At 47.3% G+C, this 165,511-nt stretch carries 153 protein-coding genes, 6 tRNA genes and 2 other annotated features; of the genes, 143 read left to right on the forward strand and 16 right to left on the reverse strand.

Annotated features, from left to right (window positions below):
• Window positions 1-48 precede the first annotated feature (48 nt).
• The 12 genes from AOA56_RS05045 to AOA56_RS05100 all read left to right on the forward strand — a co-directional run bounded on the left by AOA56_RS05045 (window position 49) and on the right by AOA56_RS05100 (window position 13,806).
• Complete coding sequence (locus AOA56_RS05045; protein ID WP_024732163.1) at window positions 49-717, forward strand: response regulator transcription factor; 669 nt, start codon at window positions 49-51, stop codon at window positions 715-717.
• Window positions 714-1,727 (forward strand): sensor histidine kinase, encoded by a 1,014-nt coding sequence (locus tag AOA56_RS05050; RefSeq protein WP_024732164.1) that lies wholly within the window; start codon window positions 714-716, stop codon window positions 1,725-1,727. Before AOA56_RS05045 ends, AOA56_RS05050 begins: the two co-directional genes overlap by 4 nt.
• Before the next feature lie 103 nt (window positions 1,728-1,830).
• The gene (locus AOA56_RS05055; protein WP_024732165.1) at window positions 1,831-2,595 is read left to right on the forward strand and encodes an ABC transporter ATP-binding protein; all 765 of its coding nucleotides are present in this window, start codon (window positions 1,831-1,833) and stop codon (window positions 2,593-2,595) included.
• The gene (locus tag AOA56_RS05060; RefSeq protein WP_053769104.1) at window positions 2,585-4,717 is read left to right on the forward strand and encodes an ABC transporter permease; all 2,133 of its coding nucleotides are present in this window, start codon (window positions 2,585-2,587) and stop codon (window positions 4,715-4,717) included. The genes AOA56_RS05055 and AOA56_RS05060 overlap by 11 nt, the downstream gene beginning before the upstream one ends.
• A 119-nt stretch (window positions 4,718-4,836) precedes the next feature.
• Window positions 4,837-6,024 (forward strand): radical SAM family heme chaperone HemW, encoded by a 1,188-nt coding sequence (hemW, locus tag AOA56_RS05065; protein WP_053769105.1) that lies wholly within the window; start codon window positions 4,837-4,839, stop codon window positions 6,022-6,024.
• Window positions 6,021-6,863, forward strand: coding sequence for an EamA family transporter (locus tag AOA56_RS05070; RefSeq protein WP_024732167.1), 843 nt, complete (start codon window positions 6,021-6,023; stop codon window positions 6,861-6,863). Before hemW ends, AOA56_RS05070 begins: the two co-directional genes overlap by 4 nt.
• Before the next feature lie 151 nt (window positions 6,864-7,014).
• The gene (gene hrcA / locus AOA56_RS05075) at window positions 7,015-8,055 is read left to right on the forward strand and encodes a heat-inducible transcriptional repressor HrcA (RefSeq protein WP_024732168.1); all 1,041 of its coding nucleotides are present in this window, start codon (window positions 7,015-7,017) and stop codon (window positions 8,053-8,055) included.
• A 53-nt stretch (window positions 8,056-8,108) separates the two neighbouring features.
• On the forward strand, window positions 8,109-8,726 hold the full coding sequence (gene grpE, locus AOA56_RS05080) for a nucleotide exchange factor GrpE (protein WP_048622231.1): 618 nt from the start codon (window positions 8,109-8,111) through the stop codon (window positions 8,724-8,726).
• A 35-nt stretch (window positions 8,727-8,761) separates the two neighbouring features.
• Entirely contained in the window at window positions 8,762-10,633 is a 1,872-nt protein-coding gene (dnaK, locus tag AOA56_RS05085) for a molecular chaperone DnaK (protein ID WP_053769106.1), read from the forward strand.
• A gap of 144 nt (window positions 10,634-10,777) precedes the next feature.
• The gene (dnaJ, locus tag AOA56_RS05090; protein ID WP_024732171.1) at window positions 10,778-11,968 is read left to right on the forward strand and encodes a molecular chaperone DnaJ; all 1,191 of its coding nucleotides are present in this window, start codon (window positions 10,778-10,780) and stop codon (window positions 11,966-11,968) included.
• Between the two features lie 156 nt (window positions 11,969-12,124).
• Window positions 12,125-12,862 (forward strand): ABC transporter ATP-binding protein, encoded by a 738-nt coding sequence (locus AOA56_RS05095; protein ID WP_024732172.1) that lies wholly within the window; start codon window positions 12,125-12,127, stop codon window positions 12,860-12,862.
• A 20-nt stretch (window positions 12,863-12,882) separates the two neighbouring features.
• A complete protein-coding gene (locus tag AOA56_RS05100; protein WP_024732173.1) occupies window positions 12,883-13,806 on the forward strand; it encodes a SufB/SufD family protein in 924 nt (307 codons plus the stop codon).
• Between the two features lie 121 nt (window positions 13,807-13,927).
• Here the strand turns inward: AOA56_RS05100 and AOA56_RS05105 are convergent, their stop codons facing one another.
• On the reverse strand, window positions 13,928-14,326 hold the full coding sequence (locus AOA56_RS05105; RefSeq protein WP_048621534.1) for a metal-dependent transcriptional regulator: 399 nt from the start codon (window positions 14,324-14,326) through the stop codon (window positions 13,928-13,930).
• 151 nt (window positions 14,327-14,477) lie between these two features.
• Between AOA56_RS05105 and AOA56_RS05110 the strand changes: the two genes are divergently transcribed.
• The 8 genes from AOA56_RS05110 (at window position 14,478) to AOA56_RS05145 (ending at window position 22,643) form a co-directional block, all read left to right on the forward strand.
• The gene (locus tag AOA56_RS05110; RefSeq protein ID WP_053769107.1) at window positions 14,478-15,656 is read left to right on the forward strand and encodes an iron-containing alcohol dehydrogenase; all 1,179 of its coding nucleotides are present in this window, start codon (window positions 14,478-14,480) and stop codon (window positions 15,654-15,656) included.
• A gap of 84 nt (window positions 15,657-15,740) precedes the next feature.
• A complete protein-coding gene (locus AOA56_RS05115; protein ID WP_053769108.1) occupies window positions 15,741-16,118 on the forward strand; it encodes a RidA family protein in 378 nt (125 codons plus the stop codon).
• A gap of 11 nt (window positions 16,119-16,129) precedes the next feature.
• On the forward strand, window positions 16,130-16,972 hold the full coding sequence (locus AOA56_RS05120) for an Mrp/NBP35 family ATP-binding protein (protein WP_048621535.1): 843 nt from the start codon (window positions 16,130-16,132) through the stop codon (window positions 16,970-16,972).
• Entirely contained in the window at window positions 16,969-17,424 is a 456-nt protein-coding gene (locus AOA56_RS05125; protein ID WP_024732177.1) for a GAF domain-containing protein, read from the forward strand. The genes AOA56_RS05120 and AOA56_RS05125 overlap by 4 nt, the downstream gene beginning before the upstream one ends.
• Before the next feature lie 116 nt (window positions 17,425-17,540).
• Window positions 17,541-18,860 carry a putative DNA modification/repair radical SAM protein gene (locus AOA56_RS05130; RefSeq protein WP_048621536.1) on the forward strand — a complete coding sequence of 440 codons (1,320 nt, stop codon included), beginning with the start codon at window positions 17,541-17,543 and terminating at the stop codon, window positions 18,858-18,860.
• Window positions 18,857-19,621, forward strand: a complete 765-nt coding sequence (locus tag AOA56_RS05135; RefSeq protein WP_024732179.1) for a TIGR03915 family putative DNA repair protein — start codon at window positions 18,857-18,859, stop codon at window positions 19,619-19,621. Before AOA56_RS05130 ends, AOA56_RS05135 begins: the two co-directional genes overlap by 4 nt.
• A 158-nt stretch (window positions 19,622-19,779) precedes the next feature.
• Window positions 19,780-20,007, forward strand: a complete 228-nt coding sequence (locus AOA56_RS05140) for an HPr family phosphocarrier protein (protein ID WP_024732180.1) — start codon at window positions 19,780-19,782, stop codon at window positions 20,005-20,007.
• A 230-nt stretch (window positions 20,008-20,237) separates the two neighbouring features.
• The gene (locus AOA56_RS05145; RefSeq protein WP_053769109.1) at window positions 20,238-22,643 is read left to right on the forward strand and encodes an ATP-dependent DNA helicase; all 2,406 of its coding nucleotides are present in this window, start codon (window positions 20,238-20,240) and stop codon (window positions 22,641-22,643) included.
• A 44-nt stretch (window positions 22,644-22,687) separates the two neighbouring features.
• Here the strand turns inward: AOA56_RS05145 and AOA56_RS05150 are convergent, their stop codons facing one another.
• Window positions 22,688-23,560 (reverse strand): LysR family transcriptional regulator, encoded by an 873-nt coding sequence (locus tag AOA56_RS05150; RefSeq protein ID WP_024732182.1) that lies wholly within the window; start codon window positions 23,558-23,560, stop codon window positions 22,688-22,690.
• A gap of 59 nt (window positions 23,561-23,619) precedes the next feature.
• On the opposite strand from AOA56_RS05150, the gene AOA56_RS05155 reads away from it, so the two are divergent.
• On the forward strand, window positions 23,620-24,417 hold the full coding sequence (locus AOA56_RS05155; RefSeq protein WP_242843436.1) for a TIGR01906 family membrane protein: 798 nt from the start codon (window positions 23,620-23,622) through the stop codon (window positions 24,415-24,417).
• A gap of 93 nt (window positions 24,418-24,510) precedes the next feature.
• Window positions 24,511-28,308 carry a phosphoribosylformylglycinamidine synthase gene (locus AOA56_RS05160; RefSeq protein ID WP_053769110.1) on the forward strand — a complete coding sequence of 1,266 codons (3,798 nt, stop codon included), beginning with the start codon at window positions 24,511-24,513 and terminating at the stop codon, window positions 28,306-28,308.
• 85 nt (window positions 28,309-28,393) lie between these two features.
• On the opposite strand, the gene AOA56_RS05165 is transcribed toward AOA56_RS05160, so the two are convergent.
• A complete protein-coding gene (locus tag AOA56_RS05165; RefSeq protein WP_053769111.1) occupies window positions 28,394-28,834 on the reverse strand; it encodes a MerR family transcriptional regulator in 441 nt (146 codons plus the stop codon).
• A 103-nt stretch (window positions 28,835-28,937) separates the two neighbouring features.
• On the opposite strand from AOA56_RS05165, the gene AOA56_RS05170 reads away from it, so the two are divergent.
• The 23 genes from AOA56_RS05170 to AOA56_RS05280 all read left to right on the forward strand — a co-directional run bounded on the left by AOA56_RS05170 (window position 28,938) and on the right by AOA56_RS05280 (window position 46,236).
• Window positions 28,938-30,107, forward strand: a complete 1,170-nt coding sequence (locus AOA56_RS05170; protein ID WP_053769112.1) for an iron-containing alcohol dehydrogenase — start codon at window positions 28,938-28,940, stop codon at window positions 30,105-30,107.
• 311 nt (window positions 30,108-30,418) lie between these two features.
• Window positions 30,419-30,649, forward strand: a complete 231-nt coding sequence (locus tag AOA56_RS05175) for a helix-turn-helix transcriptional regulator (protein ID WP_024732187.1) — start codon at window positions 30,419-30,421, stop codon at window positions 30,647-30,649.
• A complete protein-coding gene (locus AOA56_RS05180) occupies window positions 30,636-31,055 on the forward strand; it encodes a hypothetical protein (RefSeq protein ID WP_024732188.1) in 420 nt (139 codons plus the stop codon). The genes AOA56_RS05175 and AOA56_RS05180 overlap by 14 nt, the downstream gene beginning before the upstream one ends.
• A 103-nt stretch (window positions 31,056-31,158) precedes the next feature.
• Entirely contained in the window at window positions 31,159-31,623 is a 465-nt protein-coding gene (locus tag AOA56_RS05185; protein ID WP_024732189.1) for a MarR family winged helix-turn-helix transcriptional regulator, read from the forward strand.
• A gap of 101 nt (window positions 31,624-31,724) precedes the next feature.
• The gene (gdhA, locus tag AOA56_RS05190; RefSeq protein WP_024732190.1) at window positions 31,725-33,059 is read left to right on the forward strand and encodes an NADP-specific glutamate dehydrogenase; all 1,335 of its coding nucleotides are present in this window, start codon (window positions 31,725-31,727) and stop codon (window positions 33,057-33,059) included.
• A gap of 146 nt (window positions 33,060-33,205) precedes the next feature.
• Window positions 33,206-33,278: transfer RNA gene (locus tag AOA56_RS05195), tRNA-Val, on the forward strand.
• A gap of 25 nt (window positions 33,279-33,303) precedes the next feature.
• A tRNA-Met gene (locus AOA56_RS05200) sits at window positions 33,304-33,377 on the forward strand.
• A 7-nt stretch (window positions 33,378-33,384) separates the two neighbouring features.
• Window positions 33,385-33,457 (forward strand) — tRNA-Val (locus AOA56_RS05205).
• A 23-nt stretch (window positions 33,458-33,480) separates the two neighbouring features.
• Window positions 33,481-33,554, forward strand: a tRNA-Met gene (locus AOA56_RS05210).
• Between the two features lie 134 nt (window positions 33,555-33,688).
• Window positions 33,689-34,399 carry an ABC transporter ATP-binding protein gene (locus tag AOA56_RS05215; protein WP_024732191.1) on the forward strand — a complete coding sequence of 237 codons (711 nt, stop codon included), beginning with the start codon at window positions 33,689-33,691 and terminating at the stop codon, window positions 34,397-34,399.
• Window positions 34,392-36,002 (forward strand): hypothetical protein, encoded by a 1,611-nt coding sequence (locus AOA56_RS05220; RefSeq protein ID WP_053769113.1) that lies wholly within the window; start codon window positions 34,392-34,394, stop codon window positions 36,000-36,002. The genes AOA56_RS05215 and AOA56_RS05220 overlap by 8 nt, the downstream gene beginning before the upstream one ends.
• Before the next feature lie 60 nt (window positions 36,003-36,062).
• Window positions 36,063-36,320 (forward strand): hypothetical protein, encoded by a 258-nt coding sequence (locus AOA56_RS05225; protein ID WP_024732193.1) that lies wholly within the window; start codon window positions 36,063-36,065, stop codon window positions 36,318-36,320.
• Window positions 36,311-36,868: a 2-C-methyl-D-erythritol 2,4-cyclodiphosphate synthase gene (ispF, locus tag AOA56_RS05230; RefSeq protein ID WP_024732194.1), complete on the forward strand. Its 558-nt coding sequence runs from the start codon at window positions 36,311-36,313 to the stop codon at window positions 36,866-36,868. Before AOA56_RS05225 ends, ispF begins: the two co-directional genes overlap by 10 nt.
• On the forward strand, window positions 36,820-38,055 hold the full coding sequence (locus tag AOA56_RS05235; protein WP_082349871.1) for a GNAT family N-acetyltransferase: 1,236 nt from the start codon (window positions 36,820-36,822) through the stop codon (window positions 38,053-38,055). Before ispF ends, AOA56_RS05235 begins: the two co-directional genes overlap by 49 nt.
• Window positions 38,056-38,177: 122 nt before the next feature.
• Window positions 38,178-38,401, forward strand: a binding site (T-box leader).
• 79 nt (window positions 38,402-38,480) lie between these two features.
• Window positions 38,481-39,887 carry a cysteine--tRNA ligase gene (gene cysS / locus AOA56_RS05240; RefSeq protein WP_053769115.1) on the forward strand — a complete coding sequence of 469 codons (1,407 nt, stop codon included), beginning with the start codon at window positions 38,481-38,483 and terminating at the stop codon, window positions 39,885-39,887.
• Window positions 39,872-40,330, forward strand: a complete 459-nt coding sequence (locus tag AOA56_RS05245) for a Mini-ribonuclease 3 (protein WP_024732197.1) — start codon at window positions 39,872-39,874, stop codon at window positions 40,328-40,330. The genes cysS and AOA56_RS05245 overlap by 16 nt, the downstream gene beginning before the upstream one ends.
• Complete coding sequence (gene rlmB / locus AOA56_RS05250; RefSeq protein ID WP_024732198.1) at window positions 40,314-41,066, forward strand: 23S rRNA (guanosine(2251)-2'-O)-methyltransferase RlmB; 753 nt, start codon at window positions 40,314-40,316, stop codon at window positions 41,064-41,066. Before AOA56_RS05245 ends, rlmB begins: the two co-directional genes overlap by 17 nt.
• Before the next feature lie 15 nt (window positions 41,067-41,081).
• Window positions 41,082-41,696 carry a sigma-70 family RNA polymerase sigma factor gene (locus tag AOA56_RS05255; protein WP_053769116.1) on the forward strand — a complete coding sequence of 205 codons (615 nt, stop codon included), beginning with the start codon at window positions 41,082-41,084 and terminating at the stop codon, window positions 41,694-41,696.
• A 153-nt stretch (window positions 41,697-41,849) separates the two neighbouring features.
• Entirely contained in the window at window positions 41,850-42,314 is a 465-nt protein-coding gene (locus tag AOA56_RS05260; RefSeq protein WP_024732200.1) for a MarR family winged helix-turn-helix transcriptional regulator, read from the forward strand.
• 19 nt (window positions 42,315-42,333) lie between these two features.
• A complete protein-coding gene (locus AOA56_RS05265) occupies window positions 42,334-44,067 on the forward strand; it encodes an ABC transporter ATP-binding protein (protein WP_024732201.1) in 1,734 nt (577 codons plus the stop codon).
• The gene (locus tag AOA56_RS05270) at window positions 44,060-45,952 is read left to right on the forward strand and encodes an ABC transporter ATP-binding protein (RefSeq protein ID WP_048621546.1); all 1,893 of its coding nucleotides are present in this window, start codon (window positions 44,060-44,062) and stop codon (window positions 45,950-45,952) included. The genes AOA56_RS05265 and AOA56_RS05270 overlap by 8 nt, the downstream gene beginning before the upstream one ends.
• A gap of 25 nt (window positions 45,953-45,977) precedes the next feature.
• Window positions 45,978-46,157, forward strand: coding sequence for a hypothetical protein (locus AOA56_RS05275; protein WP_053769117.1), 180 nt, complete (start codon window positions 45,978-45,980; stop codon window positions 46,155-46,157).
• 6 nt (window positions 46,158-46,163) lie between these two features.
• Window positions 46,164-46,236, forward strand: a tRNA-Thr gene (locus tag AOA56_RS05280).
• Between the two features lie 290 nt (window positions 46,237-46,526).
• On the opposite strand, the gene AOA56_RS05285 is transcribed toward AOA56_RS05280, so the two are convergent.
• Together AOA56_RS05285 and AOA56_RS05290 are read right to left on the reverse strand one after the other, a co-directional pair.
• Entirely contained in the window at window positions 46,527-47,795 is a 1,269-nt protein-coding gene (locus AOA56_RS05285; RefSeq protein WP_053769118.1) for an MFS transporter, read from the reverse strand.
• Window positions 47,796-47,849: 54 nt separating this feature from the next.
• Window positions 47,850-49,031 (reverse strand): M20 metallopeptidase family protein, encoded by a 1,182-nt coding sequence (locus AOA56_RS05290; protein ID WP_024732205.1) that lies wholly within the window; start codon window positions 49,029-49,031, stop codon window positions 47,850-47,852.
• 106 nt (window positions 49,032-49,137) lie between these two features.
• On the opposite strand from AOA56_RS05290, the gene AOA56_RS05295 reads away from it, so the two are divergent.
• From AOA56_RS05295 to pdxR, 4 genes are all read left to right on the forward strand, one after another.
• Complete coding sequence (locus AOA56_RS05295; protein ID WP_024732206.1) at window positions 49,138-49,332, forward strand: hypothetical protein; 195 nt, start codon at window positions 49,138-49,140, stop codon at window positions 49,330-49,332.
• Window positions 49,289-50,641 (forward strand): helix-turn-helix domain-containing protein, encoded by a 1,353-nt coding sequence (locus AOA56_RS05300; RefSeq protein WP_147323260.1) that lies wholly within the window; start codon window positions 49,289-49,291, stop codon window positions 50,639-50,641. Before AOA56_RS05295 ends, AOA56_RS05300 begins: the two co-directional genes overlap by 44 nt.
• A gap of 85 nt (window positions 50,642-50,726) precedes the next feature.
• Window positions 50,727-52,397, forward strand: a complete 1,671-nt coding sequence (locus AOA56_RS05305; protein ID WP_024732208.1) for a glutamine--tRNA ligase/YqeY domain fusion protein — start codon at window positions 50,727-50,729, stop codon at window positions 52,395-52,397.
• Window positions 52,398-52,405: 8 nt separating this feature from the next.
• Window positions 52,406-53,800, forward strand: a complete 1,395-nt coding sequence (gene pdxR / locus AOA56_RS05310) for a MocR-like pyridoxine biosynthesis transcription factor PdxR (RefSeq protein WP_024732209.1) — start codon at window positions 52,406-52,408, stop codon at window positions 53,798-53,800.
• Between the two features lie 207 nt (window positions 53,801-54,007).
• Here the strand turns inward: pdxR and AOA56_RS05315 are convergent, their stop codons facing one another.
• Window positions 54,008-54,850 carry a YitT family protein gene (locus AOA56_RS05315; protein ID WP_024732210.1) on the reverse strand — a complete coding sequence of 281 codons (843 nt, stop codon included), beginning with the start codon at window positions 54,848-54,850 and terminating at the stop codon, window positions 54,008-54,010.
• Between the two features lie 129 nt (window positions 54,851-54,979).
• Here AOA56_RS05315 and AOA56_RS05320 point away from each other — a divergent pair, with 129 nt between their 5' ends.
• Together AOA56_RS05320 and AOA56_RS05325 are read left to right on the forward strand one after the other, a co-directional pair.
• Window positions 54,980-55,897, forward strand: a complete 918-nt coding sequence (locus AOA56_RS05320; RefSeq protein WP_053769119.1) for an NAD-dependent epimerase/dehydratase family protein — start codon at window positions 54,980-54,982, stop codon at window positions 55,895-55,897.
• A 274-nt stretch (window positions 55,898-56,171) separates the two neighbouring features.
• Complete coding sequence (locus AOA56_RS05325) at window positions 56,172-56,804, forward strand: helix-turn-helix domain-containing protein (protein ID WP_053769120.1); 633 nt, start codon at window positions 56,172-56,174, stop codon at window positions 56,802-56,804.
• 127 nt (window positions 56,805-56,931) lie between these two features.
• Here the strand turns inward: AOA56_RS05325 and AOA56_RS05330 are convergent.
• Window positions 56,932-57,018 (reverse strand) — tRNA-Ser (locus AOA56_RS05330).
• A 241-nt stretch (window positions 57,019-57,259) separates the two neighbouring features.
• Here AOA56_RS05330 and tdh point away from each other — a divergent pair.
• The 4 genes from tdh (at window position 57,260) to AOA56_RS05350 (ending at window position 62,562) form a co-directional block, all read left to right on the forward strand.
• Entirely contained in the window at window positions 57,260-58,312 is a 1,053-nt protein-coding gene (gene tdh / locus AOA56_RS05335; RefSeq protein ID WP_024732214.1) for an L-threonine 3-dehydrogenase, read from the forward strand.
• 21 nt (window positions 58,313-58,333) lie between these two features.
• Window positions 58,334-59,536 carry a glycine C-acetyltransferase gene (locus AOA56_RS05340; protein WP_024732215.1) on the forward strand — a complete coding sequence of 401 codons (1,203 nt, stop codon included), beginning with the start codon at window positions 58,334-58,336 and terminating at the stop codon, window positions 59,534-59,536.
• 193 nt (window positions 59,537-59,729) lie between these two features.
• Complete coding sequence (trkA, locus tag AOA56_RS05345; protein ID WP_048621549.1) at window positions 59,730-61,094, forward strand: Trk system potassium transporter TrkA; 1,365 nt, start codon at window positions 59,730-59,732, stop codon at window positions 61,092-61,094.
• 28 nt (window positions 61,095-61,122) lie between these two features.
• Window positions 61,123-62,562, forward strand: coding sequence for a TrkH family potassium uptake protein (locus AOA56_RS05350; protein WP_053769121.1), 1,440 nt, complete (start codon window positions 61,123-61,125; stop codon window positions 62,560-62,562).
• Window positions 62,563-62,656: 94 nt separating this feature from the next.
• On the opposite strand, the gene AOA56_RS05355 is transcribed toward AOA56_RS05350, so the two are convergent.
• From AOA56_RS05355 to AOA56_RS05365, 3 genes are read right to left on the reverse strand one after another with little or no spacing between them, the layout of a single operon-like run.
• Window positions 62,657-63,520 (reverse strand): radical SAM protein, encoded by an 864-nt coding sequence (locus AOA56_RS05355; protein WP_053769122.1) that lies wholly within the window; start codon window positions 63,518-63,520, stop codon window positions 62,657-62,659.
• Window positions 63,521-63,563: 43 nt separating this feature from the next.
• Window positions 63,564-64,865: a 3-phosphoshikimate 1-carboxyvinyltransferase gene (gene aroA, locus AOA56_RS05360; protein ID WP_053769123.1), complete on the reverse strand. Its 1,302-nt coding sequence runs from the start codon at window positions 64,863-64,865 to the stop codon at window positions 63,564-63,566.
• Between the two features lie 36 nt (window positions 64,866-64,901).
• Window positions 64,902-65,993 carry a prephenate dehydrogenase gene (locus AOA56_RS05365; protein WP_053769124.1) on the reverse strand — a complete coding sequence of 364 codons (1,092 nt, stop codon included), beginning with the start codon at window positions 65,991-65,993 and terminating at the stop codon, window positions 64,902-64,904.
• A gap of 323 nt (window positions 65,994-66,316) precedes the next feature.
• Between AOA56_RS05365 and AOA56_RS05370 the strand changes: the two genes are divergently transcribed.
• Together AOA56_RS05370 and AOA56_RS05375 are read left to right on the forward strand one after the other, a co-directional pair.
• Window positions 66,317-68,392: an elongation factor G gene (locus AOA56_RS05370; protein ID WP_024732220.1), complete on the forward strand. Its 2,076-nt coding sequence runs from the start codon at window positions 66,317-66,319 to the stop codon at window positions 68,390-68,392.
• Window positions 68,393-68,574: 182 nt separating this feature from the next.
• A complete protein-coding gene (locus AOA56_RS05375; RefSeq protein WP_048621555.1) occupies window positions 68,575-70,260 on the forward strand; it encodes a hypothetical protein in 1,686 nt (561 codons plus the stop codon).
• Between the two features lie 128 nt (window positions 70,261-70,388).
• Here the strand turns inward: AOA56_RS05375 and AOA56_RS05380 are convergent, their stop codons facing one another.
• The gene (locus AOA56_RS05380; protein WP_024732221.1) at window positions 70,389-70,811 is read right to left on the reverse strand and encodes a P-loop NTPase family protein; all 423 of its coding nucleotides are present in this window, start codon (window positions 70,809-70,811) and stop codon (window positions 70,389-70,391) included.
• 182 nt (window positions 70,812-70,993) lie between these two features.
• Window positions 70,994-71,213: a binding site (T-box leader), on the forward strand.
• A 103-nt stretch (window positions 71,214-71,316) separates the two neighbouring features.
• Between AOA56_RS05380 and leuS the strand changes: the two genes are divergently transcribed.
• From leuS to ilvC, 10 genes are all read left to right on the forward strand, one after another.
• Window positions 71,317-73,740, forward strand: a complete 2,424-nt coding sequence (gene leuS / locus AOA56_RS05385; protein WP_048621556.1) for a leucine--tRNA ligase — start codon at window positions 71,317-71,319, stop codon at window positions 73,738-73,740.
• A 188-nt stretch (window positions 73,741-73,928) separates the two neighbouring features.
• Entirely contained in the window at window positions 73,929-74,183 is a 255-nt protein-coding gene (locus tag AOA56_RS05390) for a hypothetical protein (protein ID WP_238117754.1), read from the forward strand.
• A gap of 466 nt (window positions 74,184-74,649) precedes the next feature.
• Entirely contained in the window at window positions 74,650-75,078 is a 429-nt protein-coding gene (locus AOA56_RS05395) for an RNHCP domain-containing protein (protein ID WP_024732223.1), read from the forward strand.
• A 146-nt stretch (window positions 75,079-75,224) separates the two neighbouring features.
• The gene (locus AOA56_RS15820; RefSeq protein ID WP_155200432.1) at window positions 75,225-75,401 is read left to right on the forward strand and encodes a hypothetical protein; all 177 of its coding nucleotides are present in this window, start codon (window positions 75,225-75,227) and stop codon (window positions 75,399-75,401) included.
• Window positions 75,402-75,611: 210 nt separating this feature from the next.
• Window positions 75,612-75,836 carry a hypothetical protein gene (locus tag AOA56_RS05400; RefSeq protein WP_024732224.1) on the forward strand — a complete coding sequence of 75 codons (225 nt, stop codon included), beginning with the start codon at window positions 75,612-75,614 and terminating at the stop codon, window positions 75,834-75,836.
• A gap of 124 nt (window positions 75,837-75,960) precedes the next feature.
• Entirely contained in the window at window positions 75,961-76,176 is a 216-nt protein-coding gene (locus AOA56_RS05405; RefSeq protein ID WP_024732225.1) for a FeoA family protein, read from the forward strand.
• A gap of 186 nt (window positions 76,177-76,362) precedes the next feature.
• Complete coding sequence (locus AOA56_RS05410) at window positions 76,363-77,097, forward strand: Sir2 family NAD-dependent protein deacetylase (RefSeq protein WP_048621559.1); 735 nt, start codon at window positions 76,363-76,365, stop codon at window positions 77,095-77,097.
• Between the two features lie 128 nt (window positions 77,098-77,225).
• Complete coding sequence (locus AOA56_RS05415; RefSeq protein WP_053769125.1) at window positions 77,226-79,013, forward strand: ABC-F family ATP-binding cassette domain-containing protein; 1,788 nt, start codon at window positions 77,226-77,228, stop codon at window positions 79,011-79,013.
• A 219-nt stretch (window positions 79,014-79,232) separates the two neighbouring features.
• Window positions 79,233-79,778, forward strand: coding sequence for an acetolactate synthase small subunit (gene ilvN, locus AOA56_RS05420; RefSeq protein ID WP_024732228.1), 546 nt, complete (start codon window positions 79,233-79,235; stop codon window positions 79,776-79,778).
• Between the two features lie 58 nt (window positions 79,779-79,836).
• Window positions 79,837-80,853: a ketol-acid reductoisomerase gene (ilvC, locus tag AOA56_RS05425; protein ID WP_048621561.1), complete on the forward strand. Its 1,017-nt coding sequence runs from the start codon at window positions 79,837-79,839 to the stop codon at window positions 80,851-80,853.
• Window positions 80,854-80,925: 72 nt separating this feature from the next.
• On the opposite strand, the gene AOA56_RS05430 is transcribed toward ilvC, so the two are convergent.
• Together AOA56_RS05430 and rpsT are read right to left on the reverse strand one after the other, a co-directional pair.
• On the reverse strand, window positions 80,926-81,267 hold the full coding sequence (locus tag AOA56_RS05430) for a DUF3784 domain-containing protein (RefSeq protein ID WP_155200433.1): 342 nt from the start codon (window positions 81,265-81,267) through the stop codon (window positions 80,926-80,928).
• Window positions 81,268-81,347: 80 nt separating this feature from the next.
• Window positions 81,348-81,611 (reverse strand): 30S ribosomal protein S20, encoded by a 264-nt coding sequence (rpsT, locus tag AOA56_RS05435; RefSeq protein ID WP_024732231.1) that lies wholly within the window; start codon window positions 81,609-81,611, stop codon window positions 81,348-81,350.
• A gap of 175 nt (window positions 81,612-81,786) precedes the next feature.
• Here rpsT and gpr point away from each other — a divergent pair, with 175 nt between their 5' ends.
• The 21 genes from gpr (at window position 81,787) to AOA56_RS05540 (ending at window position 106,644) form a co-directional block, all read left to right on the forward strand.
• On the forward strand, window positions 81,787-82,881 hold the full coding sequence (gene gpr, locus AOA56_RS05440) for a GPR endopeptidase (protein WP_024732232.1): 1,095 nt from the start codon (window positions 81,787-81,789) through the stop codon (window positions 82,879-82,881).
• 52 nt (window positions 82,882-82,933) lie between these two features.
• Complete coding sequence (gene spoIIP, locus AOA56_RS05445) at window positions 82,934-84,118, forward strand: stage II sporulation protein P (protein WP_024732233.1); 1,185 nt, start codon at window positions 82,934-82,936, stop codon at window positions 84,116-84,118.
• Between the two features lie 100 nt (window positions 84,119-84,218).
• Window positions 84,219-86,141: a DNA gyrase/topoisomerase IV subunit B gene (locus AOA56_RS05450; RefSeq protein ID WP_024732234.1), complete on the forward strand. Its 1,923-nt coding sequence runs from the start codon at window positions 84,219-84,221 to the stop codon at window positions 86,139-86,141.
• Window positions 86,142-86,173: 32 nt separating this feature from the next.
• Window positions 86,174-88,423: a DNA gyrase/topoisomerase IV subunit A gene (locus AOA56_RS05455; RefSeq protein ID WP_024732235.1), complete on the forward strand. Its 2,250-nt coding sequence runs from the start codon at window positions 86,174-86,176 to the stop codon at window positions 88,421-88,423.
• A gap of 165 nt (window positions 88,424-88,588) precedes the next feature.
• On the forward strand, window positions 88,589-89,206 hold the full coding sequence (locus tag AOA56_RS05460) for a DUF6198 family protein (RefSeq protein WP_117493563.1): 618 nt from the start codon (window positions 88,589-88,591) through the stop codon (window positions 89,204-89,206).
• A 190-nt stretch (window positions 89,207-89,396) separates the two neighbouring features.
• Window positions 89,397-90,167 (forward strand): ABC transporter ATP-binding protein, encoded by a 771-nt coding sequence (locus AOA56_RS05465; RefSeq protein WP_024732236.1) that lies wholly within the window; start codon window positions 89,397-89,399, stop codon window positions 90,165-90,167.
• A 2-nt stretch (window positions 90,168-90,169) separates the two neighbouring features.
• Window positions 90,170-92,833, forward strand: a complete 2,664-nt coding sequence (locus tag AOA56_RS05470; RefSeq protein WP_053769126.1) for an extracellular solute-binding protein — start codon at window positions 90,170-90,172, stop codon at window positions 92,831-92,833.
• A gap of 110 nt (window positions 92,834-92,943) precedes the next feature.
• A complete protein-coding gene (locus AOA56_RS05475) occupies window positions 92,944-94,038 on the forward strand; it encodes a 2-aminoethylphosphonate--pyruvate transaminase (RefSeq protein WP_053769127.1) in 1,095 nt (364 codons plus the stop codon).
• A gap of 1 nt (window position 94,039) precedes the next feature.
• On the forward strand, window positions 94,040-94,807 hold the full coding sequence (gene phnX / locus AOA56_RS05480; RefSeq protein WP_024732238.1) for a phosphonoacetaldehyde hydrolase: 768 nt from the start codon (window positions 94,040-94,042) through the stop codon (window positions 94,805-94,807).
• A 210-nt stretch (window positions 94,808-95,017) separates the two neighbouring features.
• Entirely contained in the window at window positions 95,018-95,485 is a 468-nt protein-coding gene (gene rimP / locus AOA56_RS05485; RefSeq protein WP_053769149.1) for a ribosome maturation factor RimP, read from the forward strand.
• A gap of 24 nt (window positions 95,486-95,509) precedes the next feature.
• Window positions 95,510-96,694, forward strand: coding sequence for a transcription termination factor NusA (nusA, locus tag AOA56_RS05490; protein ID WP_024732240.1), 1,185 nt, complete (start codon window positions 95,510-95,512; stop codon window positions 96,692-96,694).
• Window positions 96,687-96,959, forward strand: coding sequence for an RNase P modulator RnpM (gene rnpM / locus AOA56_RS05495; protein WP_024732241.1), 273 nt, complete (start codon window positions 96,687-96,689; stop codon window positions 96,957-96,959). The genes nusA and rnpM overlap by 8 nt, the downstream gene beginning before the upstream one ends.
• The gene (locus tag AOA56_RS05500) at window positions 96,946-97,272 is read left to right on the forward strand and encodes a L7Ae/L30e/S12e/Gadd45 family ribosomal protein (protein ID WP_024732242.1); all 327 of its coding nucleotides are present in this window, start codon (window positions 96,946-96,948) and stop codon (window positions 97,270-97,272) included. Before rnpM ends, AOA56_RS05500 begins: the two co-directional genes overlap by 14 nt.
• Before the next feature lie 11 nt (window positions 97,273-97,283).
• Window positions 97,284-99,935 carry a translation initiation factor IF-2 gene (gene infB / locus AOA56_RS05505; protein ID WP_082349873.1) on the forward strand — a complete coding sequence of 884 codons (2,652 nt, stop codon included), beginning with the start codon at window positions 97,284-97,286 and terminating at the stop codon, window positions 99,933-99,935.
• A gap of 9 nt (window positions 99,936-99,944) precedes the next feature.
• Window positions 99,945-100,316, forward strand: a complete 372-nt coding sequence (gene rbfA / locus AOA56_RS05510; RefSeq protein ID WP_024732244.1) for a 30S ribosome-binding factor RbfA — start codon at window positions 99,945-99,947, stop codon at window positions 100,314-100,316.
• Between the two features lies 1 nt (window position 100,317).
• Window positions 100,318-101,277, forward strand: a complete 960-nt coding sequence (locus AOA56_RS05515) for a DHH family phosphoesterase (protein ID WP_024732245.1) — start codon at window positions 100,318-100,320, stop codon at window positions 101,275-101,277.
• Window positions 101,274-102,188 (forward strand): tRNA pseudouridine(55) synthase TruB, encoded by a 915-nt coding sequence (truB, locus tag AOA56_RS05520; protein ID WP_053769128.1) that lies wholly within the window; start codon window positions 101,274-101,276, stop codon window positions 102,186-102,188. Before AOA56_RS05515 ends, truB begins: the two co-directional genes overlap by 4 nt.
• A gap of 35 nt (window positions 102,189-102,223) precedes the next feature.
• Window positions 102,224-103,207, forward strand: a complete 984-nt coding sequence (ribF, locus tag AOA56_RS05525) for a riboflavin biosynthesis protein RibF (RefSeq protein WP_053769129.1) — start codon at window positions 102,224-102,226, stop codon at window positions 103,205-103,207.
• A 116-nt stretch (window positions 103,208-103,323) separates the two neighbouring features.
• Window positions 103,324-103,590: a 30S ribosomal protein S15 gene (gene rpsO, locus AOA56_RS05530; protein WP_024732247.1), complete on the forward strand. Its 267-nt coding sequence runs from the start codon at window positions 103,324-103,326 to the stop codon at window positions 103,588-103,590.
• A 214-nt stretch (window positions 103,591-103,804) separates the two neighbouring features.
• Window positions 103,805-105,901: a polyribonucleotide nucleotidyltransferase gene (locus AOA56_RS05535; protein ID WP_048621570.1), complete on the forward strand. Its 2,097-nt coding sequence runs from the start codon at window positions 103,805-103,807 to the stop codon at window positions 105,899-105,901.
• 113 nt (window positions 105,902-106,014) lie between these two features.
• Window positions 106,015-106,644 (forward strand): DUF1847 domain-containing protein, encoded by a 630-nt coding sequence (locus AOA56_RS05540; protein WP_053769130.1) that lies wholly within the window; start codon window positions 106,015-106,017, stop codon window positions 106,642-106,644.
• A 124-nt stretch (window positions 106,645-106,768) separates the two neighbouring features.
• On the opposite strand, the gene AOA56_RS05545 is transcribed toward AOA56_RS05540, so the two are convergent.
• On the reverse strand, window positions 106,769-107,260 hold the full coding sequence (locus tag AOA56_RS05545; protein ID WP_053769131.1) for a GNAT family N-acetyltransferase: 492 nt from the start codon (window positions 107,258-107,260) through the stop codon (window positions 106,769-106,771).
• 249 nt (window positions 107,261-107,509) lie between these two features.
• Here AOA56_RS05545 and spoIIIAA point away from each other — a divergent pair, with 249 nt between their 5' ends.
• The 39 genes from spoIIIAA (at window position 107,510) to AOA56_RS05740 (ending at window position 145,199) form a co-directional block, all read left to right on the forward strand.
• Window positions 107,510-108,433: a stage III sporulation protein AA gene (spoIIIAA, locus tag AOA56_RS05550; RefSeq protein ID WP_024732250.1), complete on the forward strand. Its 924-nt coding sequence runs from the start codon at window positions 107,510-107,512 to the stop codon at window positions 108,431-108,433.
• On the forward strand, window positions 108,424-108,957 hold the full coding sequence (locus AOA56_RS05555; RefSeq protein WP_024732251.1) for a stage III sporulation protein AB: 534 nt from the start codon (window positions 108,424-108,426) through the stop codon (window positions 108,955-108,957). Before spoIIIAA ends, AOA56_RS05555 begins: the two co-directional genes overlap by 10 nt.
• A gap of 25 nt (window positions 108,958-108,982) precedes the next feature.
• Window positions 108,983-109,177 (forward strand): stage III sporulation protein AC, encoded by a 195-nt coding sequence (gene spoIIIAC, locus AOA56_RS05560; RefSeq protein WP_024732252.1) that lies wholly within the window; start codon window positions 108,983-108,985, stop codon window positions 109,175-109,177.
• 47 nt (window positions 109,178-109,224) lie between these two features.
• Entirely contained in the window at window positions 109,225-109,611 is a 387-nt protein-coding gene (locus AOA56_RS05565) for a SpoIIIAC/SpoIIIAD family protein (protein WP_024732253.1), read from the forward strand.
• Window positions 109,608-110,768 (forward strand): stage III sporulation protein AE, encoded by a 1,161-nt coding sequence (locus tag AOA56_RS05570; RefSeq protein WP_053769132.1) that lies wholly within the window; start codon window positions 109,608-109,610, stop codon window positions 110,766-110,768. Before AOA56_RS05565 ends, AOA56_RS05570 begins: the two co-directional genes overlap by 4 nt.
• An 8-nt stretch (window positions 110,769-110,776) precedes the next feature.
• Window positions 110,777-111,115: a stage III sporulation protein AF gene (locus AOA56_RS05575; RefSeq protein WP_024732255.1), complete on the forward strand. Its 339-nt coding sequence runs from the start codon at window positions 110,777-110,779 to the stop codon at window positions 111,113-111,115.
• Window positions 111,051-111,596: a stage III sporulation protein AG gene (locus AOA56_RS05580; protein WP_242843437.1), complete on the forward strand. Its 546-nt coding sequence runs from the start codon at window positions 111,051-111,053 to the stop codon at window positions 111,594-111,596. Before AOA56_RS05575 ends, AOA56_RS05580 begins: the two co-directional genes overlap by 65 nt.
• A gap of 20 nt (window positions 111,597-111,616) precedes the next feature.
• Entirely contained in the window at window positions 111,617-112,336 is a 720-nt protein-coding gene (locus AOA56_RS05585; protein WP_024732257.1) for a SpoIIIAH-like family protein, read from the forward strand.
• A gap of 125 nt (window positions 112,337-112,461) precedes the next feature.
• On the forward strand, window positions 112,462-114,054 hold the full coding sequence (locus AOA56_RS05590; protein WP_024732258.1) for a peptide chain release factor 3: 1,593 nt from the start codon (window positions 112,462-112,464) through the stop codon (window positions 114,052-114,054).
• A 153-nt stretch (window positions 114,055-114,207) separates the two neighbouring features.
• Window positions 114,208-114,588, forward strand: a complete 381-nt coding sequence (locus AOA56_RS05595; RefSeq protein ID WP_024732259.1) for an Asp23/Gls24 family envelope stress response protein — start codon at window positions 114,208-114,210, stop codon at window positions 114,586-114,588.
• 168 nt (window positions 114,589-114,756) lie between these two features.
• Entirely contained in the window at window positions 114,757-115,164 is a 408-nt protein-coding gene (gene nusB / locus AOA56_RS05600; protein WP_053769134.1) for a transcription antitermination factor NusB, read from the forward strand.
• A gap of 6 nt (window positions 115,165-115,170) precedes the next feature.
• Window positions 115,171-116,382, forward strand: a complete 1,212-nt coding sequence (gene xseA, locus AOA56_RS05605) for an exodeoxyribonuclease VII large subunit (protein ID WP_053769135.1) — start codon at window positions 115,171-115,173, stop codon at window positions 116,380-116,382.
• Complete coding sequence (gene xseB, locus AOA56_RS05610; RefSeq protein WP_238117756.1) at window positions 116,372-116,569, forward strand: exodeoxyribonuclease VII small subunit; 198 nt, start codon at window positions 116,372-116,374, stop codon at window positions 116,567-116,569. The genes xseA and xseB overlap by 11 nt, the downstream gene beginning before the upstream one ends.
• On the forward strand, window positions 116,556-117,455 hold the full coding sequence (locus tag AOA56_RS05615) for a polyprenyl synthetase family protein (RefSeq protein WP_053769136.1): 900 nt from the start codon (window positions 116,556-116,558) through the stop codon (window positions 117,453-117,455). The genes xseB and AOA56_RS05615 overlap by 14 nt, the downstream gene beginning before the upstream one ends.
• A gap of 12 nt (window positions 117,456-117,467) precedes the next feature.
• Entirely contained in the window at window positions 117,468-119,369 is a 1,902-nt protein-coding gene (gene dxs / locus AOA56_RS05620; RefSeq protein ID WP_053769137.1) for a 1-deoxy-D-xylulose-5-phosphate synthase, read from the forward strand.
• Window positions 119,370-119,372: 3 nt separating this feature from the next.
• Window positions 119,373-120,182 (forward strand): TlyA family RNA methyltransferase, encoded by an 810-nt coding sequence (locus AOA56_RS05625; RefSeq protein ID WP_024732265.1) that lies wholly within the window; start codon window positions 119,373-119,375, stop codon window positions 120,180-120,182.
• Between the two features lie 4 nt (window positions 120,183-120,186).
• Entirely contained in the window at window positions 120,187-120,996 is an 810-nt protein-coding gene (locus tag AOA56_RS05630) for an NAD(+)/NADH kinase (protein ID WP_024732266.1), read from the forward strand.
• A gap of 4 nt (window positions 120,997-121,000) precedes the next feature.
• Window positions 121,001-121,450 carry an arginine repressor gene (argR, locus tag AOA56_RS05635; RefSeq protein WP_024732267.1) on the forward strand — a complete coding sequence of 150 codons (450 nt, stop codon included), beginning with the start codon at window positions 121,001-121,003 and terminating at the stop codon, window positions 121,448-121,450.
• 43 nt (window positions 121,451-121,493) lie between these two features.
• On the forward strand, window positions 121,494-123,188 hold the full coding sequence (gene recN, locus AOA56_RS05640; RefSeq protein WP_053769138.1) for a DNA repair protein RecN: 1,695 nt from the start codon (window positions 121,494-121,496) through the stop codon (window positions 123,186-123,188).
• Between the two features lie 99 nt (window positions 123,189-123,287).
• Window positions 123,288-124,349 (forward strand): SpoIVB peptidase, encoded by a 1,062-nt coding sequence (gene spoIVB, locus AOA56_RS05645; protein ID WP_024732269.1) that lies wholly within the window; start codon window positions 123,288-123,290, stop codon window positions 124,347-124,349.
• 130 nt (window positions 124,350-124,479) lie between these two features.
• Window positions 124,480-125,268, forward strand: coding sequence for a sporulation transcription factor Spo0A (gene spo0A / locus AOA56_RS05650; protein WP_024732270.1), 789 nt, complete (start codon window positions 124,480-124,482; stop codon window positions 125,266-125,268).
• A 70-nt stretch (window positions 125,269-125,338) separates the two neighbouring features.
• Window positions 125,339-126,775 (forward strand): glycogen synthase GlgA, encoded by a 1,437-nt coding sequence (gene glgA / locus AOA56_RS05655; protein ID WP_048621583.1) that lies wholly within the window; start codon window positions 125,339-125,341, stop codon window positions 126,773-126,775.
• Between the two features lie 35 nt (window positions 126,776-126,810).
• Window positions 126,811-127,680 carry a methylenetetrahydrofolate reductase [NAD(P)H] gene (gene metF, locus AOA56_RS05660; RefSeq protein ID WP_024732272.1) on the forward strand — a complete coding sequence of 290 codons (870 nt, stop codon included), beginning with the start codon at window positions 126,811-126,813 and terminating at the stop codon, window positions 127,678-127,680.
• Window positions 127,673-128,314: a vitamin B12 dependent-methionine synthase activation domain-containing protein gene (locus AOA56_RS05665; RefSeq protein ID WP_024732273.1), complete on the forward strand. Its 642-nt coding sequence runs from the start codon at window positions 127,673-127,675 to the stop codon at window positions 128,312-128,314. Before metF ends, AOA56_RS05665 begins: the two co-directional genes overlap by 8 nt.
• Window positions 128,315-128,342: 28 nt before the next feature.
• Window positions 128,343-130,778 (forward strand): homocysteine S-methyltransferase family protein, encoded by a 2,436-nt coding sequence (locus tag AOA56_RS05670; protein WP_053769151.1) that lies wholly within the window; start codon window positions 128,343-128,345, stop codon window positions 130,776-130,778.
• Window positions 130,779-130,829: 51 nt separating this feature from the next.
• Complete coding sequence (gene alaS / locus AOA56_RS05675) at window positions 130,830-133,475, forward strand: alanine--tRNA ligase (RefSeq protein WP_053769139.1); 2,646 nt, start codon at window positions 130,830-130,832, stop codon at window positions 133,473-133,475.
• A 147-nt stretch (window positions 133,476-133,622) separates the two neighbouring features.
• On the forward strand, window positions 133,623-133,799 hold the full coding sequence (gene rpsU, locus AOA56_RS05680; protein ID WP_005603101.1) for a 30S ribosomal protein S21: 177 nt from the start codon (window positions 133,623-133,625) through the stop codon (window positions 133,797-133,799).
• A 107-nt stretch (window positions 133,800-133,906) separates the two neighbouring features.
• Complete coding sequence (locus tag AOA56_RS05685) at window positions 133,907-134,584, forward strand: response regulator transcription factor (RefSeq protein WP_053769140.1); 678 nt, start codon at window positions 133,907-133,909, stop codon at window positions 134,582-134,584.
• A 96-nt stretch (window positions 134,585-134,680) separates the two neighbouring features.
• Window positions 134,681-135,598: an ATP-binding cassette domain-containing protein gene (locus AOA56_RS05690; RefSeq protein ID WP_034594437.1), complete on the forward strand. Its 918-nt coding sequence runs from the start codon at window positions 134,681-134,683 to the stop codon at window positions 135,596-135,598.
• Window positions 135,582-136,430: an ABC transporter permease gene (locus AOA56_RS05695; RefSeq protein ID WP_053769141.1), complete on the forward strand. Its 849-nt coding sequence runs from the start codon at window positions 135,582-135,584 to the stop codon at window positions 136,428-136,430. The genes AOA56_RS05690 and AOA56_RS05695 overlap by 17 nt, the downstream gene beginning before the upstream one ends.
• Window positions 136,431-137,330: a sensor histidine kinase gene (locus AOA56_RS05700; protein ID WP_053769142.1), complete on the forward strand. Its 900-nt coding sequence runs from the start codon at window positions 136,431-136,433 to the stop codon at window positions 137,328-137,330.
• A 67-nt stretch (window positions 137,331-137,397) separates the two neighbouring features.
• On the forward strand, window positions 137,398-138,582 hold the full coding sequence (locus tag AOA56_RS05705) for a D-alanyl-D-alanine carboxypeptidase family protein (RefSeq protein ID WP_048621587.1): 1,185 nt from the start codon (window positions 137,398-137,400) through the stop codon (window positions 138,580-138,582).
• A 46-nt stretch (window positions 138,583-138,628) separates the two neighbouring features.
• Window positions 138,629-139,441, forward strand: a complete 813-nt coding sequence (locus tag AOA56_RS05710) for an HAD-IIA family hydrolase (RefSeq protein ID WP_053769143.1) — start codon at window positions 138,629-138,631, stop codon at window positions 139,439-139,441.
• Window positions 139,438-140,334 carry a metallophosphoesterase gene (locus AOA56_RS05715; protein WP_024732281.1) on the forward strand — a complete coding sequence of 299 codons (897 nt, stop codon included), beginning with the start codon at window positions 139,438-139,440 and terminating at the stop codon, window positions 140,332-140,334. Before AOA56_RS05710 ends, AOA56_RS05715 begins: the two co-directional genes overlap by 4 nt.
• Window positions 140,335-140,397: 63 nt before the next feature.
• Window positions 140,398-141,186, forward strand: coding sequence for a segregation and condensation protein A (locus AOA56_RS05720; RefSeq protein WP_024732282.1), 789 nt, complete (start codon window positions 140,398-140,400; stop codon window positions 141,184-141,186).
• Entirely contained in the window at window positions 141,155-141,724 is a 570-nt protein-coding gene (gene scpB, locus AOA56_RS05725; protein WP_024732283.1) for an SMC-Scp complex subunit ScpB, read from the forward strand. Before AOA56_RS05720 ends, scpB begins: the two co-directional genes overlap by 32 nt.
• Before the next feature lie 51 nt (window positions 141,725-141,775).
• A complete protein-coding gene (locus AOA56_RS05730; protein ID WP_278277136.1) occupies window positions 141,776-142,810 on the forward strand; it encodes a 3-deoxy-7-phosphoheptulonate synthase in 1,035 nt (344 codons plus the stop codon).
• 61 nt (window positions 142,811-142,871) lie between these two features.
• On the forward strand, window positions 142,872-143,792 hold the full coding sequence (locus AOA56_RS05735) for a CPBP family intramembrane glutamic endopeptidase (protein ID WP_053769145.1): 921 nt from the start codon (window positions 142,872-142,874) through the stop codon (window positions 143,790-143,792).
• A 138-nt stretch (window positions 143,793-143,930) separates the two neighbouring features.
• Window positions 143,931-145,199 (forward strand): D-alanyl-D-alanine carboxypeptidase family protein, encoded by a 1,269-nt coding sequence (locus AOA56_RS05740; RefSeq protein ID WP_024732286.1) that lies wholly within the window; start codon window positions 143,931-143,933, stop codon window positions 145,197-145,199.
• A 66-nt stretch (window positions 145,200-145,265) separates the two neighbouring features.
• Here the strand turns inward: AOA56_RS05740 and AOA56_RS05745 are convergent, their stop codons facing one another.
• Window positions 145,266-147,056: an aminopeptidase P family N-terminal domain-containing protein gene (locus AOA56_RS05745; RefSeq protein ID WP_024732287.1), complete on the reverse strand. Its 1,791-nt coding sequence runs from the start codon at window positions 147,054-147,056 to the stop codon at window positions 145,266-145,268.
• Window positions 147,057-147,212: 156 nt separating this feature from the next.
• Window positions 147,213-148,589: a peptide MFS transporter gene (locus tag AOA56_RS05750; RefSeq protein WP_024732288.1), complete on the reverse strand. Its 1,377-nt coding sequence runs from the start codon at window positions 148,587-148,589 to the stop codon at window positions 147,213-147,215.
• 460 nt (window positions 148,590-149,049) lie between these two features.
• Between AOA56_RS05750 and AOA56_RS05755 the strand changes: the two genes are divergently transcribed.
• From AOA56_RS05755 to loaP, 16 genes are all read left to right on the forward strand, one after another.
• A complete protein-coding gene (locus AOA56_RS05755) occupies window positions 149,050-149,346 on the forward strand; it encodes a hypothetical protein (protein WP_147323261.1) in 297 nt (98 codons plus the stop codon).
• 299 nt (window positions 149,347-149,645) lie between these two features.
• Window positions 149,646-151,082 carry an acyl-CoA carboxylase subunit beta gene (locus tag AOA56_RS05760; protein ID WP_053769147.1) on the forward strand — a complete coding sequence of 479 codons (1,437 nt, stop codon included), beginning with the start codon at window positions 149,646-149,648 and terminating at the stop codon, window positions 151,080-151,082.
• A gap of 14 nt (window positions 151,083-151,096) precedes the next feature.
• A complete protein-coding gene (locus AOA56_RS05765; RefSeq protein WP_024732291.1) occupies window positions 151,097-151,870 on the forward strand; it encodes an OadG family transporter subunit in 774 nt (257 codons plus the stop codon).
• 12 nt (window positions 151,871-151,882) lie between these two features.
• The gene (locus AOA56_RS05770; protein WP_024732292.1) at window positions 151,883-152,248 is read left to right on the forward strand and encodes a biotin/lipoyl-containing protein; all 366 of its coding nucleotides are present in this window, start codon (window positions 151,883-151,885) and stop codon (window positions 152,246-152,248) included.
• A 26-nt stretch (window positions 152,249-152,274) separates the two neighbouring features.
• Window positions 152,275-153,426 carry a sodium ion-translocating decarboxylase subunit beta gene (locus tag AOA56_RS05775; protein ID WP_024732293.1) on the forward strand — a complete coding sequence of 384 codons (1,152 nt, stop codon included), beginning with the start codon at window positions 152,275-152,277 and terminating at the stop codon, window positions 153,424-153,426.
• A gap of 19 nt (window positions 153,427-153,445) precedes the next feature.
• A complete protein-coding gene (locus tag AOA56_RS05780) occupies window positions 153,446-154,858 on the forward strand; it encodes an oxaloacetate decarboxylase subunit alpha (protein ID WP_024732294.1) in 1,413 nt (470 codons plus the stop codon).
• Between the two features lie 243 nt (window positions 154,859-155,101).
• Window positions 155,102-156,016 carry a MurR/RpiR family transcriptional regulator gene (locus AOA56_RS05785; RefSeq protein WP_024732295.1) on the forward strand — a complete coding sequence of 305 codons (915 nt, stop codon included), beginning with the start codon at window positions 155,102-155,104 and terminating at the stop codon, window positions 156,014-156,016.
• 10 nt (window positions 156,017-156,026) lie between these two features.
• On the forward strand, window positions 156,027-157,262 hold the full coding sequence (locus AOA56_RS05790; RefSeq protein ID WP_024732296.1) for a BaiN/RdsA family NAD(P)/FAD-dependent oxidoreductase: 1,236 nt from the start codon (window positions 156,027-156,029) through the stop codon (window positions 157,260-157,262).
• 47 nt (window positions 157,263-157,309) lie between these two features.
• The gene (cmk, locus tag AOA56_RS05795; protein ID WP_024732297.1) at window positions 157,310-157,975 is read left to right on the forward strand and encodes a (d)CMP kinase; all 666 of its coding nucleotides are present in this window, start codon (window positions 157,310-157,312) and stop codon (window positions 157,973-157,975) included.
• A gap of 159 nt (window positions 157,976-158,134) precedes the next feature.
• A complete protein-coding gene (locus tag AOA56_RS05800) occupies window positions 158,135-158,869 on the forward strand; it encodes a CpsB/CapC family capsule biosynthesis tyrosine phosphatase (RefSeq protein WP_024732298.1) in 735 nt (244 codons plus the stop codon).
• Window positions 158,870-158,900: 31 nt separating this feature from the next.
• Window positions 158,901-159,677, forward strand: coding sequence for a YveK family protein (locus AOA56_RS05805; protein WP_024732299.1), 777 nt, complete (start codon window positions 158,901-158,903; stop codon window positions 159,675-159,677).
• An 18-nt stretch (window positions 159,678-159,695) separates the two neighbouring features.
• On the forward strand, window positions 159,696-160,388 hold the full coding sequence (locus tag AOA56_RS05810; protein WP_024732300.1) for a polysaccharide biosynthesis tyrosine autokinase: 693 nt from the start codon (window positions 159,696-159,698) through the stop codon (window positions 160,386-160,388).
• A 20-nt stretch (window positions 160,389-160,408) separates the two neighbouring features.
• Window positions 160,409-161,203, forward strand: a complete 795-nt coding sequence (locus tag AOA56_RS05815; protein WP_024732301.1) for an immunoglobulin-like domain-containing protein — start codon at window positions 160,409-160,411, stop codon at window positions 161,201-161,203.
• 20 nt (window positions 161,204-161,223) lie between these two features.
• Window positions 161,224-162,711: an LCP family protein gene (locus AOA56_RS05820; protein WP_082349876.1), complete on the forward strand. Its 1,488-nt coding sequence runs from the start codon at window positions 161,224-161,226 to the stop codon at window positions 162,709-162,711.
• A 32-nt stretch (window positions 162,712-162,743) separates the two neighbouring features.
• The gene (locus AOA56_RS05825; protein ID WP_117493576.1) at window positions 162,744-164,630 is read left to right on the forward strand and encodes a polysaccharide biosynthesis protein; all 1,887 of its coding nucleotides are present in this window, start codon (window positions 162,744-162,746) and stop codon (window positions 164,628-164,630) included.
• A 270-nt stretch (window positions 164,631-164,900) separates the two neighbouring features.
• A complete protein-coding gene (gene loaP, locus AOA56_RS05830) occupies window positions 164,901-165,407 on the forward strand; it encodes an antiterminator LoaP (RefSeq protein ID WP_024732304.1) in 507 nt (168 codons plus the stop codon).
• Window positions 165,408-165,511 lie beyond the last annotated feature (104 nt).

The following is a 165,511-nucleotide window of genomic DNA, read 5'->3' on the forward strand; positions in this document are numbered from 1 at the left end:
CGATGCATCGGAACACGTCCCCAATTCATCATATCAGGAGGGAAGCAAATGGAGTCAATATTGGTTGTGGAAGATGACGCATTGCTAAGAGAGGAACTCTGTGTGCTGCTTAGGCAGAATGGATTTGAGGCGTCAGCACCGGATGATTTTTCGGAAATCCCAAGGATTGTAGAGGAAAAGAGTCCGGATCTGGTGCTTCTGGATGTACAGCTTGGGTCGGTCAATGGGATTACGTTGTGCGCCAGGATCCGGGAAACGTCGGAAGTACCGGTGATTTTTCTGACGGGACGTTCTTCTGCGATGGATGAGCTGGAGTGCCTGACCCGGGGTGGAGATGACTTTATCGCGAAGCCATACCAGGCTCCGGTTCTTCTTGCCCATATCCGGGCAGTATTAAGAAGATCAAAGCCGAAGAAACAGGAAAAGGAGCAGCTTTGCTGCCAGGGAGTACGGCTTTTTGTGCCGGAGGCCTGCCTGGAATACAGGGGGCAAAGGGTGGATCTGACCAGGAATGAGTTGAAGATTTTGTACTATTTGTTCCGGCATCCGGGGGAGATTGTTTCCCGTGGGGATCTGACAGAGTATCTTTGGGATCAGGACGTCTTTATCGACGATAATGCTCTGAGCGTTCATATGACACGGATCCGGAATAAGCTATCAGCCCTCGGTGTGGACCATATGATTAAAACAAAGAGAGGAATGGGGTATCAGGTTTGAATCTCGCAAACTATATCAGAGACCGGCTGCCTGGAATTCTGGGACAGATGACAGGCATCGTATTGTTGTTTTTTTATCTTCTTATCATTGGCGTGGGGAAAGACGACGCGTCGCTTATTCTGATCGTCTGGCTGTCTGGTGTGTTCATCTTTTATGGGGCTGATTTCTGGAAAAGAAAACGATATTTCGATGAGCTGGAGGAGACGTTTGGGGCTCTTGACGAAAAGTATCTGATCGCGGAGGTTGCACAGCCAGAGTATCACTTGGAAGATCAGATCTATTTTGATATGCTCCGCCGTTCCAATAAATCTGTGATAGAGAAGATTCGGGATCTGGAGAGTCAGAAGCAGGAGTACAAAGAGTATATTGAGACATGGATCCATGAGGTAAAAACGCCGCTTTCCGTGTTGGAGCTGATGTGTGCGAATCAAAAAGAGCTGGATTCCAGAAAGGTGCGGCTCTTGGCGGAACGGCTTGACCGGGATGTGGAGATGGCTCTTTACTATGCGAGGGCGGATCAGGTCAGCAAGGATTACCGGATCCGGGAGATTTCGCTTGAACATACGGTAAGAGAAGCGGTAAAGCGACAAAAACAGCTTCTGATTTCCAATGGGATGTCGGTAGACATAGACTGTGGGGATGCGACAGCATTTTGTGATGAGAAATGGATTGAATTCATACTGGGACAGATGTTTGCCAATGCGGTGAAATACAAAAAGGGAGCGTGCGGACATATCCAGGTCAGCGCAAGAAAGAAACAGGAGGCGGTTCTTCTTATAGTGGAAGACGACGGAATCGGGATCCGGCAGGAGGAGATACGGAGGATCTTTGAAAAGGGATTTACCGGGACGAACGGGAGGACGCATGAGCACGCCACCGGGATCGGACTGTATCTTTCCCGGAAACTCTGCGATAAGCTTGGAATTGCCATAAAGGCGGAATCGGAGGAAGGGAAATTTACCAGATTCCTTCTGACATTTCCCAAAGGGACGTTTCTTTCGAAACTGTAAGATTGGAGAAAGGAAAACCGATACCGAAAGGAGAAGATATTCTGTAAACTGGATCTATCAAAAAGACGGGGCATAAGCTTCGTAAGATAAAGGAGGATACAGGATGGATACGATCATCAAAGTATGTGATGTGGAAAAGTTTTACGGCAATAAAGATACGATCACAAAAGCAGTCAACCGGATCAGTTTTGAAGTGGAAAAGGGAGAGTTCACCGCTATTATGGGAGCCAGCGGAAGCGGAAAGACCACTCTTTTGAATCTTCTTGCTACGGTGGATCAGGTGACGTCCGGTCATATTTTTTATGACAATATGGATATCACAACACTGAAAGAGGAAGAGGTGGCAAAGTTCCGTAAGGAGAATCTGGGCTTTGTATTTCAGGATTTTAACCTTCTGGATACGCTGACCTTAGAAGAAAATGTGATTCTTGCCATGACACTTCACAAAAAGAAAAAACAGGAGATCCAGCAGACAGTAGCGTCGGTGATGAGAGCTTTAGGGATCTGGGAGTACAGAAAGAAATTTCCCTATCAGGTTTCCGGCGGGCAAAAGCAACGCTGTGCCTGTGCCAGAGCACTTGTCAATCATCCGAAGCTGATTCTTGCGGATGAGCCAACCGGGGCGCTGGATTCCAGGTCGGCCCGGATGCTTCTGGAAACTTTCCGAATGATGAATGTACAGTTTGGAGCAACCATTCTGATGGTAACACACGATGCCTTTTCTGCCAGTTATTGTAAGAGAATTCTCTTTTTGAAGGATGGTGCGATTTTCCACGAGCTCAACCGTGGGAAGCAGGACAGACGTACGTTTTTGAATCAGATTCTGGATGTGCTCTCGCTGACGGGAGGTGATCTGGATGTTGAGTAAGCTGGCGTTTCGTAATGTCAGAAAGACGGTTCGTGACTATGGGGTGTATCTAATCACCATGATTCTTGTCACGGCACTGATGTTTGCCTTTCATTCTATGATGTTTTCGCCTCAGATCAAAAAACTGGCTACGGTGGCGGGAGTTATGGAGGCGATGATCGGGATTGCAGCAGGATTTATCGTCCTCATTGTCTCCTGGCTTGTACGCTATATTGTGGCGTTTATGATGGAAAAACGGAGCCGGGAGTTTGGAATTTATCTCCTCATCGGGATGAACAAAAAACAGATCCGTAAAATCTTTATGAAGGAAAATACGATTTTTGGTCTGCTTGCCTTTGTAATCGGAATGGTTCCGGGGATCTTTCTGGAACAGGTTCTGACCTCTGTTTTTTATCATATTTTCGGGGAGGAATACACGATCCATTTTCATATGGAACTTTCCACGTTTCTTCTGACAAGCGGGCTTTATGCCGGTACATATCTGCTGGCACTGTGGCGGGTGAAACGGCGGATGAAAAAGATGAATATCCGAAAATTTATGGATCTGGAGAAGAAGAACGAGGGGGATCAGGCGCCAGTCCGGAAATGGAGACGGATCTTTCTTCCGCTGTCGATTTGTTATGTAATCGGGTATGGCGTGATCCTTTATACGCATCGGATGCATATGGTAAACGGGATGATTCTTTCGGCAGTACTGGTTTTTATGATTTATCTGTTCTTTGAGGGGCTGGCCGCCTGGTTGTTCTGGTATATTGAGCGGGGAGGAAAAGGCGTCTATAAAAAGGACAGATTGTTTTTACTGCGACAGTTGGCGTCCAAAATCCATTCTATGAAGTTTACGATGGGAACAGTGACGATTCTGTTTGCCTGTGCGGTTCTTGGAACGAGCTGTGCTATGATGCTCTACGATTATCAGAATAAAATGATGACCTATCAGATGCCGTTTGACGTGCTGGTTTTTGCACAGGATCCTCAGGAGACCATGAAAGAAGACAGGGACGTCATCGAGGAGAAAGCAGAGGTGAAAGACCTGTTTACTTATCATATTTATCAAAATGGGAAGGATACAGTAAACAGGTATCTTATGGATCATTTGGAATATATGAAGTGGGAGTTTGACTCTGTAAGGCGTGAGAACAAGCGGGATGTGAAGATGAATGTGCAGGATGGGATCGTGGAGGCCATGGCATCAGAAGCCTATTTTCAGATGGATACCTATATGAAAGAGAGTGATTATAATCGCCTGCGGAGCATGTTGGGTTATGAGCCGGTAGCCCTTTCTGACGGAGAGTACTGTATTCAGACGAAGCCGAGAATGAAAAGATATCTGAAACAGTTTTCCAGAGAAAATCAGGTGGAGGCCGCAGGCAGAACTTATTCGTGTCAGGGGATTTACACGGAGGCGTTCGGACAGAACGGACATAATGGGGCGGATTATGTGATCGTCTTGCCGGATGAAGCAGCCGCTTCCATGGAGCCATACTATACACTTCTGGCGGCAGATCTGAAGGGGGAGGCTCCTAAGGGGCTTTTGGAAGAACTGGAAAGACTGGAAAGCCGGCGGGAACAAACGATTATAGAGGAAAAGATTAAAACATATGGGGGAAAGAAACAGGCGGAGGAAGCAGAAAAATTTATCTGGGGCAGTGGGACGGACGAAGTGATCTCCATGACGACTCCGGTGCTTGTACAGACAGATCTGGAAGAAGAGCTGAATTATTTGCTGACTGCTATCGCCTATCCGTTGATCTATGTGGCGGCTGTCTTTGTCTGTACTGCTCTGACGGTGCTTGCGGTTCAGCAGTTAAGTGACGCGTCTCGCCACCGTTACCGGTATGATGTGCTTTCCAAGCTGGGGGTGAAAAGGGGAGAGATCAACCGGATCATCCAGAAGCAGCTTTTGTGGTATTATGGAATACCGATTTTGTTTGCACTGGCTCTTGGAGCTATGATCGTTTTGTTTATGGGAGAACGGTTCGTCTTATATACAGGGATTGCTTCCCAGATCTGGGCTTATTTCGCGGGATCAACCGCCGTTCTGATGGTGGTTGTCCTGTTATATCTGGCGGTGACTTATACAGGGTTTAAACGAAATGTCAATTTAAAAGGGTACCGGCTGTAAGCCGGAAAGGAGACCGGGAGGCTGTCTGGAACGATTCCCGGTCTCATTCCTTGCATTTCCTTTTTGTTTCCTGTAAAGTAGAAGAAGAGTATGTAAGACAGAAATGAGGATAAACAATCATGAAAGAACTTGAACTTTATATCCATATTCCATTTTGTGTCAGGAAATGCGCTTACTGCGATTTCCTGTCCGGCCCTGCCGGGGGGCCAGAGAGGGAAGAATATCTGGAGGCATTAGTAAAGGAGATCCGAAGCGTCGGCGATATGGGAAGAGGGTGTCAGGTATCAAGTGTTTTTCTTGGCGGAGGGACGCCGTCCATCCTTACGCCGGAGCAGATCGGCGGGATTCTTTATGCGGTGAGGGAGACTTTCACTCTCGCGAAAGATGCGGAGATTACAATGGAGTATAATCCAGGTACAGGGGAGAGCGAACGTATGGCGGACTACTTAAAGACCGGAGTCAACCGTCTGAGTATCGGCTTACAGTCTGCCGATGACGGGGAACTTCGAATCCTGGGAAGAATCCACACCTGGAAAGAGTTTCTCAAGACCTATGAGGAAGCCAGAAAAGCCGGGTGTGACAATATCAATATCGATTTGATGTCTGCTATTCCGGGGCAGACTCTTAATAGTTACGAAAGGACGCTTGAGAAGATATGCCGTCTTTTGCCGGATCACGTTTCAGCCTACAGCCTGATTTTGGAGGAGGGGACGCCGTTTGGAAACTGGTATGAAAAGTCTCCTCATCCGGCGGGGCACCCCCCGCTGCCGGATGAGGAGACGGAGCGTCAGATGTACGAGCGGACGAAAGAGATCCTGCACGGATATGGCTATGAACGATATGAAATTTCCAACTATGCAAAAGAAGGGAAAATGTGCCGCCATAATATCGGCTACTGGAAGCGGGTTCCGTATTTGGGATTTGGTGTGGGAGCGGCTTCACTCTGGAAGGAAAAGCGATGGAGCAACATTCGAGACCGGAGGCAGTATGTGGCGCTTTGGAAAGAACATAAGCCGCGGGAAGCGTCCCGGATGATCAGGGAGAACATGCAGATGATCTCAGTTCGGGAAGCGCAGGAAGAGACATTCTTCCTGGGACTTCGGATGATGGAAGGAGTTTCGGAATCTCGGTTTGAGGATACTTTTGGCTGCGCCATAGAGGATGTTTACGGAAAAGAGCTGAAAAAGTTAGAAGCGGACGGTTTCGTTCAAAGAGAAGGAGGAAGGATTTTTCTCACGGATCGGGGGATCGATATCAGTAATACGGTGATGACATGGTTTTTACAGGATGAGGAGGAAGAGGAATGATCTATTTGATTTTGGCGATTCTTTGTAGTGCAGGAGTCTCCATCTTTATGCGTGCGAGCGAGAAATATTGTCAGGGGCATTATGGTATCTTGCTGATGAATTATGTTGTGTGTGTGCTGGCAGGACTTATCCTCACCGGGCGGGGGCTGACGCAGACAGACGGAAAAGGGATGCCGGTGACGATCGTGTTTGGTGTGGTAACAGGGCTTCTATACTGTGGCTCCTTTATTCTGCTTCAGTGGAATGTACGGAAAAACGGGGTCATTCTTTCATCTACTTTTATGAAACTTGGCGTCATCGTTCCGGCTGTTTTGGCGGTCGTCTGGTTTGGAGAACGCCCGGGGTGGAACCAGGGACTTGGTTTTATCCTTGCGATTACAGCGATTTTGATGATCCATCTTGAGAAGGGAAAGATCAGGACTGAAAAAGCATATACGATAGGACTTCTCCTTCTGCTGCTTGGAGGAGGGCTTGGAGACTCCATGGCGAAGTTTTATGATGTGTATGGGAATCCGGGGCTTGGGAGCTTCTTTTTAATGCTGTCATTCCTCGTGTCCGGAATCATCAGTGGGATTCTGGTCTTTCGTGGCGGAGAGAAAATCACAAAGTACGAAGTGCTTTTTGGCGTTCTGATCGGAATTCCGAACTACTTTTCCGCCCGGTTTCTTTTGTGGGCGCTGGCAGACATCCCGGCAGTTATCACATATCCGACGTACAGTATCGCTGCCATGGCTTTGATCGGCGCGGCGGGCGTCCTGATGTTCCGGGAGAAGCTGACAAAGAGACAGTGGGGGGCGTATCTCCTTGTGATTCTTGCTGTCGGGTTGTTAAATATGTAGAGAATAGAAAATGCAGGACTGAATCGTTACGATGTTGCAAAAAAAGATGAAGAATCAGTGTTGACAAATGTGCGGGAGAGTGCTAAATTAGTAAACGTAGATATTAGCACTCGGAATAATCGAGTGCTAATAAGACGGAAGGAGGCACCACATGGAATTCATCCGGGAACTGAATGAAAGAAAACTAAAGATTTTAAAAGCAGTCATTCAGAACTACCTGGAGACAGGAGAGCCTGTTGGTTCCAGGACGATTTCCAAGTATACGGATCTGAATTTGAGTTCCGCTACTATACGGAATGAGATGGCAGATCTGGAAGAGCTTGGGTATATTGTACAGCCTCACACATCCGCGGGACGGATTCCGTCGGACAAAGGATATCGGCTTTATGTCGATATGCTGATGCAGGATAAGGAGCAGGAAGTAACGGAGATCAAAGAGCAGATGCTTGAGAAAGCTGATAAGATGGATCAGCTTTTAAAGCAGGCGGCGAGAGTGCTGGCAAACAGTACGAATTATGCTACCATGGTTTCAGCCCCGGTCAGCGCGAAGAACCGGCTGAAGTTCATTCAGCTCTCTCAGGTAGACGAAGAGCAGTTGATTGCGGTGATTGTTCTGGAAGGCAATATTGTGAAGAACCAGATCTTAAAGGTGGACGAGGAGCTTGACAGCGAGACACTTCTGAAGTTGAATATGCTTCTGAATACGACGCTCAATGGAATGGCGATCGATCAGATCACCCTGGGGCTCATCGCAAAGCTCAAAGAGCAGGCCGGTATTCACAGTGGAGTCATCAGCGATGTGCTGGACGCGGTGGCCAATGTGATTCAGCTTGAGCAGGATATGGAGATCTACACAAGCGGAGCGACCAATATTTTCCGTTATCCGGAATTATCCGATAAGCAAAGCGCACAGGAAATCATCAGTGCCTTTGAGGAAAAGCAGCAGCTTTCAGAGCTTGTAACCCAGACGTTGTCAAGCGACAGCAAGGGCATACAGGTGTATATCGGAAATGAAACACCGGTACAGAATATGAAAGATTGTAGTGTTGTGACGGCTACCTACGAATTAGGCGAAGGAATGCAGGGAACGATAGGAATTATCGGACCGAAACGTATGGACTACGAGCGCGTCATGGATACATTGAAAACATTACAGACCGAGCTGGATACGATATTTCACAAAAAAGAATAGAGCAAAAGCAGAAAGGTGGTATCCTGGTGGGAGACAGTAAGAATCAGGAAGAAATGGTAAAAGAAGCCGTAGAGGAAGCAAAAAAACAGGCTTCGGAAAGCGGAGAGGTTCCGGCAGAGGAAGAGGCAAAGAGTTCTGAGTCCGAAGAGCAGGAAGCCTCAGATGGCCAGGAGCAGGAAGCTTCAAACGACGGCAAGGAAAAGAAAGGATTCTTCAAGAAAAAGAATAAAAAGGATCCGAAAGATGAAAAAATCGAAGATCTGACCGATAAGCTGACGCGCCAGATGGCGGAGTTCGACAATTATAGAAAGCGTACAGAAAAAGAAAAATCGGCCATGTATGAGATTGGGGCAAAGGACATCATTGAGAAGATCCTCCCTGTGATCGATAATTTCGAGAGAGGGTTCCAAAGTGTCGAGGACGGGAAAAAAGATGATCCGTTCGTAGACGGCATGGATAAAGTATATAAACAGCTAATGAAGACGCTGGAAGACGCCGGTGTCAAGCAGATCGAGGCCCTGGGCGAGGAGTTTAATCCGGAGTTCCACAATGCGGTGATGCATGTGGAAGACGATGAAGCAGGTGAAAATATCATCGTGGAGGAGTTCCAGAAAGGGTATCTGTACCGTGACAGTGTTGTGAGACACAGTATGGTAAAAGTAGCAAACTAACAAATTTTATGAAATAAATCAGGAGGAAATTCATTATGGGCAAAATCATTGGTATTGACTTAGGTACAACAAACAGTTGTGTTGCCGTGATGGAAGGTGGACAGCCGACCGTCATCGCAAATACAGAAGGCGCAAGAACAACGCCGTCTGTTGTGGCATTTACAAAGACAGGAGAGCGTCTCGTAGGTGAGCCTGCAAAGCGTCAGGCTGTTACAAACGCAGACAAGACGATCTCTTCCATCAAGAGAAAAATGGGTACAAATGAGAAAGTAAATATTGACGGAAAGATGTACTCCCCACAGGAGATTTCCGCGATGATCCTTCAGAAATTAAAAGCAGACGCAGAAGGATACCTGGGTGAAAAAGTGACAGAAGCAGTCATCACGGTTCCTGCTTACTTCAACGACGCACAGCGTCAGGCAACAAAGGATGCCGGCAAGATCGCGGGTCTGGATGTAAAGCGTATTATCAATGAGCCTACGGCAGCGGCGCTTGCCTATGGACTTGACAATGAAAAAGAGCAGAAGATCATGGTATACGATTTAGGAGGCGGTACTTTCGACGTTTCCATCATCGATATCGGGGACGGTGTCATCGAAGTACTTTCCACAGCCGGAAACAACCAGCTCGGTGGTGACGACTTCGACCAGAAGATCACAGACTATATGCTGGCTGACTTCAAGGCAAAAGAAGGCGTAGATCTTTCTAATGACAAGATGGCGTTACAGAGATTAAAAGAAGCGGCAGAAAAAGCAAAGAAGGAGCTTTCTTCCGCAACAACAACAAACATCAACCTTCCGTTCATCACTGCGACAGCAGAAGGACCGAAGCACTTTGATATGGATCTGACAAGAGCCAAATTCGATGAGCTTACAAGCGACCTCGTAGAAAAGACAGCAGAGCCGGTACAAAGAGCACTTTCCGACGCAGGACTTCGTCCGTCTGATCTTGGCCAGGTACTTCTGGTAGGTGGATCTACCCGTATCCCGGCAGTTCAGGACAAGGTAAGACAGCTTACAGGAAAAGAGCCTAGCAAATCCTTAAACCCGGATGAATGTGTAGCGCTTGGTGCTTCTATTCAGGGCGGTAAGCTTTCCGGAGAAGCAGGCGCAGGCGATATCCTTCTTCTGGATGTTACACCACTTTCTCTTTCTATTGAGACGATGGGCGGCGTAGCTACAAGACTGATCGAGAGAAATACAACGATTCCGACGAAGAAGAGCCAGATCTTCTCCACAGCAGCAGACAATCAGACAGCCGTAGATATCAATGTCGTGCAGGGTGAGAGACAGTTCGCAAGAGATAATAAGTCTCTCGGACAGTTCCGGCTGGATGGAATTCCGCCGGCACCACGTGGAATCCCGCAGATCGAGGTTACGTTCGATATCGACGCCAACGGTATTGTAAATGTTTCCGCAAAAGATCTTGGAACAGGCAAAGAGCAGCATATTACGATCACAGCAGGTTCCAATATGTCTGACGACGATATCGACAGAGCAGTGAAAGAAGCGGCAGAGTTTGAAGCAGCAGATAAGAAGAGAAAAGAAGCAGTTGATACAAAGAACGAAGCAGATGCGATCGTTTTCCAGACAGAAAAGGCATTAAAGGATGTTGGGGATAAGATCGACGCAGCCGGAAAATCCTCGGTAGAAGCTGATATTCAGGCACTCAAAGACATCCTTGCAAAATATCCGAACGCGGAAGAGATGACAGACGCTCAGATCGCTGAGATCAAGGCGGCAAGAGAGAAATTGATGACAAGTTCTCAGCAGCTCTTCACGAAGATGTATGAGCAGGCCAATCCACAGGGTGGCCCACAGGGAGCAGGTCCGCAGGACAGTGCTCAGTCCGGACCGGCGCCGGAAGGATATGACGACGTCGTAGATGGAGACTACAAAGAAGTATAATCCGGTACGGTAAAATAAGAAAAGCAGAGATTGCGCGCGGCGCAATCTCTGTGCGTGTGTAGATTCCCGGTTGGATATTGAATCTGACACCGGCAGACAGAACACGCGGCAGCGTCTACTGTATAGAAAGGGAAGGTAACGATTATGGCAGAGGCAAAGAGAGACTACTATGAAGTCCTGGGAGTATCCAGAGATGCCGATGACGCAACACTGAAAAAAGCATACCGTCAGCTTGCGAAAAAATATCATCCGGATATGAATCCAGGAGATGCGGAAGCAGAGAGAAAATTCAAGGAGGCTTCTGAGGCGTATGCTGTATTAAGTGATCCGGATAAACGTCGCCAGTATGACCAGTTTGGACATGCGGCATTTGAAGGCGGCGGAGCAGGCGGTGCAGGCGGATTTGGCGGCTTTGATTTCAGCGGAGCAGATTTCAGCGATATCTTTGGCGATATTTTCGGCGACTTTTTCGGTGGAGGAAGAAGAGGAGGCAGAACGAATAATGGCCCTATGAAAGGTATGAATATCCGGAAAGGAATCCGGATCACCTTTGAGGAGGCGGTATTCGGCTGTGAGAAAGAGATTGATATTATCTTAAAAGATCCATGTGAAAAGTGTCATGGAACAGGGGCAAAACCGGGAACCAGCCCGGAGACCTGTCCGAGATGCGGAGGTAAGGGACAGGTGGTTTACACATCCCAGTCCTTCTTTGGAACGGTACAAAACGTACAGACCTGTCCGGACTGCCATGGCTCCGGAACGATCATCAAAGACAAATGTCCGGACTGTGCAGGAACCGGATATGTTTCCAATAAGAAGACAATTCAGGTATCCATTCCGGCCGGAATTGACAATGGCCAGAGCGTGAGAATACGGGATAAAGGAGAGCCGGGAACGAATGGCGGCCCAAGGGGCGACCTCCTCGTGGAAGTAACCGTGTCCAGACATCCGATTTTCCAGAGACAGGATATGAATATTTTCTCCACAGCGCCGATTTCTTTTGCGCAGGCAGCCCTTGGTGGTGATGTCCGTATCAAGACGGTGGATGGGGAAGTCGTCTATACGGTAAAACCGGGCACAAAGACTGACACGAAAGTAAGACTCCGTGGTAAAGGCGTACCGTCTGTTCGGAATCCGAAAGTACGTGGGGATCAGTACGTCACGCTCGTTATCCAGACACCGGAGAAATTAAGCCAGGAGGCGAAAGAAGCACTCAAACGTTTCGACGCACTCGCTGGAAATTCCCTGAATCAGCCGGAACCGGAGAAGGAAAAGCCGAAGAAAAAAGGCTTTATGGACAAATTAAAAGAGACCTTTGAAGAAAGGGACGAATAAAGAAGCAAAAGGGGAACAGATTCGATCACAAAGGAGATGTTCCTCTTTTTTATTTTGCCCTGTTGACAGGGGCAGGAAATACAGGTATAGTAAAAACAGATATATGAATGGTTGTTCATATGTTCTGGAGAGCAGTCAAAAAGGAGATGGGGCAATATGCTGAAAGTAGAACACCTTTCTTATGAAATAGAAGAAGATGGGAAGAAACAGGAAATATTAAAAGACGTCAGCTTTGAAGTGGCGGATGGGGAGATGCTTGTCGTGACCGGACCAAACGGAGGAGGCAAATCTACCATTGCCAAGCTGATGATGGGACTTTATCACGCAACAGAAGGGAAGATTTTCCTGGACGGGGAGGATATCACCAAGTGTACCATTTATGATCGGGCAAAGGCAGGAATCGGCTTTGCTTTTCAGCAGCCGCCGCGGTTTAAAGGGATGACAATACGAAGGCTTCTGTCCCTGGCGGCAGGAACCGAGCTTCCGAAGCACATCTGCTGCGGACTTTTGAGCCGGGTAGGACTCTGTGCAGAGGAATATTTGGATCGGGAAGTAGACGCTACCCTTTCCGGAGGGGAGATGAAAAGGATTGAGATTGCCACGGTGCTTGTGAAGAAACATAAGCTTTGCATCTTTGACGAACCGGAGGCAGGAATCGATCTCTGGAGTTTTGCTATGTTAGTGGAGGAGTTCAAAAAGCTTCACACGGAGAAAAAGGAAGGCCTGCTTTTGATTTCTCATCAGGAGCGTATTATCCGTATGGCGGATCGTGTCATGATTATCGAAGGCGGGCAGGTGACAAAATGCGGACCGACAGAGGAGATTCTGCCATATCTGACCGGAGAGGCAATCAGCTATCCACAGTGTCTGAGTCATCGGGACGCTGCGTTATAAGAAGGAAGAAGGTGCGAGAAATGATACTGGATAAAATTACAGAAAAAGTACTTCATATGATCGACGGAGAAGGATTTAAACAGGAGGGAGCTTTCAATCTCCGGGAAAACGGAATCGCCGTCTGCCACGGGGACAGTGAGCATGTCAAGATCCGTAAAAAAGAAGACAAGCAGGGAATTGACATTTATATTGACAAGAATACAAATGGGGAGACGGTACACATTCCGGTGGTTGTCTCCGCCTCCGGAATGACCGACGTTGTCTACAATGATTTTTATATTGAAGATGGGGCGAATGTGAATATCATTGCCGGATGCGGTATCCATAATTCGGGATGCAACGATGCAAGGCACGACGGGATTCACACATTTCATATTGGCAAGGATGCCATTGTCCATTATGAGGAGAAACATTACGGGGAAGGAGAAGGTACGGGAGCCAGGATTCTGAATCCGGTAACAGATATTTATGTAGGGGAGAATTCGGTGTTTACTATGGATACGGTGCAGATCGAAGGTGTAGATTCCACGAAGCGTGAGACCGACATTACCATGGAGGCAGGAAGCCGTCTCACAGTGACAGAAAAGCTGATGACCCATGACCGCCAGGAGGCAGTTTCCAATATGAAAGTGATCATGGACGGCGATGGAAGCTCGGCGCAGATCATTTCCCGGTCTGTGGCAAAGGGCGAGTCTATCCAGACTTTCCACCCACGGGCGATCGGAAAGACAGCCTGCCATGCGCACATCCAGTGTGATTCTATCATTATGAATGATGCACAGGTGCGTTCCATTCCTGAGATTGACGCCAGAAATGTGGACGCTCAGATCATTCACGAGGCGGCCATTGGAAGGATCAACAGTGAACAGCTTTTGAAACTTGAAACCTTCGGGCTGAATGAGGAAGAGGCGGAGGGAGTCATCATTGAAAACTTCCTGAATTAAAATAGAAGCAGGATTCTCAGGTAACTGGAACATTTCATAAAGTTTGGGGGATGTCTCATCCCCCAAAGAGGAAAAGAAATCCCCCATTTCAAAAACTGCATAGTTTCATTTGATCTGAAGATCAGATTTTGACGTCCTTGATATCCATAATCTCCTTATGACTGTATACATGCTGCTTTAATGCTTCGAAGCTTTCCGGGCTGATGACATGCTCGATCCGGCAGGCATCCTGAGTGGCAGTCTCCTTAGAAACGCCAAGATACATAAGAAAGCTGGAAAGCAAAGTGTGACGCTCGTAAATCGTCTCGGCGATCTCATGTCCCTTTTCCGTCAGTGCGATAAAGCCATCTTTATCCATCAAAATATATCCGTTCTCTCGAAGATTCTTCATGGCGACGCTGACGCTTGGCTTGGAAAAAGAAAGTGCGGTTGCAATGTCGATAGAGCGGACATTTCCCTTTGCTTTTCCGAGCATCAGGATGGTTTCCAGATAGTTTTCAGCGGATTCCTGTATTTTCATCAGAATGTCTCCTTCCATATATAGTGTCCTTAAAGACAAGGATAACATATTTGTAGTGATAGTTCAAACACTTCTGGAGAACGAGGAGGAGAAAAGGCAGAGGAAATATGATACAATAGTGGGAAAAGAGACAATAAAGGAGGACATATTCATGCAGAAATTTACCTATTGTGTGCCGACAGAGATTATTTTTGGAAAAGATACCGAGAGGGAATGTGGGAAAATGGTGAAACGGCATGGGGGAAAGAAGGTGCTGATTGTCTATGGAGGAGGCAGCGTCAGGCATTCCGGGCTTCTGGAGCGGGTGGAACACTCCCTTGAGGAGGAGGGGATTTCCTATGTAGAGTGTGGAGGCGTGACACCCAATCCGAGACTTTCTTTTGCTGAGATGGGAGTAAAGAAAGGGATCGAAGAGGGTGTAGATTTTATTCTGGCCGTGGGCGGCGGAAGCACTATCGATGCGGCGAAAGCCATCGCTCACGGGACTGCGAATCCGGGTGTTTCGCTTTGGGATATCTGGACGAAGAAAGAATCTCTTACCAAAACATTAAAGGTTGGCGCCGTATTGACCATCTCGGCAGCAGGAAGCGAGACGAGCGACTCTGCCGTTTTGACCAATGAGGCAATAGGAAAGAAGCTTGGTCTGGGGACAGAGCTGAACCGACCTGTTTTTGCAATCATGAATCCGGAGCTTACCTATACGCTCCCGAAATACCAGATTGGATGTGGGATAGCGGACATTATGATGCACACTCTGGAGCGGTATTTCATTCCGGATCAGAAAAACAGAATGACAGACGAAATTGCGGAAGGACTGCTTCGGACGGTTATTGACAGCGGAAGGATGGCAATGAAGCGCTCGGATGATTACGATGCCATGAGTGAATTGATGTGGTGCGGAAGCCTTTCCCATAATAATCTGACTGGATTGGGTCGGGAGAAGGATTTCTCTGTTCACAAGCTGGGACATGCCCTGAGCGCCCGGTTTGATTGCGCCCATGGCGCTACCCTTGCATCTGTCTGGGGAGCCTGGGCATGGTATGTCTGGGAACGGGACATTGCCCGTTTCGCGCATTACGCAAAACAGGTATGGGGCATCGAAAGAGATGAGATATCAGCGGCAAAAGAAGGGATCGAGCGTACGATCGCTTACTTTGAGGAGATTGGAATGCCGACTTCCATTTCCGGGCTTGGTATCGGTGTTTTGGAGGATGAGACACTGAAAGAACTGGCTCTTGACGCTACCATGAATGATACCGTCCGTCTTTCGCTCATCCGCCCACTCTCTGCGGAAGACGTGCTGGAAATTTTCCGCAAAGCAAATTACTAGGAATTGCCAAACCGGGCGCAAAGGTGGTATACTAAAACAAGATGCAGTCAATAACTGTAAATATCGATAAGAGGAGTGACAAACATGAAAGTAGTAGCAACAGAAAAGGCACCAAAAGCATTAGGACCATATTCTCAGGGATATGTTTCCGGAGGCGTATTTTACTCTGCGGGACAGATTCCGGTAAATCCGGCAACGGATACGGTAGAGGCTGATACCATCGAGGGTCAGGCAGAACAGGCATGTAAGAATGTCGGGGAAGTATTAAAGGCAGCAGGGACAGATTTTGACCATGTAGTAAAGACGACCTGCTTCTTAAGTGATATGGGAGATTTTGCCGCGTTTAACGAAGTGTACGCAAAATACTTCACATCTAAACCGGCGAGAAGCTGCGTGGCAGTGAAGGCGCTTCCAAAGAACGTACTCTGCGAGATCGAAGTGATTGCGGCAGTAGAGGAATAGGAGCAACAAAAATGGCAGAAGAAAAGAAACAGGAAGGATGTCCTTCCGAGGGCTGTGCCGGATGCTCCCATGCATCCACATGTACCAGCCAGATGAAGGATTTCAGAAAGCCGGCGAATCCGTATTCGGCGGTCAGAAAAGTCATTGGAGTGATCAGTGGCAAAGGCGGCGTAGGCAAATCCATGGTGACGGCTTCTCTTGCAAGAATGATGATTGAGAAAGGATATACAGCAGGAATCCTGGATGCGGATATTACAGGACCGTCCATTCCGAAAATGTACGGCATCCACGAGCAGGCCCTTGGTAATGAAGAGGGGATGCTCCCATGTGTCGCAAAAGACGGTACGAAGATTATGTCCGTGAATCTGCTCCTGGAAAAGGAGGATACTCCGGTCATATGGCGCGGGCCGATTATTGCCGGTGTAGTGACACAGTTTTGGACCGACGTTATGTGGGGCGATGTAGATTATCTTTTTGTGGACATGCCTCCTGGGACAGGAGATGTTCCGCTTACGGTATTTCAGTCTCTTCCGGTGGACGGTGTTGTGATCGTGACGTCCCCGCAGGATCTTGTCAGCATGATTGTAAAGAAAGCCTACCATATGGCGAAAGATATGGATATCCCGGTGCTTGGTATCGTGGAGAATTTCAGTTACCTTAAGTGTCCGGACTGTGGCAGAAAGATCGAAGTCTTTGGAAAGAGTCGCATCGGGGAGATCGCAAAGGAGCTGGATATTCCGGTGCTTGGGCGGATCCCGATCGACCCGAAGCTGACTGAAGCGGTAGACGGCGAGGCGTTTGACCAGGTGAAGAATGTATACCTGGACGATGCGGCAAAGGTATTGGAAGTATGATGGATTATTCACTTTTGAAAGAACAGATGGATGCGCTGACCGGGACGCAGAGCCGCCCGATTCCAAATCTGGCGAATGCATCCGCTCTGATCTGGCAGATGCTTGGTGATATTAACTGGGCCGGATTTTATCTGATGGAAAGAGATACCCTCTATCTTGGCCCGTTCCAGGGAAAACCGGCCTGTATCCGGATCCCTTTGGGTCAGGGGGTGTGCGGAAACGCAGCGCAGAAAGATCAGATACTCAGAGTATATGACGTACACGAATTTGAAGGGCACATCGCATGTGACAGTGCCTCCAGGTCAGAAATTGTGCTTCCGGTTCACAGCGATGGAAGTGTCATTGCTGTTTTGGATATCGACAGTCCTCTGACGGGAAGGTTTTCTCAGGAGGATGAGGATGGATTACGCGAAATTGTCAAAGTGCTGGAGAGAAACTGTATATGGAAATAATATAACTCTGTGTGGAGGGAAAGATCCTCTGCACAGAGTTTTTTACTTGCACAAATCGAACATGTGTGCTATGATAAGAAAAAGAACATATGTTCTGAAAGAAAAGAGGAGAAGAGATGGAGACCTTTCGGATTCAGAAAGAAAAGACATTATATGAGAAGCTGAGTATTCTTTCCGACGCGGCCAAGTATGATGTAGCCTGTACGTCCAGCGGCATAAAGCGAAGCGGAGACGGGACAGGGATCGGCAACTGCGAGCAGGCCGGGATCTGCCACAGTTTCACTCCTGACGGCAGGTGCGTTTCCTTGTTGAAGATTCTCTTTACCAATGAGTGTATTTTTGACTGCAAGTACTGTATCAACCGTGCGTCCAATGATGTGGAGAGGACGTCCTTTACTCCGGATGAGATCTGCCGTCTGGTGATCGAGTTCTACCGGAGGAATTATATCGAGGGGCTGTTCTTAAGTTCCGGTGTCTGGAAGAGCCCGGATTACACGATGCGCCTGATCTATGAGACGCTGCTGCGGCTTCGGAGGGAATATCGGTTTCAGGGATATATTCATGTGAAGGCGATTCCCGGAGCCTCCCAGGATCTGATCCGAATGACTGGATTTCTGGCAGACAGGATGAGTGTCAATGTGGAACTTCCTACAGCAGAGAGTCTTCATCGGCTGGCACCGCACAAGAGCCGAAAGAATATTCTGGCTCCCATGCGTTATGTCCAGAAGAAGAGAGAAGAGAACAGCCAGGAGCTCGCGCTCTATCGCCATGCTCCAAGATTTGTCCCGGCGGGGCAGAGCACCCAGATGATTATTGGGGCGACGCCGGAAAGTGATTATCAGATCATGCGGGTGGCGGAGTCGCTGTATCAGAAGTTTGAGTTGAAGAGGGTCTTCTACTCGGCATTCGTCCATGTCAATGAGGACTCCGCCCTCCCATCCAGGACAGATGCAGGACCTCCGCTTCTGAGGGAGCATAGACTGTACCAGGCGGACTGGCTTTTGCGTTATTATCACTTCTCGGCTTCTGAGCTTTTGTCGGAAAAGCGGCCGAATTTCAATCTTGTTTTGGATCCGAAGTGCGATTGGGCGCTGGGGCATCTGGAGTATTTTCCGGTGGAAGTAAACCGGGCAGACTACCGGACACTGCTCAGGGTGCCTGGGATCGGATATACTTCGGCCAGACGCATTGTACGGGCGAGAAAGATGGGATCTCTGGATTTCCCGGATCTGAAAAAGATGGGAGTCGTATTAAAGCGTGCTCTTTACTTTGTGACATGCAAGGGGAAGATGATGTATCCGACGCGCATGGAGGAGGATTATATCCTGAGAAATCTGCTGGACCCCAGAGAGAACCTGCCAAGGGGGATGAAGGAGATCAGTTACAGGCAGATGTCTTTTTTCGACGATGGGAAGGAGGAATGGATGATCCGATGAAGCGTAGATATATTTGTACCGATACGACGACAGGGATTCTTTCCGCCATTTATGATGCCTGGAAATATGACAGAAGCGATCAGGAGGCAGGGATCGTATTTTGGGGGAACATGCAGCAGGAGATGTTCTGCGAGTACTGCGAGGTGAAAGAGAGTGAAGAGAAGGCAAGAGCTGTCAGAAAGCTGATCCGGGGACATCTGGGTGAGGAGGCGTATCTGGACATCGGATACGCCCTCCTCTCTGGAGATCCGGGGAAAGGGACTGCTATTCTTGGCATGATGATGGAGGCACGGTCGCTTCCTGATGGATACAGGATCATGGGACATCTCTCCCATCCGGCAGTGCGGACAGTGTTTGAGCTTAGCAGGGCGGTGGGCCGGGAAATCCATGCATGGAAAGAGTTCCTGCGTTTCCGGGAGCTGGAGGGTGGAATTCTCTATGCCCGCATTACCCCGAAGAACTTTGTACTGCCCGGAATTGCAGGCCATTTTGCGGATCGGTTTCCGTTGGAGGATTACGTTGTTTACGATGAGCCCCATTCCTCGGTTCTCATTCATCCGAGACAGAAGCAGTGGCTGATTGTCAAGGACGAGGAAAGAAAGTGGGAAATACCAAAGGCGTATTCCGGTGAAGAGGAAGAATGGCAGAGACTATGGAAGAGATTTAAAAAGCGCGTGACGATCGAGGAGCGGAAGAATCTCAAGCTCCAGCAGACACATCTGCCGTTGCGTTACCGGGGAGATATGCCGGAGTTTCATTAAGAAGAAAAGAGCCATAGGAGCAATGAAAAAGAGGAGAGAATCTTGAGCGTTTTCGACAAAGAAAGTGGAAAATGAAGGAAAATATCGGTATTTTTACAGATTGATTTTCAAAAAGGATGATGGCATAATACTTGAGAACACAGAAGGGAGTGAAATCAATGGAGCATAAGCGTAAAATCAGATTAACCCCTGCCGATGTCCACGAGTTTGTTACATCCGCAGAGAAATGCGATTTTGATATCGATGTGTTTTACAATCGATTCACCGTGGACGCCAAATCGATTTTAGGAGTATTCAGTCTTGATCTGAACAGAACTCTGACTGTGCAGTATGCAGGAATCGACCCGCATTTTGAAGCAACATTGAATAAATTCTGCGTCGCTTAAGCGATCGGGCAGTAGGGTATACGAAAAGAGAGGCTCTTTCTCTTCGCTGGACGGAGAGAAGGGGCTTCTTTTTTTCTGAAAGATGGTATAATAACGAGGAAAGTGCGGGTTGTGCTTGCACAAAACCGCAATTGACGAGTAACTCCATCGAACCGCAGTTGAGATGGTATAATGAGAGTTGACGAGCCATGATAAAATAGAAAAAGATAAGAAAAAAGGCGGAGCCGGTAATGGAAGAAAAAAAAGAAGTACAAGAAATACAGGAAGAAGTTGTCCGGATTTCGGTCCGAAACCTTGTAGAATTTATATTAAGAGAGGGGGATCTGGACAACCGACAGGGTGGAACCGCGGATCGGGAGGCTATGCTGCTTGGCGGGCGGATTCACCGAAAGATTCAAAGGCAGATGGGAAGCGGATATCATGCGGAAGTGCCTTTGCAGATGATGGTGCCCTGTGAGAAATTGAAGATTGTCGTGGAGGGGCGGGCTGACGGGATTATCGAGGAGAAAGACAGGATTGCGATCGATGAGATCAAGGGCGTCCTGATGGATCTGGAAATGGTCAAAGAACCTAAGATGGTACATTTGGCTCAGGCCAAGTGTTATGCATGTATTTATGCAAAGAAAAGGAATCTTGATGAGATCGGGGTACAGATGACTTACTGTCAGATGGAGACAGAGGAAGTGAAGCGGTTTTACCAGACGTATGGCTGTACAGAGCTGGAGAAATGGTTCTTGAACCTTGTTCATCAGTATGAGAAGTGGGCGCTGTTCCAGATCGAATGGAGGAAGAAGCGCAACGCCTCCATTCGCCGGGTGGAGTTTCCATTTCCTTATCGGGAAGGGCAGAAAGATCTGGTGGTGTCAGTTTACCGTTCCATTTTGAGAAAGAAAAAGCTCTTTATCCAGGCGCCGACAGGAGTAGGGAAGACCATTGCTTCTGTGTTTCCCGCGGTGAAAGCTGTCGGGGAGGGACTTGCCAATCAGATCTTCTACCTGACTGCAAAGACAATTACAAGGACAGTGGCGGAGAAGGCTTTTCTTACCTTGAAAGAGCAAGGGCTCTCCTACAAGGTCATTACTCTGACAGCGAAGGAAAAGATCTGTTTCTGTGAGAAGACCGAGTGTAATCCGGATGCCTGCATCTACGCCAAGGGGCATTTTGACCGGGTCAACGATGCGGTCTTTGACATGCTCACCCATGTTGATGATATGAGCCGGGATCAGATCGAGGCATATGCCAGAAAGCATACGGTCTGTCCTTTTGAGATGGCGCTGGATCTCTCGGTTTGGATGGATGCGGTGATCTGCGATTATAACTACGTCTTCGATCCTAACGCCCATCTGAAGCGGTTTTTCGGGGAGGGGGCGAAGAAGGAATATCTGTTTCTGATTGATGAAGCCCACAATCTTGTGGAGAGAGGACGTTCCATGTACAGTGCGTCTCTTTGTAAGGAGCATATCCTGGAAGTCCGCAAGATTGTCAAAACAGAGGATGCGAAACTGACAAAAGCATTATCGGGTTGTAATGAGCAGCTTTTGATACTGAAGCGGGAGTGTCCGGGGCATGCGCTCTATTCGAGCGTTTCCCATCTGGTGATCCGGCTAATGAATGTGATGAGTGAGGTGGAGCGGTTTTTGGAGGAGTGCCGGAAGGAAGAAATCAGGGAGCAGGTGCTGGATTTGTATTTTGAGATCCGGGATTTTCTATCCATCCATGAAAAGCTGGATGAGAATTATATGATCTACACGGAGCTTACAGAGGATGGGGGGTTTTATGTCCGGCTGTTCTGTGTCAATCCGGCGGTCAATCTCAGCGAATATCTGAATTATGGGGTATGCACTGTCTTTTTTTCGGCGACACTCCTGCCCATACAGTATTATAAGAAGCTTCTGAGCACTCAGACGGATGATTATGCTGTCTACGCCCACACACCATTTCCAGAGGAAAATCGGCGGGTAATGATTGGGACGGACGTGACGACCCGTTATACGAGGCGGAGTGATGAGATGTACCGGAAATACGCCGGGTATTTGCTGGAGACGGTACGGGAAAAGCCGGGGAATTATCTGGCGTTTTTTCCATCCTATCGTTTCTTAAACGACGTCTACGATGCATTTCAGGAAATGAGAAAGCCGGAAGAGGATCTCTTCTGTCTCGTCCAGGATCCGGGGATGACAGAAGAAGAGCGGGAAGAGTTTCTCAACTATTTCGAGGAAGAGCGGGAGGGGACCCTGCTCGGATTTTGTGTGATGGGAGGGATTTTCTCGGAAGGGATTGATTTGACTGACGAAAAACTGATCGGTGCATGGGTTATAGGAACGGGACTTCCACAGGTTTGTCTGGAACGGGAGCTGTTAAAGCAGTATTTCGATGAAAAGGGAATGAGCGGGTTCGATTATGCCTATCTGTATCCGGGGATGAATAAGGTGCTCCAGGCAGCCGGCCGGGTGATCAGGACCGATACGGATCAGGGGATGATCTTTTTGCTGGACGACCGTTTTCAGATGAGCCAGTACCGGGCAGTGTTCCCAAGGGAGTGGAGCCAGGTGAGGAGGATTCGGCTTTCTCAGACAGCGAAAGAAGTGGCTGCATTCTGGGAGGGAACCAGAACGCAGCCACCCGTATCAGACTAATATCCAGGTGTGTTTTCATCAGTGAGAATGGCATCCGGAGAGGATCAAAAGTAGTCCAGAAATGCCTGAACGGAACGGGACATGGGGATCCGGTCATTATAGGCGATCAGGAGCTGTCGCTTTGGCAGCTCTTCTTTTGTCTCCACAATGAAAAGGCCTTCGGAATCTCTGCTTAGGCAGTAATCCGGGATGAACGCGATGCCAAGGCCGATTTTTGCCAGGTCAATCAGAAGGTCATTGCTGCTCAGCTCAATTTCCGGCACCAGATCGAGTTGGTGCTGCTGAAAGAGAGTATGGAGGAATTCACTCGTTGTGCTTTTACGGTCCAGCATAAGAATCGGTTGTTTCAAAAGCTCTTGGTAAGAGAGCTTTTGTCCTTTCAGATGAGAGAAAGAATCGTTGGCCACAAAGACATCCTGGAACGTCTTGATCTTCTTCACAGTAGAAAGCTGGTTGATGTAGTTGTTTGGATAATTGATGAAGATCAAATCCACCTGACCGTTTTCCAGGAGATCCACGCACTTGATGGATGTCTGGTTCGTGACCTTAATGTGAGAGGCCGGAAAACTCCTGTGAAAGCGTTCCAGATAAGGCACAAGGAAGTAACGGCAGATGGTATCACTGGCTCCGATCCGTATTTGACCGCCGATGGAGTTGGACTCTAAGAGCTGATTCTCCCCACGTTTAATCAGATTCATGGCAGGTTCCACATGGCGCAGTAAAATCTCGCCCTCAGGAGTGAGTTGGACTTTCTTCGTGCTGCGGATAAAAAGAACCTGATCCAGTTTTTTCTCCAGTGCCTTGATGGACTGGCTGACGGCAGACTGGGAAATATAAAGCTGTTTGGAGGCCTCGGAGAAACTTAAGCTCGAAGCCACATAGTAAAAGACTTTATATAATTCATAGTTAATATCCATCATAAGTCCTCCTTATAAATTCTATCTTTATTATAAGGAAAGAAAGAGAAAAAAACAAGGTGAAAAAGTTTTACTGGAACGAGGAGCCAGGAGAACGTATAATAGAAAAGGAAGACAGACGGAAAGGACAGGCGGTAATGATGAAAAAAACGAGAATATTCCACGGTTTCCTGGCAGCGGCAGCAGCAGTGTCATTGATCTTGATTCTGCTTTTGAGTGCATTTGAGATGGCAGCATATGGGGACTTTGGCTTTTATGAGAAAGAGTATGAAAAGTATGAGATTCAGAATACTCTTCCCATGGAGATGGATGATATTATGGATGTCACAAAGAAGATGATGGCGTACTTAAAGGGAGACCGGGAGGAGCTTTCTGTGATGACCATCATTGGTGGAGAGCGTCAGGACTTCTTTAATGAACAGGACCGCTTTCATATGGGAGAGGTTCGGGATCTGTTCCTGGCAGGATTTGCCCTTAGGAAAATTGCCGTTGTTGTTCTGGTCATATCGGTGGCGATTTTATTTTTTTTGAAAGCGGATTGGAAGCGGATTCTGCCGAAAGCGTATGAGATTACAGTCTGCGTTTTTCTCGGGCTGGTGGCGGTGCTTGGGATTGCCATTGCGGTGAATTTTGACAGGTGTTTCGTGATCTTTCACGAGCTCTTTTTTGACAATGATTTATGGATGTTTGACCCTGCTTCAGACTATATGATCCGAATGTTGACAGAAGGATTTTTTTTCGACATCACACTGCGGATCGGAGGATTCTTCGTGGCGTTTCTTCTTTTCTTCGAGATCCTTTGTCTGGGAATAAGGATTTGGAGAAAAAGAAAGGGAATTAGAACAGCTTATAAATAAATTTAACTATATTAATTATACTTATCAAGAAAAGTATGGTACACTAGATACAGAATCGAATAATCTTTTTTGAAAGAAGAATGGAGGAACTACATGAGTGGTGTAAAACGTGTATACGCGGAAAAAAAACAGGCGTTTGCCGTACAGGCAAAAGCATTACAGCACGAGATCAAGAGCTACCTGGGAATTCGCGGGGTAACGAATGTCCGTGTGCTGATCCGCTATGATATTGAAAATCTGTCAGACGAGACGTTTGAACGGGCGTGTAATGGTGTGTTTGCGGAGCCTCCGGTAGACACCTTATATAAAGAGATGTTTCCGATGAAGGAGAATGAGCGGGCGTTTTCGATAGAGTATTTGCCAGGGCAGTTCGACCAGAGAGCAGACTCCGCTGTACAGTGTGTGCAGTTCATCCGGGAGGACGAAGAGCCGGTTATTCGGACAGCAACCACATATGTGATTGAGGGAGAGATGACCGATGAGGAATTTGAGGCGGTGAAAGCCCACTGTATCAATCCGGTAGATTCAAGAGAAACAGGCATGGACAAGCCGGAGACACTGGTGACACAGTTTGATGAGCCAAAGGACGTTCGGATTTTTGACGGTTTCCAGTATATGGAAGAGGGACGCTTAAAAGAGCTCTACAATTCGCTGGGACTTGCCATGACATTCAAGGATTTCCTTCATATTCAGAAGTACTTTCAAGGGGAGGAGAAACGGGATCCGTCTATGACAGAGATCCGAGTGCTGGATACTTACTGGTCTGACCACTGCCGTCATACGACATTCTCCACCGAGCTTACGAAGATTACGTTTGGCGAGGGTATGTACAGAGAACCTATCGAAAAGACGTACCGGGAATATTTACAGACACACAGCGAGATTTTCAAAGGGCGTGAGGATAAGTTTGTCTGCCTGATGGATCTGGCGCTGATGGCGATGCGGAAACTGAAAAAGGAAGGAAAGCTTGCGGATCAGGAAGAGTCTGACGAGATCAACGCATGTAGTATCGTTGTTCCGATCGAGGTAGACGGAAAAGAAGAGGAGTGGCTTGTAAACTTTAAGAATGAGACACACAACCATCCGACGGAAATAGAGCCGTTCGGTGGTGCGGCAACCTGCCTTGGCGGGGCCATCCGCGATCCACTCTCAGGACGTACTTATGTATACCAGGCGATGCGTGTGACAGGTGCCGCGGATCCGACCGTGTCCGTGAAAGATACACTGAAAGGAAAGCTTCCTCAGAAGAAGCTTGTTAGAGAGGCCGCACACGGATACAGTTCCTATGGCAACCAGATCGGACTTGCTACGGGAATGGTAAAGGAAATCTATCATCCCGACTATGTGGCAAAGCGTATGGAGATCGGGGCTGTCTTAGGCGCCGCTCCGAGACGTGCAGTCATCCGTGAGACGTCCGATCCGGGTGATATCATTATCTTGCTTGGCGGACGGACCGGAAGGGACGGATGCGGCGGAGCGACCGGTTCCTCTAAGGTACACACCGAAGAGTCCATCGAGACGTGCGGCGCAGAGGTGCAGAAAGGAAATGCTCCGACTGAGCGTAAGATCCAGAGAATGTTCCGCAGAGAAGAAGTCAGCCGGCTCATTAAGAAATGTAATGACTTCGGAGCGGGCGGTGTTTCCGTAGCGATCGGAGAGCTTGCGGATGGTCTGAGAGTGGATCTTGACAAAGTACCGAAGAAATATGCCGGACTTGACGGAACAGAGATCGCTATCTCCGAGTCTCAGGAGCGTATGGCAGTTGTCGTAGATCCGAAGGACGTAAAACAGTTTTTGGATTATGCAAAAGAGGAAAACCTGGAGGCAGTAGAAGTAGCTGTTGTAACCGAGGAGCCGCGTCTGGTGCTTTCCTGGAGAGGAAAAGAGATTGTCAATATTTCCCGTGCGTTCCTGGACACGAATGGAGCCCATCAGGAAACAGAAGTTTTCGTAGAGATTCCGTCTGAAGAGGGCAATATCCTCACAGAGAGAAAGGATGTGCCGGACGTCAGGGCGGCATGGCTTTCAACTTTAAAAGATCTGAATGTATGTTCCCAGAAAGGTCTGGTGGAAATGTTCGACGGCTCTATTGGAGCGGGATCTGTATTTATGCCGCATGGTGGAAAATATCAGCTTACCGAGACGCAGGCCATGGTGGCGAAACTTCCGGTACTGACAGGCAAATGCGATACGGTTTCCATGATGAGCTTTGGGTTTGATCCTTATCTTTCCAGTTGGAGTCCGTACCACGGGGCAATCTATGCTGTGACAGAGTCCATCGCAAAGATCGTGGCGGCCGGCGGAGACTATCAGAAGATTCGCTTCACATTCCAGGAATACTTCCGCAGAATGACGGAAGATCCGAAGAGATGGAGTCAGCCGTTTGCGGCTCTGCTTGGCGCTTACAGCGCACAGATCGGATATGGCTTACCATCTATCGGAGGAAAGGACAGTATGTCCGGTACGTTCCAGGATATCGATGTACCGCCGACCCTTGTTTCTTTTGCAGTTGATATTGCGAAAACCGGGGATATGATTACACCGGAACTGAAAACAGCGGGTAATAAGCTTGTATGGCTTCGGATTGAGAAGGACTCCTACAGTCTGCCGGTATATGCTCAGGTGATGGATCAGTATGGAAAGTTCCACGAGGACATTCAGAATGGCAATATTGTTTCCGCCTACGCTTTGGATCGCCATGGAATGGCGGCGGCAGTCAGCAAGATGGCTTTTGGGAATGGCATGGGTGTGAAGATCGAGCACAATCTCGATCCAAGAGAGTTTTTTGCGCCTGGATTCGGAGATCTGATTGCGGAAGTACCGGCGGACAAAGTAGGAAAACTTGCCGTTACGTATACCGTGATTGGCGAAGTAACAGACGATGGTATCTTCTCTTATGGAAATACAAAGGTGACACTCAAAGAAGCCGAGTCAGTATGGAAAGCGCCGCTGGAAAATGTATTTGCGACCATATCAGGTGAGGAGACGGCTCCGGTTCTTACCGGAATTGCACCGGAAGATGAAGATGCGGTCATTACAGAAGACGGATGCTATAACACGAAGAATGTGTATATCTGCGGGCACAAGATTGCCCAGCCGACTGTATTCATTCCGGTATTTCCGGGTACGAACTGTGAGTACGACAGCGCCAGAGCATTTGAGCGTGCGGGGGCAAAGGTAATCACAAAAGTATTTCGTAATCTGGATGCAGCGGATATTCGCGACTCGGTTGCAGAGTTTGAAAAGGCCATCGGGCAGTCGCAGATTATTATGTTCCCGGGCGGATTTTCCGCAGGGGATGAGCCGGACGGCTCCGCGAAATTCTTTGCGACAGCGTTCCAGAATGAAAAGATGAAAGAGGCGGTAGAAAAGCTTCTGGAAGAGAGGGACGGACTGGCGCTCGGTATCTGTAACGGATTCCAGACACTGATTAAGCTTGGATTGGTTCCGCACGGAAATATCGTGGGACAGACAAAGGATGCCCCGACATTGACGTATAATACGATCGGACGTCATATTTCCAAGATGGTCTACACAAAAGTAGTGTCGAACAAGTCCCCATGGCTTCAACTGGCAGAGCTTGGCGGTGTTTACACGAACCCGGCTTCTCACGGAGAAGGACGCTTTGTGGCAAATGAAGAGTGGCTTACAAAACTTTTCGCAAACGGACAGGTGGCGACACAGTACTGTGACCTGGACGGCAACGTGACAATGGAAGAAGAGTGGAACGTCAACGGCTCCTACTGCGCAATCGAGGGTATCACAAGCCCGGACGGGCGAGTACTCGGAAAGATGGCGCACTCCGAGCGTAGAAGCGACGGCGTAGCGATCAATATTTACGGAGAACAGGATCTGAAAATTTTTGAATCCGGCGTTGCTTACTTCGAATAAATAAGTGATTGAATAAAAAGGAGACAGATTCCAAAAACAGGATCTGTCTCCTTTATTTAGAGAAGAGAGCGTATCATCGGTTCTTTCATTTGCTTTTTCCTAAACAGGAATGATCGAGATTCGGCTGGGCTTTGGATTGGTGGATTTTTTCTGTTCCGGCGGCGATTGCCGTTTCGTAATACCAGCATTTATAGTTGACAGTATCTAAAATTTTCTGTAATTCTGCCATCTGTTGTTTTACAACTCGTCTGCGTTCCAAAAACATGTCATATCTCTGCTGTAAGGAGGAGTCTCCTTGTTCCAGCCAACTGCTGAACTGACGTATCTCTTTGATAGACATACCGGTTTTTTTCAGACAATCTATGATACGAAGCGTAGCAATATCTTTTTCGGTAAAAATCCGATATCCTGATGCCAGTCGTTCTACAAATGGCAGTAAACCCTCTTTGTCGTAATAGCGGATAGTACTTGTCGGGACGCCCATGATCCGGGCTGCGTCCTTTATGGTGTATTTGTTTTTTCCCATATGATCTTGCTCCTTAAATTTTGAAAAATTTCTCAAAAAACATTGACTATAAACTCAAGTTTAATGTTATGCTGAAATCAATCAAAAGTCAAGGAGGATATTTATGTTAGGAAATTTTTCGTACTGTAACCCTACAAAACTATATTTTGGCGAGGACGCTCTTGAGAATTTAATTGTTGAACTGGCCAAATACGGAAATAATGTCGCTCTTGTTTACGGAAGCGGCTCAATTAAAAAAAACGGAATTTATGATGAAATCATGGATATTCTAAAATCCGCGGGTAAAACGGTGTCAGAGATAGCAGGTGTTATGCCGAATCCAACTGTTCACAAGCTTTATGAAGGAGTTGAAATTGCAAGAACACATAAGGTCGACTTTATCCTTGCTGTGGGTGGGGGCTCCGTAGTGGACTATGCAAAAGCCCTGTCTGTCTCCATTCACTGTGAAGAAGATCCGTGGGAGAAATATTATGCCCGATTTGAAGAGCCGGTCTGTGAAATAGTTCCTGTGGGCGTTGTGCTTACTATGGTTGGCACGGGATCGGAAATGAATACAGGCGCAGTGATCACATATCCCGAAAAGAAACTGAAAATCGGTCATGTGTTTACGGATGAAAGGATTATGCCGAAATTTTCCATTTTAAATCCCAGATACACTATGAGTCTTCCGAAAAATCAGATGATTGCAGGCATTTATGATATATTTAATCATATTTGCGAGCAGTATTTTTCCGGTGAGGACGACAATACGAGCGATTATATCAGTGAAGGCTTAATGAAAAGCGTGATTCATTCCAGCCGTATTGCAATCAAAGACAAGAATGATTATGAAGCGAGAAGTAATCTTATGTGGTCGGCTACCTGGGCGTTGAACACGTTGGTGTCAAGAGGGAAAAGCACCGATTGGATGGTGCATATGATTGGACAGTCGGTGGGGGCGTGCAGTAACGCTACACACGGTATGACATTATCAGCGGTTTCTTTGCCATATTATAAAATGATTATGCCATACGGCATACGGAAATTTGCCCGTTTTGCCGTGAATGTCTGGGATATTTCTCCTGACGGGAAAAATGAGGAAGAGCTTGCCAAGGAAGGTTTGTCTGCTATGGAAGCGTGGATGGAAGAGCTTGGTCTTGCTATGAAACTTTCTGAAATAGGAGTGACAATGGAAATGATCGATGATATTGTCAATGGTACACTGATTATGGAGGGCGGCTATAAAGTACTTTCCAAAGAGGATGTCAGGAAAGTGCTGATGCAGTCTATGTAAGGGAGGAGATGCGGACATTGCAATTTCATATTCACAGTTTAAACGGTTGGTCTTCAGAGACGAACCGTTTTTCTTATTTCATAGGAGACTGCGTTCCTATGAAATAAGAAATGCTCCGCGTGGATCGCACTGCGGTGGAGTGGGAGCTGCCGCTGAAGCGGCCGCCGCAGGCGTAGAATCCTGTCAAACAGGATTCTTTTTTATGTGAGAAGTCTTAATATTTGGAAGGGCACTTGACATTCTGCTGTTTATCATATAACATGAAATAAACTTCATGTGAAGTTTGCTTCATGCAAGAAGGGATGTGGGATATGAAAACACGGATAAGAGAATTACGAAATGCAATGGGAATTACGCAACAGCAGTTAGCGGATTTCGTTCATGTTTCAAGCCGGACAATTATATCAATCGAAAAAGGACAGTACAGCCCATCGCTAATGCTTGCTTACCGTATGGCACAGGTATTTCATACAACTGTTGAAGATTTATGCTGCTTAAAAGAAAATAAGGAGATAGAGGATAAGAATTATGAGAATCTATAATAAAAGGAAATTTTTTATTGGAATTGGAGAATTCATATTATCTATTGTTGCATTTGTAACCATGTTTATAACCCGAACAATAGATATAAAATTTATTGTAGTCAATGTGATCGTTTTTACTCTTGGTATTGTGAATATTTCGAGAAGTCTTTCAAAATCAGATACGGCAGAAGATATTATAGAAGAAAATGACGAGAGAAATAGACTTATCAGCCTGCGCATTAACAATATGCGTTATAAAATATTGATTGTGGTAATCTACATATCTGTTGTCGCAGGTATGCTGGCGTATGGAGTAACAAGAAATATAAACATAGTTATCGCGTTACTGCCATTGCTTCTTCTATTGTGTATCTGGTTTCTTTCTTCTTTTATCTTAGCTTTTTATTACGAGAAGAAGTGTTAAAGCAAGAAGCCCATTCTGTGGGGCACCGATTTGACAGGAGTTAAGGCGGTGAGTATAATAAAAACGTAAATTTGCCTGTTGATGCAATGAAGGGGGAAGCAATATGCCGTCCAGCAGAATCGGAAAATATATTTCAATTTTAAACCGCCAGTCTCAGAAGTATCTTCATCATCTAGTGGAGCAGTACGGAATCGGATATTCCAGTTACTATTTTGTGATGTACATTGGGTCCAATCCGAAATGCAGCCAAAGAGAGATGTGCGATTCTATGGCGATGGATCAGGCCATGGCCACAAGGGAGATGAGAAGGCTGGAGCAGTGCGGATATATTATCCGGGAAAAGCGTCCGGGCAATGCGAAGACCTATGAGATTTCTCTTTCTGATAGCGGGCAGAGGCTGTACCGGGAGTTAAAGAATAAGCTGATGGAGTGGTGGGGAGAGCTGCTTGAGGAGTGTGCAATCGATCCGGAGCCATTTTCAGAACAGCTTCGGATCATGGCAAAGGCCGCCTATCAAAAAGCCGGAGGAACGGAAAGCGAGGGAAAACGCACCGAAAAGATGCGATAAAAAATTCTTGACAATACGAAAAAAATGCTTTAAAGTGTTAAAGAAGAAAAGCGGAGCACGAAAATGCAGGCTTTTTTAGGAGAGAATAGGAGGACGATATTATGTCATATGTAGATGAAGTGATTGACCTTGTAGTGAAGAAGAATCCGCATGAGCCTGAGTTTCACCAGGCTGTAAAAGAAGTTCTGGAATCACTTAGGGTTGTGATTGAGGCAAACGAAGAAAAATACAGAAAAGAAGCATTGCTTGAAAGACTGACGGAGCCGGAACGACAGATTCTCTTCCGTGTACCGTGGGTGGACGATAATGGGCAGGTACACGTCAACAAGGCATACCGCGTACAGTTCAACAGTGCGATTGGACCATACAAGGGAGGTCTCAGACTTCATCCATCCGTCAACTTGAGTATTATTAAGTTCCTCGGATTTGAGCAGATTTTCAAAAACTCCCTGACCGGACTTCCGATCGGAGGCGGCAAAGGCGGATCTGACTTTGACCCGAAAGGAAAATCCGACAGAGAGATCATGGCATTCTGCCAGAGCTTTATGACAGAACTTTGTAAATATATCGGAGCGGACACAGACGTGCCGGCGGGAGATATCGGAACAGGAGCAAGAGAGATCGGTTACATGTTCGGACAGTACAAGAGAATCCGCGGCGTGTTTGAAGGCGTTCTCACGGGAAAGGGACTGACTTTCGGAGGATCCCTCGTCCGGACAGAAGCGACCGGATACGGGTTATTATATTTCACAGAAGAGATGTTGAAACTTGCCGGCAAGGATATGAAGGGTAAGGTGGTCGCTATCTCGGGAGCGGGAAATGTTGCTATCTACGCTGCAGAAAAGGCAATGCAGATGGGAGCAAAGGTTGTGACAATGAGTGATTCTACCGGGTGGATCTATGATCCGGAAGGCATTGATCTGGACGCTGTCAAAGAGATCAAAGAGGTCAAACGTGCAAGACTTACCGAGTACAAGGAATACCGTCCGAACTCCGAGTACCACGACGGCGTCGGCGTTTGGTCTGTCAAATGTGACGTGGCGCTTCCTTGTGCAACTCAGAACGAGCTTCATCTTGAGGACGCGAAGCAGCTTGTGGCAAACGGATGTATCGCGGTAGCTGAGGGAGCCAATATGCCGACAACGATGGAGGCGACAGAATATTTACAGGCAAACGACGTTCTCTTCGCTCCTGGAAAAGCATCCAACGCTGGCGGTGTTGCGACATCTGCTTTGGAGATGTCACAGAACAGCGAGCGTCTGAGCTGGTCCTTTGAAGAAGTAGATGAGAAGCTGAAGACGATCATGGTAAACATCTGCCACAATGCGGCGGATGCGGCAAAAAGATATGGATGTGAGGGAAACTACGTAGCCGGAGCAAACATCGCAGGCTTTGAAAAAGTAGCGACGGCTATGGAAGCACAGGGAATCGTCTAAGATAGTAACTATGCAGCCATACCGCTCAGATTCGCCAGTTGCGCTGCTTTTTCGCAAGATAGAAAAAAGATAAAAAAAGTGTTGACATTTCCTGGATGATAATAGTATAATAATCAAGCGGGTTGCGAAAGCGACCCGCAGGATATGGGATCTTAGCTCAGCTGGGAGAGCATCTGCCTTACAAGCAGAGGGTCATAGGTTCGAGCCCTATAGGTCCCATTTCGTAAGAAATTACGAAACATACGGCGGGATAGCTCAGTTGGCTAGAGCATACGGTTCATACCCGTAGTGTCGCTGGTTCGAATCCAGTTCCCGCTATTCATATGGGATCTTAGCTCAGCTGGGAGAGCATCTGCCTTACAAGCAGAGGGTCATAGGTTCGAGCCCTATAGGTCCCATTTCTTATGAAAACAAAACATATGGCGGGATAGCTCAGTTGGCTAGAGCATACGGTTCATACCCGTAGTGTCGCTGGTTCGAATCCAGTTCCCGCTACTATACCATGGGAAGAGATAGAGGCGTCGCAAATGTGCGACGTCTCTTTTTGGTATGAGCGGTTTCCAAAAACGATTGTAATTACCGGAGCTTTCAGATATAATATTGGAAAATCGTAAGAAAAGGGGAAAGATATGGAATTACGACTGAATCATGTGAAAAAATCGTTTGGGGATAAAACGGTTTTAGATGACTGCTCATTTGTGTTTCAGCAGGGGAAAATCTACGGGCTTCTTGGGCGGAACGGCGCGGGAAAGACGACGTTATTTAATTGTCTGAGTGATGAGATCCAGCCAGACATGGGAAATGCTCTGATCTGTGATGATGAGGGGGAGCATGTGCTGCTGCCGGATGAGATCGGATATGTGTTTTCGGTTCCGGTACTTCCGGATTTTCTGACCGGAGAAGAGTTCGTCCGGTTTTTCATGGATATTAACCGGGATCGGATCGAGACGGGAGCGAGTGCGGAGACATATTTCGACCTCGTACAGATTGACCCGGAGGACCGGAGAAAGTTGATCAAGGGGTATTCTCATGGAATGAAAAATAAGTTACAGATGATCTGTTTTATGATCTCGCGGCCTCCGGTCATTTTGCTGGATGAGCCGCTGACTTCGCTCGATGTGGTTGTGGCGCTGGAGATGAAGCAGCTTCTCCGCAGGATGCAGAAGAATCATGTGATTATTTTCTCCACCCACATTTTACAGCTTGCGACAGATCTGTGTGACGAGATTGTCGTATTAAGTGAGGGCAGGCTTCGCCAGATCGACCATGAGATGTTAAAGAGCAAGGATTTTGAGGAACAGATCATTGAATTGTTGAAAGATGAGGAGAAGCATGAGTAGAGCGTTACGTCAGATTGTTATGATGCGGGCCACCATTATGACAAATACCTTTTTGTATTATCTGAAAAGACTGTGGCTCATTGGAAAGCTGGTTCCTGACCGTGTGTACGGTAATCCGGATTTCAAGATTGTGCTTGCGGTGCTGTTTACCATTGTAGGACAGGTAGTCAGTCTGACCTGCAAAGTGCTTTATGTACTGGTTATGGTGGTACTGCCGACGTGGATGATGAAAAGAGTACATGTGGACGCGTTTGACTATATGGTTCAGATTTTATTTTTCCTGTCGTGTTTGATGGGACCGCTCCAGGACAGTGTCGTGTTCCAGGTGACAAAAGAGAAGTTTACTTGTATCCGCTACATGAAGATGGACGCTCAGAAAGCAGTCAAAGCGGTTTTATGTTACCGGTACATACCGTTTGCGTTTTATTTTCTCATTGCGGTAGTGGGAGGCGCCTGGTTCCTGGGCGGGAGTGTGTGGAACGGCATTTGTCTGTGGCTTGTGATTGTGATGTTCCGGGCAGCGGGCGAGGCGTTCCAGGTATGGTATTTTGACAGAACGGGTATTATATTTTCCAGAAGATATGGATGGGTCTGGATCGTCATCGGTCTTTCCCTTGTGTGTGCCTATAGTTGCTGGGCAGTAGATCCGTTTGTGAGGGCAGCATGGCTGTTTCATCCGATTTGTCTGGTTCTGATATGTGGTATGGGGATTGTTTCCATCTGGTACTTGATGGCAGGGTATCAGGGATACCGGCAGAAGCTTCACCGGACTATGGAAGAGAAATGGATGCTGTCTTCGATTATGAAGCAGTCCGGGCAGGAATCAATAGAAAAAGAAGTCGGGGTGCGGGAGCGGGATCTTAAGGTGAATACCTCCCGGATGGCCGGGATTAAGAAACTTCATGGATATGCCTATTTTAACGCCTTATTTTTCCTGAGACATGAGCGGCAGATCAAGAGACCAATGTATTACCGGCTGGCAGTGGTGGGGATCTGCTTTTTGGGCGGTGTGACGCTTCGGATCTTTTCACCGGAGGCGGCGTACCTCGCGGGTATCAATCTTCCGGAATTTTTGCCGCTTCTTGTGTTTATCATGTACATGATGACCGTTGCGGACAAGGCGTGTAAAGTCATGTTTTATAACTGTGATAAGAGTATGCTGAGGTTTGGATTCTACCGCAATCCCAAGACGCTGCTATCCATGTTTCGGATCCGGCTGATCCAGGTGGCAAAGTACAATATGATGATCGGCGCGGCCATCTGTGCGGCAGTCGTCGTATTCCGGATGGTGTGCGGTATCTGGGAATTTGATGGAAACATGGCGTTATTCTGTTTAGCAGTTTTGGTGCTTTCCGTATTTTTCACTGTTCACCATCTCTTTTTGTATTATGTCTTCCAGCCATACTCGGAGGAAATGAATGTGAAGAATCCGTTTTTCTGGGCATTTAACATGGTAATTTATGCTGTCTGCTTTTTTTGCTATGAGATCCAGACAGGAGGTGTCTTCTTTACGATGGGTGTGCTGGCTGTGACGACTGCTTATATTATCGTTGCGCTGATGCTGGTATATCGGTTTGCTCCGAAAATGTTTCGTGTAAAATAACTGCCCTTTTGCGGGAAATGTGATAAAATAGGGTCAGCAGAGACAAGGAGGAGGAAAAGGATGAAGAACAACCGTATAAGGCGGATTTTGATGGTGGCCGCCGGTATTTACCTGGCTTACACAGGCTTTGATCTTACGAGAGCGGTCATCGGAAGTTCCGAAAAGAATAAATGGGTCTTTCTGGCGTTTGCCGTGCTCTTTCTTGTGTTTGGAGCGACGGTTATTGTTATGAATGTCAGAGGCATGATACAGGATTACAAAGATGGCAGGAGAGAGAAAAAATCAGAAGACAGAGAGGAGGATTCTTATTGCGAATAGGGATGGGATATGATGTCCATAAACTGACAGAAGGAAGAGAGTTGATTTTGGGAGGGGTAAAGATTCCTTATGAGAAAGGATTGCTTGGTCATTCGGATGCGGATGTGCTGCTCCATGCGGTGATGGACGCCCTGCTTGGTGCTGCGTCCCTCGGTGATATCGGGCTGCACTTTCCGGATACCGATGAAGCCTACCGGGGAGTTTCCAGCTTAAAGCTTCTTAAGCGGGTTGGGGAGCTTTTGGACGAGCATCTTTATGTGATTGAAAATATTGACGCCACGATCATTGCAGAGCGGCCGAAGATGCGTCCGTATATTGATGAGATGAGGGAAAATATTGCCAGAGCACTGACGCTCGATGTGGATCAGGTGAATATCAAGGCGACGACGGAAGAAGGGCTTGGATTTACCGGTAAAGGGGAAGGCGTTTCCTCCCAGGCAATTTGCTGTATTGAGAAAATGACGAATTTCAGCTATGATGTGACGGAGCAGGGTACAGGATGCCGGAACTGCCAGGGATGCGGCATATCCAAAGGACAGGTGATATGATGCGGATCCGAAAGCTTACGAAGGCGGAACATGGAGTCACCCGTATTCTCTGGGAGGAAGTCTTTACCGAAGATGAAGATGCGTTTTTAGACTACTATTATGAAGTGAAAGCAACTGAGAATACGATCTACGTCATCGAGGACGATGCGGGCGATCCGCTCTCCATGCTACAGCTCAATCCGTATTCAGTCCGTTTCGGAAAGAAAGACCGGACGCTGCATTATATCGTTGCGGTAGCTACAAGAGAGAAGTACCGGGGGCGGGGATATATGAGAGAGCTTCTGGAAACATCGGCCAGCGAAATGTACCGTGACGGGGAGCCGTTTACTTTTCTTATGCCGGCGGCGGAGGCGATTTACTATCCGCATGGATTCCGTTTCGTTTATCGTCAACGACAGATAGATGGCAAGGTGAAAGATGGTCTGGTTGGAGAAGGAACGGTGCGTCCGGCCACCTTGTCAGACTGCCATGCCCTTGCCCGGTTTGCGGAGGAGGTCTTAAGTGAGACAGAATGGGTCCGGGCGGTCCGAACGGAGGAGTATTACCGGACGCTTGTAAAAGAGCAGCAAAGTGAAGGGGGCAGGATTCTTGTCACTGAGTGTAAAGGACAGATCCGGGGATTTGTCCTTTATGGATACTGGGAAGGAAAAGCAGAGCTTCGGGAGCCGTTCGTTTATCAGGAGAAGGACTGGCAAAGTCTGGCTGCCTTTCTGGAAAAGGAGCCGGTGGACAGGCTCCATATCACAGGTATTCTCCCACGGCTGGAGCCGTGGATCGAAAGGAGTCTCGCCGAACCGGTCAAAAAAGATGTGCCGATGATTATGGCGCGGATTGTGCATTTGGGACAGTTTCTCGAAAGTTTTCGGGCGAAGGCGGATTTTACTGTCAAAATTCAGGTGGAGGATGAACGGATCCCGGAAAATACAGGGTGCTGGGAGGTTTACGGAGAAAACGGAGCGTTTCTGAGAGCCGAAAAGCAGGAAGAGACTACTTCCGGTGATACAGACGAAAAAGTCACCCCGGGAGACCTTGTGACCGCGCTGTTTGGATATGACGACAAGAAGGGCAGGAATAAGAACGAGGAGAAGGACACTGAAAAGGACGGAAGGAGTGTAGGGACGAATCTTCGGATCCTGGCAGATGGTGTAGTTGCAGCTCCACCAGTCTTCCTGAACGAGATAGTCTGATGGAAGTTCAAGCTGCGGATCCAAACCGCATGACGGAATCGTTGTCATGTTTGACAGAAATGTGTGGAATAGGAGTTGACAAAGAGGCTGTTATCCCATACACTATAAAAACAGAAGGATAGGAAAAGGTGAAGAACGGGAAGAGTAGCATATGCATGCTTTACAGAGAAGGAAGGTCATCGGCTGAGAGCCCTCCGAAAGAACGGATATGTGAAGTGCGCCCGGGAGCCGGATCTGTGAAAAGAGAGTAGCAGACCACGTAAGCAGTCGTTACCTGCATACATGAGTGAAAAGGGCGGACGCCCTTTTTAATAGAGTGGAACCGCGGATCAACTTCGTCTCTAAGCCAGGGACGAAGTTTTTTATATCATTGGAAAGTCCTTCGGACTGACGGATCTATCAATAAAAAAAGGAGGAGAAAGAAAATGAAACTGTACAACACAATGACACGAAAAAAAGAAGAGTTCGTGCCTCTGGAAGAGGGAAAGGTAAAGATGTATGTGTGTGGTCCGACCGTTTACAATTTCATTCACATCGGAAACGCAAGACCGATGATTGTTTTCGATACGGTACGCCGCTATTTTGAATACAAAGGATATGAGGTGAAATTTGTCTCTAACTTTACAGACGTGGACGATAAGATCATCAAGAAAGCACTGGAAGAAGGTGTGACGGCAGATGAGATTGCGGGACGCTATATTGAGGAGTGCAAAAAGGATATGGAATCCCTTAATGTAAAACCGGCGACTGCCAATCCGATGGCGACGCAGGAGATAGGCGGCATGATCCAGATGATTGGGGAGCTGATCGAAAAGGGTCATGCGTATGAGAAAAACGGAACCGTGTATTTCCGAACAAGGAGTTTTAAGGACTATGGAAAGCTCTCCCACAAAAATCTGGACGACCTGAAGTCCGGTGGAAGGGAGCTTCTCGTATCAGGCCAGGATGAAAAGGAAGATCCGCTGGATTTCGTACTCTGGAAACCGAAAAAGGACGGAGAGCCGTACTGGGACGCACCATGGAGCAAGGGCCGCCCGGGCTGGCACATTGAGTGTTCTGAGATGTCCAGAAAATATCTGGGCGAGCAGATCGATATCCATGCCGGCGGGGAAGATCTGATTTTCCCGCATCACGAAAATGAGATTGCTCAGTCTGAAGCATGCAATGGTAAAGAATTTGCACATTACTGGATGCACAATGGATTTTTAAATATTGACAATAAGAAGATGTCCAAATCCCTTGGTAATTTCCGTACTGTCCGGGAAATCGGTGAACAGTATGATCTGCAGGTATTCCGCTTTTTCATGTTGAGCGCCCATTACAGAAGCCCGCTGAATTTCAGCGCCGAGCTGATGGAGGCGGCAAAGAACAGCTTCGGGCGGATCACCAATGCGGTAGACCATCTGAAACATTTGATAGACACAACAAAGACAGAAACAATGACGGAAGCGGAAATAGAGCAGGAAAAGAAAAGCGAAGAGTTTGTGGCGGATTTTGAAAAAGCCATGGAGGATGATTTTAACACGGCGGACGCCATCACAGCCATCTTTGAGCTTGTGAAATTTGCCAATACAACGGCCGATGGAGAGAGCTCCAAAGTATACACAAAGGCACTTCTTGACCGGATTGTGAGTCTGTGCGATATTCTGGGACTGATCGTAGAAAAAAAGGAAGAGATGCTGGATGCGGATATCGAAGCGCTCATTGAGGAACGGACCCAGGCAAGAAAGGAAAAGAACTTCAAGCGTGCTGATGAGATCCGGGATGAGCTTCTGGAAAAGGGAATTGTCTTAAAGGACACAAGAGAAGGAGTACAATGGAAACGAGTATAACGATGGAACTGGACGCCTATTTGTGTGAAGTATTTCAAAGTGAAGACCATGACATCAGAAGTTATTCGTCGCTGTCTCTGGCGTTTATCGGAGACTGTGTGTATGATCTGATGATCAAGTCACTGATTATCCGGAAGGGGAACCGTCCGGTCAACGCCATGCAAAAAGAGACGAGCCGACTTGTGCAGGCGTCCGCCCAGTCTTCTATGATGCGTGTTATGCAAGAGCATCTCACGGAGGAGGAACACGCTGTCTACCGAAGAGGCCGTAATACAAAGTCCGTCTCCCCGGCAAAAAACCAGTCCATCACGGATTACCGCAGGGCAACAGGATTTGAGGCGCTGATCGGGTATCTCTATCTGCAAAAGGAATATAGACGGATTGTAGATCTGATAAAAATCGGCCTGAAGGGCCTGGAGGAAAACGATGAAAGAGCAGAATAATAGGAACGAATCGATGATTGAAGGGAGAAACGCTGTATTGGAAGCGTTCCGCTCCGGAAAGACGGTAGATAAACTTTACATTCTGGACGGATGTCAGGACGGGCCTGTGCGTACGATCGTCCGGGAGGCAAAAAAGCGTGATACCATTTTGAACTTTGTGACGAAAGAGCGCCTGGATCAGCTTTCCGAGACAAAAAAACACCAGGGCGTCATTGCAATGACGGCGGCTTACGAATATTCGGATATTGAGGAAATGTTTGCTCTGGCCGAGAAGAAAGGGGAAGATCCGTTTTTGATCCTCCTGGATAATATTGAGGACCCGCACAATTTAGGCGCCATTATCAGAACAGCAAATCTGGCAGGAGCCCACGGAGTTATCATTCCAAAGCGCCGCGCGGCGGGATTGACAGCGACGGTTTCCAAGACGTCCGCCGGAGCTCTTAATTATACACCGGTAGCTAAGGTCACCAATCTGGCAAAGACGATGGAAGAGCTGAAAGGGAGAGGACTCTGGTTTGTCTGTGCCGATATGGACGGTGATGCCATGTACGATGTGAACCTAAAAGGGCCGATCGGGCTTGTGATCGGAAACGAGGGAGAAGGTGTTTCCAGACTGGTCAGGGAGACTTGTGATTTTACCGCTTCAATCCCGATGAGAGGGGAGATCGATTCTCTCAACGCATCGGTGGCAGCGGGTGTGCTGGCATACGAGATTGTCCGTCAGAGGACCAGATAAAGGAGATTTAAGGTGATGACGGATTATGAGAAAAAAACAGATGAAGAACTTATCATGGACTTTCGAGGCGGGGATACGGCGATCATGGATTATCTTCTGGAGAAATATAAGCCTATGGTAAAGAAAAAGGCAAAAGCCATGTATTTGCTCGGAGGAGACAGCGATGATCTGATCCAGGAAGGGATGATCGGTTTGTTTAAAGCGGTGCGGGATTATGATTCGGCCCAGGAGGCTTCTTTTGGTACGTTCGCCCAGATCTGCGTGACGAGGCAGCTCTATTCGGCTATCCGGGCTTCCAGGAGAAAAAAACACCTTCCTTTGAATTCTTACATTTCCCTCTATGATAATGAGGAGATTTCCGAGGAGAAAGAGTCTGAGCTGATTCAGATACAGAATATAGCCTCCACCAATAATCCGGAGGATCTGGTGATTCACAAGGAGTCCGAAGACTCTTTTATGAATGAGCTGGAAGGGAATTTAAGTGAACTGGAGCGAAAGGTTTTGTATCTTCACCTTCTTGGAACGGATTACCGGACGATCGCAAAACTTTTAGGAAAGAGCCCGAAGGCTGTGGACAATGCGCTGCAACGGATCAAAACAAAAGCGGAAGAGCTGCTGACTTCTATTTAAAAATAGTACAAACTGCCAAAAACCATTCTGTCAGTAAGAACAGGTTTTTGGCAGTTTTTTTGTAAATATCAGTGAAAAAAACATTGACAGCTCAAGAAAAAACGCTTATAATCCTACTGTTAGGAAACGAACAAAATAACAGGGGTGGAAATCATGGACAAAGAATTCAAAGAGGAGCGTGAGAACCATGTCGGCCGGATGATCCATATGCTGTCTCACCAGCTCAAGAGGCGAGGGGCGGTGCCGGAGATGGAGACCGGGCTGACGCCGATGCAGAAGCACATCCTGACTTTTATTCTGTTTGAGACGATGGAACGCGATCTTTATCAGCGGGATATCGAGGAGGAGTTCCGGATCCGCAGATCCACCGCAAGCGGGATCCTGAAGCTGATGGAGAAGAATGGTTTCATCTACCGCAAAAGCGTTGCAAGAGACGCCAGACTCAAACAGATTGTCCCGACTGAGAAGGCCGAGAAGTTCCGGATGGATATTCTGATGAATATCAAAGAGACGGAACGGAGACTGACGGAGGGGATTCCGAAGCCGGATCTGGAAGTGTGTCTCAAGGTTCTTCGTCACATGCTCCTTAATCTGTCAGGAGAAGGACAGATCAAATGAAAAATTATGGGAGGTAGAGATGAACAGAAAACTTTTTAAATCAATCCGGGAATACAAAAAAGAATCCGTTCTTGCACCATTATTTGTCATTCTGGAAGTCTTCATGGAAGTGCTGATTCCGCTTCAGATGGCAAAGATTATCGATATTGGGATCCAGGACGGGAATCTTCCTTACATTATCAAGATGGGGGTCATTCTGGTCATCATGGCAATGCTGGCGCTCTGGTTCGGCGTAAAAGCCGGAACCTATGCGGCCAGAGCTGGCGCAGGATACGCAAAGAACCTGCGGCATGACATATTTTACAAGGTTCAGGAGTTTTCCTTTAAAAACATCGACCATTTTTCCACATCCAGCCTTGTAACCCGTATGACGACAGATGTGACCAACGTACAGATGGCATACATGATGAGTATCCGTCTCCTTGCGAGAGCGCCGATTATGATTGTGCTCTCCTGGATTATGACTTTGACGATCAATGTCAAGATCGCTTTATTGTTCCTCGTTGTCATTCCGCTTCTCGGCGGCACGCTGATCTTTATCGCAAAGAAAGCGCACCCGCATTTTATCGCTGTGTTTGATGAGTACGACGTTCTGAACAATGTCGTGCAGGAAAATGTCAATGCGGCGCGTGTCGTAAAAGCATACGTAAGAGAAGACTATGAGATCAAAAAATTCCATAAGATTTCCAAAAAGGTATTTGATCTCTTTACAACAGCGGAGAAGATCGTTGCGTGGAACTCCCCTACGATGCAGTTCTTTGTATACACCGTCGTACTTTGCATGGTACTGATCGGTGGACGGGATATCGTATTCCAAACGATGGAGACCGGAGAGCTGACCAGCGTGATCGTGTATGCGCTTCAGATTCTGTCTTCATTGATGATGGTATCCTTTGTCTTCGTTATGATTATGATTGCCGAGGCGTCCAGCGACCGTATTGCGGAAGTATTGGATGAAGTGCCGGAGATGAGCGACAAGCCGGACGCGGTGAAGGTCGTGCCAAACGGAGCTATTGATTTTGAAGGTGTGGACTTCAGCTATGCAGGAGAAGGTGGTAATCTTTCCCTGAAAAATGTCAATATTCATATTAAATCCGGTCAGACCATCGGTATTATCGGTGGAACCGGAAGTTCCAAGTCTACATTTGTGCAGTTGATTCCGAGACTTTACGACGTGACGAAAGGATCTGTCAAAGTCGGCGGTATCGATGTGCGTGACTACAATCTGGAAGCACTCAGAGATCAGGTATCTATGGTGCTCCAGAAAAATGTCCTCTTTACTGGAACGATCTATGACAACATCCGGTGGGGAGATGAAAATGCGTCCGACGAGGAAGTGCAGAGAGTATGTAAGCTCGCCCAGGCGGATGGCTTCGTACAGGAATTCCCGGCGGGCTATAATACGATGATTGTTCAGGGAGGAAACAATGTTTCCGGTGGACAGAAGCAGAGGCTTTGTATTGCCAGAGCACTTTTGAAGAAGCCGAAGATCCTGATCCTTGACGACTCTACCAGTGCGGTTGACACGAAGACGGACGCCATGATCAGGAAAGCATTCCGGGAGGAGATTCCGGATACCACCAAGATCATCATTGCCCAGAGAGTTTCTTCCGTGGAAGATGCGGATTTGATTATTGTCATGGATGATGGAAAGATTAATGGAATCGGTACATCAGAAGAGCTTTTAAGGACCAACGCAATTTACAGAGAAGTATATGAGTCACAGGTCAAGGGAGGTGAGGAGGATGAATAAAAACGATGAAAAGGTACGTGTATCCAAAGGCACGTTAAAGACAGCAAAGCGATTACTCCGTTATGTGACCAGCCGTTATAAAGTCCAGTTTTTTGCCGTATTTATCTGTATCATTATCAGTTCCGTGGCTTCGATCTCTGTATCTTTGTCTCTGAAATTTTTACTGGATGATTTTATTATCCCGCTGATCGGACAGAAATCTCCGAATTTTACAGAGCTTTATCAGGCACTTGGAGTATTGGGGTGTATTTTTCTCTCCGGTGTGATTTCATCCTTCATCTATACAAGACTGATGGTAACGATCGGTCAGGGTGTCTTAAAACAGGTTCGGGATGATATGTTTGAGCATATGCAAAAACTCCCGATCCGCTATTTTGACCAGAATACAAACGGCTCTATTATGAGTCTTTACACGAATGATACGGATACCCTTCGCCAGATGATTAACCAGTCTATCCCGCAGGTACTGATGTCCTCGATTACCATTGTGGTAACCTTTATCTCAATGCTTGCGCTTAGTCCGCTGCTTACGATTCTGGCTGTGGTGATGATTGTTGTTCTCATCACAGTGGCAAAGAAGATTGGAGGTAACAGCGGAAAATACTTCCTCAAACAGCAGATAGCCATTGCGAATATCACGGGATTTGTGGAGGAGCGGATGAACGGTCAGCGTGTTATCAAGATTTTCAATCACGAGCGTGTGTCTGAAGAAGAGTTCGATGAACTCAACGAAAAACTGTACGACAGTGCGGCAAACGCCAATACGTTTGCCAATATGATGGGGCCGATTATCGGTAACATCGGAAACCTGCAATTTGTACTGACTGCGGTTCTGGGCGGATTTTTATCCGTCATCGGAGTAGGCGGTATCACCCTTGGCGTTATGGCTTCTTACTTACAGTTTACGAAGAGCTTCACCCAGCCGTTCATGCAGGTAGCGCAGCAGTTTAACTCTATCGTCATGGCGCTTGCAGGTGCGGAGAGAATCTTTGCCATGATGGATGAAGAGCCGGAAGTAGATGAGGGATATGTTACCCTTGTCAACGTCCGTAAAGATCAGAATGGCAATTTTATTGAGTGCAAGGAAAGAACCGGTATGTGGGCATGGAAACATCCGCACCAGGCGGACGGTACTGTAACCTATACGGAGTTAAAAGGAGATGTGCGCTTCTTTGACATGACTTTTGGTTATACAGATGAAAAAATGGTACTTCACGATCTCACACTTTACGCAAAGCCGGGTCAGAAGATTGCCTTCGTAGGCTCTACCGGAGCCGGAAAGACGACGATCACCAACCTGATCAATCGTTTCTACGATGTACAGGATGGAAAGATCCGTTACGATGGAATCAACATCAACAAGATTAAAAAGTATGATCTGAGACGGTCCCTTGGAATTGTGCTTCAAGATACACATTTGTTTACCGGAACGATTATGGAGAATATCCGTTACGGAAGACTGGATGCAACCGATGAAGATGTCTATGAGGCAGCAAAGCTTGCCCATGCGGATCAGTTCATCAATATGCTTCCAAATGGCTACCAGACGATGTTAAGCGGAGACGGAGAGGAGCTTTCCCAGGGACAGAGACAGCTTCTTGCCATTGCAAGAGCCGCTGTGTCCAATCCGCCGGTACTGATTCTGGATGAGGCGACGTCCAGTATTGATACTCGTACAGAAAGTATCGTGCAGAAAGGTATGGATAACCTGATGAAAGGACGTACCGTTTTTGTCATCGCCCACCGTCTGTCTACAATACGTAACAGTGACGCGATCATGGTTCTGGAGCACGGACGCATCATCGAGCGTGGAGATCACGAAGACCTGATCAAGCAGAAAGGCACCTACTATCAGCTCTATACAGGGAAGTTGGAGCTCTCCTAAAATAAGAACAGGGGAAAACGGCTGCTTGGAAGAAAAGAATGTAAGACCGCCTCCCTGGCTGGACAATGTATCTGGTCCTGGAGGCGGAATTGCAGTCAGGGAAGAGAAGGGTGAAGACGAGGGAAGGCTCATGTTGCAATCCACAGAAATTTTTGATTTTCACTTGACAATTCTGAATATTTACGATATAGTAAATAGGCGTTAAAGATGTGCTGCCTTGGCTCAGTCGGTAGAGCGTCGCCTTGGTAAGGCGGAGGTCGGCGGTTCAAGTCCGCTAGGCAGCTTGGAAAACTCCTGAGAAATCAGGAGTTTTTTGTATGCAGTTTTCATGTTTTGTACGGTTCAAAGGAAAAAAGTATTCTTTTAACCGTAATCCCCTAATTTATGCTTCGTTTGTGTTATATAGGGAATGAGCAAAGCACCTCAATAAGAAATGATGATAATAAGATTTGAGAATTTGATTATTGGAAAATGAAAACGGGAACTGTTCGCCATGTGACGACCGATTCCCGTGTTCATATATAGGATGAAAAATTTATGGAGGTTTGAAATCTTTGTTCAAACAGACTTTCTTCTAGTTCTGAGCCGCCGCCAGTTTCTTCTTTGACATGCTCATGCATAAGAGCAGCAGGAAGAAAGTCAGTGCCATACAGATCAAACAGGCCGGCCAGATGATGGAGTAGTCCCCAGTCAGGTCAAAGAGGAAGGAAACCAGAAGGGTTCCGATTCCGCCGCCGAACCGGTTGACGGATACGACCATACCGTAGATCGGACCATAATCCTTGTTGCCGAAGATCGTACTTGTCAGCAGAGTCGGCATCACGCTTGTGATACCGGATACCAGACCGTAAAGGACGATCATAGCTGCCATCATCGCCGGATTTTTCGCAAAGATGAAGAAGAGGAACGCCAGGACGCCTGCAGAGCAGATGTAGATGGTTGCGTTCTTCACACCTTTCTTATCAGAAAACCATCCAAGGAACAGTCTTCCCAAAATACCAATCGCACTGTATGCGGATACTGCTTTGGCAGCGACAGCAGGAGAGTAACCAATGTCCTGTAAGTAGGTTGGTATTTGCAGAGCTGCTCCAGTTGCCAGTGTCAGACTGAAAATAGCAAGGAGGAAGAAGTAAAGGATCGGAGAGCGTCTCGCTTCCCGGGCTGTCATTCCGACTGCCTCCGCAGCCTGTTTTGCTTTCTCCTTGACAATACCTGCGGCCTGGGATGTCTCTGCGCCATAAGCCTGAAGTCCGATATCCTTCGGGCGGCTGCGGACAACAAGGAACAGACAAGGCACTACGATGATAAACATGGCGATGCCGACGATCCGGTCAGAGTTTCTCCAGCCGAAATCAGAAATCAGATAGCTGACTACTGGGCTTAACACCACACCGCCTGCGCTTGTACCGATGGAAGCAAAACTGATTGCGAATCCTCTTCTCTCCTTAAACCACATTGTAAGGAGGATGGAGATCGGAAGCAGCGTACTTCCGGTGAAAAACACACCTTTGATAAAAGCAAGCGGAAGAATGAACCAGATGCTTGGACAGAACGATCTTGCTATCGTACAGAGTGCAACAACAGAGACTGCCATCGGAAGTAGCTTTCTGGCGTCTTTTGTCTTATAGAGCTTACCCCAGTATGGAGCTGTTACGACAGCACCTACGGTGATGCAGATACTTTGTAGGGAAAGCAGAGTCCTCGGCACCTGGAGGTCGTTGTACATCGGTACGATGTAGAGGTTGCTGAGCTGCATGACGATGGACTGCACAATAAAATTGATTAAAAAACAGCAGGCCAGAATGTACCACGCATAATGAATTTTCTTTGTTTGTTTTTCCATTCTTTTGTTCTCCCTTCCTAATGAAGTGTTAAAAATGATATTCCTATCAATAGCTTATTGATGATGTTTTAGCCATTCCATGGCGATCTGTGCATGAGCGGCGGCACCGATTGGCAGACAGTCCTCATGGAAGACAACTTTCGGGTGATGCTGACCGTATGGGGTGCCCGGAACGACATTGGCGCCAAGTACAATAAAGACAGACGGCACCTTTTCTGAGATAAAAGCAAAATCTTCGGAGCCAGGGAAGGATTTTCTTATGTCCTTGATCTGATCCTGCGGGAACAAATCGGCAAGATACGATCTTGCGTCAGCGGCGACCTGAGCGTCGGAGACGAGCGGAATTGCGTAGTTTGGATCGAAAATGACCTCTGCTTCCGCCCGGAACGCCATGGCAGTGGCATCGCAGATTTCTTTCATTCGCCGGATCAACAATTCCTGTACTTCCGAAGAATAGGTGCGGATCGTTCCTTTCATTACCGCCTCGCTCGGAATGACATTGAACGTATCGCCGCCCTGGATAGAACCGATGGTCAGCACCCCGGTCTCCCCGGCTTTCAACTCCCTGGCCTGCAATTCCTGGAGGGAAATCAGGATGTGGGCAGCCACATTCAGAGGGTCTATGGTCTTGTTCGGTGTGGAACCATGTCCGCCGCGTCCTTTGATCTTAATCGTAAACAGATCGGAGGATGCACAAGCCGGACCAGTGAAAACAAGAAGTTTTCCTGTCGGCACGACAGAATTCACATGGATCGCCATGGCAGCGTCCACATGTGGACTTTCCAGAATACCCTGTCTGATCATTGCCTTAGCGCCTTTCATATTTTCTTCTCCCGGTTGGAAGAGAAGCTTGACGGTTCCAGTTAATTCACTTTCTCTTTCTTTCAGAAGCTTTGCCGCGCCAAGAAGCATGGCCGTGTGAAGATCGTGTCCACAGCAGTGGGCTTTTCCATCGGTGGAAGACGCAAATGGAAGTCCGCTTTCTTCCTGGATCGGGAGAGCGTCCATATCAGCACGAAGCAGAAATGTCTTGCCGGTGGAAGGCCCCAGTGTGACGAGAACTCCGTTTGGACTCACAGGTACCGGATTGCAGCCCATTTCCCGAAGTTTCTCTGTTACAAAAGCAGTGGTTTCCTTTGTTTCCAGATCCAGCTCCGGATGCTGATGAAGCCATCTGCGGTTGGCTGTCAACTCTTCTTTTAACTCCATAGCCCGTTCTAAAAATGTGTTTGTCATAGCTCTGACCTCTCTTTCTTTGTATACTATTTATTAAATAATTAATATACTATTTAATAAATAAGATAAATAAATCCATAAGATTTGTCAATAGGAAAAAGAAAAAATGTATGAAATGGTGAAAAAAACACTGACAAAAATATGCAAAATGAACAAAGGAATGACTATGAAAAAACAAGAGACAGATTTACAAAATGAGAAAAATACATTATACTGGTTAACAGTAGAAAGAAGATTTTATGAAATGGGAGAAGTGCATGAAACCAAAAATAGCTATAATATCTTCAGCTCATTTTTGTGATTACATTAAATGGATGATCACATATTATCATTTGAATTTAGAGGAGCACTGTACTCTTCATTATTATGAGTATGACCAGATCAGCGGGCTTCCGGATGTATATGAGCAGATTTTTGACGAGTACGACGGATTCTGTGTGACTGGAAACACAAGTAGGCTTGTGATTCAGATGCAGTGTCCGGACAAGAAAAAGCCGATCCGCAGTATTTCCGCAAAGTCGGCGGAGTATTATAAGGAATTTTTCTTCCTCATCAACGAGCACCGAGATCTAAGTCTCGAACGAGTCGCGTTGGATTCCTATTACTGGATGAAAGAAAGGGGTCCGTCCAATATTCCAGAATTTATAGACGAGGACAGGCGTCTTGCGGATATCCAAAAAGATGTTGTGGAGAATATTCCACTGGAACGGATTCAGCAGGCGGAACGAGCCATCGTGACGGGAGCAAAGAAAGCGTGGGAAGAGGGCAGTATCGATCTGGTGGTCTGCCGCTTTTCCTCGGCATTTCCAGCATTACAGAGGGAGGGGATTCCAGCGGCATTTGTCTATCCGACCAGCGATACCGTAGTTGGCGCTCTGGATGCCTTGTTCCGTGATATTGAGGAAAAACGGCGCAAAGAAGAATACCCGGCCGTTTTGTTTCTGGCCTCGGAGCAGAATGAGGATGGGGTCGAGTCTGGAATCAGCATGGATAACCTGATCCTCCAGAAATGCCTCCTGGAATTTGACCGGGAGCAAATGGCTGGTTTTGTTGTTAATCAGGCACGGTCGGGATACGAGATCTATACGGCAGGCAAGGTAGTCAGAAAGATTACGGACGAATACGAAAAGGATGGTCTTGGAGAATACATTTTCCAGAAATCCGGCATTCAGGCGTGGATCGGTTACGGCATCGGAAAGACTCTTGTGATGGCCCGCCAACATGCGGCAGAGGCCTTTGAGGCAGCGCAGAAGGAAAAGAAAAGTTTCCTGATGAAAGAGGACGAAGTGCTGACAGGTCCTCTTGGTAGCGGCAAGAAGATGAGATTTGCGGTAGAGGCTCCTGCTTTAGTACAGGAGGCGGCTGTGCGGACCGGGCTTTCTGTCAGCACCATTCAGAGGATCTGTGCGGTGGCAGGATGGCTGGAAAAAGACGAGATGACAGCACAGGATCTGGCATCTGGTTTACAGGTTACAGTTGCCAATGCCAACCGCTTTTTAAACGCACTTCTGATAGGGGGCTATGCAACGATTACCCAGAAGAAAAAAAGCGGTCAGAGAGGGAGACCAAGCAGAATTTACAAGATTCTGTTGGATAAGATCGGTGCGTAGACAATGGAGAGCGCTTTTTGCTTGTGGTTACGGTGGTTTTATGATAACATAAAAATTATGAATGAAATCCTATGAGGAGGGTGCTATGGAGACAATATCAACGGAATCCAAGAATTTTATTGAACAGGAAATAGAAAAAGACTTAAGAGAGGGAGTGTATGATCATGTGTGTACCCGGTTCCCGCCAGAGCCGAACGGTTATCTGCACATCGGTCATGCTAAATCCATTCTTCTGAATTACGGTCTGGCAAAGGAGTATAACGGAGAGTTCCACATGCGTTTTGACGACACAAACCCGACCAAGGAGCGGATGGAGTTCGTGGATTCCATCAAAGAGGACATTAAGTGGTTGGGAGCGGACTGGGAGGATCATCTGTATTTTGCGTCAGATTATTTTGATGTGATGTACGAGTGCGCGCTGAAGCTGATCCGCAAGGGTAAAGCCTATGTCTGTGATCTGACGCCGGACGAGATCCGTGAGTATCGTGGGACGCTGACAGAGCCTGGAAAGGAGAGCCCGTACCGGAACCGCTCTGTGGAGGAGAACTTGGAGCTTTTTGAGAATATGAAGAACGGCGTTTATAAGGACGGGGAGAAAGTGCTTCGTGCTAAGATTGACATGGCGTCCCCGAATATCAATATGAGAGATCCGATTCTCTACCGTGTAGCGCATATGACCCATCACAATACCGGGGACAAGTGGTGCATTTATCCGATGTACGATTTTGCACACCCGATCGAGGATGCGGTGGAGAAAATCACCCACTCCATCTGCACGCTGGAGTTTGAGGATCACCGTCCGCTCTATGACTGGGTAGTCAGGGAGTGCGAGTTCGTTCATGGACCACGTCAGATCGAATTTGCGAAGCTGTACCTTACTAACGTGGTGACCGGAAAGCGCTATATTAAAAAGCTGGTGGAAGATAAGATTGTGGACGGATGGGACGATCCGCGCCTTGTCTCCATCGCGGCACTTAGAAGAAGAGGATTTACACCAGAGTCCATCAAAATGTTTGTTGATCTCTGCGGGGTATCAAAGGCACAGAGCTCTGTAGACTACGCGATGCTGGAGTACTGTATCCGTGAGGATCTCAAGCTGAAACGTCCGAGAATGATGGCGGTGCTGGATCCGATCAAGCTGGTAATTGACAATTATCCGGAAGGAGAGGTTGAATACCTTGAGGCGGACAACAACCTGGAAAATGAGGCACTCGGAAAACGGACCGTGCCGTTTAGCCGGGAGCTTTATATTGAGAGGGAGGACTTCATGGAGGAGCCCCCGAAGAAGTATTTCCGCCTCTTTCCAGGCAACGAAGTGCGCCTGATGAATGCCTACTTTGTAAAGTGCACCGGATTTGAGAAAGACGAGGACGGCAATGTGACCGTTGTACACTGTACCTATGATCCGGAGACAAAGTGCGGAAGCGGATTTACCGGACGAAAAGTAAAAGGAACCATTCACTGGGTTGCGGCTCCGTATGCGGTAAAAGCAACGGTGCGTCTCTATGAGAATCTGATCGACGAGGAAAAAGGCGTTTACAATAAGGAGGATGGTTCTCTGAATCTGAATCCGAACTCTCTGGAAGTCCGGGAGTGCTATGTGGAGCCGAATTTCCAGAATGTCAAAGCGTATGACAGTTTCCAGTTTGTGCGCCAGGGATATTTCTGTGTGGATGCGAAGGATTCCACGCCGGACGCTCTCGTATTTAACCGGATTGTTTCCTTAAAGAGCTCTTTCAGGCTTCCAAAGAAATAGGAATCAAGATGAACGAATTGACGATGAATTTGGAACCGCACAGTGCGGTTCCGTTGTATGAACAGATTTACCGATATATCAAAAGTGACATTCAAAAAGGGAGGATTTCCGCAGGGGAAAAACTCCCTTCAACCCGTTCTTTGGCTAAATATCTGGAGGTCAGCCGCAGTACGGTGGAGTTAGCTTACGAACAACTGGAGTCGGAGGGCTACATCGAGTCTCTCCCATATAAGGGGACCTTCGCATTGGACGTCCAGGAGCTGTATCGGTTAAAGCCGCGCAAAATTGCCTCACAGACAAAGCCCGCAAAGAAACAGGAGATTCTCTACGATTTTTCCCCCCATGGAGTTGATCTGAAACGTTTTCCCTACCAGGTGTGGAGAAAGCTTTCCAAGGATGTGCTCAGTGAGGATAAGTCGGAGCTGTTCCGGATGGGAGATCCCCAGGGCGAATGGGGGCTTCGCAGGGCAGTAGTTTCCTATCTGTACCATGCACGAGGGGTAAACTGTACACCGGACCAAATCGTGATCGGTGCCGGGAATGACTATATGCTCTTTCTGCTCCATGTGATTTTGGGGCAGCAGCACAAAATCGCCTTTGAAAACCCAACCTACCGGCAGGCGTACCGCCTTTTTGAGAGACTGGGATATCCAGTGTGCACGGTAGACATGGATCAATATGGGATGGAGGCGAGGATTCTACGGGAAACGGATGCGGACATCGCTTACGTGATGCCGTCCCATCAGTATCCGCTCGGTATTGTCATGCCAATCAGGCGGAGAATGGAGCTTCTCTCATGGGCGGATGAAGCAGAGGGGCGCTATCTGATTGAGGACGACTACGACAGTGAATTCCGGTATAAAGGGAAACCCATCCCGGCACTGAAAGGATATGATGCCTCGGAGAAAGTGATCTATCTCGGTACTTTTTCCAAGTCCATTGCACCTGCCATCCGAATGAGCTACATGGTACTGCCGGAGCGTCTGCTTCGTGTGTACCAGGAGAACTGCCGCTTCATCAACCCGACCGTTTCAAGGGTAGATCAGATGATCCTTCAGAAATTTATTGAGGAAGGCTATTACGAACGCCATTTGAACCGGATGCGGGCGCTCTACAAAGGGAGGCACGATACGTTCCTGAACTGTCTGAAACCGTTTGCCAAGAAGTGCAGGATTTCCGGAGAACATGCCGGGGTACATCTGCTTTTGACGTTCACGGATGGACGGACGGCAGAAGAGTTGATCCGCCTTGCGAGAGAACAGAAAGTGGCAGTGTACGCCTTGTCCTCCTACGACACCCAGGGCAGCCACAGGCATGAGGCGTCCGTTCTGCTCGGCTATGCCAATATGGAGGAGGATCAGATCAAAGAGGCGGTGGAGATTCTGAAACAGGCATGGCTGTAAAATAGAAAAACCGGAAACAGATACCGGTGGCGGTCTGTTTCCAGCTTTTTGAGGGTTGGAAGGTTTATGTTTGGATTCATAGTTAATGTCCTTAACTATTACAATACTAACTATACTGGAAAAATATGAAAGGATTGTGTACGCCGAATAAAAGGATTCTAAAAATACAAAAGAAACTCTTAAAAAATTCTTTATCCATTGAAAACTTTATCGGGAGATCGTAAATCCGCGTCCGCCTACATAGTTGACATTGTCGATCACGGTAAAAGCGGTCGGATCGATGGTATAAATCATCTTTTTTACATCATTGATCTTGTGATACGGTAAAATGGTGAGGATTACCTTAGCCGGATCCAGGTGATATCCACCCTCTGCATGGAGGAACGTAAGCCCAAGATCAAAGGTATCAAGAAGCTCCTGCCGGATCTTTTCGTGCTCTGAGGAAAAGATCAGAAGCTGAACTTCCGAACGTCCGTAGGTGATGACCTTGTTCACCATAATACTGGTGCAGAGAATGACGATGATTCCATAGACCGTCTGTAAAAGCGGTTTGGACACTGCCTGTAAGAGGATGACGGTACAGTCGCATACATACATGACAACAGAAACCGGGATCTTACATTTCTTATTGAGTACGACTCCCAGAATATCAAACCCGCCGCTGGAACCGTTCGCCCGTAAAATGATACCGCTTCCGATTCCGAGAAGGCATCCGGAGAGAAGACTGCTTAGAAACGGGTCTTTAGCAAGCGGTAAGAATAAGTCAATTTGGGAAAACACGTCCAGAAGCACTGGGAAAAGGAAGGTCATAATCAAAGTTTTCAAGATAAATTCTTTTCCGGCAAAAATCCAGCCAATGACAAACAGCAGGATATTGATTCCAAACACAATCCAGGAAAGCGGCAAGGGAATTCCATGCTGGAGAATGACGGAAAGACCTGTCACACCACCGGCCACAAAGTTCTGAGGGAGGATGAAGAGACCGAAAGCGGCGGCTGTCATCGTGCCTCCCAGGACAATCAGAATGTAAGATAAAATATGTTTCTTCATATCAAAACCTCCGAAAAATAGAATGTTTGCAACTGTAATCTATGTTACAATTTCCGCCGGAAACCGTCAAGCAAAAAAGACGGAGAATTCGAGAGATGAAATTTGACGGACAGAGAAAGGAGAACAACGATGAAAAACATACTTGTGACGGGCGGAACGGTGTTCGTCAGCAAATATATTGCTAAATATTATACTTCCTTAGGTGATAAGGTCCATGTTTTAAACCGGAATCACCATCCACAGCCGGAGGGAACATATCTGATCGAGGCGGATCGGCATCATCTGGGGGAGGTACTCAAGAATTATTTTTTTGATGTGGTTCTGGACATCAACGGATATGACAGGCAGGATGTCTCTGATTTGCTTGATGGTCTGGGAGAGTTTGGAGATTATATTTTCATCAGCTCCAGCGCAGTGTATCCGGAGCATCTGCCGCAGCCCTTTGAGGAAACGATGCAGGTAGGACCGAATCGGTACTGGGGAACCTATGGAACTGACAAGATCGAGGCAGAGCAGGAACTTCTCAAACGGGTTCCGGGAGCCTATATTCTGAGGCCGCCGTATCTGTACGGTCCGATGAATAATGTATACCGGGAGGCTTTTGTTTTTGACTGTGCCATGCAGGACAGGATCTTTTATCTTCCTCAGGATGGCAGTATGAAACTTCAGTTTTTCCATATTCATGATCTGTGTAAATGCATCGACAGCATTGTAAGGCTGCACCCGGAGGATCATGTATTTAATGTAGGAGACGATCAGATTGTTTCCATTCGCGAGTGGGTGGATGCATGTTACCGTGTGGCAGGAAAAGAAGCACACTATGTTTCCGTTCCAGAGTCAGTGAATCCAAGAGAGTATTTTAGCTTTTACAATTATCAATATATACTGGATGTAAGGAGGCAGAAAGAACTGCTGGATGCGCCGATTCCATTGACAGAAGGACTAAAGAGTTCCTATGAGTGGTACAGAAAGCATCCGCAGGACGTCAAAAAGATGGAATATCTGAAATATATCGATGAACATCTGGCAGAAAAAGTAGAAGAGTAATCCAAAATTTCCAGGAAGGGACAAGTTGGCTGTACAGGAATGGCAGGGAGAAGGACGGGCGTTGACCTGCTCGGTAAAATTGGAATGTCGAAAGCCGGACGAAATACCATTTTATAATATGTTATCATTATATTTTCAAGGCCGTATTGAACGGCCTTTTCTAATGTCATCCAGAGGCAGTCCTGGAGTTGTATTAAGGACAACGAATACGCCATTGAACAAGAGTATTGGCGTGATATAATTTGGATAGAAAATAAATCATTAGGAGGGTAATATGTTATACTTACCAAAAAATCTAAAAAAGTATCGATTATTGAAGAATTTAACACAAGAAGATATTGCTCAATATTTAGGAATTACAGCACAAAGTGTTTCAAAATGGGAGAGAGGAGAATCCTATCCGGATATTACTTTTTTGCCGGCATTAGCCAATGTATTTGAAACGAGCATCGATTTGCTTCTTGGCATGGATACAATTCGAGCTGAAGAAACGCGTTTGAGTATTCATAAAAAAGCTGTTGCCTATCAGCGAGATGGAGATTATGATTCAGCCGAGAAAATATACAGAGATGCTTTGCTGATATATCCGAATAAACCTGGTATGATTCTTGGATTAGCAGGTACATTGGCGTTAAAAGGAAATACTGATGAAGCCATTGAACTAATGGAAAGAGGATTGCCTCTATCAATCAATGAAAAACAGAAAGCAACTATGCGCGCAACATTATGTTTTTTATATCTGAAAAGTGGAAGAGAAGATAAAGCAAATAAACTTGCATCAGAACTTCCGCACACAAGGGAAAGTAGAGAAGTGATTCAACCACTTATTCAGCAAAAATTAAGTGATTTTGAAATTAATGAAAATATAAAAGTGATTCTTCTTGGAGATGGAAAGGGGTTATGGTGATAGTATGAAAATGGATTTAGCTTCGCTTTACAAATTGAAAGGATTGTAAATACAAATAGGTAATAAATTTGCCGCAAAAAAACTGAAAGCCCAAATAAAACAAGGCTTCCAGCTCAGTAATGACTAGCGGAGATGGTGGGAGTCGAACCCACGCGCCCTTGCGGACCTATCGCATTTCGAGTGCGACCTCTTACGACCACTTGAGTACATCTCCTTACTTGCTGACAAACTCAGCTTATACATTATAACAAAAAAACAGAGAAAAGAAAAGGGAAAAAACAGAAAAACTTGAAGTTGACTTTTACACAAAGACAACTGTCTTTGTGTGTGAGAAAAAGACATGGACGCACAAAATGTTTGCCAGAGACGGAAAAAGTACTTGAATTTTTACAAAGGAGGGAGTATTATATAAATAGAAATTATGCAGTTTGTAAAAAGAACGGAGGAATTCAAAAATGAGCGATAACATGATGTGGGCATTGGTAAAGGAGAAACCGGAAGCCGGATTATGGATGAAGAGAGTACCGATTCCGGAAGTAGGACCAAACGATGTAAAGATCAAAATCCACAAAACAGCTATCTGCGGTACAGACGTACATATTTATCAGTGGAATGAATGGGCACAGCATACGATCCCGGTAGGACTGACCGCCGGACATGAGTATGTTGGTGAAGTTGTCGAGGTAGGTCCTGGCGTACAGGGATTTAAGATCGGAGATCTGGTATCCGGCGAGGGACACATCACATGCGGCAAATGTCGGAACTGTCTGGAAGGCCACAAAGAAAACTGCAAGGACGCAAAGGGCGTCGGTGTCAACAGAAATGGTGCATTTGCAGAGTACCTTGTGATTCCGTCTTCGAACGTATGGCCATGCAACCCGAATATTCCGGAAGAGATGTATGCGATTTTTGATCCGTTCGGAAACGCTACACATACAGCGCTTTCCTATGATATGCTTGGAGAGGACGTGCTGATCACAGGTGCGGGCCCGATCGGTATCATGGCAGCGGCAATCGCGAAGTTTTCAGGCGCAAGACATGTTGTTGTGACAGATCTCAACCAGTATCGTCTGGATCTTGCGACAAAGCTCGGTGCGACAAGAACAGTGAACTTAAAAGAAGAGAAACTGACCGATGTGATGAAAGAGATCGGAATGACAGAAGGATTTGATGTAGGTCTTGAAATGTCCGGAAGTCCGGCTGGTCTGTCTGACATGATCCATAATATGAAGCACGGTGGAAAGATCGCTCTTCTCGGACTTCAGGGAACAGAGACGAAAGTGGATCTGGAGACAGTGATCTTCAATGGTCTGAATATCCGCGGTATTTACGGAAGAAAAGTATGGGATACATGGTACAAGATGTCTACGATGCTTCAGGCAGGACTTGACATTTCCCCGATTATCACACATCGTTTCGATATCAAAGATTATGAAAAGGGATTCGAGGCAATGATCTCTGGAAATTCAGGAAAAGTCGTACTTGACTGGTCTCATATCAACGATTAGTAGAAAGGAAGAGAAGCAAAAATGGCACGTAAAAATGATCTGTTAAGCATTTATACAAAAACTGTAGATGAAATTAAAGAAGCAGGCCTTTTCAAGGGAGAGGCTCCGATCTGCTCTCCTCAGGGAGCAAAAGTGACACTGGAGGACGGGAAAGAGTACCTCAACATGTGTGCAAACAACTATCTGGGACTTGGAAATAATCAGAGACTGATCGACGCTGCAAAGCGTACATACGATGAGAGAGGGTTTGGTGTTGCATCCGTTCGTTTTATTTGCGGAACACAGGATATCCACAAACAGCTTGAGAAAAAGATCTCTGATTTTCTTGGAACAGACGATACGATTCTTTATTCTTCCTGCTTTGACGCAAACGGTGGGCTTTTCGAGACTATCTTAAAAGCAGAAGATGCTGTCATCAGTGACGAATTAAACCACGCTTCTATTATCGACGGCGTGCGTCTTTGCAAAGCAAAGAGATACCGCTACAAAAACAACAGCATGGAAGATCTGGAAGCAAAATTAAAAGAGGCCGATGAAGCCGGAGCAAGAATTAAGCTGATTGCGACAGACGGTGTATTCTCCATGGATGGTATCATTGCCAACTTAAAAGGTATTTGTGATCTGGCTGACAAGTACAATGCACTTGTTATGGTAGACGACAGTCATGCGGTTGGATTCGTTGGCAAAAAGGGCCGCGGTACCGCAGAATACTGTGGAGTAGAAGGCCGTGTAGATATCATTACAGGAACACTTGGAAAAGCACTCGGCGGAGCATCCGGCGGATATACATCTGGCCGGAAAGAAATTATCGACCTGCTTCGTCAGCAGAGCCGTCCGTATCTGTTCTCCAACTCTCTTGCACCGGCAATCGTAGGCGCGAGCATGGAGCTGTTTGATATGTTAAGTGAGAGTACGGAGCTTCGTGACCATTTGGAAGAAGTGACATCTTACTATCGTCAGAAACTGGATGAGAACGGATTTGACGTAATTCCTGGAACACATCCATGTGTGCCGGTTATGATTTACGACGAGAAGACAGCGGCTGAGTTTGCAAAGAGAATGATGGAAAAAGGCGTTTATGTTGTAGCATTTTCTTATCCGGTTGTACCGAAGGGAAAAGCAAGAATCCGTACTCAAGTATGTGCAAGTCATACAAAAGAAGATATTGATTTTATCGTAAAATGCTTTATCGAAGTACGTGAGGAAATGGGACTGAACAAATAACTTTATATTGTGTAGCCATGATAGCAGAAAGGCGCCCTGAGGGGCGTCTTTTTGCATGAGAAAAGGTACAGAATTTCATACACAAACACGATAGACTTTATCCGGAAAATCACTTGCTTTTTTATATATAAGGAGTATAATGATAAAGATTTCATAAAGATTACATTAATTTTTCGTTTACGCAGGAGGAAACATGAATATCATCATTGTAGGAGCCGGAAAAGTTGGAATCACGATTGGAGAACAGTTAAGCTCTGAAAATCATAATATTACAATTATTGACCTGAATCAGAAGAAAGTAGAAGAGGCGGAGGAGAAGTTTGACGTCATGGGTGTTGTGGGAAACGGCGCCAGTTACCAAGTTCAGATGGAGGCAGGCGTTATGGACGCGGAGCTTTTGATTGCGGTGACAGGTGCGGACGAACTGAATCTGCTTTGCTGTCTGATTGCGAAAAAGGCCGGAAAGTGTCAGACCATAGCCAGAGTCAGAAACCCGATTTACAGTAAGGAAGTCAATTTTATCAAACGGCAGATGGGATTGTCCGTGGTAATCAATCCGGAGCTGGCAGCAGCACAGGAGATTTCAAAGCTTCTTAGGCTGCCATATGCTAAAAAAGTTGATACCTTTGCCAGAGGCCGTGTGGAGATGGTGAAATTCCGGATGCATCCGGAATTACATATGGACGGACTGAAAGTGGCCGACATTCTTTCCAAGATGAAGTGTGACGTTATGATCTGTGGCGTGGAGAGACTGAAAGAGAGAAAGGTTGTGATCCCGAACGGAGATTTCATCCTTCGGGATGGTGATCTGGTTTCTATGATGGCGGTTCCGAGAGAGACGGCGAAGTTTTTCAAGAAAATGGGAATCCCGACGCATCAGGTGAAGAGTACACTGATCGTAGGCGGCGGAATGATCGCTTTTTATCTCGCCAAGCAGCTTCTGGAAATGCGGGTGGATGTACGGATCATCGAGCAGAATAAAGAGCGCTGCGAGATGTTGAGTGAGGAGCTCCCGGACGCGACGATCCTTCAGGGGGACGGAACGGATAAAGAGTTTCTGCTGGAGGAAGGGCTGGCACATACGGAGTCTCTTGTCGCCCTGACCAATATGGATGAGGAGAATTTGATGCTGGCCCTGCTGGCAAGAAAATATTCTGAGGCCAAGCTGGTAGCAAAGGTCAACCGCATCCATTTTGAGGAGGTGATCGACGACCTGGATATCGATAGTATTATTTATCCGAAAAACCTGGCGGCAGAGCACATTGTGCGTTATACGAGAGCAATGCAGAACTCTCTTGGAAGTAATGTGGAGACTCTTTATAAAGTCATGGACGGAGCGGCTGAAGCGCTGGAGTTCGTTATCCGGGAGGAATCTCATGTCACGAACCGCACGCTGAGGGAGCTGTCGCTCAAGGATAATCTGCTTGTATGTTATATCAGCCGATTTGGAAAATTGAAAATGGCCCGTGGGCAGGATATGCTGAAAGTAGGCGATTCGGTTATTGTTGTCACGACCCATAAAGGGCTGAATGATATTACGGATATTCTGAAATATTGAATGCCGGAGGGGGAAAAGGAGTAAGACTATGAATTATTCTATGGTATTGTATGTCGTAGGGTGGATTCTCAATTTTGAGGCCGCTTTTATGCTTCCTTCCTGTCTGGTAGCCTGCATCTATCAGGAAAAAAGCGGTCTGGCCTTTGTAGCTGCCATGGTGGTTGCGCTTGTGGTCGGGATTCCACTGACGATCCGGAAGCCGAAGAGCAGAGAGTTTTATACTAGGGAGGGCTTTACAAGTGTAGCCCTTGGTTGGATTGTACTGAGTATTGTCGGAGCAATTCCGTTTGTACTAAGCGGATCTATTCCGAATATGGTGAAGGCACTGTTTGAATCTGTATCCGGGTTTACGACGACCGGTTCCAGTATCCTGACAGATGTGGAGGTGGTGCCCCGCTGCGTACTGTTTTGGAGAAGCTTTACGCACTGGATCGGAGGAATGGGAGTCCTTGTCTTTATCATGGCGGTCATGCCCTTGATCGGAGGTAAAAATATTAATCTGATGCGTGCAGAGAGTCCGGGACCGTCTGTCACAAAGATGACGTCCCGCATCAAGAATACGGCGAAGATTCTTTATCAGATTTATCTTGTAATGACCGTGATAGAGATTCTTCTTCTTCTGATAGGGAAGATGCCGCTTTTTGATGCACTTACGATTTCCTTTGGCACGGCGGGCACCGGAGGATTCGGAATCAAAAATGACAGTATAGCAAGTTATTCTCCATACTTACAGTATGTGGTTACAATTTTTATGATTTTATTTGGGATTAACTTTAACTTTTATTTTCTGCTGCTTTTGAAAAAGCCCATCGAAGCCTTAAAAAGCGAGGAGGTTCGGTGGTATTTTGGCATTATTGCTGCATCGATTCTGGTGATCTTTGTTTATGTCCGGTCCATCTATCCAACTGCGGAGGAGGCGTTCCGTCATTCTGCGTTTCAGGTGGGATCGATTATCACCACCACGGGATTTGCCACGACAGACTTTAATCTATGGGCACAGGTACCGAGGACGATCCTTGTCATGCTGATGTTCATCGGTGCCTGTGCAGGAAGTACCGGAGGCGGTATCAAGGTATCCAGAATCCTGATCCTTGGAAAGACAATCAAAAAGGAGCTTAATCAGCTCGTACATCCGACTGGTATTAAGAAACTTCAGATGAACGGGCGTCTGATTTCCCACGAGGTGCTCAGGTCGGCTAATGTCTATATGATGGTCTATCTTTTGATTTTTGCATGTTCGGTTCTTATTGTGGCGATGGATAATTTTGACCTGGTGACAAATTTTACCGCAGTGGCGGCAACATTAAACAATGTTGGTCCAGGTCTGGAATTGGCCGGCCCGACAGGCAATTTCAGCCAATTCAGCAACCGCTCGCTTCTGGTGATGATTTTTGATATGCTCGCCGGAAGACTGGAGCTTTTCCCGCTTCTGCTGTTATTCCATCCGATAGCATGGAGAAAGTTTTAGCGTGTAAATCAGGATTCATCGAGAGAGTGGGAGGGACAGCATTTTTAGCCGCTGTCCCTTCTCTTTGTAAGATGTACAGAGGAAAGTGTCATTCCTATCCGCAGGATGACAGTAGCATATCGATGGCGTCCAGAAGCAATGCTTTTTCCTCCGGAAGATGACCTTGGATCGTGTAAGTATTGAGGACGGTGGTGTCGTGGAACATACAGTCTGTCACAGCCAGATTTTCAAGGAGAATTCGCTCTTCCCACAGCATTTCCGCATCGTTCATCATATCAAAATGTCCCTTTTTTACATCTTTATAAAGGGGAGTATCTTCCCAGAGCTTAAGTTTCAGGCACCAAATATCCGCAGGATGAAGCTGGTTTAACAGTCTTGCGGTGGACAAGGCGTGATGGACGGAAAAGTGCCGTCCCCCGAGTCCTAGAATGATGGTGACATAGTATTCAATTCCTACGTCTTCCAGTCTGCGAAGCTGGGTCAGCATATCCATAGAGGTGACGCCTTTTTTTTGTTCCAGGAGGATAGAGTCACTGCCGCTTTCCAGTCCGATATGGAGTGTTGTAAGTCCCATCTGGTGAAGAAATCGAAGCTCCTCGTCAGTTTTCCGCGCAATATCGTCTATCCGGGAATACATGGCAAATTCGTGGATATTTGGCATGTACTGGTCTGTCATGTCAAAAATCACGCTCAGCTTTTCATAGTCCAGAACAAACGCATTTTCCCCGAGTAGGAAGAGCCGGTAGGCATCAGGCCGGAACTGTCCCAGGATCTGCATGTTACGGCGGATTCTTTCCAGGGAATGGATATGGAACGGATCTTTAGCAAAGTCGCAGAAGCGGCATTTGGCGTGGCTGCACCCAAGAGCCACCTCCAGAGCGGCGCTTTTCTGTTCGCTTGGCGGCAGATAGATTGTGTCATGGGTATAGATAGAAGCAAATAATTCTTCTTCTGTCATTATAGGACCCCCTTTCTTTGAAAAGATACTACAGGAAGATAAATCAGCGGGTCAGACCGCTAAGCATCTCAAAAAATCCCGGGTAGGAGACATCCACACACTGCTCTTCCTGGATGTGGGTTTCTCCCTGGGCAGCAAGGCCTGCTACGGCAAAGGCCATTGCAATGCGGTGATCCATATGAGGATGGATCGTAGCGCCTGCTAATGGTTTCCCACCGTGTATGATCATGCCATCATCGGTCGGTGTAATGTCAGCGCCCATAGCCCGTAAGTTTTCAGTTACAGTTTGTATCCGGTCAGTCTCCTTGACTTTCAGCTCAGCGGCATCCCGGATGATAGTGGTGCCGTCAGCAAAGGCAGCCAGAACAGCGATCATTGGAATCTCATCGATGAGCGTTGGGATGATGGAGCCTTCAATACAGGTACCGGTAAGGCTGGAATGACGCACCAGAAGGTCTGCGGTCGGTTCGCCGGCGCCATCTTTTTGATTCATGTAAGTGATATCAGCGCCCATGGACTTGCAGACTTTGAGGATGCCGGCGCGGGTGTCGTTGATTCCTACATTCTGGATGAGTACCTCCGATCCTGGGACCAGAAGTGCCGCCCCGATAAAATAGGCAGCAGAAGAAATATCTCCCGGCACGAAAATATCCTGGGCGTATAGCTCGTCACATGGTGAGATGGTGCTTTCGGCTTTGCCGCTTTCCAGAAGCGTTGTGTGAAGAACAGCGCCAAACTGAGAGAGCATCAGCTCGGTATGGTTTCTGGAAAGAGAAGGTTCCAGGATGGTGGTCGAACTGTCGGCATAAAGCCCTGCCAGCAAAATGGCGGATTTTACCTGAGCCGACGCCACCGGGGATTCATAGCGGATGCCGTGAAGACATGGTTGTCCCTGAATCATCAGAGGGGCACAGTCATTGCCGGACAGACTTTCGATACGGGCTCCCATCATGGAAAGGGGGCGGATGATCCGTCCCATCGGGCGGGAGTTGAGTGAGTCATCACCGGAAAGGAATGAGGTGAAGGACTGTGCGCTTAAAATCCCGGAGATAAGCCGGGTTGTTGTACCGCTGTTTCCCACATTAAGAGTGCCAGACGGGGCAGTAAGGCCGTGAATCCCTTTCCCTTGGACGAGAATCCTTCCGTCGGTTTCTTGCTGAATATCTATTCCCATCTGCCGGAAACAACCGATGGTAGAGAGGCAGTCTGCACCGTTCAGGAAGTGGCGGACGGAAGTGGTACCCTTCGCCAGGGCACCAAACATAATGCTTCGGTGAGAAATAGATTTATCTCCCGGTATCGTAATCTCCCCATGGAGCGGGGAGGAAGTTTTGATCTGTTTCATAAGTAGTCTCCCTTATCATATTTTTCCTTATTCTAATCAGGATCGTTCATAGACAGTGTAGCGATGCCGCCTTAATACCTGTGCTGCCTGTTCCTGTGCCGATGCCTCGTAGAATTCGATACGCAGAACGCCCTCTTCAAATTCGCGGTTGTGGACGATCCCGATATTTTTGATGCTGATCAGATTGGAGGCCAGGATCGTGGCAATTGTCGCGATTCCGCCTGTCTCGTCGATGATATCACAGTAGATGGCAAAGAGCTTCTTGATCGGTCCGGCGGAGATATCCGGCACGGAATTTCGATAGCTTCTGGAGGAATCAAAGAAGCTGTAAATCCCCTGGGAATCACCCTGATCGATCATGGCTTTTGCCATGTTCAACGACTCGATGTAGTTTCCGAGAATCTGGGAGATATATTCCCTGTTTGCCGTCAGGATATGCTCCCACATGGTTGGGGAGGAGGAGGCGATCCTCGTGATATCCTTAAACCCGCCGGCAGCCAGAAGCTTCATCAGTTCGTCCTTCGTGTCGTGGTCCCGGACGAAATTGACGAGGCTGGATGCAATCACATGGGGGAGATGACTGATGGTGCCCGTCACATAGTCGTGGGTCTTACAGTCCAGTGCAACCGGAATGGCCCGGAGCGATTGGATAAAGTCAGAAAACGCCTGCACCTTTTCTTTTTGCTCCGGTTCGGACGGCGTGAGAATATAGTAGGAATTCTCAATCAGTACCGACTTAGAATTGGCGTAGCCCGATTTTTCTGATCCAGCCATCGGGTGACCGCCGATAAAGAAATCAGAAAGCCCAATTTTTTCTACTTCCTCATGGATTGGTGTTTTGACGCTTCCTACATCGGTCAGGATCGTCTGCTTTGACAGAAATGGCTTTACCTGGCTTAAATAGGCAGAATTATATATGACTGGCGCGCACAGAAAAAGATAGTCGCATCCTTTGAAATTTTCGTCAATGACAGTGACCGCCGTGTTGATGACGGATTCTGCGGTGGCAAGTGCCAGCGTTTCCCGGTTTTTATCAAATGCGATAATTTCGCTGTCCGGATAATACTGGCGGATGGCTTTTGCGATTGATCCGCCGATCAGTCCAAGCCCGATGAATCCTGTTTTCATAGTTGAGTTCTCACCTTTCCTGATCTGGTTATTTCCTTATATTTTAAGAGATTTTTGTGTCTTTGTCAAAATACATCTCAAATTGCTGTACAAAATGATTAGAAAAGGAAGGACAGAACGCCAATTCAGGAATGGGGTAGCCTGATCCTGATACAAGTATCAATCAATTCCGTCCATCCATGATAGTTGAACTGTTACAAAAACATTGTGAATATTCAATAAAAGAGTTGTAAAATAACTAAAAATTTAGTACAATATACACATGGTTACTGTAAAAACAAACGCAGTAAAATCGAGCTAGACAATGAAGGAGGCAGCACTATATGAAAGTTTACAGGACGGATGAAATCAGAAATGTTGTTTTGTTAGGTCATGGCGGAAGCGGAAAGACGAGTCTTGCAGAAGCAATGGCCTATGTATCAGGCGCAGTAAACAGGATGGGAAAAGTAGGCGACGGAAATACCATCAGCGATTTTGATAAAGAAGAACAGAAACGTGGATTTTCTATCGGAACAAGCCTGATACCGATCGAGTGGGAGAAGGCAAAGATTAATGTGCTGGATACACCGGGTTACTTCGACTTTGTAGGAGAAGTAGAAGAGGCGGTCAGCGTTGCGGACGCGGCAGTGATCGTTGTTTCCGGAAAGGCAGGCGTGGAAGTCGGCACTGAAAAGGCATGGGATCTCTGTGATAAGTACAATCTTCCTCGTATGATCTATGTGACCGAGATGGATTTAGACGATGCAAGTTTCCGTCAGGTAGTGGAAACGCTCCGTGAGAAATACGGTAAGGTGATTGCGCCGCACTTCATGCCGATCCGTGAAAATGAGAAGCTTGTGGGCTATGTCAACATTATCAAAAACGCAGGACGGCGTTACACCGATATCGGTAAGAGAGAAGAATGTGAGATCCCGGATTACTGTATGGACTACTTGCAGCAGTACAGAGAGGCGCTCATGGAGTCTGTAGCGGAGACAAGCGAGGAGTTTCTGGACCGTTATCTCTCCGGAGAGGAGTTCTCTGTGGAGGAGATCCGTTCTGCTATGCGTACAGAAGTCATGGATGGTGACATCGTTCCGGTGGCAATGGGATCTAATATCCAGGCTCAAGGCGTTGCGAATCTGCTTTCTGACATTGTACGTTTTTTCCCTAGTCCGGCAAACCGTGAGTGTGTCGGCATGAACCGTAAGACAAACGCGATCTATGAAGCGAACTATGACTTTGCTAAAGCAAAAAGTGCGTACGTATATAAGACGATGGTAGATCCGTTTATTGGAAAATATTCCTTTATCAAGGTATGTTCCGGCGTGATCAAGGGCGATGATGTGCTGTATAATGCAGATACAGACGCAGAGGCAAAACCAGGCAAGATCTATACGATGCTAGGCAATAAGCCGGTAGAAGTCTCAGAGCTGTTTGCGGGAGATATCGGAGCCATCGCGAAGTTGACAACAACAAAGACCGGAGACACCCTCTCCACAAAGAATACTCAGATCACATTCGCAAAGACGGAATACTCTCAGCCGTATACTTATATGAAATATACGACAAACTCTAAGGGAGATGAAGATAAGGTATCCCAGGCACTCTCCAGAATGATGGCAGAGGACGTGACGATGAAGGTTGTCAATGATACAGAAAATAGACAGATCCTTCTCTACGGTATGGGCGATCAGCATCTTGAAATTATCGCTAGTAAGCTTGCCTCCAGATATAAAGTTGCGATTACCCTAGAGAAACCAAAGGTAGCATTCCGTGAGACGATCCGGAAGAAATCCGATATCGACTCCAAGTATAAGAAGCAGTCCGGCGGACACGGACAGTACGGACATGTCAAGATGACATTCGAGCCGTCCGGTAACCTGGAAGAGGCATTTACATTTGAAGAGAAAGTCGTAGGAGGAGCGGTTCCGAAGAATTACTTCCCGGCAGTAGAAAAGGGGCTTCAGGAAGCAGTATTGAAAGGACCTCTTGCTGGATATCCGGTTGTGGGCATTAAGGCGACATTATACGATGGATCCTACCATCCGGTAGACTCTTCAGAAATGGCGTTTAAGACTGCTACCATCCAGGCATTTAAGAAAGGTATTATGGAGGCGTCCCCGGTACTGCTTGAGCCGATCGTATCTTTGAAAGTGACAGTGCCGGATGAATATACCGGAGACGTTATGGGAGATTTGAATAAACGTCGTGGACGGGTACTTGGTATGACTCCGGTCAATGGAGGAAAACAGGTGATCGAAGCCGATGTTCCGATGATGGAGCTTTATGGCTATTGCACGACTTTGCGTTCCATGACAGGAGGACGCGGCATCTATGAATACCAGTTTGCAAGATATGAGCAGGCTCCGAACGACGTTCAGGAAAAAGAGATTGCAAACAGAGCGGCAGAGGAATAAAAGCCTGCTGAAGAGTGCAGACGAGACGAAAAGTAATAAAAAGAGACTTTGAGATCAGGTACATAAGAAAGGGTCCGGTACTACGAAAAGGAACGTAGTGCGGGACCCTTGTTTTCCCCGAAAAAGAGTGCTATAATTGCTATTCATAACCAGATATTTTAACAACAAGAAGAGGAGACATTATGAAAAAGACAAAAACGAAAATTTTGACAGTTCTTGTTCTGATTTTACTGGCGGGAATCTATTATTATGTCAAGCTTCCGGCGATTAATATCCATGCGGATGGCTTCTGGATGTTCCTTCTGGTGGTGATAGCGGCGGTGGCTGTCTTTTATATCGGACGGCGGAGACTATTCCGCAAAGAGGATATCAAGGCTTCTGGGATCGCAAAAGGGCTGATTGGGCTATTTCTTCTGGTAGTAGCGGTATATCTGGCAGGGACGTTGTTGTCCTCCCCGATTATCAATGCCAAGAAGTACCAGAAGCTTCTTAATGTAGAGAATGGCGATTTTCAGACGGACATCAAGGAGCTTTCTTTTGATCAGATCCCGCTTCTCGACCGGGATTCTGCGACCCTGCTTGGAAACAGGAAGATGGGAAGCATGGTGGATATGGTATCCCAGTTTGAGGTGGATGAGCTCTACAGTCAGATCAATTACCAGGATAAGCCGGTGCGGGTATCCCCGCTTCGCTATGCCAATGTGATTAAATGGTTTACGAATCAGTCCGAAGGTATTCCGGCATATATCCGGATCGATATGACGACTCAGTCTACAGAGCTTGTCATGCTGGACGAAGGAATGAAATACTCCACAAGCGAATATTTCAACCGGAACATTCACCGGCATTTGCGGTTCCGGTATCCGACCTACATCTTTGGAGAGCTGAGTTTTGAGATTGACGACAACGGAGTTCCGTACTGGGTAGCTCCGGTGAAGAAGTTTAATATCGGACTCTTTGGAGGAGAGACGGTCGGACGTGTTGTTCTTTGCAACGCCATCACCGGGGAGACAGAAGATTATGCGATCGATGAAGTGCCGGAGTGGATTGATCATGCATACGATGCGGATCTGCTCGTACAGCTTTACGATTATTACGGTACACTGAAACACGGATTTTTCAACAGTATTCTGAGCCAGAAAGACTGTCTCAAGACAACAGATGGTTACAACTATCTGGCTATTGATGATGACGTCTGGGTTTATACCGGAGTTACGTCGGTGAACGAAGATCAGTCCAACGTCGGTTTCGTTCTGATGAATCAGAGGACGATGGAGACGAAGTTTTACGAGGTAGAGGGAGCGACAGAGAATTCTGCCATGTCCTCAGCAGAGGGCCAGGTGCAGAACCTGCATTATAAAGCGACATTCCCTTTGCTTCTGAATATTTCCGGTGAACCGACATACTTTATCGCACTCAAGGATGACGCGGGACTGGTGAAGAAGTACGCCATGGTCAATGTACAGAAATACCAGGTAGTTGCCATCGGTGATACGGTCAGCAAATGTGAAGAGAGCTACACAGAGCTCATGCAGGAAAATGGAATTGAGACGGACGACAGTAGCGCCGCAAAGGAGACGAAAACGATTACCGGGGCGATTACCAAGGTCGCGCAGGGTGTCGTGGATGGGGATTCCCATTTTTACGTGATGGTGGAAGGCTCCGATGAGATTTTCGACGTATCAGTAGTGAATTTCATAGATATCATCAAATACGACGTCGGCCAGCAGGTGACGATGGAGTATCAGGAAGGAGAAAAGACGAACGTGGTACTTTCCCTCAATGGAGAGGAGAAAAATCCGATTAAAGAAGAGGAAGACGAGGAGACCGACAGCAACGACGAGGCAGCAGTCCCGGAAGAAAAATAAAAGGATTCTCAAGAATGTAAAAAAGAAAGAGACGGAAAATCATTCCGTCTCTTTCTTTTGTAAACGGGACAACGCCGGATCAGGTAAGGTAAGGACTCTTTCGGCAGAAGTCCCGCCAGCCGGTGTGATTAATTCAGATAAGCGCATCCCTCAGCGTCAACGAGCCTCAGTTCTTCTTTTCCCGCACTGATGCTCACATAGAAATCCAGATCACATTCTTTTGAAATTTTTTTCAGCTTTTCCAGAAATTCCGGGATGTCGTCAAGAGAGATATGTGCATGTTTCAAAATGGCGTCGATGAAGATCGCCTTAATATCGTGATCTGCACTTGTCATACCATAAATAAACCCAAGATATGCATCGATGTTATCGATTGCTTCATAGTCGTCCATGCAGATTGCACGAATGTCGAAAGATAAGCTGTATGTATCGCGGTGGCTCTTCTTGATAAAGATTACGTGTCCATCGGACTCCTTTGCCGCTTTGTTGGCAAGTTCAATCATCTGTTGTGTCTTTCCGCTGCCTTTCGGGCCTGTCAATAAATTAACCATATGCATTATCTCCTTTAGCTATATATTTTTCTTACTGAAATGACTTGTGATTATTATACACCCAAGAGGGATTTTAAACAATCCTTTTTTGTCAAATTCCACAAAACAAGCTCGAAAAGAATGAGGGAATCTTGACAAAAAGAACGGATGTGGGTACAATGAACTGGTATTTAAAGAAGTAGAGAAAAACGATCGATGAGGAATAGTAAGGGCTGATGTTTTTTCAGAGAGTCGCCGGGGGGTGTGAGGCGGCAGGACAGACGCTCCCAACTCGCCTCGGAGTTCTTCCGGTGAAGAAAGTAGCCGGGAGCGGTTAGTCCCGTTACAGACGAGAGGGCGTCGGTTCTTATGGAAGCGGCGAAGAAGAGTGGTACCGCGTGAGCTTTTGCTTTCGTCTCTTGCAGATGTCAGAGACGAAGGCTTTTTTATTGTGTTCATGTAGAAGCGAGCGAAGGCAAAGATTTGAAAATTCAAAGTATTCTAATTTATAAGGAGGAAAGAGAAGATGCCGACACCATATAATCACAAGGCAATCGAGAAAAAGTGGCGTACACGCTGGAAAGAGCATCCGGTGAATGTTCAGGAAGACGAGAGAGGAAAGCATGAGAAGTATTACTGCCTCGACATGTTCCCATATCCGTCTGGAAACGGTCTGCACGTAGGACACTGGAGAGGATATGTAATTTCCGATGTATGGAGCCGTTATAAACTGCTCCAAGGTTACTATATCATTCATCCTATGGGGTGGGATGCGTTCGGCCTTCCGGCAGAGAATTACGCCATCAAGATGGGAGTGCATCCGGCGAAATCAACAGCAGAAAATGTAAAAAATATTAAGAGACAGATTAATGAGATTGCGGCTCTTTATGACTGGGACAGAGAGGTCAACACAACGGATCCGAATTTTTACAAATGGACCCAGTGGATCTTTGTAAAGATGTTTAAGGCAGGACTCGCTTACGAAAAGGAGTTCCCGATCAACTGGTGCCCGTCCTGTAAAACCGGGCTGGCGAACGAAGAGGTTGTCAATGGAAAATGTGAGCGCTGCGGTACGGAAGTGACGAAGAAGAACCTCCGTCAGTGGATGCTCAAGATCACCCAATACGCAGAGCGTCTTCTGAATGATCTGGATAAGCTTGACTGGCCGGAGAAAGTAAAGAAAATGCAGACAGACTGGATCGGAAAATCATACGGTGCGGAAGTTGATTTTCCGGTTGATGGAAGAAAAGAAAAGATCACTGTTTATACGACAAGACCGGATACCCTTTATGGGGCGACTTTCATGGTACTTGCCCCGGAACATGCTCTGGCAAAAGAGCTTGCAACCGATGAGACAAGAGAAGCAGTAGAGAAATATATCTACGATGCGTCCATGAAATCAAATGTAGACCGTCTTCAGGATAAGGAGAAGACCGGAGTCTTTACAGGAAGCTATGCCATCAATCCGATGAACGGTGCGAAAGTGCCGATCTGGCTGTCCGACTATGTACTGGCTGATTATGGTACCGGAGCGATCATGTGTGTACCGGCCCACGATGACCGTGACTTTGCATTTGCAACGAAGTTCCATATTCCAATCATCCAGGTGATCGCCAAAGATGGAAAAGAAATTGAAAATATGACGGAAGCATATACAGAGGCTTCCGGAACCATGATCAATTCTGGAGAATGGAATGGGATGGAGTCTGCTGTCCTGAAAAAAGAAGCCCCGATAATGATCGAAGAGAAAGGCATTGGAAGAAAGACAGTCAACTACAAGCTTCGTGACTGGGTATTCTCCCGTCAGAGATACTGGGGAGAGCCGATCCCGATTGTTCATTGTCCGGACTGTGGAGCCGTACCGGTTCCGGAGGATCAGCTTCCGCTGACCTTGCCGGATGTGGATTCCTATGAGCCGACGGGAACCGGGGAGTCCCCTCTTGCGGCGATCGACTCCTGGGTGAATACGATCTGCCCGGTATGTGGAAAGCCGGCGAAAAGAGAGACCAACACCATGCCGCAGTGGGCGGGTTCTTCCTGGTATTTCCTTCGTTATGTAGATCCGCACAATAACGAGGAACTTGTTTCCAGAGAAAAAGCAGACGCCATGCTTCCGGTCGATATGTATATCGGTGGTGTAGAACATGCGGTACTGCATCTTCTGTATTCCCGTTTCTACACGAAATTTTTGAGCGACATCGGCGTAATCGATTTTGATGAGCCGTTTATTAAGCTCTTTAACCAGGGGATGATCACCGGAAAGAATGGAATCAAAATGAGTAAGTCGAAAGGAAATGTCGTATCCCCGGATGATCTTGTGAGAGACTACGGATGCGATTCTTTGAGAATGTATGAACTCTTTGTAGGACCGCCGGAACTGGATGCAGAGTGGGATGATAGAGGAATTGACGGTGTATACCGTTTCCTGAATAAGCTGTGGAATCTTGTGATGGACAACAAAGAGAAAGACATCAAAGCGTCCAAAGAGATGCTTAAGCTTCGCAATAAGATGGTGTACGACATCACAACCCGTTTGGAAAGTTTCAGTCTAAATACGGTGATCTCCGGATTTATGGAGTACAACAATAAGTTCATCGATCTTGCAAAGAAAGAAGGAGGTATCGATAAAGAGACTCTTTCCACGATCGCAGTCCTCCTGGCTCCATTTGCGCCGCATATGGGCGAAGAACTCTGGGAAGAACTCGGACACGAGGGAAGTGTATTCCATGCAGGATGGCCGACCTATGATGAAGAGGCGATGAAAGACGATGAGATCGAAGTGGCTGTACAGATCAATGGTAAGACAAGAGCGGTTGTGACGATCTTTGCAGAAGCCGGAAAAGAGGAAGCCATCGCAGCCGGAAAAGAGGCGATCAAAGATAAACTGACCGGAAACATCGTAAAAGAGATTTATGTGCCGGGAAGAATTATTAATATTGTTATGAAATAATGGAGAAGAAACTCTCATATTTTTAAAATGGAGTAAATTGGGAGTAAAAGTTGAAAGAAAATGGAGTAAATGGCGTGGATAATGAAACATTATCTGCGTCATTTTTCTATAAAATGATGTAAAGAAATGCAGAATATGATAAACTAAATGAAACAAATAGATTCGAACTTTATGAGGTGGTGGGACTCATGTTGAAAATAAGTTTTAAAGCACAGCTTATGATTGCTGCTATTATAGTCATTGGAGGCTTTGTATTTTCCCTATATTTCGAGAATGATATATTTTATAATTTTACATGGGCGTTTGTAGGTGTTCTTTTCTTTATTAACCCTGTTTATCCTGAAAGTAAGGTACATTTGGAAGAAGTAAAAGCCCAAAAAGCAATGCGAATTGCGGCAGTTGTTGTTTTTTTTGCCGGAATAACGAACGGATTTGGTGTATAACTTCCGGTTGCAAAATTGATTATATTACAAGAAAGGGAAGAGTAAGATTATGAATTCGACAAAATGAAAAGCAATGGGGGATTGGGAGTAAGGTGAAGATGCTGTAAGGAAGCAGTTTTGCATATTCTTTATTTTTCATATTTACATCTCGAGCTGATTGTGCTATTTTTAATAAAGAAGTTATTTAGGGAGGTGGCTTGATGACGGCTGTGCGTAAATAATAGGGCAATAAATTTTGATATTCATGTAAATGGATTGTTTTTTTGTCGTGTTCATTTGCGTATGGTGATGGCAGCTACCTCTTTACGAGATGGTTTATTTTTCGTATATAAAATCGTATGATGGTGAAAGTACCGGGGGTACTTTTGACTGCAATGACACTGACAGGATAGCTCTCCATGAACGAGTTATCTTTTTTTATTGTCCTGATAAAGTGGGAACAACAGCAGAAAAGAGGAAAGGAAATATGAATCGGGAAAATAAAAAAAGAAAATATGAAAAAGGTTACTATAAAAATCATCCATGCACAGAAAGTTTTATTTGTAAAAACTGTGGCCGCCTCGTTGTTTCAGCGGGGGCAGGAAGCAATCACCGAAATCACTGCCCGAATTGCCTGTGCAGTATGCATGTAGATCATGAACCGGGAGACCGGGAATCAGATTGCGGAAGTATTATGGATCCGGTAGCGGTATGGGTGAGAAAAAATGGAGAATGGGCGATCATCCACCGTTGCAGGAGGTGTGGAGCGTTGAGTTCCAATCGGGTGGCGGCAGACGATAATCCGATGAAACTTATGTCCATTGCCATGAAGCCACTATGTTCCCCGCCGTTCCCACTGGAGCGGATAGAAGAAATGACAGCACTTATGGGAGGAGATGGAAAGTTACACGGATAGACAAGTAAGAAGAGAATCTGCACCCGAAGCTATTTTATAGTTTTCGGGTGCTTTTTCAACTTTTACTTGATGTAAGTTTGTGCTACAATAAAACGTAGATGGAACAAGTAACATGCAGATTCTGGAAAAAGAAAGGAAGAGATTGTGTGAAACCACTGTATCGGACTATATTATTTACAATTATATTTGTTCTTTCGTACTGCATCGTTTTCTTTTTGATGAGACACGAGATAGATCTGGTAGTGCTTGCGGTTCTGACCGTCGTGCAATTCATTCTGAATTTTGTGATTTATACGGTGCTGGAGAAGGTGGATAAGTCCTGAAAAGGGAAGAAGATACATCCGGTTCATCAATATAAAGAGACTGCGGCTGTAGTCTTTCAAAAACCGCCAGTTTGGGAAGATTATTGAAATTGATGGAAGTGTATTTTGGCGGAACAGAAATTTTTGTAAAAAAAGACTTTCAAAATCCACAGGAAACGAGTATAATAAAAAACTGTCTGAAAAATATGCACATAAGACAGGAGAAGAACGATGAGAGAGGTATATGTGAATATTGGTTCTGTGGAAAAGGCCAAAGGACTCAACGGAGTTTTGAGAAAACTGGAGGGAGATTTCGATCTGGTGCAGGGCAGAGCTACCATTGATGCGAAATCTTTTCTGGGAATCCTTAGTATGGATTTGTCCCAGACTGTGAAACTGATCATCCATGACAGTGACTCGATCGACATGGCGCTTCTGAAAGAATATATGGCATAAAATGGGGCCGGGAGACCGGCCTTTCATTTACCATTGACTAACCGGCTTTCTTTTTTATATGATGAGTAAAAGATCACCGGACGGCAGATACTAAGTCTGTCAGGCGGAAAAAGGAGGGATCGGTATGCTTGCTTTGACAGACGTAAAGCCAGGATGTGAGTGTATGGTTAAGTGGTTCTTTGCAGATAGAGATATCGAAGAGAATATGAGGTGTCTTGGGATCGGGCAGGGAAGCCGCCTTCAGGTGGTGAGCAGGTCGAAAGGACATTTGATTATTGCTCCGGAGAATGGGAGACGGATTGCATTGTCTGAGGACATTGCAAAGCGAATTAAAGTATAGAGAGAAAAGAGCGGAGAGAGACTGATTGAGTCAGTCCTCTCTGTCTTTTTATATTCGCGCCGGATTTTGCAGATGTAGCAGCTCACATTTCATAGATGGTTCTTGTACATGGAATAGCCGTATAGTATAATAAATAAAAAGGGCTTTGGCCCTCAGAAAGCCGCAGCCCGAAGGGAGAAGATTGTCATGCAGGAGTTAAATAAGCTGGAGACATTGCGGGATATTATCGACAAAGGAGAATACATTGTCGCTCTTTGCGGATCAGGCATGATGGAAGAGTGTGGAATCCATCCGCTGAAAGACCAGGACCGGGCCTACCGGATCGAGGAGAGGTATGGACGCTCCCCGGAGTACCTCTACACGGATGCCTTTTTTAATACACGTACCGAAACCTTTTATGACTTTTATAGGAATGAATTATTGGTAGATCTGGAGCCTACGGCTTCGACCTATACCTTGGCGGCCATGGAGCGGGCGGGGAAGCTCAAGTGCATTATCTCAAGTAATATTTACGAGCTTAGTGAGCGGAGCGGCTGCCACAATGTCATCAATCTTCACGGAAGTATTTATCAGAACCATTGCCAGAAATGCGGCAAAAAGTATTCCGTTGACTACATCAGACAGGCGAGGAAGGTTCCATACTGTGAGGCGTGCGGCGGAGTGATCCGGCCGGATGTATCTTTCTTCGGAGAGATGCTGGACAGTGAGAAGCTTTCCAGGACGTTGGAAGAGATTGAAAAGAGTGACGTACTTTTGCTGCTTGGAACATCACTGAGTTCCGATGTGTTCCGCAATTACATCAAATGTTTTGAGGGAAGTAAGATTGTACTGATCCATAATAAGGAGAAACTGATGGATGAGAAGGCGGATCTTCTGATCTACGACGAACCGAAGAACGTACTTCCCAAACTTGGTTTTTAAAGACGGGTAGAAAAGGCTGCTGTCAGGTCACAGCAGTCTTTTTCTTGCATTGACGCAAAGAGCAAAATCCCTTATCATAATCTGGTAAGACTTGAGATACAAGGAAAGAAAAGACAGGAGCGATAGACATGAATATTATCAATATTGAGCATATCAGTAAGCGGTTTGGAGATAAATTTCTGTTTGAGGACGCCTCTTTCGGGGTGCAGGAGGGGGATAAGATCGGGATTGTCGGAATCAATGGAACCGGAAAGTCGACGCTTCTTCAGATGATTGCAGGGGAGGATGAGCCGGATGAGGGTCAGCTTGTCCGCCAGAATGGCAAAAAGACGGCATACTTGCTTCAGAGTCCCTGTTTTGAGGGCTGTACTACCATTTCAGATTACGCATTTGCTGGGGATACGGACGGAGGATGGAAGGTGCAGAGTAATCTGACGAAGCTTGGGATTTTTGACTATATGGCAGAGCTTAACACTTTGTCCGGCGGCCAGAAGAGAAAGGTAGCACTTGCCAAGGTGTTGGCAGAGGATGCGGACATCCTTCTCCTGGATGAGCCGACGAACCACCTGGATGAAGAGATGATTCTCTGGCTGGAGGACTATCTGAGAGCTTACCGGGGCGTTGTGTTGATTGTGACCCACGACCGGTACTTTTTGGATCAGGTTACGAACCGGATTCTGGAGGTAGACGACGGAAAGTTCTACGGGTATGAGGCTGGATACTCCGGTTTCCTGGAGCTGAAAGCCAAGAGAGAAGAAATGGAGTTGGCTTCAGAACGGAAGAGGAAGAGTGTTCTCCGTATGGAGCTGGAGTGGGCGAAACGGGGCTGTCGGGCGAGAAGCACGAAACAGCGGGCGAGACTGGAACGGCTGGAAACGTTGAAAAACGGGAAAGCGCCGGAGGCGGCAAAGACTGTGGAGACTGCCAGAATCAGCACCAGGATGGGAAGGAAGACCATAGAACTGCATCATATTTTCAAAGGATTCGGTGAACGGACTCTCATCCGGGATCTGGATTATATTATACTACGGAATGAGAGACTGGGGATCATAGGTCCGAATGGCTGTGGGAAGTCGACCTTGTTAAAGATGATTGCGAGGCAGATTACTCCAGACGCCGGGGAGATTGAGATCGGGGAGACGATCCGGATCGGCTATTTTGCCCAGGAGGTACCAGATATGGATACGGATGCCAAGGTCATCGATTACATCCGGGATTTTGGGGAGTATGTGCAGACGGAAGAGGGGAAGCTTAGTGCCTCTGCGATGTTGGAGCGTTTCCTCTTTCCACCGGAGATGCAGTATGCTCCGGTGTCCAAGCTCTCCGGCGGTGAGAAGCGTAGGCTCTATCTATTGAGTGTGCTGATGCAGGGGGGCAACGTCCTCCTTCTCGATGAGCCGTCCAATGATCTGGATATCGCAACCGTGACGATTCTGGAGGACTATCTGAATTCCTTTGATGGAATTGTGGTTGTCGTATCCCATGACCGGTATTTCCTTGACAATGTAGCGGACCGGATTTTCGAGATGGACGGTCAGGGTGAGATTCGTCAATACGAGGGAGGATACACGGACTATTTGAATGTCAGACGCTCAAAAGAAAAGGCGCTGACAAAGGGCGTACAAAATTTGCGTAAAAATGAGGACAGCAGTTCGAAAAAACCGCGGCATACGAAGCTGAGATTCTCCTACAAAGAGCAGAAAGAGTATGAGGAGATCGACGGAGTGATTGCCGATTTGGAAGAAAAGCTGGAAATGTTGGATCAGGAGATGGTGAAGTTTGCCACTAATTCCATAAAGCTCACCGAACTGACGAAAGTGAAAGAGGAGACCGAGCAAGCGCTGGAAGAAAAGATGGAGCGCTGGGTCTATCTCAACGACCTGGCTGAGCGGATTGAGGCGCAAAACGCAAGGTAAGGAAATCCGTGCTTACAGCAGATCGCCATATATAAAGCGCACAAAAATCTTCGTTTTGAAACAGGTTTGGACCCGGATTTTTGTGATTTTGTGCAAAGCTGAATTGTTACATAATAACGAAAAAGATTTAGTACTTTACTTGACAAAAGAAGGATTCATTGTTACAATAAAAAAACAGAACGCACTCTGTTTTTAGAAAAGAAAGTAGAGGTAGGGTTTATGAGGAAACAGGTTTATTCTTTATTGGTAGATAACACACCGGGCGTACTGAGCCGGATTGCGGGACTGTTTAGCCGGAGAGGATTCAGTATCGACAGTATTACTGCCGGGGTGACTGCGGACAGCAGATTTACCAGGATCACGGTTGTGGCAAGCGGCGACGAAAGGATTCTTTCCCAGATTGAAAAGCAGGTACGCAAGTTGGAAGATGTTCTGGAGATCAAGCTTCTCAATGATGAGGAGGCGGTTTACCGGGAGCTGATTCTGATCAAGATCAGAGCGGACGCGGCACTCCGTCCAGGGATTATCGCGATTGCGGACGTTTTCCGGGCCAAGATTATCGATGTGGAAAAGGAATCGCTGATCGTAGAGCTTACCGGCGCACAGTCAAAACTGGAGGCGTTTTTAAATCTGCTGGACGGATATGAGATTCTGGAGCTTGCAAGAACCGGAATCACGGGCCTTTCCAGAGGCAGTCAGGATATCGCTGATGCGGAGGAAATCCTGAGGAAGAGAGCCGAGCAGGATGGGTTCGACAGAGAATGAAGCTGAAGGGGCAGTTCCCCTTTGACGAGCTATAGTAAAAAACAGGAGGTAAAGTACAATGAACAAACCAAAAATTTATTATCAGGAAGACTGTAATTTAGCATTACTGGAGGGCAAGAAGATTGCGATCATCGGCTATGGAAGCCAGGGACACGCACATGCCCTTAATTTAAAAGAATCCGGATGTAATGTAGTAGTCGGACTTTACGAAGGCAGCAAATCCAGAGCAAAAGCAGAGGCTCAGGGATTACAGGTTATGACAAACCAGGAAGCAACCAGATGGGCTGACATCATCATGATTCTGATCAACGATGAATTACAGGCTGATATGTACAAGAAAGACATCGAGCCGAACTTAAGCGAAGGCAAGATGCTGATGTTCGCACATGGTTTTGCAATCCATTTCGGACAGATCAAAGCACCGGCAGGTGTAGATGTAGCGATGATTGCTCCGAAGGCCCCGGGACACACTGTAAGAAGTACATATGTGGACGGACAGGGTGTACCGGCGCTCGTTTGTGTAGAGCAGGATGCATCTGGAAGAGCACTGGATCTGGCTCTGGCATACGGCGCTGCAATCGGCTGTGCGAGAGCAGGTCTTCTGACAAGTACATTCCAGATCGAGACAGAGACAGATCTTTTTGGCGAGCAGGCAGTTCTCTGCGGAGGTGTATCCGCACTCATGCAGGCTGGATTTGAGACTCTTGTTGAGGCTGGATATCCGGCAGAAAATGCATACTTTGAATGTATCCATGAGATGAAGCTGATCGTTGATCTGATTTATCAGAGCGGTTTTGCGGGAATGAGATATTCTATCTCCAACACGGCAGAATATGGCGATTATATCACAGGACCAAAGATCGTCACAGAAGATACAAAGAAAGCAATGAAGAAGATTCTTTCCGACATCCAGGATGGTACTTTCGCAAAAGACTGGCTGTTAGAGAACAAGATCGGAGCACCTCACTTCCACGCAATGAGAGCAAAAGGTGCACAGCATGAATCCGAAGTAGTCGGAGCAGAGTTGAGAAAACTCTATAGCTGGGCAGAGGATGATAAGTTGATCAATAACTAGTTCCTGTATGGTCTGACAGGGGCATACTCCCCCCTGTCAGATTTTTATTGTCATTTCCATACAGATAGAATTCTATTTTAACAGATATTTTTCAAATGCTTTATGAGGGTCAAGACGCACTTCTTTAAAAAAGAGAATGATCCAGATAAGAAATGCAGGAATTGCCATATATGGCGTAAAAAAATAAGATAATACTGCCCCGCCTAACATAATGGCGGACCAGACAAAACATTGGTTTCTCATGTCACGGGCAAGTCGGGGTTTGTCATATAATGCCTGTTCCTGTTTTGGTAAAGTGTTAAACCCGGAGACAAATTTAACAGCCTTTTCTTTCAATATCGCAAAGAATACTCCTACAATAAAAAAAGGGATTACGAGAACTCCGCATGTCCAGAAACCGATATTGATATTCATCACAAAACCTCCTTTGCGTTCATCAATGACAAAAAAGACACCCTCTGACGGTGAGGATGTCTTTTTTCTTTTTCTATAAATTAAGCGATAGAATTTACAGCTTTTGCAAGGCGGGATACTTTTCTGGCGCAAGTGTTTTTGTGGTAAACACCTTTGCTTCCAGCCTTGTTGATCTCAGCGATTGCTATACTCAGCGCTTCTTTAGCAGCAGCAGCGTCTTTGTTTGCAACGGCTGTCTCAACTTTCTTCACGCAAGTTTTCACTTTAGATTTGATCGCTTTATTTCTCGCAGTCTTTGTTTCAGCAACTAAAATTCTTTTCTTTGCGGATTTAATATTAGCCATGACCTACACCTCCAACTTTGGTAATTTCGTTTCTTGCCCTTCGTCAGAGCCGGACACGGAACGATCTGACGAAGCATACTCACTTATTTTATGTCAATAAATAATTTATGTCAATACATATTTCGGCTTTTTTTTGAGAAACTATGGAATAAATGAAAAAAAGCGAGGTTTTATCATGGTTGAGAAGTATAGTATCCGGACCGATCTGGCTTTGGAGGAGAAAGAGCGATTTGAAGAAGAGAACGTAGAGGTCCAGGGCGTTGTCCTGGAGGAGGAGTACGACGAAGAGTGGGAAGTTCGGACGACAACGGTCATTATTAAGACAGAAAATGGAGCAAAGACGATGGGAAAGCCTGTGGGAACATATATTACAATGGAAGCGCCAAATCTTGCCGTTCCGGATGAGGCTTACCACCGGGAAATCTCTGTAAAGATTGCCGAATGTGTGGAAAGACTTCTGCGCCATAAATGGAAACGGCAGGAAAAGCGGGATACAGGGGAGGACGTATCGGTGCTGATGGTGGGGCTTGGAAACCGGGCAGTGACGCCGGACGCTTTGGGGCCAAGAGTGGCGGACAATCTGAATATCACAAGGCACATCGTCCGGGAATACGGAAAGTATGCTATGGGCGAGGATGAAGTGACTTTGGTGAGCGCCCTTGTTCCCGGTGTGATGGCTCAGACCGGAATGGAGACAGCGGAGATCGTAAGGGGCGTCGTGGAGGAGACAAAACCGGAGGTGATTCTCGTGGTAGATGCCCTGGCAGCGAGGAATTCCAAGCGTCTGAACCGGACGATCCAGATTACAGACACAGGGATCAATCCAGGATCCGGCGTGGGGAACCACCGCAATGCCATCACAGAGGAAAGCGTCGGGGTTCCGGTGATTGCCATCGGAGTGCCGACTGTCGTGGACGCTGCCACTATTGTCAACGACGCCATGGAGAATTTGATGAAAGAGATGGAACACTCAGAGACCCTTAAAGGGGTTGGGGTTGTACTGCAAGGTTACCATGCGGCAGAAAAATATGAGCTTGTACGGCAGTTGATTTCGCCTCATCTCAACGGGATGTTTGTGACTCCAAAGGATGTGGACGAGACAGTGAAGCGGATCAGCTTTACCATTTCTGAAGGGCTGAACCTGCTTTTTTCAGCAAAAGAGTCGAATGGAGACAGTTTGGCAAAACAGGGAGAGGAACAAGATTCAGTAAAAGCGAAGGGAAAGGAAACAAAAGGACAGGCACATAATCCGAAGAAAGCAGGCATATAGTATTAAGACACGAAAATTTGGATCATGGTTTTAAGAAAGTAGAGTGAGGTATTTGAGTGGAAAGATACGTCTCCATCATCTTCTGATCGGAGGAGTGGTGGGTGTGCTTGGCGGATATATTATTCTGGGAGGCTATGAAAGTTCAGCAGAGTTTCTACGGGCAGAAATCGGACAGACGATCCAGAAAGGGGCGGAAGCAATGTACTTTCCGACCCTTATCCGGTTCGGGGAAGAGCCGGAGGGAACAGTGGGCGAGTGGGTGGCAAAGCAGGCGATGAAGATGACACCCCTTGGAAACTACGTAAAGGCGAACGAGGTCAGCGAGACTCAGATCGAGGACACGGAGACTTACGAAATGCTTCTGAAAAAGGAAGCGGAGGATGAGAACGAAGTAGATGAGAACGGGAAACTCATTAAGAAGAATCAGGAAAGTACCACGGAAGTGCCCCACGAATCTCAGGTCAAAGGAACTGTAGACAGGGAGAAACTCAAAGACTACGAGTATCTGACGAGTCACTTCTATACGATTGACAGTACGACGATGACGAGCCCGGAAGAACTGAACGCGGAGACACTGCTTGCCAAAAATATGAAGTTTACAAAAAAGGACAACGGGCCGAAGATTCTTATTTACCACACCCATTCTCAGGAGACATTTGTGGACTCGGTGCCGGGAGATGATAAAACTTCTATTGTGGGGATCGGAGACTATCTGACGGATCTTCTAAACAATACCTATCATATCAAGACGATCCATGACCGTGGCGTCTACGATATTATCAACGGAAAACTCGATCGGAGTGAGGCATACGAACTTTCGGGGGCAGCGGCGGAAAAGATCCTGGCGGAAAATCCTTCGATTGAGGTGGTGATCGATTTACATAGAGATGGTGTGAACGAAAATACCCACCTGGTGACAGATGTCAATGGAAAGCAGACGGCAAAAATCATGTATTTTAACGGGCTGTGCCGGACGAGGGCGAACGGGGATATTCAGTATTTTAACAATCCGTACATCCAGGATAATCTGGCGTTCTCCCTGCAGATGAAACTGGATGCGGAGGAGCATTATCCGGGATTTACGAGAAATATTTATCTGAAAGGCTACCGCTACAATATGCAGCTTGTACCGAAGATGCTTCTGATAGAGGCCGGAGCTCAGACGAATACGGTTCAGGAGATGAAAAATGCCATGGAGCCGCTGGCAGAATCATTGAACCGGGTTCTGAACGGGTAAAAATATAATTTCTTGAATCGTATGTTCGATTGTGGTACACTGTTGAAAGTAATGAACTGGCAGGAACACCAGAAGAGCATAAGGAGAAAGGAAGAATACGATGGCGAAACATACGACATACGATGCGGACAGTATTGCGGTACTGGAAGGTCTGGAGGCGGTCCGGAAGCGTCCGGGTATGTATATCGGAAGTGTGAGTACGAAAGGACTGAATCATCTCGTATACGAAATCGTGGATAATTCGGTGGATGAACATTTGGCCGGATTTTGTAAAAATATTGAAGTGACACTGGAAAAGGACGGCTCCGCGACCGTTGCGGACGACGGGCGCGGCGTGCCGGTAGGACTGCACCAGAAGGGCGTGTCAGCGGCGCGGATCGTCTACACGACGCTTCATGCGGGCGGGAAGTTTGACGACTCCGTTTACAAGACAAGCGGCGGGCTTCATGGGGTGGGCTCCTCCGTTGTCAATGCCCTTTCCGAGTATATGGATGTGCAGATCAGCCGGGACGGAGCGATCCACCACGACCGCTATGAGCGGGGCGTACCGGTGGTGAAACTGGACAAGGGGCTTCTTCCGGTCATTGGAAAGACGAAAAAAACGGGAACGAAGATCAATTTCCTTCCGGATGGCGAGATTTTTGAGAAGACGAGATTCCGGGAGGAGGAAATCAAGAGCCGCCTTCACGAGACGGCCTATCTGAATCCGGAGCTGACGATTTATTTTACGGACAAGCGGAAAGATCCACAGGAGGAGATCACATACCACGAGCCGGACGGACTGATTGGATTCATTAAGGACTTAAATTCCAAAAGTGAGCCCATTCATGACCCGGTGTATTTTAAGGGCGAGGCCGAGGGAATCGAAGTAGAAGCAGTTTTCCAGTACGTCAACGAATTCCATGAGAATATCCTTGGCTTCTGTAACAATATATACAATGCGGAGGGCGGCACACATTTGACCGGGTTTAAGACGACGTTTACTACGGTGATGAACCAGTACGCAAGGGAAATCGGCGTGCTGAAGGAAAAAGACGCCAATTTCACCGGAGCCGACATCCGTAATGGTATGACCGCCATTATTTCTGTCAAGCACCCGGATCCAAGATTTGAGGGGCAGACGAAGACAAAGCTTGACAATCAGGATGCGGCCAAAGCAGCCAGCAAGGTGACAAACGACGAGATTGTACGCTATTTTGACCGGAATCTGGACGTTTTGAAAAAAGTGCTTTCCTGTGCGGAGAAGGCGGCGAAGATCCGAAAGACCGAAGAAAAAGCAAAGACCAATCTTCTTACCAAGCAGAAGTATTCCTTTGACAGCAATGGGAAGCTTGCCAACTGTGAGAGCCGGGATCCGAAGAAATGTGAGATCTTCATTGTTGAGGGAGATTCTGCGGGCGGCTCTGCCAAGACGGCAAGAGAACGGATGTACCAGGCTATTCTGCCGATCCGGGGAAAGATTCTCAATGTGGAGAAGGCAAGTATCGACAAGGTTTTGGCGAACGCGGAGATTAAGACGATGATTAATGCGTTTGGATGCGGCTTCTCCGAAGGATATGGAAATGACTTTGATATTACGAAGCTTAGGTATGACAAGATTATTATCATGGCGGATGCGGATGTGGACGGCGCCCATATCTCGACGTTGCTTTTGACCTTATTTTACCGTTTCATGCCGGAGCTGATTTTTGAAGGACATGTCTATATTGCCATGCCTCCTCTTTATAAGGCAATGCCCAAAAACGGCAAGGAGGAATATCTCTACGATGACCGGGCTCTGGATGAGTACCGCAAGACACAGAAAGGCCCATTTACCCTCCAGAGATACAAAGGTCTCGGTGAGATGGACGCAAATCAGCTCTGGGAGACGACCTTAAATCCGAAGACCCGGATCTTAAAGCAAGTAGAGATCGAGGATGCCAGAATGGCATCCAGCGTTACCGAGATGCTGATGGGAACCGAAGTGCCCCCAAGACGGATGTTTATCTATGAGAACGCCAGAGAGGCGGAGCTTGATATTTAGCAGATGATGATCATACGAAATGAGGAAGAGACATGAGTCAGAAGGAAAAGGAACAGATCATTCGCACCGAGTATTCGGATGTGATGAAAAAATCATATATTGATTATGCCATGAGCGTCATTATTTCCAGAGCGCTGCCGGATGTACGGGACGGACTAAAGCCGGTGCAGAGAAGGACCCTCTATGATATGTATGAACTGGGGATCCGTTACGACAGACCGTACCGGAAATGCGCCCGTATTGTCGGAGATACGATGGGTAAATATCATCCGCACGGCGACAGCTCTATCTATGAGGCGCTTGTAGTCATGGCCCAGGACTTCAAGAAAGGCATGGTGATGGTGGACGGCCACGGCAATTTCGGTTCCATCGAAGGGGATGGAGCGGCGGCAATGCGTTATACCGAGGCACGGCTTGCGAAAGTGACACAGGAGGCATTCCTGGCAGACCTTGATAAAGATATCGTCAACTTTGTACCGAACTTTGACGAGACGGAAAAGGAGCCAGAAGTACTGCCGGTGCGTTTCCCGAATTTACTTGTCAATGGGGCCGAGGGGATTGCGGTTGGTATGGCGACAAGTATCCCGACCCACAATTTAGGCGAGGTCATCGACGGGGTGAAAGCCTATATGAAGAATAATGCCATCACTACAAAGCAACTGATGAAGTATGTCAAAGGGCCGGATTTTCCGACGGGAGGCATCGTTGTCAACCAGGACGACCTGGCGGAGATCTACGAGACCGGAAACGGTAAGATTAAGATACGGGGAAAAGTAAAGGTGGAAGATCAAAAAGGCGGACGCAAGCGCCTTGTGATTACCGAGATTCCTTATACGATGATCGGAGCCGGAATCGGAAAGTTTTTAAATGACGTCTGCTCCCTTGTAGAGACAAAGAAGACGTCGGATATTGTGGATATCTCAAATCAGTCTTCCAAGGAGGGCATCCGCATTGTCATCGACCTGAAAAAAGATGCTGACGTGGACAAGCTCATCAACATGCTTTACAAGAAAACGAAGCTTGAAGATACTTTTGGAGTGAATATGCTGGCGGTGGCGGACGGGAAACCAGAGACTATGGGACTTAGGAAGATCATCGAATACCATGTGGATTTCCAGTTTGAAATTACCACCAGAAAGTACAGAACGCTTCTTTCCAAGGAACAGGAGAAGCGGGAAGTACAGGAGGGGCTTATCAAAGCCTGCGACGTGATCGATCTGATTATCGAGATTCTTCGGGGGAGCCGTTCGGTCAAAGACGCCAAAGCCTGTTTGATGTATGGTATTACCGATGAGATCCGGTTCAGGAGTAAAACTTCGGAGAAGATGGCGAAGCTTCTCTCTTTTACGGAGCGGCAGGCGACCGCCATTTTGGAGATGCGTCTCTACCGGCTGATCGGGCTTGAGATCGAAGCTCTGCAAAAGGAACACAAAGAGACCGTCCGTAAGATCGAGCGATACGAGAAGATATTGAACGATTATGATGAAATGTCTGCTGTTATCATCGAAGATCTGAACCGTCTGAAAAAGGAATACGGTGTAAAGCGCCGGACTCTGCTTGAAAATGCCGAAGAAGCAGTATACGAGGAGAAGAAGATTGAGGAGCAGGAAGTGGTTTGCCTGATCGACCGCTTCGGCTATGCAAGGACGGTAGACCCGTCTGTGTACGAGAGAAACCAGGAGGCGGCGGATTTAGAAAGCCGTTATATCATCACCTGTATGAATACCGGAAAGCTCTGCCTTTTTACGGCGGAAGGGCGTATGCACCAGATTAAGGTACTGGAGCTGCCTCACGGAAACTTCCGGAGCAAAGGGCTTCCGGTGGACAACATCAGCAATTATGACAGCACCGCAGAGCATATCGTCACAGTGATAAGCGAAACGGATCTGGAAGGTGAGATGTTGATTTTTGTGACAAAGGACGGACTGATCAAACGGGTGGATGGATCGGAATTTCTCGTCTCCAAGCGGACCACTGCAGCTACCAAGCTTCAGGAGGGGGATGAAGTGCGTCAGATACTTCGTATGAACGGACAGGATTTTATCGTACTTCAGACAAAGAGCGGATACTTCCTGAAATTTATGGTGGGTGACGTCTCTGAGAAGAAAAAAGGGGCACTCGGAATCAGGGGAATCCGGCTGCAAAAGCAGGACTGCGTGGAAAATGCCTATGTCTTTGCGGAGGGAAACGAGACGAAAGTATCCTATAAAGAGAAAGAGATCTCTCTGAATCGTCTAAAGACCGGAAAACGGGATACCCAGGGAATTAAACAGCGAGGATAAAGTTTCTGAAAAGATTTTATTAAGAAAAGACACCTTCTTTATTAAAAAAGTTCTTGACTCTGGTATAATACCAGAGTTTAAGATAGAAATAGAGGAGGTGTTCTTATGTTAAAGAACAAAATGAAATGAACAGTTCAGAAACTGACAGAAGGAATCACGCTCCAGATGCTTTTCTGGATTGCTATTGGGGCGGGGATCGCTACTTTCGGAATCCACAATATTCACGAGCGGACTGGAATCACGGAGGGTGGAGTGATCGGGATGATGTTGTTCATCCATCACTGGTCTGGTTTGCCGGCTGGTTGGATTACACCGGTGCTGGATGTATCATGTTACCTTCTGGCATTACGGTTTTTGGGAACCCGTTTTATCAAGGTGTCCATCTTGTCCACGTTCTGCGTCTCCACCTTTTATAATCTCTGGGAGCTTTTCCCGTATCTTCTGCCGGATCTGTCGGATTATCCGCTGGCGGCGGCAGTCTTTGGCGGTATATTCGTAGGAATCGGTGTAGGACTCATTGTCCGGCAAGGCGGTTCCAGCGGCGGAGATGACGCATTGGCGCTCTCTATTTCCAAGGTGACGCATTGGCGGCTCTCCCGTTGCTATCTGTTCACCGATTTAGTAGTATTGGGGCTTTCGATTTCCTACATTCCGATTATTCACATCGTCTTTTCCGTGGTGACTGTAACCTTGTCATCGTTTCTTATTGATCTGGTAATGATGTACGGCAGAGACTCGCAGAAAAAAATAATCAACACATCTCGTTCCGAACAGGAATGTTAAAAAGAGGGGTTCCCCCTCTTTTTTTGCGTTTGTTAATTTCTTTTAACATTTCCCCATAAACAATAACAAGAGTTTTACATAAGCTTTACGAGACCTGGATAGAATGAAAAAGCGGAGCAGGGTATAGTATGAAAGGATGATACATGAATAGAAAATCGGAAAGAGAGAAACAAAGAAAGGGGCATTTTTTATGCTGGAGTTAAAGCATATTAAGAAATCATTCGACGGAGTTCCGGTATTAAAGAACATCAATCTTGAGATCGAAGACGGAGAGATCGTTTCCATCCTCGGTCCATCAGGATGTGGAAAAACAACACTGTTAAATATCATTCTCGGTCTGACAGAGGCGGATGCGGGGGAACTGATCTTTCAGGAGAAAGATATCCTGCACGTACCGATGGAAGAGAGAGGTTTCAATATCGTATTTCAGGATTACGCACTGTTTCCGAACTTGAATGTGAAGCAGAATATTACATACGGACTGCGTAACAATAAAAATCTCGCCACAGTGGAAGAGGTAAACGGACTGATAAATCTTCTCGGATTAAAGGAGCATCTGGACAAGAAGATCGAGCAGCTTTCCGGCGGGCAAAAGCAGAGAGTAGCGTTGGCAAGAACCATGGTGATGAAGCCCAAGATCCTTCTGCTTGACGAACCGTTGAGCGCTCTGGACGGTGTTATCAAGGAATCTATTAAGGATAAGATCAAAGAGATCGCAAGAGAGTATCATTTGACAACGATCATCGTTACCCACGACCCAGAAGAGGCGCTTACCCTCTCCGACAAGGTGCTCATTATGAACCAGGGGAATATTGCTCAGTTTGGAAGACCAGAGGACATCATCAACGCGCCTGAAGAAGATTTTGTAAAGAAATTTATCTTAAGGCAGCTCGAAATCAAGAGAAACAACATTATGATGCTTTTCAGCGAATCCGAGGCAAAAAGGTTTCAGGTGGTGTAACAATGAGAAAGAAGATCAAAGAAAAAGAAATCAAAGGGATCTATGGTATCGCGATCCTGCTCTTCCTGGCATTTTTGTTTGTACCGGTAGTTGTACTCTTCCAGCAGTCTTTGGAAGGGGAGACAGGATTTTCCCTGGCTCATTACGGAGCGATGCTTACCCAGAAAGGCTTCGGGCTTGCGGTAAGACACAGCCTGGAAGTTTCCATTGTCAGTGCTATCGTGGCAACATTGCTTGCGTTTTTGCTTGCCTATACCGTCCACTACACAAACGCGCCGGGAGGTTATAAGAAATTTATCCGGCTGGCAGCACAGCTTCCGATGCTTCTGCCGACCATCACATATGGATTTGCTATTATTTACTCCTTTGGAAAACAGGGACTTTTGACGAGACTGTTCGGCAGACAGCTTTTTGATATCTACGGATTTAAAGGGCTGGTGATTGGATATGTGATTTACACCCTGCCGGTATCCTTTATGCTTCTGTCTAATACGATGGGCTATATTGATAAGAAATTCATGGTTGTTTCCCGAATCATGGGGGATACCCCGCTAAAATCCTTTTTGCAGACAATTATCCGGCCGCTGCTCGGCACTTTCGCCACCTCGTTTGTACAGTGCTTTTTTCTCTGCTTTACGGATTACGGAATTCCGGAGTCGGTAGGAGGGAAGTACGAGGTTGTTGCCACGGTTCTTTACAATGAGATGCTTGGGAGTATCCCAAACTTCAATAATGGAGCGGTTGTGGCAGTGATTATGCTCGTTCCGTCGATTGTCAGCATCCTGCTGTTGAAATTTCTGGAACGGTACAATATCCGTTACAACAAGATTTCCACCATCGAACTTGCAAAAAATAAGATGCGGGACGTATTGTGCGTCATTGGTTCTGCTGTAGTTTTGCTCTGTGTATTCGCCATCTTTGCGGTAATTTTTATTATGCCGTTTATTCAGGAATGGCCGTACCGGGCTGTCTTTACTCTGGGGCATTTTCAGGATGTGCTTCGGGATAATACACTGACAGCAGTATATAAAAACTCCCTGTTTGTAGCGTTTCTGACCGCAATTTTCGGAACAATTCTGGCTTACGGATGTGCCCTGGTTTCTGCACGCAGCAGCCTGCGGGGTTCTGTAAAGCAGGTGATAGAGAGTACGGCACTCATTACCAACACCATTCCGGGAATGGTGATCGGTATTGCTTATATGCTCGTGTTCTCTGGAACAACGTTGCAGAATACATTTTTCCTGATCATCATCTGTAACATGATCCACTATTTTTCGACGCCGTACCTGATGATCAAAAACGCGCTGCTGAAGTTAAATACTTCCTGGGAAGCGACAGCGAAGCTTTTAGGAGATTCCTGGGGCAAGACATTACTTCGGATCATTACACCGAATATGTCCTCCACCCTGATGGAAGTCTTCGGATACTATTTTGTAAACGCCATGGTCACCGTCAGTGCGGTCATTTTTATCGCCGGGGCAAGAACCATGGTTATCACAACGAAGATCAAAGAATTGCAGTACTTTATGAAATTCAATGAAATCTTTGTGCTGTCTATTCTGATCCTTCTGACGAACCTTTGTATGAAGGGAGTATTATTCCTCCTTTCAGATAGAAAAAAATCCGAATCGAAAGTGAAAAAGGAGAAAAACATTATGAAAATGAGACAGGTAACTGCAATGATGATGGTATGTCTGGTAGCAGGCTCTTTGATGCTTGGAGGATGCTCCGCAGGAGACTCGAAAGCATCCGGATCTTCAGACGATCAGGTCATTATTTACTCCAATGCGGATGAAGAGGCGGTTGACGCCATGAAGGAGACGCTGGACGCGAATGGATACGAGGGAGAATATATGTTCCAGACCTTTGGAACGTCCGAGCTTGGCGGGAAGCTGATCGCAGAGGGCAAGAATCTGGAGGCAGATCTGGTTACGATGAGTTCGTTTTATCTGGACAGCGCCCAGGAACAGAATACGATGTTTCAAGATCTGACCTTTGATTATACGACGATCAGCGAGAATGACGCTTCTGATTTCTATGCGCCGATCACAAAACAGGAAGGGGCTATCATCGTCAATACGGAACTGTTAAAAGAGAATCATCTGGATACACCGAAGAGTATCAAAGATCTGGCAGACGAGCAGTATAAGGATCTGATTTCCGTGACGGATATTAAGAGCTCTTCTACTGCATGGCTTCTGATCCAGGCGCTGGTAAGCGAGTACGGAGAAGATGGGGCAAAGGATGTTCTGAAAGGGATTTACGCAAACGCAGGAGACAACATTGAAGATTCCGGTTCCGCACCACTGAAGAAAGTACGTGCCGGGGAGGTGGCAGTCGGATTTGGACTGCGGCACCAGGCGGTGGCAGATAAGGAAGACGGACTTCCAATCGATTATGTAGACCCGACAGAAGGAAATTTTTCTCTGACAGAGTCTGTGGCAGTCGTGGATAAAGATAACGGAGACAAGGCAGACAAAGCCATGGAGATGGCGCAGTGCATTATTGAAAAGGGAAGGAAAGCACTGCAGAAAACCTACCCGCTTGCGATTTACGAGGGCGAGAAGGATTCAGACAACAAATCCGCTTACCCGAAAGTATTCTCCGAGAAGCTTACGGCGGACTTACTGGAAAAACATCAGGAATTATCTGAAGCCTGCAAATAAATATTGCAGGAGGTAATATTCAGACGACAGACTGTCAGAGGCACCTTTCTGACAGTCTCTGCCTGCGCCTTAGACGCAGAATATATCATATGGAAGAAAGGAATAAATACATGAAGAACTACAAATTACTTACACCGGGACCGCTCACTACAACCGAAACAGTAAAAAAGGAGATGCTTTTTGACCATTGCACATGGGATGACGATTACAAACAGATCACCCAGGAGATCCGCAGGGAACTTCTGAATCTTGCTCATGTTTCCGAAGAGGAATACACGGCTGTTCTTATGCAGGGCAGCGGGACATTCGGTGTGGAATCCGTTTTGACCAGTGTGATCGGAAAAGAAGAGAAGCTTTTGATTGCGGCGAACGGTGCGTATGGCAAACGGATGGTTTCTATTGCAGAGCACGCATGCATTGATTATACTTTGTATGAAGAAGATTTTGATAAAGTACCTTGTGCCCGGAAGATTGCGGAGATTCTTGACGGAGACGGACGCATCACGCATGTGGCGATGGTACATAGCGAGACAACGTCCGGAATATTGAATGATATCTCTTCCGTGGCAAAAGTTGTAAAAGAAAGAGGCAGGACATTCATCGTGGATGCGATGTCAAGCTTTGGCGGTGTAGACATTCAGGTAGGAGAGCTGGGAATTGACTTCATCGTCAGCAGCGCCAATAAATGTATTCAGGGCGTACCAGGATTTTCTTTCATTATTTGCAGAAGAGATAAGCTGATGGAAAGCAAGGGTAAAGCAAGAAGCCTTTCTCTGGATCTTTATGATCAGTGGGAGACTATGGAAAAGGATGGAAAATGGAGATTCACGTCTCCGACCCATGTAGTGCTGGCGTTCCGCAAAGCGCTCGATGAGCTGAAAGAAGAGGGCGGAACCGAAAAGAGAAATGAGCGTTACACCCAAAATCATAAGATCCTTATTGAAAACCTGGCAAAACTGGGCATCAAACCGTATGTCGGAGCAGATGTTCAGGGACCAATTATTACGACTTTTTATTATCCGGAAAATCATCATTTCTCCTTCCAGGAGATGTATGAGTATATTAAGGAGAGAGGATACGCCATCTATCCGGGGAAAGTGACAGACGCAGACACATTCCGTATCGGAAATATCGGGGAGATTTATCCGGAAGATATGGTGAAGGTGACAGCAATTATTTCAGAATTTTTAAAGGAGACGAACTAAGATGAAATACGAAGCAGTGATTTTTGACTGGGCAGGAACAACAGTAGATTATGGGTGCTTTGCACCGGTGCAGGCCTTTCTTGACGCTTTCCATGAGTACGGGATCGACCCGACGATGGAGGAGGTCAGAGGACCGATGGGAATGTTGAAAATCGACCACATCCGTACCATGCTTCAAGGAGAGCGTATCAGCGCTCTCTGGCGGGATAAATATGGCAGAGACTGGACAGAAAAAGACGTTCAGGATGTTTATGAACTCAGCGAAAAAAAGATTCTGGAGATCCTTCCGGACTTTGCGGATCCGAAGCCATACGTGACAGAGACAGTCGCAAGCCTTCGGGAAATGGGAATGAAAATTGGCTCCACCACAGGCTATACAGACGAGATGATGTCCATTGTTGTGCCAAAAGCAAAAGAACTCGGATATGAGCCGGACTGTTGGTTCAGCCCGAATGCGGTGGGAAACTACGGGCGTCCATATCCGTACATGATCTTTAAGAATATGGAGACGCTTGGGCTTTCCGATGTGAGGGCGGTCATCAAGGTGGGAGACACGGTATCTGATATCCGGGAAGGCATTCATGCGGGCATGAAAACTGTCGGCATTGTGGAGGGAAGCTCTGTTCTTGGACTTTCCAAAGGAGAGTTTGACGCTCTTACAGAAAAAGAGCAGAGGGAACAGTACGAAAGAGCCGAGAAGATCTACAAAGAAGCGGGAGCGGATTATGTGATCCGTGATATCCGTGGACTTCTTGATATCGTAAAATAAGTCCCTATTCAGCCAAATATCCTGAATAGTTACTGAAATAAAAGGCAAAACCCCTTGATTTTGTCATAAAAACGTGCTATAGTGCATATAGTTACATAAGAAATCGGCAGAAGAGTGGACGTTATGTTCACTCTTCTTTAGTGCTTGGCGGTTTTTTATTGGAATCCGGGAACTTTGTTCCTTATATTAAACAAAGAAAGGATGTTAGGATTGTCAAAAAGAGAAGACTTTGAGCAAAGAACAGAGGAATTGCTGATTCCGATCCTCGAAAAGTATGAGTTTGAACTGGTTGACGTAGAATATGTGAAGGAGGCAGGAACCTGGTATTTAAGAGCTTACATCGACAAGCCGGGGGGGATTGCGATTAACGACTGCGAAGTTGTCAGCCGGGAGCTTTCCGATCTTCTGGATCAGAAAGATTTTATCGATGACAGCTATATCCTGGAGGTGAGTTCACCAGGGCTGGGAAGACCGTTAAAGAAGGAGCGGGACTTTGCAAGAAGTATCGGTGCGGAAGTGGAGATCCGGACATATAGGATGGTAGAAGGCCGCAAAGAGTTTACAGGAGTGCTTGAAAAGTACGATAGTGAATCTGTAACGGTTTCTTATGAAGATGGAACAAAACAGAATTTTGACAGAAAAGAGATTGCACTGATCAGGCTGGCATTTGATTTTTAGTATTATTTAGGAGGAAAGGAAAAAATGAGTACAGAATTAATGGAGGCTCTTACCATACTGGAACAGGAAAAAGACATCAGCAAGGAAACGATGCTGGATGCTATTGAGAATTCCCTGATGAACGCCTGCAAGAACCATTTTAAAAAAGCGGACAATATTAAAATCGTGATGAACCGGGAGACTTGTGATTTCGCAGTTTATGCGGAGAAGACCGTTGTGGAGGAAGTTGACGATCCAGAAGAGCAGATTAGCCTTGTGAACGCAAAAATGATGGACTCTAAGTATGAGCTGGGCGACATTGTCCAGGTGCCGATTGATTCCAAGTCCTTTGGCCGGATCGCGACGCAGAACGCAAAGAACCTGATTCTTCAGAAGATCAGGGAAGAAGAGCGCAAAGTTGTTTACGACCAGTACTTCGAGAAGGAAAAGGATATCGTGACCGGAATCGTGCAGCGCTATGTAGGACGTAATATCAGCATCGACCTTGGTAAGGCGGATGCAATGCTCACAGAAAATGAGCAGGTCAAAGGTGAAGTATTCAAGCCGACTGAGCGGATCAAACTTTATGTGGTGGAAGTGAAGAATACGACAAAAGGACCGAAGATTCTCGTATCCCGTACTCATCCGGAGCTTGTAAAGCGTCTTTTTGAGTCCGAGGTGACAGAGGTAAAGGATGGCATCGTGGAGATCAAGAGCATCGCAAGAGAGGCTGGATCCCGTACAAAGATTGCCGTATGGTCTAACGATCCGGACGTTGATCCGGTAGGAGCGTGCGTTGGGATGAACGGACAGAGAGTCAATGCGATTGTTAATGAGTTAAGAGGAGAGAAGATTGATATCATTAACTGGAGCGACAATCCGGCGATACTTATTGAGAATGCATTAAGTCCGGCGAAGGTGATCTCCGTGGCGGCGGATCCGGAGGATAAGACGGCAAGCGTGATTGTACCGGATTACCAGCTCTCTCTGGCCATCGGCAAAGAAGGACAAAATGCGAGACTGGCTGCGAGACTGACCGGATACAAGATTGATATCAAGAGTGAGACTCAGGCAATCGAGTCTGGAGAACTTCCGGCAAACTATATGGATTTGCCGATGGAAGAGGGCGTATATGAGTCCGACGTCTATGAGGATGATTACGAAGACGATTACTATGAGGACGACGCTGTCTACGAAGAAGAAAGTTACGGGGATGAAAGTGATGAATAAGAAGATCCCGATGCGTAAGTGTGTCGGATGCGGAGAGATGAAGAATAAAAAAGAGATGCTGCGCGTCATTCACACAAAAGAAGGAGAATTCCTTCTGGACGCTACTGGAAGAAAGAACGGAAGAGGAGCCTACCTTTGCTTTTCCAGAGAATGTTTTCTAAAAGCAGTAAAGAATAAGGGCCTGGAGCGCTCTTTTAAACAGGCGATTCCAAATGAAGTATATGAACAGCTGGAAAAGGAGATGGAGCAGATTGAAACGGAATAAAGTTCTGTCACTTTTAGGTCTGGCTACCAGGGCGGGGAAAATAAAGAGCGGAAGTTTCCTGACGGAGCAGGCAGTGAAGGCCGGTAAGGCTTATCTCGTCTTGATTGCGGGAGACGCGTCGGAGAATACGAAGAAAAAACTAAGCAATATGTGCAGTTTTTATGAGGTCCCGGCCCGATTTTACGCAGATCAGGATACCCTTGGCCATGCAATAGGGAAGGAATTCCGTGTCAGCGTCACGGTGACGGATGCGGGATTTGCAGACGAGATTGAAAAACAGCTGAAAACAGAAGAAGAGAGAAATTGCATATAGGAGGTAGTTGGATGTCGAAAGTGCGAGTACATGAATTAGCAAAAGAGATAGATAAAACAAGTAAGGATATTATGGAATATCTGAATGGAAACGGGGCGGATTTAAAAAGCCATATGAGTTTCCTGACAGATCAGCAGGTGGAAGCTGTAAAGAAGAAATTCGGAAAAGCCGCTCCAGCCGGAGATGCTCCGAAGAAAAAGACCATCGTGCAGGTATTCCGTCCGCAGAATACCCAGGGAGGCCAGAGACGCCAGGGAGGAAGAGGCGGTCAGAGACAGACTCAGGCAGGAGCAGACAGCAGACCAGGCGCAAATCGCGACAGAAAGGAAGGATCTGTATCCGCTCAGGAGCGAGGGCGCGACAATAACCGTCCGGCAAAAGACCGGGATGGCAATCGTCCGGCAAGAGATTTCCGTGACAGGGACCGCCAGGGTCGCGATGGCAGAGACAAAAGAGATGGAAGAGATCGCGACAGCAAGGATAAAGAGCGCCAGGGACGTGATTTCCGCGACCGTGACGGAAGAGACAAAGATCGTCAGAACCGGAGTCAAAGAGATGGTAAGGACAAAGACCGCCAGGGCAGAGACTTCCGTGATCGCGACCGTCAGGGCAGAGATAATAGAGACGGAAGGGACCGCGATGGCAGAGACAGAGACCGTCAGGGACGCGAGCGTGACCGCCAGGGCAGAGGAGGAAGAGACGGAAGAAATAACGGACCATCCATTCCGGCCCCGATTGTGGCAGAACAGAAGCCGCAAAGGAGATCCCAGAAGGATAATTATAAGAAAAAAGAGTATGACCGTGACGAGGAGCGGGAAGGCAAATTTAGTCAGAAGCAAGGCAAGGGAAAGAAAAATCAGCAGCCTGTGATGGAAAAACCACAGCCGAAGGAAGAGAAAAAGGAAGAGCAGATTAAACAAATCACGATTCCGAAGATGCTCACAATTAAGGATCTTGCAGATGCGATGAAGATCCAGCCGTCGGCAATCGTCAAGAAGCTGTTCCTCCAGGGCAAGATAGTGACGGTAAATCAGGAGATTGATTTCGAGACTGCGGAAGAGATCGCGATGGAGTTTGATGTACTCTGCGAGCAGGAAGTAGAGGTCGATGTGATCGAAGAGCTCCTCAAAGAGGAGGAAGAAGACGAAAAGAAGATGAAGAAACGTCCGCCGGTTGTCTGTGTCATGGGACATGTGGATCATGGTAAGACCTCCCTTCTGGACGCTATCCGTGATACAAACGTTACGGACAGAGAGGCAGGCGGAATCACACAGCACATCGGTGCCTCTGTAGTGAATATCAACGGCGAGAGCATTACGTTTCTCGATACACCGGGACATGAGGCATTTACAGCGATGCGTCTGCGCGGAGCCTGCTCTACAGATATTGCGGTTCTTGTCGTAGCAGCGGACGACGGTGTTATGCCGCAGACGGTGGAGGCGATCAACCATGCCAAAGCAGCAGGCGTTGAAATTGTTGTTGCCATCAACAAGATTGATAAACCAAGCGCAAACATTGAGCGTGTCAAACAAGAGCTGACCGAGTACGAGCTGATTCCGGAAGACTGGGGCGGAAGCACCATCTTTGTTCCGGTATCCGCGCACACGAAAGAGGGAATTCCGGAACTTCTGGAGATGATTCTTCTCACAGCGGAAATGTTGGAATTAAAGGCAAACCCGAACAGAAGGGCAAGAGGCCTTGTCATTGAGGCGCAGCTTGATAAAGGGAAAGGACCGGTTGCGACTGTTCTCGTACAGAAAGGTACGCTTCGTGTTGGAGATGCTATTGCCGCTGGATCTGCGTTCGGTAAAGTCAGAGCCATGATGGACGATAAAGGAAGACGTGTTAAAGAAGCAGGTCCATCCACACCGGTTGAGATTCTCGGATTTAACGAGGTTCCAAATGCCGGAGAAGTTTTTGTTGTAAGCAAGAACGAAAAAGAAGCAAGAAGTTTTGCGGAGACCTTCATTTCCCAAAACCGCATGAAGATGTTGGAGGAGACGAAGTCCAAGATGTCTCTTGACGATCTGTTTAATCAGATTAAAGAGGGAAGCTTAAAAGAGCTGGATATCGTTGTCAAAGCCGATGTACAGGGATCTGTAGAAGCGATGAAGCAGAGTCTTCTTAAGCTTTCCAACGAAGAAGTTGTTGTTAAGATTATTCATGGCGGCGTCGGAGCTATTAACGAGTCCGATGTCACGCTGGCATCCGCATCCAATGCCATTATCATCGGATTTAACGTGCGTCCGGACGCGGCGGCAAAGGAGACTGCGGAGAGAGAGAACGTAGACGTCCGTCTGTACCGTGTCATCTACAATGCCATCGAAGACGTGGAAGCCGCTATGAAGGGGATGCTCGATCCGGTATTCGAGGAACAGGTTCTCGGTCATGCGGAAGTACGTCAGACATTCAAGGCTTCCGGAGTCGGTACAATTGCTGGTGCTTATGTGCTGGATGGTATTTTCGAGCGCGACTGTTCGGCAAGAATTATCCGTGACGGAATCGTCGTATTTGAAGGAAAACTTGCTTCTCTGAAGCGTTTCAAAGACGATGTCAAAGAAGTGAAAGCCGGTTATGAGTGTGGTTTTGTATTTGAAAAGTATAATGATATCAAAGAAGGCGACCAGGTAGAAGCATTCAAAATGGTAGAAAAACCAAGATAGGATGAAATTATGAGAAAAAATAGTATTAAAAACACAAGAGTGAATACAGAAGTGATGCATGAGCTGTCCAATATTCTGCGCGGGGGGATCAAAGATCCCCGCGTAGCAGAGTTTACCTCTGTTGTAGCGGTGGAGGTGGCGCCGGATCTGAAAACCTGCAAGGCATATATCAGTGTACTGGGTGATGAGAAAGCGCAGGCGGATACAATTCGGGGACTTCAGAGTGCCGAGGGATATATTCGCAGAGAACTCGCACATTCATTGAATCTTCGTAATACCCCCGAGATTCGTTTTGTCCTGGATCAGTCGATCGAGTACGGGGTAGCGATGTCCAAGAAGATAGATGACATCACGAAGAGGCAGGAGAAAGAGGAAGAATAATATGGTAAAGCTTTACGAAGTACTAAAAGGAGCAAAACGGGCCGGCATTGCGGGTCATGTACGTCCTGACGGGGACTGTACCGGCTCCTGTCTGGCGCTCTACCAGTATATCGGGCTGTATTTTCCAGAAGTTGCAGTGGATGTGTATTTAGAGGAGATCCCGAATTCCTTCCACATGCTGACAGGGGCGGATGAGATTTGCCATGGCTTGCCGGAAAACATGGTATATGATGTCTTTTTTGCTCTGGACTGTGGGGATGTAGGGCGGCTTGGATTTGCGGGCACTCTGTTTGAAAAGGCTAAGAAGACGGTCTGCATTGACCATCATGTAAGCAATGAGTCATTTGCGGATGTGAACCAGATTGTTCCGGATGCCAGCTCCACTTCGGAACTGATCTATAATCTGATGGACAAAGAAAAGATCACAAAAGAGGTTGCGGAAGCGCTGTATCTTGGAATTGTACATGATACAGGAGTATTCCAGTATTCCAGCACGAAGCCATCCACCATGGAGGCGGGAGCCGAGCTTCTGCGAAAAGGAATCGACGGACCGAAGATTATCGAAAAAACCTTTTTTGAAAAGACCTATGCACAAAATCAGGTGCTTGGTAAGGCACTTTTGGAAAGCATCCGCCTGATGGACGGCAAGGTCATCTTTTCCTATATCACGAAGAAAAGCATGAGCTTTTTCGGGGTGAAGGCGAAGGATCTGGAAGGTATTGTAAGTCAGCTTCGAGTGACGGCAGGCGTGGAAGTCGCTATTTTCCTCTATGAGCTGGAAAGTGGGGAATTCAAAGTCAGCCTCCGCTCCAAGGAAAAGGTGGACGTCAGCAAGGTGGCACGGTATTTTGGCGGGGGCGGTCATGTCAGAGCGGCGGGCCTTACTTTTCGTGGAACCGTTTATGACGCGGTCAACAACCTGATGAATCAGATCTCCCTCCAGTTGGAGGATGGGGCATGATCCACGGAATTTTAAACGTAAGAAAAGAAAAAGGGTTCACATCTCACGACGTGGTTGCGAAGCTTCGGGGAATGACAAGGCAAAAAAAGATCGGGCACACCGGAACCCTCGATCCGGATGCGGAAGGCGTCCTTCCTGTCTGTCTTGGCAAGGCCACCAGGCTCTGCGAGATGATGACGGACAAGGAGAAAGCCTATGAGGCGGTTCTGGTGCTTGGAAAGGAGACGGACACGCAGGATCTGGGTGGTCAAATATTGAACGAAACGGAGACCAACCATCTGACGAAAGCAGAGGTGGAGGAGGCGATTCTTTCTTTCCTGGGGAGTTATGACCAGATTCCGCCGATGTATTCAGCACTGAAAGTGGGAGGCAAAAAACTCTATGAATTAGCAAGAGAGGGCAGGGAAGTGGAGCGGAAAGCCCGTCGGGTAGAGATTCGTTCCCTGCGGGTCCTCGATACGCATCTTCCGGAAGTCCGCTTTGAGGTGGTCTGTTCCAAAGGGACCTATGTGCGTACACTCTGCTATGATATTGGCAGAAAATTAGGATGCGGCGGATGCATGGGGGATCTGCTTCGGACAAAATCGGGAGCGTTTACCCTTGCGATGAGCCATACACTCTCTGAGATCGGGGAGTATCTGGAATCGGGACGGATCGGGGAGATTCTCATTCCTATCGATGCCATGTTCCCGGATATCAGAAGGGTGACGATAAAAGCAGGTCAGGAGAAGTCCGTTTATAATGGTAATCCGCTTCGTAAAGGGCAGCTTGAAGATGGTGAAAATCTGTGTCCTGAAGACGGAGAACAGATCCGGGTCTACGGTTCGGACGGAACGTTCCTTGCGCTATACATTTACCGCAGAAGCCGGGAGAGCTATGCGGTAGAAAAGATGTTTTACAGCCTAGAGTAATCAGAAGCCCGGAATGAAGATAAAGAGGAAAGAACATGCAATATATTACAGGATTTGAACATTACAGAGAAGACGCCGGGACCGCCGTGACCCTTGGGAAATTTGACGGTCTGCATCGTGGACACCGAAAACTGGTGGAGCGGATTATGGAGCACGTGGAGCGGGAGCCGGATTTAAAAAGTGTTGTTTGTTTTTTCGAAATGACGGAATTCAAAAAGATGCGTCACCTTGATCAGAAGAGGCTGATGCTCAATGAAGAGCGGGCGATTCGACTGGAAGGAAGGGTGGATTATCTGATCGAATGCCCGTTCCTTTCTGTCAAAGAGATGGAGGCGGAGACTTTCATTGAAAAGATTCTCTCTGGACTTTTCCATGCCAGATATATTGTGGTAGGAGAAAATTTCCGATTTGGCCATGACCGGCGGGGAGATGTAGCGATGCTTGCGAAATTTCAGGAGCGGTACGGTTATTGCCTGGAAGTGATTCCGAACGAATACTACGGGGAGCGGATTGTAAGCAGCACTTATGTGAAAGAGGTAATGAAGACAGGGAATATCGATCTTGTCAACCGTCTGTTGAGTTATCCGTATACGATTGCGGGAACCGTACAAAAAGGAGCCGGAATGGGACGGGAAATCGGCTATCCGACTATGGACATTTATCCATGCCAGGAAAAGATACTGCCTCCAAACGGAGCTTATGTCTGCAAGCTTCATGTAGATCAGGAGTGGTATCAGGGAGTATGCAATATCGGACAGAAACCGACTGTATCCAAGGGGGGAGAGACGATTCTTTCCGTGCACCTTTTCTGTTATGAAAAGAAAGAGGAAGCAAACGGTAAGGCGGTTGTCCTCCATCTTTACCACTATCTGAGACCGGAAGAAAAGTTTGAGGACGTGGAGGAATTAAAGTGCCAGATTGAGGAGGATATCTGGGAGGGGAAAAGGCATTTTTTGCTCACGATGGAGAGCAGGCGCGCACTGCTGGAGAGCGAAACAAAAAAGCAGAAAAAGAATTGACATCCACAAGGATGACATGATATACTCAACAAGTATGAGTGAGCCGATATCCAGTGGACGGAGGACTCCGACCGCCGCCTGATATCCGGCGTTTCAAAATAAAGGAGGATAAAGACATGATCGACAGAGAAAAGAAAGCAGCGATTATTGCTGAGTATGGAAGAAGCGAAGGAGACACAGGATCTCCGGAAGTTCAGGTAGCTATCCTGACAGCCAGAATCAACGAGTTAACAGAACATTTCAAAGCAAATCCAAAGGATCATCATTCCAGAAGAGGTCTTTTGAAAATGGTAGGTCAGAGACGTGGTCTTCTTGCATATTTAAAGAAAAAAGATATCGAAAGATACCGTTCTTTGATTGAAAGATTAGGACTCAGAAAATAGTCGGCACTTCAAAAGGGGACGGAACATCATTTCCGTTCCCTTTTATACTGTTTATCGTACCGGAGCTTTTCGGCACCTGAAACATGTCATGGTCAGAAAGACCGGTTGCGGGGAAATGATCCGGGACCACTGAAAAGCATACCAGCCTATGGCCTGTTTTTCAGTAGTTTCGGGATTCTCCGCAGAAAAATTATCAAAACTAGAGGAGGATCATATGTATAAGACATTTGAGATGGAACTTGCCGGACGCACACTGCGTGTTGATATCGGCAGAGTGGCAAAGCAGGCAAATGGAGCCGCGCTGATGCATTACGGAGAGACGACAGTACTCTCTACAGCTACAGCTTCCGAGAAACCAAGGGAAGGGATTGATTTCTTTCCGCTGAATGTAGAGTATAACGAAAAGATGTATGCGGTTGGAAAGATACCTGGAGGATTTAATAAAAGAGAGGGGAAGGCGTCCGAGAACGCAATCCTGACGGACCGTGTCATCGACAGACCGATGCGCCCGCTTTTCCCGAAGGACTACAGAAACGATGTGACGCTGGAGAACCTGGTACTTTCTGTGGATCAGGACTGCAGCCCGGAGCTGACTGCAATGCTTGGCTCTGCGATTGCGGTATCGATTTCTGATATTCCGTTTGACGGGCCGACAGCCTCCACACAGGTAGGGTTAGTAAATGGAGAGTTTGTCTTTAATCCGACGGCCGAAGAAAAAGCGGTATCCGATATGCAGCTGACTGTCGCGTCCACAAAAGAAAAGGTCATTATGATTGAGGCCGGAGCGAACGAGGTGCCGGAAGAAGTGATGCTCAAAGCGATTTTTGCGGCTCACGAAGTGAACCAGAAGGTGATTGCTTTTATTGACCAGATCGTAACAGAGTGTGGTAAGCCGAAGCATGAGTATGAAAGCTTTGCGGTACCGGCTGATCTGATGGAAGAGATCCAGAAGATTATTCCGGCAGAGGAGATGGAAGAAGCTGTATTCACAGATGACAAGCAGACGAGAGAGGCAAATGTGCGTACTATCCAGGACCGTCTGGAGGAGATTTTTGCGGAGAACGAAGAGTGGCTTCCACGTGTTGGCGAGGCTCTCTATCAGTATCAGAAAAAGACTGTCCGCAAGATGATTCTTAAGGATCACAAGCGTCCTGACGGAAGAGCGATCAATGAGATCCGCCCGCTTGCGGCAGAAGTCGATCTGATTCCGAGAGTCCATGGATCCGCGATGTTCACAAGAGGGCAGACACAGATTTGTAATATTACTACACTTGCGCCGCTTTCCGAGGCGCAGAGGGTGGATGGCCTTGACGAGTCCGAGACTTCCAAACGCTATATGCACCACTACAATTTCCCGTCCTACTCCGTAGGAGAGACGAAGCCGTCCAGAGGACCGGGGCGCCGTGAGATTGGACATGGAGCGCTTGCAGAGCGTGCCCTTGTACCGGTACTTCCATCAGAAGAAGAGTTCCCGTATGCAATCCGCACGGTTTCCGAGACATTCGAGTCCAACGGCTCCACATCTCAGGCGAGTGTCTGTGCATCTAGTATGTCCCTCATGGCAGCGGGCGTACCGATCAAGAGCGCGGTGGCAGGTATTTCCTGTGGATTGGTGACAGGTGAAACAGATGATGATTATATCGTTCTGACGGATATCCAGGGACTGGAAGACTTCTTTGGAGACATGGACTTTAAGGTGGCTGGTACCCACAAGGGAATTACAGCGATCCAGATGGATATTAAGATCCACGGACTGACAAGACCGATTATTGAGGAAGCTGTTGCCCGCACAAAAGAGGCGAGATTCTATATCATCGATGAGGTGATGAATAAAGCAATCGCAGAGCCGAGACCGGAAGTTGGAAAATACGCTCCGAAGATCATCCAGATGAACATCGATCCGCAGAAGATTGGCGATGTAGTAGGTCAGAGAGGAAAGACGATCAACGCCATCATTGAGAAAACAGGTGTGAAGATCGACATCTCTGATGAAGGTAATATATCCATTTGCGGTACAGATCAAGAGATGATGGATGAGGCAAAGCGTCTTATCACGATTATTGTGACAGACTTCGAGGCAGGGCAGGTATTGGAAGGAACAGTAGTCAGCATCAAAGACTTTGGCGCGTTTCTGGAATTTGCTCCTGGCAAAGAGGGAATGGTTCATATTTCCAAGATCTGCAAACAGCGCATCGACCATGTAGAAGACGTGCTTACACTTGGTGACAAGGTCAAGGCAGTCTGTCTTGGAAAAGATAAGATGGGAAGAATCAGCTTCAGTATCAAAGACGTTGCGCCGGAAAACAGATAATGTCATTCAATAGATTTCAAAGCTCCTGTGTCTGCAAAAGACATGGGAGCTTTTTTAAAAAAGAGTATTTCACTGTAGAAGGAAAATGAGAAGAGAAGTAGGAGGAACTCAAAATGGAAGAAAAAATGATCAGAAGATCCTGCGTGGACTGTGCGGTGACAGCTTGCGAAAGAAAGGATGGCAAGCGTCCGGATTTCTGCCTGACAACATCGTTGAACCCGGATCTTTTACAGGAGGCGATTGCCTGTTATGAAGATATGGAAGATCAGAAGCTTGCTATTGCTGCGGCAGAGGTTGAGTATGAAGGCTACCTGAAACTGACGCGGGTGGAGGAGATCATCGCCTTTGCCGGGAAAATCGGGGCGAAGAAAATCGGAATCGCCACCTGCGTCGGACTGATCCGTGAGAGCAGAACGCTTGCAAAAATATTGAGAGGCCATGACCTGGAAGTCATCGGAGTCGCATGTAAAATCGGGGCTGTAGATAAGACGAGAATTGGGATACCAGAAGAATGTCAGGAAATTGGATGCCATATGTGCAATCCGGTTTTGCAGGCGAAGTATTTGAACAAGGAGAAGACAGATCTGAATGTTGTTGTCGGTCTCTGTGTCGGCCATGACAGTTTATTCTATAAGCACTCGGACGCACCGGTCACCACGGCAGTGACGAAAGACCGGGTACTCGGTCATAACCCGGCGGCAGCGCTCTATACGGCAGAATCTTATTACAAACGGTTGCTGTAAATAGGAAACAAGGGTGTTTTGTACCATTTAAGCCCGGACTTTGGAGTGTATACAATACAAAAAGAAGCATATCAGAGAAGGGGAAAGCCTGTCTGATATGCTTTTTTTCTATTTGGACTAAGATTTACAGAACGCGGTAGTACGGACAGATGTCCTCGAAATGACCGTCTTTCATCCGGAATCCCTCTGGGATCACTCCGAGAGATACAAAGCCGCATCGTTCATAAAGGTGACGGGCGTGTATGTTGGGAGCGACTACTGCATTAAATTGCATGACACGGAAACCATATTCTTTTGCGAGTTGTAAGGAGTGGAGAACCAGCTTTTCGCCGATATGAAATCCCTGTTTGTCCCTTGATACTGCATAACTGGCGTTGGCAAGGTGGCCGCATCGTCCGATATTGTTCGGATGAAGGATGTAAAGTCCACACACTTCGTCCGTGCCCGTATCCACAGCCACAGCACAGTCTGTCTGCTCGGCAAAGAAAGCCGGCCCGCTTACATCATCTAAGAGGGTCTCTTGCGGGAAAGCGATGCCATCCTCCACCACCTGATTCCAGATGGCCGTCATGGCAGGGACATCTTCATGTCTATAAGTACGAACTTCTATATTCATCTGTCAATTCTCCTCCTTTTCTTTTTTGCCCCGATAGTAAATACGTAAAACCAGGGAAAGAACACTTATGATCATTGTATCATGGGAAATAGAAAAACAACATCCTTTTTCTGCACCTTTTGATCATTTTTCTATTTTATATTTATAGAAAAAAGGGAGTTGTTCCTAGGGATGAAGTATGTTCCGGCTTTGTTAGTCATATTTTCCGGTTGTCCACATATATTGTGTTGTAAAAGGTGGTGGAAAGTAGTGAGCAATAAGAAAGAGCAGATTTTTCGGATTCTTCCGGAGCGATTGAAGCGGATGGTGGATCAGGTGATGATGCAGGAAGATCTGGACTTTGAACAGGTGACGGAGATCTGTATCCGTGTGGGAAAGCCTGTCTGTGTCTACCTTGGAGGGAAGGAAGTTCGGGTGAACTATACGGCTGGCAGGGAGGAACTGAAGGAGATCGTAAATTACATGAGCAGGTATTCACCCTATGCGTTTGAGGAAGAGATGAGAAAGGGATTTTTGACCATTGAGGGTGGTCATCGAGTAGGGATGGCAGGTAAGGCGATTACGGAGCAGGACAGGGTCCGGAATCTCAGGTATGTCTCCTCGGTACATATCCGGGCGGCACACGAGGTAAAAGGCTGCGCGAACAAGGTATTCCCTTACATTGCCAACCAGAAAGAATTATGTCATACCATGATTATTTCGCCGCCGGGATGCGGTAAGACGACGCTTCTGCGGGACATCATCCGACAGGTCTCCGATGGGAACGACTATGTGAAAGGATGTACAGTCGGTGTGGTGGACGAGCGTTCGGAGATCGCGGGATGCTATCTGGGAGCAGCGCAAAATGATATCGGACTTCGCAGTGATGTTCTTGATGCTTGTCCGAAAGCAGAGGGTATGCTGATGATGATCCGCTCTATGACGCCAAAAGTGGTGGCCGCGGATGAGATTGGGACGAAAGAGGATGTGGAGGCAATCGAGTATGCCATGCACTGTGGGTGTCGGATGATTGTGACAGCTCACGGGAACTCTGTGGAAGAGCTCCGGCAAAAGCCGGTGCTGGGGCAGCTCATCCAGGAGGAGCGGTTTGAGAGGTACATTGTTTTGCGTCAGGGAGACAGGCCCGGTCTTCTTGATGGAATATACGACAGGAGGGGACAGCCATGTTTCTGAAGCTGTTTGGAGCCGCCTTTGTGATTGCGGGGTGCTCGGCTTTGGGGATCGGGTACGGACGGAAATTAAATCTGCATCTTGAGGAATTGAGGTTCTTAAGAGAGTTGTACCGGATGATCCGGGGCGAAATCCAGTACACGAAGGAGCCGTTTCCGGAGGTGATGCTGGAGGTGTCCTCGCGGATCAAAGAGCCGTATGCTTCACTGTTTGTACAGGCACACCGTGCCTTTGAAGAGCAGGGAAGCTTACAGTTTCCCCAATGGTTCCGATCCTACACATCCGGGACCTTGGAATCCTACCGGAGAGAGCGGGGGATGACAGACGAGGAGTGGGAGCAGTTTCTCTCCCTTGGCGGGCAGACCGGGTATCTGGATCTGGACATGCAGATCGGGACGCTTAAGCTTTCCGGGGAACGGTGGGAGACGTGGATCCGGGAGGCAGAATCCCAGATCGGACCGAAGCGGAGGATCGGAAGCTGTCTGGGAGTGCTTGGCGGGGTGTTTTTGACGATCCTGCTGCTGTAAGAAAGAAGAAGGGAAGGAAGTGCGTATGAGTGTCAGTCTGATCTTTAAAATCGCGGCGGTCGGGATTTTGGTTTCCGTGTTAAGCCAGGTACTAAAGCACAGCGGAAGGGAGGAACAGGCATTTTTAACAAGCCTTGCAGGCTTGATCCTCGTTCTGATCTGGATTGTGCCGTATATTTATGATCTGTTTGAAACAATGAGGCGTCTGTTTGCCTTGTGACAAATGGTACAGATACAAGTCGCAGGTAAAGAGAAGGGAGGGAAAGCATGACGATACAAAAAGCAGCGGCGGCAGGCGTCTGTGCGGCGCTCATTGCTCTTCAGTTTAAGGGCGGTAAAACGGAATATGGAATTTACGTCAGTATTGCCGCAGGGCTTTTGCTGGCGGCGGGAATTCTGGGGAAACTCGACACGGTACTTGCGACAGTCAGGGAGATCGGCTCTTTCTTGCAGATCGAAGGATCTTATCTGGGTGTACTCTTAAAGATGCTGGGCATCACATATGTGGCGGAGTTTGCCTCCAATATCTGTAAGGATTCCGGATACCAGACGATTGCATCCCAGATCCAGCTCTTTGGAAAACTGTCGGTGTTGGCTTTGGGGATGCCGGTGCTTCTGACGCTTCTTAGGACCATCGAGGTGTTTTTATCGTGAGGAAGAAAGAAGGGCTGATTCTTTTGCTGCTGCTTTTAGGGGTTCTCCTGGTGTGGGGATCCATCCGGGCAGAAGCAGCAGAAGAGCCGGAGGAGGAAACAGTCCCGGAGGCCGCAAGGGAATGGATAGACGAGATGGATTTTCGTAATGTGGATAAGATGATGGACGAGATCTTTCAGAAAGAACAGATCGAATTTACCGAGCTTGTGGAAACGCTGCTTTCCGGAGATGTGACCGGGGCTCTTGCGATGGCGGGACGGGGAATTGGCGGGACGGTCTTTTCGGTCCTTTCTGAAAACAAGACGGCCATGCTTCACATCCTCGTCATTGCACTGATTGCGGCAGTCTTTGCCAATTTCAGCCAGGTGTTTGCGGCAGGGCAGGCGGCGGATACAGGCTTTTTTATTCTCTATCTGCTTCTCATCACCTTGCTGCTTCAGACCTTTGAGGTGATGATCGATTCCGTGACGAAAAGTCTGACTCTTTTGACGGATTTTATGCAGGCGCTCTGCCCGGTTTATCTGATGGCGGCGGCTGTTGTCACGGGAAGCGGCAGTTCACTGGTTTTTTATAATCTGATGCTGTTCTTGATATATCTTGTGCAGTCGGTTGTCTGTTCCTTTGTACTGCCCTTGATTCATGTTTATCTGATGATCCGGTTGATGGACGAACTTTCGCCGGAACCCTATTTGGGGCGGTTTGCGGAGCTTGGACAAACCATCATCAGTTGGATCTTAAAAACGATTCTTGTAGGGGTCATGGGGGTGAATCTCATTCAGGGGCTCTTAAGCCCCGTGATTGATGAGGTGAGAAGAAGCGGTCTGCAAAGGGGGCTGGAGTCCATTCCCGGTATCGGCAATACGCTAGGCGGAATGACGGAGATTGTCATGTCGGCGCTGACATTGATCCGGAACGGTATCGGAGTAGCCGGGGCGCTTATCTGTGTGGGAATCTGTCTGATTCCGGTCATTCAGATTGCCGTGCTGGCGCTGATTTATAAACTGCTGGCAGCACTTTTAGAGCCGGTCTCGGACTCACGTATTATCGGGTGCGTGGCGGGAGCAGGGGATGCGGCAGTGCTGCTTTTAAAGACGGTATACACAAGCGCGGTGCTGTTTTTGATTACGATTGTGATTGTGGCGGCCATTCGGTCATAGGAGGAGACATGTTTACATATATATATGACTGGATAAAAAATCTTGTCTTTTATCTGATTTTGATGACAATGCTGATGCAGATCATCCCGGATTCGGACTACAAAAAGTATATTCGCTTTTTTACGGGTCTGGTATTAATTCTCCTTCTGGCAAGACCGGTGTTTGGAATCTTTCATCTGGAAGAGGAATTTGACCGAATATACCACAGCATCGAGTACCACCAGAATGTGAGGGAGATGGAACGGGCAAGGGAAGTGTTTGAATCTGCGGAGGAGGGATATCTTGAATGGGAACAGGACATGGCTTCAGAAGCTTCTGGAGAACGGGAAACTTCCAATGAAGAATAAATGGCTTCTGGTGCTTCTTGCAGGGCTTTTGCTTTTAGTGATTGCGATGCCTGTCTCAGACAAGAAGAATCAGGAGACAAAAGAAGAACTCACCAAAAGCGATACCGGGGAAAAAGAAAAGTACGAAGATTACGCCGAAAAAGCCGCATCTGAACTGGAGAAGGTGATCTCCCGGATGGAGGGGGCAGGAAAGGTCAAGGTGATGATGACCGTTTCCTCTTCCTCAGAGAAGGTAGTGGAAAAGGATGAGGAGACGGCGGAGGATGAGAAACAAAGAACGAAAAACGAGACGACCGTCTACGAAGAGACGACGGTGGGACAGACGCCTTATGTCAAAAAGGAGCTTGTCCCCACTGTGGAAGGAGTGGTAGTTCTCTGTGAGGGAGGAGATCAGCCGGTTGTCGTACAGGAGATTACAGAAGCGGTGGAGGCATTATTTTCTGTGGAGTCACATAAGATTAAGGTAGTAAAGATGAAATAGGAAAAGCAGGAGGAATGACGGTGAAACGATTGATTAAGAAAAATCAGGTGATTGTGGCGGCACTCGCCCTGATGATCGCGGCGGCAGGGTATCTGAATTATTCGGGGAAGCTGTTTTCGGATAAGGATGACACGAAAACAGCACAACAGGCAAACAGCGAACTTCTCGATATTTCCGAGGAGGACATCGAGACCGGATCGGGAGATATTGAAAGTCAGGATCAAGACGCGTCTGAAACAGACGGAGATGTGGAAGGAACACCAGGAGAAGCAGTACTTACAAACGGAGAGGTCAAAAATACTGTGGCGCAGGCAAAAGTATCCAGAGAGCAGGTGCGGGCGAAGAATAAGGAGACCCTTCAGGGGATTATCGACAGCACTTCAGTGACAGAAGAACAGAAACAAGATGCTATCAATCAGATGATAGAGCTGACAAAGGTTGCGGAGCAGGAGTCAGCTGCGGAGACACTGCTTGCATCGAAAGGCTTTACCGAATCGGTAGTAAATGTCAGTGACGAACAGGCGGACGTGGTTGTTGGAAACGTGGAAATGACGGAAGCAAACCGGGCTCAGATTGAGGATATTGTGACAAGAAAGACAGGGGTTGCCCCGGAGAATATCGTGATCACACCGATGAGTAAGAAGGCGGATCAGAATACTGCCCAGAATGAAAATACGTCGACAGAGGGAAAAACGACAGACAGCGAGGACGGCAAAGAAACAGCCGAAGAACAGGAATAGAAATACAGGGATAGCTCAGTAAAGAAAGCTATTGCGGATTTTAAGGCGGATATGCTACAATAATTAATTGCGTGGAATCATTTGGAAGATTCCGGGAAGAATAAGAAAAAATACAGGAGAATATCATGTCAAAGATTACAGATGAAATAAAAAAGCGGAGAACTTTCGCCATTATTTCCCACCCGGACGCCGGGAAGACGACCTTGACGGAAAAGTTCTTATTATATGGAGGAGCCATCAACCAGGCGGGCTCCGTAAAGGGTAAGGCGACCGCAAAACATGCGGTGTCAGACTGGATGGAAATTGAAAAGGAGAGAGGAATTTCAGTTACTTCCTCGGTACTACAGTTTAATTATGGCGGATATTGCATCAATATTCTGGATACGCCGGGACACCAGGATTTCTCGGAGGATACGTACCGGACGCTGATGGCGGCGGATTCGGCGGTGATGGTGATCGACGCGTCTAAAGGTGTGGAGGCACAGACGAGAAAGTTATTCAAGGTCTGTGTCATGCGCCATATTCCGATTTTTACTTTTATCAACAAGATGGACCGGGAGGCCATGGACACATTCGAGCTTCTGGACGATATTGAGAAGGAGCTTGGCATCGCCACCTGTCCGGTCAACTGGCCGATCGGTTCCGGAAAAGCGTTCCGGGGGGTTTATGACCGGAACGAGGAGGAGATTGAACTTTTCTTCGATACGAAGAAAGGAACGACAACCGGAGAAGTGAAGAAGATTCGTGTGGATCATCCGGATGTGGATCAGTACCTGGACCCAGAGCAGAAAGACCAGCTTCTTGGGGAAATCGAGCTTCTGGACGGGGCAAGCGCAACGTTTGATCAGGAGATGGTGGACCGTGGGGAGCTTTCTCCGGTATTCTTCGGATCAGCCCTCACCAATTTCGGGGTGGAAACATTTTTACAGCATTTTCTGAAGATGACGACTTCTCCGCTTCCGAGACATTCGGACAAAGGGGATATTGATCCGATGACAGAGAAGGACTTTTCTGCCTTTGTCTTTAAGATCCAGGCCAATATGAATAAAGCGCACCGGGACCGTATCGCTTTCATGCGGATCTGCTCCGGGGAATTCGACGCCGGGATGGACGCTTTCCACATCCAGGGTGGGAAGAAAGTTCGTCTCTCCCAGCCGCAGCAGATGATGGCAAGTGAGCGGAAGATGATCGAGAAAGCTTATGGCGGGGATATTATTGGTATTTTTGATCCGGGTATTTTCTCCATTGGGGATACGATCACGACGAGTCAGGAGCGTTATGCTTACGAGGGGATTCCGACCTTTGCTCCGGAACATTTCGCAAGGGTACGCCAGGTGGACACTATGAAGCGGAAACAGTTCATCAAGGGAATCAACCAGATTGCCCAGGAAGGTGCCATCCAGATTTTCCAGGAGTTCAATACGGGAATGGAAGAGATCATTGTCGGTGTAGTCGGCGTTCTGCAGTTTGACGTTCTGAAATACCGATTGAAAAACGAGTACGGGGTAGAGATTATTCTGGAGACGCTGCCGTACGAGTATATTCGGTGGATTGAAAATGAGGAGATCGATATGGATCGTCTCACAGGAACATCCGATATGAAGAAGATCAAGGATTTAAAAGGCCGCCCATTGCTTCTATTCGTACACGAGTGGAGTATTCGGATGACGCTGGAGCGAAACGAGGGCTTACGGCTTTCCGAGTTTGGACGCTCATAATCAAAAAAGACAATAGGAATTGTTACAGAGAACCTCCAAAAACGTGAACAAGAGCCTTGTAAGCAACGACGGAATTTGGTATAATGGATACAGTAATTGTGTATTCTATGTACAGGAAACATGCAGTATCACCGATATGAGGAGGTTTCAGATATGGGGAAAGAAGAGAGAAATACCTATACGATCCAGGAAGAAGAGATCGGACAGGTACAGATTGCCGATGAAGTCGTGGCGATTATAGCCGGTCTTGCGGCGATGGAAGTGGACGGGGTGTCCTCCATGGCAGGCACATCTACGAGAGATCTCATCAGCAAGCTTGGAAAGAAGAATCTCTCCAAGGGAGTGAAGGTGGACGTCCTCGACGGAGTGGTGACCGTATCTTTGTCACTGAATTTGCGTTTTGGGAAGAATATCATGGAGGTATCTTCCAGGGTACAGGAGAAAGTCAAGGCCGCCATTGAGAATATGACAGGTCTTTCCGTTGCAGATGTCAATATCAAAGTCGCAGGAGTTGACGACGATACAGAAAATTAACCCCGCACATTGTCAAGAATAAATATACGATGTTATGTGTTTTTATGCACGAAAGATTGCCGGAAGGCAGAAAGTACAGTATAATGAGGGGTGTCGGGATGATACCCCTTTTTTTGAGTTCCGGGTAAGGCGAAAGCTTTCGCCGGGAGAAGACAGAAAGGAAGGAATATGGGAAGATCAGAAATCAGAGAACACATTTTCAGAATGTTATTTGGGAGGGAGTTTCATACACAGGAGGAGCTTTTAGAGCAGGGACGACTGTACATGGAGCTTTTAAAAACGGAACGTGAAGTCAGTGAGACGGATGAGGCGTATATCCAGGAGAAGTGTCGTAAGGTCGAGGAACTGATTCCGGAGATTGACGCTCTGATCAATGAGCAGACAACCGGATGGAAGACCGGACGTATGAATAAGGCAGACCTGACGATTTTATGGCTTGCCGTCTATGAGATGAAGTGGGATGAGGACATTCCGGTCAAGGTGGCGATTAACGAGGCGGTAGAGCTTGCGAAGAAGTACAGCAGCGACGAGGGACCGTCTTTCATCAATGGCGTTCTGGCAAAGATCGCTGCGTAAGAGACGATGGGAAATGTATATACGGTCAGTCAGGTCAACCAGTACATTAAAAATATGTTCACCCAGGACTTTCTGTTAAACCGTATCCATGTCCGGGGGGAAGTGTCAAATTGCAAATATCATCCAAAGGGACATGTTTACTTTTCCCTCAAGGATGAATCAGGGATGATCTCTGCCATCCTCTTTGCGGGGAACCGAAAAGGGCTTCCGTTTCGGATGCAGGACGGCCAGCAGGTGGTAGTCTTTGGATCCATTTCCACTTACGAACGTGACGGCACGTATCAGCTATATGCCAGGGAGATTGTCTTAGACGGGGCGGGGCTTCTGACACAGAGATTTCAGGAGCTCAAAGAGGAGCTGGAGGAGATGGGGATGTTTGCCCCGGAATATAAACAGCCGATCCCACCCTATGCAAAGACGATCGGCATCGTGACTGCACCGACAGGAGCCGCTATCCGTGACATCATTCACATTGCGAAACGGCGCAATCCTTATGTAAAGCTTTTGCTTTCCCCGGCTTTGGTGCAGGGGGAAGAGGCGGCGCCAAGCATTGCGGCGGCAATCCGTCGGCTTGAGAAAGAGGACGTGGACGTTATCATTGTCGGTCGGGGCGGAGGCTCGATGGAGGATCTTTGGGCCTTCAATGAGGAAGAAGTTGCAAGAGCCATCTTTCACTGCCCGGTACCGGTGATCTCAGCGGTAGGACATGAGACGGATACGACGATTGCGGATTATGTGGCGGATCTTCGGGCTCCAACGCCGTCTGCGGCGGCAGAGCTTGCAGTGTTTGACGCATGCGCCGTCAAAGAGGAGAAAGAGAAACGCATGCTGACGCTTCAAAGAGAGATGGAAAGGCGGATTCAGACGATCCGGATGCAGCTTTCAAAGGAGCAGGAGATTTTCCGGAGACTTCATCCGGGCGTACAGATTGCAGGACAGCGAAGACGGCTTGCGGATTTGGAGCTTCGGGTTCGGGAGAAGATGGAGTGGAAAATCCAACGGAACCGTCAGAGACTGGCAATGCAAATGGAAGTGTTTGCGGGACTTTCCCCGATGGGAAAGCTCAATCAGGGCTATGCGTTCGTGACAGGAGAAGACCAACAGGCGGTGCGAAGCATCAGCGGGGTTCGGCAGGGAGAGCATCTGACTCTCTATGTGAGAGATGGAACGATCGATGCGGTCGTGGAAAGGACGAGAAAAAAAGACGATGGAGATTAACGAAATCTTTGAAAAGCTGGATGATATCCAGGAAAAGATGCAGTCAGAGGAAATCTCTCTGGAGGATTCTTTCCGGTATTATGCGGAAGCGATGGAGCTTTTGAAACAGTGTGACGAGCAGATCGGCGCCGTGGAAGAGAAGGTGCGGATTCTGGATGAGAATGGAGAAAAACATGAGTTTGAATAATTGGGAATCAAGTCGAGAAGAAAAAGTATCAGAGATCGAGGAGATATTAAAAAGCTATCTCCCAAAGCAGGAGGGATTCCAGAAGGTGATCCTGGAGGCTATGGAGTACAGTCTCATGGCAGGGGGGAAGCGTCTTCGTCCAATGCTGATGCTGGAGACTTACCGGATGTTCGGAGGGAAGTCGGATATCATTCGCCCTTTTGCGGCTGCCCAGGAGATGATCCATACCTATTCCCTCGTACATGACGATCTTCCGGCGATGGACAACGATGAATTTAGAAGAGGCCGCAGGACGACTCATGTGGTCTATGGAGAGGACATGGGAATCCTGGCGGGAGACGCTTTGCTGAATTATGCCTTTGAGACGGCTGCCACGGCTTTTGAGATGGAGCCGGAGTCGGCGCCGGTCATAGGAAAGGCGATTGCGATTCTTGCAGGGAAAGCCGGGGTGTACGGTATGATCGGCGGCCAGGTGGTAGATGTATCTTCTTCAGGGCGGCAGATCGAGAGGGAAAAGCTGGATTTTATTTATGCACTCAAGACCGGGGCACTCATCGAAAGCTCCATGATGATCGGAGCTGTTCTTGCGGGGGCATCGAAAGATGAGATCCGGACGATAGAGAGGCTCGCCTCTAAGGTGGGACTTGCGTTCCAGATTCAGGACGATATTCTGGATGTGACAAGTACGACGGATGAGCTCGGAAAACCGGTCCACAGTGATGAAAAGAATGAAAAGACGACCTATGTGACACTGAGGGGACTGGAGCAGGCGAAGCGGGACGTGGAAGTCATCTCGGAGGAGGCTCTTACACTTCTTGAGGGGCTTCCGGTGGCGAATCCATTTCTGACAAGACTGCTCCGGGAATTGATACATCGAAAGAAATAGTGAGGGATTTCTGTGGTACTTGAGAGGATACAAAAAGAAAATGATATTCAAAAGATAGCAAAGGAAGATCTGCCCGTACTGGCACAGGAGATCAGGGAGTTTCTCGTGGAAAAGATCAGCCGCACCGGGGGACATCTGGCCTCCAACTTAGGCGTGGTAGAGCTGACGATGGCGATGCACCTTTGTTTCCACCTGCCGGAGGATAAAATCATCTGGGACGTGGGGCACCAGTCCTACACCCACAAGATTCTGACCGGACGTCGGGAAGGCTTTGACGAGCTTCGAAAGTACGGAGGCATGAGCGGGTTTCCGAAACGTAAGGAGAGTCAGTGCGACGCATTCAACACCGGACACAGCTCTACTTCAATCTCTGCGGGTCTTGGCTATGTGGAGGCGCGGGATATCCGGGGGGAAGACTACCACGTGATTTCAGTGATCGGTGATGGCGCTCTGACCGGAGGAATGGCGTTTGAGGCTCTCAACAATGCATCCCATCTGGAGAAGGATTTTATCGTTGTCCTCAATGACAACCAGATGTCCATTTCCCAGAATGTAGGCGGAATGTCCCGGTATCTGGATGGAATCCGGACGGCGGATGCCTACACGAATCTGAAAAAAGGACTGGAAAAGGCCATCCGGAAGATCCCGTCCGGCGGAGACCAGATTTTAAGCCATCTGCGAAAGACAAAAAGCAGTATCAAACAGCTTTTTGTGCCGGGGATGTTTTTTGAGGACATGGGCATCACTTACTTAGGACCGGTGGACGGCCACAACCTAAAAGAGCTGATCCGCGCATTTCGGGAGGCGAAGAAAGTAAAAGGGCCGGTGCTGCTTCATGTGCTGACAAAGAAGGGGAAAGGCTATCTTCCGGCGGAGGAGGAGCCGTCTCGTTTCCATGGGACCGAACCTTTTGACATCCGTAGCGGAAAACCATTAAAAAAGAAAGAAAAAGACAGTTATACCGATGTGTTTGCCAAAGTGATGTACGACATGGGGGAAAAGGAGCCGTCTTTGGTTGCCATTACGGCGGCCATGGAGGACGGAACCGGACTGGCGCCGTTTCACAGGAAATACCGGAACCGTTTTTTTGACGTGGGGATCGCGGAGGGGCACGCCGTGACCTTTGCGGCGGGACTTGCTGCCGGCGGGCTGAAGCCAGTATTTGCGGTCTATTCGTCCTTTTTACAGCGGGCCTTTGACCAGATCATCCATGATGTTGCACTCCAGAATCTTCCGGTCGTCTTTGCGGTGGACCGGGGCGGACTGGTTGGAAGCGACGGGGAGACCCACCAGGGAATCTTCGATCTGTCCTACCTGTCCATGATTCCGAATATGACGGTGATGGCTCCGAAGAATAAATGGGAGCTTGCGGATATGCTTCGTTTTGCTATCGGATATACGGGTGGCCCGGTGGCTATCCGCTATCCAAGAGGAACGGCATACGACGGTTATAAAATGTTCCGGCAGAGGGTTTGTTACGGACAGGCGGAGATCATTTTTGATGAGGAAGATATCGCTATCATAAGCGTCGGACATATGTTTGAGACAGCGGCGAACGTTCGGGAAAGGCTAAAAGAGGCCGGCTTAAACGCAAGCCTTGTGAATGCCCGGTTTGTAAAGCCGCTTGACGAGGAGTGCGTCGCATCTCTTGCCAAGGAGCATATTCTTCTGGTGACGATTGAGGAAAATGTAAAGAGCGGAGGATTTGGAGAGCGGGTACTGGATTATGTGAGCCGGATGGAGCTTGCCTGCAAAGTCGTAACGATTACACTCCCGGACGATTATATTGAACACGGCAGTGTGGATATGTTAAGAAAAGAAGTGATGCTGGATGAAGAATCCATTTACAAAAAGATTCTTACTGTTTATGCAGGAATCCAGCATCAGACAGTATCAGATAAAGGAGACCAGTAGAACATGAAAGAACGTCTGGATGTATTGCTTGTAAAGCGAAATCTGGCCGAGTCCAGGGAGAAGGCCAAGGCGGTGATTATGTCCGGGAATGTATTTGTGGATGGACAGCGGGAGGATAAGGCCGGGACGACATTTCCGGAGGATGTGTCCATCGAGGTCAAAGGACATGCCCTTCCGTACGTCAGCAGAGGCGGACTGAAACTGGAAAAGGCCATGAAAGAGTTTGACGTGGAGCTTGCGGATAAGGTCTGTACGGATGTGGGGTCCTCTACCGGGGGATTTACGGACTGTATGCTGCAAAATGGGGCGAGAAAGGTGTTCGCCATTGATGTGGGGAGAGGACAGCTTGCCTGGAAGCTTCGTCAGGATGACAGGGTCGTCTGTATGGAAAAGACGAATATCCGCTACGTGACCCCGGAGGATTTGGGAGAGCCGATCGATTTTTCCTCCATTGACGTGTCTTTCATCTCTCTGACCAAGGTACTCCTTCCGATTTACCGGTATCTGACGGAGGGCGGAGAGATCGTGGCGCTGATCAAACCGCAGTTTGAGGCAGGCAGGGAGAAGGTCGGGAAAAAGGGCGTTGTACGGGAGAAGAGCACCCACGAAGAAGTGATCCATACCGTGACAGACTACGCCGCATCCATCGGATTTACGGTGAAGAAACTGACTTTTTCTCCGATCAAAGGACCGGAGGGGAATATTGAATATCTCGTCCATTTAAAGAAAGCGAGGGAGGAAGCCTGCGACGTGCCGTCTGAGGAGGCGGTGAAGGGCATCGTGGCAGAGGCCTTTGGAACACTGGCAAAATAGAAAGATGAAACAGGTTTATATTATTACAAATAACGGAAAAGACGAACATCATAAAGTTACGAGACAGGCGGCGTCCTATCTGGAAAGCCGGGGCGTCCATTGTATTTTGGACGGGGAGGAGACAAAGGAAATGGACGTGGACTGTGCGGTCGTAATCGGAGGGGATGGGACCCTCATCCTTGCGGCACGGGAGTTGCTGCAGCGGGAGGTGCCGATTTTAGGAGTCAATATGGGTACGCTTGGATATCTGACGGAAGTAGAGGTGCAAAATCTCTTTCCGGCTCTCGACCAGCTCCTGGAAGGGAGCTACACCGTAGAAAACCGGATGATGCTCTCTGGGACAGTCAAGGACTTTCGGACGGATGTGGCCCTCAATGATATTGTAGTGACAAGAAGCGAAAACCTTCATATCGTACGGCTCAACCTCTATGTCAACGGTGTGTATCTGACGTCGTATCAGGCAGACGGCCTTATCATTTCCACGCCGACGGGATCCACAGCTTACAACCTGTCGGCAGGCGGACCGATTGTGGAACCGACGGCGTCCCTGATTCTGATTACCCCGATCTGTTCTCATTCCCTGAATAACAGCAGCATCGTGGTTTCGGACGCGGATCTGGTGGAGGTGGAGATCGGATCCAGAAGGAACAAGGAAGAGGAGGAAGCGATTGTTACCTTTGACGGTACCGATATCATGCGGCTTCGCACAGGGGAACGGGTAGTAATCCAGAAAGCACAGGAAGTGACGAAATTGATTAAACTGAGCAAGTTGAGTTTTGTGGAGACACTGAGGGAAAAAATGAAAGGAAATTAGCCGAATGAAAGTAAACAGACACGCAAAGATTGTGGAACTGATCCGAAAATATGACATCGAGACACAGGAAGAATTGGCGGAACGCTTAAATGAGGCTGGATTCAAGGTGACACAGGCGACAGTATCCAGGGATATCCGAGATCTGAAGCTGACAAAGGTACCTGCGGAGAACGGCAGGCAAAAGTACGCCCTTTTGCGTCACGACGGCAAGGAGATGAGTGAGAAGTACATCCGGATTCTGCGGGATGGATTCGCCTCCATGGACATGGCGGAGAATATTCTTATTATCAAGACCGTGCCGGGGATGGCCATGGCGGTGGCAGCCGCTATCGACGCCTTACAGTGGCACGAGATCGCCGGGTGTATTGCCGGGGACGATACGATCATGTGTGCCGTCCGCAGCAAAGAAGAGACGGTGGACGTGATGGACCGTCTGCGTGGAATGGTCATGTAAGACGGTTTCTGGCAGGAAACGGATAAAAGAAAAGGGAGGAGACATGTTACAAAGTCTGCATGTAAAAAATCTGGCGCTGATTGAAGAGGCGGAGGTCGAGTGGAAGGAAGGACTGAATATTCTTACCGGGGAGACCGGAGCGGGGAAATCCCTTTTGCTTGGTTCTGTCCACCTGGCCCTGGGAGGGAAATACAGTGCCGCTATGCTCCGGGAGGGAGCAGACTATGGACTGGTGGAGCTGGTCTTTTACGTTTGTGATCCACGGCAGCAGAAGAAGCTTGAGAGACTTGAGATTGTCCCGGAGGATGGAATTGTAGCTCTGAGCCGGAAGCTCATGGACGGCAGAAGTATCAGTCGTATCAATGGAGAAATGGTACCAATCGGGCGGCTCAAAGAGGCAGCGGAGATTCTGATTGATATTCATGGACAGCACGAGCACCAGTCTTTACTGTACAAGAAAAAGCATCTGGAAATCCTGGACGCCTATGCAAAAGACGAGGCAGAGTCTGTAAAAAAGCAGGTACGGGAAGCGTACCAGATCTACAGGGAAGCAGTCCGAGTCTTGGAGGAAGCGGACAAAGGAGAGGCCGAGCGGAAAAAAGAAGAAGATTTTCTCTCTTTTGAGGCAGAAGAAATCCGGGAGGCTGCCCTCATTTTGGGAGAGGATGAGGAACTGGAATCCCGTTATAAGAAGATGAGAAACGCAAGGAAGATTATGGAAAGCCTGGAAGAGGCATACGAGTGTACAGGGGGGCTTTCCGAGACGTCAGCGTCCTCATCCCTTGGCCGAGCCATCCACGCCATGTCCGAAGTGTCATCCTACGATCCGAAGATGGAAGAGCTCTATGGAGAACTACTGGAGATCGAAAGTCTTCTTGGAGATTTCAACCGGGAATTGTCCGATAGCCAGGATGACTTTTCTTTTTCCGAGGAGGAATTCTACGAAACGGAAAATCGGCTCAATACGATCAACCATTTGAAAACAAAATATGGGAACTCCATCGGGGAAATTCTGCATTATGCAGAGGAGACCGAAAAGAAGTTGGCGGTTCTTCAGGATTATGATGCATATCTGGCATCCTTACGAGAGAAGAAGGATGTGGCACAAAAGGAGCTGGACCGGTGGACAAACAAGCTTACCGAAATCCGCGAAAGCTATGCAGGAGGCCTCTCAGAAGAGATCAGGCAGGGAATTCTTGATCTCAATTTCCTCAACGTGGAATTTGATACTGTGATCCGCCCTCTTCCGGATTACACCGAATCTGGAAGAGATGAGGCGGAATTTATGATTTCTCTGAATCCGGGGGAAAAGAAAAAACCACTCGGTATGGTGGCGTCGGGCGGAGAACTCTCCCGGATCATGCTGGCGGTCAAATCCGTGCTGGTGGATAAAGACGAGGTGGAAACCCTCATCTTCGACGAGATTGACACCGGAATCAGCGGCAGAACCGCGCAGAAAGTGTCCGAAAAGATGGCGCTTCTCGGGAAACGTCATCAGGTACTGTGCATTACCCATCTGGCACAGATTGCGGCCATGGCGGACGCACACTACCTGATCGAAAAACAGATAAATGACAATAAGACTACCACGGAGATCCGGCTTCTCGGAGAGGACGAGAGCATCCAGGAACTTTCCAGGATTTTAGGTGGCGCCAAGATCACTGAGGCGGTTCAAAGTACGGCAAAAGAGATGAAAAAACTGGCTGAAAACATGAAAAGTAAACACCTCGCAGAATAGAAAACAGGGATCTGCACAAACTATTGGGGACATGTTCCGATTGATCGGAACATGTCCCCAAAAATCATTTTCAGAATATTCTGTTTTAGGAGGCGTGATATGTGGGTGAAATGGTATCGAAGGGGCGTCCTGATCGTACTGGTAGCATTTATGATTCTGGGAGGAAGTTATTGTTTCCTGGAGTGGAAACAGGGACAGTTTGAACAGGAGGTCAGTACATCGCAGGTGGATGAGAATCTTGTGATCCCAGGCGGGATGCCGGTGGGACTTTATCTGGAGACGGACGGTGTGATGGTGCTTGGGACCGAAGCCGTGGAGGATGAGGATGGGACGAAAAAGGAGCCGGCCAAACACCTTGTCAAAGCGGGGGATTACATTGTAGGGGTTGATGACAACACGATTGGGACAAAAAAGGAACTCCAGCAGGTGATAGGAACAAAAGAAGCGGAGGAGGTCGTTCTGCACCTCAGGCGAAACGAAGAGTTCCTGGATGTAAAAACGGGGCTGATCGACAGTGGGGAAGGGAAAAAACTCGGCATTTGGGTCAAGGACAATGAACAAGGGCTAGGGACCGTGACGTTTTTGGACAGCCAGAGTCACTTTGGCGCACTGGGTCATGGGATCCGGGATACGGATACGAATGAGCTTTTGGAGATCGGGGACGGCCGTCTTTACACGACCAGCATCCAGGATATCAAGAAAGGTACTTCCGGAAATCCCGGTGGCATGGAAGGAGTCATTGTCTATAATAATTATAATATTTTAGGTTCCATCACCCAGAATACAGATGAGGGCATTTATGGCACGGTAGACCGGATCGACGCCCTCTTTTCTAATCAGGAGCCGGTTCCGGTCGCTGCCAAGGAAGAGATTCATACCGGTGACGCCGTGATCCGTTGTGCTGTGAGCGGTAAAGTGGAAGAGTACAAGATTCGTATTACAAAAATCGACTGGAATGCCAGGGAGTCGAATAAGACCTTGGTGATCGAGGTGACGGATCCGAAACTCCTTGACATGACCGGCGGAATCGTGCAGGGAATGAGCGGGAGCCCGATTCTCCAGGACGGGAAACTGATAGGGGCTGTCACCCATGTGTTCGTTCAGGACGCCAGGATGGGGTACGGTATCTACATCGGCAATATGTTGAACCATGTCAAATAAGGGAAAATAGTGGTGCCATGTGTCGAATTGTTACGACAGCAAATTCTTGATTTGGCAAAATACGAAATTTATAATAGTGATCGTAGCGTTTTTTAGGAAAGAATGGGAGAAATCGGAGGTTGAAAGGAACATGGATCAAGTGAATGTAGCGATCGCAGACGACAATGAACGAATGTTGGAACTTTTGGGAAATATTATTTCATCGGACAAGGAACTTTCCCTTGTAGGAAAGGCGAACAATGGAGAAGATGTGTACCGAATTATAAAAACAAAAGAACCTGATGTCGTTTTGCTGGATCTGATTATGCCAAAAGTCGATGGCTTAAGTGTCATGGATATGGTAAATAAGGACAAGACGATCCAGAAACGGCCGGACTTTATCATTGTCACAGCGGTCGGACAGGAGAAGATCACAGAAGATGCATTCCGTAAAGGAGCGGCCTACTACATTATGAAACCATTTCGGAACGAAGTACTGATCGAGAAAATTAAAAATACAAGGTGCAAAAGACATGCGGAGCCCTTCATGCAGGCCATGGAAGTACGGAAACGGGAAGAAGAGAGGAAGCCTTTGGAGACCCGCGTTACAGATATGATCCACGAGATCGGCATCCCGGCCCACATCAAAGGGTATCATTACTTACGGGATGCCATCATTATGGCGGTGGAGGATATGGACGTCTTAAATGCTATCACGAAAATCCTCTATCCGACTGTGGCCAAGAAACATCAGACGACGGCAAGTAGGGTGGAGCGTGCCATCCGCCATGCCATCGAGGTGGCGTGGAGCAGAGGGAAGCTTGATGTGTTAGACGAGCTGTTTGGATATACGGTCAGCAACGGAAAAGGAAAACCGACCAACTCCGAGTTCATCGCCCTGGTGGCGGACACCATCCGATTAGAATATAAACATCGATAATTCTTTGCAAATATCGGAAAATGCGGTATAATAAGTCCATAGTTTATGTTTATATTCAGGAGGAAGACTTATGAAGAAAATATTATTTGTAGCATCTGAGTCGGTTCCATTTATCAAGACAGGGGGGCTGGCAGACGTTGTAGGTTCCCTGCCAAAATATTTTGACAAAGAAAAGTATGACGTCAGAGTGATGCTTCCAAAATATATGTGCATGAAGGAAGAGTGGAAGGAAAAGCTGACATATAAGACCCATTTTTATATGGATCTGAACTGGAGAGAACAGTACGTCGGAATTTTAGAGCTTGTCCATGAGGGCATTACATTCTGGTTTATTGACAATGAATACTACTTCAACGGCTTCACTCCTTATGGGGACACAAAGTGGGATATTGAGAAGTTTGCGTTTTTCTCCAAGGCGTCATTAAGCGCCCTGCCGCTTCTTGATTTCCGCCCGGACATCATTCACTGCCATGACTGGCAGACTGGGCTTGTACCGGTGTACCTTGATAATTTCCGGTACGGCAATGAGTTCTTCCGTGGTATCAAAACGGTGATGACGATACATAATCTGAAATTTCAGGGAGTATGGGATACGAAGACAGTAAAGGATATCACAGGACTTCCGGCTTACTATTTCGCGCCGGACAAGCTGGAGGCTTATAAGGATGCCAATCTTTTAAAGGGAGGTATCGTCTATGCGGACAGGGTGACGACAGTCAGCAGTTCTTACGCTGAAGAGATCAAGCAGCCGTTTTACGGTGAGCGTCTGGATGGACTGATGAATGCAAGATCCAACTGCCTGTCCGGTATTGTAAACGGCTTGGATTACAATGAGTGGAATCCGGCGACTGATCCGATGATCGAGCACCACTACGACGCATCCAACTTCCGTAAGGAAAAGGTAAAGAATAAGCTCGCCCTACAAGAGGCGCTTGGACTCAATCAGGACAAGAAGGTGATGATGATCGGTATCGTTTCCCGTCTGACTGATCAGAAGGGCTTCGATCTGATTGCTTATGTGATGGACGATCTGTGTCAGGATGCCGTACAGATTGTGGCGCTTGGAACGGGAGAAGAGCGTTATGAAAATATGTTCCGCCATTTTGCGTGGAAGTACCAGGGCAAGGTTTCGGCCAATATTTACTATTCCGAGCCGATCTCTCATAAGATCTATGCGGCATGCGACGCATTTCTTATGCCGTCATTGTTTGAGCCGTGCGGACTGAGTCAATTAATGAGCCTGCGCTACGGCACTGTGCCGATCGTACGGGAGACAGGTGGCCTGAAAGATACGGTTGAGCCGTACAATGAATTTGAAAAGAAAGGAACCGGCTTTAGTTTTGCAAACTACAACGCACATGAGATGCTTGCAGTCATCCGGTATGCGGAGAAGATCTACTACGACAAACGCCGTGACTGGAACAAGATCGTGGAGCAGGGAATGAGCAGGGACTTCTCCTGGAAGAATTCCGCGAAGCAGTACGTGGATCTCTACGAGAGTCTGTAGGTTCAGCAATACAAAAGACAGCTTAGGAGTAAGACATGAAAATCAAAGAGAAATTACAATCGGGAAATGTACATATATCATTTGAAGTATTTCCGCCAAAGACAGATGACAAATACGAAAGCGTGGTGAAGGCGGTCGATGAGATCGCGACTGTCCGCCCGTCTTTTATCAGTGTGACCTATGGGGCAGGCGGCGGCACAAGTAAGAACACTGTGGGGATCGCCTCCCATATTCAAAACGAGCTTCACGTTCCGAGCCTTGCACATCTGACCTGCGTGTCCTCGACGAAAGCGGAGGTGCGTGAGGTCGTTCACAAGTTAAAGCAGGAAGGGATCGAGAATGTACTGGCGCTTCGGGGCGACATTCCGGAAGGGATGGCATACCCTGCGGAAGATAAGTTCCAACATGCGGCAGGGCTCATCGAGCTTTTGAAAGAAAGCGGGGATTTCTGCATTGGCGGCGCCTGCTATCCGGAAGGACATGTGGAGAGCGATACTCAGAAGGAAGACATCCGTTATCTGAAGGAAAAGGTGGACTGCGGTCTGGATTTTCTGACAACCCAGATGTTTTTTGATAACCATATTTTATATAATTTCCTGTATAAGATCCGGGAGGCGGGGATTACCGTTCCGGTGCTTCCAGGTATCATGCCTGTTACCAATAAAAGTCAGATCAGACGGATCTGTTCCTTATCCGGAACCTATCTTCCGGAGCGTTTTAAGGCGGTCGTAGATCGTTTTGGGGATAACCCGAAAGCGATGAGGCAGGCAGGAGTGGCCTATGCCACAGATCAGGTGATCGATCTGATAGCCAACGGTATCAATAACATCCATATTTATTCTATGAATAAGCCGGAAGTTGCAAAGGCGATCATGGAAAATCTATCGGAGATTGTAGATGAATAGGGAGATAAGGGAGGCCATCCGTTATCTTGGATATGGAAGACATGCGATAGATGAGCAGACACTTGCTTTGGTGGAGTGTTCCATGGAGGAGCTGAAAGCCAAAGTAAGAGAGCGATTCATCTATCGCATTTTTGAATTATCCCAGAAAGACGGAGTCCTCCAAATCGGAGACTGGACCATTGAAAGTAAAGGTCTTTCCCGAAACTTAAAAGGCTGTGGCCGTGTGGCGGCCTTTGCGGCCACTCTGGGGACGGAAGCGGATCAGATGATCAGGAGGGCATCTGTTATGGAGATGGCAAAGGCAGTGGTCTTACAGTCCTGTGCGGCGGCGCTTCTGGAGGAGTACTGCGACGACTGCCAGGAAGAGATCGCAAAAGAACTATCCTGCGAGGGCTGGTATCTGAGACCAAGATTCAGTCCTGGTTACGGAGACTTTGATATCCGGCACCAGGAGAAGCTGCTTGCGCTTTTGCAGGCGGATAAGAAGATCGGCCTGACGATGACAAAAAGCTGTATGCTTACACCGACCAAATCGGTTACAGCGTTGATCGGAATCAGCCGGGAGCAGATTCCCTGTCACCGGCAGGGGTGTGAGGTGTGTGAAAAGGCAGATTGTCTTTATCGGAGAGCATAAAAGTCAGGAACGGATAAGGAGTGAAAAGATGAGAGAACGGCTTGGAAAAGAGTTATTGTTTTTAGACGGCGGGATGGGAACCCTTCTGCAGGAGCGGGGACTGCAGCCGGGAGAGCTTCCGGAGACATGGAATATCCGAAAGCCTGGGGAGATCACAGAGATACACAGACAGTATTATGAAGCGGGAAGCGACATTGTGCTTGCCAATACCTTCGGCGCTAATGCACAGAAATTTCACGATGACACCTGGCCGCTGAAAGACGTGATCTTCGCAGCAGTGGAAAACGCCAAGAAAGCCAGAATTCTGGCGGGAAAAGACGACGGCAGACATTACGTGGCGCTTGATATGGGACCGACCGGAAAGCTTCTGGAGCCGATGGGAGACTTGTCATTTGACGCAGCCTGCGAGGCGTTTGCCGAGGCCGCGAGACTGGGAGCCGAGGCCGGCGCCGATCTGATCCATATTGAGACGATGAGTGATACTTATGAATGTAAGGCAGCCGTTCTGGCGGCAAAGGAGCAGACAGATCTTCCGGTCTTTGCGACATTGATTTTCGATGAGAAAGGCAAACTGCTTACCGGTGGAGACGTGTTAAGTACCGTAGCTCTGCTGGAGGGCCTGGGTGTGGACGCTCTTGGTATCAACTGTGGTCTGGGGCCGCGGCAGATGCTCCCGATTCTAAAGGAGATCTGCAGGCATGCGAGTATTCCGGTAATTGTGAAGCCAAATGCAGGACTGCCAAAGCAGCGGGGTCAGGAAACTTACTATGATGTGACACCGGAACTGTTCGCCGGATGGATGCAGGAGATCGTAAAGGCCGGGGCTTGTATCGTGGGCGGCTGTTGTGGTACGACGCCGGAGCATATCCGCAGGATGACGGATATCTGCAAAGATATGGCCGTACAGAAGCAGACCGAGAAGGAGGAGACGGTGGTTTCTTCTTATGGACAGGCCGTGATTTTGGGTGACTGTCCGGTGATCATTGGAGAGCGGATCAATCCGACCGGAAAGAAACGGTTTAAACAGGCACTAAAAGAGCATGATATTGATTATATTTTAAAAGAAGGAATCCTGCAGCAGGAACAGGGCGCGCATATTTTGGATGTGAATGTAGGCCTTCCGGATATTGACGAGCCATCTATGATGGAAGAAGTCGTAAGAGAACTGCAGGGAATTACCAGTCTCCCACTTCAGATTGATACGGTGGATCAGGAGGCGATGGAACGAGCTATGCGGGTTTACAACGGAAAGCCCATGGTCAATTCTGTCAGCGGCAAGCAGGAGTCCATGGATATGGTCTTTCCGCTCGTACAAAAATACGGCGGCGTTGTGATCGGACTTGCGCTGGATGAACAAGGAATCCCGGACACAGCCGAGGGGCGGGTGGAGATTGCCGGAAAGATTATCCGGGAGGCAGCGAAATATGGAATCCGGCCCAAAAATATTGTCATCGATGTGCTGACGATGACGATCAGTTCGGAACCCGAGGGAGCCATTACCGTACTGAACGCCCTGGAGATGGTACGAAATAAGTATCACGTCCGTACAGTCCTTGGCGTGTCTAATATCTCATTCGGACTTCCATACCGGCCGGCAGTGAACTCGGTGTTTTATGCCCTTGCCATGCAAAAGGGGCTGACTGCCGGAATTATCAATCCTGGATCTGAGGAGATGATGAAGGCATACCGCTCGTATCTGGCGTTGATGAATTTTGACCCGAACTGCGAGGGCTATATTGCGGCTTATGCAGGCTATACCCAGCCGGAAGGTGTCCGTGCCGTAGGGACCCAGCCGGTTTCCGGGGGAAGTGTGAGGGAGATGACCTTGCAATACGCCATCGAGCGGGGGCTAAAAGAGGAGGCGTCCCGACTGACAAAAGATCGAGTGGCAGCAGAAGATCCGCTTGCTATCATTAATGAGGATCTGATTCCGGCACTCGACATCGTAGGGAAACGCTTCGAAAAAGGAACGCTGTTCCTGCCTCAGCTTCTGATGAGTGCGGATGCCGCCAAGGAAGCTTTTGCGGTGCTGAAAGAGACGATGGATCGAAGCGGCGTCGTGCAGGATAAGAAAGGGAAGATCATCCTTGCCACAGTCAAGGGAGATATTCACGACATTGGGAAGAATATCGTCAAAGTACTGTTGGAAAATTATGGATTTGACGTGATTGATCTTGGAAAGGATGTGGAACCGGAACGAATCGTCGAGACAGCAAAGAGCGAGCAGGTCCGGCTGGTGGGATTAAGCGCCCTGATGACGACAACGGTCGTTAACATGGAAGAGACGATCCGATTGCTTCGCAAAGAGAAGCCGGACTGCCAGGTGATGGTGGGCGGAGCCGTCTTAAACCAGGAATATGCCGATATGATCGGAGCGGATTTCTACGGAAAGGACGCTATGCAGTCCGTTTACTTTGCTCAGCGACTGCTTGACACACCCGGCACGATCCATTATGATAAATAAGATAGACAAAAAGAGAAGATTGAAAGATACAATGAGGAGGCATTCAAAGTCATGCAGACTTATGGGGTAAATGAATTAAGAAAGATGTTTCTTGATTTTTTTGAGAGTAAAGAGCATCTTATTCACAAAAGTTATTCACTGGTGCCACACAATGATAAGAGTTTACTGCTCATCAATTCCGGTATGGCGCCGCTGAAACCGTATTTTACCGGACAGGAGATTCCGCCAAAGCGTCGGATGGCGACCTGCCAGAAGTGTATCCGTACCGGTGATATCGAAAATGTAGGAAAAACCGCAAGACACGGCACCTTTTTTGAGATGCTGGGCAACTTTTCTTTTGGTGATTATTTTAAAAGAGAGGCTATCCACTGGTCCTGGGAGTTTTTAACTGAGGTGGTGGGTCTTGATCCGAATCGCCTGTATCCGTCCGTATATGTAGATGATGACGAGGCGTTTGAGATCTGGAACAAAGAGATTGGGATTCCGGCCAAGCGGATCTTCAAGTTTGGAAAAGAGGATAATTTCTGGGAGCACGGTTCCGGACCATGCGGGCCATGTTCTGAGATTTACTATGACCGTGGCGAGAAGTACGGCTGCGGCAGGCCAGACTGTACTGTAGGTTGCGAGTGTGACCGTTACATGGAAGTCTGGAACAATGTCTTCACCCAGTTTGATAATGACGGCCACGGCAATTACAGTGAGTTGGAGCAGAAGAATATCGATACCGGAATGGGACTGGAGCGTCTTGCTTCTGTTGTACAGGACGTGGATTCCATCTTTGATATCGATACGATGAAAGCGCTCCGTGACCACGTGTGCCGTCTGGCAGGTGTAATCTATAAGCAAGATGAAAAATCGGATATTTCCATCCGCGTCATCACAGACCATATCCGTTCCGTGACATTTATGATTTCCGACGGGATTATGCCGTCTAATGAGGGAAGAGGTTATGTGCTGCGCCGTCTGCTGCGGCGTGCCTGCCGCCATGGAAGGATTCTTGGCATCGACGGGAAGTTCTTATCCGGATTGTGCGAGACCGTGATTGGGGGATCAAAAGACGGTTATCCGGAGTTGGAAGAGAAACGTGATTTTATCCTCAATGTCATCAGCAAAGAGGAGGATCAGTTTAATAAGACCATTGACCAGGGACTTGGTATCCTTGCGGAGATGGAAGGTGAAATGAAAGAAAAGGGCGAGACCGTATTGTCCGGCGATCATGCGTTCAAGCTCTATGATACCTACGGATTTCCGCTTGATCTGACAAAGGAGATTCTGGAGGAGAAAGGCATCTCTGTAGATGAAGAGGGATTCCAGAAAGCGATGCAGGTACAGCGTGAGACGGCCCGTGCGGCAAGGGGAGTGACCAACTATATGGGAGCAGATGTGACTGTGTACGAGTCCATCGATCCGTCTGTGACCTCCATCTTTGTGGGCTATGAGACACTGATCCACACGTCAAAAGTGACAGTGCTGACAACAGAGAGCGAGATTACCGATGCACTGACCGAAGGGGTAGAGGGAACGATCTTTGTCGAGGAGACGCCATTCTATGCCACAAGCGGCGGACAGAATGCGGACCATGGCGTGATTACGTCTGAGGATGGAAGCTTTGTCTTCCAGGTAAAAGATGTGAAAAAACTTCTCGGCGGTAAGATTGCTCATATCGGAACAACAGTAAAAGGCATGGTCCGTACCGGGGAAAACGTGGTTCTGAAAGTAGACGAGGAAAACCGCCGCCTTTCCGGAAGAAACCATAGTGCGACCCACCTGCTTCAGAAAGCGCTGCGTACCGTACTTGGCACCCACGTAGAGCAGGCAGGTTCTTATGTGGACGCCGCGAGACTGCGCTTTGATTTCACCCATTTCTCCGCGCTGACACCGGAGGAAATCAAAGAGGTGGAAGAGATTGTCAACCGAGCAATTGCGGACGCCCTTCCGGTGAAAGTGGAGAATCTTCCGATTGAAGAGGCGAAGAAGACAGGAGCGCAGGCACTGTTTGGAGAGAAGTACGGGGATATTGTACGGGTAGTCAGCATGGGAGAATTTTCCAAGGAATTCTGTGGCGGAACCCATGTGGACAATACCGCGTCCATCGGCTCCTTTAAGATCATCTCTGAGTCCGGTGTGGCAGCAGGCGTGCGGAGAATTGAGGCTCTGACATCCCAGGGTCTGATGAACTATTACGCAAATCTGGAGCAGATCCTCCATGAGACGGCAAAGGCACTTAAGACGACGCCGGAGCACCTCGAAGAGAAAATCGGACATCTTCAGTCTGAGAACAAGGAGCTTAGAAGCGAGGTAGAGAGCTTAAAGAGCAAGCTTGCCAAGGACGCGATGGGAGATGTGACAGACCAGGCAGAAGTGCTTGACGGGATCTCCGTGATCACCGCAAAGGTCGAAGGTGTGGATATGAACGGACTGCGTGATCTGGGTGACCAGCTCAAAGAGAAAGTGGGAGAGGGCGTGATTGTGATTGCGTCTGTAGCGGACGGTAAAGTCAGCCTGATGGCAACCGCGACGGATGGCGCGGTGAAGAAAGGTGCCCATGCAGGCAATCTCATTAAGGCTATCGCAGGACTGGTTGGCGGGGGCGGCGGTGGACGCCCGAACATGGCTCAGGCTGGCGGAAAGAATCCGGACGGCGTGGACGCGGCACTGGCAAAGGCAAAAGAGACCGCAAAAGAGCAACTGGCGTAGTGTCTTTGGCACTGATTTTTCCGGAAAGCTATGAAAAATACCTTGACGGATAAGGAAATTATGGTATAATACTTGTAGTGCAATAAAATACCCGAACAGTCGTATGATGCACAATACAGGACTGGAGGGGAGGTTAGGTGTGAGATTATGTCAAATGTAATCGTTAAAGAAAACGAAAGTTTAGACAGCGCTTTACGCAGATTTAAACGTAACTGCGCCAAAGCTGGTATCCAGCAGGAGATTCGTAAGAGAGAACATTACGAAAAACCAAGCGTAAGACGTAAAAAGAAATCTGAGGCTGCCAGAAAACGTAAATATAACTAAGATGTGCAGAAACAGGATGCCGACCGGCATCCTGTTTTTTCTATCACACAGGAATACCTTTGACACATGGAAACCTATGAAAAGTAAGAATGAGACAGGAGAAATATATGAGTACAATTCTAATTGTAGAAGATGATGTCAATATCAATGAGATGCTGAAAGTAGCGCTTCAGAAGGAGGGATATTCTTGCATCCAGGCGTTTTCAGGGACAGAGGGCAGACTTGTATTATCTCAGGAGGAGCCGGATTTGGTGCTTTTGGACTTGATGCTTCCGGGGATGTCAGGGGAGACGCTTCTGGAGGAGATCCGGCAGACAAAGCGGGTGGTACCGGTCATTGTCCTGTCGGCCAGAGATGAGATGGATTCTAAGGTTGACATGCTTCTTAGCGGCGCGGATGATTATGTGGTAAAGCCGTTTGAAATCCGGGAAGTGCTGGCAAGAGTCCAGGTTCAGCTTCGGAAACGCACCGGACAGGAAGAGAAAAAGGTTCTGGAACATAATGGCTTGCTTCTGGATACGGAGGAGCACCAGATCTATGTGGACGGCGTGAGGCTGGAAGGGATTACGAGGCAGGAATTTCTCATCTTACAGCTCTTTCTTCGCTGGCCGAAAAAAGTATTCAGCAAGGAAGAGATTTTTGAGGCGGCATGGGAAGAGCCGTTTATGGGTGAGACGAAGGCAATCGACGTCCATATTAGTAATATTCGTAAGAAAATGAAGGCAATTTCTGAGAGGTCTTTTATCGATACGGTTTGGGGGATCGGATATACACTTTCCAGATGATATCTTTACGAAGTCTTTACTTTTTATTTGCGAAGGATTAGAGAAGAAGGTGTAGGATAAAAGCAAATAAAAAAAGGAGATGATACAGTGAGTCAGATGATAGTAAAAACCCAGGAACTGACAAAACAGTACGGTCATCATAGAGCGGTCAGTTCGATCAGTATGCGAGTTCGAAAGGGGGCCGTATACGGACTGATCGGAAGGAACGGAGCCGGAAAAACAACTTTCTTAAAAATGCTGGCAGGGCTTGCCGCTCCTACGAAAGGAGAGATTGAGTTGTTCGGCCGGAAAGGCAGGGAGCTTGGAGCTGTCCGATCCAGGATCGGATGTCTGATCGAGGCCCCGGGAATCTATGGAAACATGACCGCATACGATAATCTGGATCTGAAATGCCGTTTTTTTGGAATTCGCAAGAAAGGATACATCGAAGATATTTTGAAACTAATCGGATTGTCAGATTCGGGAAAGAAAAAGACAAAAAATTTTTCCCTTGGAATGAAGCAGAGACTTGGCATTGGGCTGGCTCTTGTGGGAGAACCTGATCTTTTGCTTCTTGACGAGCCTATCAATGGGCTGGATCCGCAGGGAATTGTGGAGGTCAGGGATACCATTATGAGGCTGAATCAGGAGCGTAATATGACGATTGTGATTTCCAGCCATATCTTGGAGGAGCTTTCCAAGATTGCGACTGATTACGGAATCATCCATCACGGAGAGCTGATCCAGGAGATCACAAGAGAAGAATTGATGAAGCGCTGTGTAGAACGTCTGGAGATTGCTACGGATACACCGGAGATGGTGGTGCCTGTGCTGGATACGATGGGAATCAAGCGGTATCAGATCGTGGATTCCGGTCATGTCTGGATCTTTGACGGCATTGATCAAAGCCCGACGATCAATCGCGAGCTTGTCCAGGCGGGGATTGCCGTCAAAGAATTGAAACTCTGCAGCGAAAAACTGGAAAATTATTACTTAAATCTGACAGGAGGTGGCAGTCATGCTGAATATCATTAGAATGGATTTCGCAAGAATGATGAGATCCAAAAGCCAGTATATCCTTTGGATTGTGATGGCGGGGCTGTTGATTTTAACTACCGCCACGATGGGGTCGGAATTCCGGGATCCCAAGGCCAGCGCCGAGAACTGGGCGACGATCCAGGATCAGGCGGGAGAATCTGCGGAAAACCTGGGAATGTATGTAACAATTCCGACCAAACCGGGTGAGAAGGCAACGCTTTATGACCTGTTCTATGGGAATGTCCAAGGCAAGGTGGAGGCCATTTTTGTGGTGATCTTTGCCGTACTCTTTGCTGCATCGGATATCCGCTGCGGTTATATCAAAAATATAGGAGGACAGTGCAAAAGAAGAAGTTCCCTTGTACTTTCCAAGGCAGTGAATCTGTTGATTTACACGGTACTGACCTTTATAATTGCCCTCCTTGTGCAGGTCGTCTCCAATCAGATTTTCTTCGGCTATCTGGAGATCGGTCCGGTGTCGGAACTGTCAGCGTATGTCGCGGTTCAGATACTGCTTCATTATGCGCTGGCTCTCATTGTGATGGCAATCGCAATTATGATTTCCAACAACCTGATCAGTATGACGCTTGCGATTTTGATGTGTATGAATATGACGATGCTTCTTTACGCAATGATCGAGAAAGGAATCCATTCCCTGTTTGATAAAAACGTGGATTTGGTTACTCATACCGTGACGGGATCGATCAGCTTTTTACAGGCTCACGGGAGCTCGGATGCATTGTTTAAAGCCTCGCTGGTGGCGGTAATTTACGGTGTGGTTTTTACCACAGTCAGTGCGCTTGTGTTTCAGAGAAGGGATATCAGATAAATGGAATGGATCATAGGAATTCTGGCAGCATTTCTTATTCTACTATTATTAAAACTGGTTGGCATTTTGCGGCAGATACGGGATATCTGCCGCCAGTTGACGTTTCTGAAAGACTACGACAGTAATCTGATGATTACCGGGCAGGAGGCTTCCGGGCCTTTGAGGGAATTGATGGACGAGCTCAATGAGATGTTGGACCGTCAACGAGAACAAAGAAGACGGTATCTGAAAAAAGAGCAGGATATTTCAGACGCCTACACGAATCTATCCCACGATATCCGTACGCCGCTCACCTCCTTAAACGGCTATTTCCGGCTATTGGAGGAAAGCGAGGATCCGAAGGAACGAGCGAGATATTTAAGTGTCATTGAGGAGCGGATCAACAGCCTCAAGGAGATGCTGGAGGAACTCTTTACATATACCAAGCTGAAAAATGAGACGTATGTGCTCGAGATGGAGCCGCTTTATCTGAACCGGATTGTGACAGAAACCGTTTTCTCTTACTATGATGTCTGGATGGAGAAAGGAATCGAGCCGGAGATTGACTTTTCAGAGGAACAGATGAAAATAGAAGGCAATGCTGCCGGCCTTCGCAGAACTTTACAAAATATCATCAAGAATGGAATGGATCACGGTACAGGGAAGATGAGGATCACCCTGAAACGGCAGGATCAGTGGGCGGTAGTAGAGTGTATCAACTATGTGGAGCACCCGGAGGAGATTGAGGTAGAGAAGGTCTTTGAGCGGTTTTATAAAGCTGACGAGGCCAGAAGCAGAACATCGTCCGGTCTTGGGTTATCTATCGCAAAAGCTTTCACCGGGTATATGAATGGGGAAATCCGGGCGCTTCTTCAGGGAAATTGGTTTTCCATCTGCCTGCGCTTTCCGATTCTTTCCTGACAGGGACAGGCATATTTTGGGATGGGAGATCTTACAATATAATAAATGCCAGGTGAAGAGGTAAGATGTGAAAAAGTGGATTGCGGTGTTGATGACGGCAGTGATGCTGGCTCTGACCGGGAGCTTTGCCGTCATGGCAGAAGATGAGACAGAAGGAGAAAACGGAGGAACAGTGACCGTTACAGCCCCTTCTGTTCTTTTGATGGAGGCGTCCTCCGGAAAAGTGCTTTTTGAAAAAGATGCGGATACAAAGCGTCCTCCGGCAAGTGTGACGAAAGTAATGACAATTCTTCTGATTTATGATGCCCTTTCTGAGGGGAAAATCCATAAAGAGGATGTGGTGACGGTATCGGAATACGCGGCGTCTATGGGTGGAAGCCAGGTGTTTCTGGAGGCTGGGGAAGAGCAGACGGTAGATACACTTCTAAAATGCATCATCGTGTCCAGCGCCAATGACGCTTGCGTGGCCATGGCAGAGCTGATTGCCGGAACAGAAGAAGCCTTTGTCCAGCAGATGAATGAGCGTGCCAAAGGTCTTGGTATGAAAAATACAGTCTTTAAAAACTGTAATGGACTGGACGCAGATGGTCATGTGACAACGGCCAGGGATATTGCCCTGATGTCCAGAGAATTGATTACCAAATATCCCGATGTATATGAGTATACGAAGATCTGGATGGACACTATTATACATAAAACAAAAAAAGGCGAGTCGGAATTCGGCCTTTCCAACACCAATAAGCTGATCCGGCAGTATTCCTATGCGACCGGACTGAAAACCGGCTCTACCGGAGAAGCAAAATTTTGTTTAAGCGCCACGGCTCAGAAAGATGGGATTGATCTGATTGCCGTTATCATGGCCGCGCCTGATGTGAAAGCCCGATTTGCAGACGCACAGACGCTGTTAAACTATGGATTTTCCGTGTGCAGAAAGTACGAGGATCGTGACTGGGAATCCTTGAAAAAGGCCGTGAAGGTAAAACGTGGGGAGACCGATCAGGTGGAGGCAGTGCAGGAACAGGGATTTTCCTACGTTGATGTCAGCGGCACGGATCTAAGCGGGATTGAAAAGAAAGTACTGCCTGACAATTCGCTGGAAGCTCCGGTAAAGAAAGGGCAGAAAGCCGGAAAGGTTCAGTATCTTCTGGGAGGAAAGACGATTGGAGAAGTGGATCTTGTGACGACAGAAGAAGTACCTGCGATGTCTTTGAAAAAAGCGATCGAAGATGTTTTAGACAGCTTTTCATTGTAAAAGGGAAAGAAAAATTATATAATGTCTAGGAAAAGGAGCTGGAATCATGTTAAAAGAGAAGAAATATTTTTTATTTGACATTGACGGAACGCTCTCTGTCGGGACGACATTATATGACGGGACAAAAGAATTCCTGGATTGGATCGAAGAAACCGGCGGACGGTGTTTTTATATTACAAATAATTCTACAAAAAGCAGAAAAGATTATGTGGAAAAATTTGCGGCGTGGGGCATTACCACAGAAGAGGCACAGTTTATGACCGCATCGTATGCCGCCTGTTTATATATGAAAGAACATTATGAAGGGAAGAAGGTGTTCGTAGTGGGAACGCCTTCTTTTCTGGAGGAGCTTCGAAGCCATAACGTGCAGGTGACAGAAGAGGCGGAGGATGATGTTGTTTGCGTCCTCGCCGGGTTTGACGATACACTTCGATATGAAAAGCTCATAAAGGCGTGCGAACTATTGTTCCGAGAGGGAATAGATTTTCTGGGGACGAACCCGGATCTGAGGTGTCCGGCACCCTTTGGGTTTATCCCGGATTGTGGCGCTATCTGTAGAATGATCCAGGATACGACCGGGAAGAGGCCATACTTTATCGGTAAACCAAACCGGGTGATCGTGGATCTCTGCGCCAGCCAGTGCAAAGGTACGCCGGAGGAATTCCTTGTCGTAGGAGACAGGCTGTATACTGATATTGCCTGCGGCATCAACGCTGGCTTTGAGACAGCGGTCGTTTACACCGGAGAGGCGGACGAAGAGGAGGTGCGGACAAGCATCTGGAAACCGGACTACTGCTTTGACACGATCCGGGATCTCTATGAAGCCGTTCGGACGGAGATGGAGGAAGGGAGAAGATGATCGGGCTTTTGCTTATTTTTCTGCTCATTGTGGTACTTTTGAGCTTTCGGATTTTTTATGAGAATCATACTTTTGTCATGCGGTACTATGAAGTGGAAAAAAAGATGGGAAGTCAGGATGAGGGAGGCTGGAAAATCGTATTTTTAAGTGACCTTCACAATAAAGAATACGGATCTGGCAACCAAAGGCTTCTGGGCGCGATCCGAAGAGAAGCGCCGGATCTGATTTTGGTAGGCGGGGATATGCTCATCCGTAGTACCGGGGAGAAGTCCGAACACGCAGCCGCGTTTCTGGAGAGGCTTCCTGCCATTGCTCCGGTATACTGTGCCAATGGAAACCACGAGCAGAAGATGAAAGAGTGTGAGGAAACTTACGGAGAGGCTTACCGAAAGTATCGCAAAAGACTGGCAGATTCCGGAATTCATATGTTGGAAAACGAAGCTGATACGATTTGGATTCGGGGCCAGCGGATGCAGATCGGCGGATTGGAGATTCCGGTGTCCTTTTTCACCAAACAGTTTCCCTGGAAACACCATGAAACATATCGGGAGGAGAGTCCGGAGAAACAGATGCCGGGACAGTTTGATCTTCGGCCGGTTTCAGAGGGAGGCCCGTACAAAATCCTGCTGGCTCATCAGGCACTTTATGCGGAAACGTACGCAGGATGGGGGATGGATCTTGTATTATGCGGGCATCTTCACGGAGGCGTCGTGCGGCTTCCGGGGATTGGCGGCGTGATCTCTCCACAGCTTACTCTGTTTCCTAAATATTCCGGGGAGCACTCCCGTTTTAGGGACTGTGACATCATTGTCAGTAAAGGGCTTGGTGGACATAGTATTCCAATCCGCCTTTTTAACCGGGCGGAAGTCATCGTCATTCGCCAAAAGTCTTGAGAAAGACGGGCGGATCAGGTATAATAAAACGGTTACAAGACGCAAAGAGAAAGAGGAAATCCAATGGGTATACCGGTAAAGCTTCCGGTGTTCGAGGGGCCTCTCGAGCTGCTCCTACACCTGATTGAAAAAAATAAAATTGATATTTATGATATTCCGATTGTAGAGATTACAAACCAGTACATGGAGTATATCCGTCAGATGGAAAGGGAGGACCTCAATATTATGAGCGAGTTCCTTGTGATGGCGGCAACGCTCCTGGACATCAAGTGCCGGATGCTCCTTCCGAAAGAGGTCAACGAGGAAGGAGAGGAGGAAGATCCGAGGCAGGAGCTTGTTGAGCAGTTGTTGCAGTACAAGATGTACAAATATATATCCTATGAGCTGCGGGACCGGGAAGTGCTGGGAGGACAGAGGTTCTACCGGGACGCTCCGCTTCCGAAAGAGGTTGCACAATATTCCCAGCCGGTGGATTTGGATGAGCTGATAGGAGATCTGACACTTACCAGGCTCCATGAAATTTTCCGGGAAGTCATACGCCGCCAGCATGACAAGATTGACCCGGTGAGAAGCCGGTTCGGGAAGATCGAGAAAGAAGAGGTGACGCTGCCGGAAAAGATGGAGTTTCTTGCGGAGTATACACGGACTCACCGCTCTTTTCGGTTCCGGGATCTCCTGATGCGGCAGACATCCAAAGTACAGGTGATTGTGACATTCCTTGCGGTGCTGGAGATGATGAAAGCAGGGAAGATTACGGTCAGACAGGAGGACACCTTCGGGGAAATTATGATTCTATCCAAAGACAAGGAGGACAAAGACGGTGGAGATACGGAAACTAGAGGGGATCATTGAGGCGATTCTCTTTACTATGGGCGGAAGCGTGGAGCTTGGCCGGCTTGCCGGGGCACTGGAAGAACCGCAGGAGCGTATCCGTGAGGCGATTGCCGCCATGCAGGAACGATATCGGGCAGAAGACAGGGGCATCAATATCGTAGAGCTGGAGGGAGCGTATCAGATGTGTACGAAACCGGAGGCTTACGACTATCTGATTCGAATCGCAAAGCAGCCGAAAAAGCAGGTGCTTACTGATGTTTTGCTGGAGACTTTGTCCATCATCGCGTATAAGCAGCCGGTTACAAAGATTGAGATCGAAAAGATCCGGGGAGTGAAATCCGACCATGCGGTCAATAAGCTTGTGGAGTATAATCTTGCCTGTGAAGTAGGAAGATTGGATGCGCCGGGGAGACCGCTTTTATTTGGAACGACAGAAGAGTTTTTACGAAGATTCAGTGTCCAGAAGTTGGAGGATCTTCCGGGAATCGGCCCGGAACAGATGGAATCCTTTAAAGAAGAGGCTGAAGACGAAGCAAAGATCCAGTTGCATGTGTAACAGTAAAATGATGGCAAACAGCGGGCTGGACAGGGAAAAGAAAGGACAGACATTATGGCAATGAAAATACAAACCAGACTTCCGGAGCCGGAAGATCTGAAACAGGAATATCCGATGACACGAGAAATGAAAGAGAAAAAAACGGTACGGGACGGTGAGATCCAAAATGTTTTCACTGGATATTCGGACAAGTTTCTCGTCATTGTGGGCCCGTGTTCCGCGGACAATGAGGACTCTGTCTGCGAATACGTGGAACGGCTTGCCAGACTGAATGAGGAAGTAAAAGACAAGCTGATTTTGATCCCTCGGATTTATACGAATAAGCCAAGAACCACAGGAGAGGGCTACAAAGGGATGCTGCACCAGCCAAGACCAGATCAGGCGCCGAACCTTTTGGAGGGACTGATTGCGATTCGGAAACTTCATCTGCATGCGATTGCAGTCAGCGGACTGACCGGGGCGGATGAGATGCTTTACCCGGAAAATCGAAGCTACTTGGACGACATTCTTTCTTACGAGGCGGTCGGGGCGCGGTCTGTGGAGAATCAGCAGCACCGTCTGACAGCAAGCGGTATGGATATCCCGGTGGGAATGAAAAATCCGACCAGCGGCGATCTTTCGGTGATGCTGAATTCGATCAAGGCAGCTCAGGGGGCTCATCAGTTCATCTACCGGACGCTGGACGTTACGACAAACGGAAATCCGCTGGCACACGCCATCCTCCGGGGAGGCGTGGACAAATACGGAACCTGTATTCCAAACTACCATTATGAGGATCTCTACCGTTTAAGCGCCATGTACCAGACGTCCGGATTGAAAAATCCGGCAGTTGTGGTGGACGCCAACCATTCCAACTCCAATAAACAGTACAAAGAACAAATTCGGATCGTCAGCGAAGTGATGCACAGCAGAAATTATAATGGGGATCTGAAACAACTTATCAAAGGAGTCATGGTGGAGAGCTACCTCATCGAGGGACGGCAGGAAATCACCGGAAACCGGACTTATGGCCAGTCTATAACTGATCCATGCATCGGCTGGGAAGATACGGAATACCTGATCAGAAAGATAGCGGAGGAATGTTAATCTTACGAACTGGTTTGGGAAAATAAACTTAACCTATCATAAAAAGAAGGGTCATAAAGGAATGAAAAAAAGTTATATTGTTTTCGCTGTTTTTACAACATTCACGCAGGCTGTTTTTTCCGTATTGCTTTTTTTGGAAAAATTCGGAATTTTGCATTTTGACGGCCAGCTCGCAGGAATCGCCATGTGTGTGGTGCCAGCCGTAGGAGCGGCGCTGACGAAAAGCTGTGATGAAAAATACGAAGAAATCCAAAGATTATTTTATGTTTTGTTTGGCTGTTATTGCCTGGTTCTTGTTTTGGATATCTTAGGGATTCTCAGTTCTGGAATTGCGAATGTAATAGCCGGTGCAGTAATGGTGATAGGAAGTTTAAGATTGCTGTGGCTTTACAATTATGGAAAGAAGAAAAGCAGTACCTTTGATGGATTTCGGGAAATACGTAAAGCAATCATTTTGTTTATCCTAATCTTATTGGGCAGAAATATTTTTGCGGTTTTCGCCTACTCACATGAATACATAGCAGTCTTTTCCAATTTGCTTGTACTGGTCCAAGCGGCGCTGGTGATGTTCGTGGGAGCAGCTCAGTATTGGGGAGAAGAATATGCATGGAGAGGCTTCTTGCAGAAACCGCTGCAGGAGAAGTTTGGAAAGCGGTGGGGAATCGTTGTGCTTGGCATCATATGGGAAACCTATCATTTCCCGATGTGGTTTACAATGTATGACCTCGATATTTGGGAAGTTGTCCTGCGGTATTTGATCGCGGTAGCACTAACATTTGTGTTTGGCTATTTCTATATGAAGACGGACAATATCTGGGCTCCGATCTGTGGGCATGCGATCTATAATGCGATGTCGGCAAGTGTACTCCCTATCGAAGCAGTGGTCAATATGGGAAAGACAGGAGCGATCATGTATACACTTTTAACGGTAGTGTGCTGCTCTCTTTTTGCCTTAAAAAAGGAATACAGAAAAAATTTGTAAGGTACAGGTAAAACAAAGGGAGCGGAAAATCAAGACAAATCTGTGATTTCAGTCCGGATCAGGGTGTTTTTGGCATAAAGATTTTCAAAAGTTCATAAAGTTGTCTTAGATAGTCTGGACGGGAGTGGTCAACAGGATATGGCAAATGGCGGATATCGGAAAATAATCATACTATGCATCATTGTTGTGTTTGGGGTGTCCGTAAGGATGACGGAGACGCTATTATGTGTAAAGGCGGCGGATAAAAAAACACCGGATGATTTAAAGCTCTATGCGCAGTCAGCGGTTTTGATGGATGGAGAGAGCGGAAGGGTGCTGTTTGCGAAAAACGGAGAAGTAGAGCGGCCGATGGCCAGTACAACAAAGATTATGACCTGTATACTTGCCCTGGAGTTGGGAAAAGGGACAGATGTTGTCACAGTTTCAAAAAAAGCAGCAGCCCAGCCGGAGGTGCATCTGGGGATGCGGGAGGGGGACACGTTTTATCTGGAGGATCTTCTATATTCCATTATGCTGGAATCGCACAACGACAGCGCCTGGGCGATAGCCGAGCATATTGCCGGATCAGTGGAAAACTTTACAGATTTGATGGACAAAAAAGCAAAGGACCTGGGATGCGGCCATACCAATTTTGTGACGCCTAATGGTCTGGATGGAGAGGATGCAGATGGTATTCACCATACTACAGCGGAGGATCTTGCAAGAATTATGAAATACTGCATTATGGAATCACCGCAGAAAGATGCTTTTTTGCAGATTACACAGACAAAGTCTAAAACATTTCAAGATACTACAGGGAAGAAACAGTATGTATGTAATAACCACAATGCGTTTTTAAGTATGATGGAGGGAGCACTGACCGGAAAAACGGGTTTTACAGGAGAGGCAGGATATTGCTATGTTGGTGCGGTACGACAGGGGGACCGGACATTGATTGTCGCACTGTTGGCATGTGGCTGGCCGAACAATAAAAACTATAAGTGGGCCGATACGAAAACACTGGTACAGTACGGCTTAGATCAGTACGGGTACTGTAATTACTGGGAGGATGCCATGCAGGATCAGGATATTCGGATACTGGAAGCAGGAAAGAAAAGGACCGTAAAAGATGCCCCCGCTAAAGATGGAAACCTTTATCAGGACGGGACAGTAAATACATTTTTAAATATTGACGACCAGGATCGGGAAAAAAGAATCCTAATGAAAAAAACAGAGGCCATTCAGGTACAGATTGAGGAAAAACAAGAGATTACAGCACCCATAGAGAGCGGAGATATACTCGGAACAGTGACAATTTTACTGAACGGAGAGACACTCGATGAAAAGCCGATTGTCAGTGGAGAAAGCATCCAAAAGAAAAATCTGCTCTGGATTTACAGGCAGCTTTGGAAGAGCTATGCACTTTGAGCTTTCGTTTTTAAAACTTGGGGGACGTGTTTCGCTGCATTGGAACACGTCCCCCAAAATCAATCCTTAAATCTCTCTTGTATATGTCTTGAGCCATTCCCGCTCTTCATCTGTCAGATGTGGAGCGATTTTTTCATATACTTGTTTGTGGTAGTCATTGAGCCAGTCCTTTTCTGCTTTGGACAGGTACTGCGGATCGATACCATCGAGATCGATTGGGGCGAAGGTAATCGTCTCAAAATACATGAACTGGCCATATTTGTTTGCGGTTCCTTTTCTGACGATGAATTCGTTTTCAGTACGGATACCGAATTTGCCATCTTCATAAATACCTGGTTCGTCTGTGATGACCATACCTTCTTCGAGCTGATGATGCTCATTCTTGCTCGGGACGATATACCAGCGGAAGCCTGTCGGTGGTTCATGGACATTTGCGAGGTATCCTACACCATGTCCGGTTCCGCACTGGAAGTCAAGGTCTAATTCCCAGATTGGCTCTCTTGCCAGAACATCCAGATTGTATCCATAGCAGCCATAGAGGAATTTGGCGCGTGCCAGGTTCATCATGGCGCGGACAACGGCTGTGAAGTACTTCTTCAGTTCCTCGTTGATAGACCCAAGTACAAAAGTACGGGTGATATCCGTAGATCCTTCGTAGTAACCGCCGCCAGTATCGTTGAGGAAGAGGTTTCCTTCTTTGAGCTGTACATCCGTCTCCTTGGAAGGAGAGTAGTGCATCATGGCAGCATGATCCGCAAAAGCGCAAAGGGGCTCGAAGCTGTCGCGGATATACCCTTCTTGTTCCGCACGGAGGCTTGTGAGTTTGTCAGCAGCGCTAAGCTCTGTGATGACCTCTTTATCGTATCTGGTTTTGATCCAGTACATGAATTTCGTGATGGCTACGCCATCCTTGATGTGAGCCTCTTTAATATTTTCCAGCTCTACAGGATTTTTCATTGCTTTCATAAGAATCGTCGGATTTGCACATTCTACGGTCTTACAAGGAATATTCTTATAAAGCGCATAATTCATTTTCATCGGATCGATCATGGCAACATCATTTTCGGAAAGATTTTTGATATCTTCATAAATATCATTGTACGGATGCAGAACAACATCGACTTTTGCAAATTCCGCAAGGATTTGGTCGTTCAGCTTGGTTTCATCCACATAAAGATCTACGCTGTCTGTCTTTACAATCGCGTAGGAGAGCAGGAGCGGGAAGAAATCGATGTCATCGCCGCGCACATTGAGCAGCCAGCAGACGTCATCCAAAGAAGCAATGATATGTACGGTTGCACCCTGTTCTTCCATGACCTTCCGTACTCTTTTTAGTTTGGATGAAGCGCTTTCTCCACTGTACTTTTCTTCCAGGAAAAATGCCGGTTTGTCAGAAAGTGGCGGGCGGTCTTCCCAGATCTGATCAATGAGATCTTCTGAGTAATCGATTTGAATACCTTTTTTCGTAAGTGCTTCCTCGTATTCCTGTCCTTCGCCCATGGAGAGGACACGTCCGTCGAATCCGACCTTACCGCCTTTCGGGACGTAGGATGCAAGCCATTCAGTGACAGACGGGGTATCTCCGACAAACATTTTCATCAGTCTGACGCCGCTTCCTTCCATTTCATGCTCTGCCTGGAAGAAATATCTTCCATCTGTCCAAAGGCCGGCATCATCTTTTCCGATGACAGCGGTTCCGTAAGATCCGCTGAACCCTGTAATAAATTTTCTTGCTTTAAAATGTTCGCCTACGTATTCGCTCTGGTGAAAATCAGCGGTCGGAACGACATAGGCGTCAATTCCTTTTTCGGCCATCAGAGCACGAAGTCTGGCAATTCTGTCTGCTACAACAGTCATGAGAAAAACCTCCTTTTTCTAAAATAAATTTAGCTATCCATATTTTATCACTATTTAGACCGGAGTTCAAATCTTATGTGTGGGAAGTGTGAAAAACTTAAAAATTGTATAAAAAAAGCGGTATGGAATTACCATACCGCTTTCTGGAAATCATTCCTATTTTTCATCTGCAAGTTTGTCAAGTTTACCACTGAATGCATACAGTAGAACCGCACAGACAATAACCACTGCAGCAATGATGCCGTAGTAGAGATTGAATTTTCCAGCTCTTGAACCAGCATCCAATGCACCGTACAGACTCGGGTAAATCAGTGTAGCAATAAATACAGCGATTGGCCAGAATCCTAACAGAAGACCCATCAGTTTCGCAGGTGCGAACATGGAAATAAAGGAGTTTCCAAGTGGTGAGAAAATCATTTCTCCAACGGACATTAATAGTGCGATCAGGATTACCCAGAACCAAGAGCACTGTCCGTCGCCACGGATTATATTAGCTAATACCATAGCTACGTAGGAAAGACCTACAAGGAAAATACCAATAGCTGTCTTCTTGAACATGGACATGTCACCCTTCGGTCTTGCAGCCATCTTAGCCCAAACGATGGCAAAAACAGGTCCGAGAACGATACATGTCAGAGCATTCAGAGAGTCAAAGTAGGATGTCTGAGGAATCTTCCATCCGAACAGGCTCCAGTCTGCCCAGTTCAGGAATTCGGAGCTGTCACCGAATCCGAAGTAGTAGTAAACTACGTTGTAGGACATATACCAAGCGATCCAGAAGATTGCAGAAAGAAGAGTAACAATAATGATAGCGAATACACGCTTCTTGTCGCCTGTTGTAAGCGGTTTGCTCTCTTCCGCAGCTTTCTTGTCTTTGTCAACGAAAGATCTCTGGTCTTTCTTGAACGGCTCTTTACCCTTGTTACCAAGAGCTTTACCGTTTGCAAGGAACCAAACAGCGTCTACCAGAAGGAGAATACCAGCGATCAGAAGCAGGAACTGATATCCCTGAGAATCCGCAAGCAGTACGACGAATGTCGTTCCGATGAAAGAACCGATATTAACGAAAGAATACTGTACGGAGAACGCGGAGTTCAGTTCATCCTGATCATCAAACATCAAACTGTTGACACCGGATAAGTTACCTTTGAATAAACCTGTACCAACGGCAACGAGGATAATCATTACCCATACCAGTGTTAAGTTTGTTGCCTGCCATCCGACAAGATAGCCGGCACCCATAAGAATCATACCAAGAACTACGCAAAGTCTCGGGCTTACCCAGTAGTCAGCGAGGTATCCGCCGATCATCGGGGTAATGTAAGTAGCTGCTACGAAGTAAGCGGAGATTTTTCCTGCTTCAACAGAAGTAAGTCCCATACCACCCATCTTACTTGTTGTCTCTGTAGCAAGCCAAATGGCAAGGAGCCATTTTACAGTGTAGAATGCACATCTTTCAAATGTGAATCCCAGAGAACAAGCGTAGAAACCAAAAGGATAACCTTTCTTGGATTTAGTTGCTGTGTTTCCCATAGTCAAAACCCTCCAATAAATTTTTTGATTTCTCATACGTAAATCATCCAGGCCTTTTCCTAAGATTTAAGGAAAAAACTCTACATGCAAACGCACGAAGAGATGTCTGAATTGAAAACAGACATGGACTGATGCAGCAGCTTATGTCAGAATCGGATCAGACGGTAGTCTGCCTTACGGCGGATGTCTTTTTACAGATTATGAAATCAGCATCCATAATATACCGGCTGGAAAAAGACTATGTAAAGGAATGATAGTTCGCAGAAGAACAACATCAAAAGACAGAGTGAACAGTCTAAAAGGCTGTCAGGGAATGATCTGTCTCCTTGTCTTTGCCCGGTCAGAATAATCGGACAAACTGGCAGGACGGAAGAGGAAAACTCCCTTTTCTCATCCAGCTACCGAACCGGCCCGAACTTTTTCACAGAATCGAAAAGATCTGCTCTTGGCAGAAGATGCCGTGAAAAAGATCCGGTCTGCTCCGCATCTGGATAATATCCGCGATCTGACAGATCCAGGTACTGCATTAGCCCAGCTCTGTAAGATCCATCCACCTGGACGGTGGAAAAGCGATGCGAGACAAAAAATTGTCCCGGCTGAACATCAGATCTGCCATTACCTCCTGACCTGGGAGAAAGCCAGGACAGATCTGCTTTTTGACTCGGAATCACTTTTGATTGCCATAAAAAGACAAAAGATGTCATCTCTTCTGGAATTCCTTTATAACATAATGACATCCCTGTATGAAGTATTTTAACACAATTTGACTGTCGAGACAATGAATTTTTTGTAACACGCCTTAAAATTATTAAATTTTTATAAAAAAATGACAGAAAAAAGGAAAAAGAAAATAATGAATTGGATAAAATAAAAAAGAGGTAAAAAATATACAGAAAAAACATGAGCACTTTAAAATGATAATGTACTACATTGCTGAAAAAAACTGTCAAAAATTTCACACAAGCACTTGAAAAATGAAGCTGTAGAACCTATAATATAATTGGCTAAAATTTGGTTTAACTTTTAGTAATATAATACAAATGGAGGGCTAGGTTTATGAGTAACGAAGCAGCAAAAACGCCGGCAGCTTTCAGGATTTCAGAATTACTGGATGCCGGCAGCTTTGTTGAAATCGGCGGCGCCGTGACGGCGAGAAGTACGGATTTCAACATGCAGGAAAGCAAAGTTCCGGGCGATGGGGTGATCACCGGATATGGAGTCATTGACGGAAGTCTGGTATACGTCTACAGCCAGGACGCATCCGTTTTCGGCGGCTCCATTGGAGAGATGCACGCAAGAAAGATCATTGCACTTTATGACATGGCCATGAAGATGGGAGCGCCGGTGATAGGATTGATTGATTGTTCGGGACTGCGCCTTCAGGAAGGCACGGACGCTTTACAGGCGTTTGGTACGATCTATGCGAAACAGGCGCTCGCATCTGGTGTGATTCCGCAGATCACAGCCGTTTTCGGAACCTGTGGCGGCGGTGCGGCAATCCTTTCCGGTCTTTCTGATTTTACTTTTATGGAAGAAAAAGGAAAGCTTTTTGTCAATTCTCCTAACGCGATTCCGGGGAATCGTGTGGAAATATGTGATACTTCCGGCGCGAGGTTTCAGGCTGAGGAAGCAGGAAATGTAGATTTTTGTGGAACCGAGGGAGAGATTCTCTCACAGATCCGGGACCTGATCTGCATAATTCCAGCGAATAACGAAGATAACGATTCTTACGGGGAATGTACAGATGATCTGAATCGCGTGTGCGCCGGAATTGAAAACGGTTCCGATGATGCTGCTCTCGTTTTGTCCATGATTGCTGACAATCAGAAATTGATAGAAGTCAAGGCGGACTATGCAAAAGAGATGGTGACCGGATTTATCCGTATGAACGGTGTGACGGTCGGAGTTGTGGCGAACCGTTCGAAAGTCTACGATGAAGAAGGAAAGACACAGCAGGAATTTGACGGTTCCCTGTCCTCCAAAGGATGTAAGAAAGCAGCGGATTTCGTGACATTTTGTGATGCCTTTGAGATTCCAGTATTGACGCTGACAGACGTAGATGGATTCAAGGCGTCCAAGTGCGGCGAGAAGACGCTTGCAAGAGAGGCCGCAAGGCTTGTTTATGCGTTCGCTTCCGCAACAGTGCCGAAGATTAATGTGGTGACAGGAAAGGCATACGGAAGCGGCTACCTTGTGATGAACAGCAAGGCGCTGGGCGCGGACATGGTTTATGCTTGGACCGATGCCCGGATTGGCACGATGGATGCGTCTTTGGCTGCGAAGATCCTCTGTCCGGATGCATCTTTAGAAGAGCAAAGAGCGCAGGCGGAAGTTTACCAGAATCTTCAGGAGAGCGCGGCTTCCGCGGCGGCAAGAGGCTATGTGGATACCGTGATCGCTCCGGAAGATACAAGGAAATATGTCATTGGAGCGCTGGAGATGCTCTTTACAAAAAGAGAGGATCATCCGGTGAAAAAGCACGGAACAATATAGAGAGGTGAGACGAGTTGAAGAAGAGAATAAGTTTATTGGCAGTCCTCCTTGCTCTCGTGTTTGTCCTTTCCGGATGCAGCGAAAGTTCTGAGGCGGACTACGACAAAGAGACGCTGATCAGTCAGGCGGACGCACTCATCTCCAGTTTCAGTCAGATGTCGTCCGAGGAGCTGGACGCTTTCAAAGATGTGAACGAATTGCAGCTGAATCTGACACTGCTTCAGTCCGGATTTAATGTAGATGCGGCCAACTTTACAACGATGATTGATGCCTGGGAAGCAGGAGTCGAGGAGTGCGGCGACTATGTAGAGCATGATGATTTTAAAGTAGAAGAGAGTTCCGGCAGCATCATGCTGACATCAGATGCAAAATACAAGGACAGAGACGCCGAGATTACAATTGAATTTAGCGAAGATTCCAAGATGTTGAGCTTTACAGCCTCAGCCAAGTATACGATGGGAGAGATTCTGAAAAAGGCGGGATTGAATACCGTACTTGGAATGGGAACGGTATTTGTCGTACTGATTTTCATTTCCTTTATTATTTCCCTGTTTGGTCTGATCGGAAAGACACAGCGGAAAAAAACGGAACCAAAACAGGCGGAAGTCTTGAACCATCCGGAGCCGGAAGAAACAGAAGCTTCAGAAGAGACGGCAGAAGATCTGACAGACGATCTGGAACTGGCAGCGGTGATTACCGCGGCAATCGCGGCAAGTGAAGGCACTTCTACAGACGGATTTGTAGTGCGTTCCATTAAAAAAAGAAGAAAAAACAGTCAGTGGAAATAGGAGGAAGCAAATATGAAAAGCTATACAATCACAGTAAATGGAAATGTATATGACGTTACGGTAGAAGAAAACGGCGAGGCAGTTAAGGCTCCGGCGGCTCCGAAAGCCGCGCCGAAGGCCCCTGCAGCACCGAAAGCCGCACCGAAAAACGCTCAGGGAGCAGGAAATATACGTGTTGAGGCAGGAGCAGCCGGAAAGGTATTTAAAATCGAGGCCTCTGTGGGGCAGAAGGTCAAAAGGGGAGACGCAGTTGTCATCATTGAGGCGATGAAGATGGAGATCCCGGTTGTCGCACCGGAAGACGGTACAGTGGCGAGCATTGAATTGGCGGTAGGAGATGCATGTGAAGCCGGAACCTTGCTTGCAACATTAAATTAATGACAACTGACAATGGAGGTTAGAACATGAGCTATATAATAGAGACGTTAGGGCGTCTTGTAGAGCAGACGGCATTTCTGAACCTGACGGTTGGCAACCTGATTATGATTGCGGTGGCATGTGTTTTCCTGTACCTTGCGATTAACAGAGGGTTTGAACCGCTTCTTCTCGTTCCGATTGCTTTTGGGATGCTTCTTGTAAATATCTATCCGGACATTATGTTGTCTTTTGAGGACGCAGAAAACGGTACCGGTGGACTTTTGTATTATTTCTATAAACTGGACGAATGGTCGATTCTTCCGTCCCTGATCTTCATGGGCGTTGGAGCAATGACAGATTTCCGCCCGCTGATTGCCAACCCGAAGAGTTTTCTTTTGGGTGCGGCTGCTCAGTTTGGTATCTTTGCGGCGTACCTGGGAGCGATGGCAATGGGATTCTCTGACAAGGCGGCAGCGGCGATCGCTATCATTGGAGGCGCGGACGGCCCGACTTCCATTTTCCTCTGTGGAAAGCTTCAGCAGACCGCATTGCTTGGCCCGATTGCAGTAGCAGCGTACTCCTACATGGCGCTGGTACCGATCATTCAGCCGCCGATTATGAAGCTTCTGACAACGGAAAAAGAGAGAAAGATCAAGATGGAACAGCTCAGACCGGTATCCAAGCTGGAGGCGATTCTCTTCCCGATTATCGTTACCATCGTTGTCTGCCTCATTCTTCCAACAACAGCACCACTTGTCGGTATGCTGATGCTTGGTAATCTCTTCCGGGAATCCGGAGTGGTAAGACAGCTTACAGAGACAGCTTCTAACGCCCTGATGTACATCGTTGTTATCCTGCTTGGAACTTCTGTCGGCGCCACCACAAGCGCGGAGGCGTTTCTGAACTGGGATACCATCAAGATCGTTATCCTGGGACTGATCGCGTTTGCCTTTGGAACCGCGGCTGGTGTTGTCTTTGGTAAGATTATGTGTTACGCAACCGGCGGCAAAGTGAACCCGCTCATCGGTTCCGCCGGTGTTTCCGCGGTACCGATGGCAGCCAGAGTTTCTCAGAAGGTAGGAGCGGAGGCAGATCCGACGAACTTCCTTCTGATGCATGCGATGGGGCCGAACGTAGCAGGCGTTATTGGAACTGCGGTTGCGGCGGGAACTTTTATGGCGATATTCGGTGTGAAATAAGATCGAGGAGGAGATTGAAATGGCTGAGAAAAAACCAATTAAAATAACAGAGACGATTCTGCGTGACGCACATCAGTCTCTGATCGCAACAAGAATGACGACAGAGCAGATGATGCCGATCGTCGATAAACTGGACAAGGTCGGATATCATTCGGTAGAGTGCTGGGGCGGCGCCACATTTGACGCGTCCTTACGTTTCCTGAAGGAAGATCCGTGGGACAGACTTCGGAAATTCCGTGATGGTTTCAAGAACACGAAGCTTCAGATGCTCTTCCGGGGACAGAATATCCTTGGATATCGTCCGTATGGCGACGATGTGGTAGAGTATTTCGTACAGAAATCTGTTGCGAACGGAATCGATATTATCCGTATTTTTGACTGCCTGAATGATCTTCGGAACCTGAAGACCGCAGTCAAGGCTGCGAATAAAGAAAAGGCTCATGCACAGGTCGCGCTGTCCTATACACTTGGAGATGCTTACACCCTGGAATACTGGGTTGGCAAAGCAAAAGAAATCGAGGAGATGGGGGCGGATTCCATCTGTATCAAAGATATGGCGGGTCTGCTTCTTCCTTATCGGGCAACGGAACTGGTGACAGCTTTAAAAGAAGCGACAAGCCTCCCGATTCAGCTTCACACCCATTATACGTCCGGTGTTGCTTCTATGACGTACTTAAAGGCAGTAGAGGCTGGCGTGGACGTGATCGACACCGCAATGTCACCGTTCGCGCTGGGAACATCCCAGCCGGCGACAGAAGTCATGGTAGAGACATTCAAAGGCACGCCGTATGATACCGGATTCGACCAGAAGCTTCTATCTGAGATCGCAGACTATTTCCGCCCGATCCGGGATCATGCACTGGAAAGCGGACTGCTCAATCCAAAGAACCTCGGCGTCAACATCAAGACACTCCTTTACCAGGTGCCGGGTGGGATGCTCTCCAACCTGACTTCTCAGTTAAAAGAGCAGGGAGCGGAAGACAAGTACTACGACGTATTGGAAGAAGTGCCGAGAGTCCGTAAGGATCTTGGAGAACCGCCGCTTGTCACGCCATCTTCTCAGATCGTAGGAACGCAGGCCGTGTTCAATGTCCTGATGGGTGAACGATACAAGATGGCGACCAAAGAGACAAAAGATATTCTGAAAGGTAAATACGGTGAGACCGTCCGCCCGTTCAACGAGGACGTCAAGAAGAAGTGTCTTGGAGATGAGATCAACGACTGCATTACCTGTCGGCCGGCGGATCTGATTCCAGACGAGCTGGAAACGCTGGAAAACGAAATGAAACAGTGGGAGCAGCAGGACGAAGACGTGCTCACTTACGCTCTCTTTCCGCAGGTGGCTGTGGATTACTTCAAATACCGTCAGGCACAGCAGACGAAGATGGACGAGACGATTGCGGACACCAAAAACGGAAGTTACCCAGTATAATCGCAGAGCTTAGTCCGAAAAAAGACAGAATCCTCGTTTTCCTTTCATGGAATCACATACAGATTTTCAAAGGGACATGTTACGGGATACCGGACATGTCCCTTTCAAATTGCAGAACGATAATACGATATGTTACAAATTTTTTTTGTCCTCTTTTTTGTCGACTCCTGTGAAAAGCTTGTAATTCATTAGAAAAAGCGGTATACTGAACTAGCTATTGTGGACTTTTGGAGGAAATGAATTGTGACAGGTAAAAATGAGTTGCTGGAGAGAATTGAGGATCGGTATGATAAGATGAGCAAGGGTCAGAAGCGGCTCGCGGACTATATCCGTGCTTCTTATGAGAAGGCGGTTTTTATGACGGCATCCAGGCTTGGGGAAGTGGTCGGCGTCAGTGAGTCTACAGTGGTAAGATTTGCGGTTGTTCTCGGATACAAGGGGTATCCTCAGTTCCAGAAAGCATTGGAGGAGCTGGTGAGTAACCGTCTGAATTTTATTCAACGCATGGAGGTGACTTACGGAAGGGTAAGCCAGTCAGAGATTCTGATGAGTGTGCTACAGTCGGATATTGAGAAGATCAAGCTGACGATGGAGCATATTGATCAGAATTCCTTTGAAGCGGCGGTGGATATGATCTTAAACGCAAGGAAAATTTATATTGTGGGGATCAGAAGCTGTGCCGCTCTTGCGAGATTCCTTGGATTTTATCTGAATCTCGTCCGGGACAATGTTATCAGTGTGGATACAAACAGTTCCAGCGAGATTTTTGAGCAGATCGTGCGGATTACGGAGGAGGATGTGATCATCGGCATTAGTTTTCCTAGATATTCCATGCGGACATTAAAGGCACTGGAGTTTGCCAATAACCGGAAAGCAAAGATCATTACGCTGACGGATAGCATCCATTCTCCGATGAATCTGTATTCGTCCTGCAGTCTGATTGCCCGCAGTGATATGGCGTCTGTTGTAGATTCTCTTGTGGCGCCGCTTAGTGTAATCAACGCACTTGTGGTTGCACTTTGTATGAAAAAGCAGGAAGAGGTTGTGGACACTCTTGTGACATTGGAGGAGATCTGGGATGAGTACCAGATTTATTCAAACGATGAGTTGAATCCGGTCAGGGATCAAATGTCAATCCGCTTTCCGGATAAAGAATAAGGAGAACCGAATGGGGAAAATAGCAGTTGTAGGCGGAGGAGCTGCAGGCATGATAGCAGCCATTTTCGCGGCAAGAAATGGAAATCATGTAGAAGTATTTGAGAAAAATGAAAAGCTAGGCAAGAAACTCTACATTACCGGAAAGGGCAGATGTAATCTGACGAATTCCTGCGAGATGGAAGAGCTTCTTGAAGCCGTAGTGACAAATAAGAAATTTTTATACAGTAGTTTTTATGGGTTTACGAACGAAGAGACGATGGACTTTTTTCGGGGAATCGGCCTCAGAATGAAGACAGAGCGAGGAGGCCGGGTATTTCCGGAATCGGATCATTCATCGGATGTGATCCGGGTGTTGAGTGAAGAGATGAAGCGACTTGGAGTCCGGGTACGTCTGCATACGGCGGTTCGCCGGATTGTGGAAAAGGACGGCAGGTTTTCGGCACTGTATCTCGCGGATGGTACGAAGGTGGAGGCGGATGCCTGCATCATAGCTACCGGCGGTAATTCCTACCAGACGACAGGCTCAGATGGAGACGGCTATCGGTTCGCGAGAGAGCTGGGTCATAGTGTGACGGCGATCCGGCCGGCACTGGTGCCGTTGGAGACGAAAGAGGCGTTTGTAAAAGACCTTCAGGGGCTTTCCCTTCGGAATACGGCTATCACGATCCTGGATGGGAGGAAGATACTCTACGAGGATTTTGGTGAGATGCTGTTTACCCATTATGGTGTGAGCGGCCCAATGATATTAAGCGCCAGTTCCTTTATCGGGAAAAAGCTTGAAGAGCGGACACTGAAGCTGCGGATCGACCTGAAGCCGGCGCTGACACCGGAACAGCTTGACGCAAGAATCCTGCGGGATTTTGAAGAGAATCAAAACAGGCAGTTCAAAAACACACTGTCAAAACTTCTTCCATCGAAACTGATTCCAGTTGTGGTAGAGCTTAGCCGGATCCAACCGGAAAAGAAGATTCACGAGATCACAAAGGAAGAGCGGCTAAGGCTTACCGCTTTATTAAAAGGCATGGAGATTACTATCACAGGGCTCAGGGGATTTAACGAAGCTATCATTACCCAAGGCGGTGTTGCTGTGCGGGAGATGAATCCGGCAACGATGGAGTCCAAACTGGTAGGGAATCTGTATTTTGCGGGAGAAGTGCTGGATCTGGACGCAACGACAGGAGGATTTAATCTTCAGATTGCCTGGTCCACCGGAAATGCGGCGGGCTCTTGCGCATTTACCGAATAATCAGGGGAGATCCTGAGAATAAATACAAATATCGGAGGTTTACTTTCATGGGGTATCAGATAGCGATTGACGGACCGGCAGGCGCCGGAAAAAGCACGATAGCAAAGCTCCTTGCAAAGAAGAAGGGGTTTGTCTATGTAGACACGGGAGCAATGTACCGGGGACTTGCCTACTATTTTCTGAGCAGAGGGATTCAGCCGCAGGAGGAAGCAGCCATTGCCAAGGCATGCAATGATGTAAGCATTGACATTGCCTATGAAAATGGAATTCAACAGATCTATGTAAATCATGTCAATGTCACATGCCATCTGCGGGAAGAGGCAGTTGGGAATATGGCGTCCAGAAGTTCCGGGATTGCGGTAGTAAGAGCCAAACTTCTGGAATTACAGAGGGATCTTGCTGAGAAAGAGAACGTGGTTATGGATGGAAGAGATATCGGAACAAGCGTTCTTCCGGATGCGGATCTCAAAATCTTCCTGACCGCAAGTGTTGACACAAGAGCAAGACGAAGGTACAATGAATTGTTGGAAAAGGGAGAATCCTGCGACTACGAAAAGATCGCATCGGATATTGAAGAACGAGACAGAAGAGATATGACAAGAGACATCTCCCCATTATGTCAGGCAGAGGACGCGAGACTTGTTGACAGCTCGGATATGACGATTGAAGAGGTTGTGGAGACAATAGAATCGTTCTGCCGGGAATCAGAATAAACAGACCAAAACCGGGAAGGAGGAGTTGCCGTCACACTTCGGAACGAAGAGAGTAGAAAGACAGAGACGATTGCAACTTGTGCTTGAAGGAGAAAAGTCAGTAACTTATAATAAGTGAAGAGCGAAGAGCAATCGCATAAAAAGATTGGAGTAGGATAGATGAACCAGTTTGTAGATATTCACTGTCACATTCTTCCGGGGGTGGACGATGGTTCCCAGACTCCGGAAGAGACCAAAGCCATGCTTCAAAAGGCATGGGACGAGGGGATTCAGATCATGGTGGCAACCCCTCATTATCACAAGCAGAGAGGGAAAAATGATATCGAACTGATCAAAAAGCAGTTACTTCTGACGAGAAAGCTTGCCAAAGAGGTGCATCCCAAAATGCAGATCTGTCTGGGAATGGAGATCTACTATGGGGAAGATGTGCCCGAGCTTTTAAAGGAAGGAAGGGTAGTCAGCATCCGGAAATCCAGATATATTCTGGTGGAGTTTTCACCGGGTGATGAGTTCCAGTATATCCTCAATGCAGTGAGAAAGCTTCAGATGAGCGGTCATACGGTCATCATTGCTCATATTGAGCGTTATAATTGCCTGAGAAAAGATATTTCTAATGTAGAATATTTACGGGAAATGGGAGCTTATCTTCAGGTGAACACGGGCAGCATTACCGGAAGCTATGGAAGAAGCGTAAAGAAATTTTTAAGAGAAGTATTAAAAGCGCATCTGGTACAGCTTGTAGGGACAGACGCCCATGGCTCCGAGCGGCGTACGCCGAAGATGCAGGAAGCATACAAGGAAGTGGTAAAGCGCTGCGGAGAAGAGTACGCAGATCAGATCTTTGGCCAGAACGCCAAGAAAGTGCTTCGAAATGAAGAGATCGACGAGTACTAAACGAGAATGAATTTAGGAAGGTATAGTGTTTATGGAAGGGACAAACCAGAATGTGAAAGAAAATGATGAGATTACGATTGATCTCACCGAATTGTTTATGACATTATGGAGCAAGGCTCACATGATTATCCTGGCAGGAATCCTGTTGGGACTGTTGGCATTCGTCGGAACAAAGCTGTTTCTCACACCGATTTACACGTCGACGACCAAATTTTATGTGCTGAATAAGACATCGGATACAGGAAGCGTGACATACAACGACCTGCAGACCGGAACCCAGTTGACGAAGGATTATGCGGAGTTGGTTAAGAGCCGCCCGGTGTTGGAGGAAGTCATTTCCGTTTTGAATCTCGATATGGAAACAGAAGAACTGGCTAAGAAAATTACCGTTACCACACCGACAGACACCCGTGTCATGTCCATCAATGTGGAAGATCCGCAGCCGAAGCAGGCAAGAGACATTGCGGACGCGGTACGTCAGGCAGTCAGTATCCAGATCAAAGCGATCATGGATGTAGATTCTGTACAGGCAGTAGAAAACGCCAATCTGCCGGATCACCCAAGTAGCCCGAGCGTAATGAAAAATACGCTCATCGGAGCAATCCTTGGAATCCTGATTGCGGCAGGTATCATTATTCTGGTCTTTATGCTTGATGATACTGTGAAGACCCCGGAAGATGTAGAGACTTATCTTGGTCTGAACGTACTTGCGTCCATTCCGGTATACGATGGAACAAGCGCAAAGAACAAAAAACGTGTAAAAGGGCTCTCAGCCCGCAATTTCCAGAAAAAGACTGCGAAAAAGTAAGGTTTGGGAGGTCTGAAGATGAAAGAAATCGCATTGAACTTAAAGAGTATGCAGGATTATCGGATCAATGAATCCTACAAGCAACTGCGTACAAATATTGAATTTTCCGGAGAGGAGAACAAAATTATTGCGGTCACAAGCTGCACACCGAGTGAAGGAAAGAGTACCGTATCTTTGTCAACGGCATATTCTCTTGCTGAAGCGGGAAAGAAAGTACTTTTTATTGACGCGGATTTAAGAAAGTCCGTTTTGACCGGACGTTATAAGATTTCAGGTGAAATGAAGGGGCTGACTCATTTCCTTTCTGGACAGGGGGATCTTTCTGAGATTTTATGCAAGACGAATGAAAAGGGACTGTTTGTTATTTTTGCAGGCCCGGTACCGCCAAATCCGGCGGAGCTTCTGGGAAGCAAAAAGTTTGCGGCGCTTTTAAAAGAGGCAAGAAACATCTATGATTATATTATTATCGACACTCCTCCGCTTGGAAGTGTGATCGACAGTGCCATCGTATCGGCTGTCTGCGATGCGGCAATCCTTGTCATCTCTGCCAACACGATCAGCTATAAGTTTGCGCGTTCTGTAAAAGACCAGCTCGCAAAGACCGGATGTAATATCCTTGGCGTGGTGCTCAACAAGGTATCTATGAAACAGAATAAGTATTACGGCAAATACTATGGTAAATACTACGGACATTACGGAAGCGATAAATAATCAAAATAGGAGAGCGTAAGATGAGACAAAGGCTATTGACCTTTGCTCTGGTAGTCGGGTGCGCGGCCCTTTTTGCCGTGTCTGCGATTCTTACCATGGCAGAGGATAAAAAAGCACCGGTCATCACGATCGAAGATAAGGATAAAGAAATTACTTACAGAGACGGCGACGACTATGCGGAGCTTCTGGATGGCGTCACTGCCAAAGATAACAGAGACGGGGATGTGACGGATCAAATCTTTGTCGACAGCATTACTGCGGTAAGCGATGGGACAAGAGCGATTGTCCGCTATGCTGTGATTGATAAGAGCAATAATGTCGGCATCAAGACCCGAGTGATCGATTATGAAAGCACGGGAGAAAGCGGACAGGATGCAGGTCAGACAGCAGACAACGAGGACAGCAATTCAGACCAGTCTGAGGCAAAGAGCGAGGAGCAGAAACAAGAGGAAGCAAAAAAGGAAGATACCGCTTCTGATACTGCGAATACAGAAGATACGAAAGAAGATACTTCAAAGGATAAAACGGACGCGGAGAATACCAATGAAGGTGAGCTTAAGCCAAACGGTGTCAACCCGGCGATCCGTCTGACAGAATCTGCAAGGACAATCAAAGTGGGAGAGACGTTTGACATTCTTTCTGTGATTGATCAGGTTGTGGATGACCAGGATGACGTATCGGTTCTTTCCAGACGGATTCATGCGGATGGACAGTATAATACTTCTGTCCCAGGTACATATACGATCCGTTACTATGTGATGGATACCAACAATAATACGTCAAATATTGAAGAGTTTACATTGACGGTACAGTAGGTAAAAAGGGGTGAATAGAAATGCCGCAGAGAAGGGAACAAAGAGAGCGGAGAAGACACCGAGGCTCTCATCAGTATTACGATGAGAAACGGGGAAAACATACCCTGGGGAAGGTCCTAGCGGTTATACAGCTTCTGATTTCCGTGATTTTTGTGGGAATTTTATTTAACAGTGGAATGATTCCGATGAAATATCTGGCAACAGGTGCTGCGGTCCTGTTCGTGCTGTTTGCACTGACATTCGGACTTCAGTTTGCCAGAAGTAAAGTAAATCTTATCGGAGTGATACTGAGTATTCTGATCAGCGCCGCATTGGCGTTTGGAACCTATTACTTTATGAATATGCACAAGGCAATCAGTAATCTGGGGGGAGCTGAGTATAAGACCGACAATATGATTGTAGTCGTAAAGAAAGAGGACAGCGCTCAGTCAATTCTGGATACGGAGAATTATATTTTTGGAGTCCAGACGGCGGCAGACAGGACAAATAATGAAAAAATGCTTACGAAACTGACGACATTGATCGGTCAGGAGCCAAATGTAAAAGAATTTACTACAATTCAGGAGGAAGCACAGGCCCTTCTGGATGGAAGAATTGAGGCTGCAATCTATAATGAGGCATTTAACAGTCTGATTGCGGATGATATTGAAGGATATGAAGACCAGATCCGGATTCTCTACCAATATGGAATCGATACGAAACTGGAGAAGGTGGATCAGAGTGTGACGGAACCATTTAATGTCTATATCAGTGGAATCGACGTGTATGGACCGATTTCCACGAACAGCCGAAGCGATGTCAATATCATTGCGACGGTCAATCCGAAGACACGTCAGGTACTTCTGACAACTACGCCGCGTGACTACTACGTGCTCTTACCGGGCGTTTCCGGAAATCAGAGAGATAAGCTGACACATGCGGGAATCTATGGAGTAGATGTTTCCATGGCGACGCTGGAACAGCTTTATAATACGGATATTAATTATTATGCGAGAGTTAATTTTACTTCGCTGATTGAAATTGTAGATACACTGGGAGGAATCGATGTGAATTCCGAGTATGCTTTCGAAGCACAGGGATATTCATTCCAGAAGGGAGTCAACCACCTGAACGGAAAGCAGGCGCTTGCATTTTCAAGAGAGCGTCACAGCTTTGCATCCGGTGACAACCAGCGTGGAAAGAACCAGGAGGCTGTGATTACAGCCATTATCAATAAGATGCTTGATCCGTCCATGCTGACAAAGGCGATGGATATTGTAAAAGAACTGGACGACTGCGTGGAGACCAACGTATCCATGGATCAGCTTTCCAAGCTGATTCAGATGCAGCTGAACTCAGGAGGAAGCTGGAGTATTCTCACAGACAATGCTATTGGAACAGGAGATTCCAACACCTGTTATTCATCCGGAAGCCAGATGCTCTATGTTATGAATCCAAACGAGGTTTCTGTAAGCAGCATTTCCAGCAAGATCAACCGCATCTTAGGTGGAGAAAAAATTACACAGTGATGACTGTGGAAAAGAATGAGGAGTAAAGTGCTATGAGAAAATGGATGACGGATAAGTTATTTCTTTATCACTGGGTACGGATTTCCATCTTACTGTTTATCTATGACATTATCGTGATGAATGTGTCCTACGGACTGGCTCTGTGGCTCAGATTCGATTTCCGGTTTTCTGATATACCGTATGACTATCTCACTACATGGGTGAAATACATTCCAATCCATACGGCCTGCACATTGATCCTGATGTTTGCCTTTAAACTGTATCGGAGTATGTGGCGGTTTGCGAGTTTTGATGAACTTTCCCGGACGAGCATTGTGTGTGCCATTTCCATGGCACTCCATATCGTAGGGACAACCGTCGTATTCCAGAGAATGCCGATTTCCTATTATGTGATGGGTGGAATCCTGCAGTATATCCTGATCACGGGTATCCGGTTTTCCTACCGGATCTTCCGGATGCTGAAGATCCGTACAACAGCGGCATCGGTATCCAGAGAGATCAAGAATACAATGATCATCGGGGCAGGCGAAGCAGGGCGTGCGATTATAAGCGAGTTTAACAAAAGCGGTGATAAGATGCACACAAAAATCTGCTGCATCATCGATGACAATAAAAACAAAAAGAACCGTTACATCGATGGAATTCCGATTGTTGGAACAAGAGAAGATATTCCCCAAATGGTAAAAAAATACCAGATACAGAAGATTATCTTTGCGATTCCGACTATTTCTGCTTCCGAGAAGAAGAAGATCTTGGAGATTTGTAAAGAGACGGGATGCGAGATGCAGATTGTACCGGCGGTATATCAGCTTGTCAACGGTGAAGTGAAGGTAAGTTCTATCCGCCCGGTTGAAATCGAAGAGCTTCTCGGACGTGAAAGCATCCGTATGGATCTTGCGGAGATTTCAGCCTATGTCAAAGACAAGATCGTACTTGTCACGGGAGGAGGCGGTTCTATTGGAAGCGAACTTTGCAGGCAGATTGCGGCCTATGGAGCGAAACAGCTCATTATCTTTGATATTTATGAAAATAATGCCTACGATATTGAACAGGAGCTTCGCAGAAAATACCCTTCCATGAATCTGGTGGCATTGATCGGCTCGGTGAGAGATACCGGATGTCTGGAAAAAGTATTTTCCACTTACCATCCACAGCTTATTTTCCATGCGGCGGCGCATAAACATGTTCCTCTTATGGAGACAAGCCCAAATGAGGCAATCAAGAACAATGTATTTGGTACCTATAATACGGCAAGATTTGCCAATGAATACGGTGCAGAGAAATTTGTCTTGATTTCTACGGATAAAGCTGTCAACCCGACAAACATCATGGGAGCCAGCAAGCGGATGTGCGAGATGGTGATTCAGATGATGTCTCGCCATTCCAAAGGCACGACCTTTGCGGCGGTACGTTTCGGGAATGTACTCGGAAGCAACGGAAGCGTTATTCCGTTGTTCAAAAGACAGATTGCGGAGGGCGGACCGGTCACTGTCACACATCCGGATATTATCCGGTACTTTATGACAATTCCGGAGGCAGTATCCCTGGTGCTGACGGCAGGTTCCTATGCGGAAGGAGGAGAAATCTTCGTTCTGGATATGGGAGAACCGGTCAAGATTCTGGATCTTGCCACGAATTTAATTAAACTTTCCGGACTCAAACCGGGAGTGGATATTGAAATCAAATTCACGGGCTTACGACCTGGGGAGAAGCTCTACGAAGAGCTTCTGATGGCAGAGGAAGGACTGCATAAAACAGATAACAATCTTATTTTTATCGGGGAACCGATTGATATGGATGACGACAGATTCCTCATGCAGCTCGCAGAACTGAAAGATGCATGTTACAAAGAAGTGACAGACGTAAAAGAGCGTGTGTCTGAGATTGTAACAACGTATCGATATAAAAAAGAAGATTAATATCTATCTAAAGGAAAAAGTCTAACGGACATAAAATATCTGAACCAAATCAAATCGTCGCTTTGTCGCGTTTGAATGGGAAAGTGGTCATTATTGTATATCGTGCTTCATCTGGAATTTTTCCAGGTGAAATGGCGAAGCATACCCTTTTTACTTTTCAGGGATTTGGAAAGTAAAAAGAGTATGCTTTTTTTCATACAATCAGACTTTTCCGTTACAAGCTCTTTGGATTTTATCCGGCAAAGCCACATTTGAAGAAAGAGGACTTCTATGTGGTATGTAGTACAGGTACGCACCGGTACCGAGAAAGAGATCATCACACAATGTGAAAAAAAGATCGATCACGGGATCTTAAAGCGTTGCTTTGTCCCTTACTATGAAGCAATGAAGAAGTACAAAGGAGAATGGCACCTGGAACGGAAAATCCTGTTTCCGGGATACGTCTTTATGATTACCGATGAGGTAGAATCACTCTATCTCGAATTGAAAAGCATTATCGGACTTACCAAACTGATCGGAACAGGAAGAGAGGTCATTCCGCTCAAGAAAGAAGAGGTAGATTTCCTGACCGCGTTTGGAAAAGAACGGCAGGTGGTCGAAATGTCGACAGGAATTTTGGAAAACGGCTGTGTCCATATCACAGACGGTCCGCTGAAAGGGCGGGAGGCCATGATTCGCAAAATCGACCGGCACAAACGCAAAGCCTCCCTGGAGATTCCGATGTTCGGAAGAATCCTGGAGACACAGGCCGGCCTTGAGATCGTAGAAAAAAGATAATAGAAAAAGGAAGCTTGGAATATTCCAGGCTTTTTTTAGTGCAGGAAAAGGAGTGAGGGAAGATGACGAAGAGAAAAAATATCCCATTTTCGCCACCGGATATT

Source organism: Sellimonas intestinalis (assembly GCF_001280875.1).
GTDB classification, from domain to species: domain Bacteria; phylum Bacillota; class Clostridia; order Lachnospirales; family Lachnospiraceae; genus Sellimonas; species Sellimonas intestinalis.

Coding starts and splice junctions, on each gene's coding strand:
- AOA56_RS05045 (WP_024732163.1), top strand. CDS start 49: ATGGAGTCAATATTGGTTGTGGAAGATGACGCATTGCTAAGAGAGGAA.
- AOA56_RS05055 (WP_024732165.1), top strand. CDS start 1,831: ATGGATACGATCATCAAAGTATGTGATGTGGAAAAGTTTTACGGCAAT.
- AOA56_RS05060 (WP_053769104.1), top strand. CDS start 2,585: ATGTTGAGTAAGCTGGCGTTTCGTAATGTCAGAAAGACGGTTCGTGAC.
- hemW (WP_053769105.1), top strand. CDS start 4,837: ATGAAAGAACTTGAACTTTATATCCATATTCCATTTTGTGTCAGGAAA.
- AOA56_RS05070 (WP_024732167.1), top strand. CDS start 6,021: ATGATCTATTTGATTTTGGCGATTCTTTGTAGTGCAGGAGTCTCCATC.
- hrcA (WP_024732168.1), top strand. CDS start 7,015: ATGGAATTCATCCGGGAACTGAATGAAAGAAAACTAAAGATTTTAAAA.
- grpE (WP_048622231.1), top strand. CDS start 8,109: ATGGTAAAAGAAGCCGTAGAGGAAGCAAAAAAACAGGCTTCGGAAAGC.
- dnaK (WP_053769106.1), top strand. CDS start 8,762: ATGGGCAAAATCATTGGTATTGACTTAGGTACAACAAACAGTTGTGTT.
- dnaJ (WP_024732171.1), top strand. CDS start 10,778: ATGGCAGAGGCAAAGAGAGACTACTATGAAGTCCTGGGAGTATCCAGA.
- AOA56_RS05095 (WP_024732172.1), top strand. CDS start 12,125: ATGCTGAAAGTAGAACACCTTTCTTATGAAATAGAAGAAGATGGGAAG.
- AOA56_RS05100 (WP_024732173.1), top strand. CDS start 12,883: ATGATACTGGATAAAATTACAGAAAAAGTACTTCATATGATCGACGGA.
- AOA56_RS05105 (WP_048621534.1), bottom strand. CDS start 14,326: ATGAAAATACAGGAATCCGCTGAAAACTATCTGGAAACCATCCTGATG.
- AOA56_RS05110 (WP_053769107.1), top strand. CDS start 14,478: ATGCAGAAATTTACCTATTGTGTGCCGACAGAGATTATTTTTGGAAAA.
- AOA56_RS05115 (WP_053769108.1), top strand. CDS start 15,741: ATGAAAGTAGTAGCAACAGAAAAGGCACCAAAAGCATTAGGACCATAT.
- AOA56_RS05120 (WP_048621535.1), top strand. CDS start 16,130: ATGGCAGAAGAAAAGAAACAGGAAGGATGTCCTTCCGAGGGCTGTGCC.
- AOA56_RS05125 (WP_024732177.1), top strand. CDS start 16,969: ATGATGGATTATTCACTTTTGAAAGAACAGATGGATGCGCTGACCGGG.
- AOA56_RS05130 (WP_048621536.1), top strand. CDS start 17,541: ATGGAGACCTTTCGGATTCAGAAAGAAAAGACATTATATGAGAAGCTG.
- AOA56_RS05135 (WP_024732179.1), top strand. CDS start 18,857: ATGAAGCGTAGATATATTTGTACCGATACGACGACAGGGATTCTTTCC.
- AOA56_RS05140 (WP_024732180.1), top strand. CDS start 19,780: ATGGAGCATAAGCGTAAAATCAGATTAACCCCTGCCGATGTCCACGAG.
- AOA56_RS05145 (WP_053769109.1), top strand. CDS start 20,238: ATGGAAGAAAAAAAAGAAGTACAAGAAATACAGGAAGAAGTTGTCCGG.
- AOA56_RS05150 (WP_024732182.1), bottom strand. CDS start 23,560: ATGGATATTAACTATGAATTATATAAAGTCTTTTACTATGTGGCTTCG.
- AOA56_RS05160 (WP_053769110.1), top strand. CDS start 24,511: ATGAGTGGTGTAAAACGTGTATACGCGGAAAAAAAACAGGCGTTTGCC.
- AOA56_RS05165 (WP_053769111.1), bottom strand. CDS start 28,834: ATGGGAAAAAACAAATACACCATAAAGGACGCAGCCCGGATCATGGGC.
- AOA56_RS05170 (WP_053769112.1), top strand. CDS start 28,938: ATGTTAGGAAATTTTTCGTACTGTAACCCTACAAAACTATATTTTGGC.
- AOA56_RS05175 (WP_024732187.1), top strand. CDS start 30,419: ATGAAAACACGGATAAGAGAATTACGAAATGCAATGGGAATTACGCAA.
- AOA56_RS05180 (WP_024732188.1), top strand. CDS start 30,636: ATGAGAATCTATAATAAAAGGAAATTTTTTATTGGAATTGGAGAATTC.
- AOA56_RS05185 (WP_024732189.1), top strand. CDS start 31,159: ATGCCGTCCAGCAGAATCGGAAAATATATTTCAATTTTAAACCGCCAG.
- gdhA (WP_024732190.1), top strand. CDS start 31,725: ATGTCATATGTAGATGAAGTGATTGACCTTGTAGTGAAGAAGAATCCG.
- AOA56_RS05215 (WP_024732191.1), top strand. CDS start 33,689: ATGGAATTACGACTGAATCATGTGAAAAAATCGTTTGGGGATAAAACG.
- AOA56_RS05220 (WP_053769113.1), top strand. CDS start 34,392: ATGAGTAGAGCGTTACGTCAGATTGTTATGATGCGGGCCACCATTATG.
- AOA56_RS05225 (WP_024732193.1), top strand. CDS start 36,063: ATGAAGAACAACCGTATAAGGCGGATTTTGATGGTGGCCGCCGGTATT.
- AOA56_RS05235 (WP_082349871.1), top strand. CDS start 36,820: ATGCCGGAACTGCCAGGGATGCGGCATATCCAAAGGACAGGTGATATG.
- cysS (WP_053769115.1), top strand. CDS start 38,481: ATGAAACTGTACAACACAATGACACGAAAAAAAGAAGAGTTCGTGCCT.
- AOA56_RS05245 (WP_024732197.1), top strand. CDS start 39,872: ATGGAAACGAGTATAACGATGGAACTGGACGCCTATTTGTGTGAAGTA.
- rlmB (WP_024732198.1), top strand. CDS start 40,314: ATGAAAGAGCAGAATAATAGGAACGAATCGATGATTGAAGGGAGAAAC.
- AOA56_RS05255 (WP_053769116.1), top strand. CDS start 41,082: ATGACGGATTATGAGAAAAAAACAGATGAAGAACTTATCATGGACTTT.
- AOA56_RS05260 (WP_024732200.1), top strand. CDS start 41,850: ATGGACAAAGAATTCAAAGAGGAGCGTGAGAACCATGTCGGCCGGATG.
- AOA56_RS05265 (WP_024732201.1), top strand. CDS start 42,334: ATGAACAGAAAACTTTTTAAATCAATCCGGGAATACAAAAAAGAATCC.
- AOA56_RS05270 (WP_048621546.1), top strand. CDS start 44,060: ATGAATAAAAACGATGAAAAGGTACGTGTATCCAAAGGCACGTTAAAG.
- AOA56_RS05285 (WP_053769118.1), bottom strand. CDS start 47,795: ATGGAAAAACAAACAAAGAAAATTCATTATGCGTGGTACATTCTGGCC.
- AOA56_RS05290 (WP_024732205.1), bottom strand. CDS start 49,031: ATGACAAACACATTTTTAGAACGGGCTATGGAGTTAAAAGAAGAGTTG.
- AOA56_RS05295 (WP_024732206.1), top strand. CDS start 49,138: ATGTATGAAATGGTGAAAAAAACACTGACAAAAATATGCAAAATGAAC.
- AOA56_RS05300 (WP_147323260.1), top strand. CDS start 49,289: ATGAAACCAAAAATAGCTATAATATCTTCAGCTCATTTTTGTGATTAC.
- AOA56_RS05305 (WP_024732208.1), top strand. CDS start 50,727: ATGGAGACAATATCAACGGAATCCAAGAATTTTATTGAACAGGAAATA.
- pdxR (WP_024732209.1), top strand. CDS start 52,406: ATGAACGAATTGACGATGAATTTGGAACCGCACAGTGCGGTTCCGTTG.
- AOA56_RS05315 (WP_024732210.1), bottom strand. CDS start 54,850: ATGAAGAAACATATTTTATCTTACATTCTGATTGTCCTGGGAGGCACG.
- AOA56_RS05320 (WP_053769119.1), top strand. CDS start 54,980: ATGAAAAACATACTTGTGACGGGCGGAACGGTGTTCGTCAGCAAATAT.
- AOA56_RS05325 (WP_053769120.1), top strand. CDS start 56,172: ATGTTATACTTACCAAAAAATCTAAAAAAGTATCGATTATTGAAGAAT.
- tdh (WP_024732214.1), top strand. CDS start 57,260: ATGAGCGATAACATGATGTGGGCATTGGTAAAGGAGAAACCGGAAGCC.
- AOA56_RS05340 (WP_024732215.1), top strand. CDS start 58,334: ATGGCACGTAAAAATGATCTGTTAAGCATTTATACAAAAACTGTAGAT.
- trkA (WP_048621549.1), top strand. CDS start 59,730: ATGAATATCATCATTGTAGGAGCCGGAAAAGTTGGAATCACGATTGGA.
- AOA56_RS05350 (WP_053769121.1), top strand. CDS start 61,123: ATGAATTATTCTATGGTATTGTATGTCGTAGGGTGGATTCTCAATTTT.
- AOA56_RS05355 (WP_053769122.1), bottom strand. CDS start 63,520: ATGACAGAAGAAGAATTATTTGCTTCTATCTATACCCATGACACAATC.
- aroA (WP_053769123.1), bottom strand. CDS start 64,865: ATGAAACAGATCAAAACTTCCTCCCCGCTCCATGGGGAGATTACGATA.
- AOA56_RS05365 (WP_053769124.1), bottom strand. CDS start 65,993: ATGAAAACAGGATTCATCGGGCTTGGACTGATCGGCGGATCAATCGCA.
- AOA56_RS05370 (WP_024732220.1), top strand. CDS start 66,317: ATGAAAGTTTACAGGACGGATGAAATCAGAAATGTTGTTTTGTTAGGT.
- AOA56_RS05375 (WP_048621555.1), top strand. CDS start 68,575: ATGAAAAAGACAAAAACGAAAATTTTGACAGTTCTTGTTCTGATTTTA.
- AOA56_RS05380 (WP_024732221.1), bottom strand. CDS start 70,811: ATGGTTAATTTATTGACAGGCCCGAAAGGCAGCGGAAAGACACAACAG.
- leuS (WP_048621556.1), top strand. CDS start 71,317: ATGCCGACACCATATAATCACAAGGCAATCGAGAAAAAGTGGCGTACA.
- AOA56_RS05390 (WP_238117754.1), top strand. CDS start 73,929: ATGTTGAAAATAAGTTTTAAAGCACAGCTTATGATTGCTGCTATTATA.
- AOA56_RS05395 (WP_024732223.1), top strand. CDS start 74,650: ATGAATCGGGAAAATAAAAAAAGAAAATATGAAAAAGGTTACTATAAA.
- AOA56_RS05400 (WP_024732224.1), top strand. CDS start 75,612: ATGAGAGAGGTATATGTGAATATTGGTTCTGTGGAAAAGGCCAAAGGA.
- AOA56_RS05405 (WP_024732225.1), top strand. CDS start 75,961: ATGCTTGCTTTGACAGACGTAAAGCCAGGATGTGAGTGTATGGTTAAG.
- AOA56_RS05410 (WP_048621559.1), top strand. CDS start 76,363: ATGCAGGAGTTAAATAAGCTGGAGACATTGCGGGATATTATCGACAAA.
- AOA56_RS05415 (WP_053769125.1), top strand. CDS start 77,226: ATGAATATTATCAATATTGAGCATATCAGTAAGCGGTTTGGAGATAAA.
- ilvN (WP_024732228.1), top strand. CDS start 79,233: ATGAGGAAACAGGTTTATTCTTTATTGGTAGATAACACACCGGGCGTA.
- ilvC (WP_048621561.1), top strand. CDS start 79,837: ATGAACAAACCAAAAATTTATTATCAGGAAGACTGTAATTTAGCATTA.
- AOA56_RS05430 (WP_155200433.1), bottom strand. CDS start 81,267: ATGAATATCAATATCGGTTTCTGGACATGCGGAGTTCTCGTAATCCCT.
- rpsT (WP_024732231.1), bottom strand. CDS start 81,611: ATGGCTAATATTAAATCCGCAAAGAAAAGAATTTTAGTTGCTGAAACA.
- gpr (WP_024732232.1), top strand. CDS start 81,787: ATGGTTGAGAAGTATAGTATCCGGACCGATCTGGCTTTGGAGGAGAAA.
- AOA56_RS05450 (WP_024732234.1), top strand. CDS start 84,219: ATGGCGAAACATACGACATACGATGCGGACAGTATTGCGGTACTGGAA.
- AOA56_RS05455 (WP_024732235.1), top strand. CDS start 86,174: ATGAGTCAGAAGGAAAAGGAACAGATCATTCGCACCGAGTATTCGGAT.
- AOA56_RS05460 (WP_117493563.1), top strand. CDS start 88,589: ATGCTTTTCTGGATTGCTATTGGGGCGGGGATCGCTACTTTCGGAATC.
- AOA56_RS05465 (WP_024732236.1), top strand. CDS start 89,397: ATGCTGGAGTTAAAGCATATTAAGAAATCATTCGACGGAGTTCCGGTA.
- AOA56_RS05470 (WP_053769126.1), top strand. CDS start 90,170: ATGAGAAAGAAGATCAAAGAAAAAGAAATCAAAGGGATCTATGGTATC.
- AOA56_RS05475 (WP_053769127.1), top strand. CDS start 92,944: ATGAAGAACTACAAATTACTTACACCGGGACCGCTCACTACAACCGAA.
- phnX (WP_024732238.1), top strand. CDS start 94,040: ATGAAATACGAAGCAGTGATTTTTGACTGGGCAGGAACAACAGTAGAT.
- nusA (WP_024732240.1), top strand. CDS start 95,510: ATGAGTACAGAATTAATGGAGGCTCTTACCATACTGGAACAGGAAAAA.
- rnpM (WP_024732241.1), top strand. CDS start 96,687: ATGAATAAGAAGATCCCGATGCGTAAGTGTGTCGGATGCGGAGAGATG.
- infB (WP_082349873.1), top strand. CDS start 97,284: ATGTCGAAAGTGCGAGTACATGAATTAGCAAAAGAGATAGATAAAACA.
- rbfA (WP_024732244.1), top strand. CDS start 99,945: ATGAGAAAAAATAGTATTAAAAACACAAGAGTGAATACAGAAGTGATG.
- AOA56_RS05515 (WP_024732245.1), top strand. CDS start 100,318: ATGGTAAAGCTTTACGAAGTACTAAAAGGAGCAAAACGGGCCGGCATT.
- truB (WP_053769128.1), top strand. CDS start 101,274: ATGATCCACGGAATTTTAAACGTAAGAAAAGAAAAAGGGTTCACATCT.
- ribF (WP_053769129.1), top strand. CDS start 102,224: ATGCAATATATTACAGGATTTGAACATTACAGAGAAGACGCCGGGACC.
- rpsO (WP_024732247.1), top strand. CDS start 103,324: ATGATCGACAGAGAAAAGAAAGCAGCGATTATTGCTGAGTATGGAAGA.
- AOA56_RS05535 (WP_048621570.1), top strand. CDS start 103,805: ATGTATAAGACATTTGAGATGGAACTTGCCGGACGCACACTGCGTGTT.
- AOA56_RS05540 (WP_053769130.1), top strand. CDS start 106,015: ATGGAAGAAAAAATGATCAGAAGATCCTGCGTGGACTGTGCGGTGACA.
- AOA56_RS05545 (WP_053769131.1), bottom strand. CDS start 107,260: ATGAATATAGAAGTTCGTACTTATAGACATGAAGATGTCCCTGCCATG.
- AOA56_RS05555 (WP_024732251.1), top strand. CDS start 108,424: ATGTTTCTGAAGCTGTTTGGAGCCGCCTTTGTGATTGCGGGGTGCTCG.
- spoIIIAC (WP_024732252.1), top strand. CDS start 108,983: ATGAGTGTCAGTCTGATCTTTAAAATCGCGGCGGTCGGGATTTTGGTT.
- AOA56_RS05565 (WP_024732253.1), top strand. CDS start 109,225: ATGACGATACAAAAAGCAGCGGCGGCAGGCGTCTGTGCGGCGCTCATT.
- AOA56_RS05575 (WP_024732255.1), top strand. CDS start 110,777: ATGTTTACATATATATATGACTGGATAAAAAATCTTGTCTTTTATCTG.
- AOA56_RS05590 (WP_024732258.1), top strand. CDS start 112,462: ATGTCAAAGATTACAGATGAAATAAAAAAGCGGAGAACTTTCGCCATT.
- AOA56_RS05595 (WP_024732259.1), top strand. CDS start 114,208: ATGGGGAAAGAAGAGAGAAATACCTATACGATCCAGGAAGAAGAGATC.
- nusB (WP_053769134.1), top strand. CDS start 114,757: ATGGGAAGATCAGAAATCAGAGAACACATTTTCAGAATGTTATTTGGG.
- xseA (WP_053769135.1), top strand. CDS start 115,171: ATGGGAAATGTATATACGGTCAGTCAGGTCAACCAGTACATTAAAAAT.
- xseB (WP_238117756.1), top strand. CDS start 116,372: ATGGAGATTAACGAAATCTTTGAAAAGCTGGATGATATCCAGGAAAAG.
- AOA56_RS05615 (WP_053769136.1), top strand. CDS start 116,556: ATGAGTTTGAATAATTGGGAATCAAGTCGAGAAGAAAAAGTATCAGAG.
- AOA56_RS05625 (WP_024732265.1), top strand. CDS start 119,373: ATGAAAGAACGTCTGGATGTATTGCTTGTAAAGCGAAATCTGGCCGAG.
- AOA56_RS05630 (WP_024732266.1), top strand. CDS start 120,187: ATGAAACAGGTTTATATTATTACAAATAACGGAAAAGACGAACATCAT.
- argR (WP_024732267.1), top strand. CDS start 121,001: ATGAAAGTAAACAGACACGCAAAGATTGTGGAACTGATCCGAAAATAT.
- recN (WP_053769138.1), top strand. CDS start 121,494: ATGTTACAAAGTCTGCATGTAAAAAATCTGGCGCTGATTGAAGAGGCG.
- spoIVB (WP_024732269.1), top strand. CDS start 123,288: ATGTGGGTGAAATGGTATCGAAGGGGCGTCCTGATCGTACTGGTAGCA.
- spo0A (WP_024732270.1), top strand. CDS start 124,480: ATGGATCAAGTGAATGTAGCGATCGCAGACGACAATGAACGAATGTTG.
- glgA (WP_048621583.1), top strand. CDS start 125,339: ATGAAGAAAATATTATTTGTAGCATCTGAGTCGGTTCCATTTATCAAG.
- metF (WP_024732272.1), top strand. CDS start 126,811: ATGAAAATCAAAGAGAAATTACAATCGGGAAATGTACATATATCATTT.
- AOA56_RS05665 (WP_024732273.1), top strand. CDS start 127,673: ATGAATAGGGAGATAAGGGAGGCCATCCGTTATCTTGGATATGGAAGA.
- AOA56_RS05670 (WP_053769151.1), top strand. CDS start 128,343: ATGAGAGAACGGCTTGGAAAAGAGTTATTGTTTTTAGACGGCGGGATG.
- alaS (WP_053769139.1), top strand. CDS start 130,830: ATGCAGACTTATGGGGTAAATGAATTAAGAAAGATGTTTCTTGATTTT.
- rpsU (WP_005603101.1), top strand. CDS start 133,623: ATGTCAAATGTAATCGTTAAAGAAAACGAAAGTTTAGACAGCGCTTTA.
- AOA56_RS05685 (WP_053769140.1), top strand. CDS start 133,907: ATGAGTACAATTCTAATTGTAGAAGATGATGTCAATATCAATGAGATG.
- AOA56_RS05690 (WP_034594437.1), top strand. CDS start 134,681: ATGATAGTAAAAACCCAGGAACTGACAAAACAGTACGGTCATCATAGA.
- AOA56_RS05695 (WP_053769141.1), top strand. CDS start 135,582: ATGCTGAATATCATTAGAATGGATTTCGCAAGAATGATGAGATCCAAA.
- AOA56_RS05700 (WP_053769142.1), top strand. CDS start 136,431: ATGGAATGGATCATAGGAATTCTGGCAGCATTTCTTATTCTACTATTA.
- AOA56_RS05710 (WP_053769143.1), top strand. CDS start 138,629: ATGTTAAAAGAGAAGAAATATTTTTTATTTGACATTGACGGAACGCTC.
- AOA56_RS05715 (WP_024732281.1), top strand. CDS start 139,438: ATGATCGGGCTTTTGCTTATTTTTCTGCTCATTGTGGTACTTTTGAGC.
- AOA56_RS05720 (WP_024732282.1), top strand. CDS start 140,398: ATGGGTATACCGGTAAAGCTTCCGGTGTTCGAGGGGCCTCTCGAGCTG.
- AOA56_RS05735 (WP_053769145.1), top strand. CDS start 142,872: ATGAAAAAAAGTTATATTGTTTTCGCTGTTTTTACAACATTCACGCAG.
- AOA56_RS05740 (WP_024732286.1), top strand. CDS start 143,931: ATGGCAAATGGCGGATATCGGAAAATAATCATACTATGCATCATTGTT.
- AOA56_RS05745 (WP_024732287.1), bottom strand. CDS start 147,056: ATGACTGTTGTAGCAGACAGAATTGCCAGACTTCGTGCTCTGATGGCC.
- AOA56_RS05750 (WP_024732288.1), bottom strand. CDS start 148,589: ATGGGAAACACAGCAACTAAATCCAAGAAAGGTTATCCTTTTGGTTTC.
- AOA56_RS05760 (WP_053769147.1), top strand. CDS start 149,646: ATGAGTAACGAAGCAGCAAAAACGCCGGCAGCTTTCAGGATTTCAGAA.
- AOA56_RS05770 (WP_024732292.1), top strand. CDS start 151,883: ATGAAAAGCTATACAATCACAGTAAATGGAAATGTATATGACGTTACG.
- AOA56_RS05775 (WP_024732293.1), top strand. CDS start 152,275: ATGAGCTATATAATAGAGACGTTAGGGCGTCTTGTAGAGCAGACGGCA.
- AOA56_RS05780 (WP_024732294.1), top strand. CDS start 153,446: ATGGCTGAGAAAAAACCAATTAAAATAACAGAGACGATTCTGCGTGAC.
- AOA56_RS05790 (WP_024732296.1), top strand. CDS start 156,027: ATGGGGAAAATAGCAGTTGTAGGCGGAGGAGCTGCAGGCATGATAGCA.
- cmk (WP_024732297.1), top strand. CDS start 157,310: ATGGGGTATCAGATAGCGATTGACGGACCGGCAGGCGCCGGAAAAAGC.
- AOA56_RS05800 (WP_024732298.1), top strand. CDS start 158,135: ATGAACCAGTTTGTAGATATTCACTGTCACATTCTTCCGGGGGTGGAC.
- AOA56_RS05805 (WP_024732299.1), top strand. CDS start 158,901: ATGGAAGGGACAAACCAGAATGTGAAAGAAAATGATGAGATTACGATT.
- AOA56_RS05810 (WP_024732300.1), top strand. CDS start 159,696: ATGAAAGAAATCGCATTGAACTTAAAGAGTATGCAGGATTATCGGATC.
- AOA56_RS05815 (WP_024732301.1), top strand. CDS start 160,409: ATGAGACAAAGGCTATTGACCTTTGCTCTGGTAGTCGGGTGCGCGGCC.
- AOA56_RS05820 (WP_082349876.1), top strand. CDS start 161,224: ATGCCGCAGAGAAGGGAACAAAGAGAGCGGAGAAGACACCGAGGCTCT.
- AOA56_RS05825 (WP_117493576.1), top strand. CDS start 162,744: ATGAGAAAATGGATGACGGATAAGTTATTTCTTTATCACTGGGTACGG.
- loaP (WP_024732304.1), top strand. CDS start 164,901: ATGTGGTATGTAGTACAGGTACGCACCGGTACCGAGAAAGAGATCATC.